General features: G+C 64.3%; 204 protein-coding genes, 2 tRNA genes, 1 other RNA gene, 3 pseudogenes and 1 riboswitch (1 of these 211 running past the window's edge). Of the genes and pseudogenes, 82 read left to right on the plus strand and 128 right to left on the minus strand.

The window, feature by feature from the left end; genetic code table 11:
* Positions 1-98 precede the first annotated feature (98 nt).
* A complete protein-coding gene (locus ABQJ48_RS11150) occupies positions 99-1,508 on the plus strand; it encodes a nucleobase:cation symporter-2 family protein (RefSeq protein WP_367838019.1) in 1,410 nt (469 codons plus the stop codon).
* Between the two features lie 158 nt (positions 1,509-1,666).
* Here the strand turns inward: ABQJ48_RS11150 and ABQJ48_RS11155 are convergent, their stop codons facing one another.
* From ABQJ48_RS11155 to ABQJ48_RS11165, 3 genes are read right to left on the minus strand one after another with little or no spacing between them, the layout of a single operon-like run.
* Positions 1,667-3,196: an efflux transporter outer membrane subunit gene (locus tag ABQJ48_RS11155; protein WP_367838021.1), complete on the minus strand. Its 1,530-nt coding sequence runs from the start codon at positions 3,194-3,196 to the stop codon at positions 1,667-1,669.
* Between the two features lies 1 nt (position 3,197).
* Positions 3,198-6,431, minus strand: coding sequence for an efflux RND transporter permease subunit (locus ABQJ48_RS11160; protein ID WP_367838023.1), 3,234 nt, complete (start codon positions 6,429-6,431; stop codon positions 3,198-3,200).
* 18 nt (positions 6,432-6,449) lie between these two features.
* Positions 6,450-7,679, minus strand: coding sequence for an efflux RND transporter periplasmic adaptor subunit (locus tag ABQJ48_RS11165; protein WP_367838024.1), 1,230 nt, complete (start codon positions 7,677-7,679; stop codon positions 6,450-6,452).
* 432 nt (positions 7,680-8,111) lie between these two features.
* Here ABQJ48_RS11165 and ABQJ48_RS11170 point away from each other — a divergent pair, with 432 nt between their 5' ends.
* Positions 8,112-8,753, plus strand: coding sequence for a TetR family transcriptional regulator (locus ABQJ48_RS11170; protein ID WP_367838274.1), 642 nt, complete (start codon positions 8,112-8,114; stop codon positions 8,751-8,753).
* A gap of 6 nt (positions 8,754-8,759) precedes the next feature.
* Here the strand turns inward: ABQJ48_RS11170 and ABQJ48_RS11175 are convergent.
* The 7 genes and pseudogenes from ABQJ48_RS11175 to ABQJ48_RS11205 form a co-directional block, all read right to left on the minus strand.
* Positions 8,760-9,282: pseudogene (locus ABQJ48_RS11175) on the minus strand (cysteine hydrolase family protein); the annotation flags it as partial.
* 115 nt (positions 9,283-9,397) lie between these two features.
* Positions 9,398-10,147, minus strand: coding sequence for an SRPBCC family protein (locus tag ABQJ48_RS11180; protein WP_367838025.1), 750 nt, complete (start codon positions 10,145-10,147; stop codon positions 9,398-9,400).
* A gap of 33 nt (positions 10,148-10,180) precedes the next feature.
* A complete protein-coding gene (locus tag ABQJ48_RS11185; protein WP_367838026.1) occupies positions 10,181-10,573 on the minus strand; it encodes a DUF427 domain-containing protein in 393 nt (130 codons plus the stop codon).
* Positions 10,574-10,733: 160 nt separating this feature from the next.
* Positions 10,734-11,231, minus strand: coding sequence for a carboxypeptidase-like regulatory domain-containing protein (locus tag ABQJ48_RS11190; protein ID WP_367838028.1), 498 nt, complete (start codon positions 11,229-11,231; stop codon positions 10,734-10,736).
* A 297-nt stretch (positions 11,232-11,528) separates the two neighbouring features.
* Positions 11,529-13,055 carry a DegQ family serine endoprotease gene (locus tag ABQJ48_RS11195; RefSeq protein ID WP_367838030.1) on the minus strand — a complete coding sequence of 509 codons (1,527 nt, stop codon included), beginning with the start codon at positions 13,053-13,055 and terminating at the stop codon, positions 11,529-11,531.
* Positions 13,056-13,209: 154 nt separating this feature from the next.
* Positions 13,210-14,511 carry an ATP-binding protein gene (locus tag ABQJ48_RS11200; protein WP_367838032.1) on the minus strand — a complete coding sequence of 434 codons (1,302 nt, stop codon included), beginning with the start codon at positions 14,509-14,511 and terminating at the stop codon, positions 13,210-13,212.
* Between the two features lie 4 nt (positions 14,512-14,515).
* Positions 14,516-15,178, minus strand: coding sequence for a response regulator (locus ABQJ48_RS11205; RefSeq protein ID WP_367838034.1), 663 nt, complete (start codon positions 15,176-15,178; stop codon positions 14,516-14,518).
* Positions 15,179-15,503: 325 nt separating this feature from the next.
* Between ABQJ48_RS11205 and dacB the strand changes: the two genes are divergently transcribed.
* From dacB to ABQJ48_RS11220, 3 genes and pseudogenes are all read left to right on the plus strand, one after another.
* Positions 15,504-17,204, plus strand: coding sequence for a D-alanyl-D-alanine carboxypeptidase/D-alanyl-D-alanine endopeptidase (gene dacB, locus ABQJ48_RS11210; RefSeq protein WP_367838036.1), 1,701 nt, complete (start codon positions 15,504-15,506; stop codon positions 17,202-17,204).
* A gap of 191 nt (positions 17,205-17,395) precedes the next feature.
* Positions 17,396-17,715, plus strand: a pseudogene (locus ABQJ48_RS11215) (sterol desaturase family protein); the annotation flags it as partial.
* A gap of 190 nt (positions 17,716-17,905) precedes the next feature.
* Positions 17,906-19,156: an SGNH/GDSL hydrolase family protein gene (locus ABQJ48_RS11220; RefSeq protein WP_367838038.1), complete on the plus strand. Its 1,251-nt coding sequence runs from the start codon at positions 17,906-17,908 to the stop codon at positions 19,154-19,156.
* A 43-nt stretch (positions 19,157-19,199) separates the two neighbouring features.
* On the opposite strand, the gene ABQJ48_RS11225 is transcribed toward ABQJ48_RS11220, so the two are convergent.
* The 9 genes from ABQJ48_RS11225 to ABQJ48_RS11265 all read right to left on the minus strand — a co-directional run bounded on the left by ABQJ48_RS11225 (position 19,200) and on the right by ABQJ48_RS11265 (position 29,100).
* Entirely contained in the window at positions 19,200-20,264 is a 1,065-nt protein-coding gene (locus ABQJ48_RS11225; protein ID WP_367838039.1) for an L-threonylcarbamoyladenylate synthase, read from the minus strand.
* A gap of 10 nt (positions 20,265-20,274) precedes the next feature.
* Positions 20,275-21,471 carry a 5-(carboxyamino)imidazole ribonucleotide synthase gene (locus ABQJ48_RS11230; RefSeq protein WP_367838041.1) on the minus strand — a complete coding sequence of 399 codons (1,197 nt, stop codon included), beginning with the start codon at positions 21,469-21,471 and terminating at the stop codon, positions 20,275-20,277.
* 115 nt (positions 21,472-21,586) lie between these two features.
* A complete protein-coding gene (purE, locus tag ABQJ48_RS11235) occupies positions 21,587-22,105 on the minus strand; it encodes a 5-(carboxyamino)imidazole ribonucleotide mutase (RefSeq protein ID WP_367838042.1) in 519 nt (172 codons plus the stop codon).
* A 34-nt stretch (positions 22,106-22,139) separates the two neighbouring features.
* Positions 22,140-23,030, minus strand: coding sequence for a phosphoribosylaminoimidazolesuccinocarboxamide synthase (locus tag ABQJ48_RS11240; RefSeq protein WP_367838044.1), 891 nt, complete (start codon positions 23,028-23,030; stop codon positions 22,140-22,142).
* Between the two features lie 144 nt (positions 23,031-23,174).
* Positions 23,175-24,239: a class II fructose-bisphosphate aldolase gene (gene fba / locus ABQJ48_RS11245; RefSeq protein WP_367838046.1), complete on the minus strand. Its 1,065-nt coding sequence runs from the start codon at positions 24,237-24,239 to the stop codon at positions 23,175-23,177.
* A gap of 407 nt (positions 24,240-24,646) precedes the next feature.
* Positions 24,647-26,083, minus strand: a complete 1,437-nt coding sequence (gene pyk, locus ABQJ48_RS11250; protein WP_367838048.1) for a pyruvate kinase — start codon at positions 26,081-26,083, stop codon at positions 24,647-24,649.
* Positions 26,084-26,510: 427 nt separating this feature from the next.
* Positions 26,511-27,704 (minus strand): phosphoglycerate kinase, encoded by a 1,194-nt coding sequence (locus tag ABQJ48_RS11255; RefSeq protein WP_367838050.1) that lies wholly within the window; start codon positions 27,702-27,704, stop codon positions 26,511-26,513.
* A 329-nt stretch (positions 27,705-28,033) separates the two neighbouring features.
* Entirely contained in the window at positions 28,034-28,357 is a 324-nt protein-coding gene (locus tag ABQJ48_RS11260; protein ID WP_367838051.1) for an AzlD domain-containing protein, read from the minus strand.
* Complete coding sequence (locus ABQJ48_RS11265) at positions 28,354-29,100, minus strand: AzlC family ABC transporter permease (protein ID WP_367838275.1); 747 nt, start codon at positions 29,098-29,100, stop codon at positions 28,354-28,356. Before ABQJ48_RS11265 ends, ABQJ48_RS11260 begins: the two co-directional genes overlap by 4 nt.
* Positions 29,101-29,324: 224 nt before the next feature.
* Between ABQJ48_RS11265 and ABQJ48_RS11270 the strand changes: the two genes are divergently transcribed.
* The 6 genes from ABQJ48_RS11270 to ABQJ48_RS11295 all read left to right on the plus strand — a co-directional run bounded on the left by ABQJ48_RS11270 (position 29,325) and on the right by ABQJ48_RS11295 (position 34,341).
* Positions 29,325-30,248, plus strand: a complete 924-nt coding sequence (locus ABQJ48_RS11270; RefSeq protein ID WP_367838053.1) for a branched-chain amino acid transaminase — start codon at positions 29,325-29,327, stop codon at positions 30,246-30,248.
* 101 nt (positions 30,249-30,349) lie between these two features.
* Positions 30,350-30,544 carry a zinc-finger domain-containing protein gene (locus tag ABQJ48_RS11275; protein ID WP_064268765.1) on the plus strand — a complete coding sequence of 65 codons (195 nt, stop codon included), beginning with the start codon at positions 30,350-30,352 and terminating at the stop codon, positions 30,542-30,544.
* Positions 30,545-30,984: 440 nt separating this feature from the next.
* Positions 30,985-32,010, plus strand: coding sequence for a lipopolysaccharide heptosyltransferase II (gene waaF / locus ABQJ48_RS11280; protein ID WP_367838055.1), 1,026 nt, complete (start codon positions 30,985-30,987; stop codon positions 32,008-32,010).
* A gap of 167 nt (positions 32,011-32,177) precedes the next feature.
* Positions 32,178-32,624, plus strand: coding sequence for a nuclear transport factor 2 family protein (locus ABQJ48_RS11285; protein ID WP_367838057.1), 447 nt, complete (start codon positions 32,178-32,180; stop codon positions 32,622-32,624).
* A gap of 57 nt (positions 32,625-32,681) precedes the next feature.
* Positions 32,682-33,776 carry a YheT family hydrolase gene (locus ABQJ48_RS11290; RefSeq protein WP_367838059.1) on the plus strand — a complete coding sequence of 365 codons (1,095 nt, stop codon included), beginning with the start codon at positions 32,682-32,684 and terminating at the stop codon, positions 33,774-33,776.
* On the plus strand, positions 33,769-34,341 hold the full coding sequence (locus ABQJ48_RS11295) for a DUF2946 family protein (RefSeq protein WP_367838061.1): 573 nt from the start codon (positions 33,769-33,771) through the stop codon (positions 34,339-34,341). The genes ABQJ48_RS11290 and ABQJ48_RS11295 overlap by 8 nt, the downstream gene beginning before the upstream one ends.
* A gap of 88 nt (positions 34,342-34,429) precedes the next feature.
* Here the strand turns inward: ABQJ48_RS11295 and ABQJ48_RS11300 are convergent, their stop codons facing one another.
* Positions 34,430-36,139 carry a M48 family metalloprotease gene (locus ABQJ48_RS11300; protein WP_367838063.1) on the minus strand — a complete coding sequence of 570 codons (1,710 nt, stop codon included), beginning with the start codon at positions 36,137-36,139 and terminating at the stop codon, positions 34,430-34,432.
* A 164-nt stretch (positions 36,140-36,303) separates the two neighbouring features.
* Between ABQJ48_RS11300 and moaC the strand changes: the two genes are divergently transcribed.
* Positions 36,304-36,810, plus strand: a complete 507-nt coding sequence (gene moaC / locus ABQJ48_RS11305; protein ID WP_367838065.1) for a cyclic pyranopterin monophosphate synthase MoaC — start codon at positions 36,304-36,306, stop codon at positions 36,808-36,810.
* A gap of 43 nt (positions 36,811-36,853) precedes the next feature.
* Here moaC and ABQJ48_RS11310 read toward each other — a convergent pair whose 3' ends face one another.
* From ABQJ48_RS11310 to recA, 8 genes are all read right to left on the minus strand, one after another.
* Complete coding sequence (locus tag ABQJ48_RS11310) at positions 36,854-38,638, minus strand: PglL family O-oligosaccharyltransferase (protein ID WP_367838067.1); 1,785 nt, start codon at positions 38,636-38,638, stop codon at positions 36,854-36,856.
* A gap of 169 nt (positions 38,639-38,807) precedes the next feature.
* Entirely contained in the window at positions 38,808-39,431 is a 624-nt protein-coding gene (locus ABQJ48_RS11315; protein WP_367838069.1) for a pilin, read from the minus strand.
* Positions 39,432-39,612: 181 nt separating this feature from the next.
* A complete protein-coding gene (locus ABQJ48_RS11320; protein ID WP_367838071.1) occupies positions 39,613-40,317 on the minus strand; it encodes a TerC family protein in 705 nt (234 codons plus the stop codon).
* A 146-nt stretch (positions 40,318-40,463) separates the two neighbouring features.
* Positions 40,464-41,345 carry a succinate--CoA ligase subunit alpha gene (gene sucD, locus ABQJ48_RS11325; protein WP_020069249.1) on the minus strand — a complete coding sequence of 294 codons (882 nt, stop codon included), beginning with the start codon at positions 41,343-41,345 and terminating at the stop codon, positions 40,464-40,466.
* A gap of 140 nt (positions 41,346-41,485) precedes the next feature.
* Complete coding sequence (gene sucC, locus ABQJ48_RS11330; protein ID WP_020069250.1) at positions 41,486-42,655, minus strand: ADP-forming succinate--CoA ligase subunit beta; 1,170 nt, start codon at positions 42,653-42,655, stop codon at positions 41,486-41,488.
* On the minus strand, positions 42,652-43,392 hold the full coding sequence (locus tag ABQJ48_RS11335) for a DUF2889 domain-containing protein (RefSeq protein ID WP_367838073.1): 741 nt from the start codon (positions 43,390-43,392) through the stop codon (positions 42,652-42,654). Before ABQJ48_RS11335 ends, sucC begins: the two co-directional genes overlap by 4 nt.
* A gap of 116 nt (positions 43,393-43,508) precedes the next feature.
* Positions 43,509-44,225 (minus strand): recombination regulator RecX, encoded by a 717-nt coding sequence (gene recX / locus ABQJ48_RS11340; protein WP_367838075.1) that lies wholly within the window; start codon positions 44,223-44,225, stop codon positions 43,509-43,511.
* Positions 44,226-44,232: 7 nt separating this feature from the next.
* Positions 44,233-45,309 carry a recombinase RecA gene (gene recA / locus ABQJ48_RS11345; RefSeq protein ID WP_367838077.1) on the minus strand — a complete coding sequence of 359 codons (1,077 nt, stop codon included), beginning with the start codon at positions 45,307-45,309 and terminating at the stop codon, positions 44,233-44,235.
* Positions 45,310-45,539: 230 nt separating this feature from the next.
* On the opposite strand from recA, the gene ABQJ48_RS11350 reads away from it, so the two are divergent.
* The 5 genes from ABQJ48_RS11350 to ABQJ48_RS11370 all read left to right on the plus strand — a co-directional run bounded on the left by ABQJ48_RS11350 (position 45,540) and on the right by ABQJ48_RS11370 (position 50,611).
* Positions 45,540-46,310 carry a response regulator gene (locus ABQJ48_RS11350; protein ID WP_367838079.1) on the plus strand — a complete coding sequence of 257 codons (771 nt, stop codon included), beginning with the start codon at positions 45,540-45,542 and terminating at the stop codon, positions 46,308-46,310.
* 19 nt (positions 46,311-46,329) lie between these two features.
* Positions 46,330-47,868: a sensor histidine kinase gene (locus ABQJ48_RS11355; RefSeq protein WP_367838081.1), complete on the plus strand. Its 1,539-nt coding sequence runs from the start codon at positions 46,330-46,332 to the stop codon at positions 47,866-47,868.
* Positions 47,869-48,094: 226 nt separating this feature from the next.
* Entirely contained in the window at positions 48,095-49,753 is a 1,659-nt protein-coding gene (locus ABQJ48_RS11360) for an MFS transporter (RefSeq protein ID WP_367838083.1), read from the plus strand.
* An 85-nt stretch (positions 49,754-49,838) separates the two neighbouring features.
* Positions 49,839-49,915, plus strand: a tRNA-Met gene (locus ABQJ48_RS11365).
* A gap of 345 nt (positions 49,916-50,260) precedes the next feature.
* Positions 50,261-50,611 carry a hypothetical protein gene (locus ABQJ48_RS11370; RefSeq protein WP_367838085.1) on the plus strand — a complete coding sequence of 117 codons (351 nt, stop codon included), beginning with the start codon at positions 50,261-50,263 and terminating at the stop codon, positions 50,609-50,611.
* 76 nt (positions 50,612-50,687) lie between these two features.
* On the opposite strand, the gene ABQJ48_RS11375 is transcribed toward ABQJ48_RS11370, so the two are convergent.
* Positions 50,688-51,131: a MarR family winged helix-turn-helix transcriptional regulator gene (locus ABQJ48_RS11375; protein ID WP_367838087.1), complete on the minus strand. Its 444-nt coding sequence runs from the start codon at positions 51,129-51,131 to the stop codon at positions 50,688-50,690.
* Between the two features lie 130 nt (positions 51,132-51,261).
* On the opposite strand from ABQJ48_RS11375, the gene ABQJ48_RS11380 reads away from it, so the two are divergent.
* The gene (locus ABQJ48_RS11380; protein ID WP_367838089.1) at positions 51,262-52,800 is read left to right on the plus strand and encodes a DHA2 family efflux MFS transporter permease subunit; all 1,539 of its coding nucleotides are present in this window, start codon (positions 51,262-51,264) and stop codon (positions 52,798-52,800) included.
* Between the two features lie 3 nt (positions 52,801-52,803).
* On the opposite strand, the gene ABQJ48_RS11385 is transcribed toward ABQJ48_RS11380, so the two are convergent.
* On the minus strand, positions 52,804-53,511 hold the full coding sequence (locus tag ABQJ48_RS11385) for a FadR/GntR family transcriptional regulator (RefSeq protein ID WP_367838091.1): 708 nt from the start codon (positions 53,509-53,511) through the stop codon (positions 52,804-52,806).
* Positions 53,512-53,708: 197 nt separating this feature from the next.
* Between ABQJ48_RS11385 and dgoD the strand changes: the two genes are divergently transcribed.
* The gene (dgoD, locus tag ABQJ48_RS11390) at positions 53,709-54,857 is read left to right on the plus strand and encodes a galactonate dehydratase (RefSeq protein WP_367838093.1); all 1,149 of its coding nucleotides are present in this window, start codon (positions 53,709-53,711) and stop codon (positions 54,855-54,857) included.
* Between the two features lie 298 nt (positions 54,858-55,155).
* Positions 55,156-55,458 (plus strand): hypothetical protein, encoded by a 303-nt coding sequence (locus tag ABQJ48_RS11395; protein WP_367838095.1) that lies wholly within the window; start codon positions 55,156-55,158, stop codon positions 55,456-55,458.
* A gap of 225 nt (positions 55,459-55,683) precedes the next feature.
* Here the strand turns inward: ABQJ48_RS11395 and ABQJ48_RS11400 are convergent, their stop codons facing one another.
* Together ABQJ48_RS11400 and copC are read right to left on the minus strand one after the other, a co-directional pair.
* The gene (locus ABQJ48_RS11400; RefSeq protein WP_367838097.1) at positions 55,684-56,613 is read right to left on the minus strand and encodes a CopD family protein; all 930 of its coding nucleotides are present in this window, start codon (positions 56,611-56,613) and stop codon (positions 55,684-55,686) included.
* Positions 56,610-56,987 (minus strand): copper homeostasis periplasmic binding protein CopC, encoded by a 378-nt coding sequence (gene copC, locus ABQJ48_RS11405; RefSeq protein WP_367838099.1) that lies wholly within the window; start codon positions 56,985-56,987, stop codon positions 56,610-56,612. The genes ABQJ48_RS11400 and copC overlap by 4 nt, the downstream gene beginning before the upstream one ends.
* Before the next feature lie 378 nt (positions 56,988-57,365).
* Here copC and ABQJ48_RS11410 point away from each other — a divergent pair, with 378 nt between their 5' ends.
* From ABQJ48_RS11410 to ABQJ48_RS11425, 4 genes are all read left to right on the plus strand, one after another.
* Positions 57,366-58,097: a c-type cytochrome gene (locus ABQJ48_RS11410; RefSeq protein WP_367838101.1), complete on the plus strand. Its 732-nt coding sequence runs from the start codon at positions 57,366-57,368 to the stop codon at positions 58,095-58,097.
* Between the two features lie 21 nt (positions 58,098-58,118).
* On the plus strand, positions 58,119-59,417 hold the full coding sequence (locus ABQJ48_RS11415) for a c-type cytochrome (RefSeq protein WP_367838103.1): 1,299 nt from the start codon (positions 58,119-58,121) through the stop codon (positions 59,415-59,417).
* A gap of 126 nt (positions 59,418-59,543) precedes the next feature.
* Complete coding sequence (trhA, locus tag ABQJ48_RS11420) at positions 59,544-60,164, plus strand: PAQR family membrane homeostasis protein TrhA (RefSeq protein ID WP_367838105.1); 621 nt, start codon at positions 59,544-59,546, stop codon at positions 60,162-60,164.
* Between the two features lie 210 nt (positions 60,165-60,374).
* Positions 60,375-61,901 carry a DEAD/DEAH box helicase gene (locus tag ABQJ48_RS11425; protein WP_367838107.1) on the plus strand — a complete coding sequence of 509 codons (1,527 nt, stop codon included), beginning with the start codon at positions 60,375-60,377 and terminating at the stop codon, positions 61,899-61,901.
* 45 nt (positions 61,902-61,946) lie between these two features.
* Here the strand turns inward: ABQJ48_RS11425 and ABQJ48_RS11430 are convergent, their stop codons facing one another.
* The 4 genes from ABQJ48_RS11430 to ggt all read right to left on the minus strand — a co-directional run bounded on the left by ABQJ48_RS11430 (position 61,947) and on the right by ggt (position 67,064).
* Positions 61,947-62,483 carry a hypothetical protein gene (locus ABQJ48_RS11430; RefSeq protein WP_367838109.1) on the minus strand — a complete coding sequence of 179 codons (537 nt, stop codon included), beginning with the start codon at positions 62,481-62,483 and terminating at the stop codon, positions 61,947-61,949.
* A gap of 140 nt (positions 62,484-62,623) precedes the next feature.
* A complete protein-coding gene (locus tag ABQJ48_RS11435) occupies positions 62,624-63,451 on the minus strand; it encodes a ferritin-like domain-containing protein (RefSeq protein ID WP_367838111.1) in 828 nt (275 codons plus the stop codon).
* Positions 63,452-63,771: 320 nt separating this feature from the next.
* Positions 63,772-65,136, minus strand: coding sequence for an MFS transporter (locus tag ABQJ48_RS11440; RefSeq protein WP_367838113.1), 1,365 nt, complete (start codon positions 65,134-65,136; stop codon positions 63,772-63,774).
* 290 nt (positions 65,137-65,426) lie between these two features.
* Entirely contained in the window at positions 65,427-67,064 is a 1,638-nt protein-coding gene (ggt, locus tag ABQJ48_RS11445) for a gamma-glutamyltransferase (RefSeq protein WP_367838115.1), read from the minus strand.
* Between the two features lie 318 nt (positions 67,065-67,382).
* Here ggt and ABQJ48_RS11450 point away from each other — a divergent pair, with 318 nt between their 5' ends.
* Positions 67,383-68,162 (plus strand): DeoR/GlpR family DNA-binding transcription regulator, encoded by a 780-nt coding sequence (locus ABQJ48_RS11450; protein WP_367838117.1) that lies wholly within the window; start codon positions 67,383-67,385, stop codon positions 68,160-68,162.
* A 306-nt stretch (positions 68,163-68,468) separates the two neighbouring features.
* Positions 68,469-68,666, plus strand: coding sequence for a hypothetical protein (locus ABQJ48_RS11455; protein WP_367838119.1), 198 nt, complete (start codon positions 68,469-68,471; stop codon positions 68,664-68,666).
* Between the two features lie 217 nt (positions 68,667-68,883).
* Here ABQJ48_RS11455 and ABQJ48_RS11460 read toward each other — a convergent pair whose 3' ends face one another.
* Positions 68,884-69,258, minus strand: a complete 375-nt coding sequence (locus tag ABQJ48_RS11460) for a hypothetical protein (RefSeq protein ID WP_367838121.1) — start codon at positions 69,256-69,258, stop codon at positions 68,884-68,886.
* A gap of 214 nt (positions 69,259-69,472) precedes the next feature.
* Here ABQJ48_RS11460 and glpD point away from each other — a divergent pair, with 214 nt between their 5' ends.
* The 3 genes from glpD to ABQJ48_RS11475 all read left to right on the plus strand — a co-directional run bounded on the left by glpD (position 69,473) and on the right by ABQJ48_RS11475 (position 73,672).
* Positions 69,473-71,008: a glycerol-3-phosphate dehydrogenase gene (glpD, locus tag ABQJ48_RS11465; protein ID WP_473094128.1), complete on the plus strand. Its 1,536-nt coding sequence runs from the start codon at positions 69,473-69,475 to the stop codon at positions 71,006-71,008.
* A gap of 182 nt (positions 71,009-71,190) precedes the next feature.
* A complete protein-coding gene (glpK, locus tag ABQJ48_RS11470) occupies positions 71,191-72,693 on the plus strand; it encodes a glycerol kinase GlpK (RefSeq protein WP_367838125.1) in 1,503 nt (500 codons plus the stop codon).
* 292 nt (positions 72,694-72,985) lie between these two features.
* A complete protein-coding gene (locus ABQJ48_RS11475) occupies positions 72,986-73,672 on the plus strand; it encodes an HAD family hydrolase (protein WP_367838127.1) in 687 nt (228 codons plus the stop codon).
* A 143-nt stretch (positions 73,673-73,815) separates the two neighbouring features.
* Here ABQJ48_RS11475 and ribB read toward each other — a convergent pair whose 3' ends face one another.
* Positions 73,816-74,535 (minus strand): 3,4-dihydroxy-2-butanone-4-phosphate synthase, encoded by a 720-nt coding sequence (gene ribB / locus ABQJ48_RS11480; protein ID WP_367838129.1) that lies wholly within the window; start codon positions 74,533-74,535, stop codon positions 73,816-73,818.
* 148 nt (positions 74,536-74,683) lie between these two features.
* A riboswitch (FMN riboswitch) is annotated at positions 74,684-74,866 on the minus strand.
* Positions 74,867-74,984: 118 nt separating this feature from the next.
* A complete protein-coding gene (locus ABQJ48_RS11485; protein WP_367838130.1) occupies positions 74,985-75,731 on the minus strand; it encodes a helix-turn-helix domain-containing protein in 747 nt (248 codons plus the stop codon).
* A 601-nt stretch (positions 75,732-76,332) separates the two neighbouring features.
* On the opposite strand from ABQJ48_RS11485, the gene miaB reads away from it, so the two are divergent.
* From miaB to lnt, 6 genes are all read left to right on the plus strand, one after another.
* Positions 76,333-77,745, plus strand: coding sequence for a tRNA (N6-isopentenyl adenosine(37)-C2)-methylthiotransferase MiaB (gene miaB / locus ABQJ48_RS11490; RefSeq protein WP_367838131.1), 1,413 nt, complete (start codon positions 76,333-76,335; stop codon positions 77,743-77,745).
* A gap of 48 nt (positions 77,746-77,793) precedes the next feature.
* The gene (locus ABQJ48_RS11495) at positions 77,794-78,870 is read left to right on the plus strand and encodes a PhoH family protein (RefSeq protein ID WP_367838133.1); all 1,077 of its coding nucleotides are present in this window, start codon (positions 77,794-77,796) and stop codon (positions 78,868-78,870) included.
* 78 nt (positions 78,871-78,948) lie between these two features.
* Positions 78,949-79,410, plus strand: coding sequence for an rRNA maturation RNase YbeY (ybeY, locus tag ABQJ48_RS11500; RefSeq protein WP_367838135.1), 462 nt, complete (start codon positions 78,949-78,951; stop codon positions 79,408-79,410).
* Between the two features lie 59 nt (positions 79,411-79,469).
* Positions 79,470-80,186: a gamma-glutamylcyclotransferase gene (locus tag ABQJ48_RS11505; RefSeq protein ID WP_367838137.1), complete on the plus strand. Its 717-nt coding sequence runs from the start codon at positions 79,470-79,472 to the stop codon at positions 80,184-80,186.
* Positions 80,187-80,614: 428 nt separating this feature from the next.
* Positions 80,615-81,508 (plus strand): HlyC/CorC family transporter, encoded by an 894-nt coding sequence (locus ABQJ48_RS11510; RefSeq protein WP_367838139.1) that lies wholly within the window; start codon positions 80,615-80,617, stop codon positions 81,506-81,508.
* Positions 81,509-81,571: 63 nt separating this feature from the next.
* Positions 81,572-83,344: an apolipoprotein N-acyltransferase gene (gene lnt / locus ABQJ48_RS11515; protein WP_367838141.1), complete on the plus strand. Its 1,773-nt coding sequence runs from the start codon at positions 81,572-81,574 to the stop codon at positions 83,342-83,344.
* A 244-nt stretch (positions 83,345-83,588) separates the two neighbouring features.
* Here the strand turns inward: lnt and ABQJ48_RS11520 are convergent, their stop codons facing one another.
* Positions 83,589-84,203, minus strand: a complete 615-nt coding sequence (locus ABQJ48_RS11520; RefSeq protein ID WP_367838143.1) for a glutathione S-transferase family protein — start codon at positions 84,201-84,203, stop codon at positions 83,589-83,591.
* A gap of 183 nt (positions 84,204-84,386) precedes the next feature.
* Here ABQJ48_RS11520 and ABQJ48_RS11525 point away from each other — a divergent pair, with 183 nt between their 5' ends.
* From ABQJ48_RS11525 to purH, 5 genes are all read left to right on the plus strand, one after another.
* A complete protein-coding gene (locus ABQJ48_RS11525; protein ID WP_367838276.1) occupies positions 84,387-85,793 on the plus strand; it encodes an aminopeptidase P N-terminal domain-containing protein in 1,407 nt (468 codons plus the stop codon).
* A 6-nt stretch (positions 85,794-85,799) separates the two neighbouring features.
* Positions 85,800-87,095, plus strand: a complete 1,296-nt coding sequence (locus ABQJ48_RS11530) for a UbiH/UbiF/VisC/COQ6 family ubiquinone biosynthesis hydroxylase (RefSeq protein WP_367838144.1) — start codon at positions 85,800-85,802, stop codon at positions 87,093-87,095.
* Between the two features lie 217 nt (positions 87,096-87,312).
* The gene (gene dusB / locus ABQJ48_RS11535; protein ID WP_367838146.1) at positions 87,313-88,374 is read left to right on the plus strand and encodes a tRNA dihydrouridine synthase DusB; all 1,062 of its coding nucleotides are present in this window, start codon (positions 87,313-87,315) and stop codon (positions 88,372-88,374) included.
* The gene (locus tag ABQJ48_RS11540; RefSeq protein WP_367838148.1) at positions 88,371-88,604 is read left to right on the plus strand and encodes a Fis family transcriptional regulator; all 234 of its coding nucleotides are present in this window, start codon (positions 88,371-88,373) and stop codon (positions 88,602-88,604) included. Before dusB ends, ABQJ48_RS11540 begins: the two co-directional genes overlap by 4 nt.
* A gap of 56 nt (positions 88,605-88,660) precedes the next feature.
* The gene (purH, locus tag ABQJ48_RS11545) at positions 88,661-90,226 is read left to right on the plus strand and encodes a bifunctional phosphoribosylaminoimidazolecarboxamide formyltransferase/IMP cyclohydrolase (protein ID WP_367838150.1); all 1,566 of its coding nucleotides are present in this window, start codon (positions 88,661-88,663) and stop codon (positions 90,224-90,226) included.
* A gap of 224 nt (positions 90,227-90,450) precedes the next feature.
* On the opposite strand, the gene ABQJ48_RS11550 is transcribed toward purH, so the two are convergent.
* Positions 90,451-90,690: a hypothetical protein gene (locus ABQJ48_RS11550; RefSeq protein WP_367838151.1), complete on the minus strand. Its 240-nt coding sequence runs from the start codon at positions 90,688-90,690 to the stop codon at positions 90,451-90,453.
* Positions 90,691-90,818: 128 nt separating this feature from the next.
* Here ABQJ48_RS11550 and ruvC point away from each other — a divergent pair, with 128 nt between their 5' ends.
* The 4 genes from ruvC (at position 90,819) to ABQJ48_RS11570 (ending at position 94,227) form a co-directional block, all read left to right on the plus strand.
* Positions 90,819-91,361, plus strand: a complete 543-nt coding sequence (ruvC, locus tag ABQJ48_RS11555) for a crossover junction endodeoxyribonuclease RuvC (RefSeq protein ID WP_367838152.1) — start codon at positions 90,819-90,821, stop codon at positions 91,359-91,361.
* Between the two features lie 126 nt (positions 91,362-91,487).
* The gene (gene ruvA / locus ABQJ48_RS11560; RefSeq protein WP_367838153.1) at positions 91,488-92,069 is read left to right on the plus strand and encodes a Holliday junction branch migration protein RuvA; all 582 of its coding nucleotides are present in this window, start codon (positions 91,488-91,490) and stop codon (positions 92,067-92,069) included.
* 126 nt (positions 92,070-92,195) lie between these two features.
* Entirely contained in the window at positions 92,196-93,260 is a 1,065-nt protein-coding gene (gene ruvB / locus ABQJ48_RS11565; protein ID WP_367838154.1) for a Holliday junction branch migration DNA helicase RuvB, read from the plus strand.
* Between the two features lie 25 nt (positions 93,261-93,285).
* Positions 93,286-94,227 carry an oxygenase MpaB family protein gene (locus ABQJ48_RS11570; protein ID WP_367838155.1) on the plus strand — a complete coding sequence of 314 codons (942 nt, stop codon included), beginning with the start codon at positions 93,286-93,288 and terminating at the stop codon, positions 94,225-94,227.
* A gap of 149 nt (positions 94,228-94,376) precedes the next feature.
* Here ABQJ48_RS11570 and ABQJ48_RS11575 read toward each other — a convergent pair whose 3' ends face one another.
* The 3 genes from ABQJ48_RS11575 to tyrS all read right to left on the minus strand — a co-directional run bounded on the left by ABQJ48_RS11575 (position 94,377) and on the right by tyrS (position 96,937).
* Positions 94,377-95,048 (minus strand): histidine phosphatase family protein, encoded by a 672-nt coding sequence (locus ABQJ48_RS11575; RefSeq protein ID WP_367838156.1) that lies wholly within the window; start codon positions 95,046-95,048, stop codon positions 94,377-94,379.
* Between the two features lie 134 nt (positions 95,049-95,182).
* Positions 95,183-95,641 carry a D-aminoacyl-tRNA deacylase gene (gene dtd / locus ABQJ48_RS11580; protein WP_367838157.1) on the minus strand — a complete coding sequence of 153 codons (459 nt, stop codon included), beginning with the start codon at positions 95,639-95,641 and terminating at the stop codon, positions 95,183-95,185.
* Between the two features lie 45 nt (positions 95,642-95,686).
* Positions 95,687-96,937, minus strand: coding sequence for a tyrosine--tRNA ligase (gene tyrS, locus ABQJ48_RS11585; RefSeq protein WP_367838158.1), 1,251 nt, complete (start codon positions 96,935-96,937; stop codon positions 95,687-95,689).
* A 378-nt stretch (positions 96,938-97,315) separates the two neighbouring features.
* Between tyrS and ABQJ48_RS11590 the strand changes: the two genes are divergently transcribed.
* Positions 97,316-98,446 (plus strand): anhydro-N-acetylmuramic acid kinase, encoded by a 1,131-nt coding sequence (locus tag ABQJ48_RS11590; RefSeq protein WP_367838159.1) that lies wholly within the window; start codon positions 97,316-97,318, stop codon positions 98,444-98,446.
* Positions 98,447-98,683: 237 nt separating this feature from the next.
* Here the strand turns inward: ABQJ48_RS11590 and erpA are convergent, their stop codons facing one another.
* The 3 genes from erpA to rplM form a co-directional block, all read right to left on the minus strand.
* The gene (erpA, locus tag ABQJ48_RS11595) at positions 98,684-99,049 is read right to left on the minus strand and encodes an iron-sulfur cluster insertion protein ErpA (protein ID WP_007180424.1); all 366 of its coding nucleotides are present in this window, start codon (positions 99,047-99,049) and stop codon (positions 98,684-98,686) included.
* A 307-nt stretch (positions 99,050-99,356) separates the two neighbouring features.
* Complete coding sequence (gene rpsI, locus ABQJ48_RS11600) at positions 99,357-99,749, minus strand: 30S ribosomal protein S9 (RefSeq protein WP_331602689.1); 393 nt, start codon at positions 99,747-99,749, stop codon at positions 99,357-99,359.
* A gap of 11 nt (positions 99,750-99,760) precedes the next feature.
* Positions 99,761-100,189 (minus strand): 50S ribosomal protein L13, encoded by a 429-nt coding sequence (gene rplM / locus ABQJ48_RS11605; RefSeq protein WP_007180422.1) that lies wholly within the window; start codon positions 100,187-100,189, stop codon positions 99,761-99,763.
* A gap of 683 nt (positions 100,190-100,872) precedes the next feature.
* Between rplM and ABQJ48_RS11610 the strand changes: the two genes are divergently transcribed.
* Positions 100,873-101,295 (plus strand): OsmC family protein, encoded by a 423-nt coding sequence (locus tag ABQJ48_RS11610; protein ID WP_367838160.1) that lies wholly within the window; start codon positions 100,873-100,875, stop codon positions 101,293-101,295.
* A 144-nt stretch (positions 101,296-101,439) separates the two neighbouring features.
* On the opposite strand, the gene rnpB is transcribed toward ABQJ48_RS11610, so the two are convergent.
* From rnpB to pyrC, 3 genes are all read right to left on the minus strand, one after another.
* Positions 101,440-101,853: RNase P RNA component class A (gene rnpB, locus ABQJ48_RS11615), an RNA gene on the minus strand.
* Positions 101,854-101,985: 132 nt separating this feature from the next.
* Complete coding sequence (locus ABQJ48_RS11620; protein WP_367838161.1) at positions 101,986-102,825, minus strand: DUF3025 domain-containing protein; 840 nt, start codon at positions 102,823-102,825, stop codon at positions 101,986-101,988.
* Between the two features lie 12 nt (positions 102,826-102,837).
* Positions 102,838-103,899 carry a dihydroorotase gene (gene pyrC / locus ABQJ48_RS11625; RefSeq protein ID WP_367838162.1) on the minus strand — a complete coding sequence of 354 codons (1,062 nt, stop codon included), beginning with the start codon at positions 103,897-103,899 and terminating at the stop codon, positions 102,838-102,840.
* A 166-nt stretch (positions 103,900-104,065) separates the two neighbouring features.
* Here pyrC and ABQJ48_RS11630 point away from each other — a divergent pair, with 166 nt between their 5' ends.
* Positions 104,066-105,001, plus strand: a complete 936-nt coding sequence (locus ABQJ48_RS11630; RefSeq protein ID WP_367838163.1) for a class II glutamine amidotransferase — start codon at positions 104,066-104,068, stop codon at positions 104,999-105,001.
* Between the two features lie 118 nt (positions 105,002-105,119).
* Here the strand turns inward: ABQJ48_RS11630 and ABQJ48_RS11635 are convergent, their stop codons facing one another.
* The 6 genes from ABQJ48_RS11635 to ABQJ48_RS11660 all read right to left on the minus strand — a co-directional run bounded on the left by ABQJ48_RS11635 (position 105,120) and on the right by ABQJ48_RS11660 (position 110,907).
* Positions 105,120-105,845 (minus strand): amino acid ABC transporter ATP-binding protein, encoded by a 726-nt coding sequence (locus ABQJ48_RS11635; RefSeq protein ID WP_367838164.1) that lies wholly within the window; start codon positions 105,843-105,845, stop codon positions 105,120-105,122.
* Positions 105,842-106,519: a glutamate/aspartate ABC transporter permease GltK gene (gltK, locus tag ABQJ48_RS11640; protein ID WP_367838165.1), complete on the minus strand. Its 678-nt coding sequence runs from the start codon at positions 106,517-106,519 to the stop codon at positions 105,842-105,844. Before gltK ends, ABQJ48_RS11635 begins: the two co-directional genes overlap by 4 nt.
* Positions 106,519-107,259: an amino acid ABC transporter permease gene (locus ABQJ48_RS11645; RefSeq protein WP_367838166.1), complete on the minus strand. Its 741-nt coding sequence runs from the start codon at positions 107,257-107,259 to the stop codon at positions 106,519-106,521. The genes gltK and ABQJ48_RS11645 overlap by 1 nt, the downstream gene beginning before the upstream one ends.
* A gap of 82 nt (positions 107,260-107,341) precedes the next feature.
* Entirely contained in the window at positions 107,342-108,235 is an 894-nt protein-coding gene (locus ABQJ48_RS11650) for a glutamate/aspartate ABC transporter substrate-binding protein (protein WP_367838167.1), read from the minus strand.
* A gap of 261 nt (positions 108,236-108,496) precedes the next feature.
* Positions 108,497-109,810, minus strand: a complete 1,314-nt coding sequence (locus ABQJ48_RS11655) for a Glu/Leu/Phe/Val family dehydrogenase (RefSeq protein ID WP_367838168.1) — start codon at positions 109,808-109,810, stop codon at positions 108,497-108,499.
* A 140-nt stretch (positions 109,811-109,950) separates the two neighbouring features.
* Positions 109,951-110,907, minus strand: coding sequence for a LysR family transcriptional regulator (locus tag ABQJ48_RS11660; RefSeq protein WP_367838169.1), 957 nt, complete (start codon positions 110,905-110,907; stop codon positions 109,951-109,953).
* A 243-nt stretch (positions 110,908-111,150) separates the two neighbouring features.
* Between ABQJ48_RS11660 and purB the strand changes: the two genes are divergently transcribed.
* Entirely contained in the window at positions 111,151-112,539 is a 1,389-nt protein-coding gene (purB, locus tag ABQJ48_RS11665) for an adenylosuccinate lyase (protein ID WP_367838170.1), read from the plus strand.
* A gap of 121 nt (positions 112,540-112,660) precedes the next feature.
* On the opposite strand, the gene ABQJ48_RS11670 is transcribed toward purB, so the two are convergent.
* The 4 genes from ABQJ48_RS11670 to edd all read right to left on the minus strand — a co-directional run bounded on the left by ABQJ48_RS11670 (position 112,661) and on the right by edd (position 117,421).
* Complete coding sequence (locus ABQJ48_RS11670; protein ID WP_367838171.1) at positions 112,661-113,155, minus strand: gluconokinase; 495 nt, start codon at positions 113,153-113,155, stop codon at positions 112,661-112,663.
* 10 nt (positions 113,156-113,165) lie between these two features.
* The gene (locus ABQJ48_RS11675; RefSeq protein WP_367838172.1) at positions 113,166-114,575 is read right to left on the minus strand and encodes a GntT/GntP/DsdX family permease; all 1,410 of its coding nucleotides are present in this window, start codon (positions 114,573-114,575) and stop codon (positions 113,166-113,168) included.
* A gap of 250 nt (positions 114,576-114,825) precedes the next feature.
* Positions 114,826-115,467 (minus strand): bifunctional 4-hydroxy-2-oxoglutarate aldolase/2-dehydro-3-deoxy-phosphogluconate aldolase, encoded by a 642-nt coding sequence (gene eda / locus ABQJ48_RS11680; protein WP_367838173.1) that lies wholly within the window; start codon positions 115,465-115,467, stop codon positions 114,826-114,828.
* A 25-nt stretch (positions 115,468-115,492) separates the two neighbouring features.
* Positions 115,493-117,421, minus strand: a complete 1,929-nt coding sequence (gene edd / locus ABQJ48_RS11685) for a phosphogluconate dehydratase (protein WP_367838174.1) — start codon at positions 117,419-117,421, stop codon at positions 115,493-115,495.
* Positions 117,422-117,710: 289 nt separating this feature from the next.
* Between edd and ABQJ48_RS11690 the strand changes: the two genes are divergently transcribed.
* Positions 117,711-118,556, plus strand: a complete 846-nt coding sequence (locus ABQJ48_RS11690) for a MurR/RpiR family transcriptional regulator (RefSeq protein WP_367838175.1) — start codon at positions 117,711-117,713, stop codon at positions 118,554-118,556.
* 119 nt (positions 118,557-118,675) lie between these two features.
* Here the strand turns inward: ABQJ48_RS11690 and ABQJ48_RS11695 are convergent, their stop codons facing one another.
* The 9 genes from ABQJ48_RS11695 to ABQJ48_RS11735 all read right to left on the minus strand — a co-directional run bounded on the left by ABQJ48_RS11695 (position 118,676) and on the right by ABQJ48_RS11735 (position 128,745).
* Complete coding sequence (locus ABQJ48_RS11695; protein WP_367838176.1) at positions 118,676-119,092, minus strand: CopD family protein; 417 nt, start codon at positions 119,090-119,092, stop codon at positions 118,676-118,678.
* A gap of 69 nt (positions 119,093-119,161) precedes the next feature.
* Positions 119,162-120,433 carry a glutamate-5-semialdehyde dehydrogenase gene (locus tag ABQJ48_RS11700; RefSeq protein WP_367838177.1) on the minus strand — a complete coding sequence of 424 codons (1,272 nt, stop codon included), beginning with the start codon at positions 120,431-120,433 and terminating at the stop codon, positions 119,162-119,164.
* A 261-nt stretch (positions 120,434-120,694) separates the two neighbouring features.
* Positions 120,695-121,813 (minus strand): DNA polymerase III subunit delta, encoded by a 1,119-nt coding sequence (holA, locus tag ABQJ48_RS11705; RefSeq protein WP_367838178.1) that lies wholly within the window; start codon positions 121,811-121,813, stop codon positions 120,695-120,697.
* Positions 121,814-121,891: 78 nt separating this feature from the next.
* Positions 121,892-122,443 carry an LPS-assembly lipoprotein LptE gene (locus tag ABQJ48_RS11710; RefSeq protein ID WP_367838179.1) on the minus strand — a complete coding sequence of 184 codons (552 nt, stop codon included), beginning with the start codon at positions 122,441-122,443 and terminating at the stop codon, positions 121,892-121,894.
* Positions 122,444-122,534: 91 nt separating this feature from the next.
* On the minus strand, positions 122,535-125,126 hold the full coding sequence (gene leuS / locus ABQJ48_RS11715; RefSeq protein ID WP_367838180.1) for a leucine--tRNA ligase: 2,592 nt from the start codon (positions 125,124-125,126) through the stop codon (positions 122,535-122,537).
* 449 nt (positions 125,127-125,575) lie between these two features.
* A complete protein-coding gene (locus ABQJ48_RS11720) occupies positions 125,576-126,007 on the minus strand; it encodes an ExbD/TolR family protein (RefSeq protein ID WP_331605505.1) in 432 nt (143 codons plus the stop codon).
* A gap of 85 nt (positions 126,008-126,092) precedes the next feature.
* Positions 126,093-126,803, minus strand: coding sequence for a MotA/TolQ/ExbB proton channel family protein (locus ABQJ48_RS11725; protein WP_367838181.1), 711 nt, complete (start codon positions 126,801-126,803; stop codon positions 126,093-126,095).
* A 170-nt stretch (positions 126,804-126,973) separates the two neighbouring features.
* Positions 126,974-127,771, minus strand: coding sequence for a 4-hydroxy-tetrahydrodipicolinate reductase (gene dapB, locus ABQJ48_RS11730; protein ID WP_367838182.1), 798 nt, complete (start codon positions 127,769-127,771; stop codon positions 126,974-126,976).
* A gap of 152 nt (positions 127,772-127,923) precedes the next feature.
* Positions 127,924-128,745, minus strand: coding sequence for an outer membrane protein assembly factor BamE (locus tag ABQJ48_RS11735; RefSeq protein ID WP_367838183.1), 822 nt, complete (start codon positions 128,743-128,745; stop codon positions 127,924-127,926).
* Between the two features lie 158 nt (positions 128,746-128,903).
* Between ABQJ48_RS11735 and fur the strand changes: the two genes are divergently transcribed.
* Positions 128,904-129,332 carry a ferric iron uptake transcriptional regulator gene (fur, locus tag ABQJ48_RS11740; protein ID WP_367838184.1) on the plus strand — a complete coding sequence of 143 codons (429 nt, stop codon included), beginning with the start codon at positions 128,904-128,906 and terminating at the stop codon, positions 129,330-129,332.
* A gap of 116 nt (positions 129,333-129,448) precedes the next feature.
* Here the strand turns inward: fur and ABQJ48_RS11745 are convergent, their stop codons facing one another.
* The 3 genes from ABQJ48_RS11745 to ABQJ48_RS11755 all read right to left on the minus strand — a co-directional run bounded on the left by ABQJ48_RS11745 (position 129,449) and on the right by ABQJ48_RS11755 (position 132,439).
* Complete coding sequence (locus tag ABQJ48_RS11745; protein WP_367838185.1) at positions 129,449-129,961, minus strand: ureidoglycolate lyase; 513 nt, start codon at positions 129,959-129,961, stop codon at positions 129,449-129,451.
* A gap of 12 nt (positions 129,962-129,973) precedes the next feature.
* A complete protein-coding gene (gene alc / locus ABQJ48_RS11750) occupies positions 129,974-130,984 on the minus strand; it encodes an allantoicase (RefSeq protein ID WP_367838186.1) in 1,011 nt (336 codons plus the stop codon).
* Positions 130,985-131,110: 126 nt separating this feature from the next.
* A complete protein-coding gene (locus ABQJ48_RS11755) occupies positions 131,111-132,439 on the minus strand; it encodes a C4-dicarboxylate transporter DctA (protein WP_367838187.1) in 1,329 nt (442 codons plus the stop codon).
* Positions 132,440-132,668: 229 nt separating this feature from the next.
* Between ABQJ48_RS11755 and ABQJ48_RS11760 the strand changes: the two genes are divergently transcribed.
* Positions 132,669-133,361: a FadR/GntR family transcriptional regulator gene (locus ABQJ48_RS11760; protein WP_367838188.1), complete on the plus strand. Its 693-nt coding sequence runs from the start codon at positions 132,669-132,671 to the stop codon at positions 133,359-133,361.
* Positions 133,362-133,445: 84 nt separating this feature from the next.
* Here ABQJ48_RS11760 and gap read toward each other — a convergent pair whose 3' ends face one another.
* Positions 133,446-134,456: a type I glyceraldehyde-3-phosphate dehydrogenase gene (gene gap, locus ABQJ48_RS11765; RefSeq protein ID WP_367838189.1), complete on the minus strand. Its 1,011-nt coding sequence runs from the start codon at positions 134,454-134,456 to the stop codon at positions 133,446-133,448.
* A gap of 94 nt (positions 134,457-134,550) precedes the next feature.
* Complete coding sequence (gene tkt / locus ABQJ48_RS11770) at positions 134,551-136,572, minus strand: transketolase (RefSeq protein WP_367838190.1); 2,022 nt, start codon at positions 136,570-136,572, stop codon at positions 134,551-134,553.
* Between the two features lie 278 nt (positions 136,573-136,850).
* On the opposite strand from tkt, the gene speE reads away from it, so the two are divergent.
* The 3 genes from speE (at position 136,851) to ABQJ48_RS11785 (ending at position 139,011) form a co-directional block, all read left to right on the plus strand.
* A complete protein-coding gene (gene speE, locus ABQJ48_RS11775) occupies positions 136,851-137,723 on the plus strand; it encodes a polyamine aminopropyltransferase (RefSeq protein ID WP_367838191.1) in 873 nt (290 codons plus the stop codon).
* A gap of 114 nt (positions 137,724-137,837) precedes the next feature.
* Positions 137,838-138,251, plus strand: coding sequence for a VOC family protein (locus ABQJ48_RS11780; RefSeq protein ID WP_367838192.1), 414 nt, complete (start codon positions 137,838-137,840; stop codon positions 138,249-138,251).
* Positions 138,252-138,270: 19 nt separating this feature from the next.
* On the plus strand, positions 138,271-139,011 hold the full coding sequence (locus ABQJ48_RS11785; RefSeq protein ID WP_367838193.1) for a 16S rRNA (uracil(1498)-N(3))-methyltransferase: 741 nt from the start codon (positions 138,271-138,273) through the stop codon (positions 139,009-139,011).
* Between the two features lie 139 nt (positions 139,012-139,150).
* Here the strand turns inward: ABQJ48_RS11785 and ABQJ48_RS11790 are convergent, their stop codons facing one another.
* From ABQJ48_RS11790 to ABQJ48_RS11800, 3 genes are all read right to left on the minus strand, one after another.
* Positions 139,151-139,711: a barstar family protein gene (locus ABQJ48_RS11790; protein WP_367838194.1), complete on the minus strand. Its 561-nt coding sequence runs from the start codon at positions 139,709-139,711 to the stop codon at positions 139,151-139,153.
* Positions 139,712-139,727: 16 nt separating this feature from the next.
* On the minus strand, positions 139,728-140,144 hold the full coding sequence (locus ABQJ48_RS11795) for a ribonuclease (RefSeq protein WP_367838195.1): 417 nt from the start codon (positions 140,142-140,144) through the stop codon (positions 139,728-139,730).
* Positions 140,145-140,555: 411 nt separating this feature from the next.
* A complete protein-coding gene (locus ABQJ48_RS11800) occupies positions 140,556-142,850 on the minus strand; it encodes an NADP-dependent malic enzyme (protein WP_367838196.1) in 2,295 nt (764 codons plus the stop codon).
* A 271-nt stretch (positions 142,851-143,121) separates the two neighbouring features.
* On the opposite strand from ABQJ48_RS11800, the gene thiL reads away from it, so the two are divergent.
* From thiL to ABQJ48_RS11820, 4 genes are all read left to right on the plus strand, one after another.
* Entirely contained in the window at positions 143,122-144,120 is a 999-nt protein-coding gene (thiL, locus tag ABQJ48_RS11805; RefSeq protein WP_367838277.1) for a thiamine-phosphate kinase, read from the plus strand.
* Positions 144,110-144,682, plus strand: a complete 573-nt coding sequence (locus ABQJ48_RS11810) for a phosphatidylglycerophosphatase A family protein (RefSeq protein WP_367838197.1) — start codon at positions 144,110-144,112, stop codon at positions 144,680-144,682. Before thiL ends, ABQJ48_RS11810 begins: the two co-directional genes overlap by 11 nt.
* 65 nt (positions 144,683-144,747) lie before the next feature.
* Positions 144,748-145,248, plus strand: a complete 501-nt coding sequence (locus ABQJ48_RS11815; protein ID WP_367838198.1) for a CinA family protein — start codon at positions 144,748-144,750, stop codon at positions 145,246-145,248.
* 24 nt (positions 145,249-145,272) lie between these two features.
* Positions 145,273-145,782: a cupin domain-containing protein gene (locus ABQJ48_RS11820; protein ID WP_367838199.1), complete on the plus strand. Its 510-nt coding sequence runs from the start codon at positions 145,273-145,275 to the stop codon at positions 145,780-145,782.
* Between the two features lie 174 nt (positions 145,783-145,956).
* Here ABQJ48_RS11820 and pyrF read toward each other — a convergent pair whose 3' ends face one another.
* The 18 genes and pseudogenes from pyrF to mpl all read right to left on the minus strand — a co-directional run bounded on the left by pyrF (position 145,957) and on the right by mpl (position 166,785).
* Positions 145,957-146,772 (minus strand): orotidine-5'-phosphate decarboxylase, encoded by an 816-nt coding sequence (pyrF, locus tag ABQJ48_RS11825; protein ID WP_367838200.1) that lies wholly within the window; start codon positions 146,770-146,772, stop codon positions 145,957-145,959.
* A 172-nt stretch (positions 146,773-146,944) separates the two neighbouring features.
* Positions 146,945-148,003 (minus strand): aldose 1-epimerase, encoded by a 1,059-nt coding sequence (locus ABQJ48_RS11830; RefSeq protein WP_367838201.1) that lies wholly within the window; start codon positions 148,001-148,003, stop codon positions 146,945-146,947.
* 220 nt (positions 148,004-148,223) lie between these two features.
* Positions 148,224-149,135 carry an SMP-30/gluconolactonase/LRE family protein gene (locus tag ABQJ48_RS11835; RefSeq protein ID WP_367838202.1) on the minus strand — a complete coding sequence of 304 codons (912 nt, stop codon included), beginning with the start codon at positions 149,133-149,135 and terminating at the stop codon, positions 148,224-148,226.
* Positions 149,132-149,932: an SDR family NAD(P)-dependent oxidoreductase gene (locus tag ABQJ48_RS11840; protein ID WP_367838203.1), complete on the minus strand. Its 801-nt coding sequence runs from the start codon at positions 149,930-149,932 to the stop codon at positions 149,132-149,134. Before ABQJ48_RS11840 ends, ABQJ48_RS11835 begins: the two co-directional genes overlap by 4 nt.
* Before the next feature lie 55 nt (positions 149,933-149,987).
* Positions 149,988-151,004 carry an L-arabinose ABC transporter permease AraH gene (gene araH / locus ABQJ48_RS11845; protein ID WP_367838204.1) on the minus strand — a complete coding sequence of 339 codons (1,017 nt, stop codon included), beginning with the start codon at positions 151,002-151,004 and terminating at the stop codon, positions 149,988-149,990.
* 55 nt (positions 151,005-151,059) lie between these two features.
* Positions 151,060-152,598 (minus strand): L-arabinose ABC transporter ATP-binding protein AraG, encoded by a 1,539-nt coding sequence (gene araG, locus ABQJ48_RS11850; RefSeq protein WP_367838205.1) that lies wholly within the window; start codon positions 152,596-152,598, stop codon positions 151,060-151,062.
* 312 nt (positions 152,599-152,910) lie between these two features.
* Entirely contained in the window at positions 152,911-153,909 is a 999-nt protein-coding gene (locus ABQJ48_RS11855; RefSeq protein ID WP_367838206.1) for an arabinose ABC transporter substrate-binding protein, read from the minus strand.
* A 145-nt stretch (positions 153,910-154,054) separates the two neighbouring features.
* Positions 154,055-154,831, minus strand: coding sequence for an SDR family oxidoreductase (locus ABQJ48_RS11860; RefSeq protein ID WP_367838207.1), 777 nt, complete (start codon positions 154,829-154,831; stop codon positions 154,055-154,057).
* Complete coding sequence (locus tag ABQJ48_RS11865; RefSeq protein WP_367838208.1) at positions 154,828-155,508, minus strand: 2-dehydro-3-deoxy-6-phosphogalactonate aldolase; 681 nt, start codon at positions 155,506-155,508, stop codon at positions 154,828-154,830. Before ABQJ48_RS11865 ends, ABQJ48_RS11860 begins: the two co-directional genes overlap by 4 nt.
* A gap of 35 nt (positions 155,509-155,543) precedes the next feature.
* A complete protein-coding gene (locus tag ABQJ48_RS11870; RefSeq protein ID WP_367838209.1) occupies positions 155,544-156,605 on the minus strand; it encodes a 2-dehydro-3-deoxygalactonokinase in 1,062 nt (353 codons plus the stop codon).
* Positions 156,602-157,570 (minus strand): IclR family transcriptional regulator, encoded by a 969-nt coding sequence (locus ABQJ48_RS11875; protein ID WP_367838210.1) that lies wholly within the window; start codon positions 157,568-157,570, stop codon positions 156,602-156,604. The genes ABQJ48_RS11870 and ABQJ48_RS11875 overlap by 4 nt, the downstream gene beginning before the upstream one ends.
* 376 nt (positions 157,571-157,946) lie before the next feature.
* The gene (locus ABQJ48_RS11880; RefSeq protein WP_473094129.1) at positions 157,947-159,119 is read right to left on the minus strand and encodes a glycosyltransferase family 9 protein; all 1,173 of its coding nucleotides are present in this window, start codon (positions 159,117-159,119) and stop codon (positions 157,947-157,949) included.
* A 255-nt stretch (positions 159,120-159,374) separates the two neighbouring features.
* A pseudogene (locus ABQJ48_RS11885) lies at positions 159,375-160,382 on the minus strand (O-antigen ligase family protein); the annotation flags it as partial.
* Positions 160,383-160,819: 437 nt separating this feature from the next.
* Positions 160,820-161,542, minus strand: coding sequence for a monofunctional biosynthetic peptidoglycan transglycosylase (gene mtgA, locus ABQJ48_RS11890; RefSeq protein ID WP_367838211.1), 723 nt, complete (start codon positions 161,540-161,542; stop codon positions 160,820-160,822).
* Between the two features lie 48 nt (positions 161,543-161,590).
* Positions 161,591-162,454: a shikimate dehydrogenase gene (gene aroE / locus ABQJ48_RS11895; protein ID WP_367838212.1), complete on the minus strand. Its 864-nt coding sequence runs from the start codon at positions 162,452-162,454 to the stop codon at positions 161,591-161,593.
* Positions 162,451-164,571 carry a ribonuclease catalytic domain-containing protein gene (locus ABQJ48_RS11900; RefSeq protein ID WP_367838213.1) on the minus strand — a complete coding sequence of 707 codons (2,121 nt, stop codon included), beginning with the start codon at positions 164,569-164,571 and terminating at the stop codon, positions 162,451-162,453. Before ABQJ48_RS11900 ends, aroE begins: the two co-directional genes overlap by 4 nt.
* Before the next feature lie 220 nt (positions 164,572-164,791).
* The gene (locus tag ABQJ48_RS11905) at positions 164,792-165,394 is read right to left on the minus strand and encodes a YqiA/YcfP family alpha/beta fold hydrolase (protein WP_367838214.1); all 603 of its coding nucleotides are present in this window, start codon (positions 165,392-165,394) and stop codon (positions 164,792-164,794) included.
* Positions 165,391-166,785: a UDP-N-acetylmuramate:L-alanyl-gamma-D-glutamyl-meso-diaminopimelate ligase gene (gene mpl / locus ABQJ48_RS11910; RefSeq protein WP_367838215.1), complete on the minus strand. Its 1,395-nt coding sequence runs from the start codon at positions 166,783-166,785 to the stop codon at positions 165,391-165,393. Before mpl ends, ABQJ48_RS11905 begins: the two co-directional genes overlap by 4 nt.
* A 231-nt stretch (positions 166,786-167,016) precedes the next feature.
* Between mpl and ABQJ48_RS11915 the strand changes: the two genes are divergently transcribed.
* The 10 genes from ABQJ48_RS11915 (at position 167,017) to ABQJ48_RS11960 (ending at position 175,500) form a co-directional block, all read left to right on the plus strand.
* Positions 167,017-167,670 carry a UDP-N-acetylmuramate--alanine ligase gene (locus ABQJ48_RS11915; RefSeq protein ID WP_367838216.1) on the plus strand — a complete coding sequence of 218 codons (654 nt, stop codon included), beginning with the start codon at positions 167,017-167,019 and terminating at the stop codon, positions 167,668-167,670.
* 11 nt (positions 167,671-167,681) lie between these two features.
* Complete coding sequence (locus ABQJ48_RS11920) at positions 167,682-168,230, plus strand: TlpA family protein disulfide reductase (RefSeq protein ID WP_367838217.1); 549 nt, start codon at positions 167,682-167,684, stop codon at positions 168,228-168,230.
* 192 nt (positions 168,231-168,422) lie between these two features.
* Positions 168,423-168,878, plus strand: coding sequence for a type II 3-dehydroquinate dehydratase (aroQ, locus tag ABQJ48_RS11925; RefSeq protein WP_367838218.1), 456 nt, complete (start codon positions 168,423-168,425; stop codon positions 168,876-168,878).
* A gap of 67 nt (positions 168,879-168,945) precedes the next feature.
* Positions 168,946-169,410 carry an acetyl-CoA carboxylase biotin carboxyl carrier protein gene (accB, locus tag ABQJ48_RS11930; RefSeq protein WP_367838219.1) on the plus strand — a complete coding sequence of 155 codons (465 nt, stop codon included), beginning with the start codon at positions 168,946-168,948 and terminating at the stop codon, positions 169,408-169,410.
* Positions 169,411-169,525: 115 nt separating this feature from the next.
* Entirely contained in the window at positions 169,526-170,893 is a 1,368-nt protein-coding gene (gene accC, locus ABQJ48_RS11935) for an acetyl-CoA carboxylase biotin carboxylase subunit (protein WP_367838220.1), read from the plus strand.
* Positions 170,894-170,896: 3 nt separating this feature from the next.
* Positions 170,897-171,799: a 50S ribosomal protein L11 methyltransferase gene (gene prmA, locus ABQJ48_RS11940; RefSeq protein WP_367838221.1), complete on the plus strand. Its 903-nt coding sequence runs from the start codon at positions 170,897-170,899 to the stop codon at positions 171,797-171,799.
* 48 nt (positions 171,800-171,847) lie between these two features.
* Positions 171,848-173,389, plus strand: coding sequence for a DUF3426 domain-containing protein (locus ABQJ48_RS11945; protein ID WP_367838222.1), 1,542 nt, complete (start codon positions 171,848-171,850; stop codon positions 173,387-173,389).
* A gap of 72 nt (positions 173,390-173,461) precedes the next feature.
* Complete coding sequence (gene tpx / locus ABQJ48_RS11950) at positions 173,462-173,962, plus strand: thiol peroxidase (protein ID WP_367838223.1); 501 nt, start codon at positions 173,462-173,464, stop codon at positions 173,960-173,962.
* 97 nt (positions 173,963-174,059) lie between these two features.
* Positions 174,060-174,998, plus strand: a complete 939-nt coding sequence (locus tag ABQJ48_RS11955) for a carbohydrate kinase family protein (RefSeq protein ID WP_367838224.1) — start codon at positions 174,060-174,062, stop codon at positions 174,996-174,998.
* A 25-nt stretch (positions 174,999-175,023) separates the two neighbouring features.
* On the plus strand, positions 175,024-175,500 hold the full coding sequence (locus ABQJ48_RS11960; protein ID WP_367838225.1) for an outer membrane lipoprotein: 477 nt from the start codon (positions 175,024-175,026) through the stop codon (positions 175,498-175,500).
* A 312-nt stretch (positions 175,501-175,812) separates the two neighbouring features.
* On the opposite strand, the gene ABQJ48_RS11965 is transcribed toward ABQJ48_RS11960, so the two are convergent.
* The 7 genes from ABQJ48_RS11965 to ABQJ48_RS11995 all read right to left on the minus strand — a co-directional run bounded on the left by ABQJ48_RS11965 (position 175,813) and on the right by ABQJ48_RS11995 (position 184,130).
* Positions 175,813-176,463, minus strand: coding sequence for a histone H1-like repetitive region-containing protein (locus ABQJ48_RS11965; protein ID WP_367838226.1), 651 nt, complete (start codon positions 176,461-176,463; stop codon positions 175,813-175,815).
* A 30-nt stretch (positions 176,464-176,493) separates the two neighbouring features.
* A complete protein-coding gene (locus tag ABQJ48_RS11970; RefSeq protein ID WP_367838227.1) occupies positions 176,494-176,820 on the minus strand; it encodes a hypothetical protein in 327 nt (108 codons plus the stop codon).
* An 86-nt stretch (positions 176,821-176,906) separates the two neighbouring features.
* Positions 176,907-178,139, minus strand: a complete 1,233-nt coding sequence (locus ABQJ48_RS11975) for a ribonucleotide-diphosphate reductase subunit beta (protein WP_367838228.1) — start codon at positions 178,137-178,139, stop codon at positions 176,907-176,909.
* 653 nt (positions 178,140-178,792) lie between these two features.
* Complete coding sequence (locus ABQJ48_RS11980; protein ID WP_367838229.1) at positions 178,793-181,786, minus strand: ribonucleoside-diphosphate reductase subunit alpha; 2,994 nt, start codon at positions 181,784-181,786, stop codon at positions 178,793-178,795.
* A 529-nt stretch (positions 181,787-182,315) separates the two neighbouring features.
* Positions 182,316-182,912 carry a 1,6-anhydro-N-acetylmuramyl-L-alanine amidase AmpD gene (gene ampD / locus ABQJ48_RS11985; protein ID WP_367838230.1) on the minus strand — a complete coding sequence of 199 codons (597 nt, stop codon included), beginning with the start codon at positions 182,910-182,912 and terminating at the stop codon, positions 182,316-182,318.
* A complete protein-coding gene (locus ABQJ48_RS11990) occupies positions 182,909-183,199 on the minus strand; it encodes a PP0621 family protein (RefSeq protein ID WP_367838231.1) in 291 nt (96 codons plus the stop codon). The genes ampD and ABQJ48_RS11990 overlap by 4 nt, the downstream gene beginning before the upstream one ends.
* 10 nt (positions 183,200-183,209) lie before the next feature.
* On the minus strand, positions 183,210-184,130 hold the full coding sequence (locus ABQJ48_RS11995) for a cytochrome C assembly family protein (protein WP_367838232.1): 921 nt from the start codon (positions 184,128-184,130) through the stop codon (positions 183,210-183,212).
* Positions 184,131-184,211: 81 nt separating this feature from the next.
* On the opposite strand from ABQJ48_RS11995, the gene ffh reads away from it, so the two are divergent.
* Positions 184,212-185,579, plus strand: coding sequence for a signal recognition particle protein (gene ffh / locus ABQJ48_RS12000; protein WP_367838233.1), 1,368 nt, complete (start codon positions 184,212-184,214; stop codon positions 185,577-185,579).
* A 139-nt stretch (positions 185,580-185,718) separates the two neighbouring features.
* The gene (locus ABQJ48_RS12005) at positions 185,719-186,270 is read left to right on the plus strand and encodes a hypoxanthine-guanine phosphoribosyltransferase (RefSeq protein ID WP_121315751.1); all 552 of its coding nucleotides are present in this window, start codon (positions 185,719-185,721) and stop codon (positions 186,268-186,270) included.
* Between the two features lie 164 nt (positions 186,271-186,434).
* Here ABQJ48_RS12005 and ABQJ48_RS12010 read toward each other — a convergent pair whose 3' ends face one another.
* Positions 186,435-187,034: a MarC family protein gene (locus ABQJ48_RS12010; RefSeq protein ID WP_367838234.1), complete on the minus strand. Its 600-nt coding sequence runs from the start codon at positions 187,032-187,034 to the stop codon at positions 186,435-186,437.
* A 13-nt stretch (positions 187,035-187,047) separates the two neighbouring features.
* On the minus strand, positions 187,048-188,784 hold the full coding sequence (locus ABQJ48_RS12015) for a proline--tRNA ligase (protein ID WP_367838235.1): 1,737 nt from the start codon (positions 188,782-188,784) through the stop codon (positions 187,048-187,050).
* Between the two features lie 297 nt (positions 188,785-189,081).
* Here ABQJ48_RS12015 and ABQJ48_RS12020 point away from each other — a divergent pair, with 297 nt between their 5' ends.
* Together ABQJ48_RS12020 and ABQJ48_RS12025 are read left to right on the plus strand one after the other, a co-directional pair.
* Positions 189,082-189,822 carry an RNA pyrophosphohydrolase gene (locus tag ABQJ48_RS12020; RefSeq protein ID WP_367838278.1) on the plus strand — a complete coding sequence of 247 codons (741 nt, stop codon included), beginning with the start codon at positions 189,082-189,084 and terminating at the stop codon, positions 189,820-189,822.
* A gap of 76 nt (positions 189,823-189,898) precedes the next feature.
* On the plus strand, positions 189,899-190,456 hold the full coding sequence (locus ABQJ48_RS12025) for a CNP1-like family protein (RefSeq protein WP_367838236.1): 558 nt from the start codon (positions 189,899-189,901) through the stop codon (positions 190,454-190,456).
* 118 nt (positions 190,457-190,574) lie between these two features.
* Here the strand turns inward: ABQJ48_RS12025 and proB are convergent, their stop codons facing one another.
* The 4 genes from proB to rplU form a co-directional block, all read right to left on the minus strand.
* Positions 190,575-191,693, minus strand: a complete 1,119-nt coding sequence (gene proB, locus ABQJ48_RS12030; RefSeq protein ID WP_367838237.1) for a glutamate 5-kinase — start codon at positions 191,691-191,693, stop codon at positions 190,575-190,577.
* A 69-nt stretch (positions 191,694-191,762) separates the two neighbouring features.
* On the minus strand, positions 191,763-192,884 hold the full coding sequence (gene cgtA, locus ABQJ48_RS12035; protein WP_367838238.1) for an Obg family GTPase CgtA: 1,122 nt from the start codon (positions 192,882-192,884) through the stop codon (positions 191,763-191,765).
* A 213-nt stretch (positions 192,885-193,097) separates the two neighbouring features.
* Entirely contained in the window at positions 193,098-193,361 is a 264-nt protein-coding gene (rpmA, locus tag ABQJ48_RS12040; RefSeq protein WP_367838239.1) for a 50S ribosomal protein L27, read from the minus strand.
* A gap of 25 nt (positions 193,362-193,386) precedes the next feature.
* Positions 193,387-193,698, minus strand: a complete 312-nt coding sequence (gene rplU, locus ABQJ48_RS12045; RefSeq protein ID WP_007180329.1) for a 50S ribosomal protein L21 — start codon at positions 193,696-193,698, stop codon at positions 193,387-193,389.
* A gap of 238 nt (positions 193,699-193,936) precedes the next feature.
* Between rplU and ABQJ48_RS12050 the strand changes: the two genes are divergently transcribed.
* The 9 genes from ABQJ48_RS12050 to yacG all read left to right on the plus strand — a co-directional run bounded on the left by ABQJ48_RS12050 (position 193,937) and on the right by yacG (position 202,148).
* The gene (locus ABQJ48_RS12050; RefSeq protein WP_367838240.1) at positions 193,937-194,929 is read left to right on the plus strand and encodes a polyprenyl synthetase family protein; all 993 of its coding nucleotides are present in this window, start codon (positions 193,937-193,939) and stop codon (positions 194,927-194,929) included.
* A 43-nt stretch (positions 194,930-194,972) separates the two neighbouring features.
* Positions 194,973-195,049: transfer RNA gene (locus ABQJ48_RS12055), tRNA-Pro, on the plus strand.
* A gap of 199 nt (positions 195,050-195,248) precedes the next feature.
* The gene (locus ABQJ48_RS12060; protein WP_367838241.1) at positions 195,249-196,547 is read left to right on the plus strand and encodes an HlyC/CorC family transporter; all 1,299 of its coding nucleotides are present in this window, start codon (positions 195,249-195,251) and stop codon (positions 196,545-196,547) included.
* Positions 196,548-196,690: 143 nt separating this feature from the next.
* Positions 196,691-197,989 carry a GspE/PulE family protein gene (locus tag ABQJ48_RS12065; RefSeq protein ID WP_367838242.1) on the plus strand — a complete coding sequence of 433 codons (1,299 nt, stop codon included), beginning with the start codon at positions 196,691-196,693 and terminating at the stop codon, positions 197,987-197,989.
* Positions 197,986-199,215 carry a type II secretion system F family protein gene (locus tag ABQJ48_RS12070; protein ID WP_367838243.1) on the plus strand — a complete coding sequence of 410 codons (1,230 nt, stop codon included), beginning with the start codon at positions 197,986-197,988 and terminating at the stop codon, positions 199,213-199,215. The genes ABQJ48_RS12065 and ABQJ48_RS12070 overlap by 4 nt, the downstream gene beginning before the upstream one ends.
* A gap of 26 nt (positions 199,216-199,241) precedes the next feature.
* On the plus strand, positions 199,242-200,183 hold the full coding sequence (locus ABQJ48_RS12075; protein WP_367838244.1) for a prepilin peptidase: 942 nt from the start codon (positions 199,242-199,244) through the stop codon (positions 200,181-200,183).
* Positions 200,184-200,186: 3 nt separating this feature from the next.
* Complete coding sequence (coaE, locus tag ABQJ48_RS12080) at positions 200,187-200,795, plus strand: dephospho-CoA kinase (protein WP_367838245.1); 609 nt, start codon at positions 200,187-200,189, stop codon at positions 200,793-200,795.
* 241 nt (positions 200,796-201,036) lie between these two features.
* The gene (gene zapD, locus ABQJ48_RS12085; RefSeq protein WP_367838246.1) at positions 201,037-201,792 is read left to right on the plus strand and encodes a cell division protein ZapD; all 756 of its coding nucleotides are present in this window, start codon (positions 201,037-201,039) and stop codon (positions 201,790-201,792) included.
* 158 nt (positions 201,793-201,950) lie between these two features.
* A complete protein-coding gene (gene yacG / locus ABQJ48_RS12090) occupies positions 201,951-202,148 on the plus strand; it encodes a DNA gyrase inhibitor YacG (protein WP_367838247.1) in 198 nt (65 codons plus the stop codon).
* A gap of 92 nt (positions 202,149-202,240) precedes the next feature.
* Here yacG and ABQJ48_RS12095 read toward each other — a convergent pair whose 3' ends face one another.
* The 4 genes from ABQJ48_RS12095 to secA all read right to left on the minus strand — a co-directional run bounded on the left by ABQJ48_RS12095 (position 202,241) and on the right by secA (position 207,797).
* A complete protein-coding gene (locus ABQJ48_RS12095; RefSeq protein ID WP_367838248.1) occupies positions 202,241-202,663 on the minus strand; it encodes an NUDIX domain-containing protein in 423 nt (140 codons plus the stop codon).
* The gene (locus ABQJ48_RS12100; RefSeq protein ID WP_367838249.1) at positions 202,660-203,529 is read right to left on the minus strand and encodes an ATP-binding protein; all 870 of its coding nucleotides are present in this window, start codon (positions 203,527-203,529) and stop codon (positions 202,660-202,662) included. Before ABQJ48_RS12100 ends, ABQJ48_RS12095 begins: the two co-directional genes overlap by 4 nt.
* A gap of 53 nt (positions 203,530-203,582) precedes the next feature.
* Positions 203,583-204,824 carry a bifunctional glutamate N-acetyltransferase/amino-acid acetyltransferase ArgJ gene (gene argJ, locus ABQJ48_RS12105; protein WP_367838250.1) on the minus strand — a complete coding sequence of 414 codons (1,242 nt, stop codon included), beginning with the start codon at positions 204,822-204,824 and terminating at the stop codon, positions 203,583-203,585.
* Between the two features lie 150 nt (positions 204,825-204,974).
* Entirely contained in the window at positions 204,975-207,797 is a 2,823-nt protein-coding gene (secA, locus tag ABQJ48_RS12110) for a preprotein translocase subunit SecA (protein ID WP_367838279.1), read from the minus strand.
* 289 nt (positions 207,798-208,086) lie between these two features.
* Between secA and ABQJ48_RS12115 the strand changes: the two genes are divergently transcribed.
* Positions 208,087-208,572 (plus strand): DciA family protein, encoded by a 486-nt coding sequence (locus ABQJ48_RS12115; protein ID WP_367838251.1) that lies wholly within the window; start codon positions 208,087-208,089, stop codon positions 208,570-208,572.
* An 84-nt stretch (positions 208,573-208,656) separates the two neighbouring features.
* Here the strand turns inward: ABQJ48_RS12115 and lpxC are convergent, their stop codons facing one another.
* The 16 genes from lpxC to rsmH all read right to left on the minus strand — a co-directional run.
* Positions 208,657-209,574, minus strand: coding sequence for a UDP-3-O-acyl-N-acetylglucosamine deacetylase (gene lpxC, locus ABQJ48_RS12120; protein ID WP_367838252.1), 918 nt, complete (start codon positions 209,572-209,574; stop codon positions 208,657-208,659).
* A 285-nt stretch (positions 209,575-209,859) separates the two neighbouring features.
* On the minus strand, positions 209,860-210,366 hold the full coding sequence (locus ABQJ48_RS12125; protein WP_367838253.1) for a peroxiredoxin: 507 nt from the start codon (positions 210,364-210,366) through the stop codon (positions 209,860-209,862).
* 306 nt (positions 210,367-210,672) lie between these two features.
* Complete coding sequence (gene ftsZ / locus ABQJ48_RS12130; protein ID WP_367838254.1) at positions 210,673-211,875, minus strand: cell division protein FtsZ; 1,203 nt, start codon at positions 211,873-211,875, stop codon at positions 210,673-210,675.
* A 157-nt stretch (positions 211,876-212,032) separates the two neighbouring features.
* Entirely contained in the window at positions 212,033-213,265 is a 1,233-nt protein-coding gene (ftsA, locus tag ABQJ48_RS12135; protein WP_367838255.1) for a cell division protein FtsA, read from the minus strand.
* Between the two features lie 27 nt (positions 213,266-213,292).
* Entirely contained in the window at positions 213,293-214,045 is a 753-nt protein-coding gene (locus ABQJ48_RS12140; RefSeq protein ID WP_367838256.1) for a cell division protein FtsQ/DivIB, read from the minus strand.
* Between the two features lie 24 nt (positions 214,046-214,069).
* Positions 214,070-215,023, minus strand: coding sequence for a D-alanine--D-alanine ligase (locus ABQJ48_RS12145; protein WP_367838257.1), 954 nt, complete (start codon positions 215,021-215,023; stop codon positions 214,070-214,072).
* 1 nt (position 215,024) lies between these two features.
* Positions 215,025-216,428 carry a UDP-N-acetylmuramate--L-alanine ligase gene (gene murC / locus ABQJ48_RS12150; protein ID WP_367838258.1) on the minus strand — a complete coding sequence of 468 codons (1,404 nt, stop codon included), beginning with the start codon at positions 216,426-216,428 and terminating at the stop codon, positions 215,025-215,027.
* Complete coding sequence (murG, locus tag ABQJ48_RS12155) at positions 216,425-217,555, minus strand: undecaprenyldiphospho-muramoylpentapeptide beta-N-acetylglucosaminyltransferase (protein ID WP_367838259.1); 1,131 nt, start codon at positions 217,553-217,555, stop codon at positions 216,425-216,427. Before murG ends, murC begins: the two co-directional genes overlap by 4 nt.
* Positions 217,552-218,829 (minus strand): putative lipid II flippase FtsW, encoded by a 1,278-nt coding sequence (gene ftsW / locus ABQJ48_RS12160; RefSeq protein ID WP_367838260.1) that lies wholly within the window; start codon positions 218,827-218,829, stop codon positions 217,552-217,554. The genes murG and ftsW overlap by 4 nt, the downstream gene beginning before the upstream one ends.
* On the minus strand, positions 218,826-220,367 hold the full coding sequence (murD, locus tag ABQJ48_RS12165; protein ID WP_367838261.1) for a UDP-N-acetylmuramoyl-L-alanine--D-glutamate ligase: 1,542 nt from the start codon (positions 220,365-220,367) through the stop codon (positions 218,826-218,828). Before murD ends, ftsW begins: the two co-directional genes overlap by 4 nt.
* Positions 220,368-220,393: 26 nt before the next feature.
* Entirely contained in the window at positions 220,394-221,563 is a 1,170-nt protein-coding gene (gene mraY, locus ABQJ48_RS12170; RefSeq protein WP_367838262.1) for a phospho-N-acetylmuramoyl-pentapeptide-transferase, read from the minus strand.
* Between the two features lie 17 nt (positions 221,564-221,580).
* Positions 221,581-222,993 carry a UDP-N-acetylmuramoyl-tripeptide--D-alanyl-D-alanine ligase gene (locus ABQJ48_RS12175; protein ID WP_367838263.1) on the minus strand — a complete coding sequence of 471 codons (1,413 nt, stop codon included), beginning with the start codon at positions 222,991-222,993 and terminating at the stop codon, positions 221,581-221,583.
* The gene (locus tag ABQJ48_RS12180; protein ID WP_367838264.1) at positions 222,990-224,537 is read right to left on the minus strand and encodes a UDP-N-acetylmuramoyl-L-alanyl-D-glutamate--2,6-diaminopimelate ligase; all 1,548 of its coding nucleotides are present in this window, start codon (positions 224,535-224,537) and stop codon (positions 222,990-222,992) included. The genes ABQJ48_RS12175 and ABQJ48_RS12180 overlap by 4 nt, the downstream gene beginning before the upstream one ends.
* Positions 224,534-226,399: a peptidoglycan D,D-transpeptidase FtsI family protein gene (locus ABQJ48_RS12185; RefSeq protein ID WP_367838265.1), complete on the minus strand. Its 1,866-nt coding sequence runs from the start codon at positions 226,397-226,399 to the stop codon at positions 224,534-224,536. Before ABQJ48_RS12185 ends, ABQJ48_RS12180 begins: the two co-directional genes overlap by 4 nt.
* Positions 226,396-226,752: a cell division protein FtsL gene (gene ftsL / locus ABQJ48_RS12190; RefSeq protein WP_367838266.1), complete on the minus strand. Its 357-nt coding sequence runs from the start codon at positions 226,750-226,752 to the stop codon at positions 226,396-226,398. The genes ABQJ48_RS12185 and ftsL overlap by 4 nt, the downstream gene beginning before the upstream one ends.
* Positions 226,749-227,312 carry the 3' portion of a 16S rRNA (cytosine(1402)-N(4))-methyltransferase RsmH gene (gene rsmH, locus ABQJ48_RS12195; protein WP_367838267.1) on the minus strand. It continues 390 nt past the right edge of the window, so 564 of the gene's 954 nt are visible here — the last part of the coding sequence; its start codon lies off the right edge, out of view — the gene reads right to left on this strand; its stop codon occupies positions 226,749-226,751. The genes ftsL and rsmH overlap by 4 nt, the downstream gene beginning before the upstream one ends.

The following is a 227,312-nucleotide window of genomic DNA, read 5'->3' on the forward strand; positions in this document are numbered from 1 at the left end:
CAGCGGGAATGCCGGAATAGGCCCCAGTGGTCTTGTTGCGAATTTTCGTCCCCGATACCTTGGAGCCATCCCAAAACCAGATGGTGGAGACAGACGATATGCAAGCGAACACGGTACACCCGTGCGACGAACGACTGCCCGCAGGCCAGTTGCTCACCCTCGGCATCCAGCATGTTCTGGTGATGTACGCCGGCGCTGTAGCGGTGCCGCTGATCATCGGCGCGGCGCTCAAGCTGCCGAAGGATCAGATCGCGTTCCTCATCAGCGCCGATCTGTTTTCGTGCGGCATCGCCACGCTGATCCAGACCCTGGGTCTGTGGATTTTCGGCATCCGGCTGCCGGTCATCATGGGCTGCACGTTCGCGGCCGTGGGTCCGATGGTCGCGATCGGCACCAATCCTTCGCTCGGCATTCTCGACATCTTCGGCTCGACGATCGCGGCCGGCGTGATCGGCATCCTGCTCGCGCCCGCGGTCGGCAAGCTGCTGCGCTTTTTCCCGCCGGTGGTGATCGGCGTGGTGATTTCGGTGATCGGCCTGTCGCTGATGGAAGTCGGCATCAACTGGGCGGCCGGCGGCGTAGGTAATCCGAACTACGGCAATCCGGTCTATCTTGGCCTGTCGATGACCGTGCTGATGCTGATCCTGTTGATCAACAAGTTCGCCAAGGGCTTTCTCGCAAACATCTCGGTGCTGCTCGGCATCGTTGCGGGCTTCGCGCTGGCGCTGGCGCTCGGCCGCGTCAATATGGAAGGCGTCACGCTCGCGCCGTGGGTCGGCTTCGTGATGCCGTTCCATTTCGGCCTGCCGCACTTCGATCCGCTGTCGATCGCGACGATGGTGACGGTGATGTTCGTCACCTTCATCGAGTCGACCGGCATGTTCCTCGCGGTCGGCGACATGGTCGATCGTCCGGTCGATCAGAAGACGCTGGTGCGCGGTCTGCGGGTGGACGGTCTGGGCACGCTGGTCGGCGGCATCTTCAACTCGTTTCCGCATACCTCGTTTTCGCAGAACGTCGGGCTGATTGGCGTGACCGGCGTGAAGAGCCGCTTTGTCTGCGCGATGGGTGGCGTGATCCTGGTGCTGCTGGGCCTGTTCCCGAAGATGGCGCAGGTGGTGGCGTCGGTGCCGGCGTTCGTGCTCGGCGGCGCGGGCATTGTGATGTTCGGCATGGTCGCCGCGAACGGCATCAAGGTGCTGTCGAAAGTCGACTTCGTGAAGAACCAGCACAACCTGTTCATCGTCGCGGTGAGTATCGGAATGGGCCTCGTGCCAGTGGTGTCGCCGCACTTCTTCTCGAAGCTGCCGTCCGCGCTGTCGCCGCTGCTGCATAGTGGGATTCTGCTGGCGTCGGTGTCGGCGGTGGTGCTGAACCTGATCTTCAACGGTGTGAAGAGCGAGAAGAAAGCGACGTGGGACATTCGCCGCGCGGGTCATGACTTCGATGGACGCGGCGGTGCAAAGCCCGAAGGCGACGAGATGCTGCGCATGGTCGATCTGCACTGAGCGCCGCCTGCGCCGACAGTCGCGAGGACGGTCGCGGCTGCGCGGGCCACAAAAAACGACAACGTCACGGCAAGTTCGCCGTGGCGTTGTGGTTGTGCGACTGTGGCGACGCGGCGCCTTGAATCAGGAACCGGGCCGCCCAGCAGCGGGCGTGAAGCTCAACCCGCGTTCGGCGCCGAAGCCGCTACCGGCGCACTCGCCGCGCCGTAGTCGAGCGGTGCGTCGGCCGGACGCGGCTGCTCGCCGGTATGCTCGACCCAGCCGCCGCCGAGCGACTGATACAACGTCACGAGGTTCTGCAGACGCTCCATGCGCGCTGTAACCAGCGACTGCTGCGCCAGGTACAACGAGGTCTGCGCGGTCAGCACGGCCAGATAGCTATCGACACCGCTCGAATACCTGAGGTTGGACAGATCCAGCCGGCGTTGTTCGGCAAACGTATCGCGCTCCAATGCCTCGATCTGCTGGTCGTAGGTGCCGCGTGCCGCCAGTCCGTCCGCCACTTCGCGGAACGCAGTCTGGATCGCCTTCTCGTACGTGGCGATCTGGGCGTTCTTCTGAATGTTGGCGAGATTCAGGTTGGCGATGTTCTGCCCGCCCTCGAAGATCGGCAACGTAATCGACGGCGCGAAGCTCCACGCCGCGGAACCAGGCTTGAACAGACCGCCGAGCGACGGACTGAGCGTGCCGACACTGCCGGTCAGCGACACCCTCGGGAAGAATGCCGCGCGCGCCGCGCCGATGTTCGCGTTGGCCGCGAGCAGATTCTCTTCGGCCTCCATGATGTCCGGACGACGCGTCAGCAGGTCGGAGGGCAAGCCAGCCGGAATGTCGGTCAGGAGGTTCTGGCTGTCCAACGTCAAGCCCGGTGGCAGATCGGCGGGCATCGGCTCGCCGAGCAGCAGCACCAACGCGTTCTCAGCCTGGGCCCGCAGCCGAGTCTGCGACTGCAGGTTGGCTTTCGCCACCTCGACCACCGTTTGCGCCTGGCGCAGATCGAGTTCGGAACCCGTACCGGTATCGAACTGGACCTTGTTGATCCGATACGATTCGTCCGCGGTCTTCAACGTGTTCTGCGTGACCTTCAGCAGATCGTCCAGTTCCAGCACGGTCAGGTACTGGTTGGCCACCTGCGAGACCAGCGCAATTTCCGCCGCCTTGCGCGCCTGAGCGGTGCCCAGGTAGGTCGCCAGCGCCTGATCCTTCAGACTTTGAATGCGCCCGAAGAAGTCGATTTCCCACGACGCATTGAGCCCCACCGAATAGGACGAGGAAATCAGCTTGTCGGTGAACGACAGATCGCGCGGCGTACGGGAGCGGCTGCTGGAAGCGGCGGCGTCGAGCGTCGGGAATAGCCCGGCGCGAACGATCCGGTACTGCGCCTGCGACGCCTGCATGTTCAGCACCGACACCCGCAAATCGCGGTTGTTCTTGAGCGCGATCTCGATCAAGCGCTGCATGCGCGGATCGACGAAGAAGTCGCGCCAGCCGATGTCTGCGGCAGCCTGGCCGCTGGCGCTGCGCGCGGCGGCAGTGCCCGGCTGGGTCGCGCCCGGCTGCGTGTCGTAGACCCCGCCAGTCGGGTAAGTCGTCGTGACGGGAGCCGCCGGGCGTTCGTACTTCGGTGCCATCGTGCAACCCGCGGCGAGCAACGCAACCGCCACTGCAATCAGAGAATGTTTTTGCATCTCAATGTCCGTCCTTGCCCGAGCCTTCGTCAGTCGACCCGTGCGCCGACCCACCCGTCGAAGCGCCGCCCTGCGGATCGTTCGGATGGTGCTGGTTGTAGTGTACGAGCGCCTCGTCAGGGTCTTCCGTCTCGCCGCCGAACTTCGCGCGGATCACGACGAAGAACATCGGGATCATGAAAATGGCGAGGAAGGTCGCCGTCAACATCCCGCCGATCACGCCGGTGCCGATAGCGTGCTGGCTGGCCGAGCCGGCGCCGTTACTGATCGCGAGCGGCATCACGCCGAGAATGAACGCGAGCGAGGTCATCAGGATCGGGCGCAACCGCAGACGCGCGGCTTCCAGCGCGGCCTCGATCGGCCCCATGCCCTCACTCTGCTGCAGTTCGCGGGCGAATTCGACAATCAGAATCGCGTTCTTCGCGGACAAGCCGACCGTGGTCAACAGACCCACCTGGAAGAACACGTCGTTCTCGAGCCCGCGCAGCGTCGCGGCCAGCAGTGCGCCGATCACGCCGAGCGGCACCACCATGATCACCGAGAACGGGATCGACCAGCTTTCATACAGCGCCGCGAGACACAGGAACACGACGAGGATCGAGATGCCGTACAGGATCGGCGCCTGCGAGCCGGACTGGCGTTCCTGCAACGACAGGCCCGTCCACTCGTAGCCGACGCCCGCCGGCAGCTTGGCGACGAGCGCTTCCATCGCCGTCATCGCCTGACCCGTGGACTTGCCCGGTGCGGCCGCGCCCTGGATTTCCATCGACGAGATGCCGTTGTAGCGCTCCAGCTTCGGCGAACCGTACGTCCACTCGGTGCTCGCGAAGGACGAGAACGGCACCATCGCACCGGTGCTGTTGCGCACATACCACCGGTTCACGTCTTCGGGTTTCATCCGGAAAGGCGCGTCGCTCTGCAGATACACCTTCTTGATCCGGCCGTCCGTATCGAGGAAGTTGTTCACGTACTGCGACGCCCATGCGATCGAGAACGTCTGATCGATCGCGGACAGCGAGACGCCGAGCGCGGAAGCCTTCTCGTGGTCGATGCTCACCTTGAACTGCGGCGTATCGTTCAGGCCGTTGGGACGCACCTGAGCCAGCGTCGGATCTTTCGCGGCCAGGCCCAGCAGCATGTTGCGCGCGTCCATCAGCTTCGCGTGACCGATGCCCCCGCGATCCTGCAACTGGAAGTCGAAGCCCGCAGCCGTGCCGAGTTCAGGAATCGACGGCGGATTGACCGGGTACACCGTTGCGTTCTTGTAGCTGCTGAATTGCATGAACAGTCGCCCGACCAGCGCTTGCACCTTCTGGTCAGAGTGCTGGCGTTGTGCGTAGTCGCGCATCCGCACGAACACCAGACCCGCGTTCTGGCCGCGGCCCGCGAAGCTGAAGCCGTTGACCGTGAAGGTCGACTCGACGATGGACTTCTCCGTGTTGAGCAGATAGTCCGACACGTCTTTGAGCGCGCGCGCGGTGGTTTCCTGAGTCGAACCCGACGGCGTTTGCACCAGCACGAACATCGTGCCCTGATCTTCGTTAGGGAGGAAGGACTTGGGCAGTCTGACGAACAGCAGGCCAACCGCGAATATCACCACCATGTAGATGATCAGCCAGCGGCCCGAGCGCTTGATCACGTGGTGCACACCCGAGTGATACTTGTCGCGGCTCCTGTTGAACGTGCGGTTGAACCAGCCGAAGAAGCCGGTGGTGTTTTCGTGCTGGCCCTTCTCGATCGGCTTGAGGATCGTCGCGCAAAGCGCCGGCGTGAGAATCAACGCGACGAGCACGGACAGCACCATCGCGGCCACGATGGTCAGCGAAAACTGCCGGTAGATCGCGCCCACCGAACCGCCCGAAAACGCCACGGGCACGAACACCGCCGACAGCACGAGCGCCACGCCGACGAGCGCGCCGGTAATCTGATCCATTGCCTTGCGGGTGGCGTCCCTGGGCGACAAGCCCTCCTCCTGCATCACCCGCTCGACGTTTTCCACCACCACGATCGCGTCGTCCACCAGCAAGCCGATCGCCAGCACGAGCCCGAACATCGACAAAGTGTTGATCGAAAAGCCCACGATACCCATGACCGCGAACGTGCCCAGCAGCACGACCGGCACGGCGATCGTCGGGATCAGCGTGGCGCGCAGATTCTGCAGGAACAGGTACATGACCAGGAACACCAGCACGATACCTTCGAGCAGCGTCTTGACCACTTCCTCGATCGACAGCCGCACGAACGGCGTAGTGTCGTACGGATACTGCACGACGAGCCCGTGCGGGAAGTACTTCGACAGTTCCGCGACCTTCGCGCGCACCGCCTTGGCGGTGGCCAGCGCATTGGCGCCGGTAGCGAGCTGAATACCGAAGCCAGCGGTAGGCTGCCCGTTGTACTTGGTGTCGAAGTTGTAGTTTTCGCCGCCCAGCTCGATGTGCGACACGTCGTGCAGGCGCACCTGCGAGCCGTCCGGGTTCACCTTCAGCAGCACGTTGCCGAACTGTTCAGGTGTATTGAGCAGCGTGGCCTGCGTGATGGTGGCCTGCAGCACCTGGCCCGGCACCGACGGCGTGCCGCCGAGCGAGCCGCCCGCGACCTGGACGTTCTGCGCCTGCAGCGCGGCTTGCACGTCGACCGGCGTCAGGCCGAAATTGTTCAACTTGTTCGCGTCAAGCCAGATCCGCATCGCGTACTGCGAGCCGAACAGCGTCACCGTGCCCACGCCGTCGATACGGCTGACCGGGTCCTGAACGTTCGACGCGACGTAGTTCGCCAGGTCGTACTTGCTCATGCTGCCGTCTTCGGACACGAACGCCATCACCAGCAGGAAGCTGCTGCTCGACTTCGTGACCCGGGTGCCCAACTGCTGCACCGCTTGCGGCAACAGCGGCGTGGCGAGCTGCAGCTTGTTCTGCACCTGCACCTGCGCGATGTCGGGGTTGGTGCCGGCCGCGAACGTCAGCGTGATGGTGGCCGTACCCGAGTCGTCCGATGTGGACGCCAGATACAGCAGGTGGTCGAGACCACTCATCTGCTGCTCGATCACCTGCGTGACGGTGTTCTCCACCGTCTTCGCCGATGCGCCCGGATACGTTGCACTGATCTGCACGGCCGGCGGCGCGATGGTCGGGTATTGCGCGATCGGTAAGGTGAAGACCGACGCGATACCCGCGAGCATCAGAATGATGGCGATCACCCATGCAAAAATCGGGCGATCAATAAAAAACTTTGCCATGAGGCAGGCTCCCTGTTATTACGCGCCCGACGCAGCGGAGGCGGATTGGGCCGTCTGTGCGTTGCTGGCGGCCGGCGCACTTTCAGCGGCCGCGCCGGAAGCGGGCGTGCCGGGAAGTTGCGCGGCAACGGGCTTGACCTGCTGGCCGGGACGCGCCTTGTCGGTGCCCTGCACGATCACGCGGTCGCCGGGGTTCAGGCCGCTTGCGACCACCCAGTTCGAACCGAACGTGCCCGCAGTGACGAGCTGACGCAATTCGACCTTGTTGTCGGCGCCGACGACCAGCGTGGTCGGTTGACCCTTCTGGTCGTGCGTGATGCCGAGTTGCGGCACGACGAGCGCGTTCTGGTTCACGCCTTCCTCGATCCTCGCGCGCACGAACATGCCGGGCAGCAGCACCTTGTCCGCGTTCCTGAAGATCGCGCGAATCGTGACCGAGCCGGTGCTCTGGTCCACCGTGACGTCGGTGAACTGCAGCTTGCCCTTTTCCGAATAGACCCGGCCGTCTTCGAGAATCAGCGACACTTGCGCCGCGCCGGGGCCGGTCGTCTTCAGGCGCCCTTCCTGGACTTCGCGGCGCAGCTTCAGACCATCCAGGCTGGATTGCGTGAGGTCCACATAGACCGGATCGAGTTGCTGGACCGTGGCGAGCAGTGTCGCGGCGCTCGCCTGCACGAACGCGCCCGGCGTGACTTGCGATACGCCGATCTGACCGGTGACCGGCGAAGTGACGTCGGTATAGCCGAGATTGATCTGCGCGGTCTCGACCGCTGCCTTGCCAGCGGCGACGTCGGCCGCGGCCTGACCCTGTGCGGCAACCGCGTTGTCGTAGTCCTGCTTGCTGACCGCGTTTGCGGCGACCAGCACCTTGTAGCGGTTCGCCTGCGCGGTGGTCGACGCGAGGTTGGCCTGGGCTTTTGCCAAGGTCGCCTTTGCGTTGTTCAACGTCGCGATGTACGGCGCCGGGTCGATCTTGTACAGGCGCTGGCCCGCCTTGACCTGACTGCCTTCCGTGAATTCGCGGCGCAGCACGATGCCGTCTACCCGCGCGCGCACTTGCGCGACGAGAAAGGCACTGGTGCGACCGGGCAGTTCGGTGACGACCGGTACGGTGGTCGGCTGGACGGTGACGACGCCGACTTCGGGCGTCTGCGGCGGCGGGGCAGACTGTTTTGGTCCGCACGCTGCCAGCAATACGGCAGCCGTCGCGGCACTGATTAAGCGGAATGGAACCCGTTCGACGCGCATGGAGCGACCTCTGTCAAAGACTGAGAATGAAAAAGTGCGCGCATCCCTACCCCGGGGACGACAGCGCACACATGGCGTCTCGCGACGCTTGACCGGAAAGCCCGCGGAGGCACATGCACCTGCAGTGGCAGCGTGATGCGAATGCGCCGAACCGGGGAAATTGCCGCGCGGCGCCGCCCGTACGGGCAACGCGCAAGAGCGTTTGAAAGGCAACAGTGACGGATATTAACCGGTCGTCGCGGCGTGGGCTATCCGATCGTGGGATGGTATTATATATACATTCGCGAATGCATGTAAAAGTGCGTTTGCTTTCCGCGGGCCCGGCGGCACCGCAAGATTGATTCGGAAAGGTGCGTGGAAGCAAACGGATCGTCGCCAAGCCGAGTTAAAAAAGGCTCGGGAAAACCCTATCAGCACGGCAAGCATACCGATATGGTCAGAAGAACGAAAGAGGAGGCGCTGGAGACGCGCACGAGTATTCTCGATGCGGCCGAACGGGTGTTCTTCGAGAAGGGTGTATCGCGCACATCGCTTGCCGATATCGCACAGGCCGCAGGCGTCACACGCGGCGCCATCTATTGGCACTTCGCCCACAAAAGCGACCTGTTCACGGAAATGTTCGACCGCGTGCTGCTGCCGCTGGATGAACTCAAGGCCGCATCACAGGACCCCAACGAGCCGGATCCGCTCAAACGCCTGATGGAAATCTGCGTGGTCTGCCTACGCGACACTGCCAACGACCCCCGCCGCCGACGCGTGTTCGACATCCTGTTTTTAAAATGCGAGTTGGTTCAGGAGATGGGCCCGGTGATGGAACGCTATCAGACCAATATGCGCGAGGGGCTGAGGAAAATCGAAGGCGGTCTGCGCAACGCGATCTCCAAGGAACAAATGCCCGCGGACCTCGATACCAAACTCGCGGCGGCGATGGTGCATGCGTTCGTCAGCGGCTCACTGCGCGACATGCTGTTCTTGCCCGACGCGACTGATTTCGGCGCGCATGCCCAGCAATTGGTGGAAGGCGTGTTCGATGCGCTGCGCCTGAGTCCCGCGCTGCGCAAGCGGAAGACCTAGCGGTTATACTGCCGCGAAGCGCGATTGCAGCACCACGCTGAAGACCCGGTGAATATCCTGCGCACTGGCAAAGCCCGCGCTATTCTCGTAGGATACCGAACCAGTCGCGTCGTGCAGGAAGTCCACCGCAAGCCCGCATGAACCGCGTGATTGATCGTCGACGCCTCGCAGTTGTGCGTCATATAGCCAGTCACCGTCAGCGTGTCGATTTGCTGTGCGACCAGCCAGTCGGCCAGATCGGTCCCGGTGAACGCGCTCGGCAGCGATTTTTCCAAGTAGTGATCGTGCGCGCGCGAGCCCACTACGGGATGCAGTTCCGAGCCGGCGCTGCCGCGTGCGAACAGTGGCGAGCTGGCCGACGCGAAGTTCTGCACGACCACCACCGGGATGCCAGCGGCGCCCGCGGCATCCATCGCGCGCCCGAGGTTGGCGAGCGACGTCTGGATGTCGGGGATTCGATCGGCAGATCGCCTGTCACGTATTCGTTCTGCACATCGACGACGATCAACGCACGGCGCGGCGTGGTCATGGCAAGGCTCCTGTCCAGTGAGCAGATGAAGGTTCGCGCGGCCCGACAGGGGAGTTCGGAGTCTCGCCGACGCGATAGCAGCGCGGCCCGTCACCAACGCCGGCCAATCGCACTATCACTGCTCGCCAATCCAGCGCGCGACATACAACAGCAGCGCTACCAAAAAAATCATCACAGCCCAAGCCCAGTTCGGGACCGCGTGCGGCCCCGATTCCCGGTGCGAAACGCCATGTGACAGACCATGCGACGCACTGGCCGCTCGGGTTGCGAACGTGCTGCCGTGATCGATGCGCGCGCGCCGCGCTATGCCGCCCAGCGTGATCGGCCGCAGAAACACGTGCTGCCGCCGCACCGCCGAACTGCGCGCGCGGTTCGGGCCTTGCCGCTGCTTGGCCCGCACGACCGCGTCGAATTCGGCGAAAAAATCATCGGCCAGTTGACGCAGTGCGTTCTCGAGCTGGCGCGTCGGCAGTTCCGCGAGTGGCCCCGACGACGTCGCCCAGATCGCGTAGTCGATCCGCGTGCTGCGCTCCTTGCCCGGTCCGTGCGCGCTGTCTTCCCCGCGCACGCGTATTTCGATCTGTCCGCGCAATGCGCCGATACCGCCGGCTCGCGCCTTGAAGTTGATGGTGCGGCGCTGCGCATCCGCCGGCCCGGAGTCCTGGCCAGCCACGTGAGCGCGCGCTTCGTAGCGCGCGCGCAAGGGGCCGAGCGGCACGGTCATGACGAGCGCATATTCACCATGCGCGAGGCGGGTGAACGACTCGCAATTGTCGAGGCTGGCACGCAACAGCGCGATATCTTGCAGCGCTTCCCAAACGTCGGATGGCGCGAGCGGAATCCGTAACGCATCGTTCAGTTCCATGGCAGCCTCTCCGATGTACGCGCGACAGCGGGATCAGGACGTCTGATCGATGCGGTCGACCCGCGACGCGTAAAACGCGAGATAGCCCTTGATCGGCATCGCCTGTTCCAGCGGTGCCTCGTAGCTCCATACGGCGTTTTCGATCACGCCGTCTTCGGTGCGCAAATGGAAATAGGAAGCCTCACCCTTGAACGGGCAATGCGAAGTATGCGTGGAACGTTCAAGCCGCGCCATGTTGACGTGTTCACGCGGGAAGTAGAACACGTCCGCCAGACCGGTCTCGGCAAGCGTCAACGCCGCTTGCGTATCGGCCACCGTCACGCCGCCGTGGATCACGCGCACCCGGTGGTGATTGCCGCTGATCGTGATGGTATGGCCGCCCGTGTTCGCGCTGGGCATTCCGTGAGGTCTCAACGCATCGCTCATTCTCGGCTCCGTGATGGTGTGCGCTCGATCTAGGGTCGTACAAACAGCAAAGCCACGGGCACGCCCGTGGCTTCATTATCGGCCAAAGTCTAGCCGATTGCGCGGCCTTCGTCCGACGCGGCGGTGCCGGTCGCATCAGCGGCCATGAGGTGGAAGCTGCTTAATTCATGTTCCAGAGGAAAGCGGATTTCACGTTACCCTTGGCCGGAATCGTCACGGCTCGGGTCTGCTCGCGATCTTTATATTGCGCGTGCACGGTGTAACGGCCCGGGCGCAGCCTGACCAGCATATAGGGGCCGAGCGACGTGGTATTCAGCACTTCGCTGTTGTGGGCGTCGACCAGCCGCACTTGCACGCCGGCGAGGTATTCGGAACTAGGGCCCGTGAAACGCAGTGACAGCGGCCACTGGCTTTGCGCGCGTTGCAGTGCCCTCGATTCATCGAGGCCCACGCCGCCCGATACGAACGAAACGTCGCCCTGGTGCTGAATCTGCGGAAGGCTGCCGCCGTTGACGTTGCCCGCGCTGGTGTCGTCGGTGGTCGTGCCGCCGCTCACGTCGCTCGCCTGCTGTGCGCAGACGCTGCCTGCCAGACCCAGCGCGAGCGCTGTGCACACCGCGGCGCCTGCGATCCATCGCTGATTGCGTTGGGATTTCATCGGTTCGCTCCTTGTTGAAGTCATGTCGTCCGGCGTCCCGCCAACGGGCCCGGAACAAGCGAGAAGCAATGTGTGTGCCAACGGCTCAACGAAACACGCCCACGAGTTGATGTGGTGCTGCCTTGGCAGAATGCTGTGTTTCGGGGGATGTGTGATCTGGCCAAAAAGAAAGCCGGTCATTGCAGTAAATGCAAGGACCGGCAAACGTTACCTGATTCGTTAGGTGAATCGCTGACAGTGCCGACGATATCTCGCACTGCCATCCCGACAGTTAGGCCTGCGGGCCGCCAGAAGCTATCAGCCGAGATCGACCGGGACGAAGATCTGGGCGTTGTCGCGCTGAATCAGCAACGCGATGCTGTTGCCCGCGCCGGCGATCATCTGCTTCAACTGATCGACGCTCGTGACAGGCCGGCCGTTGACCGCGAGGATCACGTCGCCCGGCTGGATGCCGGCGCTTTCCGCCGCACCGCCCGACTGCTGCACCAGCAGACCATGCGACACCGACGCGCCGCTCTTTTCTTCCGGCGTCAGCGGGCGCACCGCGACGCCAAGACGCCCTTGCAGTGCGGTTGGCTGATCGGCCTTGTTAGATGCCACTTTCGCGTCCGACAACGAGCCGATGGTCACCTTCAGCTCCTTGGCAGCCTTGTCGCGCCACACTTGCAGGGTGGCCGAACTGCCCGGCGAGAGACCCGCGATCTGTGCCGGCAAATCCGCCGAGTCGTTGACCGGCTGGCCGTTCACCGACAGGATCACGTCGCCGGGTTGCAGACCCGCTTTAGCGGCCGGGCCGCCCGGATCGACCGAGCTCACCAGTGCGCCTTGCGGCTTCTGCATGCCGAACGAGTTTGCCAGCGTCTGATTCATACCCTGCACCGCAACGCCCAGACGACCGCGGCTTACATGGCCAGTCTTGACAATTTCGTCCTTGACCTTGATCGCCTCATTAATCGGGATCGCGAACGAAAGACCCTGGAAGCCGCCGGTCTGCGAATAGATCATCGAATTGATGCCGATAACTTCGCCTTGCAGGTTGAAGAGCGGGCCGCCCGAATTGCCGGGGTTCACCGGCACGTCCGTCTGGATGAACGGCGTGTAGTTTTCGTTGGGGAGCGAGCGGGACTTCGCGCTAATGATGCCCGAGGTCACGGTGTTATCGAAGCCGTAAGGCGAACCGATCGCGACCACCCACTGCCCGACCTTGCTTTGACGCGGATCGCCTATCTTCACGGTCGGCAGGCCGCTTGCGTCGATTTTCAGCACGGCGACGTCGGATTGCTTGTCGGCACCGACCACCTTTGCCTTGAACTCACGCTTGTCGGTGAGCTTCACGGTGACGACATTCGCGCCGTCCACCACGTGCGCATTGGTCAAAATATAGCCGTCAGGACTGACGATGAATCCCGAGCCCAGGCTCGCGCTCGGCTGATCCGGCGCGTCTGCGCCGTCACCGCCGCCGCCTTGCATCCCCGGCATGCCGCCGAAGAAATGCTTGTAGAACTGATAGAAGGGATCGCTCGGATCGATCGGCAACTGGCCGCCGCCGAAGTTGCCGCCATTACCGCCGTTACCGCGCAGCGCCGTGTGCTTGACCACGTGCTTCGCACTGATATTGACTACGGCCGGGCCGTAGGTCTCGACGAGACCCGAGAAGTCGGGAATGCCGGTTTTGGCCGCAGCTTCGGCGGGCATCATCGCGGCCTGAGCCTGTGAGATCACCTGCGGCGCGGGCATTTCGCGATGGCCCGCCACATAGCCGGCGGAAAGCGCGACGGCGACAGCCGCTGCAACAGCGCTGCGGGACAAGGTTTTCGCGTTCATCGTGTACTCCTGACTGGAGAAAGATAGTTGGGTAGATGACCGGAGCGTACGTCGCATCGCTTAAAACAGGCTTAAGCAGCGCCAGATCGCCAAGGCCATGGCTAAGGCATCTTCAAGAGTCGTTGGAAGCGCTTGGCGAGCCGAAAACTGACAGTCAGAAGCGCACGGTGACCTGCAAACCGCCCGTTGGCGACTCGTCGAGCGACACGGTCGCGTGGTGCTGCGTCGCGATGCGGCGCACGATCGCGAGGCCCAGCCCGCTGCCGGCCACATCGGTGCGCGCCCGATTTGCGCTCGCGCCCGCGCGATAGAAACGATCGAACACGCGCTCGCGCTCGGCCGGGTCAATGCCGGGTCCGCTGTCGGCGATCCGCACCACTGGATGCTCACCTTCCACACACAGACTGACGTCGACACGCCCACCACGCGGCGTGTATTTGGTGGCGTTGTCGATCAGATTGTTGAGCATCACTCGCAACGCGTCAGCGTCGCCGGTCACGGTAGCCGCCTCGCTCGCCTCGACGCCCAGATCGACGCCGCGGTCGAGCGCGAGCGGCGCGTAAGCCGCGACGCACTCGTGCAGCAACGAGCAAAGGTCCACGGCGTCGGTGACGGCGGCACCGTCCGGTTCGGCGCGCGCAAGCGCAAGCAGCTGCTCGGCGAGGCGCGTGGCGCGCGTGACGCCCGCTTGCAGATCCGCCAGCGCTTCGTTGCGCCCAGCTTCGTCTTTCGCGCGGCCTACCAATTGCGCCTGAATCTGCACGGCGGCGAGCGGCGTGCGCAATTCGTGCGCGGCATCGGCGACAAACGCTTTCTGAATATCGAGCGCGGTGGCGAGCCGCTCCAGCAGCCCGTTCAACGCGCGCACGAGCGGCTGGACCTCGAGCGGCAGACGTCGATCCGGCAATGGGTCGAGCGCCTCCGGATGACGCGTGTCGAGCGCGCTCGTCACGCGCCGCAACGGCCTGAGCCCGCGTCCGACGATCACCCAGACCGCTACGCCCAGCAGCGGCAGCAGCACGATCAACGGCCACAAGGTGCGCAGCGCGACATCGGCGGCGAGGCGGTTGCGCACGGACAGCGGCTGCGCCAACTGCACGACGTTGTCGCCGACAATCGCGCCGTAGACGCGCCAGTCGCCGCGATCCGTGTGTTCGGTCGAGAAACCGAGTTCGGCGCGCGGCGCAAGTGGCGCACGCGGGCGCGAGTAGTACATCAGCACGCCGTTGCGATTCCAGATCTGCAGCACGATGCCTTCGTCGCCGGTGTCGCGCGAACCGAGCACCTGCGAGAACGGCTCGGCCGGCAGCGCCGCGGCGATCTGCTCCAACTGGTAGTCGAACAGTTCGTTGGCTTCGGCGAGTGCCTGCCTGTAAATGAGCCAACCCGCAATGCCGACGCCGAGCAACACCAGCGCAAGCAGCCAGATCAGCAGTTGACGGCGAATCGAACGCATCGACTCAGGCGTCCTTCGCGATCATGTAGCCGAGACCGCGCACGTTGCGGATCAGCTCCGCACCCAGCTTTTTGCGCAGTGCGTGAATGTAGACTTCGACGGTATTGCTGCCGATCTCCTCGCCCCAGCCGTACATTTTTTCTTCGAGCTGGCTCTTCGACAGCACCGCGCCGGGCCGCGCGATCAGCGCTTCGAGCAGAGCGAACTCACGCGCCGACAACGCGACCGGCGCACCGTCGAGCGTAACCAGATGCGACGCGGGGTCGAGCGTCAGCGTGCCGTGGCGGATCGTCGAATCGCTGCGGCCGGATTGCCGCCGGATCAGTGCGCGCATGCGCGCGCCGAGTTCGTCGAGATCGAAAGGTTTGACCAGGTAGTCGTCCGCACCGGCATCGAGGCCTTTCACGCGCTCAGCCACCGCGTCGCGCGCGGTGACGATCAGCACCGGCAGTGCGTGACCGCGCGTGCGAAGTGCGCGCAGCACATCGAGACCGTCGCGTTTGGGCAGGCCAAGGTCGAGCAGCACCAGATCGTAAGGTTGCGCGGCCGCCGCATTGAGCGCGGCTTCGCCATCTTCCACCCAGTCGACGGCGAAGCCTTCGCCGCGCAGCGCCTTGCGCACACCTTCGGCGATCATCCGGTCATCTTCGACTAGCAAGATGCGCATGTTTATACATTCCGAAACGTTTGATTCATGCCGCATTCTAGCGCCCGGTCAGCCGCGCGCGGCGTGCGGCGCTTTTTTCAGCGCAGTCTTGCGGCATGTCACTACAATGGGCGCTTTGCGTCGGGCGCGAGCCGTTCGCTCCGTGCGCGCCTGCCGGGCACGCACCATTGCTTCGACTGGCCGAAGCGATTGCGATAGGGCCGATGCCGCTTGCCCAACCCGCAGCCAACCAGTTTGACGCAACATCCATGCACCGATGCCACTGAATCGCCGCGTGCACCACGCCTTGAAATCTTGCCTTTTAGCCCGTTCTTTCAGCCCCTTCATGACGCACGCTTTCCTTTCCTCTGTCGCATGCCGCGTGGCGCTGCGGCTTTGCCGTTCCGCCCTGTCCGTCTCTGCTGCCGCCGGCGTGCCCCCTGACGCACCGACGGCTCGCGCGTCTGCCGCCCGCGCGCATCGTCCCCTCGCACTGCGTACGGCGGCATGGCTCAGCGTGTGCGTCGCGCTCGGCGCGGGCGCCGCGCTGCCGCTTGGCGCTCACGCGCGCATCAAGGCGACGCATCCGAGCGTCAGTGTCACCACGGTACTGCCGCAATCGGTGATGCTCGGCTTGCAGCACGCGCACGTGCCGTTGTCCTCCATCAGCGTGGTAGTGGAAAAAGTGGGCGACCGCACGCCGCTGCTCGCGCTGAACGCCGGCAAGCCGATGATGCCCGCCTCGACGATGAAGCTCGTCACCACCTACGCCGGCCTGTCGATTCTCGGCCCCGACTATCGCTGGCGCACGAGCGCCTATGCCGACGGCACGCTCGACGGCAGGGGCGTGCTGCACGGCAATCTGTATATTCAGGGCACCGGCGATCCGAAGCTCGTGCCGGAAGAATTGATCGACCTCGTGCAAAAGATTCACAAGGCGGGCATCACCGGGATCGACGGCGCCCTGGTGCTCGACAAGCGCTACTTCGATCCTTCGACGCGCGACCTGCCGCCGTTCGACGATGACGTCACAGCGCCGTACAACGTCGGCCCCGACCCGCTGCTCTACGCGTTCAAGTCGCTGTCGTTCACGGTGACGCCGTCGCCCGACGGCAAGGTTGCAATCGACGTGCTGCCCGCGCTCGCGCAATTGCAGATCGACAATCAGATGCGAGCGGTCAACGGTCCATGCCGCGGCGACTCGGCCTCCGTGTCGCCCACCGTCACGCCGCAGCCCGACGGCACGATCGTGGCCTCGTTCAGCGGTGACTATTCGATGCGCTGCGACGCGCGCACCGTCAACGTCGCCGTGCTCGATCACTCGGCATTTTTCGCGGGCGGCTTTCGCGCGCTGTGGCAGCAAACCGGCGGCACGTTCAACGGCCCGACCCGCGAGGGCGCGGTGCCGGCCGGCGCCAAACTGGTCGCCACGCATCAGGGTCCGGTGCTGTCGGACATCGTTCGCGACATCAACAAGTTCAGCAACAACACGATGGCGCGCAACCTGTTCCTGACGATCGGTGCCACCGAAGAAAGACCACCGGCGACGGCCGCCAAATCGGCGCAGGCAATCGAGGCGTTTCTGCGCCGCGACAGCGTCGAGATGCAATACCTGACGCTCGAGAACGGCTCAGGGCTGTCGCGCGACGAGCACATCACCGCACTGGCGCTTGCCGATCTGCTGCAACGGGCCAATGCCAGCCCGGTCGCGCAAGCGTTCGTTGAGTCACTGCCGATCGCCGGTGTCGACGGCACCATGCGCAACCGCCTCACCAACCAGGGCGCGGGCGGCAACGCGCACATCAAGACCGGCACGTTGCGCGACGTGCGCGCGATCGCAGGCTACGTCGCGTCGGCGGACGGCAACAGCTACGTGGTGGTCAGCCTGATCAACGATCCGCATTCGGAAGCCGCGCGTGCCGCGCACGACGCGCTCCTGGAATGGGTATATCAGGGCCCTTCCCAAGGTTTCACGAAGATCGCCGCCCGCGTCGAAGAACCGCGCGCCGCGCCCAGGAAAAACCCGCACAAACGCTCGTCCCACTGAGTGTTTCTTCTAGCGAAGCCGTGCGCGGCAAGGTGCTAAACGTGTACGCTGTCGGGCAATGTTGGGTGCACGCGAACAGCGCCGTGCGCACCGCACGAGCCGCGCGCCGAGATGGCGCCGGCTTGCTCGAACGATAACGACACCGCCTGCGGCGAACCACGCCGCGGCCAGGGACCAGGGAGGAAGACACCATGCAATTCGATACTGAATTGCTGCTGATCGCCATGGCGCCAGTCTTTCTCGCATGCATCGGCCGGCAGGCGCGGCACCTGTGGCGCACGCGACCCCTTGAGCCGACCTGCAGCTCGCGCGACGCGTTCTGCAACGCCGGACTCGCTGATGCAACAAGCCGCCAACAAGCTCGCGCGGCTCGCGACCATTCCCGTTCTACGCGTTCTTCTACCAGCACGAGCGCAGCCACAGATGCGCGGCGGGCCGCATATCGTTCGTCGTGCTGTTCATTGGGCCGGACCTTTGTCGCCTTCGCGTTCGCTGGTTGCGGATCGGGCATCCGTGATGCGTACCGTCGATGAGAAAACACCCGAGCTCGCCATCGAGCATCAATGCAAACCATACGGCCGCGTTTGGAAACGTCGCGCGGGCCGCAGAAGATTCTGTAAGCTGTCGCCACGCCGCCGCGGCGGCGGGCGCTGCCTGCAACACATGGCACCAGGGCCAATAGACGAGGAGATGTAGTCAAGATGAATCAAACAACACCGAAGAAGCGTCAATTCATTCGCGTCACGCAAATCGCGCTGGCGAGCGCTGCGTTCGCCCTGCTCGCGGCCTGCGGCGGCGGCAGCGACAACAATAACAATGCGAGTGCTACGCCTGCCGGTGGCGTCAAGTTGCAGGTGGTGTCGTTCGGCGACAGCCTGTCCGATGTCGGCACGTATGCGCCGGTGATCCAGGCGAGCTTCGGCGGCGGGCGCTTCACGACCAACCCGGGCGAGGTGTGGACGCAGAAGGTCGCCGAGTACTACGGCGGCACGTTGACGCCGGCGTACGTGGGCGGCTTCGGCCAGCCGCTGGCCGCGGCGGGCGGCTACGGTTATGCGCAGGGCGGCTCCGATGTGGTCAACGCTCAAGGCAAAGGCTGGGCGCCGAACAACATGGCGGCGACGACGGTGCCGGTCGTGACTCAGGTGGCGAACTACCTCAGCGCACATACGAGCTTCAACGCGAACCAGCTCGTGCTGGTCAACGGCGGCGCGAACGACATCTTCCAGTTCGCGGAGACCTCGGCCAATCTCACGGCGCTCGGCGCCGCGCTCCAGACGCAATATCCGCTGCTCGTGCAGGCCGGCAAACTGCCGAACTCGCAGGCAGGGCAGGTTGCGTTCATCGTCGGCTACCTGCAGCAACTGGCCAACCCGCAGATCGCGCAGGCCGCCACCCAACTCGCCGCGCAAGTCCAGACCATCGTCAAGTCGGGTGCGAGCCACGTGGTGGTGTCGACGGTGCCGGACATCGGCAACACGCCGCTTGGCGTCGCAGCCAACGCGGCCACGCCTGGCTCGGCTGCACTGCTGACGGGGATTAGCGCGGCGTTCAACTATCTGCTGGTTCAGAACCTGACGGCGCTCGGGTTGGTGGGGACGGGCAAGGTCATCGTGGCCGATGCGTTCACGTGGCTGGATCAGCAGTTGCCGAACTACCAGGCGCTGGGATTCACGGTGTCCAACACCGGCACGGCGTGCAACCTCACCTCGATGCAGAGCAACGCAACCGCTTACGCCAAGGCCAATCCAGGCGCGACAAACGGGTTGACCCCGGAGCAGTACGGCGCCCAGTTCGGCTCGTCGCTGTTTTGCTCGCCGCAGACCTACACGGTGGCCGGCGCCGACCAGAGCTACATGTTCGCGGATATGGTCCACCCGAGCACGCACGCGCATGCGTTGCTCGCACAATTCGTCGAGCAGCAGATCGCGGCGACAGGGTTGGGCAAGTAAGTCGAGGATTGCCGCACATTGCGGCGTCGTGAGGGGAGCGGTGCTAGCCGGGCCGCCCCTGCCCCTGCGCTTCGAACGCAGCCGCAGCCCGACCGAGCCGGTCGTTCACCGCGATCCATTCGATTGTATCGGGCAGCTTCTCGATCAGAATGCGCGACACGTTGGCGCGATCGAGCGCGCGCAGCAAGCCGTACAACTCGCGCGCGTACACGTGCGGGTCTTCGGGCGCGGCGACGAAATGCACGCCCTCCACGTCGGCCCAATGCCCGGCGCGCGATGCCCTCGCGACCAGAGCGACCCGCTCGCCCGCTTCACGTGCGGCGAGCAAGGGCTCGAGCGCACCGAATGGCAGCAACGCCAGCGGCGTGCGCGGCGCGTAGTGCGCCTTCAGCGTCCCTGACGCGCGCGGCGCCGTCGCGTCGGAGCCGTCCGGCAAACGCGGCGCTTGCCCGAGTACGTCGGCGATATCCTGCGGTGTCACGCGACCGGGGCGCAGCAACGCTGGAAAACCGCGCGACAGATCCACGATGGTCGATTCGATCCCGACATCCGACGCGCCGCCGTCGAGCACATGAATCGCGCTGCCGAATTCGTCGCGCACGTGTTGCGCCGTGGTCGGGCTCACATGCCCGAAGCGATTGGCCGACGGTGCAGCCACCCCGCCGTGCCCGCCGCGCAACGCGCTGAACGCTTCGAGCAGTGCCTGCGCGACCGGATGCGATGGGCAGCGCAGTCCGACCGAGTCCTGCCCGCCGCTGACCGCAGCCGGAATGCGCGCGGCCCGCTTGAGGATCAGCGTGAGGGGGCCGGGCCAGAACGCGTCGATCAGGCGCTGCGCGTCCGCGGGCAAATGCTCGACCCAATAATACGGATCGCCTTGCGGCGCGAGATGCACGATCACCGGATGATTCGCCGGCCGACCCTTCGCGGCATAGATGCGCGCAACCGCGTCCGCACTCTCGGCGTCGCCGCCGAGGCCATACACGGTCTCCGTGGGAAACGCGACCAGCCCGCCCGCATCGAGCAATGCCGCCGCGTGTTCGATCTGCGCGGCGCTCACGCGCAATGCGCCCGCGGCGTCTTCAGCTGGGTTCGGTCGATCGGGCATGGCGCTCGCGTCAGCTCGTGATGATATGCAGGAGCCGCGCGCAATCTCGTGCGGCCGTGCGCGCTTCTTCGAGCGTAGCCGCCGTGAAGTTCACGTGACCCATCTTGCGGCCGCAGCGCGCCTCTTCCTTGCCGTACAGATGCAGGCGCGCCGAAGGCATTGCCGCGACTTCGTGCCACGGCGGCGTGAGCGCCGCGCTTTTTGGACCGTCCGGAAACCACACGTCGCCGAGGATGTTCAGCATCACCGCCGGCGAATGCTGACGCGTGTCGCCGAGTGGCATGCCGGTCATTGCGCGCACCTGCTGCTCGAACTGGCTGGTCGCGCAGGCGTCGACGGTGTAATGGCCGGAATTGTGCGGACGCGGCGCCATCTCATTGGCGACCAGCGAACCGTCTTGCAGAATGAAGAACTCGACGCACAGCACGCCGACGTAGCCGAGCCGCTCGGCGATCTGCAATGCAGCTTGCTGAGCCTGCTGGACCAGCGTCGCGCTCGCGTCCGGCGCCGGTACGATGGTGTGCGACAGCACGCCGTCGCGGTGCGTGTTCTGCGCGAGGGGATACACGGCCGACGCGCCGTTCGACGCACGCGCAATCAGCGCCGAGACTTCGAACTTCAGCGGCAGACGTTTTTCGAGCACGCAGGGCACGCCGCCGAGCGACGCATGCGCCTCGCGCACTTCCTCGGCATTGCGCACCCGGATCTGCCCTTTGCCGTCGTAGCCCATCCGCGCGGTTTTGAGGATGCCCGGCAGCACGGCTTCGAGTTTGGCGTCGTCGAGCGCGGCGAGCGCGTCCGAAGACTCGATCGCCACGTGCGGGGCCACCGTCACGCCCGAGGACGCGATAAAGCGCTTCTCGGCAATGCGGTCCTGGGCCACCGCGACGCAACGCCCCGCCGGACTGACGAAGGTCGTCTTAGCGAGAAAGTCGAGGCTCGCGGCCGGCACGTTCTCGAATTCGGTCGACACGGCCGCGCACAGCCGCGCGAGTTCGGTCAACGACGCTTCGTCGTCGTACGCCGCGCGCAGATGGCGGTCGGCGACGGCGCCGGCCGGACTGCTGTCGTCCGGGTCGAGCACGGCGACGCGATAGCCCATCGCCTGGGCGGCAAAACAGAACATGCGGCCGAGTTGGCCGCCACCGACCATGCCAAGCCATGCGCCGGGCAGAATCGGTGAAACCGGTGTGTTGTCTGGGTTCATCTCAGTGGTCGGTCGCGGCCGGGCGCGTCTGCAGTGGGGCCACTGCGAGCACTCGGCCAAAGGTCGGGGTCGAGGGTGGGACAGAGGGACGTCTCAACGCGATCAGCCCGCGCTATCACAGCGCCGGCAATACCATGGCGTGAGCCGCCTGGTTCTGGCGCACGCGGAATGCAGCCAGTTTTTCCGCATACTCCTTGCTCGTGCCGCTCAGCAGCGACACTGCGAACAGCGCCGCATTCGCCGCGCCCGCTTCGCCGATCGCAAACGTCGCGACCGGCACGCCCTTGGGCATCTGCACGATCGAATGCAACGAATCGACACCCTTCAAATACCGGCTCGCCACCGGCACGCCGAGCACCGGCACGGTGGTCTTGGCGGCCAGCATGCCCGGCAGATGCGCCGCGCCGCCCGCACCGGCGATGATCGCGCGGATGCCGCGCTCGCGCGCACTTTCAGCATAGGCGAACATTTCGTCGGGCATGCGGTGCGCGGACACCACCTTCGCTTCGTACGGCACGCCGAATTCCTGCAAGATCGCCACCGCGTTCTTCATGATTTCCCAGTCGGAACTGGAGCCCATCAGCACACCGACGACCGGCGCGCCATGCGTATGGGCGGTTTGAGATTCACTCATCTGTACGGCTTCCTTATTTCCTGACGGCGCGCGATCAGGCGAGCTTGTGTCCGGTCAGGCGTTCGAGCGCTTCCTGATACTTCTCGCCCGTCTTGTTGACCACGTCGTCCGGCAGCTTCGGCGCGGGCGGCTCTTTTTCCCACGGCTGGGTTTCGAGCCAGTCGCGCACGAACTGCTTGTCGAACGACGGCGGATTGGTGCCCACCTGATATTGGTCCGCCGGCCAGAAGCGCGACGAATCGGCCGTCAGCGCTTCGTCCATCAGGTAAAGCTTGCCGTGGTTGTCCAGCCCGAATTCGAACTTCGTGTCCGCGATAATGATGCCGCGGGTCGCCGCGTAGTCCGCAGCTTCCTTGTACAGCTTGATGGAGATGTCGCGGATCGTGGCCGACAGTTCGGTCCCGATGCGGCGTTCCATCTCGTCGTACGTGATGTTTTCGTCGTGGTGACCCATTTCGGCCTTGGCCGCCGGCGTGAAGATCGGCTCGGGCAACTTCTGCGCGTTTTGCAGACCCGCCGGCAATTGCACCCCGCACACCGAGCCGGTGGCCTGGTAGTCTTTCCAGCCGCTGCCGGCGAGATAGCCGCGCACCACCGCTTCGACGAGGATCGGCTCGAGGCGCTTGACGACCACCGCGCGGCCCCTGACCTGCTCGACTTCGTCCGGGGCGACCACGGACTCCGGCGCGACGCCTGTCAGGTGGTTCGGCACCACATGCTTCAGTTTCTCGAACCAGAAGTTCGCCATTTCGTTGAGCACGCGGCCCTTGTTCGGAATCGGCTCGCCCATGATGACGTCGAACGCCGACAGACGGTCGGTCGTGACGATCAGCAACTGGTCGTTGCCCACCGCATAGTTGTCGCGGACTTTGCCGCGGCCGAGCAGCGGCAGCGAGCGGAGCGTGGATTCGTAAAGGGTAGACATCGTCGTGGTTCGCTAAAAGTGAGGCAAAAAGTGTGAGCGGAACAAAAGGGAAACGCCGTTCCCCGGATGATGCGGGAACGGCGATCTAACGACAACCTGGCCAGATAGCCAGGTGCAAAGCCGGAAACTGACCCAAACGCGAGCTTAGCGGACGACTTGCGCCAATTCGCCCGACTTGTACTTCTCCGCGATTTTATCAAGCGAAACGGGCTTGATCTTGCCAGCCTGGCCTTCGCAACCGAATTGCGTGTAACGGTCGATGCAGATTTTCATCGCCGCTTCCCGCGCCGGCTTCAAATAATCGCGCGGATCGAACTTGCCCGGGTTGGTCGCCATATAGCGGCGGATCGCGCCGGTGATGGCCAGACGCAGATCCGTGTCGATATTGACCTTGCGCACGCCGTTACGGATGCCTTCCTGGATTTCCTCGACCGGCACGCCGTAGGTTTCCTTCATGTCGCCGCCGAATTCGCGGATTTCCGCGAGCAGTTCCTGCGGCACCGACGACGAGCCGTGCATCACCAGGTGCGTGTTCGGAATACGCTGGTGGATTTCCTTGATGCGCTGGATCGACAGAATGTCGCCCGTCGGCTTCTTGCTGAACTTGTACGCGCCGTGCGACGTGCCGATGGCGATCGCCAATGCGTCGCACTGCGTCAGCTTCACGAAGTCGGCGGCCTGCTCCGGATCGGTCAGCAGTTGCTCGCGGGTCATCGTGCCTTCGGCGCCGTGGCCGTCTTCCTTGTCGCCCTTCATGGTTTCCAGCGAGCCGAGCACGCCCAGTTCCGCTTCCACCGTGATGCCGATCGAATGCGCCGCTTCGACGACCTTGCGCGACACCTCGACGTTGTACTCGTATGACGCGACGGTCTTGCCGTCGGCTTCGAGCGAGCCGTCCATCATCACACTGGTGAAACCGCTGCGGATCGCCGCCATGCATACCGCGGGCGACTGCCCGTGGTCCTGGTGCATCACGACCGGAATATGCGGATAGGATTCGACCGCCGCTTCGATCAGGTGGCGCAGGAACGGCTCACCTGCGTACTTACGAGCGCCGGCGGAAGCCTGCATGATGACCGGGGCGTTGACTTTGTCGGCGGCCGCCATGATTGCCTGCACCTGCTCCAGGTTGTTCACGTTGAATGCCGGAAGACCGTAACCGTTCTCAGCGGCATGGTCCAGCAGTTGACGCATTGATACGAGAGGCATGCTGTAACTCCTTAGAGTGAAACGAATTCTTGTGCCGTCGGCATCTTTTTTGGCGATTTTATCGCGACGCAAGCCGCATACCCTGTCGCACGGTCCCTAAGCGCCGAGCGGTCCTGTTCGCTCCAGACGCGATTTCTAGCCTCTCGCGGGGCTTGTTGGCGTGCTTCCCTGTACCGATCAAGCGGGCGGTGGATATGTCGACAGGAGTTAGCGCTTTGGCGCTTACTCCTGTCCCACGCATAGCGAGTCGACACCACTTAGCGCTTTAGCGCTTACTCCTGTCCCACGCACAGCGAGTCGACACCACTTAGCGCTTTGGCGCTTCCTCCTGTCCCACGCACAGCGAGTCGGCAGCAGCTAGCGCCCTGGCGCGTCAGCCCCGCCCAGCACAACCGCGTTGTGCGCACTCAGTACGGCTCGCCGACCCGCACGATTTTCAACGTGTTGGTGCCGCCGGCCTGCCCCATTGGCTCGCCAACGGTCAGCACCACCATGTCGCCGCGCGACGCGTAGCCCTTGCTCACCACGGTTTCCAGCGCTTGCTGCAACGCGGTGTCGCGATCCGTGTTCGTCTCCAGATGCAGCGAGGTCACGTTGCGGTAAAGCGCCATAGCCCGCTCGCTGCCCACCCGCGGCGTGAGTGCGAAGATCGGCACGTGAGTCCAGTGGCGCGACATCCACAGCGCCGTCGAGCCGGACTCGGTCAACGCCACGATCGCCTTCGCGCCCAGGTGATAGGCCGTGAAGAGCGCGCCCATCGCGATCGACTGGTCGATCCGGGTGAACGTGCGGTCGAGGAAATCCTTATCCAGCTCCGACTGCTCCGACTTCTCCGCTTCGATACAGATCGCCGCCATCGTCTCGATGGTCTGCACCGGGTACTTGCCCGCCGCCGATTCCGCCGACAGCATCACCGCGTCCGTGCCGTCGAGCACGGCGTTGGCGACGTCCGACACTTCGGCGCGGGTGGGCACCGGCGCGTTGACCATCGACTCCATCATCTGGGTCGCGGTAATCACGAACTTGTTCGATTCGCGCGCCATACGAATCATCCGCTTTTGCAGCGCGGGAACTGCGGCATTGCCCACTTCCACGGCCAGATCGCCGCGCGCGACCATGATGCCGTCCGACGCGTCGAGGATGCCTTGCAGCGCCGGAATCGCCTCTGCGCGCTCGATCTTGGCGATCATCTTCGGCTTGATGCCGTACGGCGCACCGGCGATGTTCGCCAGCTGGCGGGCCATTTCCATGTCGGTGGCGTTCTTCGGAAACGACACGGCGACGTAGTCGACGCCAAGCGACATCGCCGTGCGGATGTCCTCCATGTCTTTCGCGGTGAGCGCAGGCGCAGTCAGACCGCCGCCCTGGCGGTTGATGCCCTTGTTGTTGGACAGCTCGCCGCCGATCTTGACGATGGTGTGGATTTCATTGCCGAGCACCCGCTGCACGTTCAGCACGATCAGACCGTCGTTGAGCAATAGCACGTCGCCCGGCCTGAGGTCGCGCGGCAGGTCCTTGTAGTCGAGACCGGCGCGCTGTTCATTGCCGAGTTCGCAGTCGGCATCGAGCACGAACGGCTCGCCGGCAACCAGCGTGATCTTGCCGTTTTCAAATCTGCCGACGCGAATCTTCGGACCCTGCAGGTCCGCCATGATGGCGACTTCGCGGCCGGCCTGGCGGGCCGCCTCGCGCACGAACTCGGCGCGCTGGCGGTGGTCGTCGGCGGTGCCGTGCGAGAAATTGAGCCGTACCACATCCAACCCTGCCTGAATCATTTGCAGCAGGATTTCCTGGGTGTTGGAAGCCGGTCCGATGGTAGCAACAATCTTGGTGGCGCGATGCATGAGTCTCCTCGTCTGGATGGGATCGCTGAAAAGAGCGCTGCGAGTCGGATGCGGAGGCTGCGCACCGAAAGATGCTGCCAGGGGCTGCGCGCCGGTTGAAACCAGCGTCGCTTTATGGGGTGATCGGGTGTTCGAGACCAGCACGGGGGGCGCCGGCCGGGGCACGGTCTGTTGGTCCGGGAGTTCTGCCTGCGACGCTGGGGCCGGGTTGGCCTGCCCGGCGGACGGATCCGCCGGTTCGTCGTCAGTGGCAGTGGTCAAACCCCCGAGCGCCACAGCCGCGCCCGATGCTTCTATTTCGACGGACGCTGCCGCAATGGCGGCAGAGCGTGTGGCGCGCGCTCCTGGCGTCGCAACTGCCGTATCGCGCGGCGACTTGCCACCGCGCGCCTTGGCAGACTTGGCCGTTGGGGAGCGCGTCGCCACGTTAAGCCCGCGATTCCAGCACTTCGACCGCCGGCAGCTTCTTGCCTTCGAGGAACTCGAGGAAGGCGCCGCCGCCAGTGGAGATGTAGCTGACCTTGTCGTGGATGCCGTACTTGGCGATGGCCGCGAGGGTGTCACCACCGCCCGCGATCGAAAACGCCGAGGACCTGGCGATTGCGTCCGCCAGAGTCTTGGTGCCGTTGCCGAACTGGTCGAATTCGAATACGCCGACCGGGCCGTTCCACACGATCGTGCCGGCCTTCTCCAGTTGCGCGGCGAGCGCCCTGGCGGTGTCCGGTCCGATGTCGAGGATCATGTCGTCGTCCTGCACGTCGGCCACGGCCTTCACTTCGGCCTTGGCGGTCGGCGAAAATTCCCTGGCCGTGACCACGTCGGTCGGGATCGGCACCGAGGCGCCGCGGGCCTTGGCCGCGTCGATGATGGCCTTGGCCTCGTTCACCAGATCGGCTTCGGCAAGCGATTTGCCGATCTTCAGTCCGGCGGCCAGCATGAACGTGTTGGCGATGCCGCCGCCGACGATCAGTTGATCGACCTTGTCGGCCAGCGACTTCAGGATGGTCAGCTTGGTCGACACCTTCGAGCCGGCGACGATCGCCACCAGCGGACGCTTCGGCGCGCCCAGCGCCTGGCCGAGCGCTTCGAGCTCAGCCGCGAGCAGCGGACCCGCGCAGGCGACCGGCGCATATCGGGCGATGCCGTGGGTGGTCGCTTCGGCGCGGTGCGCGGTGCCGAACGCGTCGTTCACGTAGATGTCGCAGAGCTTCGCCATTTTCTGCGCGAGCTCGTCGGAATCTTTCTTTTCGCCCTTGTTGACGCGGCAGTTCTCGAGCAACACGACCGAGCCGGGCGCGACGTTCACGCCGTTTTCGACCCAGTTGGCGACGAGCGGCACGTCACGGCCGAGCAGTTCGGCGAGGCGCTTCGCGACCGGTGCGAGCGAGTCTTGCGGCTTGAAGTCGCCTTCGGTGGGGCGGCCCAGGTGCGACGTGACCATGACGGCCGCGCCTGCGTCGAGCGACGCCTTGATAGCCGGCACGGACGCGCGGATGCGGGTGTCTTCGGTGATGTTGCCTTGATCGTCCTGCGGCACGTTCAGATCCGCCCGGATGAACACGCGTTTGCCGGACAGCTTGCCTTCGGCGATCAGATCGGAGAGACGCAATACCTTGTTCATGGGCGTTTGTGTGCGAGTTGATGAGAAGGCGGTGGCGGACGGCGCGTGGGCTTCATGCGCGGCGAATTTCTGCGCCTGGGCACGACGGCGGCTCGCGTGAACGGGCGCGGACGGCGAGGGGGTGGCTCTTGCGCCCTCTTTCACCCTCTTTCACCCTCTTGCGCCCTCTTGCGCCCCGCATCTGCACGCTCGACCCCGAAACCTGCATTTTAACCGATCCACACTGCCTGCTGACCCGCAGTTGGCCGAATGTCCCGAATTTGCGATGCGTTACTCGTCGCGCATGGCAGCATCGGTTGCCATCGGTTGGCTAGCGGGCGCCTGCCCGCCTAGACGAAGAGGCGCAATAACGTGAACGCGACCATTCCAGTGAGAATCGTGCCCAGCATGGTTCGCCGCCACAGAAACCATGCGAGCCCGGCCAGCGTCGCGTAAAACTCGTGATTGGTCGGCGCGAACGACAGCCCTGCCGGTGTCGCGAGGACGTCGGGCAGCACCACGGCGGCGAGCGCCGCGGCCGGCGCATAGCGCAGCATGCGTTGCACGCGCCCCGGCAAGACCGTGCGCTCCCCGCCGATCAGAAACATCGCGCGGGTCAGCGCGGTGACGAAGGTCATGCCGAAAATGGCGAGCCAGATCTGCGTGGATGTCATCGGGAGTCTCCGGCGCTGTTGCGGATGCGGCGCAGGTCGGCGCGCTCGAGCATCAGGTCGGCGGCGCTGCCGGCGACGATCGCCGCGATCACCGCGAGCGGCAGCGCGAGCCGATACGGCAGGTCGAACGCGAGCAGCGACACGATCCCCGCGATGGCGACCGCCACCAGCGTCGAGCGCGTCGCGATCGCGGACACCATGATGGGCACCAACGCGAGCGTGCCGGCCAAGGCGAGTCCCCAGTTGTCGGGGATCAGACTCGCCAGCAGGATGCCGACAATCGACGACACCTGCCAGGACAGCCAGCTCGACACCGCCATCCCCCAGTAATACGGCTCCTTGCCCGGCACGTAACCGGTTGGGAAGCTCTTCTTCTGAAACAGCAGATAGATCACGTCGCCGTTGAAGTAGCCCAGCACGACGCGCCGCCACATCGGCAGATAGGAGAAATGCGGCGCGAGCCCGACGCTGAAGATCACGAAGCGCGTGTTGACCATGGCCGCGGTCAGCAGCACCGTCCAGATCGGCAGCTTGGCGGCGAGCAGCGGCAACACCGCCAGTTGCGACGAGCCGGCGTAGCACAGCAGCGACATGGCGAGCGCCTGGGGCAGCGTCAGCACGGATTTGCTCATCGCGATACCGGTGACGAGGCCCCAGGAGACGATCGCCATCAGCGTGGGCGAATAGTCGCGTGCGCCGTCGCGGAAGGCGCGGCGATCGGTATCGGACAGACGAGCGAGCATGAGGTGAAACGGGCAGGCGCCAATGCGCCGCAACGAGGGGAAGCCGGCACCAACCTCGCGAGGCACGCGCCGGCGCATCCGGATTTGAAGTAGGCGTGTGCCGGATTATAGCGTCCGCCATGCGGCCAAATGCCCGTTGGTTGTGCAAAAGACGCTAAAATATCGCTCCTCGGCGCGCCCGACGCGCATAGTCACACCTCACAACGCACCTGCTGGAGAACCGTATGTCAATGGCCGACCGTGACGGCAAGATCTGGATGGATGGCAAGCTGATCGAATGGCGCGATGCCACGATCCATGTGCTTACCCACACGCTGCATTACGGCATGGGCGTTTTCGAAGGCGTGCGCGCCTACAAAACGGCCGACGGCGGCACCGCGATCTTCCGTCTGCAGGAGCACACCAAGCGTCTGCTGAACTCGGCCAAGATCTTCCAGATGGACGTGCCGTTCGACCACGAAACGCTCGCTGCCGCGCAGCGCGAAGTGGTCCGCGAAAACAAGCTCGAGTCCTGCTACCTGCGCCCGATCATCTGGGTCGGTTCCGAAAAGCTCGGCGTGTCGGCCAAGGGCAACACGATCCACGTCGCCATCGCCGCGTGGCCGTGGGGCGCCTACCTGGGTGAGGACGGCATCGCCAAGGGCATCCGCGTGAAGACCTCCTCGTTCACGCGCCATCACGTGAACGTGTCGATGGTCCGTGCGAAGGCGTCGGGCTGGTACGTCAACTCGATTCTGGCCAACCAGGAAGCGATCGCCGACGGCTACGACGAAGCGCTGCTGCTCGACGTCGACGGCTACGTGTCGGAAGGCTCGGGCGAGAATTTCTTTCTGGTCAACAACGGCAAGCTGTACACGCCGGATCTGTCGTCGTGCCTCGACGGCATTACGCGCGACACCGTCATCACGCTCGCGCGCGACGCGGGCATCCCGGTGATCGAAAAGCGCATTACGCGCGACGAGGTCTACACCTGCGACGAAGCGTTCTTCACCGGCACCGCCGCCGAAGTCACGCCGATCCGTGAACTCGACAACCGCACGATCGGCGCGGGCGCACGCGGCCCGATCACGGAGAAACTGCAGTCGGCGTTCTTCGACATCGTGAACGGCAAGAGCGACAAGTACGCGCACTGGCTGACCAAGATCTAACGCGCGCTGCGCCGGCAAGCTGACCCAGGCTGACGTGGGCTCTTGCCGAGCCGGGCTTGACCGGCGCGACGCCCGCACCCCGCATACAACGAGAAAGTGTCATGAGCGAAATCAAGGAAATGCCGCTGGTCGAACTGTCGGCGAAAGATCTGCCGGCGTACTGCCCGAACCCGGCCATGCCGCGCTGGAGCGCGCATCCGCGCGTGTTTATCGATGTCACGCACGGCGAGGCCCGTTGCCCCTATTGCAGCACGCGCTACAAGCTGCGCGACGGCGAAGTGGTCAAGGGGCATTGATCGCGGCGCAACGAACGCTGGTTGTTCGCGGCGCTGTGCGTAGGTGACGGGCGCGGGTTGTTGCGTCCGGTCGGCGCGACTTGGTACGCGCGGACGGCGCCTCCGGATTCGATGGCCGCACGTTCGTACGCAACGGCAGCCGTTCCGCCGTTTGCTTGCTGTTCACCGAATAACCCGATGACCGAATGACCGACCGGTCGCAGATTTCTTCCGCTGCGGCAGCGTAACGCGAGCCGGCCAGGTCATGCAGCACACGAGCACAAACCTGCCAGCGCCCAACAAGCCCTGGCACAATTGCGCTGCAGCAGAGTTGCCACCGCGACGCTTCCAGCCCTACCGGAAGCACGACGCACGGTCGGCGGCTTTTCCACTTTCACCAATCCGAATGCCACGCGCATTGCGCGCGCGGCGTTTCTTTTTGAGACCGGACTCTGAATCTGATGCGTCGCGCGTTAGTTATCGCACCGAACTGGATCGGTGACGCATTGATGGCGCAGCCGCTGTTTGCGCGCCTCGTGAAATTGCATCCGCGCATCGCCATCGACGCGGTCGCGCCCTCGTGGGTCGCGCCCGTGCTCGAACGCATGCCGGAAATCCGCGAGGTCTACGCCACCGACCTCGCCCACGGCAAGCTGCAAATGCTGCGTCGCTGGCAGTTGGCGAGCGACCTGCGCGACGTCGGCTACGACGCGGCGTACGTGCTGCCGAACTCGCTCAAATCCGCGCTGATTCCATGGATGGCCGGCATCGGGTTGCGCATCGGCTATACCGGCGAAAGCCGCTATGGGCTGCTCAATGTGCGTCATGCGAATCCGCGCAAGGACGAACGTCCGCCGATGGTCGGCCAATACGCCGCCCTCGCCTACGCGCCCGGCGCGAAGTTCCCGGACGATCTGCCGATGCCGCGCCTCGACGCGGACCTGAACGAAGCGTCGCGCGTATCGGCGCGCTTCAATCTCGATACGCGGGTGCCGCTGCTGGTGTTCTGCCCGGGCGCCGAGTACGGCCCCGCCAAACGCTGGCCGCCCGAACACTTCGCGGCGCTCGCGCAGATGGTCGGCCAGTCGTTCCCTTACACGCAGATCGTCGCGCTGGGTTCGCCGAAAGACGCCCCGCTTGCGCAGGCGATCGCCGAAAAAGCACCGAACGTGCGCAATCTGTGCGGCCAGACCGCATTGGGCGAGGCTTGCGCGCTGATCTCGCGGGCCAATGCGGTCGTCACCAACGACTCCGGGCTGATGCACGTGGCCGCCGCACTGCGCCGGCCGCTGGTGGCCGTGTACGGTTCGACCGATCCGCGCCACACGCCGCCCTTGTCGGAGCTTGCGAAGGTACAATGGCTCCATCTCGAATGCAGCCCCTGTTTTGAGCGCGAGTGTCCGCTCGGTCATCTGAACTGTCTGAAGCAGTTGAGCGCCGAGCAGGTATTCAGCGACCTGCGCGGCATGTTGCTGACGCAACGCTGAACGCACCGATACTTGCACGCAACACCGCACGCCCTGAGCGCGTCGCGTCACGTTCGCGCCTTGTGGCGCGGGCATTCTGGCGCTCGGGTGCGACGGCCCGGTACGCCGGACCGCCCCGCTGACCGCTGTCGCGCAACCGCGCGCCGGGTACAAGAGACTGACGATCCATGCCACGTTTTGCCCATATCTTCGAAGCCGCCGCCGACACGCTGAACGCCTACTATCAGGCCGTCGCCGAGGTCGATATCGACAGCTTGATGGGCCTGTGGATCGACGAAGAGTTCGTGAGCTGCATCTGCGCCGACGGCTCGCATTTGCACGGCCTGGACAGCATTCGCGCCGGCTTGCAGGTCCAGCTCGAAGCGGCGCCCATTTCCATCGAGCCGCTCGACATCCGCGTGTACGATAGTCTCGGCACGGTCGTCTACGCGATTGCCGAAGCGCATCGTCCGGTCGATCCCACCGCCACGCCCGCGATGGTTTTTACGACTTACGTGATGGTTCATGAACGCGGCGAGTGGCGCATCGCGCACATCCACGCGAGCCCGATGCCGAACGAGGCGGCCAGCCAGTTCGCCACCAAGATGCGGCATGGCCAGGGCTCGCTGCACTGACGCGCGGCTCGACCCCGGATGCGGGCTCGCGCTTTACTTTTTCGCTCCACCGCCGGCATGAGTTCGACGCACGATAAACCCGCTTGCTCCGGCACGGCCAACGGCACCGTCGCGGCCGCCGTCGAAGCCACCGTCCAACTGCTCTATCGCGCCCCGCTCTGGTTGCCGAACCGGCACGTGCAGACCATCGTGCCGTCGCTGTTCGCGCGCCGCCCGGCGGTGTCGTTTCGGCGCGAGCGCTGGGATACGCCAGACGGCGACTTCATCGACCTCGACTGGGTCGTGCAGGCCGGCGAGTCCTGTTCCTCATCGCTGGCGCCGGGAGCGGCGCCGCAAATTCCCGCCGCCGATGCCCCGCTCTTCGTGCTGTTTCACGGGCTGGAAGGCAGTTCGTCATCGCACTATGCGGCCACCTTGATGGCGGCCGCGCGCGATTATGGCTGGCATGGCGTCGTGCCGCACTTTCGCAGTTGCAGCGGCACGTTGAATCGCTTGCCGCGCTTTTATCACCTCGCCGACAGCAACGAAGTCGATTGGGTGCTGCGCCGCTTGCGCGCCGCGCATCGCGGGCCGGTCGTCGCGGCGGGCGTGTCGCTCGGCGGCAATGTCTTGCTGCGCTGGCTGGGCGAGCGGCGCGAGGAAGCCGCGTCGCTGGTCGCGGCGGCTGCCGCGATTTCCACGCCGATCGACGTGCACGCCGGCGGCCGCGCATTGTCGCAGGGCTTCGGCCTCGTCTATACGCGCAGTTTCCTGAAGACGCTCAAGCGCAAGGCCGCGCAGAAGCTAGTCCAGTTCCCGGGCCTGTTCGACCGCGACGCGATGCTGGCGAGCCGCACGATGTACGAGTTCGACAACGCGGTGACCGCGCCGCTGCACGGCTTTCGCGATACCGACGAGTATTGGAGCACCGCGACCACGCGGCCGCTGCTGCCGCACATTCAGGTGCCGACGCTGGTGCTGAACGCGCGCAACGACCCGTTCCTGCCGGCTGACGCGTTGCCTTCGCGCGATCAAGTGTCGGCGGCGGTGGAACTCGACCAACCGAGGCACGGCGGCCACGCCGGCTTCATGACCGGGCCGTTCCCGGGCCGCATCGACTGGCTGTCGCGGCGCGTATTCGGCTACCTGGAGCGACACGTCGATCATGGATGACATCGTCAGGCAGGCTCTGGCCAAATGGCCGAACGTTCCGAGTTGCACCGGCTGGCTGATGCTCGACCGGCGCGGCAACTGGCGCATGCGCGACGAAGCCGCCCAGGCGAGCGGTGCGCCGGGCGAGCCGATCCGGCATGAGGCGCTGCTGGGGTTCATCAACCGCAACTACGACGCCGATGAACGCGGCCAGTGGTTTTTCCAGAACGGTCCGCAGCGGGTATATGTCGAGCTGGGCTATACGCCGTGGGTCGTACGCCTCTCGGCTGCCGCCGATGGCGTACTCGCGCTGCACGATCAAGCCGGCGTCGCTTTCGAGCCCGTTTCCGCGTTCGTCGATGAAGAAGGCGGGATTCTGTTTGCCGACGACTCGGCGCCCGCAAGAGTCGCGGTGCTGCACGATCACGATCTGCAGATTCTGGCCGATCATGCGAGCCTCGCCGACGATTGCCTCAGTGGCGAATTCCATTGGAACAACCAGCGCGTGTTGCCCCTGCAACCGATGCGGCGCGCCGAGGTCGCCGCGCGTTTCGGTTTCGTGCCCAGTCCGGCGGCGAGCGCGTAGCGCCTGGTAGCGTACAGCGTAGAACGTGCATCGTGAGCAAGACGTTCGACTGTGGCGCGGATCAACTTGAACAAGCGCGGCCGTCGCCCTAACTCTTGTCGTCGAGCCGCTCCTCCTTGTAACGGGTTTCCATTTCGTGCAAGCGCGCATCGACGCTCGCGAGATCGTAGTAACCGATCGTCTTCAGGTCGCGTGCGTCCTTCAGTTGCCGGATCGCCGACGGCCACGCCCCTTCCAGCGCGAATTTCTCCGCCATCGCCCGATGCTGCGTCAGTGCATCGCCGCAGCCCGCGCTTGCCTGCGCGAGGTACAGCCACCAGGCCGGCTGATCCGGATGGGCGCGCGTCTCTTCGCGTGCGAGCGCCTGCGCATCGGCGAAACGCCGCAAGGTAAGCAGCGTGCGGATGTGCATGTCGATGGCGGCATTCGACCGCGGCCAGCGCTTTTGCGCCAGCTCCGCGAGTCGCGCGGCTTCGTCGTTGCGCCCCGCGCTGCGCGCGATGTCGGCGGCGAGCACGTCGAGACTCGGCGAACTGCGGGCGGGCTCGCCCTCGCTACGCTCGGCGCCGGCGAACGCCGCGCGGGACATCGCGAGCGATGCCGCTGCATCGTCGTAACGTTCGAGGAGCCATTGACCATAAGCGATGCCGTACCAGTTCGCTGCGACGTTGACCGCTGTGCGCTCGTCGATCTCCGAGCGCAAGCGGGAAATGTCATCTGCGTACTCGCTGCGCGAGCGGTCCTGCAGCAGACGCGCGCGCGCCCGCACAAAGCCGTACTCGGGCGACTGATGCGGCTGCCGGTATGGCGCGCGGCGCGCGCGGTCCTCCATGTCGGCGATCCGTTCGCCGGTCAGCGGGTGCGTGCGCGCGTACGCCGGCACGCCCGTGTCGCTCATCGCCGCGCGGTCGAGCCGGCCGAAGAAGCTCACCATCGCGTACGGATCATAGCCCGCGCCGGCCAGCAGCAGAAAGCCGACGCGGTCCGCTTCATGCTCGGCCGAACGCGAGAAACGCAACTGGTTGTCGACCGCGTATGCCTGTCCACCGATCGCAATCGCGCTGCCGAGGTCGCCGCTATGGGCAAGCACGCCCGCCAGGACGCCGAACAAAAGGCCGGCGATCGCCGCATAGGCACTGTGTTCGCCCTCCGAGATCATCCGCGAAACATGGCGTTGCAGCACATGACCCATTTCGTGGCCGAGCACCGACGCCAGTTCGGACTCGGTCTGCGTCGCGGCGATCAGACCGGTGTTCACGCCGATGAAGCCGCCCGGCAACGAGAATGCGTTGATCTGCGCGTCGCGCACCGCGAACAGATCGAAGTCCGGCCGATAGCCGCCGATGTACAGCGCGCTCGCCGCCGCAGCGAGTTTGGCGGATACCGAGTTCAGATAGTCGCGCACCAGCCAGTCGTCGAGATAGTCGGGATCGCGGCGCACTTCGCGCATCACGCGTTCGCCGAGCTTGAGCTCGGCTTGCGGCGTCAGCGAACCGGACCCGCCGTTGCCGAGGTCGGGCAATGGCTGCGTAACGATCGGCGTGCGCCAGTCGCTGTTCACACCGGAGTGGCCCGACAGGCGGTTCTGCGCACCGCCGTACACGCCGAACACCCCTTGCGCGATGTCGGGCGGCACGACCGGGTCGGCGTAAGCAGTGGACGGCCCGCTCACAAGTGGCGACTCGGCCGGCTGCACGTTGATTGCGACGCTCGCGCCGGCATGCGATTGCGCGAACGCGCCCGGCGGCGCGGCAAGCGCGACGGACAACAACGCAGCGAGAAACCGTTTCAGACGCATCGCGAAGTCGGTGACGAAGTCGGAAAGCGACGCCCGCGACTCGGACTAACATAGCGGGCAGAGAGCGATTGTAATCAGCGGCCGCAGCGGACCGGATGGCCGGCCGCGCTGTTTTTGCGTTGCTATCACACTGCTATGATAGACGCCCTCTGAAGGAGCCCAACATGCCCGAACTCACGCATTTCGACGCCGCCGGCGCCGCGCATATGGTGGACGTCGGCGGCAAGCAGGAGACGAGGCGGATCGCCGTCGCGCGCGGCTCGATCCGCATGCTGCCCGATACGTTCGCGCTGATCCGCGACGGCCACGCCAAAAAAGGCGATGTTATCGGCATCGCGCGCATTGCGGCGATTCAAGGCTCGAAGCGGACCGCCGATTTGATCCCGCTCTGTCATCCGCTCGCGCTGACGCGCGTGAAAGCGGATTTCGAACTCGACGAGAAGCTGCCGGGCGTGCACTGCACGGTTCAGGCTGAAACGCTCGGCCGAACGGGTGTTGAGATGGAAGCGCTGACCGCCGTGCAAGTGGGGCTGCTGACGGTGTACGACATGTGCAAGGCGGTGGATCGCGGCATGACGATCACCGATGTGCGCGTGCTGGAAAAGCACGGCGGGAAGTCGGGGGATTGGGTGGCGAATCAGGCGGGAGTTGGCAAGCCCGCGCAAGAATGACGCACGGAACGGCCACCCAACAGCGCGACGCCGTGTCGACTAGTCATTCGTCGTCGCTCTCGTCATCCTGATCCCCGTTGGACTGCGATTGACCGTAGCGCTTGACCAGTTCCGCCTTGAAGTTGGTCAGCGACTTCTGCTCATCGGTCAGTTCGTACAGATTGCGCAACTGCGACGGCCAGTCCTTCAGTTCCTCAGCAAAAATCTTCAGGCGTTCCACCGTGTCGAGCGCCGCCGCCGTATCCCCGCTCAGTGCCTGCAACACCGCATAGCGGCGCAACACGGTTTCGCCCGGCAGTAGCGCGATAGCCTGCCTGTGCATTGCGAGCTTGTGTTGCAGATCCATCGCATTCATCGGCTGCAGCGTTGCGAGACCGTACTCGCCCCACGCGCCGAACAGGAAGGATGGATTCGCCGCGTACTGCTCGGCGGGCCGCGAGCCGTAGTACAGCACCTCGGCGCGCGCGTAATCGCGATACACGGGATACAGCGAGGCCAGCCCGCCGAACACCACTACTGCGAACGCGCCAAACGACAGTCGCCCAGGCATGACACGCAATGGCCGCGTTTCGAGCAAGCCGAACACGAACATGGCCGGCAACAGGAAAAACATATATTGCTGCGGGTATTCGACCAACGCGTGCATTGTCAGTACGCCGATGAGCGCGACGCCGAACACGCGCCCCGCGTTTTGCGGCGCGCGCACCACACGCACGAGCCACGCGACCAGCCCGATCAGCAAGATCGCCACGCCGATCAAACCCGTTTTCGCGAGCAGGTCGATGAAGATGTCGTGTGAATTGTTGGCAATCTCGACAGCGCCGAGCGTCTTCACCAGCTGGAACTGGTAGTCGGGAAATTCGCCCCATCCGACGCCGAGCAGCGGATGCGTTTTGAACATCGTCCAGCCGTACTTCCACAGGGCAAGGCGCGGCGCGATCTGGCCGGCGTCCTTGAAGCGTTCTGCCGCCGACTGCGCGAGGTTCAGGTGATAGTGCACATTGGCCCAACGGATCAGTGCATTGACCACGAAGAACAGCACGGCCAGCACGATAGAGATCACCCATTCGCGATTGCTCCGTCGTCGCAGCGCTTCGCCGCGAGTTTGCGCGAAGGCCATCCAGAAACCGGCCACAACGATCACCCCCATTTGCAGCCACGGACCGCGCGACACGGTCAGCGCCAGACCAATCGCGAAGATCGTCGAGACGAGCAGCCAGATGCTGAGCGCGAGCCGCCGTGTCTGTACCAGGAATAACGCGCCCGCCATTGCGAACGCGATGTAGGTCGCGAGGTGGTTCGCCTGCGCCATGTTGCCGAACGGCCGACGCTCGACAGTCACGTTATACGCGACGACGAACGGCGACACACGCGTCTCCAGATGAAAGAGCTGGATCACCTGGCAGAACACCGCAAAGAGACCGCCGACGATCAGCGCAGCCGCCGCCCAGCGCAACGCGTCGTCTTGAAGCTTGGCGCGTGTGAAACCGTAGCCGGCATGCGTCGCCATCCATGCCGTCAGCAGGAAACCGCCGCCGAGCCAGTTCATCGACGGCTGCGCGACCGGCAGCACAACCGATTGCGCGATAAGCACGAGGCCGAACAGCAACGGCACCAGTGAAACGGTCGGCGATGCAAACGCGATGCGCGGCTTCGCAGTCGCCATCAGCAGCACCACACCTGCGCCGGTCAGCAGATAAAGCGCGAGCGCGGTGAACTCGGCGTAGAAGGTCGGAATCGGGTAAGTATGGTTGGCGACTGCATAAGGCAGCACCAACGCGAGCGACAACAAGGCGAGAGACAGGTAGCGTGCAAATGGGGAAGGCATCGAGTAACCGGAGGGCGTCAGCAACCGGCGCACTATACAAAAAATTCCTCGCGCTGTGCGCCGGCTTGCCGAAATAGACCAAAAATCAGGGTTTTACGTGCGCGGTCTGGGTGCGCGGCGACTTGTTTGCCGCTCGTGCCGTTCAGTCACACGGTAATCACACGCTCCCTCACGAACGGCACTCCGGCGGCGCCAGATTGGACGCCAGGGTGGGCGCATCCGAAGGTGCGGGCCCAGCGCCCGGTGCCGGCAAGGAAGACGCCGTTTTGCCGCCGGCGAAGCATTCCCACGTGATCGCGCCGGCCTGCACCGAGTCCTTGCTCAACCCGACGCGCGCAGTCGGCGCGTCAGCATTGTCGGGCACCGACGGCACGAGCGTCAGCGTGTTCGACCCGGCGGGCGCTACGCGCGTGGTGAAGGCGATCGTGATCTGGCCCGTGTCGTCGTCGACCCGGATCGACTCGACGTTGCGAGTGGCGGGTGGCGACGCGTAGCCACCGCTGAACGCATTGCCGCTCGCGGCGTTTTCGGCCACCGCGAGCCGGGCGGACGACGCCAGCGACAAGCCCTCGCCGACCCGGCTGCGCGCCAGATAGTCCTGATATGCGGGAATCGCGTAAGCAGCGATCACGCCGACGATCGCCAGCACGATCATCAATTCGATCAGCGTGAAGCCGACGCCAAAGCGTTGGCAGACGCGCGCGAGGCGCGCGGACCAGGTCGCGCGTCCCCACGCGGACCGCCTTGAAAGCCTGGAATGGGAGTGAGGGGGATAGGGCAACGTAACGATCATGGGCAGGCTCCTGAAACGAAAAACGCCTGCCCCGCGGATCGGAGACAGGCGTTTCAATCGTAGCCAGCGACGCTCGCGGCCGGCAGTCAGCCGAATGGCTAACGGTGCGCGATACGGCGGCGCCTTTCAGTCCCGCGGTCTTGCGGCCACGCACGTGCTTGTCGCGGCGGCATTGCGCGCCTTACACCGCCGCGCGATTGGCGTTGCGGCGCTTGAACAGATACCCGAGGATCACGACGAACAACGCCCCCGCGATGCTCATCCCGTATTCGGCGGCAGGCGTGTCGAGGATCGGCCACCGGTCGCCGGCCGGGTCGTTGACGATCAGACCGCCCGCAATCCAGCCCAGCAGCGCGGCGCCGAGCACGATGACGATGGGGAAGCGGTCGAGCAGCTTGAGGACCAGCTGACTGCCCCACACAATCAGCGGAACGCTTACCACGAGGCCGAAGATCACCAGCGCTAAATGATGTTCGGGATCGGCGACCTCGGCGGCGCCGGCAATCGCGATCACGTTGTCGAGGCTCATCACTGCGTCGGCGACGACGATGGTCTTGATCGCCGCCATCAGCTTGTCGGCCGGCTTGATGTTCTCATGCACGCCATGCGCCGGCGCCATCAGGCGCACGCCGATCCACAGCAGCAGCAGCCCGCCGGTGAATTTCAGCAATGGCACATCGAGCAGCACGACGGCAAACGCGATCAACGCCACGCGTAGGCCAATGGCGCCGGCGGTCCCCCACAGCACGCCGCGGATGCGCTGTGGCGGTGGCAGATTGCGGCAAGCCAGCGCAATCACGACGGCATTATCGCCACCCAGCAGGATGTCGATCACGATGATCTGAAAGACGGCGCCCCAATGAAGGGTCGCGAAGAAGTGAAGCATGACCGAAAGAATAAGAAAAAGCCGACGACGGGACAATAAAAAAGCGGAGAAGTCTAAGACTCCCCCGCTTTGCGGACCGCTCGCTTACGAAAGGGATTCGTAAGCGTAACAAAAATCGCGCCGTTACAGCACGCGAATTTCGGTTTTTACAGCATCGCCTTCAGAAGACGCGCCATTTCCGACGGATTCTTCGTGACCTTGATACCACATGCGTCCATGATTTCCAGCTTCGCTTCAGCCGTATCCGCACCACCCGAGATCAGCGCGCCGGCATGGCCCATGCGCTTGCCCGGAGGCGCCGTCACGCCAGCGATGAAGCCGACTACCGGCTTCTTCATGTTGCCCTTGATCCACTCCGCTGCGTTTGCTTCGTCCGGACCGCCGATTTCGCCGATCATGATGACAGCGTCCGTCTCCGGATCGTCGTTGAACATCTTCATCACGTCGATGTGCTTCAGACCGTTGATCGGGTCGCCGCCGATACCGACTGCCGACGACTGGCCGAGACCGATCGCCGTCAACTGGCCGACTGCTTCATACGTCAGCGTGCCCGAGCGCGACACGACACCGATTCGGCCCTTGCGGTGAATGTGACCCGGCATGATGCCGATCTTCAGTTCGTCCGGCGTGATCGTGCCCGGGCAGTTCGGTCCGAGCAGCAGCGTCTTGCGGTTTTCGCGACGCATGCGGTCCTTGATCTCGATCATGTCACGCACAGGAATGCCTTCTGTGATGCAGATCGCCAGATCCAGATCGGCTTCGACAGCTTCCCAGATGGCAGCGGCAGCGCCAGCCGGCGGCACGTAAATCACCGATACGGTCGCGCCCGTTTCAGCCTTGGCTTCTGCGACGCTCGCATAGATAGGAATGCCTTCGAAATCTTCGCCGGCGCGCTTCGGGTTCACGCCCGCAACGTACGCTTCACGGCCGTTGGCGTATTCACGGCAAGCACGCGTGTGGAACTGACCGGTCTTGCCGGTGATGCCCTGCGTGATGACCTTGGTGTCTTTGTTAATCAGAATCGACATGTATTGACCTCTGTTCGTTTGGCGTCGCGCGGTGGCGCCACAGGCGCACTATTGCGCGCCCGCGTCGCTCGCGCGCCGCCATTCGTAATGCTGCTAATCCTGGTAAACGCGTCCTGGAAAACGCGCGCTATGGACCTGGCTTACGCCTTGCCCGAAGCGGCCGCGACGACCTTCTGAGCCGCTTCTTCCATGCTGTCCGCCGCGATGATCGGCAGGCCGGATTCAGCGAGCATCTTCTTGCCCAGGTCTTCGTTGGTGCCCTTCATGCGGACCACGAGCGGCACCTTCAGCGACACTGCCTTCGATGCCGCGATCACGCCTTCCGCGATCACGTCGCAACGCATGATGCCGCCGAAAATGTTGACCAGGATCGCGGTCAGGTTCGGGTTCTTGAGCATGATCTTGAACGCTTCCGTGACCTTCTCGGTCGTGGCGCCGCCGCCCACGTCGAGGAAGTTCGCCGGTTCGCCGCCGAACAGCTTGATGGTGTCCATCGTTGCCATGGCGAGGCCCGCGCCGTTCACGAGGCAGCCGATGTTGCCGTCGAGCGAGATATACGCGAGGTCGAACTTCGACGCTTCGACTTCAGCCGGATCTTCTTCGTCCAGATCGCGGTACGCGACGATTTCCGGATGACGGAACAGTGCGTTCGAATCGAAGTTGAACTTGGCGTCGAGCGCAATGACCTTGCCGTCACCGGTCAGGATCAGCGGGTTGATTTCGGCCAGCGATGCGTCGGTTTCCCAGAATGCCTTGTAGAGGCCCTGCAGGATTGCGCGCGCTTGCGGGATCGAAGCGTCGGGCACGCCGATTTTCTTCGCGAGGTCGTCAGCTTCGGCGTCCTTCAGGCCGGTCGACGGGTCGACGGCAACCTTGTGGATCAGCTCGGGCGTCTTTTCCGCGACTTCTTCGACGTCCATGCCGCCTTCGCTCGATGCCATCACGACGATCTTCTGCGAGACACGATCGATCACGAGGCCGACATACAGTTCCTTCTTGATGTCGGCGCCTTCTTCGATCAGCAGACGGTTCACCTTCTGGCCTTCCGGGCCGGTCTGGTGCGTGACGAGCTGCATGCCGAGGATCTGGTTCGAGTACTCGCGAACCTGTTCCAGCGACTTGGCGACCTTCACGCCGCCGCCCTTGCCACGGCCACCCGCGTGGATCTGAGCCTTCACGACCCATACCGGGCCGCCGAGCTCTTCCGCGGCCTTGACCGCATCATCCACCGAGAAGACCGGCTTGCCGCGCGGTACCGCGACGCCGAATTTCCGCAGGATTTCCTTTCCCTGGTACTCGTGAATCTTCATGCGTGATTCCCTTCAGTCTGAGAGTTGCGTTGAACTTCGTTTCCGCTGGCGTCGTTCATGCCGGCAGCGTTGCCGCCCTCGCCGGTTCCGCGGGCTGCCCCGTCGCCTGGCGCTGCCGCGCGACCGGCCGAATGCGGTGCGTGGCCGTACCAGCGCGGATAAAACTGTTGCACCGCCTCGCCGTCGAAACGCAGCGCGTGGCAGCGTCCCAATTGGAATGGCGGTTTGTGGTTGGAATGCTGACCTGTGCGGTTCGGCGATTCATTTGCCGAACTCGCGTTCGCGCCCGGTGCGCCGTCATCGGTGTTCCACACTTCGTTTGCAAATGCCTGAATGGCGACCGTGGGCAGAATGGCGCACAACTCGGTGAGATGCGTGCAACCGACCGTGCCGGCCAGCAAACGGGCGACATCGCGACGGAAGTTATTGAACAGGTTGAGCCCGATGAGGGCACGGTAGGCGGGATTGCTGACCTGGCATAAACCAGGATAGGGGACCCAGTCGGACGACGCCTCGGCGTCGACGACATTGAGCGAGCGATCGATGGTGATGCGAAGCCAGAGTTCATGGATCGGCTGACCATTGGGCCGGACGCCCGACGCAAGCTTGACGTCACGCGGTTTTTCGTCGGTCAAGCACGCTTCGATATCCCACAGACCATCTGCTCGCTCATAGGCTTCCGCTCTGATTGCGCGACGATGACGCAACTGACGGGACACGGGCGATGAAAGCGGCATACGCGAAGGAAAGGCCGGATTGGAAAACCCACGAATTTTAGCATACTGGATACTTCGGACCGGTTTGCACGCGTAACAGCAATTGGCGACCTATGCGCCCAGCGGACGTTGCGCCGCTAATCGCCGCTTTCAGTCTCGTCGATGTCTTTTAGGATTTTGCCGATCGTCCCGCCCGAGAAACCACGCGACGCGAGAAAGCGCGTCTGCTTCGCCCGCTCCAACGGCGTTTCTGGAAGCTGGCCGAACTTCTTGCGCCAGACAGCCCGAGCGCGCGTGAGTTCGGTGTCACGCAATTGCGCTTTGGCCTCTTCGACGAGTGTCTGATCCACCGCGTGCTGCTTCAGTTCGCCGATGATCCGGCTCGTGCCCAGTCGCGATGAGCGCCGGTGAATCAAACTTTCCGCGAAACGTGAGTCGGATAGCCAATTCTCGGCCTGCAGTGCGTCGAGTACCGCGTCTAGCGAATCGGTTTCCTCGACGAATGGCTTCAGTTTGCGTGCGAGCTCCGCGCGACTGTATTCACGGCGAGACAGATAGCCGAGCGCGCGTCCTTTAAGCGAGCGTGCCGGGCGTTGGGCGCTTTTGGCTTCGTCCTGCCCTGGCGTCGCTTCGCCGGGCGTGCGACGCGAACGGCTATAGGTGGTCGCGGAAGCATCCGGGGCGCCAAGCGCCGACGATTCAGACCGTGTGCCGTGCGGGGCACGGCCCGCGGCACGATCGTGTGCGTCGAACGATTCGAACGGATCTAGCGGGTCGAACGAATGGTCGTCTTCATTACGCGGGCCGTCCGCGTGACCTCTTGCGTTGGACAACGGCCGGCCCTTGCGCATCACGTGAGGGTTACTCTTCTTCGTCCGCGACTTCTGCGCCTGCGCCGGTCACTGCCTCGGCCATGGCATTGACGCCCAGCGATTCGCGGATACGGTTTTCGATCTCACGAGCGATGTCCGGATTCTCGCGCAGGAACTCACGCGCGTTGTCCTTGCCTTGACCGATCCGTTCACCGCTATAGCTGTACCACGCGCCGGCCTTGTCGACGATCTTTGCCTGCACACCGAGGTCGATGATCTCGCCCTGACGCGAAATGCCTTCCCCGTACAGAATGTCGAAAATCGCTTCGCGGAACGGTGGTGCCACCTTGTTCTTGACAACTTTCACACGCGTTTCATTGCCGATCACTTCGTCGTTCTTCTTGATCGAACCGATCCGGCGAATGTCCAGACGAACCGACGCGTAGAACTTCAGCGCATTGCCGCCGGTGGTGGTTTCCGGGTTGCCGAACATCACGCCGATCTTCATGCGGATCTGGTTGATGAAGATCACAAGGCAGTTCGTGCGCTTGATCGTACCGGTGAGTTTGCGCAGCGCCTGCGACATGAGACGCGCTTGCAGACCCGGCAGCGAGTCGCCCATTTCGCCTTCGATTTCCGCCTTAGGCACGAGCGCCGCGACGGAGTCGATCACGATCATGTCGATCGAACCCGAGCGCACCAGTGCGTCGGCGATTTCGAGCGCCTGTTCGCCGGTGTCGGGCTGCGAAACCAGCAGGTCGTTCACGTTCACGCCGAGCTTGCCCGCGTACTGGATGTCCAGCGCGTGCTCCGCGTCGATGAACGCCGCCGTGCCACCGATCTTCTGCATTTCGGCGATGACTTGCAGCGTCAACGTGGTTTTACCGGACGATTCCGGGCCATAAATTTCGACGACACGGCCACGCGGCAAGCCGCCGACGCCCAGTGCGATGTCGAGACCCAGCGATCCGGTTGAGACAACCTGGATGTCTTCGACTGCCTCACCTGCGCCGAGCCGCATGACCGACCCTTTGCCGAACTGCTTTTCGATCTGCGCGAGCGCGGCAGCCAGCGCCTTGCTCTTTTCAGCCGTCAGTCCAGCCGAGCCTTTCTTGCTTTCTTCCATGAATCGTCCTTTGCTATGATGAACGGCGTCTGAGGCAGATGCGCCGTCCACTTTTAGCGGACAGCACACGAAACCCAGACACTGTATAAAAAAACAGTGGTTTTGGCAAGTGCGATTCTCATGCGAACGCGCATTTTTACCGTCGCGCTGCCCAAATCACCCACAATATTTTCCGGAGACCGCTGTGCGCCGCAGACCTCTCGGTGCCGGCAAGGCCAGGCTGGCGCATCATGCGAATTCTGATTGCCGAAGACGACAGCATACTCGCGGACGGTCTGGTTCGATCACTCCGCCAATCGGCCTATGCCGTGGATCACGTGAAGAGCGGCGTGGAAGCCGACACCGCGTTGTCAATGCAGACGTTCGACCTATTGATCCTCGATCTCGGCCTGCCGCGCATGTCCGGGCTCGAGGTGCTGCGCCGTCTGCGCGCGCGCAATTCCAACTTGCCGGTGTTGATCCTGACCGCCGCCGATAGCGTCGACGAACGCGTCAAGGGACTCGACCTCGGCGCGGACGACTACATGGCCAAACCGTTCGCGCTGAACGAGCTCGAAGCACGTGTGCGCGCGCTGACCCGGCGCGGCGCGGGGGGCGGCCCCACGGTCGTGCGGCACGGCTCGCTGTCGTTCGACCAGGTCGGCCGGATCGCCCTTGTGAACGACCAGGTGATCGATCTGTCGGCGCGCGAACTCGGTTTGCTCGAAGTGCTGCTGCAAAGGATCGGCCGGCTCGTCTCGAAGGAACAGCTGGTCGATCATTTGTGTGAATGGGGCGAGGAAGTCAGCAACAATGCGATCGAGGTCTACGTGCACCGCCTGCGCAAGAAGATCGAGCCGAGCGGCGTGCGTATCGTCACCGTGCGCGGCCTCGGCTACTGTCTCGAAAAGGCGCCCGCGAATGCAAATGCCGGCGCGAACGCGGCAGCCACGCCGGCTCGCGCCGAGCCCGCGCCGTCCGCCTCGTCGCCGGCCGGCGCGACGCCCAGGACTCACCCGTAAATAGAGGAAGAGGACGCCTATGTCCGCACGCGCAGATCGCGCCACGGCGCACGCGGCGGACCTCGACGAAGCGCGCGACGAGCGCTACGCCAATCCGTTCGCTCCGCCCGACGAAACCGAAGCCGCCGCTCAGGCGCGGCCCCGCTCGCTATTCGGCGAGATTCTCGACTGGATGCTCGCGCCGCTGCTACTGCTCTGGCCGATGAGCCTCGCGGTCACCTATCTGGTCGCCAAGTCGATCGCGAACGGCCCGTTCGACCGTGCGCTCGAAACCGATGCCTACGTGCTCGCCCGCCAGATTCATCCGGTCAACGGCGTGGCGGAGCTGTCGCTGCCCGATTCCGCCCGCGACTTTCTGCGCGCCGATAACGTCGACAGCGTGTTCTACCAGGTGCTCGGCACGCGTGGCGAACTGGTAAGCGGCGAGCGCGACATGCCGTTGCCGCATGAAGACGATCGGCCGCAGCCGGGCCTCGTCGAATTCCGCGACGACATGCTGCGCGGCAACGATATCCGCATCGCCTATACGACCGTCGAATTCCCGCCGACGCCGGGCGCGCAGCCCGTGCTCGTGCAGGTCGCGGAAACGCTCGACAAGCGCAGCCAGCTTGCCAACGACATCATCAAGGGCGTGATCCTGCCGCAGTTCGTGATCCTGCCGCTCGCGATCCTGCTGGTGTGGTTCGGGCTGTCGCGCGGCCTCGCGCCGCTGCACGCGCTGCAGGCTCACATTCGCGCGCGGCGTCCGGACGATCTGTCGCCGCTCGAGGCGCGCCGCGCGCCGCCGGAAATCGAGCCGCTCGTGACGTCCTTCAACGATCTGCTCACACGGCTCGAGCAGAACATGGAACTGCAGAAGCGTTTTATCGCCGATGCCGCGCATCAGATGAAAACGCCGCTTGCCGGGCTCCGCACTCAGGCTGAACTGGCGTTGCGTCAGGATGTGTCCGAGGAAGTGCACCGCTCGCTCGAACAGATCGCGACCAGCTCGGAACATGCCGCGCGGCTCGTCACGCAGTTGCTCGCGCTGGCGCGCGCGGAAAACCGCATGTCGGGACAGATCTTCACGCCGGTCGAAGTCGGCGACGTCGCCCGCAGCGCGGTGCGCGACTGGGTGCAAGCCGCGCTCGCCAAACAGATGGATCTGGGCTATGAGGCCCCCGACGAACCGGTGGAGGTCAACGGCAACCCGGTGATGCTGCGTGAAATGCTGTCCAACCTGATCGACAACGCCATCCGCTACACGCCGCCAGGCGGGCGTATCACTGTGAGAGTGAGGCACGATGCGGCGGCGCGGCTCGTCCATCTTGAAGTCGAGGACACGGGCCTGGGCATTCCGGTCGCCGAACGCTCGCGGGTGGTCGAGCGGTTCTACCGGATTCTCGGCCGTGAAGGCGACGGCAGCGGGCTCGGACTGTCGATCGTTCGCGAAATCGCGACCATGCACGGCGGCGAGTTGACGATCGACGATAACGTATATCAGCTCTCGCCCCCGTTGGCGGGGACGCTTGTGCGGGTCAGTTTTCGTGTGCATGAGCCCGACGGGGACTTACCCTAACGCGGCTCCAGCCGCCAAATCGGTGGAGCGCTATTCTGGGATAGATGCACACCAGTTGGCAGAGTTTCGCATCATTTTGCGCATTGTTCGCCGAACTTATCCGAAGTTCAGCGCTCCGTTATTCACTCTGCCATGTCAGTACACCGTAAGTTTCCACTCCAATAATCGGTTGCACGTGAACGCCTCGGCTGGCGATCCGCGTGCATATCAATATTGGAGACGACATATGGCTACCGTAGGCGGGCAAATCTCGCACGTGCCGATGACGCGCGAAGAGAAGCGGGTGATCTTCGCATCGTCGCTGGGTACGGTTTTCGAGTGGTACGACTTCTATCTGGCCGGCTCGCTGGCGGCCTACATTAGCAAAAGCTTTTTCTCGGGCGTCAACCCGACTGCCGGCTTCATTTTCACGCTGCTCAGCTTTGCCGCGGGCTTCGCCGTCCGGCCGTTCGGCGCGATCGTGTTCGGCCGGCTCGGCGACATGGTCGGGCGCAAGTACACGTTCCTTATCACGATCGTGATCATGGGCCTGTCGACGTTCCTCGTCGGTTTCCTGCCGGGCTACGCGGCAATCGGCATCGCTTCGCCGGTGATCTTCATCGCGATGCGGATGCTGCAAGGCCTCGCGCTCGGCGGCGAGTACGGCGGCGCCGCGACCTACGTGGCCGAACATTCGCCGCGAGGACGCCGTGGCTTCTATACCGCGTGGATCCAGACCACCGCCACCTTGGGCCTGTTCCTGTCGCTGCTGGTGATTCTGGGCGTGCGCACGGCCATGGGCGAAGACGCGTTCGGCGCCTGGGGCTGGCGCATTCCGTTCATCGCGTCGATCATCCTGCTGGCGATTTCGGTGTGGATTCGTCTGCAACTGCATGAATCGCCGGTGTTCGAGCGCATCAAGGCCGAGGGCAAGACCTCCAAGGCGCCGCTGTCCGAAGCCTTCGGTCAATGGAAGAACCTGAAGATCGTGATTCTGGCGCTGATCGGCCTGACCGCCGGCCAGGCGGTGGTCTGGTACACGGGTCAGTTCTACACGCTGTTTTTCCTGACGCAGACGCTGAAGGTCGACGGCAGCAGCGCCAACATCATGATTGCGCTCGCTCTGCTGATCGGCACGCCGTTCTTCCTGTTCTTCGGTTCGCTGTCGGATCGCATCGGCCGCAAGCCGATCATCATGGCCGGTCTGCTGATTGCCGCGCTCACGTACTTTCCGCTGTTCAAGGCGCTCGCGCACTACACGAACCCGGCTCTGGAGGCCGCGACCACGCGCGCTCCGATTGTCGTGATCGCAGATCCGGCGCAGTGCTCGTTCCAGTTCAACCCGGTCGGCACGGCCAAGTTCACCAGTTCGTGCGACATCGCGAAGAGCGCGCTTTCGCGGGCCGGCCTGAACTATGAGAACGTCGCGGCGCCTGCCGGCTCGCTCGCGCAAATCCGGGTCGGCGATACGGTGGTCAACACGTTCGACGGCCGCGCCGCCGATGCGAAGGAACAAGGCAAGCTGTTCGACAAGACGCTCGCGTCGACACTGAAGGCGGCCGGTTATCCGCCGAAGGCCGATCCATCGCAGATCAACTGGCCGATGAGCGTGGTGATCCTGACGATCCTCGTGATCTACGTAACGATGGTGTACGGTCCGATTGCGGCGATGCTGGTGGAAATGTTCCCGACGCGCATCCGCTATACGTCGATGTCGCTGCCGTATCACATCGGCAACGGCTGGTTCGGCGGCTTTTTGCCGGCGACGGCGTTCGCGATCGTTGCGGCAAAGGGCAACATCTACTCGGGGCTGTGGTATCCGATCATTATCGCTCTCGTCACTTTCGTGATTGGCATGCTGTTCGTCCGGGAGACCAAGGACTCGGACATCTACGCGAAGGATTGATAGGCGCCTCTGACGCCAAGTCTGAGAAAGTTGCGCGCCGGGGGTTGACAGCTTCTGGCGCGCTCATCATAATCTCGCTTCTTTCGGCGAATTAGCTCAGTTGGTTAGAGCGACGGAATCATAATCCGCAGGTCCGGGGTTCGAGTCCCTGATTCGCCACCAGCATGACTCGCAAGGCCCGCTTCTCTTAACCGAGAGCGGGCCTTTCGCATTGGCGGTGAATCACCGCGCTGACGCGAGGCCGCCGTAAGAGCCAACAGCCGTGCCGGTTGCTACGAACCCGCGCTGCGCCCTTGGTCGCAACCGGAACTTGCGCAAGCGACCGGACAGCGCGCCCCGCCGGCCACCCGCTCACGATCTGTTACCATCCCCGAGCCGATGTTTTCGACGCAGTGAGTTATCCTCCTCGCATTGATTCGTCGCCAGTTGCAAAAAGCCGCTGCCTCTAAAGGTTCAGCGGCTTTTTCATTTCGGCTTTCCCGATCGCAACTCAAAGAAGGGGTCTCGATGACGTTCCGCACTGCCGCACTCGCCACGGCCGCCGCTTCGCTTACCGTGCTCGGCGCCACATGCAACCCGACCGCTCAGGCCCAGACACCGCTCGACAGCCAGTGGCGTGCCAGCGCCATGACCCTGTCCACGCTGCTGCAGAACGGCTACAAAATCGTCGCTGTCGTGAACGGCGCCCAAGGCAACGCAGGCCCGGCCGACACGATTTTTGTCCAGCGCGATCAGAGCGCGTTCAAATGTATCGACCCGCAGCAGCCGGACGCGAGAACGAAGACAGCCATCGCTGCGCCCGCGTGTCTCGAGCTGGTCCCGCCATCGGGGTCGGCACCGGCAACCGATTCCAGGTGACCGTCACGCGCGCTAGCCACCGCCGGCCAGCACGGCAGCGCACGACGGACGCAACGAACACGAACGCACTCGAACCTCACCGGTCCACCAGCCGGCTCAGATTGCCGCGCACGCGCTGCAAAAGCGCGATCAATTGCGCTGCCTCGTCGTCGGAAAAACCGCTGAGTGCTTCGAGCGCGACTTTATCGCCCACCTTGCGCGCCTTGCCAAGCGTGCGCTCGGCTTTTGGTGTCATGCGCAGCAGATACTCGCGCCGATCCTGCGGATTGGCGATTCTTTCGATCCAGCCGCCCTCCGCCATCCGATCCAGCAAACGGCCTGCCGAAATCGGCGCGACTTCGAGCAAGTCAGCAAGCCGCGCCTGATTGATGTCCCCGTAATGCGCCAGATAGGCCAGCACGCGACATTGCGCGCGCGTGAGATCGACGGAGGATTTCGCGAGATCGTCGAAACGCTTGCCTGCCAGTCGGCCGACATCGGAAACCAGAAAGCCGAAGCGCTCTTCCAGTTGAGTTTTCATGCGCGGATTATACGAAAGCCTCTCGTTGTGTAGCGCGGTTGCACGCGCAATTCAGCCTCCGCATAACTCCCGATAGCGGTCGCCCGTCGCGTGGATATAATAAGCATGCTTACTATATCCACGACCCGCCATGTCTTCTGCTTCCTCGCCGGCGAGCGCAGCCGTGCCGCTCAACCGGCCGATGATTACGCTCTCGATCATGCTCGCGACGCTGATCCAGACGCTCGACAGCACGATCGCCAACGTTGCGCTCCCCCATATGCAAGGCACGCTGTCCGCGTCGCAGGACGAGATCACGTGGGTGCTGACCTCCTACATCGTCGCCGCCGCAATCGCCACGCCGCTCACCGGCTGGCTATCCGACCGGCTGAGCGTGAAGCGCTTGCTGATCATCGCGATCGGCGGCTTCACCGTGTCGTCGGCGTTGTGCGGGTTGTCGGAGACGCTCACGCAGATCGTCGCATCGCGCTTGCTGCAAGGGATATTCGGCGCGTCGCTGGTGCCGCTGTCGCAGTCCATCCTGCTCGACATCAACCCGCGCGAAAAGCAGGGCCAGGCAATGGCGGTGTGGGGCATGGGCGTGATGGTCGGACCGATTCTCGGACCGACGCTCGGCGGCTGGCTCACCGACAGCTACAACTGGCGCTGGGTGTTCTTCATCAACGTGCCGATCGGCGCGTTCGCGCTATTCGGCGTGGCGACCTTCCTGCCCGCGCGCGAACCTAAACACGACGTCAAGTTCGACGCGTTCGGCTTCATCACGCTGGGTCTCGCGATCGGCGCACTCCAGGCGATGCTCGATCGCGGCGAGCAACTGGACTGGTTCGCATCGACCGAGATCGTCATCGAGTCGCTCGTCGCGGCGCTCAGTTTCGCGTTCTTCGTCGTGCACACGGCAACGGTCGGCGAAACCTCGTTCTTCAAATACAAGTTGCTGAGGGACCCGAACTTCGCGACCGGCACCTTGTTCATCTTCGTCATCGGCGCGGTGATGTACGCGACGCGCGCGCTGCTGCCACCCATGCTGCAAAACCTCATGAACTATCCGGTCGCGACGACCGGCCTCGTCACCGCGCCGAGCGGCGCGGGCACGATGATCGCGATGCTGTTGGCGGGGCGGCTGCTGAAGCGGGTCGACGCGCGGCTGTTGCTGCTCGCCGGCTTCCTGGTTTCGGCGTTCGCGTTGTGGCAGATGATGCACTACACGCTCGTGCTGTCGCCGTCCGATATCGTGTGGCCGGGTGTGATTCAGGGCTTCGGGCTCGGACTCGTGTTCGTGCCGCTGAGCACGCTGACCTTCTCGACGCTCGCGCCTGAATTGCGCGCGGACGGCACCGCAACGTATAGCCTGATGCGCAACATCGGCAGCAGTATCGGCATTTCGATCGTGCAGACGCTGATGACCCGCAACACACAGATCTCGCACGCGGACCTCGCGGCGAATATCACGCCGTTCAATCCGGCGATCCAGCCCATGCTGCACAACGGCTCGAACTACGACATCGCGGCGCTCAACGCGTCAATCACACAGCAGGCCTCGATGATCGCCTACCTGAACGACTTCAAGCTGATGTTCATGGCCACGCTGTTGGTGATCCCGCTGCTGCTGCTGATCCGCCCTTCGCGCAAGGCGCCGGATACGTCGCTCACGCATGCGGCGATGGATTGATCGTTATCCCTCGATCCGCCCGCGCGTCACTCCGAGCAACGTCGCCATTGCCGCGCGCGCCGCGGCGGCATCGCGCTTTCGAATTGCGTCGAACACCGCCGTATGCTCGGCCAGCGATGCGTTGAACACGTCCGCGCGTTTGGCATTGAGCCGAAGCTGTGCTTCGAGCGTGCGCTCGATCAGCGTGCCGAGCGGAATCAGCAATTCGTTGCTGCACGCGGTCAGCACGTTCAGGTGAAACTGCAGATCGGCCCGCACCCACTCGTCCAGATTGCGCGCGGCCGCCATCGCCGCGTGGGCGTCGGCCAGCGCCCGGAATGTGCTCTGCGTGTGCGAGGCTGCGGCGAGGCTCGCTGCATACGGCTCGACCATCTCGCGCATTTCCTGAAGCTTGAGCGCAAACGCCATCGGCTCCGCGACGCGCGAGTACCAGTCGAGCAGGTCGGCATCGAGCAGATTCCACGCAGGCTTCGGCCGCACTCGCGTGCCTACGCGCGGCCGCGATTCGATCAACCCTTTCGAGGTCAGCGTGCGCAGCGCCTCGCGCAGTACCGTTCGGCTCACGCCGAAGGTTTCCATCAACTCGACCTCGCGCGGCAGAATCGAATCGGGCGCATAGTCGCCGCGCAGAATCGCGGTCGCCAGCAGATGGGCGACGCGCCCATGCAGATCGTGCTGAATAGCTTTCTCCCGGCGGCCTTGCCGCGTCATTGAAATCGCAGTTGACCAGGGACGAGTGCGCCGCGGGAGTTGCCCAAGCCGCGGAGCGCGCCGCTTCCCGCCTGCCATCGTCCCCAGACCACTATTTGATCAATAATACTATTAATAGTACTTAAATGCGCTTTTGTTGTAGGATCTGAATCCTCAAAATATCCCGCAGGTAGCCAAGCCACAAGGAGCCGCACGCCATGAAAATCACGAAGCTGGAAACCTTCATCGTTCCACCGCGCTGGTGCTTCCTGAAGATCGAGACCGACGAGGGTATCGTCGGCTGGGGCGAGCCCGTGGTCGAAGGCCGCGCGCACACGGTCGCGACTGCCGTGGAAGAACTGTCCGACTATCTGATCGGCAAAGACCCGTTGCTGATCGAGGACCATTGGCAAGTGATGTACCGCGCGGGCTTCTACCGCGGCGGCCCCATTACGATGAGCGCGATCGCCGGCGTCGACCAGGCCTTGTGGGACATCAAGGGCAAGCACCATGGCGTACCGGTGCATGCACTGCTCGGCGGCCAGGTGCGAGACAGGATCAGGGTGTACTCATGGATCGGCGGCGACCGTCCGAGCGACGTCGCGAATAACGCGCGCGCGGTGGTCGAGCGCGGCTTCAAGGCCGTGAAGATGAACGGCTCGGAAGAGTTGCAGATCATCGACACGTTCGACAAGGTGCAAGGCGTGATCAACAACGTGGCGGCGGTGCGCGAGGCGGTCGGGCCCAACATCGGCATCGGCGTGGACTTCCACGGCCGCGTGCACAAGCCGATGGCCAAGGTGCTCGCCAAAGAGCTCGACCCGTACAAGCTGCTCTTTATCGAAGAGCCCGTGCTGTCGGAAAACGCAGAAGCGCTGCGCGACATCGTGAACCAGACCAATACGCCCATCGCATTAGGCGAGCGCCTTTACTCGCGCTGGGATTTCAAGCACATTCTGGCGGGCGGCTACGTCGACATCATTCAGCCGGACGCCTCGCACGCGGGGGGCATCACCGAGTGCCGCAAGATCGCGTCGATGGCCGAAGCGTACGACGTCGCGCTCGCGCTGCATTGCCCGCTCGGCCCGATCGCATTGGCCACCTGCCTGCAGATCGACGCGGTGAGCTACAACGCGTTCATCCAGGAACAGAGCCTTGGTATTCACTACAACCAGGGCAACGACCTGCTCGACTACATCAAGAACCCGGAAGTCTTCAAATACGAAGACGGCTTCGTGTCGATTCCGCAAGGCCCGGGGCTCGGCGTCGAGGTCAACGAAAACAAGGTCCGCGAGATGGCCAAAGTCGGGCACCGCTGGCGCAACCCGGTGTGGCGCCACGAGGACGGCAGCGTCGCCGAATGGTAAATCTGTGAATGCATGCCGCCTGCGGGCGGCATGTTCGTTTGCGTGGCCACCGCCGGCCGACGATCCGCCCGCGTGTCACGGGCTCGCCGCGCCCGGGCCGTCGCCATGACATGACACTCCCGGCCGGACCGACCGAAACGACGCGGCACAAACACGCGTTCACAACCCTCTCCCCGCTCCCCGCCGTCTCGATGCAAAGCCTTTCACTCAGGCTTTGTGGCCGTTTGTTCGGCGTCTGACATACGCATGGCCGTCTCCCTGCTGAAATGCCTGCAAACGACATGCAGCGGGGAACATCATGGGCGAATTTCTGCCGGACTATTTGATCCGCGAACAGGCTGCCGTCGGCGCGCTTGTCGCATTCGGTCTGCTGCGCGTCGTCGGCGCGGTGGTTGCCTTCCAACGCGGCTGGCGAATCAGGGTGGTCGAGCAATGCTTCATCGCCGCCGCGGTAGTCTATTGTCTGCCGCAGCTTTTCGATCTGCTGACGCATCTGTACGGCTCGCGCGCCGCCGGCGCCGAACTCGAAGGCAAAGCTGCGGGCTGCGCGATCGCGCTCTTCTGCGCGCCGATCGTGAGCCATCGGCTCGGGCTGGAATGAGCGCACAGCTTCTCGCGCGATCAGCAGTGCGACGCGCCATACTTGCGCATCGCGGGGCGACCTGGTGAAGCACGAGCGCGGCGGGCGCGCAATGTCCGCGACCCAGCAGGAGCCGTGTCCGGGCGCACGCGTCCGATCGCAAGGATGCTTGTGATTCAAGCGCAGGCTCCGCGAGCTGTCGTATGTCGCGCGCCCAACGCAACGCGATAAGGCGCGCGGCTCGCTTCAACCCAGCGCCGCGAACCCCGGCACGCTATGCGACAGTACAGCCGCCGCGACGAACACACCGATCATCGCAATCGCTTCCAGATACAGCACGTTGACGAACGTGTGTGCATCCATCGTCGATGCGGTGCGACGCAGGCGCGGCAGCGCGAGGAACCGGTTGAGACCGCCGAGCACCAGCGCCAGCGCAACCAGCACGAGCTTGAGCATCAGCACATGTCCCCACATGCTGACCCGGATCGCTTCGAGCGACCCGCCGGAGCCGCGCACCACATTGAAGATGCCCGTCAGCAGCACCACGCCGACCGCCACCACCGACACATTCGACACCTGGCTCGCGGTGCGAATCAGCATCCCCCGCGCGGTCGAAGCGCCCAGCGCGGGTAGCACCGCGAGCCCCGCCGACATCGCCAGGCCGCCCCATACAGCCGTGACCAGCACGTGCAGCGTTTGCATACCGATCGCCGCGGAAGCCACACCCGCATCGGCCGCATGCCCGAGCGATGCCTTGCCCGCGGCAATCGCGATCACCGCGAGCCACAGCAACGCATTGCGCAACCTGCCCGGCTGACCGGGGAGCGCGGTGCCGAGCAACACCAGCGCGCCGCCGAACGCGACACTCCAGCCGTAGCCGACATGCGTTTGCGTGAGCACGGTCGGCACCACGCCGATCGCGGCCGGCAGCGCGACGCCGCTCATCGACGCCGCCTGATACAGCAACCAGCCGAGGTCCGCGAGCACCAGCACGACGCTGGCCGTCAACATTGAACGATGCGCGCGCAACCAGGCGGGGCGCGCTGGCGAGACCTGCTGCCGGGCGTCCTTCGCGAGCCACGCGCCGATCAGCGCCGAGCCAACGGCAAAGCCGAATGCGACATTCATGAGCGCGGCCATCGCGACCTGCCCGATCCACAGTCCGTCGATGCTCATTTGACGTTGAACGCAAAGTCGCCCTGGGTGCGGTGGCCGTCCATGGCCACTGCGATCCAGTGCACCGCATAGCGGCCCGTGCTCAGCTGCGGCAACGGCAGCCGCATGACTTTGGCGTCCTGCTGGTCGACTTCCGCTGCGGCGGGCGCGACCGCCTTACCGGTTTCGTCGTCAAGCGTGATCTTGCTGAAGGCAGCCTCGAGCGGTTCGGTGAAATGGATCGTGACAGCTTCGGGCGCTGCGACCTCGGCGTTGGCTGCGGGTGCGCTCGACACCATGTGCGCATGCGCGAACGCCGTGGATGTCATAACCAGCGCCGCGGCGCCGAACGCCAACGCATGCAGCGCCGGACGGCGAATTTGGAATAGCTTCATGTAAGGCCGATAGCGTAGGAATGGAGAAACGAGGAAAACGATGGCTCGAACCGGGGCGCGGCCGGCTCGGGAGCGGCGGCAAGCCCGCAAGTGTACGCTTCGATGGTTCTCTCGGACATCGGTTCAACCGGCTTTGTCGAACGCCGGGCCGCGAGTCGCGCCGGCGGCGTCGAGCGCGTCGCCAAACGTGGAAGATGACGCGGAGCACGGTTGAACGGCCATCGCGCGTCAAACTGTCGCATGGCTGTCACACTGCGGAACTCGCTTGCCTGCGCCAAATAGTCACCCTTACCCTTCGATGATAGAATGCTGCGTCGCCGCAGCGCCGGCTGCCCTTCACACCGAGCCGCTCGAAGTTCGGTCAGGTCCCCGATTTTGATGGAGTTACGCGTGTCTTCAAGACGCCTTTTCCGCCCGTTGCTTGCTCTTCTGCTGATCGGCTGCGCGGGTGTCTATAGCGCTGTTAATGCGCAGACTCAACCGAAGGCCCCCGACACGATTGCAGCGCGCGTGCAAGGGTGCACGGCCTGTCACGGCACGCATGGGCAAGGTACGGACAACGACTACTTCCCTCGCCTCGCGGGCAAGCCGGCCGACTATCTGTACAACCAACTGCAGAATTTCCGCGAAGGGCGTCGCAAGTACCCGCCCATGAACTACCTCGTCACGTATCTTTCCGACGACTACCTTCACCAGATCGCCACGTACTTCTCGCAACAGCGTCCGCCCTATCCGCCGCCGGCCAAGCCCACGGTATCGTCGGCCACGCTCGAGCGCGGCCAGCAACTGGTGATGAACGGCGACGCGTCGAAGCAGATTCCCGCTTGTGTGGCATGCCACGGCAAGGCGCTGACGGGCATGGAACCGGCGATCCCCGGCCTGGTCGGTTTGCACTCCGACTACATCAGCGCGCAGCTCGGCGCATGGCGCTCGGGTTCGCGTCACGCCATCGCGCCTGATTGCATGCACACCATCGCCACGCGCCTGACCGACGAAGACGTGAACGCCGTCGCAGCATGGCTTTCCACGCGGCAGGCCCCACAAAACCCCGTGCCGGCTCCGGCCCGCTCAATGAAGACTCCGCTTGCCTGCGGCAGCGAACCGCAATAAGGCACCGGGAGAGACACTCAAATGAAACGCAAGTCTTTGTTCGCCCTTTCGGCAGTCGTCGTGGTTGCGGCTGCCGCACTCGTTCCCGTCCTGTGGTCGGGTGGCGACTACCTGCATAACGGCTCGGCTGTCGCGGCAACGCCCGCCGACCAGGCCGCGCTCATCAAGAAGGGCGAATACCTCGCCCGCGCCGGCGACTGTATCGCCTGCCACACGGTACGCGGCGGCAAGGAGTTCGCCGGCGGCCTGCCGATGGCCACGCCGTTCGGCACGATGTTCACGCCGAACATCACGCCCGACGACCAGTACGGCATCGGCAAGTGGACCCGGGACGACTTCTATCGCGCAATGCACACCGGCCGCTCGAAAGACGGCAGCCTGCTGTATCCGGGCTTCCCGTTCACGAGCTACACCAAGGTCACGCGCGCCGACTCGGACGCGATCTACGCGTTCATGCGCTCGGTTCCGCCGGTCAACGTGCCGAGCCGTCCGCATGAACTGAAATTCCCGTTCAATCAGCGCAACATGCTGATCGGCTGGCGTACGCTGTTCTTCCGTGAAGGCGAGTACAAGCCGGACCCGACCAAGTCGGTGGAATGGAACCGTGGCGCATACCTGATCGAAGGGCTCGGACATTGCGGCATGTGCCACACGTCGATCAACGCGATGGGCGGTCCGGTCAGCTCGGCGGCGTTCGCTGGCGGCCTGATCCCGCTGCAGAACTGGTACGCGCCGTCGCTGACGTCGAACCGCGAAGCCGGTCTCGGCGACTGGGACATCAAAGACATCGCCGATCTGCTGAAGACGGGCGTGTCCAATCGCGGCGCGGTGTTCGGTCCGATGGCCGAAGTGGTTCGCAACAGCCTGCAGTACATGACGGACGATGACATCAACGCGATGGCCACGTACCTGAAGACAATTCCGCAAAAGAGCGAAGCGCCTGAGCCGCTGCAACTGGAAACGTCGGAGAAGTTCGGCGGCGAACTGTTGAAGCAAGGCCAAAAGATTTACGCTGACAACTGCGCGAAGTGCCACACGGAGAATGGTCTCGGCATGCCGCCGTCGTTCCCGCCGCTCGCCAACAACCAGTCGATCCAGATGCCGTCGGCGGTCAACCCGATCCGTATGGTGCTGAACGGCGGTTATCCGCCGAGCACGGAAGCGAACCCCCATCCGTATGGCATGCCGCCGTTCGCGCAGTCGCTGTCGAATCAGGAAGTGGCAGCCGTCGTGACGTACATCCGTATGTCCTGGGGCAACCATGGCACGCCGGTGTCGCCGCAGCAAGTGGCCGATCTGCGTTCGGCGCCGCTCGACTAGCCAGCGTTCGTTGCACCGGGGGCGCGGCTGGCGAGATTCGCGGCCGCGCCCTTCGTTTTTGCAGGACCGGTATCATGTGGGCGCGCTTGTGGTTGCTCTTGTGAAACCGCGTAGGAGGAAAGAGCCGTGCATGTCGGTGAGCGTTTGAACAGCATTACCCATCTCGTCGGCGCGGTGCTGTCGGTGGTGGGGCTGGCGACGCTCGTGACGATGGGCGCGCTCGAGGGCGACGCGTACAAGGTCGTCAGCTTCAGTGTGTACGGCGCGATGCTGTTCGTGCTGTATGCTATCTCGACGCTCTACCATAGCGTGCGCAGCCCCCGCGTGAAAGCGGTTCTGCAGAAGTGCGACCATTCGGCGATCTACCTGCTGATCGCCGGCAGCTACACTCCGTTCACGCTTGTTACGTTGCGCGGGCCGTGGGGCTGGTCGCTATTCGGCGTGAGCTGGGGGCTTGCCGTACTGGGCATCGTGCAGGAACTGACGCTCGGGCGGCGCACCCGCAGCGTTTCGATGGTGCTGTACATATTGATGGGATGGCTCGCGCTCGTGGCCGTCCGCCCGCTGGTACAAGCATTACCGGCAGCGGGTACCGCATGGCTCGTGGCCGGCGGGGTCATCTACAGCGCCGGCATCTATTTCTTCATCAACGACGAGCGCATCCGGCATGGACATGGTATCTGGCACCTGTTCGTACTGGCGGGCAGTCTGTGTCAATTCGTCAGTGTCGCGCGCTACGTCGCATGACATCCACGGCGACGAAATGCAACTTAAGGCCAGTCAACGTGTCTGCATAGCGCGTTGAAGCATTCGGCACGTGTTTGAGCGTGCCGCCGATTTCTCTGCGACCGGAACTGGGCTTTGGCCTCGAACGCGCCATACGGGCGTGTTCGTGCTGCGTTGATCCCGTCTAGGCCCATATGCGCCGTTCGCGAAACTGCATTGCAAAGAGCTTTTATGTCTTTTGATTCCCTCGGCTTGTCCGAACCGTTGGTCCGCGCTGTACACGAACTCGGCTACACCACCCCGACTCCTATCCAGACTCAGGCAATCCCCGCCGTGCTCAACGGCGGCGACCTGCTGGCCGGCGCACAGACCGGCACCGGCAAAACCGCCGGCTTCACGCTGCCCATTTTGCAGCGCCTCAATTCGATGCCCCCGGTCGCCGCGGGCGCCGGCAAACGCGCGGTGCGCGCGCTGATCCTGACGCCCACGCGAGAGCTGGCCGCACAGGTCGAAGAAAGCGTGCGCGCCTATGGCAAGTATCTGAAGCTGAAGTCGACGGTGATGTTCGGTGGTGTCGGCATCAATCCGCAGATCGGCGCGCTGCGTAGTGGCGTCGACATTGTCGTCGCGACGCCGGGCCGCCTGCTCGACCACATGCAGCAGAAGACCATCGACCTGTCGCATCTCGAGATTCTCGTGCTCGACGAAGCCGACCGTATGCTCGACATGGGCTTCATTCACGACATCAAGCGGGTGCTCGCCAAGCTGCCGCCCAAGCGTCAGAATTTGCTGTTCTCGGCCACCTTCTCGGACGAGATCAAGACTCTCGCCGATAACCTGCTCGACTCGCCGGCGCTGATCGAAGTGGCTCGCCGCAATACGACGGCGGAAACGGTCGCGCAAAAGATTCACCCGGTCGACCGCGACAAGAAGCGCGAACTGCTCACTCATCTGATCAAGCAGCACAACTGGTTCCAGGTGCTGGTGTTCACGCGCACGAAGCACGGCGCCAACCGCCTCGCCGAGCAGTTGACCAAGGACGACATCAGCGCGCTCGCGATTCACGGCAACAAAAGCCAGTCGGCTCGCACGCGTGCGCTCGCCGAGTTCAAGGACGGCACGCTGCAGGTGCTGGTCGCAACGGATATCGCCGCGCGCGGCATCGATATCGATCAGCTGCCGCACGTGGTCAACTACGATCTGCCGAACGTGCCCGAAGACTATGTGCACCGCATCGGCCGCACGGGCCGCGCGGGCGCGACGGGCGAAGCGGTGTCGCTGGTGTGTGTCGACGAACTGCAACTGCTGAAGGACATCGAGAAGCTGATCAAGCGAGCGGTGCCGCAGGAAGTGATCGCCGGTTTCGAGCCGGACCCGACCGCGAAGCCGGAGCCGATCTTGCGCCGCGGCCAAGGCGGCGGCGGTGGCGGACGTTCGCCGCGTCAAGGTCAAGGCGCGCCCAAGCGTGACGGCGCCACTTCGGCCAAGCCGGCGCAACGCTCGGGCCAACGTCCGGCGAACGCTCAGCAGCCCAAGCCGCAAGGCGCGAAGCCGGCCGGCAACGGCGGCCAGCCGCGCCGCGATAGTCAGCGTCACGACGACCGGCCGCGCGCTGTCGCGCACGAAGGCGGTGCCGCGCAGCACGCACCGCGCAAGCCGCAAGGCAGCAAGCCGGGTGCGTTGCTGGGCGCTGCCAAGCCACGCAGCGACGCGCCCCGTGGCGCCATGCCGACCCGCAGCGGCCAGCGCGGCCGTTAAGCTCCGAAGCTGTCGACCTGCCGCCCGTGGTCCCTCATCGAGGAGCTAACGGACGGCCGCGGCGGCAGCTTGCTTCAGGTGCTCGATCTGCCGTTCCCACCGGTCGAGCACCGCACTTCCCGCTCCTTCCAGCTCGAACGTAATGCCGCTCGTGAGACGCGCATAGCGCACGGTCTGTGCTTCGGCCGTATCGATAGAGCCAATCAGATAGATCAGCCCGCTATCGTCGCCTGGAACGCCGGCTAGCGGCGCGACCAGCAGCTGCACCTGATAGAACGCTGCGTCACAGACAAAGCTGAGCGCCGCGCGGCCGCTTTGCGCAATCGCGCGCGCGGCTCTCGCTTGCGGCCATAACGCCAGACACACCGTGCGCGAGTCGGGCGCATACAACTCGCCCACGCTGAGCAGCGATGTGCGCACATGGCCGTTCGCATCCACGCTCAGCAGCGACGCGGTGAATCCCGTCTTGCTCGCGAGCGAAGTACCGTCGAACAACGCGCGCACGGCATCGGGCCATTCATCGAACACGCTCTGCTCGAGCGGACGCGCGGGGGGAGATCCGGGTGCGGAAGATTCGTTCATGCTGTCGATCCGGTTCAAGGTGAGCAACGCTCGTTCATGCCTCGAAAAAACCATGGCCCGCATGGGTGGCGGGCCATTCATCGTCGTGCCGTCGTGCCGTCGGTTCGCCGGATGATCGCGGCGGATGCGCTATTCGCTAGTCAGCGAAAGAACACATGCTGCGTGATCTTGGCGAGCGGGTAATGCACGCCCGGCTGAATCTTCGCGGGAAGGTCGAGCGGCTTGAGCAGCATTTTCACGCACATGTCGGCGGAAAGATTGCGCCGCACTAGCGCATTGATGCGCGCTGCACGGTCGCGGTTATACGCCGAATCGTGTACGCGCTCGGGATAGCGAATTGCGAATACGTGGCGCAGCGCGATCTCCGAGTCCTCGTTCTTGATCTCCATCACGCGGCGCATCAATGCGCCCAGCACCGCCAGACGGCCGTTGCCTTCAATCCTGTTGTACTTCTTGAAGAACTTGAAGAAATGCTTGTAGTGACGGACTTCGTCGGTGCGGATGTTGTCGGTGATCTGCTTGAGCACCGGTTCATCCGAGCATTCGCCGATCGCACGATACAACGTGGCCGTGCCCGTTTCCACCACGCAGCGCGCGACCATTTCCAGCGCGCGGGTCTTTTCGAAATCTTCCACCGAGCAGGTCAGCGAGTATTCGTCCATGAACTGACGAAACGCGGTATCCCAGTCGAATTCCGGCCACACGTAGGCCACATACGTCTTGAGCGCCCGCCCATGCTGCAATTCCTCCGGCTCCCACTCGTTGTTCAGCCAGCTCGAAACTTCGGGATCGTCGTTAAAGAAAGTACTGAGGTTGCTCGTGTAGAGATCGGTGCCGCTTTCAATGAACGAAGCCGCGCACAGGAGCAGGAGTAGGTCTTCGTTAGCGACGGCCTTTTGCCGGTCGATGCGGGTGAGGTCGATGTCCTCGATCCGCCACGGCATGACATGGTTCAGCTCGGTGTGCATCGTGTCTTGCTCCCAATGCTGTATCGGCACGTGAATCTTGCTCGAAACCGTTCGCACCCGCCGCGCGGTTTGCCGTGCCGAATACAGCGCTTCAATTAGAGTTAACCCCGTCTGTCTGCATCTTAGTCGGAGTTTGCCAACTCTGCAGACAGTCACAGCACAGACCATGCCGGTCAGCGGCAGTTCCAATGTGCGGAAGTCGGAATATTCGGCCGTAAAAAAACCAGCTCGGCGAGCTGGCTTTAAGTTGGTTCCGCAGCGCGGAGAGTCACGCTTGACATGGCCGGTGCGCATTCGGCCGCACCGCCGTTCGCGCGTGCTCAGGCGGGCTGAACGCCGCGCACGGAACGCGCGTGGCGCATGCGCCAGGCGACGATGGTCAGCGACACGCCCGACAGCACCGCGGCGAGAAACACGTAGTAACTTGGCGCGAGCTTGTCGCCCGTCAAATGGATGAACGTCTCGACGATGGTCGGCGCAAACCCACCGAAAATCGTCACGCCGATGCTGTAGCCGATCGAAAGACCTGTCGAGCGCACGTGGGTCGGAAAGATCTCGGACATCAAGGCAGGCATCGGTCCGGAATAGGCCGCCTTAAAGATACCGGCCACGCCTTGCAGCAACAGCAGCCAGCCGATCGTCGGATGCGACTGCAGCCACGCGAACATCGGATAGATCAGCAAGCCCATCAGGATCGAAGTAGTCAGCATGATGCGAATCCGGCCGATACGGTCGGACAATGCACCCATCACCGGCGACAGCAGGAACTGCAATCCGCCGTTGAGCACCACGACGCCGAACGATGCGGCCGCGGGCATGTGCAACTGCTTGACCGCGTACATCGGCATATAGAGCTGCAGCACATACACGCCGACCGTCGACTGCGCGACGATGCCGATCGCGAGCAGCAGGTTGACCCACTGGCTGGCAAACGACGCGCCCTCCTCTTCGCGCGCTGTCCTGCTGTCGCCGGCCGCCTCGCGCGCCTTGCGCAACGCGAGGAACTCCGGCGTCTCGTCCAGATGCGAACGGATATAAAAACCCACGGGCCCGATCAGCAAGCCGAACACGAAGGGCACGCGCCAGCCCCAGCTATTCAGATGCTCGGGCGGCATCCATGCAGTCAGCAAGGAACCGAAGGCCGCGGCCGTAATCGCCGCCAGCCCCTGGCTCGCAAACTGCCAGCTCGCGTAATAACCACGGTGCGAGGCGCTGTGCTCGACCATGAAGGCGGTCGCGCTGCCGAACTCGCCACCCACCGCGAAGCCTTGCACGAGTCGCGCGACCAGAACCAGCACAGGCGCCGCAAGGCCGATCGATGCATACGGCGGCATCACCGCCATCGTGAAGGTGCCGACCATCATCAGTGCGATGGCGAGCGTGAGCGCCGCCTTGCGGCCTTTGCGGTCGCCGTAGATGCCGAGCACGATGGCGCCCAGCGGACGCATCAGGAACGAGATGCCGAAAGTGGCGATGGCTAGGAGCGTCGACAGCCACTCGTCGTGCATCGGGAAAAACTGTTTCGCGATGATGGAAGCGAAGTAGCCGTAGACCAGAAAGTCGAACCACTCGAGCGCATTGCCGACCGATGACGAAAACACGATTCGCCGCACCATCGCTTTGGAAAGCGGTGCGGGCGCCGAGTCGGACAAGGCTGTCGCGGATGGGGACGCTGGGGTATGCATGGTGTCTCCTGCCTTAGCGGCTGTCGGATGCTTGATGCGTGTGGTGAGCGCTATCGAGCCGACGCGCCGCCGACACACCTGCGTGTGCGCTGTTCTGCGTTATGCCGGCGCTCGCGCGGCTCGCCTGGCCGGTGCATGGCAGTCGTGGCCCCGAGTACGACAGACCGATGCGGCGACGCTCGCCGCTATGCCCGCCCCGTCGATGAACCTGGAAGCCGGATATGCCGCCACCCCCATGCCGCTTACGGCGTCGCAGGCGCAGGCAGCGGCACGCCGCACGATTGCGGAGATCAGAACCCCGCGGCCAGCCCGTCGCGCCGGCTGTCGCTCGCCGCCACATAACCGCGCTCCGGCTCGTTGCGATCGAGCTTCCAGATGTACTGGCCGGAGCCAAAGTCCATGTAGGGGTCGTCGACCGACTTGATGGTGTGGCCCAACTTCTGCAACGCCTCAGCGGTCTTTGGATCGAGCGTCGCTTCGATGTCGATCGTGAAGTCGCGATTGACTTTCCAGCGCGGCGCGTCGCAGGCCGCTTGGGGCTGCTGCCCGTAGTCGAGCATTCGCACGATGGATTGCAGGTGTCCTTGCGGCTGCATGTCGCCGCCCATCACGCCGAAGCTCATCACCGCTTCCTGCTGGCCGTTCACCTGTTGCGTGAGGAACGACGGGATGATCGTATGGAACGGCCGCTTGCCGCCTTCCACTACGTTGGGCGACCTGGGATCCATCGAGAAGCCGCAGCCGCGGTTCTGCATCGCGATGCCGCTGTCCGGCACGACGATGCCCGAGCCGAAGCCCATGTAGTTCGACTGGATGAAGCTCACCATCATGCCGCGCTCGTCGGCCACCGACATGTAGATGGTGCCGCCCGCCTTCGGCATGCCGAAGTCGAACTGCGTGGCGCGCTTGTGGTCGATCAGCTTCGCGCGCGATGCGAGGTAGGCGTCATCGAGCATCTGCTCGGGCGTGACTTCCATGGAACGCGGATCGGCGACGTAGCGGTAGACGTCGGCGAACGCCAGCTTCATCGCTTCGATCTGCAAATGCTGCGATTCGACGTTGTCGAGCGCCAGTTCCTTCACATCGAATTTTTCGAGGATGCCCAGCGCGATCAGCGCGGCAATGCCCTGGCCGTTCGGCGGAATCTCATGCACGGTGTAACCGCGATAATCCTTGCCGATCGGCTCGACCCAATCCGCGCGATAGTTGCGCAGATCGTCGAGCGTGAGCGCGCCGCCGCCTTCGCGCGCGAACGCCGCGATCTGCTCGGCGATCTCGCCCTCGTAGTACGCGCGCGGACCTTGCTCCGCCAGCTTGCGCAGCGTCTTCGCGTGGCCGGGGAAGCGCACCAGTTCGCTGACTTCCGGCGCACGGCCGCGCGGCATGAACGTTTGCGCGAAGCCCGGCAGGTCCTTGAGTTCGGGCACGGCCGCCGCCCACTTGTAGGCGACGATGGTCGCGACCGCGTGACCGCGTTCGGCGATCTCGATAGCCGGCTCCATCAGGTCGGCGAACGGCAGCGTGCCGAACTTCTGGTGCAACGCTTCCCAGCCGGCGATCACGCCGGGCACCGTCACCGCATCCCAGCCACGCTTGGGCTGCCTGGCGAGCCCGTTTTCCTCGCCATATTTGCGCTTGAAATAGTCGACGTTCCAGGCGGCCGGCGACACGCCCGACGCATTCAAACCATGCAGCTTCTTGCCGTCCCAGACCAGCGCGAACGCGTCGCCGCCAAGGCCGCACGACACCGGCTCGACCACGGTGATCGCAGCGGCGGCCGCGATCGCCGCATCGACGGCATTGCCGCCTTTCCATAACATCCGCAAGCCGGCCTGTGCGGCGAGCGGATGCGAAGTCGAAACGAGGTTGCGCGCGAATACAGGAAGGCGCGGCGTCGGATAGGGGTTTTGCCAGTTGAAGCCAGTCATGTCGAACACTCTCCGAAGCGCGGCCCGGCGGCGGAACCCGCCGGAGACTCATTGAAAACAGGTGGAACGCGGTGATCCGCGCAACCCTGGATTGCAGCGCGAACGGGCGCAAATAACAAATTCATTTATTAAATGAATACATGATTCCCGGGTCTGAGTCCACGTTGATGCGGATGGCCAGGTTGATGCGCGCTGCCGGCATTGCAGACGAGCTCTGCGATAGTCTTACAATACCCGCAACCGCAATTCCCGCCGCTTTCCGCCTTTGCATGACACCGTCGGCGGCCCGAGCCGATATTCCCTCACCACGCCGACCCAATGACTCGAGACCCCCGCCTGACTCTCAACGCCCGGCAACAGGAATTGCTGGACTGGGTGCAACGCGACGGCTTCGTGACCGTAGAGGATTTGGCGTCGCACTTCGACGTCACGCCGCAGACGATCCGCCGCGACGTCAACTGGCTCGCCGACATGAACCTACTGCGGCGCTATCACGGCGGCGCGAGTCTGCCGACCAGTTCCGAGAACGTCTCGTACTCCGCGCGTCAGCGGATGTTCCATGACGAGAAGCGGCGCATTGCAGCACTAGTGGCCACTCACATTCCCGATCAGGCCTCGCTGTTCATCAACCTCGGCACCACCACCGAGGAAGTCGCCCGGGCGCTCAACCGGCATCGGGGGTTGCGCGTCATCACCAACAACCTGAACGTCGCCAGCATGATGAGCGGCTATCCGGATTGCGAAGTGCTGGTGACGGGCGGCATCGTCCGGCCGTGGGACAAGGGGATCGTGGGTGAACTGGCGATCGACTTCATCCGCCAGTTCAAGGTGGATTTCGCGATCATCGGCACGTCGAGTATAGAAACCGACGGCACGCTGCGCGACTTCGACACCCGGGAAGTCCGCGTGGCCGAGGCGATCATCCAGCACGCCCGCACGGTGTTTCTCGCCGCCGACAGTTCGAAATTCGGCCGCCCGGCGTTGGTTCGCCAAGGCCATCTCGATCAGATCGACGCGCTTTTCACCGACGCGCCACCGCCGCCCGAGATGCTCGAGACGCTCGGCGCCGCCAATTGCCAGGTGTTTGTCGCGCAGTAGCGAAGGCGTTCCCCGCCATGCTGCAGCGCACGCAAGACTTCGAGTGAAATCAAGAATCTGGGCCAGACTCGGGACCGCCTCGCGGGCATCGAATTGTCAAACGGAATATTAAGCGGGCGACATTTGGCGTTTGACCCGTGCTTGACTACACTCCAGTTCCCGGCGTCCGTTGCGCGTTCTGCGTAACGCCGCTCGAGTGAATCCGTCGTATTTGCCGTACCTTCCCGCCTGAACTTTCTGCGGACCTCACTGGCACCCGCCAGTCGCCGGCAAGGCCGTCCGCGTTTGCTTGACATGGAGAGAACGATGCTGAGTCCGCATGAATTCGCCACGTTGTTGCTCGTCAAGGACGCCCCAAATCAGGTCGATATGGGCCGACAAGAACTCGACGCATTGCTGGAACGCCAGTTGGTACAACTCGAACGGCTGGCCTCGGGCAATGAACAATGGCGTTTGACGGAAACCGGCGACAACGCGTTGCGCGCCATCAAGCGTCTTTCCTAGTGCCGCAGGACTTGTCGCTGCTGTTGCAGCACGCGACCAACATGACAGTGACAGCAGGATGCGTTGGGTAAGCGCGCATCCTCGCCTCGTCAGACCGCACTCATTTCTTCGCACGACAAGGCGGCCGCGTCCGGCGGCCGTTGGACTGTGCGCGCTCGGACTGTAATCGACGCGACGGGCTTGACGCACGCCGCATCGTTCGTCGAAAACCCCCCGCTCAACCGCTGCGCAAAGTCGGATCGACCGCCGCACGCCAGCTCAGCGCGTTCGCCCGCTGTTCGGTGAAAAACTCGACCCAGCGATTGCGCACCTGCGGGTCGGTACTCATGCCCTCGCTCGCGTGACGCTGCGCGATCGACGCCTGGAACGCGCAGAATTCGTCCTTCGACAGCCTGCCACGCCGGGTCGCCACGTAAGCATCGAACATCGCCGCGTAGACACCTTGTGCGTCCTGGCCGTAGTCGACGGTCTGGGGCGTGCACATGTGCTGCAACGCCTCGAACGACGGCGCGCCCATCGTTCCACTGAGGCTCGGCGAGCCCACACATCCCGCAAGCAGCGCAGCCGCGCCGATCATAAGAAATCCACGCATTGATTCACCTCTGTATGGCCCTGACGAGAGTATCGTCCGTGGCCGCGAGTTGCGCCACTGGCAAGCCGACCGGACGACACGCCTTCGAACGAACCGAACTTTACTTTTTCGAATATGTTCATTAAAGTTCGAAAACGAACACGAAGTGTCTGCCGCGCTTCGCGTGGCTTTTCCTGCGCAACATCGGCGCGCACTCCAAAGGACCCCGCAGGTGATGCAAGGCTCGAAATACGATGTGCTCGTCGTTGGCGGCGGAATCAACGGTGCAGGCATCGCCCGCGATGCGGCCGGCCGCGGCCTGTCGGTGCTGCTCTGCGAGCAGGACGACCTGGCCTCGCACACGTCGTCGGCCAGCACCAAGCTGATTCACGGCGGCCTGCGTTACCTCGAATACCGCGAGTTCGGACTGGTGCGCAAAGCGTTGCAGGAGCGCGAAACGCTGCTGCGCGCGGCGCCGCACATCATCTGGCCGCTGCGCTTCGTGATGCCGCACATGCCTGACCTGCGTCCGGCCTGGCTGATCCGGGGCGGCCTGTTCCTGTACGACCATCTCGCCAAACGCGAACTGCTGCCGGGTTCGCGCGGCATCAGCCTGCGCAACCATCCGGCGGGCGCACCGCTAGTCGATTCGATCAAGCGCGGTTTCGTGTATTCGGACGGCTGGGTCGACGACGCGCGACTCGTGGTGCTGAGCGCGCTCGATGCGCACGAGCGAGGCGCGACCGTCCTCACGCGCACGAAGCTGATCAGCGCACAGCGCGCCAACGGTGAATGGCGCGCACGACTGAGGCGCGCGGACGGCTCGAGCTTCGACGTGCGCGCCGCCTCGATTGCGAACGCCGCGGGGCCGTGGGTCGGCGAGCTGCTGCAGGGTGCGCTCGGCCGTCCGGCGACGAGGAGCGTGCGCCTCGTGAAAGGCAGCCACATCGTCACCCGTCGCCTGTTCGAGCACGACCATGCGTACATCTTCCAGAATCCGGACAAGCGGATCGTCTTCGCGATCCCGTACGAACGCGATTACACGCTGATCGGCACGACCGACCTCGAATATCGCGGCGACCCGTCGCAAGCGAAGATCGATTTGGGCGAAACGCACTACCTGTGCGACTCGATCAACCGCTATTTCAAGCAGAAAATCGCGCCGGCCGACGTGCGCTGGACCTACTCCGGCGTGCGTCCGCTGCTCGAGGAAGAAGGTGCGGACGATCCATCGGCGCTCACGCGCGACTACTCGCTCGAACTCGATGCACCCGCGGGCGAAGCGCCGCTGCTGTCGGTGTTCGGCGGCAAGATCACGACGTTCCGCAAGCTCGCGGAGCAAGCCGTCGATACGCTCGCACAGGCGCTGCACAATGGCGCGCCCGCCTGGACCGTGGGCGCGCCGTTGCCCGGCGGCGACATTGCGCACGCCGACTTCGAACGCTTCCTGAGCGGCCTCACGCAGCAGCATGCGTGGCTACCGGCAGACCTCGCACACCGCCTTGCGCGCGCGTACGGTACGCGCGCGGCGCGGGTGATCGGCAAGGCGCGTTCGGTCGACGATCTCGGCCGCGCGTTCGCGCCGGGTCTGTACGAAGCCGAACTGATCTATCTGCGCGACATCGAATGGGCGCGCTGCGCGCAGGACGTGCTGTGGCGCCGCTCGAAGCTCGGTCTGCACGTCGAACCGGGCACGCTCGATTCGGTCACGCGCGAAATCGACGCATGGTTCGCGCGCGAACCGGCGCGGCACGATGCATGGACAGGATAGAGGCGCGCAGTCGGGAACCAGCACGCCGCGCAATGCGGTGTGCGCCGCGCGGACGAATTCCTCCTTCCCGCGAAACCATGCCGGGCCGCACAATGACATCCGTTACAGCAAGGTGAAAACAACAGGCCGTTCCCGTCGCCGGTCAGCAGTCCGGGGATTCGTAACCGCATGGAGAAGAGACAATGCAGGATCAGTACATCCTCGCGCTTGACCAGGGCACCACCAGCTCCCGTGCGATGCTGTTCGACCGGCGCGGCAGTATCGTGTCGATCGCTCAGAAAGAATTCCAGCAGCTCTATCCACATTCCGGTTGGGTCGAGCACGATCCGCAGGAAATCTGGTCGACCCAGGCCGGCGTAGCCGCGGAGGCGGTCACGCGCGCCGGGCTGAACGGCACGTCGATCGCCGCGATCGGCATCACGAATCAGCGCGAGACGACCATCGTGTGGGATCGGGAAACCGGTCACCCGGTCTATAACGCGATCGTCTGGCAGGACCGCCGCACCGCGGGCTTCTGCGACGAACTCAAGGCGCAGGGACTGGAACCAACGGTCCGCGCGAAAACCGGCTTGCCAATCGACTCGTATTTCTCGGCGACCAAGATCCGCTGGATTCTCGAGCATGTCGAAGGCGCGCGCGAGAAAGCGCAACAGGGTCGGCTCGCGTTCGGCACCGTCGACAGCTGGCTCGTATGGAACTTCACCAAGGGCGGCCTGCACATCACCGATGTGACCAACGCATCGCGAACGATGCTCTTCAACATCCACACGCTCAAGTGGGACGACGACCTGCTCGATGCGCTCGACATTCCGCGCAGCATGCTGCCGGAAGTGCGGCCCTCCTCGGAGGTCTACGGACCGATCAAAACCACGGTGTTCGCGTCGAAGATTCCGCTTGCGGGCATCGCCGGCGATCAGCACGCCGCGCTGTTCGGCCAGATGTGCACGGACTCCGGCATGGTGAAGAACACTTACGGCACCGGCTGCTTCCTCGTGATGAACACCGGCGACAAGCCGATCGAATCGAAGAACAATCTCGTCACGACGATTGCGTGGCAGATCGGCGACAGGATCGACTATGCGCTCGAGGGCAGCATCTTCATCGGCGGCGCGGTGGTGCAATGGCTGCGCGACGGCCTCGGCATCATCAAGCATGCCGCTGACATCGAAGCGCTCGCGCGCGGCGTGCCGCATTGCGACGGCGTGTATCTGGTGCCCGCGTTCGCCGGCCTCGGCGCGCCGCATTGGAACCCGCACGCTCGCGGGACGCTGTTCGGCGTGACGCGCGGCACCCGTTCCGCGCATATCGCGCGCGCCGCGCTCGACTCGATCGCCTATCAATCGCTCGACGTGCTCAAGGCGATGGAAGCCGACTCGGGCATTCGCATCGGCGAACTCCGCGTGGACGGCGGCGCGTGCGCCAACGATCTGCTGATGCAGTTTCAGGCGGACATTCTGGGCGTCGACGCGGTGCGGCCGCAGGTGGCGGAAACGACTGCGCTAGGCGCGGCTTACCTGGCCGGTTTGGCGGTCGGCTACTGGCAAGATGTCGACGCGCTCAAAAGCCAGTGGAAGCTCGAGCGGCGTTTCATGCCTGCGTTGCCGGACGCGGAAGTGAAGGCATGCGTGGATGGCTGGCAGCGGGCGATTCGCGCAGCGAAAGCGTGGGCGGATATGCCTGGCTGACGGGATTGGTCTGCGGGTACGGTGATGGCGGTCGTCGCTGTCCTCGCGCTCCTTCCTGTGGTTCCCGTCGTTGCGCTCATTGTCCTCATGGCGGTCGTCGGCAAGCGCACGGCGGATGGCTTCGCGATGGTTGACGCCGGTGGCCTACGGCGACGTGCGCAACGACCGCGTCGTGCCCACCCACAGAGCGTGCCCAAGGCAAAGTCGCAGCACGTATCATGACGCTTTACATCCCCGCGCCCGCGCTTGCGATGGTCCGCACCGGCGCGCCCTCGGGCTACCGCTTCCTGGCATGATCGACCACCTCATCTGTGACTGCGACGGCGTTCTCGTCGACAGCGAAATCATCGCTGATCGCGTGATGCTTGAAACGCTGACCGCGACTTTTCCGGGCCTCGATTTCGAAGCCGTCGTCAAAACGGCCTTCGGTCAGCAGACGTCGCGCTTTCTCGAAGGCATCGAGAATTCCTTCGGCATCACTTTGCCCGCCGCCTTCCTCGACACGGTGGAACACAATGTCGAAGTGGCGCTCGCGGCATCGCTCAGCCCGATCAACGGCGTGCGCGACGCACTACAACGCGTGAGGCTGCCCGCCGCAGTCGTGTCGAACAGCCGCAGGTCGCGCGTCAACGCATCGGTGCGTCGCGCGGGTTTGCAGGAGATTTTCGGCGAGCGGATCTTCAGCGCCGAACAGGTGGCGCGGCCGAAGCCCTATCCCGACGTCTATCTGTTCGCCGCGCAAAAGCTGGGCGTTCAGCCGTCACGCTGCCTCGTGATCGAAGACAGCGTCGCGGGCCTGAACGCGGCACGCGCAGCGGGGATGAAGACGATCGCGTTCGTCGGCGCGAGCCATATCCCATATGGCTATGCGCACGCTTTGCGCAAGATGGGGATGACGCGCGTCATGATGCACATGAACGAACTGCCCGCGCTGGTGGAAGCCGGCGTGCGCGGCGAGTTCGGCGACGTGCAGTCGTAGCGAACGGAGGCACGCTTAGCTTCCCGGCTCACCTGTGTTGCACGGCTGACTGGCGGCAAGGAAAACGGCCGGTTCTATAGGTTCTCCAGCAACCGGCCTCGTGCATGCTGGCAGCGCGCGTAACGAACAACACGCGACTTGCATCAAGCTTCGTCGGCGACACACTCGCGCGCCTGCGCGAGCGACGCACGAAATGCGACGAGCTCGGCGATCGTCAGCATCGGCAGATCGTGTTGCGCGGCGAACCGTTCTACGTCCGCGCCGCGCGTCATCGTGCCGTCCGCGTTCATCAGTTCGCACAGCACGCCGGCCGGCTTCAACCCGGCGAGAATCGCCAGATCGACCGTGCCCTCGGTATGGCCGCGGCGCGCCAGCACACCGCCGGGCATTGCGCGCAACGGGAACACATGACCAGGACGCACTATATCGGCGGGCTTAGCTTTATCGGCAATCGCTGCGCGAATGGTCGTCACCCGGTCGAGCGCGGACACGCCGGTCGTCACGCCCTCGCGTGCTTCGATCGACACCGTGAATGCAGTGCCGTGACGGCTTTCGTTGTTGACGGCCATCGGCGGCAGTTCGAGCGCGCGGATCTTCTCGTCGGGCAGGCACAGGCAAACAATGCCGCTGCACTCGCGGATCAGCAATGCCATGGTTTCGACGGAAAGACGCTCGGCCGATACGATCAGGTCGGCTTCGTTCTCGCGATCGTGGTCGTCTTGCAGGATCACGGCGCGGCCATCGCGCAGCGCTTGCAATGCGGCGGCGATACGCGGCGGAACGGCTTCGGTGTCGAGCAGCGGGAGATCGGCGAATGCATCGGGGGCAAACGTCGACGGAACAGGAAAAGTAGCAAAGGACATGGTTGAAACGCTCATCGCAAAAGTGGGGCGAAAAACGTTTCAGGGCATTGCAAACAGACAACGACGCGCCGGCCCAAGCGCCGCTCAAAGCGACGCTCGCGCACCGCCTCGACCACGGGCGGCGCCACGCAAGCGCTCATGACTATCTGCACATCTTCTTTCATCCGGACTCTGACCGTCGGCTCTGGCCTTTCACCAGATCTGCTGACCCCGCTGTGTCCTCGATATTCCGAAGACCGCACGATGCGGGCGCTCGCGGGCTCACCGGCTCGCGCTGTCGCGCTGCCGGCATACCGCCGGTGGGGAATTTCGCCCCGCCCTGAAGACGCACTGATTGCCGGACGAACCGGCTGGCGAAGCATACAACAGTCGCGCGAGACCTGCCGCGCAACCCTACTGGCCCGATGGAGGCTCTGGAACCGAGAGCGCGTGCATCGGCGAATCGCGATTCAGACCGCAGTGGCCGCACTCGCTGCTGAATGTGCCGCAGCGTGACGCTCCCGCCGCGCTTCGCGTTCCCGTTGAAGGCGCGGGTCCTGCTGCGCCGGCAGGTCCCGGCGCGGTGGCGTTTCCGCCTTCAGCGTCACGCGAAACGCGCGGGCTTCGGTGTCGCCCGGATTACGGAGACTGTGCGGCTGATCGGCGTCGAAGACGATCGCGTCGCCGGTGGCGAGCAACTGGCGCCGATCGTGCACGCTCACTTCCAGGGTGCCTTCGCTGATCACCAGGTTCACCCTGGTGCCGGGCGCATGGCGGGTGCCGGCTTCCGTATGCAACGGTGCAATGCGCAGCTCGTGGAATTCGGCGGCAGTCGGCTCGGACTCGGGATAGAGCGGCCGTGCCCAATAGCGCCCATTCGCGCTGACGATGCGCGCCGAACGTTCCGCCGGCAAATGCTCGAATCCATTGGCCGCGTGACGCCGCAAAAAAGCGGCTACCGATACCTTCAACGCCGCCGCCACCTTGCACAGCACCTTGATGGACGGCACGCTGCGCGCCGACTCGATCTGCGCCAGCATCGCCCGCGACACGCCGGAGGCGCGCGCCAGCGCGTCGAGCGACAATTGACGTTCGGCGCGCAAGCGGGCGAGGTTCACGCCGACGAGCTGCTCGAGGGCATCGAAGGTTTCCGTGGCAGGCGGCGACGCGTCGGTACCGGCCGAGGGATCGCGAACCAGCGCGAGCGGGGAATGCATGATTGCCTCCAAAGCGCCGAGGGGCGGCGCGCGAGCGGTGAGTGGAAGCAAGATAGCATCGGCTCCCGTCATGCCCAACCAACTTATCTTCACACCGTTATCAGCTTCACGGAGGTCGGTTCGCGCTCAGCTTGTCTGCGTCTCTCATGGGGTGTGCGGACCCGCTCATGGCTGGGATTCGACATCGTTAGGAGCACATTCCCTTGCGCCCGTGTGGCATCCGCGGCGGCGCAAGGCCGGCAAAACATCGCCCACGCGCAAAGCCGCTGTGCGGCGCGCGCTGCGAGATTCCCTGAGCGAGTGTTTTGCGCAGCTGTCGGACGTGCTGAAAAGCCGGCCGGGCCTGACGCTGAACAGGACGCGCGCCCGCGCCGGCGGGCAAACCCGCATTCCTTCAAGGGCTATAATGTTGCGTTACGCTGCAGGCGTGCATCGCAGACCGCGCGGGCTGGACGCAATTGAGGCGCAAATGGGCTGCAACTCAGGCCAAAGCGCCCTGGAAGCCGCGTCGCGGCCCCGTCCGCCAGTTGCCCGCACGCCTCGTCTTCTTTTACTTTTTAAACGACGCCCCCAGATTAACCACTGTGACCGGCGAAATTCAATGACCAAGAAAGTTTATGTAAAAACCTTTGGCTGCCAGATGAACGAGTACGACTCCGACAAGATGGTCGACGTACTCGGCGCGGCTGAAGGGCTCGTCAAGACCGACACGCCGGAAGACGCCGACGTGATCCTGTTCAACACCTGCTCGGTGCGGGAAAAAGCACAGGAAAAAGTCTTCTCGGACCTCGGCCGGGTGCGCGAGCTGAAGGAAGCGAACCCGAATCTGATCATCGGCGTGGGCGGTTGTGTGGCGAGCCAGGAAGGTGCGTCCATCGTGGCGCGCGCGCCGTACGTGGACCTCGTGTTCGGTCCGCAAACGCTGCACCGCCTGCCGCAGATGATCGACAAGCGCCGCGCAAGCGGCCGCGCGCAGGTCGACATCTCGTTTCCGGAAATCGAAAAGTTCGATCACCTGCCGCCGGCGCGCGTCGAAGGCCCGAGCGCATTCGTGTCGATCATGGAAGGCTGCAGCAAGTACTGCAGCTACTGCGTCGTGCCCTACACGCGCGGCGAGGAAGTGTCGCGGCCGCTCGACGACGTGCTGACTGAAATCGCAGGCCTCGCCGACCAGGGCGTGCGCGAAGTCACGCTCCTCGGCCAGAACGTCAACGCCTATCGCGGAAAGTTCGGCGGCGCTCTGACGCCCGGCTCGTCCGAGATCGCCGACTTCGCGACGCTGATCGAATACGTCGCCGACATTCCTGGCATCGAACGGATTCGCTACACCACCTCGCATCCGAAGGAATTCACGCAGCGCCTGATCGACACCTACGCGAAAGTGCCCAAGCTCGTGAGCCACCTGCATCTGCCGGTGCAGCACGGTTCCGACCGCATTCTGATGGCGATGAAACGCGGCTACACGGTGCTCGAATACAAGTCCGTGATCCGCAGGCTGCGCGCGATCCGCCCGGACCTGTCGCTGTCCACCGACATGATCGTCGGCTTCCCCGGCGAGACCGAAGAAGACTTCGACAAGATGATGGCGCTCGTGCACGAGATGAAGTACGACACCAGCTTCTCGTTCATCTACAGCCCGCGTCCGGGTACGCCGGCCGCGAATCTGACCGACGACACGCCGCGCGAAGTCAAGCTCAGGCGTCTGCAGCACTTGCAGGCGACCATCGAGGAAAACGTGCAGCGCATTAGCGCTTCCATGGTCGGCAAGATCGAGCGCATTCTGGTCGAGCGCCCGGCGCGCAAGGACCCGAACGAACTCGCGGGCCGCACCGGCAACAACCGCGTGGTCAATTTTCCCGCGCCGCTCGCGTCCCACGCGCGGCTGATCGGCCAGATGGTCGACGTGAAAATTGTCCTCGCGTACCCTCATTCGCTGCGCGGCGAGCTCGTGCTCGTGGACGACCACTCGCGCCCCGAAGCAGGTGCCGTTGCGGCAGCCGCCGCCACCCACTAAGCCCAAGCGCCTCGCGCGCACCGAAACCGACAGGATCGACCCACCGCCTTGAAGACCACTCAGCAGCATCTGGAATTCACCGCACCGCGCGACGACAACACGCGGCTCGCCAACCTCTGTGGACCGCTCGACGAGAATCTGCGGCAGATCGAGCAGGCGCTCGACGTGACCTTGCAGCGACGCGCGCACCGCATCACGATCCGCGGACGCGGCGCGAAACTCGCGCTCACCGCACTCGAGAACTTCTACAACAACGCGCGCGACCCGCTGTCGGTCGACGACATCCAGCTCGCGCTCGTCGAAGTGCGCCATCCGGCGCGTCATCGGCCCAACGGCAATGGCGACGCAGCCGGCGATGCGCCTTTTCACGGCAATCCGGATCATCCTTTCGACGAACCCGCCGACGCTGCCGACGAGAGCGAGGAAGACCTCGCGGAGCTGGGCCCAAAGCTTTACACGCGGCGCGCCGATCTACGCGGGCGCACGCCGGCGCAGCGCGACTACCTGAAGCAGATCGTGTCGCACGACGTGACTTTCGGCGTCGGACCGGCTGGCACCGGCAAGACCTATCTGGCGGTGGCTTGCGCGGTGGACGCGCTGGAGCGCGACCAGGTCAAGCGCATCGTGCTGACGCGCCCCGCGGTCGAAGCGGGGGAGCGCCTCGGCTTCCTGCCGGGCGATCTGGCGCAGAAGGTCGATCCGTACCTGCGGCCGCTGTACGATGCGCTGTACGACCTGCTCGGCTTCGACAAAACCGCGAAGATGTTCGAGCGGCAGATGATCGAGATCGCGCCGCTCGCGTACATGCGCGGCCGCACGCTGAACCACGCGTTCATCATCCTGGACGAGGCGCAGAACACTACGCCCGAGCAGATGAAGATGTTCCTCACGCGGATCGGCTTCGGCTCGAAGGCCGTGGTCACCGGCGACACGACCCAGGTCGACTTGCCGCGCGGGCACAAAAGCGGACTGATCGAGGCGCAACAGGTGCTCTCGGAGGTGCGCGGCATTGCGCTCACCCGCTTCACCAGCGCGGACGTGGTGCGCCATCCGCTGGTCGCGCGAATCGTGGAGGCCTACGATGCGCACTCGCAAAAAACCGCCAGTCCGGCGGATTCGCGCTGACTTGACCGAACGCGTCGATTCGCGTGCACCGAACCCGCCGCCTCTGTCCACCGAGCGGACGCAACCTCACGAAACCGCATGAGCCGCGCCCCGAAACTGACGTTGAATCTGCAATTCCCCGCCGCCAGGACCTGGCCGGAGCATAAGGCGCTGCTGCCGCGCGCCACCGTGGCCGGCTGGATCCGGGCGGCGCTGTTCGCCGACGGCGAGCTGACCGTGCGCTTCGTCGATGCCGACGAAGGCCGTATGCTGAACCGCACCTATCGCGGCAAGGACTACTCGACCAACGTGCTGACCTTCGCGTACGCGGAATCGGAAGACGACCCGGTGACGGGCGATCTGATCCTGTGCTGCCCGGTGGTCGAGAAAGAGGCTACCGAGCAGGGCAAGCCGCTGATCGCGCACTACGCGCACCTGCTCGTGCATGGCACGCTGCATGCACAGGGCTACGATCACGAAGTCGAACAGGAAGCCGAGGAAATGGAAGCGCTCGAGACCGAAATCCTCGGCAAGCTGGGGTTTCCCGATCCGTATCGATAGGCGCCGGTCTGCGCCGTGTTGCTTGTCCACCACCCGTTCATCCTCATTCAACCGACACCGTGAGCACCTCATCCCCTGAAGCCGACACCCGCACGCCTTGCCCGGATTACCCGCCGGTGCTCGGCGAATCGCGGCTTCTGACCGACGAGGAATTGCATGCGTCGCTCGAATGCACGCTGCGCGACTGGGATCGCAAGAGCGACCTGTGGCTGTTCGGCTATGGCTCGCTGATCTGGAACCCCGGCCTGCCCACCGTCGAAGCGGCCCGCTCCAAGGTGCATGGCTATCATCGCGGGCTGTACCTGTGGTCGCGGGTGAATCGCGGCACACCTGAGCAGCCGGGCCTCGTGCTCGCGCTCGATCGCGGCGGCTCCTGCACTGGCATTGCGTTCCGGCTGGCAGCCGAAGGCTCCGCGCCGCATCTCGAAGCGCTGTGGCGGCGCGAGATGGCGATGGGCTCGTACCGGCCGGCATGGCTGCCGTGCGTACTGGCCGACGGCCGGCGTGTCGACGCGCTGGCGTTCGTCATGCGCCGCGACGTGCCGAGCTACACCGGCAAGCTGCGCGACGAGGTCGTGCGGACGGTGTTCGGCTGCGCGTGCGGGCGCTACGGCACCACACTCGATTATGTGAGCCGCACCGTCCACGCGCTGCGCGAAAGCGGGATGCCCGACCGCGCGCTCGAAGCGCTGCTGGAGCGCTGCAAAACGGAAGGCCGCGAGCGCGAGGCCGCTCGGCGGGCTCCACAGGTCTCGGGGCGCGAGTCGGGACAATGAACGGAACACTCAGGCACGAGCCGATACGCGCGACATTGCGACATTGCGACATTGCGACATTGCGACATTGCGTCGTTGCGTCGTTGCGTCGTTGCGTCGTTGCGTCCAATGACCGCTCGGCCGCAGGCGACGCTGAGACGCTGACCATGTCGCTAGCCGCGCGGCGCAACCGCCACGCCTGACTGCCCGCGAAGCGCCACGCGGACTCGGCCTCGCCTGCGCCCATCGTTCCCGAGCCGGCATTTTTTGCGCGAAAACGCTTTTTCGCGCGTAATCAGTTAGGATTGACCCAAGCTCCGCCGCTCGCGACCGAGCCGCGCCGCCCTGCTTCACCTATCGCCCAGCCCGGCGGGACACGGTCCTGCCACGCGCCTCGGGTATCCTTAATGCTCCGTAACAGCGCGCCCAGTCTCGTCGGGCGCACTATCATGAACGACACGTATCCCAGTCGACGCCCAACCGACAAACCGCAGGAAAAACGCTCGCTTCTCGAGCGTCTGACCGACTTCATCTCGCCCGAGCCCGACTCGCGTGCCGAACTTCTCGAAATTCTGCAGGACGCGCACGAACGCAACCTGATCGACGCCGACTCGCTGTCGATGATCGAAGGCGTGTTCCAGGTGTCCGAACTCAGCGCGCGCGACATCATGGTGCCGCGGGCGCAAATGGACGCGATCAATATCGCGGACAACCCCGCCGAATTCATCCCCTACGTGCTGGAAAAAGCGCACTCGCGTTATCCGGTCTACGAAGGCAATCGGGACAACATCATCGGCGTGCTGCTCGCGAAAGACCTGCTGCGCTATTACGCCGAAGAAGAGTTCGACGTGCGCGGCATGTTGCGCCCCGCCGTGTACATCCCGGAGTCCAAGCGCCTGAACGTGTTGCTGCACGACTTCCGCGTGAATCGCAATCACCTCGCGGTGGTGGTCGACGAATACGGCGGCGTGGCCGGCCTGATCACGATCGAAGACGTACTGGAGCAGATCGTCGGCGACATCGAGGACGAATACGATTTCGACGAGGAAAGCGGCAATATCATCGCGTCGCCGGATGGGCGCTTTCGCGTGCGCGCGCTGACGGAGATCGAGCAGTTCAACGAGGCGTTCGGCACGCACTACCCGGACGACGAAGTCGACACGATCGGCGGGCTCGTCACGCATCACTTTGGGCGGGTGCCGCACCGCGGTGAAAAGGTCCGCCTCGACGATCTGATCTTCGAGATTCTGCGCGGCGACGCCCGCCAGATCCACATGTTGCTGGTGCGCCGCGATCCACTGGCCGGCCAGCGCGAGCGCGACGCACAGCACGTGCAAACCTGAGCCGCGCGGTTTTCCGGCTCCTTCACCCGCTTCTTCAACTCTCCTCACGCCGACCGCGCAACGATGGCCGACCCGATCACTTCCCGTTCGCGCTCCGGCGCGAGCGCGCACGCTCCCGCTGCCGCCGCCGACGAAGCGCGCGGCCGCGCGCTGCCTCGCTGGCATTACCTGGTCGCGTTCGCCGTGGGAGCGGCCAACACGCTGTCGTTCGCGCCGACGCCGCACGGCGGCTGGCTGCAGCTCACGATCTTCGTGTTCTTTTTCGCGTGGCTCACGCGCGCCACCGGCTGGAAAAGCGCCGCGCTCACGGCGGGCGCGTTCGGCTTCGGCAATTTCGTGTCCGGCGTCTGGTGGCTATACGTCAGCATGCATGACTACGGCGGCATGGCCGCGCCGCTCGCGGGCGCCGCGGTCGTGCTGTTCTCGCTTTATCTGGCGCTCTATCCGGCGCTGGCCGCGGGCATCTGGTCGTTCTGCGCCGGTCACGCGCGCAACGGCGCGATCGACGCCTCTGCGCCGTTTTCGCCGACCTGGCATGGCTCGCTGGCTTTCGCGAGCGCCTGGGCGGTGGGCGAATGGTTGCGCGGTACGGTGTTCACCGGCTTTCCGTGGCTCGCGAGCGGTTATGCGCAAGTGGATGGCCCGTTCGCCGGGTTCGCGCCGGTGGTGGGGGTCTATGGCGTCGGCTGGATACTGGCGCTGGTCGCAGCGCTGATCGTGCAGGCGTTGCTGGCAGGGCGGCCGCTGCCGCTTTGGCGCGAGCCGCGCAGCGCGACCCGTGCGGACGTCGGCCGCCCTGATCACGGCGAAGGCCAACGCAGCGGCAGCGTCCCCGACGGCAGAGCACAACGAAGCCTCATGCGCAGCCTCGTGCCGGGCGGCGTCGCGCTGGCGCTGATCGCGGCGGGCCTGCTGCTGCCGCGCGTCCAATGGACTTTACCGGCCAACGCGCCGTTGACGGTGCGTCTGCTGCAAGGCGACGTCAAACAGGAAATGAAGTTCGAGGAAAGCGGCGTGCGCGCGGCGATCGACCAGTATCAGCGGATGATCACATCGAAGCCGGCGGACCTGATCGTCACGCCGGAGACCGCAATTCCCGTGCTCGCGCAGCAATTGCCCGTGCCGTTCGCGGCGGCGGTGCGCGAATTTTCCGACTCCACCGGCAGCGCGATCCTGTTCGGCGCGATCGGCGGCACGATCACGCCGGAAGGCCGGGTCGTCGACTATACGAACAGCCTGTTCGGCATCACGCCCGGCTCGCGCGAGCTGTACCGCTACGACAAGCATCATCTGGTGCCGTTCGGCGAATTCGTGCCTTGGGGCTTCCGCTGGTTCGTCAACCTGATGAATATCCCGCTCGGCGACTTCTTCCGCGGCCCGCCGGTGCAGAAGCCGTTCATGGTCCACAACCAGCCGGTCGCGGTGAACATCTGCTACGAAGACATTTTCGGCGAGGAAATCGCGCGGACCCTTCGCGAAACCAGCACGCCGGCCGGCGTGCTGGTCAACGCGACCAACCTCGCCTGGTTCGGCGACACGATCGCGCTGGATCAGCACCTGCAGATGGCGCGCATGCGCTCGCTCGAGACCGGTCGCCCGATGCTGCGCGCGACCAACACCGGCGTCACCGCCGCGATCGACGCCAACGGCCGGGTAATCGGACGCCTGGCGCCGTACACGGTCGGCTCGCTCGACGTGAAGGTGCAAGGCACTTCCGGCAATACGCCGTACGTGTCGAGCGGCAACAACACGGTGCTGGCGGTGTCGGTGCTGCTGCTGGCGTTCGGCTTCGCGTTCGGGCCCGGCATCACGCGTCGTCGCAACGGCAAGCAGTGAGGCGGGCTGGGTTCCCATGAGCGGCAACACGCTCCCTGCATGCGCGCCGCCGTGCGTGCGTGCTGGCTTGCGGCTCATGCATCCGGTTCCGGAAGCGCTTGCTGCGTCGAGCCGCGCCGCAAGACCCGGCACTGAAGGCGCGCCAAAAAAATGCGCCTGACGAGCAGGCGCATTTTCAGTTCGGGCACAGCACAACGTTTCAGAAGTTTGAACAGGCCCCTGCGTCTGTGCAATCCAGCGTCGCTCAGTCCGTCGGCACGGTGTCGATGAACGACTGGCGCAGCGACAGTTTCTGAAAATGCTTGTCCAGGTTCGGATGCGGTTCGCGCCAGTTCAACTGAGGCATACGGAAGTCGAGATAGCCCAGCGCGCAGCCCACCGCGATGTCGGCAAGCGTGTAGTGATTGCCTGCGCACCACGGCTTGCTGCCCAGACCCTGCGCCATCGCGACCAGAGCTTCGTCGATCTTGCGCTGCTGCCGCGCAACCCACGCGTCCGCGCGCTGCTCGAGCGTGCGCTGCGTGCCTTCGAGGCGAATCAGCACTGCCGCGTCCAGCAGGCCGTCGGCGAGCGCTTCCCAGCAACGCACCTCGACGCGTTCGCGGCCCGACTGCGGAATCAGCTTGCCGACGGGCGACAGGGTATCCACGTATTCGCAGATCACGCGCGAGTCGAACACGGCTTCGCCATCTTCCATCACGAGGCAGGGCACTTTGCCCAGCGGATTGAAGGTGTGAATCCGGGTGTCCGGCGCCCAGACGTTCTCGGGCACCAGTTCGTAATCGATCTTCTTGTCGGCCAGCACGATGCGCGCTTTGCGCACGAAAGGGCTGGCGATCGAACCGATGAGTTTCATCATGACCATCTGCCTTTAACTGAATCCGGCGAAAGTATAAGTGCCAGGCGCTCTTCGCGCTCAGCGCGGCGTCGCTTACCAGGCGCCACCAAGCCGCGTTGTGGATGGATTGCAACATGCCGGCGGCAGTCTTGCCAGCCCCCGCCGTGCGAAATGACCGCGCGCATTGGGCGCTACAATCGCACGATGAACCAGCCGACCGAACCCACCATCGCCATCGACGTCTACCGCACGCGCCGCGAGCGCGTACTCGCCGCGCTGCGCGCCGCGGGCGGTGGCGTCGCCATCGTCCCCACCGCGCGGGAAGCGCTGCGCAACCGGGACACCGACTACCCGTACCGGCACGACAGCTACTTTTACTATCTGACCGGCTTCAGCGAGCCCGAAGCGCTCCTCGTGCTGGACGCGAGCGCCGCGCCCGGCGAGCCCGCGTCGGTACTGTTTTGCCGCGAGAAAAACGTCGAACGCGAAACGTGGGAAGGCTTGCGTTTCGGCCCGGAGGGCGCGCGCACGGCGTTCGGCTTCGACGCGGCGTTCGCGGCCGGCGAAATCGACACGCATCTGCCGCGGCTCATCGCGGACAAGCCGGCGCTGCATTACGCGCTCGGCACCTCGGCACGACTGGACGAACAGGTGCGCGGCTGGCTCGACGCGGTGCGCGCGCAAGGACGCAGCGGCATCGCCGCGCCGAGCGCCGCGCGCGATCTGCTGCCGCTGCTCGACGAGATGCGGCTCGTCAAGGACGACCACGAACTGGCGATCATGCGCCAGGCGGCGCAGATTTCCGCCGCCGCGCATCGCCGCGCGATGGCCGCGTGTCGCCCCGGCGTGCGCGAGTATGAACTGGAAGCCGAGCTCCTCTATAGGTTCCGCAAACTGGGCGCGCAGGCGCCGGCTTATACGTCGATCGTCGCGGCGGGCGCGAATGCCTGCGTGCTGCACTACCCGGCCGGCAACGCGATTGCGCGGGACGGCGACCTGATCCTGATCGACGCGGCCTGCGAACTGGACGGCTACGCGTCGGACATTACCCGCACCTTCCCGGCGAGCGGCCGCTTCACGTCGCCGCAGCGTGAGCTGTACGAGATCGTGCTGGCCGCGCAGCAGGCCGCCGTCGACGTCACGCGCGCCGGCGCCACCTTCGACGATCCGCACCAGGCCGCGCTGCGCGTGTTGTCGCAAGGGCTGCTCGACACCGGCATCGTCGAGCGTACGAAGTTCGCATCGGTCGACGACGTGCTCGCCGAGCGCGCCTACGCGCCGTTCTACATGCACCGCACGGGCCACTGGCTCGGCATGGACGTGCACGATTGCGGCGACTACCGCGAGCGTGGCGCGCCGCGCGACGAAGCGGGGGCATTGCCGTGGCGCACGCTGCAGGCGTCGATGACCCTGACCATCGAGCCCGGGCTGTACATCCGGCCGGCCGAGGGCGTGCCCGAGCGCTACTGGAACATCGGCATCCGCATCGAGGACGACGCGATCGTCACGCCGGGCGGCTGCGAGCTGATCACGCGCGACGTGCCGGTGGCCGCCGCAGAGATCGAAGCGCTGATGCAGGAAGCCCGCGCGGCCCATGAGACGAGGAAGTAATCCGCCATGAACGACGCTTCTCCGTCGACGGTGATTCTGAAGCCCGCGGCAACCGATCACTCCTTTGACTTCGACGTGACGATCGTCGGCGCGGGTCCGGTCGGGCTCGCGCTGGCCGGTTGGCTGGCGCGGCGCAGCGTGACCCGGGCGCTGAAGATCGCACTGATCGACGCACGCGAGCCGGAAGATTCGATTGCCGATCCGCGCGCAATCGCCGTATCGCACGGCAGCCGGATGATCCTCGAGCCGTTGCGGTGGCCCGCCGACGCAACCGCCATCCAGCGCATCCACGTATCGCAGCGCGGTCATTTCGGGCGCACGCTGATCGATCACAGCGAGCATGGCTTGCCGGCGCTCGGTTACGTGCTGCGCTACGGCTCCATCGTGCACGGTCTCGCCGACGCGGTGCATGCGACCTCCGTCCACTGGTTTCGCTCGACGTCCGCCGCCGCGCCGGTTCAGGAACTCGACGGCGTGAGCTTGCCGATCGAAACCGCCGGCGTCACGCGCAAGCTGCGCACGCGCATCGTGGTGAACGCGGAAGGCGGACTGTTCGGCGACCTGAAACCGCGCAAGGACGCGAGCCTCAGCGTCGACAAGGACGCGCAAGCCGCCGGCAAAGGCTCGCGCCTAAGCGCGGCCGAAGGCTCCGGCGGCAAGGGCTCGCGCGACTACGGGCAAACTGCGCTGGTCGGCACGGTCAGCGTGTCCGCGCCGCAGCCGCACGTGGCATGGGAGCGCTTCACGACGGAAGGTCCGATCGCCTTGCTGCCGATGGGCGGCGTGCGCGGCGCCGACTACGCGCTGGTGTGGTGCTGCGCTCCCGACACAGCCGCGCGCCGCGCGCAACTCCCCGACGACGCGTTCCTCGGCGAGCTCGGCGCCGCGTTCGGCGACCGCATGGGCCGCTTCACGCAGATCAAAGCGCGCGCGTCGTTCCCGCTCGGACTCAACACGGTCGAGACCCAGGTGAGCGGGCGCGTCGTCGCGATCGGCAACGCGGCGCAGACGCTGCATCCGGTTGCGGGACAGGGCCTGAACCTCGGCTTGCGCGATGCGCACGCGCTCGCCGACGCTTTATCAGCGCAAGGCCCGACCCCCCTTGCACTCGCCAGCTTCGCGCAGCGCCGCGCGCTCGACCGGCGCATGACGATCGGCGCCACCGACATCCTTGCGCGCCTGTTCACGGTCGACTTCGCGCCGCTCGCGATCATGCGCGGGCTCGCGCTCACGGCGCTCGAATTCGCGCCGCCGGTGAAAACGGCGCTGGCTCGCCAGATGATGTTCGGACAGCGCCGCTAGGCGCACCGCCTAAGCGCGCGCTGCGGCTTTTTCGAGCCGCAGCGCAAGGCCGCCGGTTGATGAACCGGCGCACTTTCATAGAAGATTTAACAGGTTACGAGACGCACATGGCGGGTGTCGCTTGCCTGTTAACGCTAAAATGGCCGTTTTCGCTCGCGTTTCCGGTGCTCCGATTGTCTGATCATGGACAGTCCGTCGCACCCCGGTCGCCCACGTCATGCCCACTCTCGGCTCCCACAATCTGCGTAACAACCTGTTCGTCGCCCCGATGGCCGGCGTGACCGACCGGCCGTTCCGGCAGCTATGCAAGCGGCTGGGCGCGGGCTATGCGGTGTCGGAAATGGTCGCCTCCAACGCGCAGTTGTGGAAAAGCGAAAAGACCCAGCGCCGCGCCAATCACACGGGCGAAGTCGAACCCATCGCCGTGCAGATCGCCGGTGCCGATCCGGCGATGATGGCGGAAGCGGCTCGCTATAACGTGGCCAACGGCGCGCAGATCATCGACATCAACATGGGCTGCCCGGCCAAGAAGGTGTGCAACGTCGCGGCGGGTTCCGCTTTGCTGCAGAACGAACCGCTGGTGCAGCGCATCGTCGAGGCGGTGGTGGGCGCGGTGGGGGTCGGCCCCGATGCGGTGCCTGTCACGCTGAAAATTCGCACCGGCTGGGACCGCGGCAACAGGAATGCGTTGCGCGTCGCGCATCTGGCCGAGGCCGCCGGCATTTCGATGCTGACCGTGCACGGCCGCACGCGCGCCGACCTGTACCACGGTGACGCCGAATACGAGACCATCGCCAGCGTCAAGGCGTCGGTGCGCATTCCGGTCGTGGCCAACGGCGACATCACCTCGCCGCAAAAGGCGCGCGCGGTGCTGGCCGCCACCGGCGCCGATGCGATCATGATCGGCCGCGCGGCGCAGGGGCGCCCGTGGCTGTTCCGCGAGATCGCGCATTTCCTGCAAACGGGCGAGTTGCTACCCCCGCCGCGCATCGACGAAATCCAGCAGGTGATGAACGAGCACCTCGAAGATCACTACGCGTTCTACGGCGAATTTACAGGTGTGCGCACTGCGCGCAAGCACATCGGCTGGTACACTCGCGGCCTTTCCGGCGCCAGCGTGTTCCGGCATCGCATGAATACGCTGGACACCACGCGCGAACAACTCCTCGCCGTCAACGAGTTCTTCGACGCACAAAAGGCGCTCTCCGACCGCCTGGTCTACGTCGACGAAACGCCCGAGAACCAGGGCGAGGACCCTACCGACCGACTGGCAGCATGAGCAAGAAGAATATCGAACAATCCGTGCGCGACAGCCTGGGCATGTACTTCCAGGATCTCGACGGCTCCAATCCGCACGATGTCTATGACATGGTGATTTCGTGCGTGGAAAAACCCCTGCTCGAGGTGGTGCTCGAGCAGGCCGGCGGCAATCAGTCGCTGGCCGCCGAATACCTCGGCATCAACCGCAACACGTTGCGCAAGAAGCTGCAACAACACGGTTTGTTGTAGCGATTGGTCGTATCTTCGCGCCCCGCCACGTTTCTCTTCGGCTTTTCGTCTTCATCATGATCAAGCAAGCGCTCATCTCCGTTTCCGACAAGTCCGGCATCGTCGACTTCGCGAAGTCGCTTTCCGACCTCGGCATCAAGATCCTGTCGACCGGCGGCACCGCGAAACTGCTCGCGGACGCAGGCCTGTCCGTCACCGAAGTCGCCGACTACACGGGCTTCCCGGAAATGCTCGACGGGCGCGTGAAAACGCTGCATCCGAAGGTGCACGGCGGCATTCTCGCCCGCCGCGACCTGCCGGAACACATGGCGGCGCTCGAGAAGCACGACATTCCGACCATCGACCTGCTGGTCGTGAACCTGTACCCGTTCGTGCAGACGGTGTCGAAGGAAGAATGTTCGCTGGAAGACGCGATCGAGAACATCGACATCGGCGGCCCGACCATGCTGCGCTCGGCTGCGAAGAATCATCGCGACGTGACGGTGGTGGTGGACCCGACGGACTACGCGCTGGTGCTCGAAGAAATGCGCGCGAACAACAACGCGGTGTCGTACCAGACGAACTTTCGCCTCGCGACCAAGGTGTTCGCGCACACCGCCCAGTACGACGGCGCGATCACGAACTATCTGACGAGCCTGACCGACGAACTGCAACACGCGTCGCGCAATACTTATCCGGCCACCTTCAATCTGGCGTTCAACAAGGTGCAGGATCTGCGCTACGGCGAGAACCCGCATCAAAGCGCCGCGTTCTACCGTGATGTGAACGTGCAGGCCGGCGCGCTCGCGAACTACAACCAGTTGCAGGGCAAGGAACTGTCGTACAACAACATTGCGGATTCCGACGCGGCGTGGGAATGCGTGAAGACCTTCGACGTGCCGGCCTGCGTGATCGTCAAGCACGCGAATCCGTGCGGCGTCGCAATCGGCGCGGATGCGCACGACGCGTACTCGAAGGCGTTCCAGACCGACCCCACCTCGGCATTCGGCGGCATCATCGCGTTCAACCGCGAAGTGGACGAAGCAGCGGCGCGAGCCGTGGCCAAGCAGTTCGTCGAAGTGCTGATTGCGCCGTCGTTCAGCAGCGAAGCGCGCCAGGTGTTCGCGGCCAAGCAGAACGTGCGGTTACTCGAAATCGCGCTGGGCGAAGGGCATAACGCGTTCGATCTGAAGCGGGTCGGCGGCGGGCTGCTGGTGCAATCGCTCGATTCGAAGAACGTGCAGCCGCACGAATTGCGCGTGGTCACCAAGCGTTATCCGACGCCGAAGGAAATGGACGATCTGTTGTTCGCCTGGCGCGTCGCAAAGTATGTGAAGTCGAACGCGATCGTGTTCTGCGCGAACGGCATGACGCTCGGCGTCGGCGCCGGCCAGATGAGCCGCGTGGACTCGGCGCGCATCGCCAGCATCAAGGCGCAGAACGCCGGTTTGTCGCTGACGGGTTCGGCGGTGGCCTCCGATGCGTTTTTCCCGTTCCGCGACGGCCTCGACGTGGTCGTGGCGGCCGGCGCGAGCTGCGTCATTCAGCCGGGCGGCTCGATGCGCGACGACGAGGTGATGAATGCGGCCGACGAGCACAACATCGCGATGGTGTTGACGGGCGTGCGCCATTTCCGCCATTGAGACCGGGTGGTTGGCGGCTTATGCAGCGGCGTGCCTGTTGCAGCCAAAGCCGCTGAGCAAGCGTTGAGGTTGGCAAGAACGGCCTGGTGGAATTTCCGCCGGGCCGTTTTGTTTTCGGACCGCCGTCGAGACGCGCACCTTTGCCTTGGTCCGCCCTTCGTCGGCACTTTCATGGGCCGGATTTTTGCGCGCATTGGTGGCCATGCCTTTCACGCGCGGTCGGCTCAATCGTCTGGCTCTTTTCTCGCATAGCCGCCGCTCACGTCCGGATGCTGGCTGATGTACGTCGCCAGCCCCCACCCGCGCTTCGCCAGACGCTTCAGTGCGGCCATGTGGCGCGCACCCACGCTCGCTTTTGTGTACCAATAGACGACCCCCCGCCTGAAGCGGATCTTGATGAAATCCGCGCCGAGTTCATACGCGTCGACACCCGAGTCACCGCTTAAATTCGGATAGCGCCTCATTTCCAATTACCTCCTCGCGAACCCTGCCGCAACTTTTATTCCGCGGGTTGCGCCCTTCGCTGGCCGTCATCCGGCGTGCGTGTTGTAGTATCGCAGGCACCTGGTTTTTACCGCGCTAGCGGCACTTCATGAGAATTCTCGGCATCGACCCCGGCCTGCGCGTAACCGGCTTCGGCGTGATCGACCAAAGCGGCCATACGCTCAGCTATGTCGCGAGCGGCGTCATCAAAACGGCCGACGCCGATTTGCCGTCGCGGCTCGGCACCATCTTCGAAGGCATCGCCACGCTGATCCGCCAGCATGCGCCGGACCAGTCGGCGATCGAGAAAGTCTTTGTCAACGTCAATCCGCAGTCCACGCTGCTGCTCGGCCAGGCACGCGGGGCGGCAATCTGCGGACTGGTCGCTGGAGGCGTGCCGGTTGCCGAATACACCGCGCTGCAATTGAAGCAGAGCGTGGTGGGCTACGGCCGCGCGACCAAGGAACAGATGCAGCAGATGGTGGTGCGGCTGCTCAGCCTGTCCGGGGTGCCCGGCACCGACGCCGCCGACGCGCTCGGCATGGCGATCTGCCACGCGCACGGCGGTTCGACGTTGTCCACGCTCGGCGGCATCGCCCCTTCGCTGGCGAAGAAGGGGCTACGGGTCAGGCGCGGGCGCCTCGTGGGCTAGCGAGGGATGGGCCGCTCGGTCTCCATGGCGCGGCATGGCTGAACCGTTTTGCAGGCGACATACTCGGGATACGCGCCCCCCGGTCGCTGCGCTACACTCGCCCTTTCCCTCGAAATTGAATTCGCCATGATCGGTCGCATTGCCGGCGTTCTGCTGGAAAAAAACCCGCCGCATCTGCTCGTCGACTGCAACGGCGTGGGTTACGAAGTCGACGTGCCAATGAGCACCTTCTACAACCTGCCGTCCAGCGGCGAGCGTGTCGTCCTGCTCACGCAGATGATCGTGCGCGAAGACGCGCATCTGCTGTACGGCTTCGGCACCACCGAGGAACGCTCGACCTTCCGCGAATTGCTGAAAATCTCCGGCATCGGCGCACGCATGGCGCTCGCGGTGCTCTCGGGCATGAGCGTGCACGAGCTCGCCCAAACGGTCACGATGCAGGACGCGGCACGCCTCACACGCGTGCCAGGCATCGGCAAGAAAACGGCGGAGCGACTGCTGCTGGAACTGAAGGGCAAGCTCGGCGCCGACCTGGGTGCGATGGCGGGCGCAGCATCGGCCTCCGACCATGCGTCCGATATCCTGAATGCGCTGCTCGCATTGGGTTACTCCGAAAAAGAAGGATTGGCGGCCATCAAGAATGTCCCAGCCGGCACAGGTGTCTCCGACGGCATCAAACTCGCGTTGAAGGCGTTGTCGAAGGGTTGACGCAACGCCCGTGGCTCGCTGTGCGCGGGCTCCGGGTCTGAGAAGAGCTTCGCACAAGCCCCAGCCTAACGCACCCTGGCCATTCGGCCGAATTTCGCGCCGGATGCGTCGCGGTACAATGACCGCATGATCGAAACCGACAAACTCGCCGCCGAGCGCATCATCGCGGCCACGCCCGTCTCGCCGAACGAAGAAGCGTTCGAGCGCGCGTTGCGCCCGCGCCAGCTCGAAGAATATGTCGGGCAGGAAAAGGTGCGCGGCCAGCTGGAAATTTTCATCGAGGCTGCCAGGCGCCGTTCCGAATCGCTCGACCACGTATTGCTGTTCGGCCCGCCGGGCCTCGGCAAGACCACGCTCGCGCACATCATCGCGCGGGAAATGGGCGTCAATCTACGGCAGACGTCCGGGCCGGTGCTCGAACGCGCCGGCGACCTCGCCGCGCTGCTGACCAACCTGGAAGCCAACGACGTTCTCTTCATCGACGAAATTCACCGGCTCTCGCCGGTCGTCGAAGAAATCTTGTATCCGGCGCTCGAGGATTATCAGATCGACATCATGATCGGCGAAGGCCCGGCCGCGCGCAGCGTGAAGCTCGATCTGCAGCCGTTCACGCTGGTCGGCGCAACCACGCGCGCAGGCATGCTCACCAATCCGCTGCGCGACCGCTTCGGCATTGTCGCGCGGCTTGAGTTTTACAATGCCGAGGAACTGGCGCGCATCGTCACGCGCTCGGCTTCGCTGTTGAACGCGCAGATTCATCCGGACGGCGCGTTTGAAATCGCCAAGCGCGCGCGCGGCACGCCGCGTATCGCAAACCGGCTGCTGCGCCGCGTGCGCGACTTCGCGGAGGTCAAAGCGGACGGCAACATCACCGCGCAAGTGGCCGACGCCGCGCTGCGCATGCTCGACGTCGACGCCGTCGGCTTCGACCTGATGGACCGCAAGCTGCTCGAAGCCATCTTGCACAAGTTCGACGGCGGCCCGGTCGGCGTCGACAATCTGGCGGCCGCCATCGGCGAAGAACGCGACACCATTGAAGACGTGCTCGAGCCCTATCTGATCCAGCAAGGCTTTCTGCAACGCACGCCGCGCGGCCGCGTCGCCACGCTGCTGACCTACCGGCATTTCGGTCTTGCCGCACCGGAGTCGTCAAGCGTGCTGCCCGGGCTGTGGGATTCGGCCGCTCAGTGAGCCGCACCTGGCGAGGCTGCTCAGTATGTCCGACCAGACCACCCGGCGTTCCCGTTCACCGAGTGGGCTTGCCAGGTCGCTCACTAGCAGCCTGCGCTCGAAGCTGGCCTCCGGCGTCACGCATCTGACGAGCGGCAGCGGCCCCACGCTCGACTACTCGTCCCCGCCGGGCGATCCAGGCCTGTTCGGCCCCGAGTCCGTCTGCTGGAAAGTCCACGCCGACTTCACGTCGATGATGACCGGCGGCATCAGCGCGTTGCTGCTCCAGGCGTTGCACCCGCTGGCGCTCGCAGGCGTCTGGGACCATTCCAGCTTCCGCACCGATATCTTGGGTCGCTTGCGCCGCACGGCAACCTTTATCGCCGGCACGACTTTCGGGAACCGGCACGACGCGCTGGCGCTGATCGAACGTGTCAGGCGCATCCATCTCGGCGTGAGCGGCATCGCACCGGACGGCCGCCCGTATCGCGCGAGCGACCCGGCGCTCCTGACGTGGGTGCACATCGCCGAGGTGTCGAGTTTCATGACCGCGCACTTGCGTTATGTGAATCCGCAGCTGCCCGTGGACGCGCAGGATCGATACTTCGCGGAAACGGCGCGCATCGCGGAGATGCTCGGCGCGCACAATGTTCCACGCTCGCGCGCCGCCATCGACGCTTATCTGCAGGCCATGCGGCCCGAACTGGTGGCCAGCGAGCGCACACGCGAAGTCGTCAGGATACTGCTGAGCGCGCCCGCGCCGAGCATGGCGATGCGGCCCGTCGGCATGTTGATGCTTAACGCAGGCGTGGATCTTCTGCCCGACTGGGCGCAGGCGATGTTCGGGTTCGAGCGCTATGCGACGCTGCGCCGGAGCTTCGCGAGGCCGGGTGTGCGGCTCGTCGCGCCGGTCGTTCGTTGGGCGCTGGTGAATGGAATATCGAAACGCGCGCGCCGGCGCGTGGCGGCCACGCGTGAGCCGCATTGACTCCGGGCTGGTCAGGCGCGCGCACCAATGGGTCTACGCACGTGCATTGATAAACCTAAGCGCGCAAGGCGCCGCTTTATGCCCGCGCCTCATTGCTCGAAATGAACGCGGCAGGCGCCCGCGTCACAGCCCGCGCAGCGCTTCTTCGCTCAACGCGCGGGTTGCGCCGCCTTCCTGAAACCATCGTCCGCGGCCGGTGCGTCGAGGTGCGCAATGTCCGCCCACGAGACGACCGTCGCGGCACCCTCATCGAAGTCGACCACGTTCAGGCTGGTATTGAGCAACGGGTAATCACGCGGTGCGTCGAGCGGCAAACGGCACGCAAAACGGCGCACGCAATCGAGTACGCCGCCATGTGCTACACAAGCGATCCGGCCGCCAGGATGCGCCGCGACCAGCGGCTCGATCGCGTGCACCACGCGATCGTGGAAGGCGCGGTGCGACTCGCCTTCAGGCGGCGCGAAACCCGGGTCGCGGGTTTGCCAGTGTGCGTATTCATCGGGGAAGCGCAGCGCGATCTCGTCGCTGTCATGTCCCTGGAATGCGCCGTAGGAGCGCTCGCGCAGCGTTTCGCGCAACTGCAGCGGCAAGCCCAGTGCGTCGGCGATGGGCTGCGCGGTCTGCTGCGCGCGTTGCAGATCGCTCGAATAGATCGCGTCGAGCCGCGCGCCGTGCTTCGCGGCGTCGGCGAAACGGCGCGCGAGACGTTGCGCCTGAGCCAGGCCGGTGGTCGCGAGCGGAATGTCGATGTGACCTTGAATGCGCTTGATGCGGTTCCAGTCGGTCTCGCCGTGCCGTATGAACAGAATCTGCGTAGTCATGAAAGAGGAGCGCACGGTGCGCGCCAGTTGTGCCGAGCCGCTATTGTCGCAAAAACGGCTGGAGGGTTAAGACGCGCCCAATGGCGTGCGTCGGATGATCGATCGTGGACGAAGAGTCCTTGAGCGCGGCAGGCTCAGGCGTTGGTCTGCAACCAGAAGGTGACAGGCCCGTCATTGACGAGCGAGACCTGCATATCCGCGCCGAACTCGCCCGTCTCGACGATTGGATGCTTCGCGCGTGCGGCCGCCACGAAGTAGTCGAACAGGCGCTTGCCTTCTTCCGGTGGCGCGGCCGGCGTGAAGCTCGGACGCAGCCCGCTGTTGGTGTCCGCTGCCAGCGTGAACTGCGACACCAGCAGCAGGCCGCCCACGCGGCCGGCGCCATCGAGATTCTGCACGCAGAGGTTCATCTTGCCCGCCGCGTCGCTGAACACGCGATAGCCGAGCACCTTGGCGAGCAGCCGGTCGGCCGCGGCGTCGGTGTCGCCCCGCTCGGCGCACACGAGCGCGAGCAGACCCGCGTCGATCGCGCCGGTCACCCGGTCGGCCACGCGCACTTCGGCGCGGCGCACGCGTTGGATCAGCGCGATCATCGGCTAGTGGACTCGGCGGCAAACAGTCGACACATGACAGCGCGATCAGGCGGCCAGCGTGACGCGTGCAAAGCGGCGCTTGCCCACTTGCACCACGTACTCGCCGGCTTCGACCTTCAGGCCCTTGTCGGACACGGTCGCGCCGTCGATCTTCACGCCGCCCTGCTCGATGTTGCGCAGCGCTTCGCTCGTCGACGGCACGAGGTTGGCCTGCTTCAGCAGCTGGCCGATCGCGAGCGGTGCACCGGCGAGCGCGACTGCCGGAATGTCATCCGGCACGCCGCCCTTCGCGCGATGATTGAAGTCTTCGAGCGCGCGCTCGGCGTCTGCCTGCGAATGGAAGCGCGCGACGATTTCCTGGCCGAGCATCACCTTGAAATCGCGCGGATTGCGGCCCGCTTCGATCTCTTTCTTGAAGCCGGCGATTTCATCCATCGGACGGAACGACAGCAGTTCGAAATAACGCCACATCAGCGTGTCGGAGATGCTCATCAACTTGCCGAACATGTCCGTCGGCTTCTCGCTGATGCCGATGTAGTTGTTCTTCGACTTCGACATCTTCTCGACGCCGTCGAGCCCTTCGAGCAGCGGCATCGTCAGGATGCACTGCTGCTCCTGGCCGTACTGCTTCTGCAACTCGCGGCCCACCAGCAGATTGAACTTCTGGTCGGTGCCGCCGAGTTCGAGGTCGGCGTTCAGCGCGACCGAGTCGTAGCCTTGCATCAGCGGGTACAGCAGCTCGTGAATCGAGATCGGCACGCCGCCCTGGAAACGCTTGGTGAAATCCTCCCGCTCGAGAATCCGCGCCACCGTGTAGCGTGACGCAAGCTTGATCATGCCGTCGGCACCGAGCGGCATCGACCATTCGCTGTTGTAGCGGATCTCGGTCTTGTCGCGGTCGAGCACGAGCGCGGCCTGCTCGAAATAGGTCTTCGCGTTCGATTCGATCTGCTCGCGGGTGAGCGGCGGTCGCGTTGCGTTGCGGCCCGACGGATCGCCGATCAGCGACGTGAAATCGCCGATCAGAAAGATCACCGTATGACCCAGGTCCTGCAACTGGCGCATCTTGTTCAATACGACCGTGTGGCCGATGTGAATGTCGGGCGCGGTCGGATCGAGCCCGAGCTTGATGCGCAGCGGCTTGCCGGTCGCTGCGCTCCTCGCGAGTTTTTGCGCGAATTCTTCTTCGATCAGCAGTTCGTCGACACCGCGCTTGGTGATGGCGAGCGCGTGACGGACTTCGTCGGTGACCGGAAAGGCGGGCGCGGGATTGGGCTGGATGGACTCGGTGCTCATGCTGGAAACGTAAAGTCGCGAAAAAGGGAGATTGTCCCATAGATACGCGCCGCCGCGCCCGCGGACGCGGCGAAAGGCGCCCTCAGGGAGCAAAACGCGGAGCCGGAGGCGCAGGCGAATGCTGAGCCACACGGGGAGCCAAAGGCGCAGCCACGCGCGGAGCCATCAGCGAACCGCAACGGGTCCGCCGGAAGGCAGGCAGGGGGCGCTTGACGCGCCGAGCGATATGCGAGCTGCAAACAATCCGTGGACAGGCGCACAGCGGGGGGCTTAGCGCGCGGTACGCGCTACCCGTGGCTTACCCGCGCTCATATTCGACCGCGCTTGCGCCGATAATCTGCTAAAACGGATCGCAACGAACCTGACAGGAGCAGCAACGTGACGCAACACGCAACAGACGGCGTCTACTTTGGATTGATGTCCGGCACCAGCATGGATGGTGTAGACGGCGTGGCCGTCAGATTTGAGGAAGGAAAGTCGCCGGTGGTGCTGGCCGAGGCGTTCGTCAGTTTCTCCGCGGGCATGCGCGAGGCGCTGTTCGCGCTGCAGCAGCCGGGCGAGAACGAGATCGAGCGGGAAGCGCTGGCCGCCAATGCGCTCGCCACACGCTATACGGTTTGCTGCCACGAGCTCCTGCTTGGCAGCCGCGTGCCCGCCGCGGACGTGCGGGCGATCGGGGTGCACGGCCAAACGGTGCGGCATCGGCCGGAAAAAGGCTATACGCGGCAGATCAACAACCCCGCGCTGCTCGCGGAGATGATGCACATCGACGTGGTCGCCGATTTCCGCAGCCGCGACGTGGCGGCCGGCGGCCAGGGCGCGCCGCTCGTGCCGGCCTTTCACGCCACGGTGTTCGGCGCTCAGGACGAGACGCGGGTGGTGTGCAATCTCGGCGGCATCAGCAACATCACGATATTGAACGCGACCGGCAGTGTGCGCGGCTTCGACTGCGGACCGGCGAACGCGCTACTCGACGAATGGGCGCAGCGCCATCTCGGTAAGCCGTTCGACGAAAACGGCCATCTGGCGGCCGCCGGTCAGGTGGATCGCAAGCTGCTCAATGCGTTGCTCGACGAGCCGTTTTTCTCGCTCCAGCCGCCGAAGAGCACCGGCCGCGATCTGTTCAATCCCGAATGGCTCGACGCGAAGCTCCAGCCGTTCGGCGCGCTGGCTCCCGCCGACGTTCAGGCGACGCTGGTCGCGTTGACAGCGGTGACGGTCGCGCGTGAGATCGAGCGGCACGCGTCGGACGCAAGGGCGGTCTATGTATGCGGCGGCGGCGCGCGCAATCCGGAGCTTCTGAAGGCATTGCGGCAGGCGCTGGAGGACAGCGGCGTGAGCGGCGTGCCCGTCATGACGACCGACGCGCTCGGCGTGCCGCCAAGCCAGGTCGAGCCGCTCGCGTTCGCGTGGCTGGCGATGCGCTGCATCGCGCGGCTGCCGGGCAACCTGCCGGCGGTCACCGGCGCGACCGCGCAACGCGTGCTGGGCGCGATTTACCCCCGCTAAAGCCAATCGCGAAAGCCGCACCCGAAGCCCGGTGTTCGCCCGAAGCGCTGACCGTCACCGTCCGCTATGAAACGACATGGGCCTCCAGCAGGCTGCTCGTACGGCAAGCTGGCAGGCTTGGCCTGGCGCCTGCGCCAACGCCTGGCGCGATTTCCAAATAAGAACGGCCCGGGCGCTATTGCACTCGGGCCGTCAGATGCAGACATCTCGGTTACAAACTTTGACGCTAACGTCAGCTCAGACCGAGAAAGACGAGCCACAACCACAGGTGGTCGTAGCGTTCGGGTTCTTGATGACGAACTGCGCGCCGTTGATGTCGTCCTTGTAGTCGATCTCTGCGCCGACCAGATACTGGTAGCTCATCGAGTCGATCAGCAGCTGCACGCCGCTCTTGTTCATGACGGTGTCGTCTTCGTTGACGGCTTCGTCGAACGTGAAACCGTACTGAAAGCCGGAGCAGCCGCCGCCCTGCACGAAAACGCGCAGTTTGAGGTCCGCATTGCCTTCTTCTTCGATCAGTTGCTTGACCTTGTCAGCCGCTGCGTCGGTAAAAACGAAGGGGGCAGGCATTTCGGTCACGGGTGTATCGGTGACTGCGTTCATTCGAACTCTCCAGAAAGCTTCTAACCGCTATTGTAGGGCTGATCTCGATATCGTGCCGAAGCCCACAAAATCAATGGGTTCTTCCTGCGCACGGACGTAACGGCGCGAATGTCGCCGCCCGTCGGCCCGAACGCACAATACACTGCTCAGGCGACGAATCCGCGGCCGCCAGGGCGATGTTCGAGGAGCCTCGAAGCCATGAAGCGACGCCATAATTCGCGGAAACAGACATAAAAAAAGCCGCCTTCGCGAAAGCGTTGGCGGCTTTTGCAGCGCACCGGCCCTGGAGCCGGTCGCACCGAAGCGATTAGCGCTTCGAGAATTGCTTCCTGCGACGTGCCTTGTGGAAACCGACCTTCTTACGTTCCACTTCACGCGCGTCACGCGTGACGAAGCCTGCGTGCGACAGTTGCGGCTTCAGCGTTGCGTCGTAGTCCATCAGCGCGCGGGTGATGCCGTGGCGAACCGCGCCGGCCTGACCCGTTTCACCGCCACCCGTCACGTTGACCTTGATGTCGAACGTAGCGCCGTGGTTCGTGAGTTCCAGCGGTTGACGCACGATCATCAGCGACGTTTCGCGCGAGAAGTAGTCGGCGATGGGCTTGCCGTTCACAACGATGTCGCCCTTGCCTGCCTTGATGAACACACGTGCGACGGCGCTCTTGCGGCGGCCCGTGCCGTAATTCCAGTTACCGATCATGTGGGCTCCCCTTAGATCTCGAGCGCTTTCGGCTGTTGCGCCGAATGCGGATGCGTTGCTTCAGCGTAGACCTTCAGCTTCTTGATCATCGCGTAGCCGAGCGGGCCCTTCGGCAGCATGCCCTTGACCGCTTTCTCGAGCGCGCGGCCCGGGAAGCGTTCCTGCATCTTGCCGAACGTCGTTTCGTAGATACCGCCCGGGTAACCCGAGTGGCGATAGTACTTCTTGTCAGTAGCCTTGTTGCCCGTGACTCTCAGCTTGCCTGCGTTGATAACGATGATGAAATCACCGGTGTCGACGTGGGGAGTGAATTCAGGCTTGTGCTTGCCGCGAAGACGGTGTGCCACTTCGCTGGCGACACGCCCGAGAACCTTATCCGTCGCGTCAATCACGTACCATTCGCGCGTCACCTCATGGGCTTTTGCGGAAAACGTCTTCATGATCGATCCAAAAAAATTGCTGCGCCCAATGTATTTTTCCTGCTTGTAATGTGCGCATCGAGGCGCGTGCAGGCTCTCCCTGGTTCTTCCTCCGCGGGCGCGAATGCGGAAAAGCCCTGAATTATAAAGGAAATTGCGACGGCAAGTCAAAATGTGCGGGTTGTATGACTCTGCGCCGTGAACATGCCACGGGGCGGCAGTGCATTTAGCACGCGCTGGCGGCCTCGAGTTGAACGGGACCATTACGTGGGCAGCGGTCCCGAAGCGACGGCAGTCGAAAAAAAACCCGAACGCGCGGTTCGGGTTTAATCCACCAAAGGAGGAGGTGGAGGAGACAGCGGAGGTTACAACTGCTGCAACCGATGAAGCAATTATATGAGGCTCGCTTGTGCAACGCAAGAATGCTTGCATTACGAAATGCGTTTTCATAATGTGACAAAAGGCGCGTTTGACGCGATGCAATTTCCCTGGTGAGATTCAATCCGGCCGCCGAAGGACCCCGCTCACACGCTCTAAAGCAATGCGCCTGGACTCGCCCCAGGCATCGCGCCATCCCACGCCCATGCCGCAGTGCAACACAAGCGCGGCCTGCGGCAGGATCACGCCGCAAGTCGCTCCAGGCGGATGCTCGGACGTCGGGCTACAATGCCGTCTCGATATTGCGAAGCGCGGTGGAGCACAGCATGGAATGCAAAGTGAGCTGGATGGGGCAAGACGGGATGGCGTTCGCGGCCGAGACGGGCAGCGGTCATCTGGTCGCGATGGACGGTGCGCCTGAAGGCGGCGGCCGCAACCTCGCGCCGCGTCCGATGGAAATGGTTCTGCTCGGCACGGGCGGCTGCACCGCCTACGACGTCGTGATGATTCTGAAGAAGAGCCGCCAGGAAATCGCTGGTTGCTCGGTGACGCTCAAGGCCGAACGCGCCAGCGAAGACCCGAAAGTGTTCACCAAGGTCCACTTTCACTTTACGGTAACCGGCAAGAATCTGAACCCGGCCACAGTGGAGCGCGCCATCAATCTGTCGCACGATAAATACTGCTCGGCGTCGATCATGATCGCGAAGACCGCCGAGCTGACGCACTCGTTCGACATCGTCGCGAGCTGAGGGCGGCCAACGGCTGACGGCGCCTCGCGCGACGCTTCCGCAGCCCGTCATACGAGCGCACCGCCAGCTCAACCCGGGGTACGAAATGCGCGCACCAATTGAAAATGCCGGCGTCCTCGCGGATGCCGGCATTTCTCGTTTGGGTGGCAAAGCAGGCCGATAAGCCGGATTCTGTGCACGCGCAACGTCCGAAAACGCGACGCGCGTGGCAGCCATTCCTCTAGGCGCGTCATTACTGACGCGCTCAAGCTTCCTACCCGCAGACGAGACGGGGGCCCCGTCCTGCATCTCGAAGATGCGCGCCTGCCTACTTGGAATTGCTCCGGGTGGAGGTTACCGTGCCGGTCTGCCTTGCAGCAGCCGCGGTGCGCTCTTACCGCACCGTTTCACCCTTACCTGATCCCGGCTTGCGCCGGGCCATCGGCGGTTTGCTTTCTGTTGCCCTGTTCCGCGTGTTGCCACGGATGGCCGTTAGCCATCACCCTGCCCTGTGGAGTCCGGACTTTCCTCGCCCTCTTTGACCGAAGCCTCCAAGGCCGCGACTGCCTAGCCTGCTTTGCTGCGGCGGATTTTAACACCTGCGCGGTTGGCAAGCCGGCGCATCGGCTGAAATAGCCGAATGGCCACGCGATGTGAACCACTCGCCCTAACGCACGGCGTTAGTGACTCTCGCTGTGACCGAGCGTCCGTTTAGCGGCTGCGCCGCCCCGCGCGAAAGATCCATGTGTCGTCGTAAAAGGCGGCCGATTCGTTCTCGGGCCACCAGCCCGGAACGCCCAGCACCGGCAGCGGCGCAAACATGCGACTCGTGAGCGCTTCGGTGCCCAGCAGCGCCGCGCTGACCGAATCATCCAGCCACGCGTCGCGCGCAGCAGCGTCCCATTCGAAATAGGCGGCCGGCACATCGACGACCCACGCATGCCCGGTGCAAGCCTTGAACGGCGCGACCAGCTTTTCCAGCAACGCGTGGCCGAAGCAGCGCACTTCACAGCTTCTCGTCCACGCATCGCGTCGGGCGACCAGCAGCGTCTGCCAGTCGAAGCCGCGCAGCGCGCCGCTCAATGCGGGATCGGCACAGGCGAACAGCAACGCGTTCTCGTCGAACAAGGTCAGCGTGTCGCGCACGCCGCCACGAGTCGGACCGACCCCCAGCACGTCGATGGCCGCCGACTGCCGTGCGTTCAACGCCGCCTTGATACGCGGAAACGCAAACCACATCGAGGCATTGAAGAAGTCGTGCAGATTGTGACGCGTCGGCACGCTACCGGTCGCTGCGATGTGCGCCTCGTACGCCGCGCCGGCCGGCAGATCGTCCTGAGCGATGAACGTGAGGCGCCGACCGCGCCCGGTAGTCTGCCGCAGCTCGGCGGCGTCGGCGTTCATTTGGGCGAGCAAGGCCGCATAGCCCGTCAGCGCGGCCTGCTGCCAGCGCTGGCCACGCAACGCGAACGGCGCGAACCAGGGCCGCGACCAGTCGATCGCGGCAAAACCCGGCTGCGCCGCGTCGTGCCCTGCCTCACGCCATTGCATGGGGACGACGCATCAAACCAGACGCCAGCCAATCGACTCGCCGCCGCGCAACGGCACCACCGGCGTATCGCCGACCGGTAATTCAGCCGGCAGCGTCCATTCCTCGCGACGCAGCGTAACCCGCGCCGCGTTGCGCGGCAGCCCGTAAAAATCCGCACCGGAGAAGCTCGCGAAGCCTTCGAGCTTGTCGAGCGCACCCGCTTTGTCGAATGCCTCGGTGTACAGCTCGAGCGCGTGCAGTGCCGTATAGCAGCCCGCGCAGCCGCACGCATGCTCCTTCAAGCCCTTCGGATGCGGCGCGCTATCGGTGCCGAGGAAAAAGCGCGGATTGCCCGAGGTCGCCGCCTGGACCAGCGCAATGCGGTGCGTTTCGCGCTTGAGCACAGGCAGGCAGTAGTAATGCGGGCGAATGCCGCCCTGGAAAATAGCATTGCGGTTGTACAGCAGATGGTGCGCAGTAATGGTCGCGCCGAGCAGCTGCGGCGCGACACCCGCTTCGCGGATATAGTCGACTGCGTCTTTCGTCGTGATGTGTTCGAACACCACTTTCAGCGCCGGGAAGGCGCGGCGCAAAGGCGTCATCACCCGGTCGATGAACACCTTCTCGCGGTCGAACAGGTCGATCGCCGAGTCCGTCACTTCGCCGTGCACCAGCAGCGGCATGCCGAGTTCCTGCATCGCTTCGAGCGTTTTCGCGCACTTCATGACGTCGGTCACGCCGGCGTCCGAATTGGTCGTGGCCCCGGCCGGATACAGCTTCACGCCATGAACGAAGCCGCTTTCTCGCGCGCGGCGAATCTCGTCGGGCGGCGTGTTATCGGTCAAGTACAGCGTCATCAGCGGTTCGAACTGCGCGCCTTCGGGGATCGCCGCGATGATCCGCTCGCGATATGCGCGCGCCATTGCGGTAGTCGTGACCGGCGGCTTCAGGTTCGGCATGATGATCGCGCGGCCGAACTGACGCGCGGTGTCCGGCAACACGGCGGCCAGCATCGCGCCGTCGCGAACGTGCAGGTGCCAGTCGTCGGGACGGGCGAGCGTGATGGAGTCGGGGGAAACGTTGGAAGCGGTCATGGCGAAAGAGGGAACGAGACTCGACGGCAAAAGCCAATCGACCCGGTCAAACCGCCATGTTGCGGCCCAAACACACGTCAATTCTGCTATTTGGCGTTTCTGGCTCGGTGATATGCTTGGGAAATCATCATTGTAACGGCTCGCCCGTTCACAGGCTTCCCGCAACATGTGCCAACTTCTCGGAATGAACTGCGCCGCGCCGACGGACGTCACGTTCTCGTTCACCGGCTTTGCGGCGCGTGGCGGCGTCACGGATCATCATGCCGACGGCTGGGGAATCGCCTTCTTCGAAGACAAAGCCTGCCGCCTGTTCATCGACCATCAGTCGTCGGCCACCTCGCCGATCGCCGACATGGTCAAGCGCTACCCGATCAAATCGAAGAACACCATTGCGCATATCCGCAAGGCGACGCAAGGACACATCCTGCTCGAAAACTGCCACCCGTTCATGCGCGAACTGTGGGGGCGTCACTGGATTTTCGCGCACAACGGCGATCTGAAAGACTATGGGCCCGAACTGTCGGGCGTTTATCAGGCCGTCGGCACGACCGATAGCGAGCTCGCTTTTTGTGCGCTGCTGGAAGGTTTGCGCAAGGCGTTTCCCGGCGCGCGGCAACCGCCGCTCGAACAACTGTTCGCTGCACTGCAGACCCTTACGCGCGAGATCACGCAGTTCGGCGTGTTCAATTTCCTGATGTCGAACGGCCAGGCGCTGTTCGCGCATTGCTCGACGCATCTGTATTACATCGTGCGACGCTGGCCGTTTTCCACAGCACACCTGGTGGACGCGGATGTGTCGATCGATTTCGCCAAATACACGACGCCGGAAGACCGTGTCGCGGTGGTCGCGACCAAGCCGTTGACCGATAACGAAGTGTGGACCGCATTCGAGCCGGGCGATCTGATGATGTTCCAACACGGCGAAGTGATCGGCCGCATCAACATTCCGGTGCCGGCATCGGTGCTCGAAAAGCTGCGCAATCCGGAGCTGGATGCGTCCGCGTCGGCTAGCACGATCGCGGCCTCGATGGCGCCTGCGGCGATGGCCGACAGCGAGTCCGACCTCGAAGCGGCCGACGACGCCGCGGCATTCGAGTCCTGAGAACATCACCCGCGGCACTCGCGGACCAGACCGAATCATCACCGGAAAACGAAAAAGCCGCTCGAGTAGCGGCTTTCTCTTGTTCATGCCAGTCGGCAAGCACCGGCCGTCCAACCCCTCAGTGCAGGATCTTCGCCAGAAAGTCCTTCGCGCGATCGGACTTCGGATTCGCAAAGAAGTCTTCCTTGCGGTCGTCCTCGACGATCAAGCCCTTGTCCATGAAGATCACGCGGTGTGCGACCTTCTTGGCAAAACCCATTTCGTGCGTGACGCACATCATGGTCATGCCTTCCTGCGCGAGTTCGACCATCACGTCGAGCACTTCGTTGATCATTTCGGGATCGAGCGCCGAAGTCGGTTCGTCGAACAGCATCGCGATCGGGTCCATCGACAAAGCACGCGCAATCGCCACGCGCTGCTGCTGACCGCCCGACAACTGTCCCGGAAACTTGTCGGCATGCGCGCGCAGACCGACGCGATCGAGCAGCTTATAGCCCTTGGTCGTGGCTTCTTCGGTCGAGCGGCCCAGCACCTTGATCTGTGCAAGTGTGAGGTTCTGCACGATCGTCAGATGCGGGAACAGTTCGAAGTGCTGGAACACCATGCCGACCTTGGAACGCAGCTTCGACAGATTGGTTTTCTTGTCGGTCAGCGACTGCCCATTGATGACGATCTCGCCCTTCTGAAACGGCTCGAGGCCGTTGACCGTCTTGATCAGCGTGGACTTGCCCGAGCCCGACGGCCCGCACACCACCACCACTTCACCTTTTTTGACTTCCGTCGTGCAGTCGGTCAGTACCTGAAACTGACCGTACCACTTCGAAACATTCTTGATAGAGATCATCTTGCGACCTTTTTCTGAAGACTTTTGACGAGGCTCGACGCGACCACACAGATCACGAAATAACACGCGCCCGCGAACAGTACCATCTCGACATTCGTACCGTCACGATCGCCAATATTCGTGGCGGTGCGGAAGAAGTCGGCGAGGCTGATCACGTAGACGAGCGACGTGTCCTGAAACAGCACGATCCCCTGCGTGAGCAGCAGCGGCACCATCGCGCGGAATGCCTGCGGCAGCACGATCAGGCGCATGGCCTGCCCGTAGGTCATGCCGAGCGCGAACGCCGCGTTGACTTGTCCGCGCGGCACCGCCTGGATGCCCGCGCGAATGATCTCCGAATAGTACGCCGCCTCGAACAGCGAGAATGCGACCATTGCCGACGCGAGGCGAATGTCGATGTCCGGCGACAGGCCGAGCACGTTTTGCAGCACCTGCGGCACGATCAGAAAGAACCACAGCAGCACCATCACCAGGGGGATGGAACGGAAGATCGTCACGTAACCCTTCGCAAACCACTCGAAGGGTTTGAACGACGACAGCCGCAGCATCGCCAGAACCGTGCCCCAGATAATGCCGAACACGATCGCGATCAACGTGATCTTGACGGTGACGATGGCGCCGATCAACAGCGTAGGCAGTGCGCCCGGAATACCGCTCCAGTCGAAATGATGCATCACTTGCCTCCGATATAGCCGGGCAACCGGCTTTTCGCTTCGACCCAGCGCATCAGCTGCATCACCACCAGGTTGATCAGCATGTACGCCACCGTGACCGCGATGAACGACTCGTACGTCTGCGACGTATAGTCGACCAGTTGCCGCGCTTGCGCGGACAGGTCGAGCAGACCGATCGTCGAGGCAACCGCCGAGTTCTTGAAGATGTTCAGAAATTCGGACGTGAGCGGCGGCACGATGATCCGGTACGCGACCGGCAGAAGCACATAGCGATACGTCTGCCATTGCGTGAAGCCCACCGCCAGACCCGCGGCGCGCTGGCCGCGCGGCAACGCGTTGATGCCCGAGCGCACCTGCTCGCACACGCGGGCGGAAGTGAACAGCCCGAGACAGATGATCGACGACGAAAAGAACTGCGCGCCCGGCGGCAGTTGCTTGAACCAGGTACCCATCGAGACGGGCAGCAGCTCCGGTATCACCAGATACCAGATGAAGAACTGCACGATCAGCGGGATATTACGGAAAATCGCCACGTAGACCGTGCCGATGCCCGACGCCCATTTGTTCGGCACCGTACGCAGCACGCCAAAAAGCGAGCCGACGATCAGCGCGATCACCCATGCGGACAGCGACACGGTAACCGTGACCCACAGGCCCGAGAACAACCAGCCCAGGTACGTGGTCGGCTCGCCGGTGGAGACCGGACTCAGCAGAATGCCCCAGTTCCAGTGATATGACATGACCAAGACTCCAGCAAAAAGAAACGGAAGAAGCGCGTGGCCCCTTCCGTTTCGTTCAGCGTTTCAGAGAAACAGCTAAGGTTTAATCGATTGCCTTGTCGTTCGGATGCTTGAAGAGCGCCTTCATGTCGTCGCTTTGCGGGAAGTTCAGGTTCAGGCCCTTAGGCGGGATCGGCGATTCGAACCACTTCTTGTAGATCTGATCGGCTTCGCCCGAGACTTGCACTTTGGCGATCGCGTCGTCGGCGACCTTCTTGAACTCCGGATCGTTCTTGCGCAGCATGCAGCCGTACGCTTCACGCGATTGCGGCGCGCCGACGATCACGTAATCGCCCGGGTTGTTCGACTTCGCGCGTTCGCCCGCGAGCAATGCGTCGTCCATCATGAACGCCGCGGCACGACCCGTGGACAGCGTCAGGAACGATTCGCCATGGTCCTTCGCGCTGATGATGTTCATGCCCATGCTCTTGTCCTGGTTCATCTTGCGAAGCAGGCGCTCGGAGGTGGTGCCGGCGGTCGTGACGACCGTCTTGCCCTTCAGGTCGGCCCAGTCTTTGATGCCGGAGTCTTTCTTGGTCATCAGGCGCGTGCCGATCACGAAGATGGTGTTCGTGAACGCGGCCTGCTGCTGGCGCTCCAGATTGTTCGTGGTGGAACCGCATTCGATGTCCACGGTGCCATTCTGCACCAACGGAATGCGGTTCTGCGACGTGACCGGCGTCAGCTTCACCTTCAGGTTAGGCATGTTCAGCTTCTGCTTGACGGCCTCCACGACTTTCATCGCGTACTCTTGCGAGTAGCCAATCACGTTCTGCTTGTCGTCGTAGTATGAAAACGGGATCGACGATTCGCGATGACCCAGCGAAATGACGCCCGTGTCTTTGATCTTTTTCAGCGTACCCGCGTCTTGCGCGTGCGCGCCGAGCGTGAACAGTCCGAGAGTCGCGAGCAGCAGCGCAGCTTGTTTAACCTTCATGTGAGGATCTCCTAGGCAATAACCGGCGCCAGTTTAGCAAAGTAACTAATATGAAAGTATGGCTATAAACCATGCTGTTGCGTGCGCGCCGCTAACGGCTCGCACCGCTTGAAAGGCGCCAGCGCACCTGTTGCGCATATGCAAAGCGGGCGGCATCGATCCGATGCCGCCCGCCGGTACGACGCGCGGTCTTGTGGACCGCGTTCAGGCAAGAACCGCCGGCGAATGCGCAGGATGGCGCAGCCCCCGTTCAAATAAAAATCAGGGGTACAGACCGCGCATCTCCCGCGCTTGCAAGATGCGCTTGCAAGCGACGATGAACGCCGCCGTGCGCACCGACACGTTCTGCTCGCTCGACACCTGCCACACCGCGGCAAACGCTTCGCGCATGACGCGCTCGAGGCGCTGGTTGATCTCGTCCTCGGTCCAGAAGAAACTGGAAAAGTCCTGCACCCATTCGAAGTACGACACCGTCACGCCACCCGCATTGGCCACCACGTCCGGGATCACGAGAATGCCGCGATCGTGCAGGATATCGTCCGCCCCCGTGGTGGTCGGGCCATTGGCGCCTTCCACGACGATTTTGGTCTTGATGTTTCCGGCGTTCTTTTCCGTGATCTGATTCTCGAGCGCCGCCGGAATCAGGATGTCGGATTCGATCGTCCAGAAATCTTCGTTGCTCACGGCATCCGCTTCGGGGAAGCCGCCCACGCCGCCTGTTTTCGCAACGTGCTCGATCAGCGCGCCCGCGTCGATGCCGGTCGATTTGTACAGCGAGCCGGTGTGATCCTGCACGGCGACCACCTTCGCGCCCGCTTCCTGGAACAGCCGCGCGGCAATCCCGCCGACATTGCCGAAGCCTTGCACGGCGATGCGCGCACCGGCGATATCGAAGCCGATACGGCGCGCCGCCTCGCAACCGACCACGAACACGCCGCGGCCCGTCGCCTCGCGACGGCCCAGCGAGCCGCCCAGCGTGATCGGCTTGCCGGTCACGACGCCGGTGGCCGTCTGTCCCTGGTTCATCGAGTACGTGTCCATCATCCACGCCATGATCTGCTCGTTCGTGTTCACGTCCGGCGCGGGGATGTCGGTATTCGGCCCGATGATGATGCCGATTTCGCTGGTGTAGCGGCGCGTGATGCGCTCCAGCTCACCACGCGCGAGGGTGCGCGGGTCGACCCGGATACCGCCCTTCGCGCCGCCGTACGGCACGTTGACCGCGGCATTCTTCACCGACATCCACGCGGACAACGCCATCACTTCCGACAGCGTCACGTCCTGGTGATAGCGCACGCCGCCCTTGCCCGGACCGCGCGACACGTTGTGCTGCACGCGATAACCTTCGAAGTGCGCGACGGTGCCGTTATCGAGTTCGATGGGCACGTCGACGATCAGAATGCGCTTGGGGCGCTTGAGGGTTTCCAGCCAGCGCGACAGCGAGCCGAGGTACGGCGCGACGCGGTCGACCTGACGCAGGTAGTTGCCCCAAGGGCCGAGGTCCTCACGATTGAGGTAAGAGGGAACCGACTGCAACGTTGATGCGGACTGGGCAACTTGCTGCTGGGAAGACATGAGCGCTCCGGCGTTGTTCGAATACGAGCATTGTCGAAAAACGCCGTTTTGAAATCCAATGCCGTTTCCTTATCCGATTATGTTTTTTTTGCATAACCACGGCGAAGCCGCAAGTTCCCGTCGTCGCGACGCAGGTTTTTTTATGCGGCGTCGTGTCCCAGTTCTTCCGAGACGACGTCCCACAACTGCCGCACCAACACCTGGCGCGCATCGTCGCTTTTGGCCGCGAGCTTGTCGCGGTACAGGCGAATCTCCATGCTCAGCGTGAGCTGTCCTTCGGGCGTGCCGCGCATCGCACGATCGAGGCGGATCAGCTTGCCGTCGGCGACCGCGTCTTCCACCGCGCTGTGCGGCAAAAAGGCGATGCCGTGGCCGGCCAGCGCCATCGCCTTGAGCCCTTCGGCCATATCCGTTTCGTACAGCCGATCCAGGTAGAGGCGCTCCGGCGCATTGGCGAGGATCACTTCGGTCATGCGTCCGAGATACGCGTTGGGCGTGTAGGAGAGATACGGCGCGGGCGCCTCGGGTGTGCCCGGCAGCGTATGACGCGGCCGGCCGGCGCGCCCCGGCGCCGAGAACGGGCTGATCGGCTCGTTGCCGAGCGTCAGCATGTCGTAGCGGCCAGGATCGAGCGCCACCGGGTGGCTTGGATGGTGATAGCCCATCATGACATCGCAGCCGCCTTCGACTAGCGACAACGCCGCGTCGTGCACGTTCAGCGCCCGCAGCCGCGTGTGGATCGGCCCCATCTGCGCTTCGATGCGTTGCAGCCAGCGCGGAAAGTACGTCAACGACAGCGTATGCGGCACCGCGAACTCGATCGTCGCCTGGGGCGTCGCCGTATGGCCGCGCAGCAGCGCGCGCGCCTCGTGGAACTGCGAGAGCATCGCGAGCGCCTGCTCGTTGAACACCTGGCCGGCCGCCGTCAGCCGCGTCGGATAAACCGATCGGTCGATCAGCTCCGTGCCGAGCCACGCTTCGAGTGCCTGGATGCGCCGCGAAAACGCCGGCTGCGTCACATGGCGCAATTCGGCCGAGCGGCTGAAACTACGCGTTTCCGCCAGCGAAACGAAGTCTTCGAGCCATTTCAGTTCCATGCGGGGTCTGTTGCCGGGCGAGATGAAGAAGTCACATTCTAAGCGGCCGCGCCTACGGCGTGATGCGTTCAGGCGGTGGCGGATCACAGATCGGCTGCCATGCAGGCACCTGCGCGCCTCGTGGCCAGGCGCGCCGCAGAATCACGGCCAGCATGGGCCGTCCGCACACAGTGGTAAAATTCGCGGTTCCCTCCGTTCCCGATCCGCTCGCTGAGCGTTCAACGCTTCAACCCGGTCCCCATCATGTCCGACACCCGCCCCGACACCCTCTTCGCGCTGAACGCGCTCTCCCCGCTCGACGGCCGTTACGCGTCCAAAACCGAAGCCCTGCGCGACTGGCTTTCGGAAGCCGCCTTCATGCGTAATCGCGTGACGGTCGAGATCCATTGGCTGATCGCGCTGTCGCGCGCCGGCTTCGCCGAAGTGCCGCGCTTTTCCGAAGCGTCCGAACGATTCCTGCTGCAACTGGCCGAGCGCTTCACCGCGCACGACGCCGCGCGCATCAAGGAAATCGAGCGCGTGACGAATCATGACGTGAAAGCGGTCGAGTACTGGCTGAAGGAGTCGGTCAAGGGTCAGGCGGAACTCGAGCGCGCGAGCGAGTTCATTCACTTCGCGTGCACTTCGGAAGACATCAACAATACGTCGCACGGCCTGATGCTGGCCGGCGCCCGCGAACACGTGATCCTGCCGGCGCTGCGCTCGGTGCATCAGCGCCTCGTCGCGCTGGCTCATGCGCATGCCGAACAGCCCATGCTTTCGCGCACGCATGGGCAGCCGGCCAGCCCGACTACGCTCGGCAAGGAAATCGCCAACGTGGCGGCGCGCCTCGAACGCGCGATCGATCGGGTCGCCAAGGTCGAACTGCTCGGCAAGATGAACGGCGCGGTGGGCAACTTCAATGCGCACCTGTCCGCGTATCCGGAGTTCGACTGGGAAGCGTTTTCGAAAGAAGTGGTCGAACAACGCCTGAAGCTCACGTTCAACCCGTACACGATCCAGATCGAGCCGCACGATTACATGGCGGAACTGTTCGACGCCGTGTCGCGCGCCAACACGATCCTGCTGGATCTGGACCGCGACGTGTGGGGCTACATCTCGGTCGGCTACTTCAAGCAGCGCACCAAGGCCGGCGAAATCGGCTCGTCGACGATGCCGCACAAGGTCAACCCGATCGACTTCGAAAACTCCGAAGGCAACCTGGGTCTCGCGAACGCCACGCTGCGCCACCTCGCCGACAAGCTGCCGGTGTCGCGCTGGCAGCGCGACCTGACCGACTCGACCGTGCTGCGCAACATGGGCGTCGCATTCGGCTACTCGCTGCTCGCGTACGACTCGCTGATCCGCGGCCTGGACAAGCTCGAAGTCAACGCGCAGCGCCTGAACGAAGACCTCGACAACTGCTGGGAAGTGCTGGCCGAGCCGGTGCAAACGGTGATGCGCCGTTACGGCATCGAAAATCCGTACGAGCAGTTGAAGGAACTCACGCGCGGCAAGGGCATCACGCGCGAAGCGCTGCAAAGCTTCGTCGGCGGTCTCGCGATTCCTCAAGACGCGAAAGACCGCTTGCTCGCCATGACGCCGGCTTCGTACATCGGCAAGGCAGTGGAACTGGCCAGGCGTATCGCCTGATTCGCAGGTGTCGTGTTTCACGCTTCATACGCGCGCGCCTCGTTGCGCGAGGCACACGTAGAAAAGCCGCTCACAACCGAGCGGCTTTTTTATCCCTGCGAGACGCGGTGCCCGCGCTAACTCACCGCTCGCCTGCCTGCTTCAACACTTCGTCGACGATCTCTTCCGGCGACAGCTCGATGTTGACGGTGATCGCTTCATCCGGGCCCGGTTCCTCCAGCGTGTCCAACTGGCTTTGCAGCAGCGACGGGTCGAAGAAATGGCCGGTGCGAGTGGTCAGACGTTCTTCGAGCAACTCGCGCGAACCCTTCAGGTAGACGAAGCACACGTCCTTGTCGCCGGCGCGCAGGATGTCGCGATACGAGCGTTTCAGCGACGAACACGTGAACACCGCGGTCTCGCCCGCCTTCTGCTTTTCTTCGATCGCCGCGCGGATGGTTCTGAGCCACGGCCAACGGTCCTCGTCGGTGAGCGGGATGCCGTGGTGCATCTTCTCCTTGTTGGCGGCGCTGTGAAACGCGTCGCCGTCGGTGAACGCGCAGTGCAGGCGCTCCGCCAGCATTTCGCCAATTCTCGTCTTGCCGGCGCCCGACACGCCCATTGCGATCAGAATCATCTGAAACTCCTTACAGGACCGCCGCGAGCGCGAAGGTCAAGCCCAAACCCATCAGCGAGATGATGGTCTCCAGCAACGACCATGTCTTGAAGGTCTGCACCACCGTCATGCCGAAGTACTCCTTGATCAGCCAGAAGCCGCCGTCGTTCACGTGCGAGAAGATCAGCGAGCCCGAGCCGGTGGCGAGTACCAGCAACTCCGGCTTGACCTGTACCGCGCCCGCCGCGGCGATCGGCGCGACGATGCCGCAGGCGGTGGTCATCGCGACCGTGGCGGACCCGGTCGCGAGGCGGATCAGCGCCGCGACGAGCCAGCCGAACAAAAGCGGCGACATATGGATCGCTGTTGCGACGTTGACGATTTCCTTCGAAATGCCGCTATCCATCAGCACGCGGCCGAAACCGCCGCCCGCGCCGACGATCAGCGTAATGCCCGCGATCGGCGCAAGGCAATCACCGCAGAACTTCTGGATCTGCTCGCGCGTGAAGCCGCGGCTCGCGCCGAAGGTCCAGAAGCTGACCAGCACCGCCGTCAACAGCGCGACGTCCGAGTTGCCGAAGAAGCGCAGCAGATCGTTCGGCAGCGTCTTCGGGGTGGACACGAGATCGGCCCAGCTGCCGACCAGCATCAGGATCACCGGCAGCAGGATCGTGAACAGCGTGATGCCGAAGCTCGGCAATTCGCGCTTGGGCGCTTTGCTGACCGCGCTGTTCGCCACGCCGTTGTTTGTGTTCACGCCATTCGCATCCGCGCCGCCCAGGAATTGCGCAGCAAGCGCGTTTTCCTTCGGCAATTGGATATAGCGGCTGACCATCAGCGCGAACAGCGGCCCGGCGACGATCGCCGTCGGAACGCCGACGATCAGCCCATACGCAATGGTCCTGCCGATATCCGCGTGATACGCCTGCACCGCGAGCATCGCGGCCGGGTGCGGCGGTAGCAGGCCGTGCACGACGGACAGACCCGCGACCATCGGCAAGCCGACCAGCAGCAGCGATTTATTGGTGCGCTTCGCGACGTTGAACGCGATCGGAATCAGCAACACGAAGCCGACTTCGAAGAACACCGGCAAGCCGACGATGATTGCAACGACCATCAACGCCCAGTGGATGTTCTTCTCACCGAAGAAGTGGATCAACGTAGTGGCGATGCGCTCGGCGCCGCCCGATTCGGCCATCATCTTGCCGAGCATCGTGCCCAGCCCGACCACGATCGCGATGTGTCCCAGCGTGTTGCCGTTACCCGTTTCGAACGATTTGACGATGCTGGCCATTGGCATGCCGGCTACGAGGCCGAGCAGCAGCGACACCATGATGAGAACGAGGAACGGATAAACCTTGAAGCGCGTGATCAGCAAGATCAGCAAGGCGATGGAGATCACCCCGTAAACCAGCAGCATGCTGCCATGGACAGCTTCCATGAAGCTCCTCCTTTCTGTTATTGATTGTTTGTGCGCAATGAGTGCCGGCACTGGGCCTCATCGCCATCTGCGCTGCCCCGACAACCGGCTGACCGCGCGGACGGTGAATTTTACTGGTTGTTTCCCGATAGCGCGCGTGCATCGGTCATGCGAATCCAATCGCAAAAGGAGCCTCGGCGCGACAGCCGGGGGGCTGTATCGGCGAGGCTCCTGGTCGGGCCTTGATCGTGCCGCTCGAAGTAGTTGGGCGTTAGTGCGCGGGCGCGGCGAGCTGACTGGCGGCGCGCGCGAGGCGCGTGACCTCGGCCCAGTTCTGCGCAGCCAGCGCAGCCTTCGGCGTGAGCCACGAACCGCCGACGCACACCACGTTCGACAACGACAGGAAATGCGTCGCCGTTTCGGCCGTGACGCCGCCGGTGGGACAGAACTTCAGCGTCGGGAACGGTCCGTGGAACGCCTGCAGCATCGGCACGCCGCCGGCTTGCTGCGCCGGGAAAAACTTCACGATCTCATAGCCGAGTTCCAGTGCCGCGATGATGTCGGTCGGCGTCATCACGCCCGGCAGCAGTGGCAAGCCCGCGTCCTGCGCGGCTTGATGGATCTCTTTCGTGAGGCCGGGCGAGACGCCGAACTGCGCGCCCGCTTTCTTTGCCTGCGCGCAGTGCTCGGGCTTCGTGATCGTGCCTACGCCGACCACGATATCGTCGGCCAGGTGGCTCGCGCGCTCGATCGCCTCGAGGCCGGCTGCGGTGCGCAGCGTGATTTCCAGCACCTTCACGCCGCCCGCGTGCAACGCGCGCGACACGTGCTCACCCTGTTCTGCCGAGTCGAACGCGAGCACCGGAATCACCGGGCCGAGGCGCACGATATCGCTTACTGTTTTCGACGTCATGGTCAGACTCCTTTTTCTGCAGCGCTTAGCTGGCTTGGATCGGGCTGGTGTGTTTGTCGGTATGCGCTTTTGGCGCCGTGCCGCGGTGCGTGGCGTGCTGAGCCGTGTGCAGGTCTGCGTGTTCACCCACCATCTTGCCGAACACCGACGCCCCCTGCTCCGCCGGCGCAGCCGCCGCGCGGAACACACCGAACAGCTCGCGGCCGAAGCCGACTTCGTTTTCCGCCTGATGCTTCGGCTCCGCGTTCGGCCGCGCGGCCCACTCCGCCGCGTCGATTTCGACGTCGAGCACGCCCGCTTCGGCGTCGATCAGCAGCATGTCGCCGCTGCGCACCTTGCCGATCGGGCCTTGCAGCAACGCTTCCGGCGACAGGTGGATCACCGCCGGCACCTTGCCCGAGGCGCCCGACATGCGGCCGTCCGTGACCAGCGCGACATGGAAACCCTGATCCTGCAATACACCGAGCAACGGCGTCAAACGATGCAGCTCGGGCATGCCGTTTGCCCGCGCGCCCTGAAAGCGCACCACGGCGATGAAATCGCGCTTCAGTTCGCCCTTGTCGAAAGCCTCCTGCACCGCTTCCTGCGAATCGAACACGATCGCCGGCGCCTTCACCTTGCGATGTTGCGCCGCGACCGCCGAAATCTTGATGACGCCACGGCCGAGCTTGCCTTGCATCAGACGCAGGCCGCCGTCCGGCTGGAACGGCTCCTCGATGCCTCGCAGCACCGATGTGTCTTCGCTCGCCTGCACGCCCGGCACCCATTGCAGTTTGCCGTCGATCAGCTTGGGCTCTTCCGTGTAATGCTTCAGCCCTTTGCCCGCCACCGTGTTCACGTCCTCGTGCAGCAAGCCGCCTTCCAGCAGATTGCGCACGAGGAACGCGACGCCGCCGGCCGCATGGAAGTGATTCACATCGGCCTTGCCGTTCGGGTAGATCTTCGCGAGCAGCGGCACTGCTTGCGACAACGCGTCGAAGTCGTCCCAGTCGATCACGATGCCCGCCGCGCGCGCGATCGCCACAAGGTGCAGCGTGTGATTGGTCGAGCCGCCCGTGGCCAGCAACGCGACTATGCCGTTGACCACCGCTTTCTCATCGATCACATGGCCGATCGGCATGTAGTTGCCGCGCTCGACAGTCAGGTCCAGCACGCGGCGCGCGGCCTGCGCGGTCAGCGCGTCGCGCAGCGGCGTATGCGGATGCACGAAGGCCGAGCCCGGCAGATGCAGGCCCATCACTTCCATCAGCATCTGATTGCTGTTGGCGGTCCCGTAGAACGTGCAGGTGCCGTGACTGTGATACGCGGCGGCTTCCGCTTCGAGCAGCGCGTCGCGGCCGCATTGGCCGGTCGCAAAGCGTTGCCGTGTCTTGGCTTTCTCGTCGTTGGACAGGCCGCTCGCCATGGGGCCGGCCGGCACGAAGATGGTCGGCAGATGGCCGAATTGCAGCGCGCCGATCAAGAGGCCCGGCACGATCTTGTCGCAGATGCCGAGGCACAGCGCGGCGTCGAACATGTTGTGCGTGAGCGCAACCGCCGTGCTCATCGCGATCACTTCGCGCGAGAACAGCGACAGTTCCATGCCCGCGTTGCCCTGCGTGACGCCGTCGCACATGGCCGGTACGCCGCCCGCGAACTGCGCGACGCCGCCGTTTTCGCGCGCGGCCTGCTTGATGATGTCCGGGTAGTTTTTGTACGGCGCGTGGGCCGACAACATCTCGTTGTACGCGGACACGATGCCGATGTTCGGCTCGCGAATCTGCTTGATGACGAGCTTGTCGTTACCTTCGAGACCGGCGAAACCATGGGCCAGGTTCGCGCACGACAGCGCGCCGCGCGCCGGAAACTTGCCCTGCGCGTGATGGATGCGGGCCAGATAGGCGCCGCGGGTGGGCTTGCTGCGCTCGACCACGCGTCGCGTGACCTTCAACAGTTGCGAATGCGGGGAAACCATGGGAGCTCCTTCGTCGCTGGCGTCGGGCACACGGCGCTTGGCCAGGTAGGTGTCGCGGGGGCGTCGGCTCAACCGACGACGCCATGTTAGTAGAAAAACTACATCACCGCAATGAGGCTTGCTGCTGCGCCGCCGCATCAGAGCCCGTCGCGCAACGCCTTTCAGGCGGGCCTTCGGCCGCGAAACGACCAAACCAGGGATTACACCTAGACGTGGCAATGTAGTTTTTGTACCTTCTCGTGCAATCCGCTATAGTCCACGCATCTTCCAGCATAGTGCGAGTTTTCCGATGATGCTGTCCCAAGTCGCAGAGATGCGCGAGCAGTTGCGCCCGTCCGAGCGCAAGCTGGCAGATTACGTGATCGAGGCGCCGCGCGAGGTGCTCGACCTGTCCATGACGGAAGTCGCCGCGCGCGCCGGCGTCAGCCAGCCGACCATCGCGCGGTTCTGTCATGCGCTCGGTTTTTCCGGGTTTCGCGAGTTCAAGATACGGCTCGCGCAGGGCATCGCCGCCGAGGTGCCCGCCGTCTACCGCGACGTGCGGGCCGACGAGCCGACGCCGGGTGTCGCCGCCAAGGTGCTCGACCGCACGATTGGCGCGCTGATCCAGGTGCGCAACAATCTCTCGTCGGACAGCGTGGCGGCGGCCATCGGCATACTGGCGCAGGCGCGTCGCATCGAGTTCTACGGCGCGGGCGGCTCAGGGATCGCCGCGCTCGACGTGCAGCACAAGTTCTTCCGGCTCGGCATGCCGAGCGTCGCGTATTCGGACCCGCACACGTTCCTGATGTCGGCGGCGCTTTTGGGCGAAGGCGATGTCGTGGTGGCGATCTCGAACACCGGCCGCACCCGCGACATCATCGACGCCGCGCAAGCCGCGCTCCATGCGGGCGCAAAAGTGATTGCGATCACGCACGGCAATTCGCCGCTCGCGCGGCTTGCGACGATCGGCCTGTTTGCGAACGTCGACGAAGACACCGACATTTTTTCGCCGATGACCTCGCGCGTGTCGCATCTGGCAATCGGCGATATTCTTGCCGTCGGCGTGGCGCTCAGCCGTGGGCCGGAGCTGGTGGAAAAGCTCGCGCAGACCAAAGAGGTGATTCACCGGCGCAGGGTCGATTCGAGCCGGTGAGCATCGGCAGTTCGCGAAGCCGCGCGCGGGATACAAAAAGGGCTGTTTGCCGGTTGACCGGCAAACAGCCCTTTGTCATGAGCGCGATGAACTTCGGGTCGGGGCGCCCCTGGGCCGAATCAGAACGGTTTGATCACGACCAGTGCGACGGCCGCCAGCATGCCCAGCACGGGCAATTCGTTGAACATCCGGTACCACTTGTCCGAACGACGATTCTCGCCACGCTCGAAAGTCCGCAGCAGCACGCCGCAATACGCGTGATAGACGATCAACAGCACCACTACGCCGACCTTCGCGTGAATCCAGCCTTCCCCGCTGCCTATGCCGATGAAGAGCCACAGCCACAGACCGCACGCCAAAGCCGGCACCGCGATGAAAGTCATGAAGCGGAACAGCTTGCGCGCCATGATCAGGAGCCGCGCAATGGCGGCGGGTTCGGTTTCCATCGCCAGATTGACGAAGATGCGCGGCAAATAGAACAAGCCGGCAAACCAGGAGGCAATCAATACGATGTGAAACGTTTTTACCCAAAGCATCAGCGGTCCCTTGTGCAACGTGATGGCGCTGGCCGGCGCGCGTGCCGGCCGCAGCGGCGACGGCCGCGCCTATTGACGGCCTTCGCCGTGGCCCAGCACGACGTATTTGAGCGACGTCAACCCTTCCAGGCCGACCGGACCGCGCGCGTGCAGCTTGTCATTCGAGATGCCGATCTCCGCGCCCAGGCCGAACTCGAAGCCGTCCGCGAAACGCGTCGACGCATTGACCATCACGCTGGCCGAATCCACCTCGCGCAGGAAGCGCATCGCGCGGTCATGGTCTTCGGTGACGATTGCGTCCGTGTGCTGCGAGCTGTAGGTATTGATGTGGTCGATCGCCGCGTCGAGATCGTCGACCAGCTTGATGGCGAGCACCGGCGCGAGGTATTCGGTGCGCCAGTCTTGCTCGGTGGCATCGACGAGCGGGCCGACGCCCGCATCGGCCAGCACCGCGCGCGCCGCCGCGTCCACGCGCAGTTCGACGCCCTTCTCGCGGTACAGCTTGCCGAGCGGCGGCAGCACGTCGGCGGCAATGCCGCGTGCGACCAGCAGTGTCTCCATCGTGTTGCAGGTGCCGTAGCGGTGCGTCTTCGCGTTGTCGCAGACGGTCAGCGCCTTGGCCAGATCCGCGCGGTCGTCGACATAGACATGGCAGATGCCGTCCAGGTGCTTGATCATCGGCACGCGCGCTTCGCTGATCAACCGCTCGATCAGGCTCTTGCCGCCGCGCGGCACGATCACGTCGACGTAGTCGGTCATCGTGATCAGCTTGCCGACCGCCGCACGGTCCGGCGTGGCGATCACCTGCACGGCGTCTTGCGGCAAGCCGGCGGCTTGCAGCCCTTCGCCGATCAGCTTTGCCAGCGCGGTATTGCTTTCGAGCGCTTCCGAGCCGCCCCGCAGAATCGTCGCGTTGCCGGATTTCAGGCACAGCGCCGCGGCGTCGATCGTCACGTTCGGACGCGATTCGTAGATGATGCCGATCACACCGAGCGGCACCCGCATCTGGCCGACCTGGATACCGCTCGGCCGATACTTGAGATTGCTGATCTCGCCGATCGGGTCGGCCAGCGCCGCCACCTGCCGCAAGCCTTCGAGCATCGTGTTCAGCGCTTTGTCCGACAGCGTCAAACGGTCGATGAACGCGGCGTCGTGCCCTTTCTCTTTTGCGCGCGCGACGTCGCGTGCGTTGGCTGCCTTGAGCAGTGCGGCATCGCGCTCGACGGCCCGCGCGACGGCCGCGAGCGCGGCGTTCTTCGAAGCGCTCGAAGCGCGCGCCATCGCACGCGATGCCTGGCGGGCGCGGCGACCGAGGTCGGTCATGTACTGGTCGATATCCATGGTCATTCTCGTGGTGCCGTGCACGTCGACGTGCTGCGGACAAGCAGGATTAGCGAAAGAACAAACGATTGTAAGTCGGCTACAGGTGCATTGCTCGCGGCGGCCGCTGTGGCCCGGCTCGAGCCTGCGCGCTACACGCGGCGCCTCGAAGAACGATTGCGGCCGGATGATGCGCGCCCTCGCCGAGGCGCGCGCGAGGCTAACAGAAACTATCTCGCGGCAGGGTCGCGCTGCGCTTCATGCTCTGCCTGGGGCTGCGGTTCAAGCCAGCCTTCGCCCCGGCCCGCCAGCGTCCGCCCGAGGTCGTGGCGGCGGCACCGGCGCCGGCTTCGGCGACGCGAGCGTCATGGCGAGTTCGAACAGGCCGTCCCACGGATCGGGCGGCGGATCGTTGCGATGATTGCCCGGCGTGCCGCCCGACAATCCCTTTACCTGCCGGTCCAGCCGCGCCGCCAATGCCAGCGCATTCTCCAGCGCGCTCTCGCTGACACGCGAGAGGGCCGGCCCGATCAGCCGCTCACGCGGGCCCCACACGCGGTTCTCCCGCAGCAGCACCGCAAGCGGCTTGCCCGCCGCGACGCCGCGCTTGATCCGCAACAACGTGCGCACTTCTTCGACGAGCGCCCACAACACCAGCACCGCGGCCTCGCCCTCGCCGCGCAGCCCGTCGAGCATGCGCGCCAGACGGCCGACATCGCCGGCCAGCATCGCTTCGTTCAGCTTAAAGACGTCGTAGCGCGCGACATTGAGCACCGCGTCGTGAATCTGTTCGAAGCTCAGCGATCCGGCCGGATACAACAGGCCGAGCTTCTGAATTTCCTGATGCGCGGCGAGCAGATTGCCTTCCACGCGTTCGGCGATGAACGCGAGCGCGCGCCGGCCTTCGTCACCCGCAGCCACCCGCTGGCCCTGCGCGGCGAGACGCTGACTGACCCAGTTCGGCAACTGGGCGCGTTCCACCGGATCGATCTTCAACGCGACGCCCGCGTCCGCGAGCGCGGTGAACCAAGCCGACTTCTGGGTGGCCGCGTCGAGCCGCGGCAGCGTGACCATGGTCAGCACGTCGTCGTTGACGGCCGCGGCGAGCGCCTTCAGAGTCTCCGCGCCTTCCTTGCCGGGCTTGCCCGACGGAATCCGCAGTTCGACCAGTTGACGGTCGCCGAACAGCGACATCGACTGGCTCGCACCCAGCAGCGAGCTCCAGTCGAAACTCCGCTCGACCGTAAACACCGAGCGGTCGGTAAAGCCGGCAGCGCGCGCGGCCACGCGAATGCGGTCGCAGGCTTCCTGCGCGAGCAAGTGCTCGTCGCCGTACACGACGTACAGTCCGGCGAGTCCCTTCGCGAGATGCGCCTGGAGCGCGTCAAGTCGCAGTTGCATGGCTAGTCGTCGGCGATGTTGAACAGGCGCGGTGAACGGAACCCGGCATCGACCACGGCATCCGACACGTCCTCACGCTCACAGCGGCGGCGGCGGCAACGGCGCGCGCGGCGCGATGGCCGGCACGCCTTGACCCGGCGCCGGATTCATCGAGCGCACCACCCCGAGACGGCGGACCAGCTGGTCGATCGCGTCGCTTTCCATATCGGCGAACAGGATGTCGGCCTCGGCGGCCTTGGCTTGCGAGAACTGGTCGCTATAGGTCATCGCGCGGTTCAACGCGATCACGCTCGGCGGAATCAGCACCGTGCCGTCCTTGCCGGTCAGCGTGTAGTTCATCGACAGATTCAGCTCATACTCCGCTACGACGCCGAGCGAATTCAGCGTCAGCGTCCGCGTGCCGCGGGCTTGCGTGAGTTGCAGGACCGCGTCGGCATTCGCGATCGAATTGACCACCACCGTGTCGCTGCCGCCCTGCACGACCCGCGTGAGCCGCGCGACGCCAGCGGCCGAACCGCCCGAAATATAGAGGCGCTTGAATGCGTAGTCCTGCTGGCCGCGCAACTGGAAGCCGCAGGCCGACAACATCAGTACGCTGCAAGCCAGCGTCAAGAACGATCTGCGAGTCACATTGGCTCCCGGTTCGCAGTAGATGGTGCAACGCAGACAAGCGCCGCCATGCGCGGCGCCGCGTTGTATGCCGACATGTTTTCGTGCGCCCTCAAACGACCACGTTCACGAGACGGCCCGGCACCACGACGATCTTCTTAGGCGCCTTGCCTTCGCTGAACTTCGCGACCATTTCGTGAGCCGCGGCGAGCTGTTCGATCGCTTCGCGCGTCGCGTCTTTCGCCACGGTGATCGCGCCGCGCACCTTGCCGTTCACCTGCAGCACGAGTTCGATCTCGGCCTGCTCCAGCGCCTTTTCGTCGACCTTCGGCCATGCGGCGTCGAGCAGCGAGCCGAACTGGTCGGCGTAACCGAGTTCCTGCCACAACTGGAACGTCAGGTGCGGCACCACCGGGTACAGCACGCGCAACATCACGCTGTAGCATTCGCGCAGCACGGCCGGGCGGGCGCCCTTCGCCCCGTCGAGCGCGTTGAGCATCTTCATTGCGGCCGACACCACCGTGTTGTACTGCAGACGCTGGTAGTCGAAGTCGGCCTGCTTGAGCACGCTGTAGATCTCGCGGCGCAGCAACTTGTCGGCCTCGCCGAATTGCGCGGCGTCGAGCTGGCCGCCCGCACGCAACGCGGCTTGATTGGCGTGCCCGAAGTTCCACACGCGGCGCAGGAAGCGGCTCGCGCCTTCGACGCCCGACCCGGACCACTCGAGTTGCTGCTCGGGAGGCGCCGCGAACATCACGAACAGACGCGCGGTGTCCGCGCCGTGCTGATCGATCAGCAATTGCGGATCGACGCCGTTGTTCTTCGACTTCGACATCTTCTCCACGCCGCCGAGCACCACCGGCTGCCCGTCCTCGTTGAGAACCGCGCCGACCGGCCGGCCCTTGTCGTCGAACGACACCGTGACGTCCGCCGGGTTGTACCAGGTCTTTTTCCCCGCTTCGTTTTCACGGTAATACGTTTCGTTGAGCACCATGCCCTGCGTGAGCAGGTTCCTCGCGGGCTCGCCGAACTTGATCAGACCGAGGTCGCGCATCACTTTCGCCCAGAAGCGCGAGTACAGCAGGTGCAAGATCGCGTGTTCGATGCCGCCGATGTACTGGTCCATCGGCGCCCAGTAATCGGTGCGCTCATCGACCATGGTCTTCGCGTCCGGCGCCGCATAGCGGTAGAAATACCACGCGGAATCGACGAAGGTGTCCATCGTGTCGGTTTCGCGTTTGGCCGCGCTGCCGCACCTCGGGCAGGCGCAGTTCACGAACGCTTCGGACTTCGCGAGCGGGTTGCCCGTGCCGTCCGGCACGAGGTCTTCGGGCAGCACCACCGGCAGATCTTTTTCCGGCACCGGCACGTCGCCGCAGCTCGGGCAGTGGATGATCGGAATCGGCGTGCCCCAGTAGCGCTGGCGCGACACACCCCAGTCGCGCAGACGCCAGGTAATCTGCTTGTCGCCAAGCCCCAGTTGCTTCAGGTCAGCGGCGATCTGGTCCACGGCCTGTTCGTAATCGAGGCCGTCGTACTTGCCGCTGTTGACCAGCGTGCCGGCCTTCTCGCCGTACCATTCCGCCCAGACTTCGGTCGAGAATTCCTTGCCTTCGACCGCGACCACCTGCCTGATCGGCAGGCCGTATTTCTTCACGAACGCGAAGTCGCGCTCGTCGTGCGCGGGCACGCCCATCACCGCGCCTTCGCCGTAGCTCATCAGCACATAGTTGCCGATCCAGACTGGGATCTGTTCGTGCGTCAGCGGGTGCGTGACGTAGAAGCCGGTGGCCATGCCCTTCTTTTCCATGGTCGCGACGTCGGCCTCGGCGACGCCGCCGCGCTTGCATTCGTCGATGAACGCCTGCAGTTCCGGTTTGTCCTGCGCAAGACGCGCGGCGAGCGGATGTTCGGCGGCGATCGCGCAAAAGGTCACGCCCATGATCGTGTCGGCGCGCGTGGTGAACACGCGCAGCAGCTTCTGTTCGCCGTCGATTTCATACGGGAAGCCGAAGTTCACGCCGAAGCTCTTGCCGATCCAGTTCTGCTGCATGATCTTCACGCGCTCGGGCCAGCCGAGGCCGTCGAGGTCGTTCAGCAATTCGTCCGCGTACTGCGTGATGCGCATGTAGTACATCGGGATCTCGCGCTTCTCGACGAGCGCGCCCGAGCGCCAGCCGCGGCCGTCGATCACCTGCTCGTTGGCGAGCACGGTTTGATCGACGGGGTCCCAGTTGACGGTGCCGGTCTTCTTGTACGCAATGCCCTTTTCGAGCATCTTCAGGAACAGCCACTGATTCCACCTGTAGTAGTCGGGGCTGCAGGTCGCGACTTCGCGGGTCCAGTCGATCGCGAGGCCCATCGACTGCATCTGCTTCTTCATGTAAGCGATGTTGTCGTAGGTCCACTTCGCGGGCGGCACGTTGTTGGCCATCGCGGCATTTTCGGCCGGCATGCCGAACGCGTCCCAGCCCATCGGCATCAGCGCGTTGTAGCCGTTCATCCGCTGATAGCGGTACATCACGTCGTTGATCGTGTAGTTGCGCACGTGCCCCATGTGCAGCTTGCCAGACGGATACGGCAGCATCGAAACGCAATAGAACTTCGGCTTCTCGGCGGTTTCCGTCGTCTTGTACGCGTCGATGGCGCGCCATTGTCCTTGCGCGGCGGCTTCGACGTCGGAGGGAACGTATTTTTCGTGCATGGTGTGATGAGATCGCTGGGTTCGGTGCTTTCGCACCGGCCGCTTTGGTGCTCTGCTGGGTGAAATGGCGTCGTTCCCCGGGCGGCGGGGAAAGGGCTGATTATACCGTTCGCGGAGGGGTACGCCGCGCTGCGTGGTGTGGGTGGTGTGCGGTGTGGTGCCCGATGCGTGCGGGCGTGGTGCGGCTAGATGCGAGACCCGCGCCGGGTTCGTGCCTGACTCGGGTCCGACTCTTGCTCGACTTTTGCCCGGCTCTTTCCCGACTCCTTCCGACTCATGCCCGACTAGTAGCGGACTCTTGCGGGACTCTTGCGGGACTCTCGCCCGACTCCCGCCCGACTCGTACCGGACTCTTGCGGGCATGGCGCGGGCGTGGTGCCGAATTCGTGCAGGCGTGCTGCGGGCCGGTCCGCGCGCGGCGCGCAACGACAGCGCAACGGTTGCCCAATTTAACGCGCGGCGTCCGGCGGCGGCGGGTCCGTCACAAAACCGATCCGCTCGAGCCCCGCCTGCTGTGCCGCGCCCATCACCTGCGCGATCACCTCATAGCGCGTCGCGCGCTCCGCGCGCAGTTGAATCTCCGGCTGCTCGGCCTGTTTGCCCGCTTGCGCGAACCGCCCGCGCATCTGCGCGAGCGTAATGACGTTGCCGTTCCAGTACAGCTTGCCGGCGGCATCGATTGAAAGGGAAATGGTTTGCGGTGTCTGGCGCGCGGGCGCTGCAGCGACCTTCGGCAGATCGAGCCGGATCGCATGCGTGAACAAGGGCGCCGTGATGATGAAAATCACCAGCAGCACCAGCATCACGTCGATCAGCGGCGTCATGTTGATCTCGGCCATCGGCGCCGCCGTCTGCTTTTTTTCCAGTCCGCCGAATGCCATTTCGCCTCCTGAGCTTTCCGCGTGGACGTTCGTCTCTAGTGTCCAGAATGAGAAATTGATTGCCTCGTTTTTCCAACTCGGGACACTAGTGGGCCGAAGCCTGATGCGAGCGGATCGGCGCCTGAGCCGGCTCAGCCGGCGCGCACGCGTAGGCATGCAGGTCGTGCGCGAACCCGTCCAGTTCTTCCGATAACTGCCGCACGAAACGGCCGAGCACGTTGTACCCGAGCACCGCGGGAATCGCGACCACGAGCCCGAAGGCAGTCATGATGAGCGCCTCGCCGACCGGCCCCGCGACATTTTCGATTTGCGCCTGCCCACTCGCCGCGATACTGCCGAGCGCGTGATAGATGCCCCACACGGTGCCGAGCAGGCCGACGAACGGCGCTGTGCTGCCAACCGAAGCCAGCAGCACCTGGCCGAACTCCAGCCGGCGCTGCGACGCGTTGAGCGCCTGGCGCAGCGCACGCAGCACGCGTTCGCCGCGCTCGACTCGCGCGAGCAACACACCGGGAATATCGACTTCGGCCGCGTGCAGCGCCGCTTCGGCGAGCGGGGTGAAAACCCGCTCGCGATCCGCGCGCCGCAATGCCGCGACGCCTTCGGAGAGCGTCGGCGCCTGCCAGAACTGCGCGATTGCCCGCGTGGCCTGGCGTTTGGCGCGCGTGAGGATCCAGCTCTTGACGATCAGAAAGCACCAGCTCGCAACCGACATGGCCAGCAGCACGTAGGCGACGCCATGCGTGATGGCGTCGCTGGACTGCAGGTAATGAATGATGCCGCTGCTGCCTGCCATCTGAGCTCGCCTGGAGAAGTGATTTCAGAGAACGCGCAGGGACGGGTGACGCCCCGGCTGGGTATTCAAGCTCGGTGTTCGAGCTGAGCTTAGTGCTCGAGCTCGCCGTTCGCGCTTGCTGCTCGAGCTCGGCGCGAAACTCCGCGCTCAGACTCACGCGCAAGGACCGTTCAACGCAGACCGAGCACGTCCTGCATATCGAACAAGCCGGTTTGACGGCCTTCGAGGAACCGCACGGCACGCAGCGCACCTTGCGCGTACGACAAACGGCTCGCCGATTTATGCGTGATCTCGATGCGCTCGCCGATACCGGCAAACAGCACCGTATGGTCACCCACGATATCGCCGCCGCGAATCGCCGAGAAGCCTATCGTGGACGGATCGCGTTCGCCGGTTACGCCTTCGCGGCTGTAGACCGCGCAGTCGTCGAGATTGCGGCCGAGCGCGTGGGCGATCACCTCGCCCATGGTCAGCGCGGTACCTGACGGCGCATCGACCTTGTGGCGATGATGTGCCTCGATGATCTCGATATCGTAGCCGGTCGCGAAATGCTTCGCCGCGTATTCGAGCAGCTTCAGCGTGACATTCACGCCGACGCTCATGTTCGACGACAGCATGATGGCGATTTTATCCGCCGCCGCGCGCAATTGCGCTTTCTGCTCGTTGTCGAAGCCGGTGGTGCCGATCACCATTTTGACGTCGTGGCGCTGCGCCGCTTCCAGATGCATCATCGTGCCCTCTGGGCGCGTGAAGTCGATCAAATAGTCCGATTCGGCGAACACGCGCTCGATGTCGTCGGTGAGCCGCACGCCCGTCTGTTTGCCGAGAAACGCACCGGCATCCTGTCCGAGCTGCGCGGAGCCCGCGCGGTCCAGCGCGCCGGACAACGTGGCGTCAGAATCGTTAAGGACCGTTTCGATGAGCATGCGGCCCATACGGCCCGATGCGCCGGCAATGGCAATTTTCATGGCTACGAGGGTTCGAAAAGGCAAAACCCGGCAAATGCGGGCAAAAGCGACGGCGGGCAGCACGCCCGGGCGCCGCACCTCATTGGCAAGCTAAGAATCCGGCGGGCACCGCGTATGACGAGGTGCCCGCCTACACAACAAGGACAGCCTGACTACTCGCCCGTTCCCGAAGTCGACGGGGAAGCCGTCACGGGTGCGGCGTTGCTCGGGCCGCCGCTGCTTTGCGCACCGGTCGGACCGACCGGATTGCTCTCCGGCGGCGCAGCCGGCGGCGGCGGCCGGTGGAACTGGAACTGCGGTTTACCGGCGGCCGTCGGCCCTTGCGGCGGAATGCCTCCACCATTGGCCCTCGGCGCCGTAGCCCGCACCGGCGACTGGCCGTTCGGCGTGGATGGCACCGCGTTCACCGCACGGTTGGCGGCTTGCGCGGCTTCCGCGTTCGCGTCGGTGGACGGTGCAGCTGCCGCGGCGGCGCCCTCGGCGGACGGCGAGCCGGTGGTTTCCACCGTAGCCGCCGGCGCGCTTGCGGCGGCCGGCGCGCTTGCCGCGGCCGCGCTGGTCGCGCTCGGCCTTCTGCCGCCACGCCTGTCGCCGTCGATCTCCGCGAGCAATTCAAGATTGGACGGCAGGTCTTCGCCGCCCGTCCAGCTCGCGACGATATCGCCCGAGAAGAACACGACGAAGTCGCGCTGCTGCACGATCGAAGTGGAGCCGCGTTTGAAATAGAACACGTAGTCCCAGCGGTCCGCGTGGAACATGTCGGTCAACAGCGGGGTGCCGAGCAACTGACGCACTTGCGCGCGCGTCATGCCGACCTTCATTTGTGCAGCCGCTTCCGACGATACGAAATTGCCTTGCACGACTGTAATCCGGTACGGCGTAATGCTCTGGGCGATGCGTTGTGTCAGGCTGTCGTAGGTGGAACATCCGGCAAGAACCGCGACAGTCGCAACAGCGATCAAGGTACCCCGCATGCGGCTCCCCCGGTAGATCAATTGAGATTTTGAAATCATTTCACTCACCGTGCGGGCCCGCTGACGAGCCGCGCGAGTTTCATTCCATCGAAGATGACCGGAACGGCAAAAACACATTACTATGAGAGCCCAGCATTGTACTCTAGGGATCCCTTGTCATGACCAATCCAACCGATCTCAAGAATATCGGGCTCAAGGCGACCCTACCGCGCCTCAAAATCCTTGAGATTTTTCAGCACAGCCCGGTGCGTCATCTGACAGCCGAAGACGTGTACCGCAATCTCCTGCACGAGGAACTCGATATTGGCCTTGCAACGGTGTATCGGGTGCTGACGCAATTCGAGCAGGCCGGCCTGCTTTCGCGCAGCAATTTCGAATCGGGCAAGGCAGTGTTCGAACTCAACGAGGGGTCGCATCACGACCACCTGGTTTGCCTCGATTGCGGACTCGTAGAAGAATTTTACGATTCGGAAATCGAACGGCGTCAGCAGTCCATTGCCAAGGAACGCGGCTTCAAGTTGCAGGAACACGCGCTCGCGCTGTATGGCGCCTGCACGAAGGAGAATTGTCCGCATCGCAAGCATTGACACGTGGCGTCGGCCGCGCTGGGGTGCGCGGAGCGGCAATGAGAAAGACCCGGCCGATGCGAATCGGCCGGGTCTTTCTCATTGTGGCTGGAGTGCCGCGTGCACGGCGCGCGTGGCTACGCCACCAGTTCGGCGCTCGCTTCGAACATCAGGCGCCACGGCTCGCCCAACGGCAGTTCGTCGCAGTTGTTGCCCTCGCCGCCACGATCGATCACCACGAAATCACTCGCCTGATCGAGCGCGAGCAGGGGGTGATGCCACACGCCTTTCGCGTAATTGACGCCCTGCCACGTGTCGGTCCAGAACGCCCGCATGCGTGCCGGATCGAACTCGCCCGGCGGCGCGACGACCACCAGGTAACGCCTCTGCACTAACGGAATGAAGGCCTGGCTGCCGAGCGGATGCCGCTCCATCATCGTGATGTCGACGGGCAACGCGCGCGGCTGCGCACGAAAGAGATTGATCAGCGCGCGGCCGCCGCGCTCGGTTACGTCTACGTTGGCGAGATCGTGATAGCGCTCGGTCGTGCCGCCGTTGATCGCGAAATGGCGCGCACCGTCAAGTTCGATGACGTCGCCAAACGGCGCGAATGCCGCGCGCGTCAAACGTTCCACCTGCAATGTCTTCATCGCGCCGCTCCGTTATGCAAGCTCGCCCCACAGGCGCAGGCGCGACACGCCGCCGTCCGGAAAGATGTTGAAACGCACATGCGTGACCGGTCCGAGCGACGCCACGCCGTCGGTGAACGTATGCACATGGTCCATCTGCAGCTTCTGTTCTTCGAGCAGCACCGGCCAGAACATCGCCTGCGTGACGAGCGAGTCGTCCGTGCCGCCCGTCACCGATGCCGCCTGTACGGAACAGCGGTCGGGGAAGTTGCCCTTGAAGTGCGCGGTGTCGACTTCGATCTTGCAGATCACGCCCGGCCGCGCCAACGCCACGATCGCCCAGTCGTTACCCGGTTCGCGACGGCGCCGGGTTTCCCAGCCGTCGCCCATATTGACGCCGCGGCCTGGCATGAGCATCTGCGACGCCGGCCCGAAATGCTGATTGTTCGCGGCGACCAGGTACGCGCCGTTTTCGATTGCGGCAAGGTCCAGCAGCGTGCCGCGCTCGACGCGCTCCCAGTCGCGCCTCGGCTGGCCGTACACGCGCAAGCGCGCGAGCCCACCGTCCGGATACAGATTCACGCGCAGATGGGTGAACGCCCGCGCGTCGTTCACTTCGACGTAGTGGTGCTGATTGCCCTGCAGCGTAGTGGCCGGCACCAGCGTTTGCCAGTCGGCGTCATCGGTCGGGACCTCGCCATCCACGTGACAGGCGTCGATCGACGCGGCCGGCGGAAAGTTGCCCGTGAAGTGGCTCGTGTCCAGGTCGACGCCGTGCACTACGCCCGGCCGCGCCAGCCGGATCACGCAGTAGTCGTGGCCGGTGCTGCGCTTGCGGCGGGTTTCCCAGCCGTCCATCCACTTGCCGTGGTCGTCGTATTTGCCGGGGATGAAGACCGCCGCTTGCGGTTCGAGCATGCGCTCCTTCGGCGCGAAGAATTCGTCGCTGGCGTGCAGTGCCTTTGCGCCCAGACGCGGGTCGGCAAGGTTCATGTAGCGGCGGGTGAAGGCGGGGGCGTTAGGGTCGAGAATCGGAGTGGCCATGATGGTCTCGGTGAAAGCAAAGAGTTGGGGACCGGCGGCAGCGTCGCCGTATTCGCCGGTATGGCGAGCGCTCCGCGTGGGCGCGCTCAATCAGGATTCGCAAACGGTCTGTCGAGGCGCGTTGCGTCACACGGCCGGTGCGCGTTCGCCACCGACTGGCTCCGCATCCGCGTCGTCGCCCGCGGGTACGAAGCGCAAGGCCGCGTCGCGATTGAGCACGCGATGAGCGCGCGCCCGGTCGATGTCGTTCTCCCACACCGCGACCACTACCGTCGCCACGCAGTTGCCGATCATGTTGGTCAGCGCACGCGCAATGCCGACGAACCAGTCGACCGGCAGAATCAGCACGAGGCCGAGCACGGGGATTGCCGGAATGGCGGACAAGGTGGCGGCCAGAATTACGATGGCCGAGCCGGGGATGCCGTGCGCGCCCTTGGACGTCAGCAGCGATACGAGCACCACCACGATCAGATCGTGCGTCGACAACGGCGTGTGGGTGGCTTGCGCGATGAAAATCACCGCCAGCGTGAGATAGATCGAAAAACCGTCGAGGTTGAACGAGTATCCGGTCGGAATCACGAGGCCGACGGTGGAATCTTTGACGCCCATCCATTCGAGCTTGCGCATGATCTGCGGCAGTACCGCGTCCGACGAAGCGGTACCCAGTACGATCGACAGTTCTTCGCGCAGGTAGCGAATCAGCTTGAAGATGCTGAAACCGGCCAGCCGCATCACGATGCCCAGCACGACCACCACGAACACAATGCAGCTCGCGTAGAACACCAGCACCAGCATGCCGAGTTGCTTGAGCGACTCGACGCCGTACGTGCCGGTGGTGAACGCGATCGCGCCCAGTACGCCGAGCGGCGCGAGCTTGATGATGAAGCCCATCACGCGGAAGAACACGTGCGACAGTTCGTCGATCAGGCCGCTCACCCGCTGCGCCTTCTTGCCGAGCAGCGACAGCGCCGAGCCGAACAGCACCGAGAACACCAGAATCTGCAGGATATCGCCGGTCGCGAATGCGTTGATCGCCGTGTCCGGAATGATTTTCAGGAGGAAACCCGCGGTGTCCTTGAGGCTTTTCGCGTGCTCGGTGTACGTGGCGAGTGAGGCCTGATCGAGCGAATGCAGATCGATGTTCATGCCGACGCCGGGCCGGGTCGCATACGCCAGCACCGCGCCGATCAGTAGCGCGATCGTGGTCATCACCTCGAAGTAGATCACCGCCTTTACCCCGACGCGCCCGACCTTGCGTAGATCACCGGCATGCGCCATGCCGCTGACCACGACGCAAAACACGATCGGACCGATCACCATCTTGATTAATTTGAGAAAGCCGTCCCCGAGCGGTCGCAGCGATTGGGCGAAATGCGGATAAATCGCGCCGATCGCAATGCCTAACACTAGCGCTACGACGACCCGGCCAAACAGCGAATTGAAGAATTTCAACACGGCTTCCTCCTAGTCTCGAATGTCATCTGTTCAGACTGGTCCGACCAGTTCTGTTATGGCCAATAGTAGGAAACCGATATACTGGCGTCAAGGATTGATCGAAGGGTGTTTACCCGAGGTTTTCGGGGGGTCGGCAGGCCGCATTGCAACGCCGCGCCGGCGCGATCGCGCAGGTGATGGGCCCGCGTATTAGAATACTGGTCAGACCGCGTCACTCCAGTGAGCCACCATGAAAAACGTTCCGCACACCGTCACCGATGCCGCCATCGCGACCATCCGCGAACGGATCGAAGGGGGCGACTACCCGGTCGGCACGCTGCTGCCGGCCCAGCGCCAACTTTCCGAAGAATTGTCGATCAGCCGCGCGTCGCTGCGCGAGGCGCTGTCCACGCTGGAGGCGCTCGGTCTGCTGGTGATCAGGCCCGGCAAGGGCGTGTATGTGGAAAGCGCGCAGGCCACGGCCGCGCAATCGTGGCGTTTCGCCGAGCAGTCTTCGCTGCCGGACACCTATCAGATGCGCTTCGCGCTCGAAGGCTTCGTCGCGCGCATGGCAGCGCTCGCCGTGAGTGAGGCCGATCTCGCGTGGCTGGAGGAAAACATCACCGCGATGCAGGCTGCGCTAGCCTGCGACGAACTCGACGAGGCAGCGCGCCTCGACTACGAGTTCCACATGCGAATCGTGAGCATTGCCGGCAACGCAGCGATCGAATCGATCCTGCGAAGCAGCGCGGAGATCATGAAGGAAAGCCAGCGGATGCCCTTCTACCGGCGCGAACTGGTGCTGTCCACTTATACGGAGCATCGCGCGATTCTCGACGCACTTCACGCACGCGATTCAGCGGCTGCGGGCAAGGCCATCGAAACCCATATCGCCAATGCGGCACAGCGCGCGGGCGTCCATTTTCCGACCCCGCAAATGTAAAGAGCCGCTCGGAAGAGCGGCTCTTTTTGGCCCCGCGCCGACCGAAGCCGGCTTCGCAGCGCGTCGCGCAAAGCGCGCAATAACTTACTTGGCGTTGGCGAGTGCCACGGCCGTGTCCAGCATCCGGTTCGAGAAGCCCCACTCGTTGTCGTACCAGCTCGACACCTTCACCAGACGGCCGGACACCTTGGTCAGCGTCGAGTCGAACGTCGAAGAAGCCGGGTTGTGGTTGAAGTCGATCGACACCAGCGGTGCGTCGTTGTAGCCGAGAATGCCTTTGAGCGCACCTTGCGACGCTTCCTTCATGATCGCGTTCACTTCTTCGACCGTCGTGTCGCGCGCGGCGATGAACGACAGGTCGACGACCGACACGTTGATCGTCGGGACGCGAATCGCGTAGCCGTCCAGCTTGCCGTTCAGTTCCGGCAGCACCAGACCCACCGCCGACGCAGCGCCCGTCTTGGTCGGGATCTGGCTGTGCGTGGCCGAGCGCGCGCGGCGCAGATCTTCGTGATAGACGTCGGTCAGCACCTGGTCGTTCGTGTAGGCGTGGATCGTCGTCATCAAGCCGTTCACGAGACCGATCTTGTCATTGAGCGGCTTGACGAGCGGTGCCAGGCAGTTGGTCGTGCACGATGCGTTCGAAATTACTGTGTCCGACGCCTTGAGCACATTGTGATTCACGCCGTAGACGATCGTTGCGTCGACGTCCTTGCCACCGGGCGCCGAGATGATGACCTTCTTTGCACCGCCCTTGATGTGCGCGCTCGCCTTTTCCTTGGTCGTGAAAAAGCCGGTGCACTCCATCACGACGTCGACGTTCAACTCGCCCCACGGAAGCTCAGCCGGGTTACGGTTGGCGAGCACGCGGATCTTGTCGCCGTTCACGACCAGGTAGTCGCCGTCCACCGACACTTCGCCCGGAAACTTGCCGTGCGCGGTGTCGTACTGCGTCAGGTGGGCGTTCGTCCTTGCATCGCCCAGATCGTTGATGGCGACGATCTCGATATCGTGCTTCTTGCCGTTTTCATAAAAGGCGCGCAGGGTGTTGCGGCCGATCCGGCCATAGCCGTTGATTGCGACGCGAATCGTCATGATTAATCTCCTGATGGCTAAAAAATACCTAGTGGTTCGTCTGACCCGGGGTGTTGCCGCACATTCTCAAGCGAGCGGCAACGTTTCGCTGCGATCAGCCGAGAGCGGCTTTCGCCGTCTTGACCACATGCTCGACGGTAAAGCCGAAATGCTTGAACAGGACGCCAGCCGGGGCTGATTCGCCGAACGTGTCGATGCCGACCACGCCGCCTTCCAGGCCCACGTATTTGCGCCAGAAATCCGTCACGCCCGCTTCCACCGCGACGCGGCGCACGCCGTGCGGCAACACCCGTTCGCGGTACGCGGCGTCCTGCTTGTCGAACACCGTGGTCGACGGCATCGATACGACGCGGGCCGCAATGCCTTCGCGCGCAAGCGGTTCGATCGCGTTCAGCGCCAGCTCGACTTCCGAGCCGGTGGCGATGAGGATGATCTTGCGCGCGACGATCTCGTCGTTCCAGTCGCGCAGCACGTAGCCGCCCTTTTCAATGTTGGCGATCTGCGCGTCGGTGCGCTCCGAAAACGCGAGGTTCTGGCGGCTGAAGATCAGGCATGACGGGCCGTGCTGTTCGACCGCGTGGGTCCAGGCTACCGCTGTCTCGACGGTATCGGCCGGACGCCACACTTGCAGGTTCGGAATCAGACGCAGGCTAGCGATGTGTTCGATCGACTGGTGGGTCGGGCCGTCTTCACCCAGGCCGATCGAGTCGTGCGTGAACACGAAGATCGACGGCGCCTTCATCAGCGCGGCGACGCGCAGCGCGTTGCGGCTGTAGTCGGAGAACGTCAGGAAGGTGCCGCCGAACGCCTTGAAGCCGCCGTGCAGCGCGACGCCGTTGATCGCGGCGCTCATGCCGAATTCACGCACGCCGTAGTTCACGTAGTTGCCGGCGGCCTGGCCTTCGGCGTTCACGCGCACCGGTTTGGCGGCCTTCCAGTTGGTCAGGTTCGAGCCGGTCAGGTCGGCGGAGCCGCCAAGCAGTTCGGGCAGCACGGTCGACAGGCCTTCGATGGCTTGCTGTGACGCCTTGCGCGTGGCGATGGTTTCCGCGCGCTCGTTCGCGCCGGCGATGATCGCCTGCGCCTTTTGCTTCCAGTCGGCCGGCAGCTCCTTCGCGCTACGGCGTTTGAATTCCGCCGCTTCCTGCGGGTACTTGGCCGCGTACGCCGCAAACGCCTTGTTCCAGTCGGATTCGATGCGCGCGCCGGATTCCTTCGCGTCCCATGCCGCGTAGACTTCCTGGGGGATCACGAACGGCTCCCACTTCCAGCCGATCGCTTCGCGCGTGGCCGCGACTTCTTTGTCGCCGAGCGCCGCGCCGTGCGAATCATGGCTGCCTGCCTTGTTCGGCGAGCCTTCGCCGATCACGGTTTTGCAGCAGATCAGCGTCGGCTTGTCGGACAGCTTGGCCTGCCTGATCGCCGCATCCACTGCGTCGACGTTGTGGCCGACCACGTTCGGGATCACGTTCCAGCCGTATGCCTCGAAGCGCTTGGGCGTGTCGTCGTGGAACCAGTGCACCACTTCGCCGTCGATCGAGATGCCGTTGTCGTCGTAGAACGCGATCAGCTTGTTCAGCTTGAGCACGCCCGCCAGCGAACACGCTTCGTGCGAGATGCCTTCCATCAGGCAGCCATCGCCGACGAATACGTAGGTATGGTGGTCGACGATCTTCGCGTCGGGCTTGTTGAATTCGGTAGCGAGCAGAGATTCGGCGAGCGCCATGCCGACCGCATTCGCCAGACCTTGGCCCAGCGGGCCCGTGGTGGTTTCGACGCCCGGCGTAATGCCGTATTCGGGGTGACCCGGCGTCTTCGAGTGCATCTGGCGGAAGTTCTTCAGCTCTTCCATCGGCAGGTCGTAGCCAGTCAGATGCAGCAGCGAGTACAGCAGCATGGAGCCGTGGCCGTTCGACAGCACGAAACGGTCGCGATCGGCCCATTGCGGGTTCTTCGGGTTGTGGCGCAGATGGCGCGACCACAAAGCCACGCCGATTTCGGCCATGCCCATCGGCATGCCGGGGTGTCCGGAATTCGCTTTTTGAACGGCGTCCATGGACAACGCGCGGATTGCGTTGGCCATCAGTGAGGTGGGTGCGGGAGACGAGGTCGTCATGTCGAGTCCGGAGACAGAGTCAGAAAGCGGTGCGCGCTCGAGGACCGGGAGCTCGGCGGCCAGTTCGCTCGACGCACGGTGCGGTGCCTCTAGACGCGAAACGGGCAGAGCAAACGGACAAGGCTGAAAGCGACCCATTCTAACAGATCGTTGCCCCGCGTCCGGCCCGGGAACGCCGCTTGGACGTGCGCTCCGGCGCACAGCTGGGGCCGCGACGCGCGGCGCGCTTTACAATGGCGCAACCGTATCGACCTGGCTCCGAACCGAGCCCGCCAGCCGTGAATACTCCGCTGCTGTTCCACCCGAGTCCCGACGCCGTGTACGGCTTCGCACGCGCGCGGCGCCTCGCGCGTGTCGATTCCCCGTATCAGCGCATCGAGGTGTGGGATACGCCGCAGCTCGGCCGGCTTTTTACGCTCGACGGCCGCCCGATGACGTCCACGGGCGACGAGTTCATCTATCACGAGTGCATGGTCCATCCGGCGGCGCTCGCGCATCCGTCGCCGCGCGCGGCGCTGGTGCTGGGCGGCGGCGATGGCGGGGCCGCGCGGCAACTGCTGCGGCATCCGGGTATCGAGCGGATCGTGGTCGCGGAGCTGGATGCGGAGGTGGTGCGCCTGACGCGCGAGCACTTGCCCGACGTGCAAGACCGCGCGTTCGACGATCCGCGCGTCGAACTGGTGATCGGCGACGCCGCGAACTATGTCGCGGCAAGCGCGCCAGCGCAATTCGACCTCGTCGTCTTCGATCTGACGCCGCCCGATTCACCCGCCGCCGGCCTGTACACGCGCGCCTTCTACGAACAGCTCAAGCGCACGATGAGCGCGTGCGCGGCGCTCTCGGTGCATCTCGGCTCACCTTATTTCCACGCGCGCCGGGTGGCCGGCCTGCTCGGCGATCTGCGCGCCGCGTTCGCCGTGGTGAGCCCAATGAGCACCTTCGTACCGCTCTACGGTTCACTGTGGATGATGGCGACCGCGAGCGACACGCTGGACCCCGCCGCGCTCAGCCCCGACGCGCTCGCGGAACGCCTCGCCGCGCGCCGGATCGATTCGCTTAAGCACTACGATCCGGCCACGCACGGCGCACTGTTTTCGGTGTCGCGGTCCGTGGACGTTAAACTAAGTCAAGTCTTAGAGCCATCAAGCTAACGTGCGGGCACAATTTACGGTTGGGTCGGACCACGCTATCCGCATGTCGATACGCGAGCGGCGGCCTCGTCCCGTCGCATGCGTTCCGCCAACCATCATGATCCGGAGAAACCCATGACCGCCTCCCGCCCAGCCGGTGTGCCCTGGTTGACCCCCTATCTGACGGTGCGCGACGCGCGTGCTTCTACGGCGTTTTTTACCGCGGCCTTCGGCTTCGAAGTCCGCGACAGCGTCGAGGACGACGGCGTCGTCATGCATGTCGAGATGACCTATCAAGAGCAGCTGATCCTGATGTTCGCGCCGGAAGGCGCCTTCGGATCGGCTGCAAAAACACCGAAAAGCGCGGGCGCCATCGCCCCGCAATCGTTCTATGTCTATGTCGACGATGTCGACGCGGTTTATGCGCGGGCACTGCTTGCCGGCGCCAAATCGCTGAGCGAGCCCCAGGATCAATTCTGGGGCGACCGGTTCGCCCAGGTCGAAGATCTGGACGGCTACCGTTGGGCGCTCGCTCGCCAACTTTCCTGAGCCAATGAGTATTTTTTTGATGCCTCGCTTCTTCGTCGGTACCCCGCTCCGCTCCGACGACATCATGCCGCTTCCCGATGACGTCGTGCGCCACATCCTTGTGCTGCGCTTGCAGCCCGGCGATTCGATCGTGCTTTTCAACGGCGAGGGCGGCGAATACAGCGCCGAGCTCGTCGAGGTCGAACGCCGCTCGGTGCAGGTGCGCATTCGCGAATTCCGTCCAATCGAAGTCGAGGCGCCGTATCGGCTTACGCTGGCCCAAGGCATTGCAGGCGGCGACAAAATGGACTGGCTAATCGAAAAAGCGGTCGAACTGGGCGCGTCGTGCTTCGTGCCGCTGACCACCACGCGCAGCGTCGTGCGTCTTGCCGGCGAGCGCGCGCAGCGGCGGCATGCGCACTGGCAAGGAATCGTGCGCGCCTCGTGCGAGCAATGCGGGCGCAATCGGCTGCCGGAAGTGATGCCGGTGCGCGAGATCGCCACCTGGCTCGGCGCGCTGCCGCGCGAGGCCGGCGAGGGCGAATTGCGCTTCCTGCTGTCGCCGCGCGCCAGCATCCATTTTTCGGCGCTGCCCGCGACGCCGCCGCAAGGCCGCGTGACCATGCTGGTCGGCCCGGAAGGCGGCTTTTCGGCGGCGGAGGAAGCGGCGGCCACCGACTACGGCTTCACCGCCGTCGGTCTCGGACCCCGCGTGCTGCGCACGGAGACTGCGGGCATCGCGGTGCTGGCGGCGCTGGCTGCTCGCTGGGGTGGCTGGTAACAACCGGCTAACGCGCGTCCCCTGCGCCTTGGCCGCAGGCCGGTGCGGACACCAAAAGCAAAGGCCCGCCGACTGGCGGGCCTTGCTCTTTTCTGTTCCTGCGACAACCTGTGACAAGCTGTGCTTACACCGGCGAAATTCAGGCGAACGAATAAAACACCCGGAAGGCCACCTTGCGCTCGGCCCAAAACTCGGCCGCTTCGCGAAACACGTCCAGCAGCGTCTCGCGCCCTTCCTTGTCGAACTTCTGCGCCACCGGCAACTGCTCGAGCACGATCACGAAGCCCGGCTGCGCACCGGCCTTGTGGACGAGGTCGGTCAGGCAATCGTACAGCGCGTCGTAGTTCTTGCCGAAGTGCTTGGGGAACAGAAACGACGTCGCGATGGTCTCCAGCACTTCCTGTTTGGACAGCGCGTTCGCGCAGTACGCATACAGAAAATGCTGGCCGAGCTGGCTGGCCTCGTCAGCGAGATCCTGCACGCGGAACGCGCGGATCGACTGTACGATGTTCGGTCGTACGGTCTTGAAAAGGCTCATGGGCTCCTCGTTCGATGAAACCACCGTGCCAGCGTCGCCCTGCTTGTCGCGGCCCTGATCGCCGGCGCGCATCTTCATGACGCGTTGGAACAAATTGCCGTCGCCGGCCGCGAAAAGATCCGTCGCGACTCCGGTGTCGTGCGCGTAGATGTTGTCGCTCATGCCGTTCATCCCGATGTCATTCAACAATACGATTAAAACTGGTGTAGTGATCGTCCGAGTAGTAGCAATTGTCGGTTCGCTTTAGCGGACCGCCGCAGACGATGCGACGCGCCCCGCGATTGTGTGCACGCGGCGTTGGAACGGTGTATTCGTGGTAGTAGCCGCGCCGATGGGCCGGCAGCAGCCGTTCGCGATTGCCGAATACGATGCCGTCCTTTTCATACGGGTAAGGCCCGCCGGCCGCAATCAAGTTCAATGTGTTGACCGCTTCGCGCGGCAGCTGCGCCAACGCAACGGTGCCTTGGACCTGTGCGCCGGTTTCGGCCGGCGCCGGGTAGTCGCGTGCGAAAGCGCCAGGCCCGCAGCTGAACAACGAGCCCAGCGCAAAAGCACCGATCAGCACGCCTTTGATCTGCAGCCACTTGCGTGCCATGTATCGAATTTCCCGCTGTTGACCCACGCGTTTGACGACTATGAAAGACGTAAGGGTATCGCTAATGGCCTTTTGAATCAACGTTCACCGGGCCGCCGAACGCTGCCGGAAGGTGCGCACAAGGCACCAGCCGGGGCTTTGACGACTTTTCACAGAATCTTTAGCTTGATCGGGCTATAGTTAGCGCGACTGTGCGAATCAACGGGCGATGCAGGCCGGGCTGGAAGCGGTCGACACGCCCCTTCGTTCGTCACGGCCTGAGCCGTGGCATACAGTCTTTGAAGGTGAATTGTGTCAGTAGCCATATTTAGGGTGGCAATCCCCTGCTTTACCCACAGGCGTGCCCGTTGCGGGCACGCCTTTTTTTCATGGCACGCGAGCGGCCGGCCCCATGCCTGATCCGGCCGGCAATCAGCGGGCGGCGATCACGTCCGCCACCAGCAGCGCGGTCATGTTGACGATGCGGCGCACCGTTGCCGAAGACGTCAGCACATGCACCGGCTGCGCCGCGCCGAGCAACATCGGGCCGATCGCGATGTTGTTGCCCGCCGCGGTCTTCAGCAGGTTGTATGAGATGTTGGCCGCGTCGATGTTCGGCAGCACCAGCAGGTTCGCGTCGCCTTCCAGCGTGGAATCGGGCAGCACTTCGCGGCGCAGGTTCGCGTCGAGCGCAACGTCGCCGTGCATTTCGCCGTCCACCTCCAGTTGCGGCGCGCGTTGGCGCAGAATCTCCAGCGTGTCGCGCATCTTCTGCGCGGTCGGCGCGTTGCTCGAACCGAAGTTGGAATGCGACACCAGCGCGACCTTCGGCTCGATACCGAAACGGCGCACTTCCTCGGCGGCCATGATGGTGATCTCGGCCAGCTGCTCGGGCGTGGGATCGACGTTCACATGCGTGTCGACCAGGAAAATCTGCCGGTTCGGCAGCACCAGCGCGTTCATTGCGGCGTACACCGCGCAGCCTTCGCGCTTGCCGATGACCTGGTCGATAAAGTGCAGGTGCCGGTGCGTCGTGCTGATCGTGCCGCAGATCATGCCGTCCGCCTCGCCCTTCTTCACCAGCATGGCGCCGATCAGCGTGGTGCGGCGGCGCATTTCGAGCTTCGCCATCTGCGGCGTGATGCCCTTGCGCGACATCATCTTTGCGTATTCCTGCCAGAAATCGCGGTAACGCTCGTCATGGTCGGTGTTGACGACCGTGTAGTCCTGCCCCGCGGTCAGACGCAGACCGTAGCGCGCAATGCGCTGCTCGATGACCGCCGGGCGCCCGATCAGGATCGGCTTTGCCAGCTTTTCATCGACGACGATCTGGATTGCGCGCAACACGCGCTCTTCCTCGCCTTCCGCGAACACGATTCGCTTCTTCTCCGGCTCGACGCCGCGCGCCAACTGGAAAATCGGCTTCATGGTCGTGCCGCTGTGATACACGAACTGCTGCAGATGCTGCTGGTACGCTTCCATGTCCTCGATCGGACGCTCGGCGACACCTGAATCCATCGCGGCCTTCGCCACCGCGGGCGCGACCTTGACGATCAGACGCGGATCGAACGGCTTCGGAATCAGATATTCCGGGCCGAACGACAGATCCTGGATGCCATACGCGGTCGCGACGATGTCGCTCTGCTCCTGACGCGCCAGTTCCGCGATCGCATTGACCGCGGCGATTTCCATTTCCCGCGTGACTGTCGTCGCGCCCGCATCGAGCGCGCCGCGGAACAGGAACGGGAACACCAGCACGTTGTTCACCTGGTTCGGATAGTCGGTGCGGCCCGTGCACAGCACGGCATCCGGGCGCACTTCGAGCGCCAGTTCCGGCAGGATTTCCGGCGTCGGATTGGCGAGCGCGAGAATCAGCGGTTTGTCCGCCATCTGCTTGACCATGTCCTGCTTGAGCACGCCGCCCGCCGAAAGACCCAGGAACACGTCCGCCCCGCCGATTGCTTCGGCGAGCGTGCGGGCGCCGGTTTCACGCGCGAAGCGCTCCTTGTCCGGGTCCATCAGTTCGACGCGGCCCTTGTAGACCACACCGGCGAGGTCCGTGACCAGGATGTTTTCGAGCGGCAAGCCGAGATCGACCAGCAGGTCCAGACAGGCGAGCGCCGCGGCGCCCGCGCCGGAGGCGACCAGCTTGACCGACTTGATGTCCTTGCCGACCACCTTCAGACCATTGGTGATTGCCGCCGCGACCACGATGGCCGTGCCGTGCTGGTCGTCGTGAAAGACCGGAATCTTCATGCGCTTGCGGCATTCGCGTTCGACGATGAAGCAGTCCGGCGCCTTGATGTCTTCCAGGTTGATACCGCCGAAGGTCGGTTCGAGTGCCGCAATCACCTCGACCAGTTTGTGCGGGTCGGACTCGTTGAGCTCGATGTCGAACACGTCGATGCCGGCAAACTTCTTGAACAGGACGGCCTTGCCTTCCATCACTGGCTTCGACGCGAGCGGCCCGATGTTGCCCAGGCCGAGCACCGCCGTGCCGTTGGTGACGACGCCGACCAGGTTGCTGCGCGCGGTGAAACGCGCGGCGTTCATCGGATTCTCGACGATTTCCTCGCACGCGAACGCGACGCCCGGCGAATACGCCAGCGCGAGGTCGCGCTGGTTGATCATCTGCTTGGTCGGGGTGACGGCCAGCTTTCCCGGGGTCGGGAACTCGTGATAATCGAGTGCGGCTTCACGGAGTTTGCTATTGACGGGATTCGACATAGGGCGGGCTTGGAGGGCGGATTAGAATATAGGCGTTCGACGGCATTGTAGCCCCAATTGCCTACGAGATACCTTCAAAACGGGTACAACTGCCGCGACTTAAACACAGCGAAAGTCCGGCGTGGCATGCTTCGCGCCGCGCGGGCCAGCACCGGAATCGTGAGTCATATGCGCGCGAATCGCTCGAGACTGGCGCACGCATTCCGCTGGCACTTTGTACAATGCGCGCCGTCCACCGCGTCCAAGCAGTATCCGTTCACCCTTGGCTACCATGCTCTCTGAGTTTTCGCTGATCGACCGCTTCTTTGCCCGCCGCGCCGCCGCTCGGACGCCCGACGCCGCCGGCGAGTCGCTCGGCATCGGCGACGACTGCGCGCTGCTCGCGCCGCGCCCGGGCGAAATGCTGGCCATATCGACGGACATGCTCGTGGAAGGCCGCCATTTCCTCGCCGACGTCGATCCCGAGGCGCTGGGTCACAAGACGCTCGCGGTGAATCTTTCGGACCTTGCCGCGATGGGCGCGCAACCCCAGGCGTTCACGCTGGCGTTCGCGTTGCCAAGAGCGGATGAAGCATGGCTTACCGCCTTCAGCGAAGGACTCTTCGCGCTCGCCGGGCGCTACGGCTGCGAGCTGATCGGCGGCGATACGACGGGCGGGCCGCTGAATCTGTGCGTCACCGTGTTCGGCAGCGTGCCGCCGCGAGCGGCGCTGCGCCGCGACGCGGCCCAGCCCGGCGACGACATCTGGGTCTCCGGCACGCTCGGCGACGCGCGCGCCGGTCTGGGCATACATCGCGGCGAGTGGTCCGCCGATGCCAGCGACGCTGCGCGGTTTCGCCGCGCGCTCGAACGGCCCGAGCCGCGCGTGCCGCTCGGGCTCGCGCTGCGCGGCCTCGCGCATGCGGCGCTCGACCTGTCGGACGGCCTGGCCGGCGATCTGCTGCACATCCTCGAGCGCTCGCGCGTACGCGCCACCGTCGATGTCGACGCCGTGCCGCGCTCCGCCGCATTGCGCCGCCTCGCGCCAGCCGTCCAGCAGCGTTGCACGTTGGCAGGCGGCGACGACTACGAACTCTGCTTCACCGCGCCGGCCACGGCGCGCACCGCGGTGGAATCAGCCGGCCGCGCGGTGGCCGTGCCGGTCACACGCATCGGTACAATAAGCGCTCTCCAGACGGCGGACGATCGCCCGGCCATCGACTGGCGCAACGCCGCCGGCGCGCCGCTCACTCTGACGTTGCAAGGCTTCGACCATTTCCATGCAGACTGATCCCTCGCTCGGCCCCGCGAACAATCTCCTCGACAGCGAGCCGCCCAACGCGCCGGGGCCGCGCCCGCCACGGCCTCGGCCGCGTCGCGCCAGCGCGCGTTTCATGCTGTCGCACCCGCTGCACCTGCTGTCGCTCGGGTTTGGCAGCGGCTTGTCGCCGGTTGCGCCGGGCACGATGGGTACGCTGTTCGCGTGGGCGTCGTTCGCCGTGCTGAACCGCTATCTGAGCGTGATCGAATGGGGCGTGCTGGTCGGCGCCGGCTTCATCGCCGGCATCGCGATCTGCGGTTTCACCGCGAGGCGGCTCGGCATCGACGACCCGTCGCCGGTCGTGTGGGATGAGATCGTCGCGTTCTGGCTGGTGCTGCTGATGGTCACGCCAGTCACGCTGACCGGCCAGTTTTGGGCCTTCATCGTGTTCCGCTTTTTCGACATGGTGAAGCCGCCGCCCATCGGCTATTTCGACCGCCGTCTGAAAGGCGGCTTCGGCATCATGTTCGACGACCTCGTCGCCGCCTTTTTCACGTTGCTCGTCATCGCGCTGTGGCGCATGTCGGTCTGACCGCAGCCGGCAATCGCCGCTCACGCCGCGCCTTGCCGCCGGCACCCGTTTTCCGGATTGACGCCATGCCTACCGACTCCGTCGTTCACCAGCTCGCGATTCGCGTGAGCAACCGCTTGCGCGACGAGCGCCTGATGCTCGTCACCGCGGAGTCCTGCACGGGTGGCATGGTGGCGACCGCGATCACCGACATCTCCGGCAGCAGCGGCTGGTTCGAGCGCGGCTTCGTCACCTATTCGAATCAGGCGAAGAGCGAGATGATCGGCGTGCCCGCCGATCTGATCGACAAGCATGGCGCGGTCAGCGAACCGGTCGCCCGTGCGATGGCTGAAGGCGCGTTGCGTAACAGCCGCGCACAGGTATCGGTATCCATCACCGGCATCGCCGGACCGGGGGGCGGCACCGAGACCAAGCCGGTCGGAATGGTGTCGTTCGGCTGGAGCAACCGGCTGCATACGTCGGTCGAAACGAAGATTTTCAAAGGCGACCGTGAGCAGATCCGCGTGCAGGCCGCCGCGCACGCGTTGCGCGGCGTGCTGGCGCTCCTCGACGAGCGCGAACATTGATCCTCGTTTGAACAGGCGGAAACGATGCAGGATTCGCGTGCAGCCAAAGACGGACTGATTCGCCGCTTCGATCTGAAGCCGCACCCCGAAGGCGGATTTTTTTGCGAGACGTATCGGTCGGTGCAACGCGTGATTCGCGACGACGGCTCAGCACATCGCTCGGCGTCAACCGCCATTTACTACCTGCTATGCGACGGCGCACATTCGGCATGGCATCGAATCCGCTCCGACGAAGTCTGGCACTTCTACGCGGGCGAGCCGTTGCTCGTCCACGTGCTCGATGAAGACGGCGCACTGCTCACGCACAAGCTGGGCAATACGCTCGCGCATCCCGATGCGGTGTTTCAGGCGGTGGTGCCGGCGGGTTTGTGGTTCGCGGCGGAATGCGCCGATCCGGCGACGTTTGCGCTGGTGGGCTGCACCGTCGCGCCCGGATTCGAATTCAGCGAGTTCGAACTGGCGGATGTCGACGCGTTGAAGGCCGCGTATTCGCAGCACGCGGAGATGGTTGCGAGGCTAGGGCCGGCGGCTTAGATCGCTTCGTTGCATCGCTTTTTTTGCTGCTGCCGGGCTCGCGGTTTGAGCAGAACCCCCGCAGGCGCGGCGTCCTCGAGCTTTCCGAACCCACTCATCAAACCGCCCCGAACCGACCCCGCTCAAAAGCTGGCTTATCCTGCACGGAGCCAGCTTCACAACGCAAACCTCGAATCACCGAAACGCGTTGATCCGGTCGCGCGTTTCTATCGCGGCTTTCGCTGCGGCTTGTTCGAAATCGTCGCCTTTGCCCGCATAGATGATCGCGCGCGACGAGTTGATCAGCATGCCCGTGCCGTTCGCGGTACGTCCGGCATTGACGGTCGCCTCCACGTCGCCGCCTTGCGCGCCGATGCCCGGAATCAGCAACGGCATTTCGCCGACGATCCCGCGCACCACTTCGATCTCCTTCGGAAACGTCGCGCCGACCACCAGGGCCAGCTGTCCGCTCGCGTTCCACTTGTCAGCGGCCAGTTGCGCGACGACCTGGTACAGCGGACGGCCGCCGGTGTCCAGGAATTGCAGATCGGAGCCGCCCGGATTCGACGTGCGGCACAGCACGATCACGCCTTTGCCTTCGTGCTCCAGATACGGCTCTATCGAGTCGAAGCCCATGTACGGATTGACCGTCACCGCGTCCGCCCGGTAACGCTCGAACGCCTCGCGTGCGTATTGTTCGGCAGTGCTGCCGATGTCGCCGCGCTTCGCGTCCAGAATCACCGGCAGGCCCGGATGGTTCGCATGAATGTGACCGATCAGCTGTTCGAGCTGATCTTCTGCGCGATGCGCGGCAAAGTAGGCGATCTGCGGTTTGAAGGACGACGCGTACGGCGCGGTTGCATCGACGATGGTGCGGCAGAAGTCGAAAATCGCGTCGGACCGGCCGGCGAGCGCGCCCGGGAACTTGCTGGGCTCGGGGTCGAGGCCGACGCACAGCAGCGAGTTGCTGCGCTGCCAGGCGTCGTTGAGTGTCTGGATGAAATGGGACATGGTGGGTGTCGCGGCGAGCCGTAAAACGGAAGAGGCGCGTATTTTACCTGTCCTGGGCAGCGGGTCGCGGGCCGAGCGGGGACGGCAGCGACCTGCACGGCTGCCCTCAGGTCAAAGGAGCGGCGCGCCCGCATTGTGCCGCGCCGCGCCCGCTGCCCGCCACCGCGCGCTGCTACGGCCGCCGCGATCCGCGCGCGCCAGGCATCGAACGCAAACCGGTGCGCTCCACCGTGAAGCGGAACGTGCGCGTAAGCCGCTCGCCGCGTGGCAGCAGGGTCATGCCGTTTTCACAGGCGCCGCCGGCCAGATTCATCGCGTTGATCGGATGATCGACCGGCTCGAAGCAGAAGAAGTTTTCGCCGGGCGGCGTGTACAGCACGTAGTAGTCGGTGTCGGCCGCGATGCCGAGCGACAGGCCGCGCTTCGGCCAAACCACCGCCGCCTGCCCGCTCCAGCCGGTGAACGCGTGATTGACGATGGTCGCGGGCAACGGATACGCGACGCCGAATTGCCACGCGGGCGGCGCCGGCACGTGGCGCACCGGCAGCCAGTCATCGCCGGACAGCCACAGACCGCCCGCCGCCGCCGACAGTTCCGTATCCGCGTCGCGCACGAAGAAGGGATGCACGCCCAGTCCGAACGGCAGCGCTTCGCGCCCCGCGTTCTCGATCTCCAGCGCGACGACGAGTGTCGGGCCGTCCAGCGTATAGGTTTGCGTCGCGCGGAACGCATACGGCTTGCCGTCCTCGCGATCCAGCGTCAGGCGCACGTTTGCGCCGTCCGAGTCGGCCACCCGCCACGCTGACAGCCAGCCGTCGCCGTGAATCGGCAACGGTTCGTCGGCGCGATTGCGCGGCACCTCGACGCGGCGCCCCGCCACCTTGAAACCACCGCCGCCGATCCGGTTGGAATACGGCAACAGCGAATAGCAGGCAAGCTGGTTCGGCTGCGTGTCGGGGCCGACATGCCGGCAGCGCCGGAAGATCGGCGTGAGCGCGCCGTCGCCGCGCCAATCGAAACGGGTGACGCCGCCGCCAAGCGTCGGCGCCACGTCCAACCGTAAATGCGCGTTGGCAAGCGTGATACACGCGACATCGCCGGCACTCCTCTCGCCGACCGCCACCGCCGACGTGCTCGGCCCGGCCAGCACCGGATTAGCCGCCGCGGCTAGCCGCGCGCGCCGGCTCTGGACAGTTGAAGCAGAAGCGGAAACGGGATTCGCAACAGTCATATCTGGCTCCATCGAGAGGCGTGAGACGTTGCCGTCATTGTTGACGGATACTGTTGGGCGATTTTTTAAGCGATCGCCTCAGGGTGCGAACTGCTTACTGCCGATCTGCTGCCGATCTGCTGCCACCAGAACTGCAACACCAGCTTCTGATTCCCTTTCGAAGTCACTGCGTTGACGAGCCGCAACCGCAGGCTCGCGAGCGGGCTGCATCATTGTGCGCCTACGCGGGCGTGCCCAAAAACTCCGCTTCGGGCAACCCGCGCCGTCCCGGCACCGCGACGAACACTCCGCCAGCCCGAGTATCGTTTGCGAGGGCCGCGGCGTCGAGTCCGATGCGCGCGCTCGTGACGTACAGCGTGCCGAGCCGGGGCCCGCCCAGCGCGACGCAAGTGGTCTGAACGGTCGGTACCTCGATGCGGTCCGTTTCCACGCCGTCGGGACCGTAGCGCACCACCCGCGCACCGTTCCATTGCGCGTTCCACAGGCCGCCGTCGCGGTCGACGGTCGAGCCGTCCGGCTCCACGCCCACGCCCGTGACCTGCGTAAACTGGCGGTCGCGGGCGACGCTGCCGTCCGCACGATAGTCGCACGCGCGAATCTCGGGGATCAACGAATCGCAGTAGTACATCGTCGCGCCGTCGGGGCTGAACGCGATACTGTTGGAGATCGCCGGGGCAGGCAACGGCAGCCGCTCCAGCGAGAGGTCGGTATTGAGCCGGTAAAAGCCGCCGACCGGTCGTGCCGGCGTGCTTTCGTCTTTCGTGCCGAACACGAAGCGCCCCTGGCGGTCGCAGCGGCCGTCGTTCACGCGCGTCGTCAGATCCGGTTCGATATCGACGATGCGCCGGGTCTCGCCGGTCGCCAGATCGAAAAACGCCAGATGGGTGGCGAGGCCGAGCAGCAGGTAATGCGGATCCGCGCACAGCGCGAAGGTCGCGAGGCGCTCGGGCATGCGCCAGAACGTGCTGCGGCCGTCGCTCGGATCGTAGCGCCACAAACGCGCGCCTTCGATATCCGTCCAGTACAGGCGGCCGGTCTTCGCGCACCACGTGGCCGCTTCTCCGAGCGTGCATTTCGTGTCGAGCAGCAAGGCCGCCCGCCGCGACGTGACGCTCGGCGCGCCCGCGCTCACGCCCAGCCTCCGTCCACGACGATGTCCTGCGCGGTGATCATGCGGCTGTCGTCGGCGGCGAGAAATAGCGCCATGCGCGCGAGGTCGGCCGCTTGCAGCTCGGCGTCGATGCACTGCCCTTCCTTGATCTGCCGACGCCCGTTGTCATCGAGCCACAGACGCTTCTGCTTGTCCGTCATCACCCAGCCCGGCACCAGTGTATTGACGCGAATGTTGAAATGCCCGAGGTCGCGCGCAAGTCCCCGCGTCAAACCCTGCACCGCCGATTTCGACATCGTGTACACCGGGAAGCCGCCGCTTTTCAACATCCAGCTGATGGAGCCGAGATTGATGATCGAGCCGCTATGAGCCGCCTTCATGTCTTCCATCACCGCCTGCGCGGCGAAGAACTGGTGACGGATATTCACGGCGATGCCTGCGTCGAACGACTCGCGCGTCACTTCGCCGATCGTGTGGCGCTTGTCGTTGGCCGCGTTATTCACCAGCACCTGAATCGGCCCGAGCGCGGCCTTCACGTCGGCGATCGCTTTTTGCAGCGCGTCGATATCGGTCAGGTCGCAGTGCAGGAACAACGGCTTGTGCTTCGCATCGCCGAGCTGGTCGGCGAGCGCTTCCCCGGCGCTCGCGTCGATATCGAAGAACGCGACGCGCGCGCCTTGCGCCGCGAAGTGCTCGACGAACGACGCGCCGATGCCGGTCGCGCCGCCCGTGATCAACACCGTGTGATCAACCAGACTCGGATAGCGCGCGAACGCGTTGTCCGCGAGTTGAGCGCTTGAATTGGCCGGAGACGACATCGTTCGATTCCTTTGAGGCTAATGGGTGAGGGACGCGGCGCATCAAGCGCGGAACTCAATCGCGCGAACCGCGGTTCTTCAACTGGTCGAGCAGCACGGCGGCAAGCAGGATCGCGCCGCGCACCAGGTATTGATAGAACGCGTCGATGTTCATCAGGTTCATCACGTTCTCGACCGTGCCCATGATCAGCACGCCGATCACGACGCCGGAAATGGTCGCGCGGCCGCCGAGCAGCGACACGCCGCCCAGCACGCAAGCCGAGATCACGTTGAGCTCGAAACCTTCGGCAGCGTTCGGCTGACCGGACGTGATGCGCGACGCGAGGATCACACCGGCCAGCGCGGTCACGGCGCCCTGAATCAGGAAGATGTAGACGCGCGTGCGTTCGACATTGATACCGGCCAGACGCGACGCTTCCGGATTGCCGCCGATCGCGAGCGTATTGCGGCCGTACACGGTCTGATTGAGCATCACGCCGAATACGATGAAGCACAGCAGCGTGACCCAGATCGGCAGCGACACGCCGAAGAAGCTCAGGCCGCCCAGCGCGATGAACGTGTCCGACGACACACCCACGGCCTGCCCATGCGACACGATGAAGCCGAGGCCGCGGACGATTTCCATCGTTGCGAGCGTCGTGATCAGCGCATTGATGCGCAGATACGCGATGACCGCGCCGTTGACGAAACCGATCACCGCGCCCGCCGCGACTGCCGCGATGATCGCGATGAAGGTATTGCCGGTGGCATTGAGCACCATCGCGCAGAGGACGCCCGCGAACGCGACGGTCGAGCCCACCGAGAGGTCGAAGTCGCGCGAGGCGAGGCAGAACATCATCGTGCACGCGACCATGCCGATCTGCGAGATCGACAGCGCGAGGCCGAGCATGTTCTCGATCGAGAAGAAGTGATCGACGGTCAGCGACATCGTGACGAACATCAGCACGAAGATGACGATCAGGCTGTATTCGGTGATCTGCTGCCACCATTTGGCCTTGTCGCCGGCTTGCGGAATCAGCGCATCGGCGGCGCTTTTGGCGGCCTGTTGCGCGAGGTTTTCTCTGGCTTGCATGTTCAATACTCCTCCCGTATCCCCACGGGTTGCCGGACTTGTGTCCGAATAAGGTTCAGGCGGCCTGCCGGGCGCCGGTGTCGGTTCCGGGCAGCGCGGTCGAGCTTTGCGGCAGTGCGAGGCTCAGCACCGCTTGTTCGTTTGCGTCCTGGCGCGCCAGCTCGCCGGAAATCCGGCCCTGGCGCATCACGACGATCCGGTCCGACACGCCCAGCACTTCCGGCAACTCCGACGAAATCATCACGATCGCGCAGCCGCGTTCGGCGAGCTGATAGATCACGTTATAGATTTCATGCTTCGCGCCGACGTCGATGCCGCGCGTCGGTTCGTCGAGAATCACGACTTTCAGATCGGGCTCGGCGAGCCAGCGCGACAGAATCGCTTTCTGCTGATTGCCGCCCGACAGGAAGCGGATTTTCTGGCGGCGGCTCGGCGTCTTGATTTTGAGCAGCTTGATGAAACGGTCGGCTGTTTCTGCTTCCTTCTTGCGATCAAGAAACATTCCCGCGCGCAGATAGTGACGCCGGCAACTGATGTTGATGTTCTCCGACACCGTCGCCATCGCGACGATGCCCTCTTCCTTGCGGTCTTCCGGACACAGCACGATGCCGTGCCGGATCGCTTCGCCCGCGCTGCGCACCTTGATCGGCTTGCCGTCGAGCAGCAGTTCGCCGCCTTTCCTGTGGTCGGCGCCGTACACCAGATGCATCAGCTCGCTGCGGCCCGCGCCCACCAGACCGAAGAAGCCGACGATCTCGCCGCGCCGCACTTCGAAGCTGGCCGGCTGCGCGAGCGCATGGCCTTCGATCCCTTTTGCCGCGAAGCGCACTTCGCCGAGCGGGCGCGCCGAGTAATTGTAGATGTCCGAAATTTCTCGCCCCACCATCTCGCTGACGATGGTGTCGCGCGACACGCCTTCGAGCGTCGGATGCGATGCTATCTTGCGGCCGTCGCGGAAGATGGTGCAGGCATCGCACAACTCGTAGATCTCGTCCATCCGGTGCGAGATGTAGATCATCGCGCGGTTGTCCGCGCGCAGATCACGTACCAGCTTGAAAAGCACCTCGGTCTCGCGATGCGACAGCGAGCTGGTCGGCTCATCGAGCGCGATGACACGCGCGTTGCGCAACAGCGCCTTGCAGATTTCGACCATCTGCCGTTGCGCGATCGACAGCTTGCGCAGCTTCGCGTTCGGGTCGAGCGCCACGCCCATTGCTTCGAGACGTTCGCGCACGAAGCGTTTGGCTTCGCGTTTGTCGACCCAGCCGAGCGAGTTCGGCAGTTGGCCGAGCAGCAGGTTTTCCGCGACCGTCAGATCGGGGACGTACTGCAATTCCTGGTGAATCACCGCGATTCCGGCCGCGATCGACGACGCTGCGCTGGCAAAGCGCACCTCGTTGCCGTCGATTAGCACGCGGCCCGAATCGGGCTGATATTCACCGCCGAGAATCTTCAGCAGGGTCGATTTCCCTGCGCCGTTTTCGCCCATCAGGCCGTGCACCTGGCCGACGCTGACGTCGAAGGACACACCATCGAGCGCGCGCACGCCTGGAAAGACTTTGCCGATATTGTCAAAACGCAGCGTCGCTGACACCTTCGCCTCCTTTGTCGACGGCAGTTAGCGCTTTAGCGCTTACTGCCGTCCCATGCAACCTGTTGCGGTCGACAGGAGTTAGCGCTTTAGCGCTTACTCCTGTCCCATGCAACCTCTTGCGGTCGACGGCGGTTAGCGCTTTAGCGCTTACTGCCGTCCCATGCAACCCGTTGCGGTCGACAGGAGTTAGCGCTTTAGCGCTTACTCCCGCCCCCACCCAAGCCCATCTCTCACGCTGCTGCCGGCGCGCCGCCGCCCTGAATCCAAAAGACAACGACGCACGTCAGCTCCCGCACTACCGCCTTTGGCAGCTCAATTCGCAGCGAGCCCCATCTTCTGCCGCACTTCACCGACGTTGTCACGCGTAGCCAGCATGCCGGTCGTCAGCGTCAGCAACGGCGGTTCCTTGCCTTGCGTGATCCAGTCGTACATCAGCGTCGAAGTTTCTTCGCCGTGGCGCTTCGGGCTGATGATGACCGTGCCGAAGAAGCCCGTCGGCGTCGGCTTCTTGAACTCGTTCAACGCCGAATCCGAACCGCCGATGCCGATCCCGATCATGTTGTCCGCCTTGAAGCCGCGGCCCTCCGCTGCGCGCACCGCACCGAGCACGCCTTCGTCGTTCAGCGCATAGGCAACCCAGTGCTTGAACTGGGGATTCTTCGTCAGCGCGATGTTGGCGGCGTTGAACGCGTTTTCCGTGTCGGTCTTCGCTTGCGGCGCGGCGATGATGTTCGCCTTCGGGAAGCCGGCGGCCACCAGCGCGTCGGTCGCGCCGCTCGTGCGGTCATGCGCGGTCGGCAGCTGTTCGTAGGTCACATCGATGGCGCCGACGTCCTTCATGTCCCAGCCACGCTTTTTGATCTCGGCGGCCAGACCGTCGCCGACCTGCTTGCCGATGTTGTACGCGGAAATGCCCATATGCGGCACCGATGCGATCGGCTTACCCGCGCCATCGACCAGACGGTCGTCCACCGTCATCATCTTCAGCTTGTCGGCCTTCGCTTTCGCGACGATCCCCGGTCCGAGCTTGACGTCAGGCGTGCAGATCACGAAGCCTTGCGCCTTCTGCGCGGACAGATTGTCGATTGCGCTCATCACCTTCTCGCCCGAGGGCGCGCCGATCTTCACGAGCGTGAAGCCCTTTTCCTTGGCGGCAATTTCGGCGAACTTCCATTCGTCCTGGAACCAGGGTTCTTCGGGCTGCTTCACGAGAAAACCGATCTTGACCGGGTCCGCCGCTTGCGCGACCGGCACGTTGAAGAGCACACCCGTCGCCGCTGCTGCCAGCGTGAGGAAAATTCTACGTTTCATGATGCGTGTCTCCTGACTAATTGATAACGAGAAGGTAAGCGGCCGCGTTTTCTTGTACCGGTGATGACACACGCGGCCAGCGCGTCGTCCGGTTCACTCTTTGCGCCCCTGCGCAACCCTGCGTGCTGCACAAATCAGTCGTGAGTCAGTCGTGGTATAGCGCCGAGCGGCCGCCATCCACGGTGATGCAACTCGCGTTGATGAACGGCGCCTCATCCGACGCGAGAAACACCGCGGTCATCGCCACTTCTTCCGGGCGGCCGATGCGCTTCATCGGTTGCAAGTCGAGCGTGGCCTGCCGCGCGGCGGCCGGATCGGCTTGCTGGTTCCACCAGTCCTGCGTCAACTGCGTTTCGATATAGCCCGGCGCGATTGCGTTGACCCGCACGTTGCGCGGCGCGTATTCGATGCCGAGCGCGCGGGTCAAACCGATCACACCATGCTTGGCGACGGGATACGGGAAACAGCCCGGAATGATCTTGAACGCATGGGTCGACGCGATGTTGACGATGCTGCCCGCACCACGTTCGACCATGCCCGGCAACACCGCGCGGCAACCGTTCCACACGCCGTCGAGATCGACCGCGAAGCAGCGGCGCCAGTCGTCGTCGGTCATGGTCAGCGGATCGCAGAACACGTTGATGCCGGCGTTGTTCACCAGCACGTCGAGCGCGCCGAAAGCCTGCTCGGCCTGGCTCACCGCCTGCCGAACCGACGCGGACTGCGTGACGTCGGTGGGCACCGCGAGCACGCGTGCGCCGGTCTGCGCGTTGATGTGCGCGGCGCTCTGTTGCGCGGTGTCGACATCCAGTTCAGCGAGCACGACCGACGCGCCCTCGCGCGCGAACGCCAGCGCGATCGCGGCACCGATGCCGCGCCCAGCGCCGGTGATCATCGCGGCTTTACCGACGAGCCGTTTCATTTCCTGACACCCGCGCGGGCGATGCGCAAACCGTTGATGAACGCCTTCGCATGCGAGGCGGTCACGGCTGCGCTCTGACCGGGCTTGTACAACGCGGAGCCCAGGCCGAAGCCGTTCGCGCCGGCGCTCAAAAACGGCCCCATGTTGTCCGGGGTGATGCCGCCGACCGGCACCAGCGGCACCTGGACCGCGATCACCGCGCGCCACGCCTTCACGACCTGGCAGCCGAGCTGTTCGGCGGGGAACATCTTGAGCACGTCCGCGCCGTTCTTCAGCGCGACGAATGCTTCGGTCGGCGTCGCGACGCCCGGTGCGCACGCCAGTCCCTGCGCTTTCGCGGCGATGACGACTTCGGGGTCGCTATGTGGCATCACGATCAGTTCGCCGCCCGCCTGCTTCACGTCGTTGACGAAGGCCGGATGCAGCACGGTACCCGCACCGACGATCGCGTCGGCCGGCAAGACCTTGCGGATCGCGGCGATGCTGTCGAACGGTTGCGGCGAATTCAACGGCACTTCGACGATGCGAAAGCCCGCTTCGTATAGCGCTTGCCCGTGATCGGCCGCATCGGCGGGCGTTATGCCACGCATGATGGCGATCAGCGGGCAGGCTTCGAACGCTGCGATGAGGCCCGCGTGCGGCATATAGGGAGCGGGCAGATTGATGTGAGGTTGCATGTCGGTTCCTTGTTTCGTGAGCGACGGTACGCCGGTCAGCCCACGCGCGCCGCGTGGGCTGCCGGGTTGACGAGCCCCGCCTGCGAGGCGACGCGCCACAAGCCGCGCTCGGTCGCGTGCTTGACCAGCGTCGCCTGCTGGCAGCCGAATTGCACGAGTGCGAGGCGGTAGCGCTCGCACAACGCTTCATTGCCGATCAGGCGCAGGCTCTGTGCGGCAAGCGTGTCCTGCTGTTGCGTCAGCACGGCTTCGAGGCCGGCCAGTTCGTGTCCGATCAGCAAGCCCGACAGATAGTCGGGCTGCGCGTCGCGCGTGAGCTGTCCGGTCAGGCCGAGCGTGCGCGCGCTGAACACGGTCGCGAGCAGACCCGCCTGCCCCTTCTCGCGGGCGATGCTCACGCCATGCAAAAACGCTTCGATGTCCGGACGATCCGGCGTCACCATCGTGCGGCCGAGAATCGTATGCTCGCGCAGTGCCGCGTACACTTCACCGGTCATGAACGTATGAAAACGCTCGATGCGCCCGGCCTGCACGACGACCCATTTCGCGTGCGTGCCGGGCAAGCCGATCAGCGCGCGCCTGGCGGTGTCGGCGACGTTCGCGTCCGCGCTGAGCGCGCCGAAAATCTGCGTTTCTTCGCCGCGCATCACGTTGGGCAACTCGCCGCGTTGCAGCACCCCCGGCACGATGTGCAGCGTCGCGCCGCACGCCGCCTTCACGCGAACGATGCCGGCCACCAGCGCATCGGCGTTCGCCGGTGCGTCGACATACGGCGCTTCGAGCCACCCCTGCGCGCTGCCGACCATGCCCGCCGCAATCACCGGCAACGCCGGCGCTTCATCGAACCACGCGCCGCATGCGTCGTCGAAAGCCGCGTCGAAGCCGCCTTGTTCCACGCGCCGCGGCAGATTCATGATCCCCGCCGTCGACGCGCGCGTCGCCAGCACCTGGCCGTCGGCGTCGAACAGATAGGCGCGCAGCGACGTGGTGCCCCAGTCGAGCGCGATCAGCGCCGCCTGCGCAAAGCCCGCAGCGGCATCGGCGACGCCTGCAACCGGGTGAGCGCTGGCCAGTGTGGGAGGACCCGCTCGTTTCATCGCTTGATCCTGCGGGTGGTCGGTTGCGGAGCGCGCCAACCCAGTTCTTCCGAGATCGCGCGCGCTTCGCGCTGCACGACCGGGATCAGTTCGTCCATGCGTTCGAGCGGCATGTACGGGATCGTGCTCGCCACCGAGAGCGCCGCCACCACCGCGCCCGACGCATCGCGCACCGGGGCCGCGACGCAACGGATCGCCGCTTCGTTCTCTTCAAGGTCGAACGTGTAGCCGCCGGCCGCGTAGCTGGCCATGCGCTGCATGAAGGTCGGTGCGTCGGGGCGGTTGTCCGGCTTGAACGACACACTCGCGAGAGCGCGGCGCGACGCTTCGAAAAGCGACTGCCACACGTCCGGCGTGAGGTCGAGCATCATTGCCTTGCCGATCCCCGTCGACGCCAGCGGCATCCGGTGGCCGACGCGCGAGCGCATTTCGAGGCCACGGGTACCGGGAATCTTGTCGATGTACAGCACGTCGTCGCCGTCGCGCACGCCGAGGTGAATGGTGTCGAGCGTCTGCTCGGCAAGCGATTCCAGATGAGGTCGCGCAACCGCGGTCAGCGGCATCTGTTCGAGCGCGATGGTGCCCAGTTCGATCAGCTTGGGGCCGAGCAGATAGCCGCCTTGCACCTGACGCAGATAGCGCGCCTGCACGAGGCTGCTGACGAGCCGGTGCGTGGTGCTGCGGGTCGTGCCGAGCGCGGCGCCGAAGGTGCGCAGATCGCGCACGCCGGCAGCGGCGGCTTCGAGAATCGCCAGACCGCGCAGCAGCGTTTGCGTGCCGGCCTGCTGCGGCGTGATATCCAGCAGCGTGCCAGGCAGCGCAATGCCTTCGACGGCGGGCGGTTGAGCGCCAGCGCGCGGCGCTCCGGCGGCGGGCGCTGGGCCGGCCGTCCGGCGCGGCGCGGCGCTGGTCGCTTGATCGGCTTCGGACGTGCTCTCGGCGTGAGGCGGCATCGCTTTATTCATGGCGATTGGCTAGGGGTGGTTTTTGCGCTTACAGCGCGGGGCCGGCGGAAAAGCCGTAATGATTGGCGATAGAGCGCGCGCAACGGCGCCGCCTTGGGCTGGTAGGCATGATTGGCCTCGTCTCCGGTTTTTTTCTGTCGCTACTCGCGTGGTCCCATTGCCGGGCTCTCTGACTCGCGTCGCGTAGTGGTTCGGATTGTAGGACCGTTTTTGAGAAAGCTCCAATATGTGAATGCGAGACTCAGATAATGGGATTTATAGTTTCGAGACGCTGCGGCGGCTGAACGGGGGCGGGTAATGGGCATGCGCCGGGTGTGCGCGGACTGCCGAACGGGCGGCGTTCCTCGCGCAATGTCTGCCTGCGCAACGCCGACGCCTACAGGGCGCCTCTACCTGCCAATGCCGATGATGTGATGCCGATGATGTGAGTCTGCGCCGGTGCGGGTATGCCAAGCAGTTGCGCGGCGACAGCCATCACACGGCTTGCCCGCAAGGTGATCAGGCAATCGCTAGTGCTTTGGGTGTGCCGGTCGCACCCTTCCTGCCGGCACGGAACGCACTCGCTTTCGCCTTGCAACAGGTACACGTTGCCCCGCAGCCGGGAGCCGCGTCGAGCCCATGGCTGTTCATTCACCGGCCATCTGAATGGCCAGGGTCCCCAGCGGACCGGGTCCGTTGGGCCGAACAACGCAATGGTCGGCGTGCCGCACGCGGCGGCAATATGCGTAATACCCGTATCGGGACCGATAAAGAGATTCGCACGCCGGATCATTTCCGCTGTTTCGCCGAGCGTGAGCTCACCCACCAGATTCAAAACGGACTCGCCAGCCGCCGCGATCACCTGCTCGGCATACTGGCGCTCGCTCGGCGCCGGTCCTCCGCTCAGCGCGACGGCACAGCCCTGCGCGCGCAGCCAGCGGATCGTTGCGGCCCAGCCATCGACCGTCCATTGTTTGTACCTGTACTTCGGGTACGGGTGCAGCACGACCATTGGCTGGCCCGGCATTGCGCCGTGCGGCGCATTCAACCGCGCCTCGAACCGGGCTCTGCGCTCGGGATCCGGACCCATACCCGGCACGACCACCTCCGCGCGCGGCGTCACACCTACCAGCGGCGCCAGTTGCAGCGTGCTGGCCACCGCGTGCATCTCCAGTTGCCGGTCCAGCGCCATACGAGCAAGCGTGAGGCGGGCGAGCCACTTCACACGATCGGCATTGACGAGCCCGATCCGCTTGCGGCCGGCAAGCCACGTATAAATCAGTGCACGATCGGAGTCGATGGCGGCACAGGCAAGGTCGTAACGCCGCCAGATCTTTGCCGCGTTGGCAATTTGCTCGCGCAGCGGAAGCCGCTGAATCTCAGTAATGACGTGGCGCACGTCCGGGTTATGCTCAAGTACCCCTTCTGTGCCCCGAAACACGATCATGTCGATCTCGGCCTCGGGCCATTGCGTCTTCATCGACCGGACTAGCGGCGTCACCACCAACACATCGCCTATCCGACGCGGGCAGGCCACGAGAATCGTTCGCGGAGGCCGTTTCAGCTTCAGCGCAGCGGGGTTGTCCACTTTGCCGATTTCCCGCTTTCGGGCTTCGATCCACGCAAGCAGTGTTGCCACCGTCAGCGCGAAAAAAGCTGCGCTCATCACGAGCGTCAACGCGTCGATCGTCAAGCCGAAAATGATCGTGCTGCCAACCACGGCGAGCCCCAGATACGATGCGGTCGCGATTTCGCCGTCGGCGCTCAGCCGGCTCCGCCAGAACGGCCTGAAGCTCCCGACGTACAGAAGCAGCAGTGCCGCCACGCCGAACGTTCCCATTTGGGACAGCGCTGAAAAGAATTCGCTGTGTGCGCCCGCGTTGACGATCGCTCGCGGCGCCTCGCCACGTTGGGCAAGATCGTCGAGCGCCTCCTCCAGACGGCCGCGCCCCACGCCAAAGCCCGGATGGCGCCAGTACAGGAGCGCGGACGCCCGCCACAGTTCGAGGCGCAGGCCTACTGACGTATCGACGTGGCCTTGCTCCATCGCCTTCATGTCGGACACCATCGCGTCCATGCGCTGAAGGACGATGCTGGTGGAGGCAAGTGCGACGACAAACGCCACGATGGCACAGCTCAATGCAATGCGTGCGCGTCTGCCGGCTAGCCAGTGCTGGCCGGCTACGGTTGTCCACACGAGCAGCGGTATTGCAACCCAGCCCCCGCGCGAGCCCGACAGATACGACGCATATCCGCCGAGCACAAATGCCGCGATCTTGATCGCCACCTCAGCTCCGTGCGTGCGCCTGCCTCGAGTAATCGACACGATCGACAGGAAACCGAGCAGCAATGCCGTGTCGCCGAATGGGATCGGATTGGTGAATGAATTGCCGAGCCGATCGTGTAAGACCCAGACCGCTGGATGAAAGCGCGCGTAGACGGCCCACGTGCCGGCAGCCAGCGCACCTGCCACAAATCCCCATTGCACGAGGCGCAGGTTCCGGGACCCCAGCGATGCGAGATAGAAGAAAATCGGGACAGCGAGAGCGAACCGCAGAAATGGATCGAACGCCGGAAAGGTGCTGCTTCGAAAAGCCGCTATCTGGAACAGCACGACGGCCGGCATGCCGATCAGAGCCAGAACGAAAAGCCACTGCTCGCGAAACAGCGCCGCCGCGCGACGCCGATGCTCGGCCTTGGCAAGGTAGGCGAGAGCGAGCGCGAAAACAACGAAAAAGCAATAGCCCGTGCCTCCCCTTATCGACAGCATCGCAGCCGGCGACAACACGACAGCCAGGGTGGCGACAGCGCCTGATAGTTGGTTAGCACGCATCACGTCGAATCGTAAGTCCGGATGTCGCAGCCCAAGCCGGGATGCTGTATCCACGGTATAGACACCTGGCCGCCTCGTCTCATTGTTACTCGGACCGGCAGCGAGTGAGACGCAACCCCCATGCCGCTGGCAATGTGTTCAGGGAAACTACCGACGCCGCAGCCCGCCGCACGGATGACAAAGCGCACATTGCAGCGTCCAGCGCACAGTTTTGTCCCGCTGTTGCGTTTCCCTGCAGTATCTCGCGAGCACGTTCGCTTCGCCCGCCCGGAACGCAAACAAGCCCGCACAGAAGGCGGGCCTGTTTGACTGACGGTACTGGTTGCAGGGAAGCTGGCGCCGCCTTGCCATGCTCCCGGCTCCGATCGCGCTCACGAAGTAACATAGCTGCGCTGTTCCATCGTAGTTCCCGCGCGGCGCTCTCGTGCAACACGATTTTATTCGGGCAATTCGGCCGCGCCCATGCGCCGCGCGATCACCCGCGAGCGTTGAGCCAGATACGCGCCCCCCCGATGTTCGTCGAAATATCTGGGCCGCGGCAGCATCACCGCGAGGCGCGCCGCCTGCGCCACGCTCAGCTGACTCGCCGACGTCTTGTAGTAGTACCGGGCGGCCGCCTCGGCGCCATACACGCCGTTGCCCCACTCGACGGAATTCAGATAGATCTCGAAGATGCGTTGCTTGTCCATCAAGGTTTCGAGCATCCACGTGATGATCAGCTCCTGGCCCTTGCGGATATAACTTTTCTCACGCGACAGAAACAGGTTGCGCGCGAGTTGCTGGGTGATCGTAGAACCGCCGCGCACGATCTTGCCCTTCGCCTTGTTGCGCTCCCAGGCTTGCAGGATGGCGTCGGTTTCGTAGCCATTGTTGTTGACGAAATTCGCGTCCTCGGAGGCGATGATCGCGCGCTTCAGGTTGCGCGAAATCTGCTCGTACGGCACCCAGACACGCTGCACCGTCAGATCCGGCCGTTCCTGCGACAAGCGCCACGCGTCCGAGCGCATAAACGCGGTCGAGCGCGGGTTCACGTCATTCCAGACCGCGATCTGCGCGAAGTAGAACGCCTGCGTGGCGAGCCACGCGATCACCAGCACGACGCCCAGATATGCGATCCATCGCACCGGTCCGGGCCGGCTTGCGCGCCGCGTTGCTGTCATCGTGGGGTCCAGTCCTCGAGTAAGTGAATTCGCGCCGGATCTCGCGATTTACGCGTGCGACGGCGCGCTCAGCAGCGCCCGTAATTCCGCCAGCACCGGCGCGCCGTCAGGTCGCACGCCGCGCCACACGTAAAACGATTCGGCGGCCTGCTCGACCAGCATGCCGAGACCGTCGGCGGCGCGCGCCCCGAGCTTATGTGCGTGTTCCATGAACACCGTCGGATGCGCGCCGTACATCATGTCGTACGCGAGCGAGTTGCTGCCGAACGCGCGGTCGTCGCACTCGGGCACGGACGCGTCGAGGCTCCCGGCCGTCGCGTTGACGATCACATCGTAGGCGCCCGCTTCGATCGCGCGCGTGCTGCCGCCCGTCAGCCGGCATGCGGCGTCGCGCGCGGGCTCGGCGAACTGATCCACCAGCGCTTCGGCTTTCGCCGCGGTGCGGTTGACGATCGTCAGCGTGTGCGGCGCACGCTGCAGCATCGGCAGTACCACGCCGCGCGCGGCGCCGCCCGCGCCGAGCAACAGGATGCGCGCGCCCTTCAACGACACGCCGAGATTCACCTCGATGTCGCGCACCAGACCGAAGCCGTCGGTGTTGTCGCCGTAAATGCCGTTCGCGTCGATGCGCAGCGTGTTGACCGCGCCGGCCGCGGCGGCGCGCGGCGACAGCGTCTGCGCGAACGCGTGCGCGTCGACCTTGAAGGGCACAGTCACGTTCAGGCCGCGCCCGCCCGCTTCGATGAATGCGCGCACGTGCGGCACGAACGCGTCCACCGGTGCCAGCAGATGGCCGTATTCGACCGGCTCGCCGGTCTGCGCGGCAAAGCGGCCGTGAATGAACGGCGACTTGCTATGCCCGACGGGGTTACCGATGACCGCGTAGCGGTCACGGGCTGCGCTGGCACTCATCGTCCTGGCTCCGCAACGTGCTGATCGGAAGCGTCGCGCGGGGCATCGTTCGCTTCGGCGTTGCCGGTGTCGAGGGCGGCGCCGGAGTCGTCGGTTTCGCCATCCAGTTCGGCCTGGGCCTCGGCTTCGGCTTGTGCACTGTCGTCGGGTGCGTCGATGATTTCCTCGTCACCTTCGTCGGCTTCCTCCGCTTCACCGCCGCTCGTCACGGTCGGCGCGTCCAGTACATGCAATAGACGCACGGACGCTTCGACGGTCAATTCGTCGATGGACATCACTTCCATCTGCAAACGCGTGCCGCGCGCGTGCACGCCGAGGCCCGGCACATGCAGCAGCAACGGAATCTCTTCGAGCCGCACCAGATCGCCCTTCACGACCGACGCGACCACCTGCTTGCGGTTCTCCTGCTTCAGCCAGCGCAGACACCAGAAGTACTCCATGCGGCGCTGATGATCGGCGTACGCGGTGTAGGTGTCGTCGAAACCTTGCACGACGGCGAACAGATCGGCGTCCTTCGGCTTGAAGGGCGCAGCCAGCTTGGCGGTCACGCCGTGCTGCACGCAGGCGACCAGTTGCCACTGGTTCACCAGGTCCACGTAACGGCGCAGCGGCGATGTGCTCCACGCGTATTGCGTGACGCCGAGGCCTTCGTGCGGCGCCGCGTTGGTCTGCATGCGCGTGCGCTTCGGACCGCTCGGTGCGCCGAACGCGCGCTGCGTGCGATAGATGCCCGGCACCCCGTGGTCGTGCAGGAACGCGCCCCACGACGAGTTCGCGAGAATCGCCAGCTCGGCGACGATGGTGTCGAGCGGCGAGCCACGCCGACGCGGGGTGATGGTGATGTGCTCGCCTTCCACGTAGAAATTGAAGTCGGTGTTGCGCTGCACTTCGCGGCGCAGACCGTACCCGGCGCGCGCGGCCTGGCGCTTTTCGAACAACGCTTGCGCGAACGGCCACAGCACCGCGATGTCGTCCTTGTGCGGATAGTCGCCGGTGCCGGCGGCGAGCGCCTCTTCGGTGACGAGTTCGTCGAGTGTGTTGTGCCGCAGGTTGTTCTTCACGAACACGCGCTCGGCGCGCGTTTCGCTTGCGACGATCTCCTGCGTCTCGCGATTGACGATCACATACAGCGAGAGCGCCGGCCGCAAGCCGCCCTCGGCCAGCGTAAAGGCTTCCACGACGCTATCGGGAAGCATCGTGATCTTGTCGCCCGGCATGTAGACGGTGGACAGACGCGTACGCGCGATCGCGTCGACCTCGTCGCCGCGCTGAATACCGAGCGCCGGCGCGGCGATATGCACGCCGATCCGCACGCGGCCGTCCGCGAGATGCTCGACGGAGAACGCGTCGTCGATTTCGGTAGTGGTGATGTCGTCGATCGAGAACGCCTCGACGTTTGCTTCCGGCAGATCGTCCGGCAAGCTGCCGACGGTGACGGGCGGAAAACCGGTGCCGTGCGGGAAGAACTCGGCGAGGAACCTGGCTTCGTGCAGCGCGCGCGCCGACGCGATCGCGCCGCATTCGAGCAGCAGGCGCGCCTGCGAAATGCCGCGCGCGGCCGCCGCGCCTTCCAGCGCCTTGTATTCGATGGTGTTCTTGTCCGGCTTGGTGAGCAGCGCGAGCGCGGTCTTGCCGACGAACGCTTCCGGCAGCCGGCCGGCCTTCAGCTCTTCCTCGTAGCCCTGCTGCACGAGCGCCTGCTGACGCTTGCGCTCCAGACCGGCGAGCGCCATCTTCAGCTGTTCCTGCGGCGCGCGCTGATACGTGCCGCGGCCCTTGCGGCGGAAGTACACCGGCGCGCCGTGCATGCGCAGCACCAGCGCGGCGCGTTCGATCGAACCGAAGCTGGCGCCGAAGTACTCGGCGCCCAGCGTGGCGAACGGGAACTCGTCGTCCGGCGCGCATTCCCACAGGAAGTCCAGGTCGATCTCCTGCGCCGTGGCCTCGGCCTGCTGCATCAGTTCGGCCGCGCTCGGCTTGTCGAATTCGATCAGCACGTCTTTGGCTCGCACCTTGGCTCGCCGGCCGCCCGGCAACTCGACCTGAAACGCGTCGCCCTGACGCGACAGCACGCTGCCCGCCTTGAAACTGCCCGATTCCTCGAAGAAAACGTTCACTCAATACTCTCGTTCTGACTTGCATTGGCCGGCGAGCCCGATTCGTGTCAGCGATCGGTCACTGCACGCGCGGCACGGCAACGTGTGCGTGGTAGTGGATCCGCGGCGCGATGAGCGCGCCGACGGGTTGATTCCTGGTGACGGGCTGTGGCCTCGCGGCACAGCTCGCCCTGGTTTGCGTCGGTTTCGGTCCTGTTGCGTGGCTTCGCCTCATGCCGCCTCAGGCCGCCTCGCGCGGCGCCGGTGGCTCGACGTCTTCGGCGTCGCAAAAGGCCAGCACCTGGTCGACGTACTGCGCGAACTCGCTGATCGCATGGTCGCTTCCCTCGATCAGCGTAGTGCGTGCACCCGGATAGTGTGCAAGCATTTCACGGTAATCGAGCACTTCGTCGCCGGTGGCCGCGAGCAGATAATAGCGTTCGGGCCGGGTGATCGACCCGACGCCGAGGGCGCGCAGTTCGTCCAGATGATGCGGCTCGACCACGATACTGCCGCCGCCGTGCCACAGCGGCTGCTCGCCGAGGTACGCGCTCAGGTCACGTTGCGGGACGACGGCCGGGTTCAGCAGCACGGCCGGCCAGCCGTGTTTCTCCGCCAGATGGGTGGCGAAATAGCCGCCCAGCGAGCTGCCGACGAGCGTCACACGATGCGCGCCGGCGGCACTCACCAGCGATTCCGCGAGCGCGACCGCTTCCAACGGCGAGACCGGCAGCGTCGGGCAGCACCATTCGTCGGCGCGGCCCAGCTCGGCGAGCCGCGCCGCCAGCAGGCGCGCCTTGAACGAATTGGGCGACGAGCGAAAACCGTGCAGATAGAGAATCACGAAGTGCCTCGCGCGGAAAGGGCGTCGAGCAGTTTCTGGTGCACGCCGCCGAAGCCGCCGTTGCTCATCACCAGAACCTGATCGCCTGGGCGCGCCGCATGGACCACGGCTTTGACCAGCGCGTCCAGATTGTCGAAGGCCTGTGCCTTGCCGCCGAGCGGCGCAAGCGCCTCGGCGAGATTCCAGCCCAGCGCGTCGCGTCCCGTCGGCGCGCCGTAGCCGAACGCAAGATCGGCGTCGGCGAGGCTGGCCGGCAATTGCGCTTTCATGACGCCCAGCTTCATGGTATTCGAGCGCGGCTCCAGCACCGCCAGAATTCGCGTGTTATGGCGCCCCACGCGCGCGCGGAGGCCGGCGATCGTGGTGTCGATTGCGGTGGGGTGATGCGCAAAGTCGTCGTAAACGGTCACGCCGTCGACGCTGCCGCGCACTTCCATGCGCCGCTTCACATTGCGAAAGCTCGTCAGCGACTTGGCGGCCTGCGCCGGCGGCACGCCCACGTGGCGGGCGGCGGCAATCGCGGCGAGCGCGTTCATGCGGTTGTGCTCGCCCTGCACTTGCCATTCGACCACGCCGACCCGCTCGCTGTTGTGATACACGGCGAAACGCTCGTCGACCGGCACACCGGGTTCGGCGGCCAGCGTTTCCCAGCCTCCCTGCACGCCGAAGCGCTCGACCTGGCTCCAGCAACCGCGCGTCAGCACACGCTCCAGCGCGTCCTCGCGGCCGTTCGTCACCACCCGGCCGATGCTGGGCACCGTCCGGACCAGGTGATGAAACTGGGTTTCGATCGCGGCCAGATCCGGGAAGATGTCCGCATGATCGAATTCGAGGTTGTTCAGCACCGCGGTTTTGGGTCGGTAATGGACAAACTTCGAACGCTTGTCGAAGAAGGCGGTGTCGTACTCGTCGGCTTCGATCACAAAGAAGCTCGAATCGGTGAGCCGCGCCGACACGCCGAAGTTCAACGGCACGCCGCCGATCAGGAAGCCCGGGTTGAGGCCGGCGTCTTCGAGCAGCCACGTGAGCATCGAACTGGTGGTGGTCTTGCCGTGCGTGCCCGCCACTGCCAGCACCCATTTGCCGTTCAGCACGTGCTCGCCCAACCACTGGGGGCCGGACACATACGGCAGACCCCGGTCCAAAATCGCTTCCATCAGCGGGTTGCCGCGCGAGACCACGTTGCCGATCACGAACAGGTCCGCGCTCAGGCCGTTCAACTGGTCGGCCTCGTAACCCTCGATCAGGCGGATGCCTTGGGCTTCCAGTTGCGTGCTCATGGGCGGATAGACGCCGGCGTCGCAACCCGTCACGGTGTGGCCCGCGCCGCGCGCGAGCACTGCCAGACCGCCCATGAACGTGCCGCAGATGCCGAGGATGTGGATGTGCATAAGCCTGTGGTGCCGCGCGGGCGTTTTTTGCGAGGGAATGGAGGTGCAAAAACGGCCGGAACGACCGCCTGCAAAGGACGCTATTGTAACCGACAGGTTCCGGCTCGCCGTATCCGCGCGGCCATCGCCTCGCCTGTGGGCGTGCGCCACCGCCGCGCTCGCCGCGCCCTCCTCGCGCCCCTCGCGCCCCGCCGGGAAAGGGCCGTCGGTAATCTCTAGTATGATTGACGGATGATTCGCAAATCACATTTCGATCCGCAGCGCGTGCGCGAAGAGATCGCCATCGCGGCAGCGCGCATGATCGCCGAAGACGGTCTTGATTACGCCACGGCCAAGCGCAAGGCGGCGCGGCAAGTCGTCGGGGAAACGCGCGTGGCCGGGGAATGGCTGCCGGATAACGACCAGATCGAAGAAGAAATCCGCGGCTATCAGGCGCTTTTCCAGGGCGACAGCCAGCCGGCGCTGCTGCGGCGGCTGCGCGTGATTGCCGTCGACTGGATGGAACGGCTCGCGCTGTTCAACCCGTATCTGACGGGCGCGGTGCTCGGCGGCACAGCAGGGGAACATTCCGACGTGCACCTGCAGGTGTTCTGCGATAACCCCAAGGAAGTCGCCATCTACTTTCTGAACGCCAACATTCAGTACGACGTGTCCGAAACGCGGCATTTCGCCGGTCGCGGCTATGTCGAGACGCTCAGCTTCCTGTGGCGACCGGAGAACGAACGGCGCGAAGCTGTACCGGCCGGCATTCACGTCGCGCTCTACGAAACCGACGATCTGCGCGGCGCGGTCCGCGCCGACGCGCGCGGCCGCACCGCGCGGGCCAATTTGCAGGCGGTTCGCGCGCTGCTCGAGAACGGCGAAGTCACCCCTTCCACCAATTAGACACACTGACAATGAACACGAGACGGATTCTGGCGGGCGGGCTGATCGCGGTCGTCGCTGCGGGCGGCGGCGTGCTCGCCAACCACTGGCTCAATGGCGGCACCGAAGTCGCGCACGCGGCGCAAGCCAGTTCACAGCAAAGCGCAGTCGAACAGCTATGGAGTGCGCGCGTCACGAGCGTCGACGGCAAGCCCCAGTCGCTCAGCCTGCTGAAGGGGCACCCGGTCGTCGTGAACTTCTGGGCTTCCTGGTGCGGCCCATGTGTCGAGGAAATGCCGTCACTGTCGCAAATTCAGCGCGATTATCAAAACAAAGGCATCCAGTTCGTGGGACTCGGCGTCGATTCCGACAAGAACGTGCAAGCGTTCCTTCAGAAAGTGAAGGTGGCCTACCCCGTGTACGTGACGGGCTTCGGCGGCGCGGATCTCGCACGCGCTTTCGGCAATGACGCGGGCGGCCTGCCGTTCACGGTGGTCATCGACGCAGCGGGCAAGGTGCGCTCGACAAAATTGGGCCAGATCGACCCCGCGGCCCTCAGGCAGACGCTCGACGCGCTGTGACGGTCCACCTCCGTCGCCGCCTTTGGCGGCGGTAATGTGCTTGATGGCAAGAAATTGCGCGAAGTTGAGGTAAGATTGGCGCCGGGCGCGCGCCCGCTGGCGAGACGGCATCGCTTCTCAAGCGCCCGAAACTAGACAAATTTCTCTAATCAGCGCTAAAGTGCGCCCAATTCCACGGAAAAAGAAGCCACCATGACGCGACTGCTGGTACTGCACGGGCCCAACCTCAACCTTCTCGGCACCCGGGAGCCCGAGGTCTACGGTCGCGTGACGTTGCCGCAGATCGACCAGGCACTGGCGGACCGCGCGGGGGACGCCGGCGTCGAGCTGGCGTCGTTCCAGAGTAACCATGAAGGGGCGCTGGTCGACCGCATCCAATCCGCGCGGACCGAGAAGACCGATTTCATTCTCATCAATCCCGCCGCGTACACGCACACCAGTGTGGCCATTCGCGACGCACTGGCGGGGGTCGGCATTCCGTTCGTTGAGATTCATCTGTCGAACGTCCATCGTCGGGAAGCGTTCCGGCATCACTCGTATTTCTCCGACCAGGCCGAGGGCGTGATTTGCGGCCTCGGCTGGAAGGGATATCTGTACGCGCTCGAATTCGCGCTCGACCGGCTCTCGGCCGGCTCGTCGCGCGGCTAATTCCAAACACGTCTAATTTGAGCCGGCCTCGCACGCGCCGGCACCACGCATTGAAAGGGGCTCCCTGATGGATCTACGTAAACTGAAAACTCTGATCGACCTCGTCTCGGAGTCCGGTATTTCCGAACTCGAAGTGACCGAGGGCGAAGGCAAGGTGCGCATCGTCAAGAATGCGCCGCCGGTTTACGTGCAGCCGTCCGCCTCGTACGCGCCGCAGTACGCGCAACAACCGCCGCCCGCGGGCGAAGCCCCGGCCGCTGCCGCGGCTCCGGCGACGCCGGCGGTCGCCGCGCCGCAAGGCCACGTGGTGACCTCGCCGATGGTCGGCACCTTCTACCGCGCGCCGTCGCCGGGCGCGGACCCGTTCGTCCAGGTGGGCGACACGGTCAAGGAAGGCCAGACGATCTGCATCATCGAAGCGATGAAGCTGCTCAACGAAATCGAGTCCGACAAGTCCGGCGTGGTGAAGGAAATCCTCGTGGAAAACGGCCAGGCGGTCGAGTACGGCCAACCGCTGTTCGTGGTCGGCTAACGCGGCACGCGTTGTTCGCCGCCCGCGCGCCGCTGTCCTGCGGCGCGCGACCGATCCTCTGAGGCGGCCGGTGTTGTCAGCAACCCGGCGCCCATTGATGAGTCGAAAACCCGCTATGTTTGAAAAAATCCTCATTGCCAATCGTGGCGAGATCGCGCTTCGCATCCAGCGCGCCTGCCGCGAACTGGGCGTCAAGACGGTCGTCGTCTATTCCGAAGCCGACAAGGAAGCCAAGTATGTGAAGCTCGCCGATGAGGCGGTCTGCATCGGCCCGGCGCCTTCGAACCTGAGCTATCTGAACATGCCCGCGCTGATCAGCGCGGCTGAAGTGACGGATGCCGAAGCAATCCACCCTGGCTACGGCTTCCTGTCGGAGAACGCCGACTTCGCGGAACGCGTCGAGCAGTCCGGCTTTACCTTCATCGGCCCGCGTCCGGAAACCATCCGGATGATGGGCGACAAGGTCACGGCCAAGCAGACCATGATCAAGACCGGTGTGCCGTGCGTGCCGGGCTCGGAAGGCGCGTTGCCGGACGATCCTAAAGAGATCGTGAAGATTGCTCGCCAGGTCGGCTATCCGGTCATCATCAAGGCCGCCGGCGGCGGCGGCGGCCGCGGCATGCGCGTGGTCCATACGGAAGCCGCGCTGGTGAACGCGGTCAACATGACACGCGAAGAAGCCGGCCGTGCATTCGGCAATCCGCAGGTCTACATGGAGAAGTTCCTGGAGAACCCGCGGCACATCGAAATCCAGGTGCTGTCCGACTCGTTCAGGAACGCGGTGTGGCTAGGCGAGCGCGACTGCTCGATGCAGCGTCGCCACCAGAAGGTGATCGAAGAAGCACCGGCGCCGGGCATCGCGCGCCGTCTGATCGACAGGATCGGCGATCGTTGCGCGGACGCGTGCAAGAAGATGGGTTATCTGGGCGCCGGCACGTTCGAATTCCTGTACGAAAACGGCGAGTTTTACTTCATCGAAATGAACACCCGCGTGCAGGTCGAGCATCCGGTGACCGAGCTGATCACGGGCGTGGACATCGTGCAGGAGCAGATCCGCATCGCGGCCGGCGAGAAGCTCGCGTTCCGCCAGCGCGACATTGCGTTCAAGGGCCATGCGATCGAATGCCGGATCAACGCCGAAGATCCGTTCAAGTTCATTCCTTCTCCTGGCCGTTTGACCTCGTGGCACATGCCGGGCGGCCCCGGCATCCGCGTCGATTCCCATGCGTACAACGGCTATTTCGTGCCGCCGAATTATGATTCGATGATCGGCAAGCTGATCGCTTACGGCGCCACGCGCGAACAGGCGATCAAGCGGATGCGCATCGCGTTGTCGGAAATGGTGGTCGAGGGTATTCAGACCAACATCCCGCTGCACCGCGAGTTGATGCTCGACGCCAAGTTCGTCGAAGGCGGCACGAGCATCCACTACCTCGAAAACCGGTTGGCCGCGAAGCTGCAGGCCGCGCCGGAAGAAGCGTAAGTCATGAGCTATCGGGAACTGGTCGTCGAACTGGTGCGCGAGCACGCGGATGCATTCTGCGATGCATTGCTCGAGTTGGGCGCGCTGTCGGTATCGGTCGAAGACGCGGACGCCGACACGCCCGACGAACAGCCGCTGTTCGGCGAGCCCGGTCTTACGCCGGATCGCTCCGCGTGGCAGCGTTCGCGCGTGATCGCGTTGCTCGCGCTGGACCACGAACCCGCGGTGCTGCTCACCGCCGCGGCGAACGAGGTCGGGCTCGATGCCGCACCGTCGTTTACAGTGTGCGACGTCGAAGACCAGGACTGGGTGCGGCTCACGCAATCGCAATTCGATCCGATTCCGGTTGGCGAGCGCATCTGGGTAGTGCCGTCGTGGCACGATGCACCGGACCCCGAAGCATTGATACTGGAGCTCGACCCGGGCCTCGCGTTCGGTACCGGCAGCCATCCCACCACGCGGCTGTGCATGGAATGGCTCGAGCAATCGGTCGAGCCCGGGCAGTCCATGCTCGATTACGGTTGCGGCTCCGGCATCCTCGCCATTCTTGCCAGAAAATGCGGCGCCAACCCGGTGTATGGCATCGACATCGACCCGCAAGCGATCGAGTCGGCGCGGCACAACAGCGCGCGCAACCGCGCCGAAGTCACGTACGGTTTGCCCGACGAATGTCCGAGCGGCGCATTCGATATCGTGGTCGCGAATATCCTCTCCAATCCCCTCAAGCTGATGGCGTCGATGCTGTCGTCGAAGGTAAAGCCAGGCGGCCGCATCGCGCTCTCCGGCATTCTCGCGCGCCAGGCGGACGAAGTCGCGCAGGTGTACGCGCGCTGGATCGATATCGGCGTCTGGCGCGAACATGAAGGTTGGGTGTGTCTAGCGGGAACGCGTCGCGAAAGCCATTAGAATAAGGCGTATTGTCTAACCAACGGCCTACCGGCTCATCGGCTCAATATGCTCCTGGCGACGCGTTGCCCCTTCTGTGAAACCGTCTTCCGTCTGCAACCGGCGCAGCTCGCGCAGCGCCGCGGTCTCGTGCGCTGCGGGCATTGCCACGAAGTATTCGACGCATCGAGCAGCCTGTTCGACATCACCGAGGGCGGGGACTTCGCCACCGCCAAACCGGTTGCCGCTGCCGCCGCGATCGAGGCACTGTCGGGCGTGCGGCAGAACGGCCCCGACTTCAGCGCACACCGATGGGACCCGTGGGCGCCCACGACCGACGCGACCGTCGACAATCGTCTGCTGCACAACGCCGGCAATGTGCCGCTGAAGCCGGTCTCGGCCGGTGCCGGCGTCGCGCTCACGCCGGGCCGCGCCGCCGAGCCGCAACTGCCGGCCGGCGGTGTCACGAGCACGCTGCCTCCCGACGACGAACCCGTGCTGGCCGACGCGCCGCTCGAACCGTTTGCGTATCAGCCGGAGACGGAGCCATCGGTGGAAGAAGCACCGCGCGTTTGGCACAAGACGGAACGCCCTGTCGAACCGGCTGCGGATCACACCGCAACGGTAACTGGCATTGCAGACAATGAACCGCGTTTTGGTACGGCCGGTTTAGGTACGGCCGGTTTAGGGACAGCCGGTTTTGGGACAGCCGGTTCGGGCGCAGTTGGGTCAGGCGCAGTTGGGTCAGGCGCAGCTGGGCCAGGCGCAGTTGGTTCAAGCGCAGCTGGGCCAGGCGCAGTTGGGCCAGGCGCAGTTGGTTCAAGCGCGGCTGGGTCAGGCGCAGCTGGGTCAGGCGCAGTTGGTTCAAGCGCGACCGGCTCTGCCACGGCCGACCCCGGCACAGCCGGCGTCGGCGCCGCCGGTTCGCGCGCCGCGGCGGCAGGTTCGCCCGCCTTCGGTGCCGCCCACGCCGCCGCCAGCGGTTCGGGCACCGGCGGTCCCAGCGGTCCGCGCGTCGGCGGCCCCGGCCCCGGCCGCGCCGCTGCCAGCGGCGAGCCGTTCTCCGTCAACCCCGTGAACGACGGCGACCCCTTCCCCGTCATGCGCGAAACGCGCCCCGCGCAAGCGCGGCGCACGAGCTGGACGATCGCGGCGTCGGTCGTAGGACTGCTGTTGGTCATCGCACTACTCGCGCAACTTGCGTGGTGGCAACGCGAAACGGTGCAGGTGCACTTCCCGCGCTCGCAGGCCTTGTATGCGAAGGCCTGTGCGCAACTGGGCTGCGAGCTGACGCCACCGCACGACATCGACGGCTTGCAGGTCGAGCCGTCCGATCTACGGCAGATCGACGGCCCGCACAAGCTCGAGCTGAAGATGCCGCTGCATAACCGCTTCAACATCGCGCTGGCCTACCCCGCCATCGAACTCACACTGCTCGACGACCAGAACAACGTCGCTGTGCGGCGCGTGCTGTGGCCGCAGGACTACGTGCCCCCCGGCACGCCCATCGCGGCCGGCCTGCCGGCCCACAGCACGCAGACCATGATCGTGCATCTCGATACGGGCACGACGATCGCCTCTAATTTCCGCGTACAGATTTTTTATCCGTAACGCGCCTCGCGCGCCCGGCCACGCCCGGGCGCCTTCACCGTCATTTCTGACGAATTTTCGGAGCACAACAACATGAGTCAAGTTACGCTGGGCGGCAACCCCGTCGAAGTAGCCGGCACCTTTGCGTCGGTGGGTCAGAAAGCGCCCGCTTTCTCGCTGGTCGGCAAAGATCTGAAGCCGGTGTCGCTCGCCGATTTCGCCGGCAAGCGCAAGGTGCTGAACATCGTGCCGAGCCTCGACACGCCAACCTGCGCCACCTCCACCCGCAAGTTCAACGAAGCAGCCGCCAAGCTGACCAACACCGTCGTGATCGTCGTCTCGGGCGATCTGCCGTTCGCGGCCTCGCGCTTCTGCACGACCGAAGGCATCGAGAATGTCGTCACGGCCTCCACGTTCCGCGGCCACGAATTCGCCCAAGCGTATGGCGTCGACGTGACGAGCGGTCCGCTGACTGGCCTCACGGCGCGGGCCGTGGTGGTGATCGACGAAAACGACAAGGTCGTGCACGCCGAGCTGGTCGGCGAAATCAAGAACGAGCCGAACTACGACGCAGCACTCGCCGCGCTGAAGTAAGCCTATCGCGCGCAAGCCCCCGGCGCGGCGCCTCGTGTGCGGCGCCGGGGCATCGTCGCGCACCCTCTCCCCCACGCTTTTTACAGGAACGCTCGCCTTGGCTACGCTCATTTGCGGCTCGCTCGCCTACGACAACATCATGACTTTCGAAGGGCGCTTCCGGGAGCACATCCTGCCGGAGCAGGTCCACATCCTGAACGTCAGCTTTCTCGTGCCGACCATGCGCCGCGAGTTCGGCGGCTGCGCGGGCAACATCGCTTACGCGCTGCATCTGCTGGGCGGAGACGCGCGCATCATGGGCACGCTCGGCTCGGTCGACGCGCAGCTCTATCTCGACCGCTTCGAGCAACTCGGGCTGTCGACGCAAAACGTGATCGTCGTGCCGGACGCCTACACCGCACAAGCGATGATCACGACCGACCTCGAAAACAATCAGATCACCGCGTTCCATCCAGGCGCGATGATGCAGTCGCATCTGAACCGCGCCGATGAAGCGCAGGGCATTACGCTCGGTATCGTCGGACCGGACGGCTACGACGGCATGATCCAGCATTCGGAACATCTGGCGGCCGCCGGCGTGCCGTTCATCTTCGATCCGGGCCAGGGCTTGCCGCTCTTCGACGGCGATACGCTGCGCCGCATGATTGAACTTGCCACCTATGTCGCTGTCAACGATTACGAAGCCAAGCTGGTGAGCAACAAGACCGGCTGGTCGATCGAACAGATCGCCGGCAAGGTCGAGGCGTTGATCGTCACGCTCGGCGAGCACGGCGCACAGATCCATCATGCGGGAGGCATCGAAGCGATTCCGGCAGTCAACGCAAAGCAGGTGCTCGACCCCACAGGCTGCGGCGATGCATTCCGCGGCGGCTTGCTGTACGGCATCGACAACAAGCTCGGCTGGGCCACCACGGGGCGCCTCGCAAGCCTGATGGGCGCACTGAAGATCGAGCATCAGGGACCACAAAACTACGCGCCCAGTCGGGCGGAAATCAACGAGCGGTTCGAACGGGCTTTCGGATACAGCCTGCCCTGAGACCGCGAGCCATGGGAGCTACGCAATGAAGACAACGAGTCGCCTGGTAGTCGCCAGCTTGATCGCCGGGTCGCTGGCCATGTCAGGATGCGCGAGCAACAGTAGTTCTCCGAACGTCTTCACCGCGTCACAGGCGCAGCGCGAACAAACGGTCCGCATGGGCACCGTCGACAGTGTGCGCGCAGTGCGCATCAGCTCGAACAACGGGCAGCCGAGCGGCCTCGGTGTGGTCGGCGGTGGAGCGCTCGGCGCGCTCGCCGGCAGCTCGATCGGCGGAGGCCGCGGCTCGGTCGCCACCGGTATCATCGGCGGCATAGGCGGTGCGGTCGCCGGCAATGCGATCGAGAACAGCGTTGCGATGCGCGACGGTGTCGAGATCACCGTGCGGCTCGATAACGGCGACCTGCGCGCCATCACACAGACCACCAGCGGCGAGATCTTCCGCGCCGGCGATCGCGTGCGGCTCCTGTCCAGCGGCGGCGTCACGCGCGTCACGCACTAACCCTTCTCCTCTCGTACCGCCGGCCTACGGGTCGCGGCGACGACTTCACGCGCATGCGCTCCGCTGCGCATGCGCGTGTTTTTTGGCTGTGCGCTTGTCTGTGCGCTTGTCTGCGTGCTTGTCTGCGTGCTTGTCTGCGCGGCCCAAGCCAGACTGCTGTCAACCGATCGCGCGCGCGCAAAAAACGGTGGGCAAAAAAAATCCCGTCGCCGAAAACCGGCCACGGGATTCCGAACGCATAGCGCTCACGACTGCCTGAGCCCTACCCGATCATCCGACACATCGTGGGACGCGTCGAAGTGGTTCGACTGCTTACGGACGGCTGCCCGTCGGGAAAGGCCATGCCGCTGCCGGGTTCAGCGCGGTCTTCACCGTCGCCGCCGGTGCGCTCGAGACAGCAGTCGCAGCGGGTGCAGGGGCAGCCTTCTTGGCGACAGCCTTCTTCGCTGGGGCAGCCTTCTTCGCAGGAGCAGCGGCCTTCTTCGCGGCAGCCTTCTTGGCAGGCGCAGCCTTCGTGGCAGCAGCCTTTTTCGCAGGCGCAGCCTTTTTAGCAGCGGCCTTTTTCGCAGGCGCGGCCTTCTTCGCTGCAGCCTTCTTCGCAGGCGCGGCCTTCTTCGCTGCGGCCTTCTTCGCCGGTGCTGCCTTCTTCGCTGCGGCCTTCTTCGCCGGCGCTGCCTTTTTCGCTGCAGCCTTCTTGGCCGGTGCTGCCTTCTTTGCCGCGACCTTCTTCACTGCGACCTTCTTTGCCGCCACTTTCTTGGCCGCAGCCTTCTTGGCCGGTGCAGCTTTCTTCGCTGCAACCTTCTTGGCCGGTGCTGCCTTCTTCGCAGCAACCTTCTTCACGGCGACCTTCTTGGCAGCGGCTTTCTTAGCCGGTGCAGCCTTCTTTGCCGGTGCGGCCTTCTTGGCCGCGACCTTCTTCGCTGCGGGCTTCTTAGCGGCGGCTTTCTTTGCAGTTGCCATCATTTTCTCCTTCAGGTTTTCAGATGAGAGTCAGTTCAAACTACACCCTTCGTCAAAACCCGCTTCCCGCGGACGCTTCTCAGGGCGCGCGCTACGAAGCGGGCTATTCATCGGCGTACGCAGGTGCCGCGCGCTTACGCTAATGAATGCGGTAAGGCGCGCCGTGCCACAAGGCACCGCGCGCCAGATCTGGTCGGCGTTCAATCGCAACGCCGGCAATTGCTTGATCGAGCCGCTGGCGGCGACGCCAGCGGCTTTTTCCGGGGGGAAGTTTGCCCATCCCACTGAAGGGTCCGCAAAGTGCCTGTCATATTTGTGGGCCGCGAAGGCACGCGACGCACCGGGCAAGCTTTGCATCAGGCGGTTAAGCTCCTAACCAAATTTGCCGCGGCCCAAGCCGACGGCATCCCCATCGATGAATGCATCTGCGACACGAACCCGGCTTACTCCCAGGTCAGCGCACCGCCAGTTTGATATTCGATCACTCGCGTCTCGAAGAAGTTGCGCTCCTTCTTCAGGTCGATCATCTCGCTCATCCACGGGAACGGGTTTTCCTCGTTCGGGTACAGCGGATCGAGACCGATCTGCTGGCAACGGCGGTTGCAGATGAAGCGCAGATAGCTCTTGAACATCGACGCATTGAGGCCGAGCACCCCGCGCGGCATCGTGTCTTCGGCGTAACGATATTCAAGTTCGACCGCTTGCTGGAAGATTTCGCGGATTTCCGCGCGGAACTCAGCTGTCCAGAGTTGCGGGTTTTCGAGTTTGATCTGGTTGATCAGGTCGATGCCGAAGTTGCAGTGCATCGACTCGTCGCGCAGGATGTACTGGTACTGTTCCGCCGCGCCGGTCATCTTGTTCTGGCGGCCAAGCGCCAGGATTTGTGTAAAGCCGACGTAGAAGAACAGGCCTTCCATCACACAGGCGAACACGATCAGCGAGCGCAGCAGGGTCTGGTCTGCCTCGAGCGTGCCGGTCTTGAAGGCCGGATCGGTCAGCACGTGGATGTACGGAATCAGGAATTCGTCTTTCGCGCGGATCGACGGGACCTCGTGATACGCGTTGAAGATTTCGCCCTCGTCGAGGCCCAGCGATTCGACGATGTACTGGTAGGCGTGCGTGTGGATCGCTTCTTCGAATGCCTGGCGCAGCAGGAACTGGCGGCATTCGGGCGCCGTGATGTGGCGGTAGGTGCCCAGCACGATATTGTTGGCGGCCAGCGAGTCGGCCGTCACGAAGAAGCCCAGGTTGCGCTTGACGATGCGGCGCTCGTCTTCGGTCAGACCGTTCGGGTCTTTCCACAACGCGATGTCGCGCGACATGTTCACTTCTTGCGGCATCCAGTGGTTGGCGCAACCAGCCAGATACTTTTCCCACGCCCACTTGTACTTGAACGGCACCAACTGATTGACGTCGGTCTGGCCGTTGATGATGCGCTTGTCGGCCACATTGACCCGCGCTTCGGAAACGGTAGCCGTTCCGGCGGCGAGGGCAACGTGAGTGATGGGAGCGACAGCGATGTCGTTCGCGAACACGTCTTGAGCCGAGGGAGCATGAGGAGCGGCACGCGTTCCGACTTGCGAACCGACAGCCGATCCCGCTGCGTTGCGCAACGCATTCTGTTGCGCGCCGCTCGAGGGAGTTACGGCAGTGATCTCGTCATCCCAGTTGAGCATAAATGTCACCATCAATTTAGAACGGTTTGTACCATCTTTTCACGAGCGATAAAAGAGTTCGCTGATGAAAATTCCTGTTTTCGATTCGCGTTGCTACGTTCATACAACACTTTGTTCGACCGACTGTGTACGACGCGTCGAATGACGCGTGCTGAACGTGCGTTGTCGACGTGCTTCGCGGGCTCGAAGAGCAACATGTCGAAGCGACATTTCGCTGCTCTATCTATCTGTGTTGCGCAGCGTGTCTGCAGCGTGTTGCGGTTGCTGACCGTGTTGCTTCGGGTGGTTCGTCGCGGTGCTTCGCACTTGCGACATGAGCCGCGCTGTCCACATGATCGGCGCCCGCAGGTGAAGCTCGATCCGCTCTCGAGCGATGCATGCGGCCGATACGTTGATCGCCCCATTGATCGAAGCGTTTGCTACGCGCTGTGTCGCGCGCTTCGTCTGGTGCTGCTGACGACTCCTGCTTGCCTTCGCTTCTGGCTTCTGTCGATGAGCGGCCAGCTTCGGAGCGAAGCGCTTCTTTGCCTCTGGCCGCTCATCGGCTCTGCTTCACTAGTGCTGTGTCTATCTGGATAGACGCGCGCATCGCTGCATGCGGGTCATCACCTACGACCTCTTCGCAAGCAGCGATCCTGCTGCCTTGCGCAGGCTTACTGGCAAGCCTCGCACTCTTCAAAGCCAGGGTCGCCTGGGCGCATCATGCAAACCGGACCGTCCGCTTCGGGCGAGGCTTGCTGCGCGACTGCAGGTGCCGCCGCAGCACCCTGAATGCCGCCCACCACGTCACCCGCTGCGCCGCCGCTCACGCCGAAGCCACCCGCGGCTCCGCCCGAGCCCGAGTTGCCGCCTGCGCTCACCGCGTTCAGCGCGCCGTGCGCGACCGTCGATTTCTCGACGTGCGTCGCCGCCATCGTGCGCAGGTAGTAGGTCGTCTTCAGACCGCGCACCCATGCAAGCTTGTAAATCTCGTCGAGCTTCTTACCCGATGCGCCGCCCATGTAAATGTTCAGCGACTGCGCCTGGTCGATCCACTTCTGACGACGCGAGGCAGCTTCAACCAGCCATACCGGATCGAGTTCGAACGCGGTCGCGTAGATCGCGCGCAGGTCGGCCGGGATGCGGTCGATGCGCGAGAGCGTGCCGTCGAAGTACTTCAGATCCGCGACCATCACTTCGTCCCACAGGCCGCGCGCCTTCAGGTCGCGCACCAGGTAGTCGTTGACCACGGTGAATTCGCCCGACAGGTTCGACTTCACGTACAGGTTCTGGAACGTCGGCTCGATACAAGCCGAGACCCCGATGATGTTCGAGATGGTCGCCGTCGGTGCGATTGCGACGCAGTTCGAGTTGCGCATGCCGTAGGTGGCAATGCGCGAACGCAACTCGGTCCAGTCCATCGACTCGCTCGAATCGACTTCGACATAGCCGCCGCGTGCGTCGGCGAGCAGCTTCACCGAGTCTGGCGGCAGGATGCCGCGATCCCACAGCGAGCCGCGGTAGCTCGAGTAGCGGCCGCGCTCCTGCGCCAGCTCGGTCGACGCGTAGTACGCGTAGTAGCACACCGCTTCCATCGATGTGTCGGCGAAAGCGACCGCCTCTTGCGACGCGTACGGCGTGCGCAGCAGATGCAGGCAGTCCTGGAAGCCCATGATGCCGAGGCCGACCGGACGGTGCTTGAGATTCGAGTTACGCGCTTTGGCGACCGCGTAGTAGTTGATATCGATCACGTTGTCGAGCATGCGCATCGCCACACTGACGGTGCGCTTCAGCTTGTCGTGGTCGAGCGCGAGCGTGCCGTCGGCCTGTTCCTTCAGGTGCGCGACGAGATTCACCGACCCGAGGTTGCAGACCGCGATTTCAGCGTCGCTGGTGTTCAGCGTGATTTCCGTGCACAGGTTCGACGAGTGGACGACGCCCACGTGCTGTTGCGGCGAGCGCACATTGCACGGGTCCTTGAACGTGATCCACGGATGGCCGGTTTCGAACAGCATGCCCAGCATCTTGCGCCACAGTTGCGCCGCCGGAATCCTCTTGAACAGCTTGATCTCGCCGCGCGCGACCTTGTCTTCGTAAGCCGTGTAAGCCGCTTCGAACTCGGCGCCGAACTTGTCGTGCAGGTCCGGGCAGGTGGACGGGGAGAACAGCGTCCAGTCACCGCCTTCCATCACGCGCTTCATGAACAGGTCGGGAATCCAGTTCGCCGTATTCATGTCGTGCGTGCGGCGACGGTCGTCGCCGGTGTTCTTGCGCAGCTCGAGGAATTCTTCGATGTCCAGGTGCCACGTTTCCAGGTACGCGCACACCGCGCCCTTGCGCTTGCCACCCTGGTTCACGGCAACCGCCGTGTCGTTGACGACCTTGAGGAACGGCACGACACCTTGCGACTTGCCATTGGTGCCCTTGATGTGGGAGCCGAGCGCGCGCACGCGCGTCCAGTCGTTGCCGAGGCCGCCGGCGAACTTCGACAGCAGCGCGTTTTCTTTCAGCGCTTCGTAGATGCCGTCGAGGTCGTCGTCGACCGTCGTCAGGTAGCACGACGACAGTTGCGAGCGGCGCGTGCCCGAGTTGAACAGCGTCGGCGTGGACGACATGAAGTCGAAGCTCGACAGCACGTTGTAGAACTCGATTGCGCGTGCTTCGCGGTCGATCTCGTTGAGCGACAGGCCCATTGCGACACGCATAAAGAATGCCTGCGGCATTTCGATGCGCACGTTGTCGTGATGCAGGAAGTAGCGGTCGTACAGCGTTTGCAGACCGAGGTAGCCGAATTGCAGGTCGCGGTTGTTGTCGAGCGCGGCGCCCAGACGCTTGAGGTCGAACTGCAGCAGCTTGTCGTCGAGCAGCTCGGCTTGCACGCCGCGCTTGATGAACTGCGGGAAATACTCGGCATAGCGCTCGCCCATTTCGGCTTGCGTGACTTCTTCTTCGAGAATCTCGCGGCGGATGGTGTGCAGCAGGATGCGCGCGGTGGCCTGGCTGTATGCCGGGTCCTTTTCGATCATCGTACGCGCAGCGAGGATTGCCGAGTCGTAGACCTGGCTCATCGGCACGCCGTCGTACAGGTTCTTCACCGTTTCCGCGATGATCGGATCGGCGCTCACCGCGTCGCCCAGATTCGCGCAGGCCGATTCGATGATGCCGCGCAGCGCCGCCAGATCCAGCGGACGCGTGACGCCGTTGTCGGTGACGTTCAGACCGGGTGCGCTCGCGGCAACCCGCTCGTCGTGACCGCGCGCCTGCGTGCGCTTCTCGCGATACAGCACGTAAGCCCGCGCGACGTTGTGCTCGCCGCCGCGCATCAGCGCGAGTTCGACCTGGTCCTGAATATCTTCGATATGGAAGGTGCCGCCGTTCGGGCGGCTGCGCACGAGCGCGCGCACGACGCTCTGCGTGAGTTGCTCGACCAGTTCGCGCACCCGCGCCGATGCCGCGCCTTGACCACCGTTGACGGCCAGGAATGCTTTGGTGACAGCGATGGCGATCTTTGACGGCTCGAACGACACCACGCTGCCATTGCGACGGATCACCTTGTAGTCCGCGTAGGTCGTCTGCGGCGCGAGCGCTTGTGCGCCTTGTGTCTGGCCGAAGGCCTGGCCAGCCGGTGAGCCCTCGTACCGGGTCGTCACGTTGTCGGTGGTTTGCATGTGCAAAGCTCCTGGTCTTGGAAATGATGCGGCGAGTGCCGCGGATTAAATCGAACGCTGCGCTGGCGCGTGCGCAAGCGATGAGGTGCAGGAAAAAGGCCGGTCGGGCCGGTTGCCGGGATGCGACGGAGATGAAGCCTGGTTCGAATTCGTAACGGTCTTCATCGTGTGTGTGGCGATCACGGGCTATGCCCCTTTCCTGAATGCTTCTGGATGCCGCCGGCGGTCCTACCGGCTGCGCCACAGGGATTTTTTCGCTCTTTGGAATGCTTGCGGCGCCAAGCTCGGAGAGCGGGGCGCCGCATTACTTATGCACCCGGTTATACACAGACTTATGCACACCGAACACAAGATATAGTGCACAACCCAATTTGTGGCACCAAGTATAGTGGAGATTGAAGGCAGGTCAAATCGTTTTATTTTGCCGCCGAGGCCTTGACATCCGGGTCGCCTGGCGCGAAGCCGCCACCCCCGACAACAAGGCAGCGCCTTGTTCTCCTGTCATTGCGCGGACTGTCGCGGAGGGTCGTTACGGCGTTTTGGAAAACTTGAGATAGGGGAAATACCGATCGGCGAGGGACGCATCGCGTTGCACACGGCGCCATTCGAAGTGAGGCCCTGGATCGGTCTTGCGGCCAGGCGCGATGTCGGAGTGACCGGCCAGCGCCTCTACCGGATAGCGCGCCTTGAGCGCGCCCACCAGCGGCCCGAGCGTGCGGTATTGCGCCGCTTCGAAGGAAGTGGTGTCGCTGCCCTCCAGCTCGATGCCGATCGAAAAATCATTGCAGCGCTCGCGGCCGAAAAAATTCGACTGCCCCGCATGCCACGCGCGCTCGTTGCACGACACGAATTGTTCCAGCGCGCCGTCGCGATGAATCACGAAATGCGCCGACACCCGCACGCCGCGCAGGTGCGAGTCGTAGTACGGGTGAGCATCGCAGTCGAGCGTGTTCTGGAACAGCTCGGCAATCGCCGTGCCGCCGAACTCATCGGGCGGCAGGCTGATGTTGTGAATGACGATGAGTGTCGGCACGACCCCCGCGGGCCGTGCTTCGAAATTCGGCGAGGGCAGTTTGCGTGCGGTGGCGACCCAACCGTCTGCGTCGACGGTGAACTCGTTGCTCATCGGCCGTCGCGGCCCGTGGGCCGGGCGGCGTGGCGCTGCGCGTGCGCGGGGCTGCAGAACGGCTGCCCGGCCACCGTCACCGAGTCGCTCGCGGGCGCATGCACGCCGCACTCGGCGCAACGGATCATTGGTTCGGCGAGTTGCGCAGCCTCGGCAGGACGCGCGCCGCCGTTCGCACCTTTGACGCCGGCGCTGCGCTGGGCCGCTTGCGCGTCATGACGACGCAGCGCCTTCACCAGCCATTGACCGACGATGAACAACAGGATCAGCAGAAAGATTTGTCGCATGGGGACACGCTCACACTACGGCACGGTGCAGCAGCACCTCGAAGACAAAACGGCTGCCGACGTACGCCAGCAACAACGCGACGAACGACGCCAGCACCCAGCGCAATGCAGCACGGCCGCGCCAGCCGGACACCTTGCGCGCCGTCAGCAGCGCGCCGAACATCAGCCACGAAAGAATCGCAAACACGGTCTTGTGATCGAGCCGCAACGCGCGGTCGACCAGTTGCTCGCTGAACAGGATGCCCGACACCAGCGTCAGCGTCAGCAGGATGAAACCCGCGCCGATCAGACGGAACAACAGCTTCTCGAGCGTGAGCAGCGGCGGCAGCGTGTCGAGCCAGCCGGACAGCCAGCCGTTGCCCGCCGCGCTCGCGTTGCGCTGCGCGATGCCGCCGCGCATTGCATGCAGGCGGCGCTCGACGAGCAGCATGAGAATTGCGTGCAGCGCAGCGATCGCAAAGAGACCGTACGCGATGTTGGCGATCAGGAAGTGCAGCTGGAACAGCGGCGCGGCCGCATACGGCAGCACCCGCACGCCGCCGAACGCGAGCGGTAGCAGGGACGCGACGCATGCGAGCGGCAACACCAGCAGCCGCAGGCCGTCGAGCGGGAAGAAGAAGCTCTCGATCCAATAGATGCCGGCGCCGAGCCAGAACATCGCCGACAGCGCGAACGCGAAGCCGAACACCATCGCGTGCTGCGGAAAGATGGTGGTATGCAGCAGCACGCCATGCGCGAGCAGCGCGACGCACAGCAGCGCCCGGCCCGGCGTGCTCATGCCCGAAGCGGCCGACGCACTCGCGGGGGCAGCCGGCATGGGAGGCACGCTCTCCAGCATGGGGCGCACGGCGGCGTGCCGGTGCGAGCGCCAGCCAGCCACGGCGAGGCCGCCGTAGAGGAGCGCGGTGAGGGCATACAGTACAATATCCATATTCGAAGTTTACACTAGGCCCCTGCACCGCGACGTCTTCCATCTCGCGCGCTGCCCGGACCGCACCGTTTATCGCTCCCCATGCTCGACAATCTGACTCAACGGATGGCGCGCGTCGTCAAGACGCTGCGCGGCGAAGCCCGGCTCACCGAGGCGAACACCCAGGAAATGCTGCGCGAAGTCCGCCTCGCGCTGCTCGAAGCCGACGTGGCGCTGCCCGTCGTGCGCGAGTTCATCGCCAAGGTGAAAGAAAAGGCGCTGGGGGAGGAAGTGATCAGCAGCCTGTCGCCGGGTCAGGCGCTGGTCGGCGTGGTGCAGCGCGAGCTGACCGCGGTGATCGGCGGCGACTACGAAGGCAAGGCCGCCGAGCTCAATCTTGCCGTCACGCCGCCGGCCGTCATCCTGATGGCGGGTCTGCAGGGCGCGGGTAAAACAACCACGGTCGGCAAGCTCGCCAAGCTGCTGCGCGAGAAGTACAGGAAGAAGGTTCTGACCGTCTCGTGCGACGTCTACCGCCCCGCTGCTATCGCGCAGTTGAAGACGGTCACCGAGCAGGTCGGCGCGGACTTCTTCCCGTCGGAACCCGATCAGAAGCCGGTGGACATCGCGCGCGCCGCCGTCGATTGGGCGAGGCGCCACTATCACGATGTGCTGCTGGTCGATACGGCCGGCCGTCTCGGTATCGACGAAGCGATGATGCAGGAAATCGCTGCCCTTCACCGTGAACTCAAGCCCGCTGAAACGCTGTTCGTGGTCGACGCGATGCTCGGCCAGGACGCGGTCAACACCGCCAAGGCGTTCAGCGACGCGCTGCCGCTCACCGGTGTGGTCCTCACCAAGCTCGACGGCGACTCGCGCGGTGGCGCGGCGCTTTCCGTGCGTCACGTGACGGGCAAGCCGATCAAGTTCGTCGGCGTCGCGGAAAAGCTCGACGGCCTCGAAGTGTTCTACCCGGACCGGATGGCGAACCGCATTCTCGGCATGGGCGACATTCTCGCCCTCGTCGAGGAAGCGCAAAGGGGCGTAGACGTCCAGGCCGCGCAGAAGCTCGCCGACAAGGTCAAGAAAGGCGGCGACTTCGACCTCAACGATTTCCGCGCACAGCTGACCCAAATGAAGGGCATGGGAGGCCTGTCGTCGCTGATGGACAAGCTGCCCGCGCAGTTCCAGCAAGCCGCTGCCGGCGCCGACATGAGCCAGGCCGAAAAGCAGATGCGCCGCATGGAAGGCATCATCAATTCGATGACACCGCTGGAGCGCGCCAAGCCGGATCTGATCAAGGCCACCCGCAAGCGCCGCATCGCCGCGGGCGCGGGCGTGCAGGTGCAGGAAGTCAACCGCATGCTCAATCAGTACGACCAGATGCGCACAATGATGAAGAAGCTCAAGGGCGGCAATCTGCAAAAGATGATGCGCGGCATGAAGGGCGTGTTGCCCGGCATGCGCTAAGCTCCACCCTAACGGCGCCGCGCGGGTGCGCACAAGTTGCGCAACGCGCGGCTGACTTTGGATTGGTGCGGGTTTATGCTGTACCGCAGGCCACCGCTGTCACCCACACTATCTACACAGTTATCGCCCGTCAGACGTCATGAACCGCGAAGAAGCCCTGCACATTTTCAGCCACTCCGAAGAAATCGTTTCGGCCAGCGACGTGAATGCGTCGATCAGCGGCATGGCTGCCGCCATCCGCGACGAGATGAGCGAGGACTTCCCGCTCGTGCTGTCGGTGATGGGCGGCGCCGCGGTGTTCACCGGCATGCTGCTGCCGCACCTCGATTTCCCGCTCGAGTTCGACTACATCCATCTGACCCGCTACCGCAACACCACCAAGGGCGGCAACGAGATGCAATGGCGCGTCGCGCCGGCCGAGTCGGTGAAGGATCGTGTCGTGCTGGTGCTCGACGACATCCTCGACGAAGGCGAGACAATGGCCGCGATCCGCGACCGCATTCTCGCGATGGGCGCGAAGCGCTTTCTGAGTGCGGTGCTGTGCGAGAAGATCATTGCGAAGGCCAAGCCGCTGCGCCCGGATTACTGCGGCTTCGAAGTGCCCGACCGCTATGTGTTCGGCTGCGGGATGGACGCGAAGGGTTACTGGCGCAACTTGCCGACGATTCGCGCGTTGACGGAAGGCGCTTGATCGGCGGGTTTGCAGTTGCCGCGCTCGCGCGGCATTACGCTTGAACGAAAACCGCATGCAAAAGCGGCCCGCGTTGTGGGGCCGCTTTTTTGTTGGCGCAATTCCCGAAAGGGATGCGAGCGCATGCGTCTCTTGCTCCCCTGACCGCTAGCCTCGCCGGAGCGTCACAGCTGATGCACGAAAGCCCGGATACCGCCTAGCATCATCTCGACCGCGATGGCGACCAGCACCAGCCCCATCAGCCGTTCGAAGGCCGCCATCGTGCGTTCGCCCAACCACGCCTGAATGCGCTCCGCGAGCATCAGCACGATCGCGCAGACGATCATCGTGACCGTCAGCGCGCCGATCCATTCGAACGTCTTGCCGGGTGCCTGCGAGGTCAGCAGCATCACCGTTACCAGCGCCGACGGCCCGGCCAGTGCCGGAATGGCGAGCGGCACGATGAGCGGCTCGCCGCCGCGCGCGTCGCCGCCGAAGGGACCGTCCGGATGCGGGAACACCATTCTGAGCGCGATCAGAAACAGCACGATCCCGCCGCCAATGCGCAACGACTGGTCGCTCAGATTCATCATGCGCAAGAACCCCTGCCCCAGCAGCATGAACGCCAGCAGGATCGCGAAGGCGATCGCCACCTCTCGCAGAATGACGACCGTGCGACGCTCGTGCGACACGCTGCGCAGGCAACTGATGAAAATCGGAATATTGCCGAATGGATCTGTGATCAGAATCAGCAGGACGGTCGCGGACAGGAACGTGTACTCCACCCCGTCCCTCCGCTTAGCGCGCCAATGCTGCGCGAACCTTCCCGATTACCGTCTGCGCCGCCTGCTCGACCGGCAGCAGCGTCGCTTCCGTGTCGCGGCGGCCCTGGTATTCGAGCTTGCCTTCCTTCAGGCCGCGCTCGCCGATGACCAGACGATGCGGCACGCCGATCAGCTCCCAGTCGGCAAACATCACGCCCGGGCGCTCGCCACGGTCGTCGAGGATCACGTCGATGCCCGCTTCCACCAGGGTCGCATACAGTTTGTCGGCCTGCTCGCGGACGGCGTCGCTGCGGTCATAGCCCATCGGGCACAGCACGACTTCGAACGGCGCGATCGACTCCGGCCAGATGATGCCCTTATCGTCGAAATTCTGTTCGATCGCGGCGCCGAGAATACGTGTGATGCCGATGCCGTAGCAGCCCATTTCCATCGGCTGCGGCTTGCCCGTTTCGTCGAGGCAGTTCGCGTTCATCGCTTCCGAATACTTGCGCCCGAGCTGGAACACGTGGCCGACTTCAATGCCACGGCAGATGTCGATCTCGCCCTTGCCGTCCGGCGACGGATCGCCCTTCTTCACGTTGCGAATGTCGGCCACGATCGGCTCCGGCAGATCGCGGCCCCAGTTCACGCCGGTAATGTGGTAGTCCACCTCGTTCGCGCCGACCACGAAGTCGCTCATGTTCGCGACCGTGCGATCCGCGACGACCTTCACCGGCTTCTTTGGGTTGATCGGTCCGAGGTAGCCCGGCGGCGTGCCAAAGGTTGCGACGATCTCCGCTTCGGTCGCCATGCGGAAGTCGGCCAAACCGGGCAGCTTGCTCGCCTTGATCTCGTTCAGATCGTGGTCCCCACGCAGCATCAACAGCCAGATGGTCGGCTCGGCGCCCTCATTTTCCGTGGCTAGCACGATCGACTTGATCGTGCGTTCGAGCGGAATGTTCAGCAGTTCGGCGACGGCCTCGCACTTCGCCTTGCCAGGCGTGGCGGTCTTCTTCAATTCTTCGGCCGGCGCCGCACGTTGCGCCTGCAGCGGCAGCGCTTCGGCCGCTTCGACGTTGGCCGCGAAGTCCGAGCTCGGGCAGTAGGCGATCGCGTCTTCACCCGTGTCGGCGATCACATGGAATTCGTGCGAGCCGGTGCCGCCGATCGAACCGTTGTCCGCCGCCACCGCTCGGAAGTCCAGACCGAGGCGCGTGAAGATGCGCACGTACGCTTCGTACATCTTGCGATACGTCTCGCGCAGACCTTCGGCGTCCTTGTCGAACGAGTACGCGTCTTTCATGATGAACTCGCGGCCGCGCATCACGCCGAAACGCGGACGGATCTCGTCGCGAAACTTGGTCTGCACCTGGTAGAAGTTCACCGGCAACTGGCGGTAGCTCTTGATCTGATTGCGCGCGATGTCCGTGATCACCTCTTCGTGCGTCGGTCCGAGCACGAAGTCGGATTGCCTCCGGTCCTTGAAACGCAGCAGCTCGGGGCCGTACTTTTCCCAGCGGCCCGATTCCTGCCACAACTCGGCCGGCTGCACCGACGGCATCAGCAACTCGATGGCGCCTGCCCGGTTCATTTCTTCGCGCACGATGTTTTCCACCTTGCGGATCGAGCGCAGGCCGACCGGCAGGTAACTGTAGATGCCGCCGGCGACGCGGCGGATCATGCCGGCGCGCACCATGAGCTTGTGACTGACGATCTCGGCGTCGGCAGGGGCTTCTTTCAGCGTGCCGATAAAGAAACGGGAAGCTTTCATTCAGATTTTCCAAAGCGGCGGCACCGGAGGGACCGCCCGAAAGGTGAACAGTGGGAATCGACACAGATCCGGCGCACAACCGGCACGTTTGCGTGACCACCGCCGGCGCCACCCGATCGCGGCCTCGAATCTGTGGCGCAAAGCTTTTTGCACAACGGATAAGGCACGCAAAGATTGACAGGCTACCGCAAACGAAGGCCTGTTGCGGCGAATCGTTCCATTGCGGGTCGATTCGGTGCGTCGGCTTCGTTATCTGTTTATAATCAAAGCAATTTTAAAGGATTCGAAGGTGGTTGTATGCTGGATCGTGAAGGCTTTCGCCCGAACGTCGGCATCATCCTCTTGAACGCGCACAACGAGGTGTTTTGGGGCAAACGGCTCCGTGAACATTCCTGGCAGTTTCCGCAAGGGGGCATCAAGTACGGAGAGACCCCCGTGCAAGCGATGTATCGGGAGTTACACGAAGAAACCGGATTGCTTCCGGAGCACGTCAAGGTGATCGGTCGCACGCGCGACTGGTTGCGTTACGAGGTGCCTGACAAGTTCATCAAGCGCGAAGTACGCGGTCATTACCGCGGCCAGAAACAAATCTGGTTCTTGCTTCGGATGGTAGGACGCGACTGCGATATCTGCTTGCGCGCCACCGACCACCCTGAGTTCGATGCGTGGCGCTGGAACGAGTACTGGGTGCCGCTCGACTGTGTGATCGAGTTCAAGCGGGATGTGTATCAGTTGGCGCTGACGGAGCTGTCCCGTTTCATGCGCCGAGCTGCGCCGCGTGCGGAAAAACCCGGCGGGCACCATGGGCCGCGTTATCCACGGATAGCGTCGGGCATGGAAAGCCCACCGGATTCCACGGTAATGACGGTGACTTCGGTAACGTCCGTCAGCATCGAAACATCGGTTCACGTCACGATTGCGTCGGATTGCAGTTCGGGCGCCAGGTCGGCGGCCGAAGTGAACACCCGTCCCGAGCGCGAAGACGGAGCGGCTGGCGAAACCGCCGGCTCATTGCTGCGGCGGAGCGTGCGCAATTAACAACTCTGTGCGGCTGTCCATGCCGCCTCTACTGGCGCGGCTCCTCGAGCCGCGCCAGTATTTCGAGGAAACCATATTGAAAGCACTTGCACTTGTCGTGGCGTGCATCGCCACGGGCGCCCTGCTGGCCGGCTGTTCGAGCGCCGGCAAACCCACCAATAAGGACGACAGCACTTTCACCTATCTGCTGGACCGCAAGCCCAACTGGGTCGAAAACAAGGTGGATACGTTACCGCCGCTGCCGCAAGATTCGAATCTGTTGCCTTTCGAAGTCTCGGGCAATACGCCGCTGCAGTTTGCGATCGATCGAAACTCGCTCACCGTGGGCACCGACGGCGTGGTCCGCTATACGGTGGTGGTGACGAGCCTGAGCGGTGCCCGTAACGTCAACTACGAAGGCATTCGCTGCGATACGTATGAATGGCGCCTGTATGCGGGCCTGAATGCGGATCACGATGGTTGGGATACGACGGTCGCCAACGGGTTCACGCGCATCGAGAACGGCGCGCTGAATGCGTATCACGCGGCGCTGTATCAGGACTATCTGTGCGCGAACAAGATACCCACGGGCAACGCGAAGCAGATTGTCGAGAACATCCGTTACAAGCGCACTGCTACCTCGTTGATTCACTGACGCGATTCTCGTCAGGGCACGTGCTTTGAGTCCGGGCACGTCGCGATCTGAAAAAGCCGTTCCAGCCATCGCTGGAACGGCTTTTTCCTTTGTCCGCGCGCTTTTTCGGGTCAGCGAATCAGATCAGCACGAGGTTGTCTCGATGGATCAATTCGGGCTCCAGCATGTAGCCGAGCACCGATTCGATGTCGCCGCTCGGACGCCGCTGAATCAGCTTGGTTTCAGCGCTGCTGTAGTTCGTCAGGCCGCGCGCCACTTCACGCCCCGAAGCGCTCAGGCAAGCGATCACCTCGCCGCGCGCAAACGCGCCGTGCACGCCGACAATGCCGATCGGTAACAGACTCTTGCCGCCGGCGGTCAGCTTTTCAACCGCGCCGTCGTCGATCACCACATGGCCGCGCACCTGCAGATGGTCGGCCATCCACTGCTTGCGCGCCGCCATGCGCGCGGTGCGGGCGATCAACTGCGTGCCGATGGCCTCACCGGAGGCGAGGCGCGACAACACATCCGCTTCACGCCCGCTTGCGATCACCGTATTCGCGCCGCTGTGAGCCGCGCGCTTCGCGGCAAGAATCTTGGTCAGCATGCCGCCGCGACCCAGGCTCGAGCCTGCGCCGCCCGCCATCGCTTCGAGTTCCGCCGCACCGGCGTCGGCCTGCTGAACCAGCGTGGCGTTCGGGTCCTTGCGCGGGTCGGCGGTGAAGAGGCCTTGCTGATCGGTGAGGATGATGAGCGCATCGCCTTCGATCAGATTCGCGACCAGCGCGCCCAAGGTGTCGTTATCACCGAACTTGATTTCGTCGGTAACGACCGTGTCGTTCTCGTTGATGATCGGCACCACGCCCAGACGCAGCAGCGTGAGCAGCGTGGAGCGCGCGTTCAGATAGCGCTCGCGGTCGGCCAGGTCGGCGTGCGTGAGCAGGATCTGGGCGGTCTGAATGGCGTGCTCGGCAAAGCGGCTTTCGTAGACCTGCGCCAAGCCCATTTGACCGACGGCCGCGGCCGCCTGCAATTCGTCGATTTCTCGCGGCCGTTTGGTCCAGCCGAGCCGCTGCATTCCCTCGGCGATGGCACCCGAACTGACCAGCACCACTTCTCTGCCTTGCGCGCGCAGAGCGGCAATCTGCGCGGCCCAGAGGCCGATCGCAGCATGATCGAGGCCGCGCCCGTCATTCGTGACGAGGCTCGAACCGACTTTCACTACCAGTCGCCGTGAATCTGCGATGACGGAACGCATTGTGCGCGGCTCCAAAGATGACGCTTGATGCAAGCCGGCAACCCGTCCAGGCGCCGGCACCCGAGCTTACTATTCCTGCGGGTCCGCACCGGGGCCGTCGGCCGCGGCCGGTGCCTCGGGCTTGTCGCGGAAACGCACATCGGCGGCGAGATCTTCGGCTTCAGCCGCTCGTTGCGCGTCCGAATGCGCGGCGATGTAGTCGAACACCGCATAGCAAAGGTTCTCGCAACCCTGACCGGTCAGCGCCGAAATTTCGAACACCGGGCCGGTCCAGCCAAAGCCTTCGACGAATGCGGAAACACGCGCTTCGCGCTCGTCTTCGGGCACCATGTCGAGCTTGTTGAGCACGAGCCAACGCGGCTTTTGATACAGCAGCTCGTCGTACTTGCGCAATTCGTTGACGATCGCCTTCGCTTCCGCGACCGGATCGACCGTTTCGTCGAACGGGGCGAGGTCGACGATGTGCAGCAGCAAGCCCGTACGTTGCAGGTGACGCAGGAACTGGTGGCCGAGGCCAGCGCCTTCCGCCGCGCCTTCGATCAAGCCGGGAATGTCGGCGATCACGAAGCTGCGGCTCGGCCCCACGCGCACCACGCCAAGATTCGGCGCAAGCGTGGTGAACGGGTAGTCGGCGATCTTGGGCCTGGCGTTCGACACCGACGAGATGAACGTCGACTTGCCGGCGTTCGGCATGCCGAGCAGACCCACGTCGGCCAGCACCTTCAATTCGAGACGCACCATGCGGCGCTCGCCCGGCTTGCCGTCGGTCTTCTGGCGCGGCGCGCGGTTCGTGCTGGATTTGAAATGCAGATTGCCGAGACCGCCCGCACCGCCCTGCGCAATCTGCACGCTTTGGTTGTGTTCGGTCAGGTCGGCGATCAGCTCGCCGGTTTCCATGTCGGTGATGGTCGTGCCGACCGGCATGCGCAGCGTGATGTCGTCGCCGCCCTTGCCGTAGCAGTCCGAGCCGCGCCCGTTTTCGCCATTGCGCGCCAGATGTTTCTTGGCGTACCGGTAGTCGATGAGCGTGTTGATGTTGCGATCTGCGACCGCGATCACGCTGCCGCCCCGTCCGCCATCGCCGCCATCGGGGCCGCCGAACGGAACGAACTTCTCGCGGCGCATCGACGCGCTGCCATCCCCTCCGTCGCCGGCGATGACTTCAATCCTCGCTTCGTCAATGAACTTCATGCGTAACTCCGTCCCGTGGTGTGCTGCCAGATGTGTTGCGATCAGATGCTGCTATTTTGCCGCGCCCGCCGCGCGTCGATCAATCGGCCGAACGGCATAGCCGCGTCGGCATCGACGATTCACTCCGCGCTGCGGCGAAGGCGCCGCAATGAAAAAGGCCCCGCTAACTTCGCGGGGCCTTTTCCGGTCCTGAAGCCCGTGCCAGTCTATAACTCAGACCGCTGCCGGGACGACGTTGACCATGTGCTTCCTGGCTGCGCCTTTCGTCGAGAACTGGACGTGGCCGTCCGTCAGCGCGAACAAGGTGTGATCCTTGCCGATACCGACGTTGTCACCGGGGTGCATGCGCGTGCCGCGCTGACGCACGATGATGCCACCAGCGTTGATAGCCTGGCCGCCGTAAACCTTCACGCCGAGACGCTTCGATTCAGAGTCGCGGCCGTTGCGGGATGATCCGCCTGCCTTTTTGTGTGCCATTTGATTTGCTCCTTAACCGGCGCGCTTACGCGTTGATCGCGTCGATGCGCAGTTCGGTATAGTTCTGGCGGTGGCCGCCATGCTTCTGGTAGTGCTTCCGGCGACGCATCTTGAAGATGGTCACTTTTGCGTGACGACCTTGCGACACGACGGTAGCCTTGACGGAAGCCCCACTGACCAGCGGCGTACCGAACTTAATCGATTCGCCTTCGCCCACTGCGAGAACCTGGTCGAGCGTGATTTCAGCGTCAATGTCTGCCGGTATCTGTTCTACTTTAAGTTTTTCGCCGACGGCAACTTTATACTGCTTGCCACCGGTTTTTATGACCGCGTACATTGAGAACCTCACTCTGTATTCATTTTCCCACGCACCGCGCGCGGAAACCCGTGATTATACATAGAGTTAGCTGCTCGGTCAAAACTCGTTGAGAGTGATCGTGTGCAGCACCCGGCACCTTGCCGCAGCGCCTGCGCGCACGGCCCGGGCCCCCGCCCGAACGCGCCGCGCCGCAGCCTACGACCCGGAACTGCCGCGATTCGCCTTATAATTCGCGGCACTACCCCACTCAGCCATCATGTCGTCGACCGCCACCCCCTCCTCCAACGCCGCCAGCCTGCTCACTCCGATCGCCGAAGACATGCAGCAGGTCAATCGCGTCATCCGGCACCGCCTTGCGTCCGACGTGATGCTGATTAACCAGATTTCGGAGTACATCATCAGCGCCGGCGGCAAACGGCTGCGGCCAGCGCTGCTGCTGCTGGTGGCGGGTGCGTTGGGCGAAACCACGGGGCACCGGCACGAGTTGGCGGCGGTCGTCGAATTTATCCACACCGCGACGTTGCTGCACGATGATGTGGTCGACGAATCCGATCTGCGGCGCGGCCGCCAGACCGCCAATGCGCTGTTCGGCAACGCCGCGAGCGTGCTGGTAGGCGACTTTCTCTACTCGCGTTCGTTCCAGATGATGGTCGGCGTGGGCAAGATGCGCGTGATGGAGATCCTGGCCGAGGCGACCAACATCATCTCCGAAGGCGAAGTGCTGCAGTTGCTGAACATGCATGACGCGGACGTCGACGAAGCTCGCTACATGCAGGTGATCCGCTACAAAACCGCCAAGCTGTTCGAGGCGGCCGCGCAGCTTGGCGCGGTGCTGGCCGGCGCGGACGCGAAAACGGAAGCGGCCGCCGCGGAATTCGGCCGCCGCATCGGCACGGCTTTCCAGATCATGGACGACTGGCTCGACTATACGGGCACGGCGGAGTCGATGGGCAAGAACGCGGGCGACGATCTGCGCGAAGGCAAGCCCACGCTGCCGCTCATCTATCTGATCGAACGCGGCACGCCGGAGCAGTCGGCGCTCGCGCGAGAAGCGATCGTTCAGGGCGGCACCGACCGTTTCGAGACGATCTTCGAGGCAATCACGCGTTCGGGCGCGCTGGATCACACGCTCGAATGTGCGAAACAGGAAGCCCAAGCCGCAGCAGCGGCGATTTCTTCGTTCCCCGGTTCCATTTTCAAGGACAGCCTGCTAGAATTATGTTCTTACTCAACGGCGAGGCAGTCTTAAATAAGACTTAAATGCCGGATGGGTCCGAGTTTGCAGTACACATCGGGGTGTAGCTTAGCCTGGTAGAGCGCTACGTTCGGGACGTAGAGGCCGGAGGTTCGAATCCTCTCACCCCGACCAGATTTGCCTTGCTAGTTCAAGGCTCGAAAAACCGCCCAGCTTGCTCGGCGGTTTTTTGTTTTGGGCGCGGCTTTGGCTGCTTCGCGCGCCGATACACCATCGGAACGCGCCCTGCACCAGTCCAGCGGCGGTTACCCGGGCGGCTCACGCGGCCCCCTCTGCTATATTCTTTCCATCCTCTCCCTATTCTTCACGACGCGTGGAACAACTTCCCTTATGGGCGCAGATTGGCGCCGTGTTTCTGCTGCTCATCTGCTCCAGCTTCTTTTCCATTTCCGAAACGGCAATGATGGCGCTCAACCGCCATCGGCTGAAACATCTTGCCAATCAGAACGTGCTCGGTGCAAAGACCACCCAAGCCCTGCTCGCGCGCACCGATCAACTGCTGAGCGTCGTGCTGATCGGCAACAATCTCTTCAACACGATCATTCCGGTGCTTACCACGTCGATCGCGTTGCACACGTTCGGCCGCAACAACATCGTGCTCTCCATCGCAACCGGTATTGTGGCTTTCCTGATCATCGTGTTTGCGGAGATCACGCCGAAAATCGTCGGCGCAACGTTCCCCGAGAAGATCGCGCTGCCTGCCAGCCTGCTGATTGCCCCGATGATGCGCGTCGCCCGGCCGCTCGTCTGGTTCGTGAACCTGTTCGCAACCGGCATCCTGCGCGCGCTGCACATCAACATGAAAGGCGCGCGCGACCAGCGCTTGTCCACCGAGGAACTGCGCACCATCGTGCTGGAGTCCGGCAGCTTCATGCCGACCAAGCACCGTAGTATTCTGCTCAATCTGTTCGACCTCGAAAACATTTCCGTCGACGACGTGATGATCCCGCGCCGCCGTATCGAGGCCCTCGACTTCGACGCACCGTTCGAACAGATCCTGCATCAACTCGAAACCTGCTATCACAACAAGCTGATCGTGTACCAGGGCGACATCGACCGGGTGCTGGGCGTGCTGCACGTTCGCAAGACGCTCGCGGCTTTGCACAATCAGGAACTGGAGCGCGAGACGCTGCGCGAATTGCTGGCCGAGCCATACTTCGTGCCAACGGGAACGCCCGTATTCCAGCAACTACAGTACTTCCAGGAAAGCCGGCAGCGCACGGCGCTGGTCGTCAATGAATACGGCGAACTGCAAGGCCTGGTCACGCCGGAAGACATCATCGAAGAGCTGATCGGCGAATTCACTACGTCGATTCCACGCAGCGCCAACTCGCGCGGCGGCTGGAACGAGAACGGCGAATGCATCGTCGCGGGCAGCATGCCGCTGCGCGAACTGAACCGCTGGCTGCAACTTACGCTGCCCACCGATGGGCCGAAAACGCTCAACGGGCTGATCCTCGAAATTCTGGAAGACATCCCCGATGGCGACGTGTGCGTGCAAATCCGCGAGGTCAAACTCGAGGTCATGCGCAGCGACGACCAGGCGATCCGCACGGTCAAGCTGTTCCGGCCACCGTCGCGCGCGAAATCCGGCAAAGCGGTGTTGCGCTAAGCCCGCCGTCGCGGTTCAGCCGCCGCCAGCATCGCACAGCCGAACGGCGCACGCCATTAGCCGAATGGCTGAATGGCGGCGCCGGCCGCGTTACCGGAAGATGAAGACGTCACGTTCTACAGGCGGCTCATCCCCGGTCTCTCATGCAAGCTTCCACTCAATACGCGTCGTCGGCGCCGCCCCGGCCCGTCGCATCCCAGAGCCGCGGCGCGCCACCGGCAAAGCCCAATCCCTTCGCCGCCGAAACTGGCGCGGCCCTTCTCACCGATCCCGACATCGCGCCTGCCGTGCGTCTTCTAACCGACACATTGCAGGAAGCAACCCGGCGCAACGCGTCGGACCTGCATATCGAACCGGCCGAGCATGGCTGGCGCATGCGTTTGCGCATCGACGGCGTACTGCACCAAATCGCGCCGCCGCCCGCTCATCTGCGCGACGCGTTCATTACGCGCGTGAAGGTCCTGGCGCGCATGGATATCGCCGAGCGGCGCGTGCCGCAAGACGGCCGGCTGCGTCTCGCGACGTCGCCCGGCCGGGTCGAAGACTACCGGGTCAACTCGCTGCCTACGCTATTCGGCGAAAAGCTGGTGTTACGCCGGCTCGATGCATTGCCCACCGACCTTTCGCTCGACTCGCTCGGCCTCGATGCGCGGCAACGCGGGTCGGTCGATGCGGCAATTCGCGCGCCGCACGGTCTCGTGCTCGTGACCGGACCCACAGGAAGCGGCAAAACGCTGTCGCTGTACTGCTTCCTGAATCTGCTGAATGGCGAGGCGCGCAATCTGTGCTCGGTGGAGGACCCCGCGGAAATTCAGCTTGCCGGCATCAATCAGGTGAGCGTGCGCGAAAAGGCGGGGCTGACGTTCGCCGTGGCGCTGCGCGCCTTTCTGCGACAGGACCCCGACGTGATCATGGTCGGCGAGATCCGCGATAACGAAACCGCCGACGTCGCCGTGAAAGCCGCACAGACCGGCCACCTCGTCCTGTCGACCCTGCACACGAACGACGCCCCCGCGGCCGTGGCGCGCCTGATCGACATCGGCGTCGAGCCCTATAACCTCGCGGCGGCGCTGCGCATGATCTCGGCGCAGCGGCTCGTGCGGCGCCTGTGCGTCGCATGCCGGGCGCCCGCGCGGCAATCGGCGGCTGCGCTGCGCGCAGCGGGCTTCCACGAGCATCAACTCGACGGCTGGCAACCGTATGCGCCGACCGGCTGCGCGGCATGTCACGGCATCGGCTACCGGGGCCGCGTAGGGGTTCATCAAGTGATGCCCGTCTCGGATGCAATGCGCGAGCTGATCGTGGCGAGCGCCGGCACGCACGAGCTTGCGCAGCTCGCGCAAACCGAACAGGTAACGACGTTACGCGACGCGGCGTTGGCGCGTGTGCGCGACGGCACCACCAGTCTCGATGAAGCGCTGGCCGCGACCGAGCTTGCATGAAGAGCGGTACGACTCACCAACCCATTGCGGCCGACATGCGCTTCGCCTGGCGCGGAGTCGACACCGACGGCATCCAGAAAAACGGCACGCTGATCGCGCCCGATGCAAGCGCAGCGCGCACGATGCTCAAACGCGAGAATCTGTTCATCGTCGAACTCACGGCGCGCGGGCCGGCGCCGCGCCCGACTGCTCGCGCCGCCGACGTCACGCTGTTCACCCGGCAGCTGGCCAGCCTGCTGCGTGCCGGCTTGCCGCTCGCGCCCGCGCTGGACCTGCTCGCACAAGCGCAAACCTCGAGCCGCCAGGGCATGCCGCGCATCGTCGGCACACTGGCGCGCGACATCACTGCAGGTCTGCGTTTCTCGGCGGCATTGCAACGGCACTCCGCGCAATTCAATGCGCTGTACTGCCAGCTCGTCGAAGTTGGCGAGGCGGCCGGCGCCCTTGCCGCCGTGCTGGCGAGGATCGCCGACGATCGCGAGCGCGCCGCGGCGCAACGCGCGAAGGTGCGCGCCGCACTGACCTATCCGGTGGTGATCCTGTTGCTCGCCATCGCAATTACCGCCGCGTTGCTCGTCTGGGTAGTGCCGACCTTCAAGCAGATTTTCGACGGCTTCGGCGCGACGCTGCCCGCGCCGACGCGCTTCGTGCTGGCCTTATCGTCCGGCGCGGCGCGCTGGAGCATACCGGCGTTCACCATGATCTTCGCATCGACCTGGGCCGGGACGTTTTTGCTGCGGCGCTCGGAAACGGCGCGCCTCCGGTTCGCACGTTTATCGCTAAGGTTGCCGGTCGCGGGTCCGCTGTTGGGCACCCTCTGCGCGGCCCGCTGGAGCCGCGCGCTCGGCACCTTGCTATCGGCCGGCACGCCGCTCGCCGACGCATTCGATTCGCTGACTCACGCGACCGGCAATGCGTTCTTCGATCACGCCACCGCCCAGATCGCCGAGCGGCTGAGGCGCGGCGAACGGCTTGCGGCCGCGATGCACGCTTCGCGCTGCTTCCCACCCGAGGTCGTGCAGCCGGTCGCGGTTGCGGAGGAGTCCGGAGCACTGGACACCATGCTGATCGACGTCGCGTCGCTCGCGGATCGGCAGGTCGACGAAAAGATCGGCACGCTTTCGAGCCTGTGCGAGCCGCTCGTGATCGTCGTGCTGGGAACGCTCGTCGGCGGCCTTGTGATCGCGATGTATCTTCCCATTATTCAACTGGGCAACGTGGTGTAGGATCGCAGCCGAATCCACCCTTATCCATGCAGGCGTCGCTTTCACTCGTGCCAGAAACTTCTTCCCGTCTGCTCTCCGGCTGGCTGCCGGGCCGCTTCGCGGCCGGTCTCGGCCTCGCGTTCGGCAGCTTGCCCGCAGGCGTGCAGATCGCGTTCGCGGTCGTGTTCGGCCTCGTGATCGGCAGCTTCCTGAACGTGGTCGTGCATCGCGTGCCGATCATGCTGGAGCGTGCGTGGCGCGCGGAAATCAGCGAGGAGGCCCACGAACCGCCGCACAACGACGGTCTTCCCCCACGCTACAACCTGTGGGTGCCGCGCAGCGCCTGTCCGCATTGCGGCCACGTTCTGAGCGCATGGGAGAACCTGCCGGTGCTGAGCTACCTGTTGCTGCGCGGACGCTGCTCAGCGTGTCACGCGCACGTGAGCCTGCGCTATCCGGTGCTCGAGATTGCCAGCGCCGCGTTCGCGGCAGGCGCACTCGCGCTATTCGGCCCAACCCTCATGGCGCTCGCCGCGTTCGGCCTGTGCGCGGCGCTGCTCGCGATGAGCGCGATCGACATCGACACACACCTGCTGCCCGACTCGATGACTCTGCCGCTTTTATGGGCGGGCCTTATCGTCAACTTCAACGGCATGTTCGCGAGCCTGCACGATGCGGTGCTCGGCGCAATCTTCGGCTATCTGGGGCTGTGGGTCGTGTATTGGCTGTTCCGGCTGGTGCGCGGGGTCGAAGGCATGGGCTATGGCGACTTCAAACTGCTGGCCGCACTTGGCGCCTGGCTGGGCTGGGCCGCATTGCCGCAAATCGTGCTGATCGCGGCGGTCGCCGGCGCGGTGATCGGCCTTGTGGCCACCTGGCGCGGCCGCATGCGTTTTGAAGAGCCGCTGCCGTTCGGGCCGTTTCTCGCGGCGGGCGGTGCGCTCACGCTGTTTGTCGGCACGCCGCTCTACCTGGCTCTCGGAGGCTGAAGCATGTTCGTCGTGGGACTGACCGGCGGCATCGGCAGCGGTAAATCGACCGTCGCCGATCTGTTCGCCGCGCATGGTGTGCCGCTCGTCGACACCGATCTGATCGCGCATCGCATCACCGCGCCGCACGGGATCGCGATGCCGCGCATTGCCGCCGAATTCGGCGCTGCGTTCGTCGCCGCCGACGGCTCGCTCGACCGGGCCAGCATGCGCGAACTGGTATTCAGGGACGACGGCGCCCGCAAACGCCTCGAGGCAATCACGCATCCGTTGATTCGTGCCGAGACCGAACGCGAGCAGCGCGAAGCGCAAGGCCCGTATGTCATTGCCGTCGTACCGCTGCTAGTCGAATCCGGCAGTTGGAAGAACCGCGTGAATCGCGTGCTCACCGTCGACTGCAGTGTCGAGACCCAGATCTCGCGCGTAATGAGTCGCAACCGCTTCAGCCGCGACCAGGTGCTCGCGATCATCGCCCGCCAGGCCACACGCGAAGCGCGCCTCGCCGCTGCGGACGACGTGATCGACAACGACAACACGCCGTTCGACGCGCTGAAGGCTCGAGTCGACGCGCAGCACGGCGCATACCTGTCGCTCGCGGCACGTGAACCGTAGACGCCCTGGACGCATTGTTCCGCAAAGCACCCAGTGGGGACGCGCACCGATGCAACCGGGCCTATCGCGCCGACTCGTTGAACTTTGCGGCACCGCGTTTGCCGAAGCACGGCAGAAACCGCCCGAAACATGTGAAAAAAGTTGCAAACGCGCGTCGAAAAAGTGCGTGATTGCTAGGGTAGTCTCACGGCATTAGAATGTTCCGCATTCCCGTCACCGACCACGCCCGAGGCGAGCCCGCTTGATCCTTTACGAGTATCCCTTCAACGAGCGAATCCGGACGCTGCTGCGCCTCGAAGATCTGTTCGAGCGCTTCACGTTCTTTCTGACTCAGGAAGACGCCAGGGAACATCACGTCGCACTGACAACGTTGTTCGAAATCTCCGAGGTTGCGGGTCGCGCGGATCTGAAGTCGGATCTGATGAAGGAACTCGAACGTCAACGGCAAACGCTGGCGCCGTTTCGCGGCAATCCGGGCATCGAGCAGAATGCGCTGGAAGCCGTGCTTGGCGAAATCGAACAGACCCTCGCGGGGCTTGGACAGATGCAGGGCAAGACCGGCCAGCATCTTGCGGACAACGAGTGGCTTGCCAGCATTCGCAGCCGCGCCATCATTCCGGGTGGCACCTGCAAATTCGATCTGCCGTCGTACTACGCGTGGCAGCAGTTGCATCCCGATCAGCGCCGCCAGGACATCGCCAAATGGGTCACGCCGCTGCTCGCGCTGCGCGACGCGGCCACCATCGTCCTGCGGCTCGCGCGCGAATCAGGCCAGGCGTCGAAAGTCATGGCGATGCAAGGCAGCTACCAGCAGATGCTGTCCGGCCGTTCGTATCAGTTGATGCAGGTTCGCGTGGCACCTGAATTGCGGGTGATTCCCGAGGCGAGCGCCAACAAGTACATGCTGTGGGTGCGCTTCACAGTGCAGGACGGGGATCTGCGTCCGCGTGCAGTGGATGTCGACGTGCCGTTCCAGCTCACGCTGTGCAGCCTCTAGTCCGACCTATAAACATTGCTTGCGAGCTGGGCCAGAAGCCGGTCCGCAACGGTCGCCCGCCAGATCTGGATCGAGGGAGGCGCCTTTGAAGCGGCGCGCAATGCCCCTATATCCTATATTCGTTACTTGTTCCGTTTTGCGATTGACTGTCTGACCGTATGCCTACCGTCGTCAAATGCCCCACTTGCGGCAAGGATGTCCGCTGGACCCCTGAAAACCGTTTCCGCCCGTTCTGCTCCGACCGTTGCAAGCAGATCGATCTCGGCGCCTGGGCCGCTGAGAAATACAAGATCGGCGGGACCGACCAGGAAGCGTCGTCGGACGAAGCGCCTGGCGGGAACTACAACCCGCATTGAGCGCCCCCCGCTGCGGCAATGGCACACGCCGGCGCTGCTGGTGCAGCGCCCGCTGCCGCGCGTCTTCATTTTTCCGTTCTTGCCGAGTCTAGTCAGTGCTTTTCGGCCGCGAGCCATTCGAGCACGGGGATGGTCGCGGGCAACAGTGGCGCGACGCCGGCCGGCAGTGCTTGCCAGACGAACGCCTGGCCTTCGCGTCCGTGCGGCTCGCCGGACCACTCGGTCACCTTGCAGAAGAAAAGCCGCACATACGCATGCGGGTAGTCGTGTTCGAGCGTATGCCAAAGATGGCACGCCTGCACGTCGATCCCCAGCTCTTCGTGCAGTTCGCGTGCAAGCGCAGCCTCGACCGACTCGCCCGCTTCCAGCTTGCCGCCAGGGAACTCCCAATAGCCCTCGTACGGCTTGCCCGCCGGACGCTGCGCCAGCAGGTACCGCCCATCCGGCTGAACCAGCACGCCGACTGCGACTTCCGTCACCGGACGGCCCGCGGCATTGTTCTGCACGTCGCTCATGCCGAGGCTTTCCGGCCGGACCAGTCGCGCGCGAACTGCCATGCAACCCGCCCCGAGCGCGAGCCCCGTTCCAGCGCCCACACGAGCGCGTCGCCGCGCGCCGCTTCGACTTCGGCTGCGTCGCAACCGAAATGCCGCAGCCAATGGGCGATGATGGCTAGATAGTCGTCCTGCTTGAACGGATAGAAGCTCACCCACAGTCCGAAACGCTCGGACAGCGAGATCTTTTCTTCGACCAGCTCGCCCGGGTGAATCTCCCCGTCGGACGTGTGCTTGTACGTCTCGTTGTCGCTCATGTATTCCGGCAGCAGATGGCGGCGGTTCGACGTCGCGTAGATCAGCACGTTGTCCGACTGCGCGGCGATCGAGCCGTCGAGCGCGACCTTCAGCGCCTTGTATCCTGACTCGCCCTCTTCGAACGACAGGTCGTCGCAAAACACCACGAAGCGCTCGGGCCGCTTCGCGATCAGATCGACGATATCGCCGAGATCATGCAGATCATCCTTGTCCACTTCGATCAGACGCAGGCCATCTTTCGCATACGCGTTCAGACACGCCTTGATCAACGACGATTTGCCCGTGCCCCGCGCGCCGGTCAGCAGCACGTTGTTGGCCGGTTGCTTGTGCACGAACTGACGCGTGTTCTGTTCAATCAGCCCTTTTTGCCGATCGATGTTTTGCAGGTCGTCGAGTGTGATCGATGAAATGGCGGGCACCGGCTGCAGGTAGCCGCGCCCCTGGCGCTTGCGCCAGCGAAAGGCGACCGCAGCCGCCCAGTCGATGTCAGGCTCCGCGGGCGGTAGCATCGCTTCCAGCCGCACGAGGACGGCTTCGGCGCGGGTCAGAAAGTGTTCGAGTTTATCCATGACGGTGAGGTAAGCGGCCACATGCGCGGCCAGGCGCCGCGCAGCGAGCCTGATTACGAACGATAGTCGGCGTTGATACTCACGTACTCGTGCGACAGATCGCAAGTCCAGATCGTGGCTTGCGCATCGCCGCGGCCGAGCACCACGCGAATGCCGATTTCGCTCTTTTTCATGACCCGCTGGCCGTCTTCTTCACGGTAGGCCGGGTTGCGGCCGCCGGAAGTCGCGACCAGCACGTCGTCCAGATACAGATCGATCTTGCCGACGTCGAGATCGTCAACGCCGGCATAGCCGATGGCCGCCAGAATGCGGCCGAGATTCGGGTCAGAGGCGTAGAAGGCGGTCTTCACGAGTGGCGAATGGCCGATCGCGTAGGCGATCTGGCGGCATTCGCCGATGTTCGCGCCGCCTTCCACCTGCACGGTCATGAATTTCGTCGCGCCTTCGCCATCGCGCACGATGAGTTGCGCGAGCGTCTGCGCGACTTCGGTCACTGCATCGCGCAGCGCTGCGTAAGCGGGCGAATCGGTGGACGCGATCGCCGGCAGGCTGGATTTGCCCGACGCGATCAGGATGAACGAATCGTTGGTCGACGTATCGCCGTCGATCGTAATGCAGTTGAACGAGCGCTCCGCGACGTGCTTGACCAGTTCGTCAAGTACCGGTTGCGCGACGGCCGCGTCGAACGCGAGAAAGCCGAGCATGGTCGCCATGTTCGGCTTGATCATGCCCGCGCCCTTGCTGATGCCGGTCAGCGTGACCGTGTGGCCGTCGATCGTAACGCGGCGCGAGGTGGCCTTTGGGAGCGTGTCCGTGGTCATGATCGCCTGCGCGGCGTCGTACCAGTTCGCAGCCTGGCGGTTGGCCAGCGCGGCCGGCAAACCGGCCTTCAAACGATCGACCGGCAGCGGTTCGAGGATCACGCCGGTCGAAAACGGCAGCACCTGCTCCGGCAGGATGTCCGCAAGGCGCGCGAGTTCGGCGCAAGTTTCGCGCGCAGCAGCGAGGCCCGGTTCGCCCGTGCCCGCATTCGCGTTGCCGGTGTTGATCACCAGCGCGCGGATCGGCTTGCCGCCCGCGCGCACGCGCGCGAGATTCTCACGGCACACCGTAACCGGCGCCGCGCAAAAACGGTTTTGCGTGAACACACCGCTCACGGTCGCGCTTTCGTCGACGGAAATAACGAGCACGTCCTTGCGGTTCGGCTTGCGAATATTCGCCTCTGCCCAGCCCAGCGTAACGCCGGCCACGGGATGGAGTTGAGCGGGATCGATCGAGGGGAAATTGACAGCCATGGTCGCGACCTGTCGAAGAAAATGCCGGCGGGCGCCGGCATCGAGGGAAACGAAACTGGTGACCGCGCGGGTTGCGCGGACCACCGCGAAATCAACGGCCAAGCCCAGCGAAATCGAAGCGGCGCGCTCAGGAGCGCGCCGCCTTCAGTCTTACGCGATCTTGCCGTGGCACTGCTTGTACTTCTTGCCGCTGCCGCATGGGCACGGATCGTTACGGCCAACCTTCGGCACGCTGTCCGCGCTCATGTTCGACGCCACTTGCGGGGACGTACCGTGGCCGTGGCCATGGCTCATTGCGTCGCCGATCATCGCGGCGGTGGCCGCTTCGGCTGCGACGGGTGCCGCGGAACCGGCCTCGGCGAATTCGGCGTGGCGAAACTCGACGTGCTCGAGATGGCTGCCCTGCTCTTCGAACTGGTCGGCGGCTTCTTCAAGCTGTTCCGGCGACTGGATCTGTACGTTCATCACGATGCGGGTGACTTCGAGCTTCACGGCCTCGAGCATCGCGGCGAACAGTTCGAACGCCTCGCGCTTGTATTCCTGCTTCGGGTTTTTCTGCGCATAACCGCGCAGATGGATGCCTTGGCGCAGGTGGTCGAGCGCGGCCAGATGCTCGCGCCAGCTACGGTCGAGCGTTTGCAGCATGATGGAGCGCTCGAACGCACTGAACGACTCGCGGCCCACGAGTTCGACCTTGGCTTCGTACGCTTCGTCCGCGGCGGCTTCTACGGCTTCGAGAATTTCGTCAGGGCTGATCGAGTTCGACTCGTTGATCATTTCCTGGATCGCCAGGTCGAGCTGCCATTCGTTGCGCAACACTTCTTCGAGTTCGGGCACGTCCCACTGCTCTTCGATGCTGCCCGCCGGCACGAACTGGTGAACGATGTCGGCCACCACGCCATGACGCATTGCGCCGATGGTCTCGGTGATGTCGTTCGCCTCGAGCAACTCGTTGCGCTGCTGGTAGATCACCTTGCGCTGATCGTTCGAGACGTCGTCGTATTCGAGCAATTGCTTGCGAACGTCGAAGTTACGCGCTTCGACCTTCCGCTGCGCCGACTCGATCGAGCGCGACACGATACCCGCCTCGATCGCCTCGCCTTCCGGCATCTTCAGACGGTCCATGATCGCGCGCACGCGATCGCCGGCGAAAATGCGCAGCAGCGGGTCTTCCAGCGACAGATAGAAGCGCGATGAGCCCGGGTCGCCCTGACGGCCAGCACGGCCGCGCAACTGGTTGTCGATCCGGCGCGATTCGTGACGCTCGGTGCCGATGATATGCAGACCGCCCGCAGCCTTCACCTGATCGTGCAGCGCCTGCCATTCATCGTGCAGCTTCTGGATGCGGCGCTGTTTCTCGTCGTCGGACAGCGTCTCGTCCTGCTCGATGAACGACGCCTGCTTTTCCGCGTTGCCGCCGAGCACGATGTCGGTACCGCGGCCGGCCATATTGGTGGCAATCGTAATGCGCTTGGGGCGCCCCGCTTCGGCGACGATCTCGGCTTCCCGCGCGTGCTGCTTGGCGTTGAGCACTTCGTGCGGCAAACCGGCCTGCTTGAGCAGATGCGACAACAGCTCGGAATTTTCGATCGACGTCGTGCCGACCAGCACCGGCTGACCGCGCTCGTAGCAATCGCGGATGTCGCGGATCACCGCGTCGTACCGTTCCTTGGCGGTCTTGTAGATCTGATCCTGCTTGTCGATCCGCCTGGGGGGACGGTTGGTCGGGATCACGACCGTTTCGAGACCATAGATCTCGTTGAATTCGTACGCTTCCGTGTCGGCCGTGCCGGTCATGCCGGCCAGCTTCGCGTACATGCGGAAATAGTTCTGGAACGTGATCGAGGCGAGCGTCTGATTCTCGCTCTGAATCTTCACGTGTTCCTTCGCCTCGACAGCCTGGTGCAAGCCATCCGACCAGCGGCGCCCCGCCATCAGACGGCCGGTAAATTCGTCGACGATCACCACTTCGCCGTTCTGCACCACATAGTGCTGATCCCTGAAGAACAGTGTGTGCGCGCGCAGCGCCGCATACACGTGGTGCATCAGCGTGATGTTCTGCGGCGCATACAGGCTTTCGCCCTCGCCGATCAGGCCCCACTCGGCGAGCAGGCGCTCGGCCTTCTCGTGACCCGACTCGGTCAGAAACACCTGACGGCCTTTTTCGTCGAGCGTGTAGTCGCCGGGCTTTTCGACACCGGTGCCGTCCGCCTTCTCTTCGCCGATCTGGCGTTCGAGCAGCGGCGGCAGCGCGTTCATCCGCACGTACAGTTCAGTGTGGTCTTCGGCCTGGCCGGAGATGATCAGCGGCGTACGCGCTTCGTCGATGAGGATCGAGTCGACCTCGTCGACCACCGCGAAGTTCAGCGCTCGCTGCACACGCGCTTCGGTCTCGTAGACCATGTTGTCGCGCAGGTAGTCGAAGCCGAATTCGTTGTTGGTGCCGTACGTGATGTCGGCGGCGTACGCTTGCTGCTTCGACTCGTGATCCATCTGCGACAGATTGATGCCGACCGACAGCCCGAGGAAGTTGTACAGACGCGCCATCCATTCGGCGTCGCGTTGGGCGAGGTAGTCGTTGACCGTGACCACGTGAACGCCGCGGCCCGACAGCGCGTTCAGGTACACCGGCAGCGTGGCGACGAGCGTCTTGCCTTCACCAGTGCGCATTTCGCCGATCTTGCCGTAGTGCAGCACCATGCCGCCGATCAGCTGCACGTCGAAGTGGCGCATTTTCAGCACCCGCTTGCTGGCCTCGCGGCACACCGCAAAAGCTTCGGGCAGCAGCTTGTCGAGCGACTCGCCGCTCGCCACGCGCTGGCGGAATTCACCCGTTTTGGCGCGCAGTTGATCGTCCGTCAATTGCTCGATCTGCGGTTCGAGCGCATTGATCGCCGCGACGGTCTTTTGATATTGCTTGACGAGCCGCTGATTGCGGCTGCCAAAAATCTTCTGTAGAAAACCGGTGGTCATCGGATCGGTGTCTGCGTCGCGGCTTCGGCTGGTCGCGGCGTGCGGTGCGTGCACGCGCGCTCCGGGGTCGGAAGGGCCTCGGCGGCTTAGTCCAAGAGTGAATTCGAATCGGGCATTTTAGCACGCGGCCCCGGCGGCGCCCGTGTCGCCGGTGCGACGGCGGGCGGGCATCCGGAGCCCGCCGCAGCAACCGTTGACAGCAAGCATTGAGGCGGGCCCGTGTGCATCCCGCACGGTACAATTGCGACGTGGGCGCGCATTGGGCGCGAACACGCCGTCACTATCGAACATGAGCCGTATTCCGTCCTTTTCAAGGCCGCCGCCCAAGCAGTTCGGCGCGCGCCGCCCACAGCCGGTCGCCGAGGTGCTCAATCGCACCGACGCGTTCGCCGCGCTGCGCGCGGGCGTCGAGCAGATCACGGCATTGGAGAAGGACTTGCGTGCGCTGTTGCCCGATTATCTGGCGACGAGCGTCGAGCCGGGTTTCATCAAGGAAGGCGTGCTGGCCCTCTTTGCCGCGCACAACGCGCTCGCCGCGCGCTTGCGGCATCTGGAGCCGCGCCTGCTGGCGGATTTGCAGCAGCGCGGCTGGCCGGTCAATGCATTGCGGATTCGCGTGCGGCCGCAGCCGGTCAAAGAACCGCCGCCGGTCAAGCAGGCGCGCATGACGCCGACAGGCGCCGAGGCGCTGCATGCGCTCAGTGAATCGCTCGCGCCGTCGCCGCTACAGGAAGCGCTGGCGAGAATGGCTGCCCGGCACCGGAGAAATCGCTGAGAAAAAGAAACGGCCCGCGTGGGCCGTTTTTTTCTATCTGCGTGAACTGTCTTTGCCTACCCAGCCCATTGCAAACCACACGCGTTATGCAAAAGCCGTCTGCGTCTCGTAGGCGAAACCGCGCGGCGCCTTGTGGGTATCGTCGAAAGTGACGATTTCGTACGCGTCTTCGTGGGCCAGCAACTCGCGCAGCAGCGCGTTGTTCAGGCCATGACCTGACTTGTATGCGTCGTAAGAAGCCAGCAACGGATGGCCGACCACATACAGGTCGCCGATCGCGTCGAGCATCTTGTGCTTCACGAACTCGTCGTCGTAGCGCAGGCCGTCGTTGTTGAGGATGCGGTATTCGTCGAGCACGATCGCATTGTCCATGCTGCCGCCGCGTGCCAGACCCAGTTCGCGCATCATTTCGACTTCATGCGCGAAACCGAACGTGCGGGCACGCGCGATTTCCCGAACGTACGATGTGTTGGCGAAATCCACTTCGAGCGCCTGACCGGTCTTGTCTACGGCCGGGTGACGGAAGTCGATCGTGAATTTGAGCTTGAAACCGAAGAACGGATCGAGACGCGCGAACTTGTCGCCGTCGCGAATTTCGACCGGCTTGGTGACCTTGATGAATTTCTTCGCCGCGTTCTGCTCTTCAATGCCCGCGGACTGGATCAGGAACACGAACGAGCCGGCGCTGCCGTCCATGATCGGGATTTCTTCGGCAGTCACCTCGACATACAGGTTGTCGATGCCAAGACCGGCGCAGGCGGACATCAAGTGTTCGATGGTCGACACGCGCGCGCCATCTTTCTGCAGCACGGAAGCGAGCCGGGTATCGCCAATCGCCATCGCCGACGCGGGGATGTCCACCGGGGTGGGTAAATCCACGCGCGAGAACACGATGCCCGTATCCGGGGCGGCCGGGCGGAGCGTCAGATTGACTTTACGGCCCGAGTGCAGGCCGATGCCAACTGTCTTCACGATTGATTTAATACTGCGCTGCTTCAACATGGTGATCTTCTATTCGATTGAAAATCCCAATCGGGACTTTTTATTCCATAGCGCCGATTATACTCCAACACCCTTACGTGCGTTATCGCACGGAACGTATCAATCTGTTTCGCCGCATTACCCAACGCGCGCCTGTCGGGCAAGCATGAGGGCCGATGTCCGGAACGGAGGCGTTTCCGGCCATCGGCCCGCGTAACGGCCTGTCACAAAAGCGTCTTACTCACCGTTGCCCCGGCACAACGCGGCGAAAGCACGCCGGGCCGGGGCGAAGGGGCGACGCTCATGTCACTGGCTCAGCGCGGCGAGAATACTCGTTGCATCGCTGACCTCGAATTTGCCGGCAGCCTCGACGTTCAACGTCTTGACCACGCCGTCGTCGACCACCATCGCGTAGCGCTGGGAACGGATTCCCATGCCACGCGCCGACAAATCCTGCTCGAGACCGAGCGCCCGTGTGAAAGCCGCACTGCCGTCCGCCATCATGCGCACCTTGCCCGAGGCGTGCTGATCGCGTCCCCACGCGCCCATTACGAACGCGTCATTGACGGACACGCACCAGATTTCGTCGATGCCGAGAGCACGCAACTGCTCAGCGTGCTCGACATAGCCCGGTACGTGTTTGGCCGAACAGGTCGGCGTAAACGCGCCCGGCAATCCGAAGATCACCACGCGCTTGCCCGCCGTCTGCTCGCGCACGTCGAAGCTGTTAGGCCCGATCGTGCAGCCCGCCCGCTCATCTTCGATAAGCTCGAAGAGCGTCGCGTCGGGCAGCTTGTCACCTGCTTGAATCATGCTCAGTCCTTTGCGTCGATGCGAAGCACGCTCGCACGCTGTCGTGTCGAAGTGAAAATCGGCCGCGCCGCGTCAGGCCGGGCCGCGTCAGGCCGGGCCACACTCGGCTGGGCTGCATTCGCCCTTAGCCAATCATAGCTCCGCCGTCCGGCGACAGTCGCCCCATCCGCTTCGCGAATCCGAAGAGGGCACTTGTCCTTGTCGCGAATCTGACGATACGCGACCTGTTCGCCGTTCACCCGCCACGCTCGTGCATTCGTCGGCCAGCGCCGCTCCAAGCGGCGCGGCAACGAAAGCTGCTCGCGCTCAGTCCGCCTGCTTGCGCAAAAACGCCGGAATGTCGTACGTATCGACGCCCTTTTCCTGCAGCGCCTGCACGTGCGACGCCGCCGTGTCGCGGGAGGTGCGCCACACCGCCGGCGTGTCCAGCGCGCCGTAATCGGCGGTGCTCGCGTGCGACGCCGACGGTGCGTAAGCCGCATGCTGCATCGCGCCGACCGGCTGGTTGTCCGTGCCGGTGCGCAGCAGCGTCATCGGTGCCGATTGCTGCTTCTTCGCCGCACGGCCCAGTCCGGTTGCGACGACCGTGACACGCAGCGCATCACCCATCGCATCGTCGTACACCGCACCGAAGATCACGGTTGCATCTTCAGCGGCGTAGCTCTTGATGGTGTTCATCACTTCGCGCGTTTCCGACAGACGCAGCGAACGGCTCGACGTGATGTTCACCAGCACCCCGCGCGCGCCCGACAGATCGACGCCTTCCAGCAGCGGGCTGGCGACGGCCTGCTCGGCAGCCAGACGCGCGCGATCGACACCGGCGACCGTCGCCGTACCCATCATCGCCTTGCCCTGCTCGCCCATCACCGTCTTCACGTCTTCGAAGTCGACGTTCACCAGACCGTCGACGTTGATGATTTCCGCGATGCCGGCCACTGCGTTGTTCAGAACGTCGTCGGCGCACTGGAAGCACTTGTCCATCTCGGCGTCGTCGCCCATCACCTCGAACAGCTTGTCGTTCAGAACGACGATCAGCGAATCGACGTGATCCTCCAGTTGCTGCGAACCGGCTTCAGCGACGCGCATGCGCTTGCCGCCTTCGAACTCGAACGGCTTGCTGACCACGCCAACGGTCAGGATGCCCATTTCCTTGGCGATCTGCGCGACCACGGGTGCTGCGCCCGTGCCCGTGCCGCCGCCCATGCCGGCCGTGATGAAGACCATGTGCGCGCCGCGCAGTGCGTCGGCGATGCGCTCACGGGCTTCTTCGGCGGCGGCGCGGCCCATTTCCGGCTTCGCGCCCGCGCCCAGACCCGTGTTGCCGAGCTGGATCACCGCGGTGGCGCGCGAGCGCGACAGTGCCTGCGCGTCCGTGTTCATCACGATGAAGTCGACGCCTTGCACGCCTTTGTTGATCATGTGCTGGACGGCATTGCCGCCAGCGCCACCTACTCCGACCACCTTGATGATGGTGCCGTTCGTTTCGGTTTCCAGCATCTGGAATTCCATGTTGCCTCCGTCAAGATAAATAATTACAGCCACTCGGCCGTTATTCGGCAGGAGATCGGGCAACCCCCTGTCGCGCGCCGGCCGCCGGCACCAGCGCGTGTTTTTTGGAACCTGTTCGAAACCCGTTCAGCCGAACCCATGCAAGCAAACCCGTGCGTCAGAAGTTGCCGAGAAACCAGTCTTTCATCCGCGTGAACACCTGTCCCATCGAACCCGACTGCACCGCGACCTTGCGGCCGCGCATGCGTTGCGAGCGTCCTTCCACGAGCAGCCCCATCGCGGTCGAAAAGCGCGGATTGCGCACGACGTCGGCGAGACCGCCCGCGTACTCCGGCACGCCGATACGCACGGGCTTCAGGAAAATGTCCTCGCCCAGTTCGACCATCCCGAGCATCATCGACGCGCCGCCGGTCAGCACCACGCCCGAGCTCAGCAGTTCCTCGTAACCCGACTCGCGCACCACCTGCTGCACGAGCGAAAACAGTTCTTCGACCCGCGGCTCGACCACCGCCGCCAGCGCCTGGCGCGACAGCGTGCGCGGACCGCGCTCGCCAAGGCCCGGCACTTCGATCATCTCGTCCGGATCGGCGAGCGCCTGCTTGGCGATGCCGTAATCCACCTTGATGTCTTCGGCGTCCGGCGTCGGCGTGCGCAAGGCCATCGCGATATCGCTCGTGATCTGGTCGCCGGCGATCGGGATAACCGCCGTATGACGGATCGCGCCTTCGCTGAAAATCGCAATGTCCGTCGTGCCGCCGCCGATATCGACCAGCACCACGCCGAGTTCCTTTTCGTCTTCCGTCAGCACCGCGAGCGACGACGCGAGCGGTTGCAAGATCAGATCGTTCACCTCGAGCCCGCAGCGGCGCACGCACTTGACAATGTTCTGCGCCGCGCTGACCGCGCCGGTGACGATGTGCACCTTCACTTCCAGGCGAATGCCGCTCATGCCGATCGGCTCGCGCACATCTTCCTGACCGTCGATGATGAATTCCTGCGTGAGGATATGCAGCACCTGCTGATCGGTCGGGATGTTGATCGCCTTCGCCGTTTCGATCACGCGCGCGACGTCGGCCTGCGTGACTTCCTTCTCCTTGATGGCCACCATGCCGCTCGAGTTGAAGCTGCGAATATGGCTGCCCGCGATCCCGGTGAATACGTTCGTGATCTTGCAATCGGCCATCAGCTCGGCTTCTTCGAGCGCCCGCTGAATGGACTGCACGGTGGCTTCGATATTCACCACCACGCCTTTCTTGAGCCCCTTCGATTCGCTCTGGCCGAGGCCGATCACCTCGTAGTGACCTTCGCCCTTCAACTCGGCGACGATGGCCACGACCTTCGACGTCCCAATGTCGAGGGCGACCAGCAGATCTTTATAGTCTTTACTCATAGCGTGCTCATTGCGTGTGATGTCCGTTTACTTCTTGCCCTTGTCGGGTTCGCTGATAAAGCGCATGCCAGCGGCACGAATCGCGAAACCGTTCGGATAGCGCAAGTCCGCATACTCGATATCCTTTCCCCAGCGTTGCGTCACCGCGCTCCACGCCGCCGTCAGGCGCTGGCTGCGATCGAGCAGCGTGTCCTGATTGCGTTCGCGGCCAAGTTCCACCTGCGTGCCGTTCGACAGCTTCACCGTCCACGCATAACGCGGCGACAGCGTGACTTCTTCGGGCGTCGCGTTTAGCGGCGCGAACCACTTCTGGAAGTCGTGATAACGCGCGACCACCTCCTTCGCCGTGCCGTCCGGTCCGTCGAGCGCGGGCAGCTCCTGTTCGAGCTCGCCCTGATTCGCGGTGAACAGATCGCCGTCGACGCTGACCAGTTGATCGCTGCCCCACGTCCCCAGCGGTTTGTACTCCTCGAGCGTGACAGCCAGCGCATTCGGCCAGACTCGCCGCACACTCGCGTGACGCACCCACGGCATCTGCTCGAACGCCTGGCGCGCGACGTCGAGATCGACCGTGAAGAAGTTGCCCTTCAAGCGCCCCACTACGCCGGCGCGCACCGTCGGCGAATTGATGTGCTCGGTGTCGCCGTCGATCTGGATCTGGCGCAGTGCGAAATTCGGGCGCTGGATCAGCCAGTAAGCGCCCGCCGCCAGCAGCACGAGCACCAGCAACACATGCAATGCGTTGGCGGCAAGATTGAGCTGGCGAACGTTGTTCCACATGGTGTTGCTTTCGGGTCGTCCCGGTTAGTCCTGCAGCGTCAGCGCCAACACGGCGACAACCAGTTCCTGATAGCTGATGCCCACCGCGCGCGCCGCTTTCGGCGGCAGCGAGTGGTCGGTCATGCCGGGCGCGGTGTTCACTTCCAGAAAGTACGGATTGCCTTGTGCGTCGAGCATGAAATCGGCGCGGCCCCAGTCGGTGCAGCCGAGCACGTCGAACGCGCGGCGCGCCAGCACTTTGAGGCGTCCTTCCTCGTCCGCTGCGAGGCCGCACGGGATCAGGTACTGCGTATCGTTGGCGACGTACTTCGCGTGGTAGTCGTAGAACTCGCCGGCCGGCACGATGCGGATCACCGGCAGGTCCAGCTTGCCCGCGATGCACGCGGTGTATTCGCCGCCGCCCTCGATGCTCTTTTCAACCACCACGATCCGGTCGTACTTGAGGGCTTCAAGCAGCGCGGCAGGCAGCGCGTCGACGCGCTTGACCTTGATCACCGCGACGCTCGAACCTTCGCTCGCCGGCTTCACGAAGAGCGGCAAGCCGAGCTTCGCGACGATGTCCTTCGCGCGCGCCTCGATGTCATCGCCGCGCAGCACGGCTTCGAACGGCGGCGTCGGAATGCCGAGCTGCTGCCACACGAGCTTCGTGCGGAATTTGTCCAGACCGAGCGCCGAGCCGAGCACACCGCTGCCGGTGTAGCGGATGCCGTAGAAGTCGAGCGCGCCCTGAATCTGGCCGTTCTCGCCGTAGCCGCCATGCAGCGCGTTGAACGCGCGCACGAAGCCTTCTTCCTTCAACGCGGAAAGCGCACGCTCGGCCGGGTCGAACGGATGCGCGTCGATGCCGGCGTCGCGCAAGCCCTGCAGCACGAGCCGCCCGGAGTTCAGCGACACCTCGCGCTCGGCGGACTCTCCACCGAGCAGCACGGCGACCTTGCCGAATCGTTTGGCGAGTTGATCGGATCTGATACTGCTCATGTCACACCTTCGTTTCGAGCGCAAGGCGACCCGGCACACCGCCGATCGAACCCGCGCCCATCGTGATCACCACATCGCCGTCGCGCACTACTGCAGAGAGCGCGTCCGGCACTTCATCCACCGTATCGACGAACACCGGCTCGACCCTGCCCGCCACCCGCAGCGCGCGCGCCAACGCACGGCCGTCCGCCGCGACGATCGGCGCCTCGCCGGCCGAATAGACTTCGGTGAGCACCAGTGCGTCGACGGTCGACAACACTTTCACGAAGTCCTCGAAGCAATCGCGCGTGCGTGTGAAGCGGTGCGGCTGGAACGCCAGCACCAGACGCCGGCCGGGAAACGCACCGCGCGCCGCCGCCACCGTGGCCGCCATTTCGACGGGGTGATGACCGTAATCGTCGACCAGTGTGTACGAACCCGCGGGATTACCTTCGGTGACGACCGGCACCTCGCCGTATCGCTGAAAGCGCCGGCCGACGCCGTTGAAATCCGCGAGCGCTCGCTGGATATCGGCATCTTTCACTTCGAGTTCAGTCGCAATGGCAATCGCGGCGAGCGCGTTCTGCACGTTGTGCTCGCCCGGCAGGTTCAGCACGATGTCGAGCGGCGCCGCGTCTTCGCGCAGCGCGGTGAAATGCATCTTGCCGTCGTGCGCTGTCACGTTCACCGCGCGCACCTGCGCATCCGGCGCGAAGCCGTAGCGGATGATCGGCTTCGACACGAACGGTACGATCTCCTTCACGTTCGGATCGTCGACGCACAGCACGGCGATGCCATAGAAAGGCAGACGGTGCGTGAATTCGATGAACGCCTGCTTGAGCCGCGCGAAGTCGTGGCCGTAGGTGTCCATGTGATCGGCATCGATGTTCGTAATGACTTCGATTACCGGGAACAGATTCAGGAACGACGCGTCCGACTCGTCCGCTTCGGCGACGATGAAGTCACCGGTGCCGAGGCGCGCATTCGCGCCCGCGCTGATCAGACGGCCGCCGATCACGAAGGTCGGATCGAGTCCGCCCGCGGCCAGCACGCTCGCGACGAGCGAGGTGGTCGTGGTCTTGCCGTGCGTGCCGGCAATGGCGATGCCCTGCTTCAGGCGCATCAGTTCCGCGAGCATCACGGCGCGCGGCACGATCGGAATCCGGCGATGACGCGCGGCCAGCACTTCCGGGTTGTCGCTGCGCACGGCGGTCGAGACGACCACCGCGTTCGCGCCTTCGATGTTCTCGGCCGCGTGACCGATCGCGATCCGCGCGCCGAGCGCGGCAAGACGATCTGTGACGGCATTGCTCGACAAATCGGAGCCGCTCACCTGGTAGCCCAGGTTGACCAGCACCTCGGCGATGCCGCTCATGCCGACACCGCCGATGCCGACGAAGTGAATGTGTTTGACGATGTGTTTCATTGCTTTCCTTCTGGGCTCGCGCCCGAAATCGAACCCGCCACGCTCGCGCAAATCTGCGCGACCTGCTCCGTAGCGTCGGGTTTCGCGAGCGAGCGCGAACGCTCGGCCATCTGTGCGAGACTGTCCCGCGTCTGGCTGCGCAACCAGTCGGCGAGCTTTTCCGCCGACAGGTCGCGTTGCTGCACGACCAGCGCCGCGCCGTTGTCGGCGAGAAACGCTGCGTTAGTGGTTTGGTGATCGTCCACCGCATACGGGAACGGCACGAACAAGGCCGCCACGCCAACCGCCGAAATCTCCGATACCGTCATCGCACCCGAGCGGCAGATCACCAGATCGGCGCTCGCGTACGCGCTCGTCATGTCGTCGATGAACGGCACGAGTTCGACATCAGTTTGCTCACCGCTACCCGCTTGCAGACCCGCTGCCGCGTAGTTCTCGCGCAGCGCTTCGATATGCTTCGCGCCCGCCTGATGCACGATGTGCGGCCGTTCGTTGGGCGCGAGCAGCGCGAGAGCACGCGGCACCACTTCATTCAACGCCGCAGCGCCGAGACTGCCGCCCACCACCAGCACATTCAACGGACCGCTGCGTTGCGCGTAGCGTGCTTTGGGTGCAATCGCGCGCGCAAGTTCCTCACGAATCGGATTTCCCGTCCATTCGCCGTGCGGCAGCGCATTCGGAAACGCGACCAGCACGCGTTTGGCGAGTTTCGCGAGCACCTTGTTGGCGAGGCCCGCGATCGAATTCTGTTCGTGCAGCACCAGCGCGCGGCCGCTCAACGCGGTCATCAGTCCCGCCGGGAACGTGATGTAGCCGCCCATGCCGAGCACCACGTCGGGCTTCACACGACGCAGCACGGACAGGCTCTGCGTGCATGCGCGCAGCAAATTCAGCGGCAGCATCAGCTTGGTCTTGAGACCTTTGCCGCGCAGACCGCCGAAGCGCACGAACTCCATTGGAATGCCGTGCTTGGGCACCAGCGTCGCTTCCATGCCGGCTGGGTTGCCGAGCCAGACGACCTTCCAGCCCCACGCCTGCATCAGGTGCGCGACCGCGAGCCCCGGGAACACGTGTCCGCCGGTGCCGCCTGCCATCACCATCAGCGTACGTTGCTGGAGAGCGGTCATACCTTCCCTCCGCGCATGAGCACACGGTTCTCGTAGTCCACGCGCATCAACACGGCGATCGCCACGCAGTTCAGCACAATGCCCGAGCCGCCATAGCTGACGAGCGGCAGCGTGAGACCTTTGGTGGGCAGCAAGCCGAGGTTCACGCCCATGTTGATGAAGGTCTGCGCGCCGAACCAGATGCCGATACCTTTCGCGACCAGGCCCGCGAACGTGCGGTCGAGCGCGAGCGCCTGACGGCCGATCTCGAACGAGCGGCGCACGATCCAGTAGAACATCAGGATCACGACCAGCACGCCGACGAAACCGAGTTCCTCGCCGATCACCGCCAGGATGAAGTCGGTATGCGCTTCGGGCAGATAGTTGAGCTTCTCGACGCTGCCGCCGAGCCCCACGCCGAACCACTCCCCGCGCCCGAACGCGATCAGCGAGTGCGTCAATTGATACGCCTTGCCCTGCGCGTAACGGTCGTCCCACGGATCGAGGTACGCGAAAATCCGCTCGCGACGCCACGGCGACGCCCACACCAGCAGACTGAACGTGCCGACCGCGGTCGCCACCAGCCCGCCGAACAGCTTGCCGTTCACGCCGCCGAGAAACAGCACGCCCATCGCGATCGCGGCGATCACCATGAACGCGCCCATGTCCGGTTCGAGGAGCAGCATCGCGCCGACCAGACCGACCGCGACCGCCATCGGCAGAAAGCCTTTGGCGAAGCTATGCATGTATTCCTGCTTGCGCACCGTGTAGTTCGCCGCGTAGATGGTCACCGCGAGCTTCATGATTTCCGACGGCTGCATGTTCGTGATGCCGAGCGGAATCCAGCGGCGCGCGCCGTTCACGCCCTTGCCGACATGCGGAATCAGCACGATCACCAGCGCGGCGAGCGAGAGCAGAAAGAGCTTGGGCGCGTACTTGTCCCACGTCGAGATTGGAATGCGGAACGACACTACGCCGACCACCGCGCCCATCACCACGAAAATGATCTGGCGCACGAGAAACGCGTAGTCGCGATAGGACGCGTACTTCGGCGAATCGGGCATCGCGATCGACGCCGAATACACCATCACGATGCCGAGTCCAAGCAGCGCGACGACGACCCACAGCAGCGAGTGGTCGTAGTCGAGCATCCGCGAGCGCAGCGGACGCACGCCGTTGACGGCGCTCGCCAGCCCGCTGCCGCCCGTACGACCGCCGACGCGCGCGGCACCGCCCGCGCGGCCACCGTCGACGCTGGCCGCCTCACGCGAACCGAAACGTTCGGACCAGCTCATATCATCGTCCCCCGTTCGGCCGCGATTTCTTGCACCGTGCTGCGAAACACGGCGGCACGGTGTGCGTAACTCTTGAACATGTCGAAGCTCGCGCAAGCCGGCGACAACAGCACGGCATCGCCGGGCTCGGCCAGTGCGGTCGCAGCACGCGTCGCCTCTTCAAGGGTGGCGTGATCCGTCATTGCGACGCCGCTGTGTTCGAGCGCCGCGCGAATCAGCGGCGCATCGCGGCCGATCAGCATCACGGCGCGGCACCAGCGCATCACCGGCGCGGCGAGCGGTTCGAAATCCTGGCCCTTGCCGTCGCCGCCGGCAATCAGCACCGCGCGCTGCGCGAGGCCGTCGAGCGCGGCCACCGTTGCGCCGACATTGGTGCCCTTGCTGTCGTCCACATAGTCGATGCCGTCGATCGACGCGATCAGCTCCACCCGATGCGGCTCGCCATGGTAATCACGCAGACCGTGCAGCAGCGGCGCGCCCGGCAAACCGATCGCGCGCGCGAGCGCATACGCGGCCAGCGCGTTGGCGGCGTTGTGCAGACCGCGAATGCGCAAAGCGTCCGCCGGCATCAGGCGCTTCATCGCGATGTCCGGAGCTTTGGCCACTTCGTTCTTGCGGCGGCGCCTGGGCGTCGGCGCCCCGAAGGAAGCTCCTTTGGAGGGCTCGTCGCTCGCGTCGCGATCGTGCGCTTGCACCAGCCAGATCATCCCGTTGTCGCGCAACAAGCCGTAGTCGCCGTCGACTTTCGGTTCGGTCACGCCGAACGTGACGATCTCCGCTTCAGCGTCGGCGGAAGGCGCGAGCGACATCACGCGCGCGTCGTCGCGGTTCAGCACACGCACGGTCTGTGTACCGAAGATGCGGCCCTTCGCAGCCGCATAGGCATCGAGGCCGCCGTGCCAGTCCAGGTGATCCTGGGTGATGTTCAGCACCACGGCCGCGTCCGGCGAAAAACTGTGCGCCGTTTCCAGCTGGAAGCTCGACAGTTCGAGCACCCACACGTCGGGCAACTCGGTGTGATCGATCGCTTCGCTGAGCTTGTCGAGCAAAGCCGGGCTGATGTTGCCTGCCACCGCGACCTTCTTGCCGGCGCGTTCGCATAGCAGGCCGGTCAGGCTCGTCGTCGTGGTCTTGCCGTTGGTGCCCGTGATCGCGATCACCTTCGGCGCATAGCCGCTTTCGCCAAGCGTCTTCAACGCCTGCGAGAAAAACTCGAGTTCGCCCCACACCGGGATGCTCCGCTCGCGGGCCGCCGTGATCAGCGGCAACAGGTCGGCGGCGAGCGGCGACAGCCCTGGGCTGATCGCGACCAGTTCCACGCCTTCGAGCAGCACCGGCGAGAACGGGCCGCCGACGAAGTCCGCGTCGACGCCGTGCGCTTGCAGCGCGGGCAGGTTCGGCGGCACTTCGCGCGTGTCGGCCACACGCAGCCGACAGCCGTGCCGCGCGCACCAGCGCGCCATCGCGAGACCGGATTCACCCAGTCCCAGCACGAGCACCATCGGCTTTTGCCGATCCCGAAACTTCTCGCCGAACATCGCCTGCTTCCTTGAATACCTGCTGCTTAGCGCAGTTTGAGCGTGGACAAACCGAATAGACACAACATCAGCGTGATGATCCAGAAGCGCACCACCACCTGCGTTTCCTTCCAACCCGACAATTCGAAATGGTGATGCAGCGGTGCCATCTTGAACAGACGCCGCCCTTCGCCGAACCGGCGCTTGGTGAACTTGAACCACGTGACCTGCAGCATCACCGAGAGCGTCTCCGCGACGAAAATGCCGCCCATGATGAACAGCACGATCTCCTGACGCACGATCACCGCGACCGTGCCGAGCGCGCCGCCGAGTGCAAGCGCGCCGACATCGCCCATGAACATCTGGGCCGGGTGCGTGTTGAACCACAGGAACGCGAGGCCCGCGCCGCCCATCGCCGAACAGAAGATCAGCAGCTCGCCCGCGCCGGCGATGTGCGGAAACAGCAGGTACTTCGAATACACCGAGCTGCCCATCACATAGGCGAACACGCCGAGCGAGGCGCCGACCAGCACCACCGGCATGATCACGAGCCCGTCGAGGCCATCGGTGAGATTGACTGCGTTGCTCGCGCCGACGATCACCAGATACGTGAGCACGATGAAGCCCCACACGCCAAGCGGATAGCTGATCGACTTGACGAACGGCAGCATCAGATCCGCGCGCGGCGGCAAGCCCATCGACAAACCGCTGCGCACCCACGCCATGAACAGATCGAACACGCGTACGTTGCTCGCTTCCGACACGCTGAACGCGAGGTACACGGCCGCGAACAGACCGATCACCGACTGCCAGAAATACTTTTCGCGCGACGACATCCCGCGCGGGTCCTTGTAGACCACCTTGCGGTAATCGTCGACCCAGCCGATCACGCCGAAGCCGAACGTGACGAGCATCACGATCCAGATGAAGCGATTGGTCAGGTCGGCCCACAGCAGCGTGGCCACCGCGATGCCGAGCAGAATCAGCACGCCGCCCATGGTCGGCGTGCCTGATTTGATGAGATGCGTCTGCGGACCGTCTTTGCGAACGGCCTGACCGACCTTCATCGCGGTCAGCTTGCGAATCACCGCCGGGCCGCAGACGAGCCCGATCAGCAGCGCGGTGATGGTCGCCATCACCGCACGGAAAGTCAGATAACTGAACACGCGCAAGAAGCTTGCGTCATTCTGCAGCCATTGCGCCAGCGCCAGTAGCATGCTTCGGTCCTTCTATTTCAATGTGCGGCGGGGGTCGAGCCCGCTGCGCCGGGTTGTGGACTCGTTACGGCGTCCACCACGCGCTCCATTTGCATGAAGCGCGAGCCTTTCACGAGAAGCGTTGCGGCAGCGCCGAAACCGGCCTGCTGCAATTGCGCGATCAACGCGCCGACATCGGCGACGTGTTGCGCGCCTGCGCCGTACGCAGTGCAGGCGTCGCGCGACGCGTCGCCCATTGCGTACAGCGCGTCGATACCGCGCTCTTTGGCGTATGCACCGATTTCCCGATGAAACGCCGGACCGTTGTCGCCGACTTCGCCCATATCGCCCATCACCAGCACGCGCGGCGCGTTGCGCGCGGCGAGCACGTCGATCGCGGCGCGCATCGAGTCGGGATTGGCGTTGTACGTGTCGTCGATGACGGTCGCGCCGGCGAGCGTGCCGAGGGCGGCCTGCTTCACCTCCAGCCGGCCCTTGACTGCGCCGAACGATTCGAGACCGCGCCTGATCGCGTCGAGCGACACGCCTGCGGCCAATGCGGCGGACGTCGCCGCGAGTGCGTTGCGCGCGTTGTGATCGCCGAGCACTTGCAGCGTGAGCTCGAGCTGGCCTTCGGACGTGTCGATGCTCAGGCGTTGGCCGTCGAACTTGCCTTTGACGGCAGCTTCGGTCTCGCGCCCGGCGCAATTCAACGCGAAGTCGATAATGCGGTTGCCCGTGGCGGCCACGCGCCAGATGCTGGCGTAAGGGTCGTCGGCGGGAAATACGGCGACGCCTTCGGGAGACAGCGCGTGAATCACGCTCGCGTGCTCCAGCGCGACCGCCTCGACGGTGGCCATGAACTCCTGATGCTCGCGCTGCGCGTTGTTCACTACGGCCACCGTCGGCTCGGCGATCTTCGCGAGTAACTCCGTTTCGCCCGGATGGTTCATGCCGAGCTCGACCACCGCCAGTCGATGCGCGGCGTGCAGACGAAACAGCGTGAGCGGCAGGCCGATGTCGTTGTTGAAGTTGCCCGCGGTCGCGAGACGCGCGGGCACGCCGACTGCCGCGGCGAAGATCGACGCGATCATTTCCTTGACCGTGGTCTTGCCATTGCTGCCCGTCACGGCGACGAGCGGCATCTCGAAGCGGCGACGCCAGCCGCGTGCGAGTGCGCCAAGTGCGAGTCGGGTATCGGCCACGCGAATTGCGGGCACGTTCCAGCTGTCCGGTGCGCGCGCGATGAGCACAGCCGTCACATGGCGCGCCGCGACGTCCGGCAGGAAGTCGTGCGCGTCGAAACGCTCGCCCTTGATCGCGACGAACAGGTCGCCGGGGCCAGCGCTGCGGCTATCGGTCGACACGCGTTCGAACTCGACGCTGTCGTCGCCGCGCACGCTCGCGCCCGGAATCAGCGCGGCGGCATCACGGAGGGTGAACATGCTCATTCGCCGCCCCCGCGTGCGTGCGTCGCGCGCGCGGCGAGCGCGAGGCGGGCATGGTCCTGATCGGAGAAAGCGCGCTTTTTGCCCATGATTTCCTGAGTGGCTTCGTGCCCCTTGCCCGCCAGCACGACGACGTCTTCGCGCGCGGCGCTACGGATGGCTTGCAGGATCGCGCTGGCGCGGTCCTCGATACGGCGTGATTTCGACGCGTCCTTCATGCCCGCGGCGATCTGTTCGATGATGGTCTGCGGGTCTTCGCTGCGCGGGTTGTCGCTCGTCACGACGACGCTGTCCGCGAGCTTCTCGGCGATCGCGCCCATCAGCGGACGCTTGGTGGCGTCGCGGTCGCCGCCGCAGCCGAACATGCAGATCAGTTCGCCGCCGCGCGCGGCCGCCATCGGGCGCAGCGCTTCCAACGTCTTTTCCAGCGCGTCCGGGGTATGCGCGTAATCGATTACAACGAGCGGCTCATCGTTTTGCGCCCGGCCGCCGAGACGCTGCATGCGACCGTTCACCGGCTCGAGTTTCGCGAGTTCGGCGAGCGCGGCGGCGAACGGCACGTCGGCGGCGAGGAGCGCGCCGAGCACGCCGAGCAGATTGCTGACGTTGAATGCGCCAAGCGTTTGCACTTCGACATCGGCGTCGCCCCAGTCCGATGTGCTCAGATGGAACGCGGTGCCGGTTGCCGTCGCCCGCACGCTCGACGCGAGCAGTAGCGCGTCGGCTTGCGGCGCGTCTTGCAGCGCGGCGTCGAGACCATAGGCGATCGTGCGCGCGTAGCCGCGCGTGCTCGCGAGCAAACGGCGGCCGGCGGCATCGTCGCGATTGATCACGGCCGCGCGCAGGTCCGGCCATGCGAACAGGCGCGCCTTGGCCGCCTCATAGGCTTCGAAGGTGCCGTGATAGTCGAGGTGGTCTTGCGTGAGATTGGTGAACACGGCGATGTCGAACGCCGTGCCGTTCACGCGCCCCTGATGCAGCGCGTGCGACGACACTTCCATCGCCACCGCCTGCGCCCCCGCGTCGCGCAACTGCGCGAGGCTGCGCTGCAACTGCGGCGCGTCGGGCGTCGTGAAGCCAGTCTGCACGAGCCGGCCGGGCAGACCGGTGCCGAGCGTGCCGACGATCGCGCAACGGGTGCCGAGCGCGCCGAGCGCCACGGCGATCCACTGGCTGCACGAGGTCTTGCCGTTCGTGCCGGTGACGCCGACCGCCAGCATCGCGTCACTCGGGTCGCGATACCAGCCGCTCGCGATCGGCCCAGCGAGTTCGTTGAGCGCCGGCACGGCGAGCGTGATCGCTGCATCGGGCGCGCCGCTGAAGCCTTCGGGCTGCACCAGCACCGCAGCCGCGCCGCACTCGATGGCGCGGTCGATGAACGGCCGGTTGTCGGCACCTTCCACCGCATACGCGAAGAACGCATCGCCCGGCGCGAGCGAGCGCGTGTCGGCGTGCAGATGCGCGCCTGGCTGCAAGTGCGCGTGCAGCCAGGCGAGGGCGTCGGCGATGTGCCGGTGCGCAGGATGCTTGCTACGCAGCGCGTTCATCGCACGACTCCGGGGTGGTTTTTCGCGTTGGCGGAAACCGTCATTTTCTTCGCGCTGCCGCTGGCGGAGATTTTCTTGACCGGCGACGGGGCGGCCGGCGTGCTGGGCGCGGCCGGCGCCGCATCGTTGGACACCACCATCTGCTTGACCGGCATGTCCGGCGGCACGTTCAACGAGCGCAGCGTGTCGCCGACGATGCCCGAGAACACCGGTCCCGACACCTGGCCGCCGAAGTGGCTACCCGCCGTCGGCTCGTCGACCGAAACGGCGACGACGATGCGCGGGTTCGGCATAGGCGCCATGCCGACGAACGACGCGCGATATTTGGAGTGGTCGTAGCCGTGCGCGCCGTGCTTGTACGCAGTGCCGCTCTTGCCGCCCACCCGATAGCCCGGTACGGCCGCATCCGGCGACGTGCCGCCCGGTGCGGTCACGGTCTCGAGCATCGCGCGCACTTCGCGCGCGGTGGTCGGCGAGAAGATCTGCGGACCGGTGGCCGGCTGATCGCCCGGCGAGCGGAAGATCGACACCGGCATGATCTCGCCGTCATGCGCGATCGCCGTGTACGCGCGGCCCAGCTGGAACAGCGACACCGACAGGCCGTAGCCGTACGACATGGTCGCCTGCTCGATACGGCGCCAGCTCTTCCATGGACGCAGGCGGCCCGCCGCTGCGCCCGGGAAACCGACCTTCGGCGCCTGGCCGAGACCGATGCTGGTGTACATGTTCCACATCTCTTCGGGCTTGAGCTGCATTGCGATCTTCGTCGCGCCGATGTTGCTCGACTTCTGGATCACGCCGCCCACCGTCAGCACGCCGAACGCGCTGTCGTCGGTAATGGGCGCCCCGTCGAGCACGAAGCGGCCCGATCCCGTATCTACCAGTGTAGTCGGCGTCACCCGGTGCAGGTCGAGCGCGAGCGATACCGTGAACGGCTTCATGATCGAGCCCGGCTCGAACGTATCGGTCAGGATGCGGTTGCGCAACTGGTCGCCGGTCAGGTGCGAGCGGTCGTTCGGGTTGTAAGTCGGGTAATTGACGAGCGCCAGCACTTCGCCCGTGCGCACGTCGATCACCATCGCCGCACCGGCCTTCGCCCTGGATTTTTCGACGGCCGCCTTGAGGTTCGTGTACGCGATGTACTGGATCTTGCTGTCGATCGACAGATCGACGTCCTGGCCGTTGTGCGGCACGACCTGCTCGTCCACGTCCTCGATGATGTGGCCCATGCGGTCCTTGATCACGCGCCGGCTGCCCGACATGCCCGCGAGCAGCTTCTGGTCGCCGAGTTCGACGCCTTCCTGGCCCTCGTCTTCGACGTTGGTGAAACCGATCAGGTGAGCCGTGATCTCGCCTTCCGGATAGAAACGCTTGTACTCGTCGCGCGCGTAAATGCCCGGGATGTCCAGCGCCGCGACTTTCGCGGCAACGTCGACCGGCACCTGGCGCTTCACGTAGACGAAGTTCTTGTCCTCCGACAGCTTGGCGCGCAACTCCTTATTGGTCATGCCGAGCAGTTTGCCGAGCGAATTCAGCTTGTCCGCGCCGAGGTCGTCAGGCACCGATTCCGGGATCGCCCAGATTGCGCGCACGGGCAGGCTCGTGGCCAGCACGAGACCGTTGCGATCGAGGATCTTGCCGCGCGTGGCCGGCAATTCGATGCGGCGCTGATAGCGGATTTCGCCCTGCTTCAGATAGAACGCGTTGCCAGGCCCCTGAATCCAGAACGCGCGCGCAGTCAACGCGACGAACGCCATGAACAGCAGGAACACGACCAGTTTGGAGCGCCACATCGGCAGGCGCACCGACAGAATAGGATTGGCCGAAAAGGCGACGCTCTTGCGAGCCGACGATTTTTTCATCGCACGCCTCCGCGACGGCTCGCGGCCGGCGCCGATGCTTGCGCGGGACCTGAGGTGGGAATCGGCGCGTCCTCGGCCTTGACCGCGCCCGGACCGAGCGTCAGATATTGCGTGCGGCCGGTCGTGACCGATTGCATCTTCAGCGAGGCGGTGGCGATCTGCTCGATGCGCGAGGTTTTCGACAGCGCGCTCTGCTGATATTGAAGTTGCGAGTAGTCCTGCTGCAACTGGCGCTCCTGCGATTGCGCGCGCTGCAACTGGATGAAGATCTGGCGCTGCTGATTGGTCGCGTTCACGACCGACAAGGCGCAGCCCATGACGATCATCAGCAGGAAGATGTTGAGACGACTCATGGCGCGATTCGCTCCGCCACACGCATGACGGCAGAACGGGCGCGCGGATTCGCGGCGACCTCAGCGTCGCTCGCGAAAACGCGGCCGATGATCTTGAGCGGGGGGCTCGGCAGATCGACCGCGCGAATCGGCAGACGGCGATCGACCGCGGGCGTACTGGCGTGCGCCTGCATGAATCGCTTCACCATCCGGTCCTCGAGCGAATGAAAGCTGATGACCACCAGCCGCCCCCCTTGCTCCAGCAGCGCTAACGCTGCTTCTAAAACGACTTGCAGCTCCGCAAGCTCTTGATTGATGTGAATCCGTATAGCCTGAAAGGTGCGGGTTGCCGGATCCTTGCCCTTCTCACGGGTTTTGACGACGTTAGCCACGATTTGGGCAAGCTCGCCCGTGCTGACGAGAGGCCCAAGACGGTCGGACTCTGCCCGGCGAGCAACAAGCGCCTTTGCAATCTGAAAAGCAAACCGTTCTTCCCCATAATCTCGTATCACCTCCGTCAGTTCCTGCACCGTGGCCCGCGCCAGCCAGTCAGCGGCAGACTCGCCGCGCGTCGGGTCCAT

The organism is Paraburkholderia suaedae, assembly GCF_040812055.1.
Lineage (GTDB): Bacteria > Pseudomonadota > Gammaproteobacteria > Burkholderiales > Burkholderiaceae > Paraburkholderia.

Coding starts and splice junctions, on each gene's coding strand:
- ABQJ48_RS11150 (WP_367838019.1), top strand. CDS start 99: ATGCAAGCGAACACGGTACACCCGTGCGACGAACGACTGCCCGCAGGC.
- ABQJ48_RS11155 (WP_367838021.1), bottom strand. CDS start 3,196: ATGCAAAAACATTCTCTGATTGCAGTGGCGGTTGCGTTGCTCGCCGCG.
- ABQJ48_RS11160 (WP_367838023.1), bottom strand. CDS start 6,431: ATGGCAAAGTTTTTTATTGATCGCCCGATTTTTGCATGGGTGATCGCC.
- ABQJ48_RS11165 (WP_367838024.1), bottom strand. CDS start 7,679: ATGCGCGTCGAACGGGTTCCATTCCGCTTAATCAGTGCCGCGACGGCT.
- ABQJ48_RS11170 (WP_367838274.1), top strand. CDS start 8,112: ATGGTCAGAAGAACGAAAGAGGAGGCGCTGGAGACGCGCACGAGTATT.
- ABQJ48_RS11180 (WP_367838025.1), bottom strand. CDS start 10,147: ATGGAACTGAACGATGCGTTACGGATTCCGCTCGCGCCATCCGACGTT.
- ABQJ48_RS11185 (WP_367838026.1), bottom strand. CDS start 10,573: ATGAGCGATGCGTTGAGACCTCACGGAATGCCCAGCGCGAACACGGGC.
- ABQJ48_RS11190 (WP_367838028.1), bottom strand. CDS start 11,231: ATGAAATCCCAACGCAATCAGCGATGGATCGCAGGCGCCGCGGTGTGC.
- ABQJ48_RS11195 (WP_367838030.1), bottom strand. CDS start 13,055: ATGAACGCGAAAACCTTGTCCCGCAGCGCTGTTGCAGCGGCTGTCGCC.
- ABQJ48_RS11200 (WP_367838032.1), bottom strand. CDS start 14,511: ATGCGTTCGATTCGCCGTCAACTGCTGATCTGGCTGCTTGCGCTGGTG.
- ABQJ48_RS11205 (WP_367838034.1), bottom strand. CDS start 15,178: ATGCGCATCTTGCTAGTCGAAGATGACCGGATGATCGCCGAAGGTGTG.
- dacB (WP_367838036.1), top strand. CDS start 15,504: ATGACGCACGCTTTCCTTTCCTCTGTCGCATGCCGCGTGGCGCTGCGG.
- ABQJ48_RS11220 (WP_367838038.1), top strand. CDS start 17,906: ATGAATCAAACAACACCGAAGAAGCGTCAATTCATTCGCGTCACGCAA.
- ABQJ48_RS11225 (WP_367838039.1), bottom strand. CDS start 20,264: ATGCCCGATCGACCGAACCCAGCTGAAGACGCCGCGGGCGCATTGCGC.
- ABQJ48_RS11230 (WP_367838041.1), bottom strand. CDS start 21,471: ATGAACCCAGACAACACACCGGTTTCACCGATTCTGCCCGGCGCATGG.
- purE (WP_367838042.1), bottom strand. CDS start 22,105: ATGAGTGAATCTCAAACCGCCCATACGCATGGCGCGCCGGTCGTCGGT.
- ABQJ48_RS11240 (WP_367838044.1), bottom strand. CDS start 23,030: ATGTCTACCCTTTACGAATCCACGCTCCGCTCGCTGCCGCTGCTCGGC.
- fba (WP_367838046.1), bottom strand. CDS start 24,239: ATGCCTCTCGTATCAATGCGTCAACTGCTGGACCATGCCGCTGAGAAC.
- pyk (WP_367838048.1), bottom strand. CDS start 26,083: ATGCATCGCGCCACCAAGATTGTTGCTACCATCGGACCGGCTTCCAAC.
- ABQJ48_RS11255 (WP_367838050.1), bottom strand. CDS start 27,704: ATGAACAAGGTATTGCGTCTCTCCGATCTGATCGCCGAAGGCAAGCTG.
- ABQJ48_RS11260 (WP_367838051.1), bottom strand. CDS start 28,357: ATGACATCCACGCAGATCTGGCTCGCCATTTTCGGCATGACCTTCGTC.
- ABQJ48_RS11265 (WP_367838275.1), bottom strand. CDS start 29,100: ATGCTCGCTCGTCTGTCCGATACCGATCGCCGCGCCTTCCGCGACGGC.
- ABQJ48_RS11270 (WP_367838053.1), top strand. CDS start 29,325: ATGTCAATGGCCGACCGTGACGGCAAGATCTGGATGGATGGCAAGCTG.
- ABQJ48_RS11275 (WP_064268765.1), top strand. CDS start 30,350: ATGAGCGAAATCAAGGAAATGCCGCTGGTCGAACTGTCGGCGAAAGAT.
- waaF (WP_367838055.1), top strand. CDS start 30,985: ATGCGTCGCGCGTTAGTTATCGCACCGAACTGGATCGGTGACGCATTG.
- ABQJ48_RS11285 (WP_367838057.1), top strand. CDS start 32,178: ATGCCACGTTTTGCCCATATCTTCGAAGCCGCCGCCGACACGCTGAAC.
- ABQJ48_RS11290 (WP_367838059.1), top strand. CDS start 32,682: ATGAGTTCGACGCACGATAAACCCGCTTGCTCCGGCACGGCCAACGGC.
- ABQJ48_RS11295 (WP_367838061.1), top strand. CDS start 33,769: ATGGATGACATCGTCAGGCAGGCTCTGGCCAAATGGCCGAACGTTCCG.
- ABQJ48_RS11300 (WP_367838063.1), bottom strand. CDS start 36,139: ATGCGTCTGAAACGGTTTCTCGCTGCGTTGTTGTCCGTCGCGCTTGCC.
- moaC (WP_367838065.1), top strand. CDS start 36,304: ATGCCCGAACTCACGCATTTCGACGCCGCCGGCGCCGCGCATATGGTG.
- ABQJ48_RS11310 (WP_367838067.1), bottom strand. CDS start 38,638: ATGCCTTCCCCATTTGCACGCTACCTGTCTCTCGCCTTGTTGTCGCTC.
- ABQJ48_RS11315 (WP_367838069.1), bottom strand. CDS start 39,431: ATGATCGTTACGTTGCCCTATCCCCCTCACTCCCATTCCAGGCTTTCA.
- ABQJ48_RS11320 (WP_367838071.1), bottom strand. CDS start 40,317: ATGCTTCACTTCTTCGCGACCCTTCATTGGGGCGCCGTCTTTCAGATC.
- sucD (WP_020069249.1), bottom strand. CDS start 41,345: ATGTCGATTCTGATTAACAAAGACACCAAGGTCATCACGCAGGGCATC.
- sucC (WP_020069250.1), bottom strand. CDS start 42,655: ATGAAGATTCACGAGTACCAGGGAAAGGAAATCCTGCGGAAATTCGGC.
- ABQJ48_RS11335 (WP_367838073.1), bottom strand. CDS start 43,392: ATGCCGCTTTCATCGCCCGTGTCCCGTCAGTTGCGTCATCGTCGCGCA.
- recA (WP_367838077.1), bottom strand. CDS start 45,309: ATGGAAGAAAGCAAGAAAGGCTCGGCTGGACTGACGGCTGAAAAGAGC.
- ABQJ48_RS11350 (WP_367838079.1), top strand. CDS start 45,540: ATGCGAATTCTGATTGCCGAAGACGACAGCATACTCGCGGACGGTCTG.
- ABQJ48_RS11355 (WP_367838081.1), top strand. CDS start 46,330: ATGTCCGCACGCGCAGATCGCGCCACGGCGCACGCGGCGGACCTCGAC.
- ABQJ48_RS11360 (WP_367838083.1), top strand. CDS start 48,095: ATGGCTACCGTAGGCGGGCAAATCTCGCACGTGCCGATGACGCGCGAA.
- ABQJ48_RS11370 (WP_367838085.1), top strand. CDS start 50,261: ATGACGTTCCGCACTGCCGCACTCGCCACGGCCGCCGCTTCGCTTACC.
- ABQJ48_RS11375 (WP_367838087.1), bottom strand. CDS start 51,131: ATGAAAACTCAACTGGAAGAGCGCTTCGGCTTTCTGGTTTCCGATGTC.
- ABQJ48_RS11380 (WP_367838089.1), top strand. CDS start 51,262: ATGTCTTCTGCTTCCTCGCCGGCGAGCGCAGCCGTGCCGCTCAACCGG.
- ABQJ48_RS11385 (WP_367838091.1), bottom strand. CDS start 53,511: ATGACGCGGCAAGGCCGCCGGGAGAAAGCTATTCAGCACGATCTGCAT.
- dgoD (WP_367838093.1), top strand. CDS start 53,709: ATGAAAATCACGAAGCTGGAAACCTTCATCGTTCCACCGCGCTGGTGC.
- ABQJ48_RS11395 (WP_367838095.1), top strand. CDS start 55,156: ATGGGCGAATTTCTGCCGGACTATTTGATCCGCGAACAGGCTGCCGTC.
- ABQJ48_RS11400 (WP_367838097.1), bottom strand. CDS start 56,613: ATGAGCATCGACGGACTGTGGATCGGGCAGGTCGCGATGGCCGCGCTC.
- copC (WP_367838099.1), bottom strand. CDS start 56,987: ATGAAGCTATTCCAAATTCGCCGTCCGGCGCTGCATGCGTTGGCGTTC.
- ABQJ48_RS11410 (WP_367838101.1), top strand. CDS start 57,366: ATGGAGTTACGCGTGTCTTCAAGACGCCTTTTCCGCCCGTTGCTTGCT.
- ABQJ48_RS11415 (WP_367838103.1), top strand. CDS start 58,119: ATGAAACGCAAGTCTTTGTTCGCCCTTTCGGCAGTCGTCGTGGTTGCG.
- ABQJ48_RS11425 (WP_367838107.1), top strand. CDS start 60,375: ATGTCTTTTGATTCCCTCGGCTTGTCCGAACCGTTGGTCCGCGCTGTA.
- ABQJ48_RS11430 (WP_367838109.1), bottom strand. CDS start 62,483: ATGAACGAATCTTCCGCACCCGGATCTCCCCCCGCGCGTCCGCTCGAG.
- ABQJ48_RS11435 (WP_367838111.1), bottom strand. CDS start 63,451: ATGCACACCGAGCTGAACCATGTCATGCCGTGGCGGATCGAGGACATC.
- ABQJ48_RS11440 (WP_367838113.1), bottom strand. CDS start 65,136: ATGCATACCCCAGCGTCCCCATCCGCGACAGCCTTGTCCGACTCGGCG.
- ggt (WP_367838115.1), bottom strand. CDS start 67,064: ATGACTGGCTTCAACTGGCAAAACCCCTATCCGACGCCGCGCCTTCCT.
- ABQJ48_RS11450 (WP_367838117.1), top strand. CDS start 67,383: ATGACTCGAGACCCCCGCCTGACTCTCAACGCCCGGCAACAGGAATTG.
- ABQJ48_RS11455 (WP_367838119.1), top strand. CDS start 68,469: ATGCTGAGTCCGCATGAATTCGCCACGTTGTTGCTCGTCAAGGACGCC.
- ABQJ48_RS11460 (WP_367838121.1), bottom strand. CDS start 69,258: ATGCGTGGATTTCTTATGATCGGCGCGGCTGCGCTGCTTGCGGGATGT.
- glpD (WP_473094128.1), top strand. CDS start 69,473: ATGCAAGGCTCGAAATACGATGTGCTCGTCGTTGGCGGCGGAATCAAC.
- glpK (WP_367838125.1), top strand. CDS start 71,191: ATGCAGGATCAGTACATCCTCGCGCTTGACCAGGGCACCACCAGCTCC.
- ABQJ48_RS11475 (WP_367838127.1), top strand. CDS start 72,986: ATGATCGACCACCTCATCTGTGACTGCGACGGCGTTCTCGTCGACAGC.
- ribB (WP_367838129.1), bottom strand. CDS start 74,535: ATGTCCTTTGCTACTTTTCCTGTTCCGTCGACGTTTGCCCCCGATGCA.
- ABQJ48_RS11485 (WP_367838130.1), bottom strand. CDS start 75,731: ATGCATTCCCCGCTCGCGCTGGTTCGCGATCCCTCGGCCGGTACCGAC.
- miaB (WP_367838131.1), top strand. CDS start 76,333: ATGACCAAGAAAGTTTATGTAAAAACCTTTGGCTGCCAGATGAACGAG.
- ybeY (WP_367838135.1), top strand. CDS start 78,949: ATGAGCCGCGCCCCGAAACTGACGTTGAATCTGCAATTCCCCGCCGCC.
- ABQJ48_RS11510 (WP_367838139.1), top strand. CDS start 80,615: ATGAACGACACGTATCCCAGTCGACGCCCAACCGACAAACCGCAGGAA.
- lnt (WP_367838141.1), top strand. CDS start 81,572: ATGGCCGACCCGATCACTTCCCGTTCGCGCTCCGGCGCGAGCGCGCAC.
- ABQJ48_RS11520 (WP_367838143.1), bottom strand. CDS start 84,203: ATGATGAAACTCATCGGTTCGATCGCCAGCCCTTTCGTGCGCAAAGCG.
- ABQJ48_RS11525 (WP_367838276.1), top strand. CDS start 84,387: ATGAACCAGCCGACCGAACCCACCATCGCCATCGACGTCTACCGCACG.
- ABQJ48_RS11530 (WP_367838144.1), top strand. CDS start 85,800: ATGAACGACGCTTCTCCGTCGACGGTGATTCTGAAGCCCGCGGCAACC.
- dusB (WP_367838146.1), top strand. CDS start 87,313: ATGCCCACTCTCGGCTCCCACAATCTGCGTAACAACCTGTTCGTCGCC.
- ABQJ48_RS11540 (WP_367838148.1), top strand. CDS start 88,371: ATGAGCAAGAAGAATATCGAACAATCCGTGCGCGACAGCCTGGGCATG.
- purH (WP_367838150.1), top strand. CDS start 88,661: ATGATCAAGCAAGCGCTCATCTCCGTTTCCGACAAGTCCGGCATCGTC.
- ABQJ48_RS11550 (WP_367838151.1), bottom strand. CDS start 90,690: ATGAGGCGCTATCCGAATTTAAGCGGTGACTCGGGTGTCGACGCGTAT.
- ruvC (WP_367838152.1), top strand. CDS start 90,819: ATGAGAATTCTCGGCATCGACCCCGGCCTGCGCGTAACCGGCTTCGGC.
- ruvA (WP_367838153.1), top strand. CDS start 91,488: ATGATCGGTCGCATTGCCGGCGTTCTGCTGGAAAAAAACCCGCCGCAT.
- ruvB (WP_367838154.1), top strand. CDS start 92,196: ATGATCGAAACCGACAAACTCGCCGCCGAGCGCATCATCGCGGCCACG.
- ABQJ48_RS11570 (WP_367838155.1), top strand. CDS start 93,286: ATGTCCGACCAGACCACCCGGCGTTCCCGTTCACCGAGTGGGCTTGCC.
- ABQJ48_RS11575 (WP_367838156.1), bottom strand. CDS start 95,048: ATGACTACGCAGATTCTGTTCATACGGCACGGCGAGACCGACTGGAAC.
- dtd (WP_367838157.1), bottom strand. CDS start 95,641: ATGATCGCGCTGATCCAACGCGTGCGCCGCGCCGAAGTGCGCGTGGCC.
- tyrS (WP_367838158.1), bottom strand. CDS start 96,937: ATGAGCACCGAGTCCATCCAGCCCAATCCCGCGCCCGCCTTTCCGGTC.
- erpA (WP_007180424.1), bottom strand. CDS start 99,049: ATGAACGCAGTCACCGATACACCCGTGACCGAAATGCCTGCCCCCTTC.
- rpsI (WP_331602689.1), bottom strand. CDS start 99,749: ATGATCGGTAACTGGAATTACGGCACGGGCCGCCGCAAGAGCGCCGTC.
- rplM (WP_007180422.1), bottom strand. CDS start 100,189: ATGAAGACGTTTTCCGCAAAAGCCCATGAGGTGACGCGCGAATGGTAC.
- ABQJ48_RS11610 (WP_367838160.1), top strand. CDS start 100,873: ATGGAATGCAAAGTGAGCTGGATGGGGCAAGACGGGATGGCGTTCGCG.
- ABQJ48_RS11620 (WP_367838161.1), bottom strand. CDS start 102,825: ATGCAATGGCGTGAGGCAGGGCACGACGCGGCGCAGCCGGGTTTTGCC.
- pyrC (WP_367838162.1), bottom strand. CDS start 103,899: ATGACCGCTTCCAACGTTTCCCCCGACTCCATCACGCTCGCCCGTCCC.
- ABQJ48_RS11630 (WP_367838163.1), top strand. CDS start 104,066: ATGTGCCAACTTCTCGGAATGAACTGCGCCGCGCCGACGGACGTCACG.
- ABQJ48_RS11635 (WP_367838164.1), bottom strand. CDS start 105,845: ATGATCTCTATCAAGAATGTTTCGAAGTGGTACGGTCAGTTTCAGGTA.
- gltK (WP_367838165.1), bottom strand. CDS start 106,519: ATGCATCATTTCGACTGGAGCGGTATTCCGGGCGCACTGCCTACGCTG.
- ABQJ48_RS11645 (WP_367838166.1), bottom strand. CDS start 107,259: ATGTCATATCACTGGAACTGGGGCATTCTGCTGAGTCCGGTCTCCACC.
- ABQJ48_RS11650 (WP_367838167.1), bottom strand. CDS start 108,235: ATGAAGGTTAAACAAGCTGCGCTGCTGCTCGCGACTCTCGGACTGTTC.
- ABQJ48_RS11655 (WP_367838168.1), bottom strand. CDS start 109,810: ATGTCTTCCCAGCAGCAAGTTGCCCAGTCCGCATCAACGTTGCAGTCG.
- ABQJ48_RS11660 (WP_367838169.1), bottom strand. CDS start 110,907: ATGGAACTGAAATGGCTCGAAGACTTCGTTTCGCTGGCGGAAACGCGT.
- purB (WP_367838170.1), top strand. CDS start 111,151: ATGTCCGACACCCGCCCCGACACCCTCTTCGCGCTGAACGCGCTCTCC.
- ABQJ48_RS11670 (WP_367838171.1), bottom strand. CDS start 113,155: ATGATTCTGATCGCAATGGGCGTGTCGGGCGCCGGCAAGACGAGAATT.
- ABQJ48_RS11675 (WP_367838172.1), bottom strand. CDS start 114,575: ATGGAAGCTGTCCATGGCAGCATGCTGCTGGTTTACGGGGTGATCTCC.
- eda (WP_367838173.1), bottom strand. CDS start 115,467: ATGACGTCGAAAACAGTAAGCGATATCGTGCGCCTCGGCCCGGTGATT.
- edd (WP_367838174.1), bottom strand. CDS start 117,421: ATGGTTTCCCCGCATTCGCAACTGTTGAAGGTCACGCGACGCGTGGTC.
- ABQJ48_RS11690 (WP_367838175.1), top strand. CDS start 117,711: ATGATGCTGTCCCAAGTCGCAGAGATGCGCGAGCAGTTGCGCCCGTCC.
- ABQJ48_RS11695 (WP_367838176.1), bottom strand. CDS start 119,092: ATGCTTTGGGTAAAAACGTTTCACATCGTATTGATTGCCTCCTGGTTT.
- ABQJ48_RS11700 (WP_367838177.1), bottom strand. CDS start 120,433: ATGGATATCGACCAGTACATGACCGACCTCGGTCGCCGCGCCCGCCAG.
- holA (WP_367838178.1), bottom strand. CDS start 121,813: ATGCAACTGCGACTTGACGCGCTCCAGGCGCATCTCGCGAAGGGACTC.
- leuS (WP_367838180.1), bottom strand. CDS start 125,126: ATGCACGAAAAATACGTTCCCTCCGACGTCGAAGCCGCCGCGCAAGGA.
- ABQJ48_RS11720 (WP_331605505.1), bottom strand. CDS start 126,007: ATGGCATTCGGCGGACTGGAAAAAAAGCAGACGGCGGCGCCGATGGCC.
- ABQJ48_RS11725 (WP_367838181.1), bottom strand. CDS start 126,803: ATGGCAGGCAGCAGCGGCATCATTCATTACCTGCAGTCCAGCGACGCC.
- dapB (WP_367838182.1), bottom strand. CDS start 127,771: ATGAAAATTGCCATTGCCGGCGCATCGGGCCGTATGGGCCGCATGCTC.
- ABQJ48_RS11735 (WP_367838183.1), bottom strand. CDS start 128,745: ATGCGGGGTACCTTGATCGCTGTTGCGACTGTCGCGGTTCTTGCCGGA.
- fur (WP_367838184.1), top strand. CDS start 128,904: ATGACCAATCCAACCGATCTCAAGAATATCGGGCTCAAGGCGACCCTA.
- ABQJ48_RS11745 (WP_367838185.1), bottom strand. CDS start 129,961: ATGAAGACATTGCAGGTGGAACGTTTGACGCGCGCGGCATTCGCGCCG.
- alc (WP_367838186.1), bottom strand. CDS start 130,984: ATGGCCACTCCGATTCTCGACCCTAACGCCCCCGCCTTCACCCGCCGC.
- ABQJ48_RS11760 (WP_367838188.1), top strand. CDS start 132,669: ATGAAAAACGTTCCGCACACCGTCACCGATGCCGCCATCGCGACCATC.
- gap (WP_367838189.1), bottom strand. CDS start 134,456: ATGACGATTCGCGTCGCAATCAACGGCTATGGCCGGATCGGCCGCAAC.
- tkt (WP_367838190.1), bottom strand. CDS start 136,572: ATGACGACCTCGTCTCCCGCACCCACCTCACTGATGGCCAACGCAATC.
- ABQJ48_RS11780 (WP_367838192.1), top strand. CDS start 137,838: ATGACCGCCTCCCGCCCAGCCGGTGTGCCCTGGTTGACCCCCTATCTG.
- ABQJ48_RS11785 (WP_367838193.1), top strand. CDS start 138,271: ATGCCTCGCTTCTTCGTCGGTACCCCGCTCCGCTCCGACGACATCATG.
- ABQJ48_RS11790 (WP_367838194.1), bottom strand. CDS start 139,711: ATGAGCGACAACATCTACGCGCACGACACCGGAGTCGCGACGGATCTT.
- ABQJ48_RS11795 (WP_367838195.1), bottom strand. CDS start 140,144: ATGGCACGCAAGTGGCTGCAGATCAAAGGCGTGCTGATCGGTGCTTTT.
- ABQJ48_RS11800 (WP_367838196.1), bottom strand. CDS start 142,850: ATGTCGAATCCCGTCAATAGCAAACTCCGTGAAGCCGCACTCGATTAT.
- thiL (WP_367838277.1), top strand. CDS start 143,122: ATGCTCTCTGAGTTTTCGCTGATCGACCGCTTCTTTGCCCGCCGCGCC.
- ABQJ48_RS11810 (WP_367838197.1), top strand. CDS start 144,110: ATGCAGACTGATCCCTCGCTCGGCCCCGCGAACAATCTCCTCGACAGC.
- ABQJ48_RS11815 (WP_367838198.1), top strand. CDS start 144,748: ATGCCTACCGACTCCGTCGTTCACCAGCTCGCGATTCGCGTGAGCAAC.
- ABQJ48_RS11820 (WP_367838199.1), top strand. CDS start 145,273: ATGCAGGATTCGCGTGCAGCCAAAGACGGACTGATTCGCCGCTTCGAT.
- pyrF (WP_367838200.1), bottom strand. CDS start 146,772: ATGTCCCATTTCATCCAGACACTCAACGACGCCTGGCAGCGCAGCAAC.
- ABQJ48_RS11830 (WP_367838201.1), bottom strand. CDS start 148,003: ATGACTGTTGCGAATCCCGTTTCCGCTTCTGCTTCAACTGTCCAGAGC.
- ABQJ48_RS11840 (WP_367838203.1), bottom strand. CDS start 149,932: ATGTCGTCTCCGGCCAATTCAAGCGCTCAACTCGCGGACAACGCGTTC.
- araH (WP_367838204.1), bottom strand. CDS start 151,004: ATGCAAGCCAGAGAAAACCTCGCGCAACAGGCCGCCAAAAGCGCCGCC.
- ABQJ48_RS11855 (WP_367838206.1), bottom strand. CDS start 153,909: ATGAAACGTAGAATTTTCCTCACGCTGGCAGCAGCGGCGACGGGTGTG.
- ABQJ48_RS11860 (WP_367838207.1), bottom strand. CDS start 154,831: ATGAAACGGCTCGTCGGTAAAGCCGCGATGATCACCGGCGCTGGGCGC.
- ABQJ48_RS11865 (WP_367838208.1), bottom strand. CDS start 155,508: ATGCAACCTCACATCAATCTGCCCGCTCCCTATATGCCGCACGCGGGC.
- ABQJ48_RS11870 (WP_367838209.1), bottom strand. CDS start 156,605: ATGAAACGAGCGGGTCCTCCCACACTGGCCAGCGCTCACCCGGTTGCA.
- ABQJ48_RS11875 (WP_367838210.1), bottom strand. CDS start 157,570: ATGAATAAAGCGATGCCGCCTCACGCCGAGAGCACGTCCGAAGCCGAT.
- mtgA (WP_367838211.1), bottom strand. CDS start 161,542: ATGACAGCAACGCGGCGCGCAAGCCGGCCCGGACCGGTGCGATGGATC.
- aroE (WP_367838212.1), bottom strand. CDS start 162,454: ATGAGTGCCAGCGCAGCCCGTGACCGCTACGCGGTCATCGGTAACCCC.
- mpl (WP_367838215.1), bottom strand. CDS start 166,785: ATGCACATCCACATCCTCGGCATCTGCGGCACGTTCATGGGCGGTCTG.
- ABQJ48_RS11915 (WP_367838216.1), top strand. CDS start 167,017: ATGATTCGCAAATCACATTTCGATCCGCAGCGCGTGCGCGAAGAGATC.
- ABQJ48_RS11920 (WP_367838217.1), top strand. CDS start 167,682: ATGAACACGAGACGGATTCTGGCGGGCGGGCTGATCGCGGTCGTCGCT.
- aroQ (WP_367838218.1), top strand. CDS start 168,423: ATGACGCGACTGCTGGTACTGCACGGGCCCAACCTCAACCTTCTCGGC.
- accB (WP_367838219.1), top strand. CDS start 168,946: ATGGATCTACGTAAACTGAAAACTCTGATCGACCTCGTCTCGGAGTCC.
- accC (WP_367838220.1), top strand. CDS start 169,526: ATGTTTGAAAAAATCCTCATTGCCAATCGTGGCGAGATCGCGCTTCGC.
- prmA (WP_367838221.1), top strand. CDS start 170,897: ATGAGCTATCGGGAACTGGTCGTCGAACTGGTGCGCGAGCACGCGGAT.
- ABQJ48_RS11945 (WP_367838222.1), top strand. CDS start 171,848: ATGCTCCTGGCGACGCGTTGCCCCTTCTGTGAAACCGTCTTCCGTCTG.
- tpx (WP_367838223.1), top strand. CDS start 173,462: ATGAGTCAAGTTACGCTGGGCGGCAACCCCGTCGAAGTAGCCGGCACC.
- ABQJ48_RS11960 (WP_367838225.1), top strand. CDS start 175,024: ATGAAGACAACGAGTCGCCTGGTAGTCGCCAGCTTGATCGCCGGGTCG.
- ABQJ48_RS11965 (WP_367838226.1), bottom strand. CDS start 176,463: ATGGCAACTGCAAAGAAAGCCGCCGCTAAGAAGCCCGCAGCGAAGAAG.
- ABQJ48_RS11970 (WP_367838227.1), bottom strand. CDS start 176,820: ATGCAAAGCTTGCCCGGTGCGTCGCGTGCCTTCGCGGCCCACAAATAT.
- ABQJ48_RS11975 (WP_367838228.1), bottom strand. CDS start 178,139: ATGCTCAACTGGGATGACGAGATCACTGCCGTAACTCCCTCGAGCGGC.
- ABQJ48_RS11980 (WP_367838229.1), bottom strand. CDS start 181,786: ATGCAAACCACCGACAACGTGACGACCCGGTACGAGGGCTCACCGGCT.
- ampD (WP_367838230.1), bottom strand. CDS start 182,912: ATGAGCAACGAGTTCACCGTCGACGCAGACGGTTGGGTCGCCACCGCA.
- ABQJ48_RS11990 (WP_367838231.1), bottom strand. CDS start 183,199: ATGCGACAAATCTTTCTGCTGATCCTGTTGTTCATCGTCGGTCAATGG.
- ABQJ48_RS11995 (WP_367838232.1), bottom strand. CDS start 184,130: ATGGATATTGTACTGTATGCCCTCACCGCGCTCCTCTACGGCGGCCTC.
- ffh (WP_367838233.1), top strand. CDS start 184,212: ATGCTCGACAATCTGACTCAACGGATGGCGCGCGTCGTCAAGACGCTG.
- ABQJ48_RS12005 (WP_121315751.1), top strand. CDS start 185,719: ATGAACCGCGAAGAAGCCCTGCACATTTTCAGCCACTCCGAAGAAATC.
- ABQJ48_RS12015 (WP_367838235.1), bottom strand. CDS start 188,784: ATGAAAGCTTCCCGTTTCTTTATCGGCACGCTGAAAGAAGCCCCTGCC.
- ABQJ48_RS12020 (WP_367838278.1), top strand. CDS start 189,082: ATGCTGGATCGTGAAGGCTTTCGCCCGAACGTCGGCATCATCCTCTTG.
- proB (WP_367838237.1), bottom strand. CDS start 191,693: ATGCGTTCCGTCATCGCAGATTCACGGCGACTGGTAGTGAAAGTCGGT.
- cgtA (WP_367838238.1), bottom strand. CDS start 192,884: ATGAAGTTCATTGACGAAGCGAGGATTGAAGTCATCGCCGGCGACGGA.
- rpmA (WP_367838239.1), bottom strand. CDS start 193,361: ATGGCACACAAAAAGGCAGGCGGATCATCCCGCAACGGCCGCGACTCT.
- rplU (WP_007180329.1), bottom strand. CDS start 193,698: ATGTACGCGGTCATAAAAACCGGTGGCAAGCAGTATAAAGTTGCCGTC.
- ABQJ48_RS12050 (WP_367838240.1), top strand. CDS start 193,937: ATGTCGTCGACCGCCACCCCCTCCTCCAACGCCGCCAGCCTGCTCACT.
- ABQJ48_RS12065 (WP_367838242.1), top strand. CDS start 196,691: ATGCAAGCTTCCACTCAATACGCGTCGTCGGCGCCGCCCCGGCCCGTC.
- ABQJ48_RS12070 (WP_367838243.1), top strand. CDS start 197,986: ATGAAGAGCGGTACGACTCACCAACCCATTGCGGCCGACATGCGCTTC.
- ABQJ48_RS12075 (WP_367838244.1), top strand. CDS start 199,242: ATGCAGGCGTCGCTTTCACTCGTGCCAGAAACTTCTTCCCGTCTGCTC.
- coaE (WP_367838245.1), top strand. CDS start 200,187: ATGTTCGTCGTGGGACTGACCGGCGGCATCGGCAGCGGTAAATCGACC.
- yacG (WP_367838247.1), top strand. CDS start 201,951: ATGCCTACCGTCGTCAAATGCCCCACTTGCGGCAAGGATGTCCGCTGG.
- ABQJ48_RS12095 (WP_367838248.1), bottom strand. CDS start 202,663: ATGAGCGACGTGCAGAACAATGCCGCGGGCCGTCCGGTGACGGAAGTC.
- ABQJ48_RS12100 (WP_367838249.1), bottom strand. CDS start 203,529: ATGGATAAACTCGAACACTTTCTGACCCGCGCCGAAGCCGTCCTCGTG.
- argJ (WP_367838250.1), bottom strand. CDS start 204,824: ATGGCTGTCAATTTCCCCTCGATCGATCCCGCTCAACTCCATCCCGTG.
- secA (WP_367838279.1), bottom strand. CDS start 207,797: ATGACCACCGGTTTTCTACAGAAGATTTTTGGCAGCCGCAATCAGCGG.
- ABQJ48_RS12115 (WP_367838251.1), top strand. CDS start 208,087: ATGAGCCGTATTCCGTCCTTTTCAAGGCCGCCGCCCAAGCAGTTCGGC.
- lpxC (WP_367838252.1), bottom strand. CDS start 209,574: ATGTTGAAGCAGCGCAGTATTAAATCAATCGTGAAGACAGTTGGCATC.
- ABQJ48_RS12125 (WP_367838253.1), bottom strand. CDS start 210,366: ATGATTCAAGCAGGTGACAAGCTGCCCGACGCGACGCTCTTCGAGCTT.
- ftsZ (WP_367838254.1), bottom strand. CDS start 211,875: ATGGAATTCCAGATGCTGGAAACCGAAACGAACGGCACCATCATCAAG.
- ftsA (WP_367838255.1), bottom strand. CDS start 213,265: ATGAGTAAAGACTATAAAGATCTGCTGGTCGCCCTCGACATTGGGACG.
- ABQJ48_RS12140 (WP_367838256.1), bottom strand. CDS start 214,045: ATGTGGAACAACGTTCGCCAGCTCAATCTTGCCGCCAACGCATTGCAT.
- ABQJ48_RS12145 (WP_367838257.1), bottom strand. CDS start 215,023: ATGAGCAGTATCAGATCCGATCAACTCGCCAAACGATTCGGCAAGGTC.
- murC (WP_367838258.1), bottom strand. CDS start 216,428: ATGAAACACATCGTCAAACACATTCACTTCGTCGGCATCGGCGGTGTC.
- murG (WP_367838259.1), bottom strand. CDS start 217,555: ATGACCGCTCTCCAGCAACGTACGCTGATGGTGATGGCAGGCGGCACC.
- ftsW (WP_367838260.1), bottom strand. CDS start 218,829: ATGAGCTGGTCCGAACGTTTCGGTTCGCGTGAGGCGGCCAGCGTCGAC.
- murD (WP_367838261.1), bottom strand. CDS start 220,367: ATGTTCGGCGAGAAGTTTCGGGATCGGCAAAAGCCGATGGTGCTCGTG.
- mraY (WP_367838262.1), bottom strand. CDS start 221,563: ATGCTACTGGCGCTGGCGCAATGGCTGCAGAATGACGCAAGCTTCTTG.
- ABQJ48_RS12175 (WP_367838263.1), bottom strand. CDS start 222,993: ATGAGCATGTTCACCCTCCGTGATGCCGCCGCGCTGATTCCGGGCGCG.
- ABQJ48_RS12180 (WP_367838264.1), bottom strand. CDS start 224,537: ATGAACGCGCTGCGTAGCAAGCATCCTGCGCACCGGCACATCGCCGAC.
- ABQJ48_RS12185 (WP_367838265.1), bottom strand. CDS start 226,399: ATGAAAAAATCGTCGGCTCGCAAGAGCGTCGCCTTTTCGGCCAATCCT.
- ftsL (WP_367838266.1), bottom strand. CDS start 226,752: ATGAGTCGTCTCAACATCTTCCTGCTGATGATCGTCATGGGCTGCGCC.